Origin of the sequence: Streptomyces sp. NPDC048659 (genome assembly GCF_040650575.1) — a bacterium.
Classification (GTDB): domain Bacteria; phylum Actinomycetota; class Actinomycetes; order Streptomycetales; family Streptomycetaceae; genus Streptomyces.
On sequence record NZ_JBEZHM010000003.1, the window covers coordinates 55,906 to 256,522 of the forward strand.

A 200,617-nucleotide genomic window follows, 5' to 3' on the forward strand; every position below is an offset into this window, starting at 1 on the left:
TGGCGCCCGACGGCACGTTCACCGACCCCACCGGCCGCGACATCGTCCTGCCGCAGGGCCCGCCGCCCGCCACCCGCTGGGCCGACCGCGGCGACCGCTACGAACTGAGCACCGCGCGGGTCACCCTGCGCGCCTACAAGTCGCCGCTGCGCTTCGCCGCCGTCCGCGCCGACGGCACCCCGCTCTGGTCCGAGACCCAGGGCCTCACCTGGGACAAGGACCGCACCACCCAGTCCCTGGCCCGCGCCGCCGACGAGCAGTTCTACGGCGCCGGGATGCAGAACGGGCGCGGCAACACCTCCCACCGCGGCAAGACCGTCGAGGTCGGCGTCGACTACGACTGGAACGACGGCGGCCACCCCAACTCCGTCCCGTTCTACCTCTCCTCCGCCGGCTACGGCGTCTACCGCAACACGTACGCCCCCAACACGTACGTCTTCGGCGAGCCCGTCACCACCACCGCCCGCGAGGAGCGCTTCGACGCCTACTACTTCGCGGGACCCCGCCCGGGCGCCCTCAAGGACGTCATCGGCCAGTACACGAAGCTGACCGGCAAGCCCTTCATGCCGCCCGTCTACGGCCTGGAGATCGGCGACGCCGACTGCTACCTCCACAACGCCAACCGGGGCGAGCGGCGCACCCTCGACGCCCTGAAGGTCGCCGACGGCTACGTCGAGAACGACATGCCCAACGGCTGGATGCTCGTCAACGACGGCTACGGCTGCGGCTACGAGGACCTCCCCGAGGCCGCCCAGGGCCTCCAGCGGCGCGGGACGCAGCTGGGCCTGTGGACCGAGGACGGCATCGACAAGCTCGGCGAGCAGGTCAGGGCCGGCCAGCGGGTCGCCAAGCTGGACGTCGCCTGGGTCGGCGAGGGCTACAAGTTCGCCCTCGACGGCTGCAAGGACGCCCACGCCGGCATCGAGGCCCACAGCGACGCCCGCGGCTTCACCTGGGCCCCCGAGAGCTGGTCCGGCGCCCAGCGCTGCGGCGTCCAGTGGTCCGGCGACCAGTCCGGCAGCTGGGAGTACATCCGCTGGCAGATCCCCACCTACGCCGGCGCCTCCATGTCCGGGCTCGCCTACACCACCGGCGACGTCGACGGCATCTTCGGCGGCAGCGCCAAGACGTACACCCGCGACCTCCAGTGGAAGACGTTCCTGCCGGTCACCATGACCATGGACGGCTGGGCCGCGCAGGACAAGCAGCCCTTCCGCTACGGCGAGCCCTACACCTCGATCAACCGGGCCTCCCTCAAACTCCACGAGGCCCTGCTGCCGTACATCTACTCGTACGCCCACGAGGCCACCAGCACCGGCGTCGGCCTCGCCCGGCCGCTCGCCCTGGAGTACCCGGACGACCCGGTCGCCGCCACGGACGCCGCGAAGTACGAGTTCCTCAGCGGCCGGGACTTCCTCGTCGCCCCGGTGTACAAGGACGCGGTGGAGCGCGACGGTATCTATTTGCCCAAGGGCACCTGGATCGACTACTGGAACGGCCGCGTCTACCAGGGCCCGACCACCCTCGACGACTACAGCGCCCCGCTCGACACCCTGCCGCTGTTCGTCCGCGCCGGGGCCGCCGTGCCGATGTGGCCGGGCGGCATCCGCTCGTACACCCAGCGCACCCCCGGCTCCGCCCTCGCCTGGGACGTCTACCCGCAGGGCCGTTCCTCCTTCACCCTGTACGAGGACGACGGCGTGACCCGCGAGCACCGCGACGGGCGGTACGCCACCCAGCGCGCCGACGTCCGGGCGCCCCGCTCCGGACCCGGCGACGTGAGCGTGCGGATCGGCCCCAGCGAGGGCTCCTACACCGGCAAGGCCGCCGCCCGCCCGTACGCCTTCACCGTCCACACCGGCGACGCCCCCCGCGCCGTCACCCTGGGCGGGCGGACGCTCAAGGGCCTCGGTTCGAAGGCCGCGTTCGAGGCCGCGGGCCAGGGCTGGTGGTACGACAAGGACGACCGCGGCGGCGTGGTGCGGATCAAGACCGCCGCCCAGCGCACCGACCGCGGCTTCACCTTGCTCCTCAGCGGCACCAGCGCCGTCGGCGGGGCCGTCCCCGGCGCCGCCGCCTCGGCCGCCGCCCCGGCCGGGCAGGAGCTGGGCGCGGGCGTGCCCGGCACGGTCGCCGTCGACGTCACCGCCGGCAGCAGGGACGCCACCGGCGTCTCCGTCGGCCTCGGCGTCCCGGCCGGCTGGCGGGTCGCCCCGGCCGCCCCGATCGCCCGCGTCCCGGCCGGCACCACCCGGCGGGTCGAGCTGACGGTGACCCCGCCGCCCGGCGCCGCGCCCGGGGAGGCCACCCTCACCGCGAGCGTCCGCCACCGGGCCGCCGGAGTGGACCGCACCGCCCTGGGGCGGTTCGCCGTCGGGGTCATGCCCCCGCCGCCGACCGGGCCCGCCTGGGCGAGCGACCTGGTCTGGCTGACGTCGTCCAACGGCTGGGGCCCGCCGGAGCGCGACCGCTCCAACGGCGAGTCCGGGGCCGCCGACGGGCACACCCTCACCCTGGCGGGCACGACCTACGCGAAGGGCATCGGGGCGCACGCCGACTCCGACATCGAGGTCTACCTCGGCGGGCGCTGCACCGCCTTCACCGCCGACGTCGGCATCGACGACGAGATCAACGGCTACGGGGAGGTCGCCTTCTCCGTCGAGGCCGACGGCAGGGTGCTGTGGACCTCGCCGAAGGTGACGGGCGCCTCCGCGACCGTGCCGGTGCGGGTGGACCTGACGGGCGCGCGCCATGTGCGCCTGAAGGTCACCGACACCAACGGGTCGAAGAGCGGCGACCACGGGGACTGGGCGGGCGCGCGCTTCGACTGCGCCTGAGCCCCCCCCGGAAACGCCGGTGGGAGGGGCGGCGGCGCCACCCCTCCCACCGGTTGTGGAACGGTCAGTCCTCCGAGGTCCCGGGGGTCCCCGAGGTCCCAGGGGGCCCGGAGGCGTCGGGGGCGTCGGGGGCGTCGGCGGTGTCCGGCGTGCCCGGCTCGGTCTCGTCCGGGGTACCGGCCGCCTCGGCGGCCCCGTCGGCGTCCTCGCGCGTGGCCCCGTCCTCCGCGCCCTCGGCCCCCGCGTCCGCCGGATCCGCGTCCGCCGCACCCGCGGCCGGCGGCTCCGGCTCGGTGCCCGGGACCGCCTCCGGGCCCGGCTGCTGCGGCTTCGGCGGGCGGGTCCGCTCACCGGCGCCGTCGCGCAGGTACGGGGTGTCGCCGCCCTCCGTGGCCACCGGCCCGGGTCCCGAGCCCGGCTCCCGGCGCCGCAGATAGCGCTCGAACTCGCGGGCGATGGCCTCGCCGGACGCCTCCGGCAGCTCGGCCGTGTCCCGCGCCTCCTCCAGGGTCTGCACGTACTCGGCGACCTCGCTGTCCTCGGCGGCGAGCTGGTCCACGCCCACCTGCCAGGCCCGCGCGTCCTCGGGCAGCTCGCCCAGCGGGATGCGCAGGTCGATCAGGTCCTCCAGCCGGTTGAGCAGGGCCAGCGTCGCCTTCGGGTTCGGCGGCTGCGACACGTAGTGCGGCACCGCGGCCCACAGGCTCACCGCCGGCACCCCGGCGTGCGTGCAGGCTTCCTGGAGGATGCCCACGATGCCCGTCGGGCCCTCGTAGCGGGTCTCCTCCAGGTCCATCGTGCGCGCAAGGTCGGGGTCCGAGGTCACCCCGCTGACCGGCACCGGACGGGTGTGCGGGGTGTCGCCGAGCAGCGCGCCCAGGATCACGACCATCTCCACGCCCAGCTCGTGGGCGAAGCCCAGCAGCTCGTTGCAGAACGAACGCCAGCGCATCGACGGCTCGATCCCGCGCACCAGGACCAGGTCCCGGGGCTTGTCGCCGCCGATCCGCACCACGGAGAGCCGGGTGGTGGGCCAGGTGATCTTCCGGACGCCGCCGTCCAGCCACACCGTGGGCCGGTTGACCTGGAAGTCGTAGTAGTCCTCGGCGTCCAGCGCCGCGAACACCTCGCCCTTCCACTCCCGGTCCAGATGGGCGACCGCCGCGGAGGCGGCGTCACCGGCGTCGTTCCACCCCTCGAACGCGGCCACCATGACCGGGTCGATCAGCTCGGGTACCCCCTCGAGCTCGATCACCCAGCGCCTCCTTCGTCGAAGTTCCTGTCGTACGGACCAACCTTACGGCTTTCCGGTGGCCCGCCCGGAGCCCTCGGACCCGCCCGAAAGCCGTCCCGGCGTTGATCGACTACCCAGGAACCCGCGTCGGCACGCGTGCCGGCTCACTCCTCCCAGAGCGTGCTCGGGGCCTCCTTCCGCAGCACCGGGGCGATCTCCTCCGCGAAGCGCTCCAGGGTCTCGATCTGCTCGGCGGTGGACTGTCCGAAGGCGTCGACGGTGACCGACTGCAGATCGTGCCGGTACACCGCGTGATAGCCGAGGAGCTTGTCGATGATCTGCTGCGGGGAGCCGATCAGCTGCGGGCCGCCCGCGATGGCCTCCTCGATCGTGACGAAGGGCGTGTTGTAGCCGGCCCGGCCCGCCAGGTGCGGGCGGAAGTTCTGCCGGGTGCGCGCCTCGTACAGCTCCTTGTAGCGGGCGACGGCCCGCTCGTGGGTGTCGGCGATGAGCAGCCCGCCGGAGCCCGCCGCCACCCGGGCGTCCTTCGGGTCGTGCCCGTACGCCTCGAAGCGCTCGCGGTAGTGGGCGATCAGCTTCGCGTACGCCTCGCGCGGCTGGATGGCGTTGGCGGTGAACAGCGGGTCGCCGTGCTTCGCCGCGAGCTCGGGGGAGTTGAGGCTGGTGGCCGAGCCGTGCCAGACGCGCGGCGCCCCCGCGTACGGGCGGGGCACCGTGGTCACGTTCTTCAGCGGGGGACGGAACTCGCCCTCCCAGTCCACGCCCTCCTCGGTCCACAGCCGGCGCAGCAGCTCGTAGCGCTCCTTCTGGAGGTCCCACTGCCGTGCCTCGTCCAGGCCGAAGAGGTCGAAGTGGCCGGCCTCCGCGCCCTTGCCGACGACCAGCTCGACCCGGCCCCGGGAGAGCAGGTCGAGGGTGGCGAAGTCCTCGGCCACCCGGACCGGGTCGAGGACGGCGACGACGGTGACGCCGGTCAGCAGCCGGATCCGGGAGGTGCGGGACGCCAGGGCGCCGAGCAGCACGGAGGGGCTGGAGGAGAGGAAGGGGCCGGTGTGCCGTTCGCCGATCGAGTACGCGTCGAAGCCGAGCCGTTCGGCGGCCTCGCCGACGGCCAGGACCTGCTCCAACCGGTCCGCGGGGGCGTCGAGTTCGCCGGTGAGGGGGTGGGGGAGATGGCCGATGAGGGAGAGCACCTGAAACTTCATGCTGCCACTCTGCGCGCGCAGTGTTGCGGCGTTGTGGCGGCGATGTGGCGGCGCGCGCGGGGGAGCACGGAGGGACGCGCGCGCCCGCGCGGGGGCACGCGTAAGGGGCGGTCTCCATGGGAGACCGCCCCTTACCCCGCGTGTGCGGCGCGGGCTACTTGCGGAGCATGTCCTCGACCTTGCCGCGGATCTCGTCCGTGGCGAGGCCGCGGATGGTGAGCGTGGTGCGGCGGCGCAGCACGTCGTCGGCGGTCTCGGCCCACTCGTGGTCGCGGGCGTAGGCGACCTGGGCCCAGATCTCCGGGGCGTCCGGGTGGACCCGCTCGGCGAGCTCGGGGTTCTCGTTCGCCATGCGGGCGATGTCGAAGGCGAGCGAGCCGTAGTGGGTCGCCAGGTGCTTGGCGGTGTCGGCGGACATGCGCGGGCCGGGCGCGGGGCCGTCCACGAGGAGGCGGTGGGCGACCGCGTTCGGGTTGGCTATGCCGGGCAGCGGGAGCCGCTTCGGCAGCGTCGACACCGGCTCGTAGGACTCGCCCAGCGGGTGGCCGGGGAGGGACTCCAGCTTCTTCATGATGGTGCGGCCGATGTGGCGGAAGGTGGTCCACTTGCCGCCGGCCACCGACAGCATCCCGCCGCGGCCCTCGGTGACGACCGTCTCGCGCTTGGCCTTGGAGGTGTCGCCGGGCCCGCCCGGCAGCACCCGCAGACCGGCGAAGGCGTAGGTGATCAGCGAGCGGTCGAGCTGCTGGTCGCGGATGGAGAAGGCGGCCTCGTCCAGGATCTGGGCGGTGTCCTTCTCGGTGACCGCGACCTCGCCGGGGTCGCCCTCGTACTCCTCGTCGGTGGTGCCGAGCAGCAGCATGTCCTCCCAGGGGAGGGCGAAGGTGATCCGGTACTTGTCGATGGGGGTGGCGAGCGCCGCCTTCCACGGGGAGGTGCGCTTGAGGACCAGGTGCGCGCCCTTGGAGAGGCGGATGGAGGGGGCCGCGTTGGGGTCCTCCATCTTCCGCAGGTGATCCACCCACGGGCCGGTGGCGTTGAGCACCAGGCGGGCGCCGACGCCGAACTCCTCGCCGTCGAGCCGGTCCTTCAGCTCGGCGCCGGTGACCCGGCCCCGGGTGAAGCGCAGCCCGGTGACCTCGGCGTGGTTGAGGACGACCGCGCCGGCCTCCACCGCCGCGCGGACCGTCATCAGGGCCATGCGGGAGTCGTTCATCTGGTCGTCGCCGTAGACGGCGACGGCCTTGAGGTCCTCCGTACGGAGCTCGGGGACGTCCTGCGCGGCCTTGGCGGGGGAGAGCAGGTGGCCGACGCCGTCGCCGAAGGCGGACAGGGCGCTGTACGCGAAGACGCCGGCGCCGAGCTTGGCGGCGCCGTGCGGGCCGCCCTTGTAGACGGGCAGGTAGAAGGTGAGCGGGTTGGCCAGGTGGGGGGCCACCTGGCGGGAGACCGCGCGCCGCTCGAAGTGGTTCTCGGCGACGAGCTTCACCGCGCCGGTCTGCAGGTAGCGCAGGCCGCCGTGGAGGAGCTTGGAGGAGGCGGAGGAGGTGGCGCCGGCGAAGTCGCCGGCGTCCACGAGGGCCACCCGCAGCCCGGACTGCGCGGCGTGCCAGGCGGTGGAGATGCCCAGGATGCCGCCGCCGATCACCAGGAGGTCGTACGTCGCCTTGGACAGCTGCTCTCTGGTCTCGGCGCGGGTCGGGAGGGAACCGGCGGCCGGGTGCATCCCCAGGGAGGGGAGGCTCTGCAGGGTGGTCATCGCGAATTACTCCTCGTCAGTTCTCTTCTGCTTCGAGCCAGCCCATGGAGCGCTCGACGGCCTTGAGCCAGTTCTTGTACTCGCTGTCGCGCTTGTCGGCGTCCATGCGAGGGGTCCACTCGGCGGCGCGGCGCCAGTTGGCGCGCAGCGCGTCGGTGTCGGGCCAGAAGCCGACGGCCAGACCGGCGGCGTAGGCGGCGCCGAGGCAGGTGGTCTCGGCGACCATCGGGCGCACGACGGGGGCGTCCAGGAAGTCGGAGAGGGTCTGCATCAGCAGGTTGTTGGAGGTCATGCCGCCGTCGACCTTGAGGGCGGCCAGCTCGACGCCGGAGTCCTTGGTCATGGCGTCGGTGATCTCGCGGGTCTGCCAGGCGGTGGCCTCCAGGACGGCACGGGCGATGTGCGCCTTGGTGACGTAGCGGGTGAGGCCGGCGATCACGCCGCGGGCGTCGGAGCGCCAGTACGGGGCGAAGAGCCCGGAGAAGGCGGGGACGAAGTAGGCGCCGCCGTTGTCCTCGACGGAGGAGGCCAGCGTCTCGATCTCGGCGGCGGACTTGATGAGGCCCATCTGGTCGCGCATCCACTGCACCAGCGAGCCGGTGACGGCGATCGAGCCCTCCAGGGCGTAGACCGGCTTCGCGTCGCCGATCTGGTAGCCGACCGTGGTCAGCAGGCCGCTGTAGGAGTTGATGATCTTGTCGCCGGTGTTCATGAGCATGAACGTGCCGGTGCCGTACGTGGACTTGGCCTCGCCCTCGGCGAAACAGGTCTGGCCGAACAGGGCGGCCTGCTGGTCGCCGAGCGCGGAGGCGACCGGGACGCCGTCGAGGACGCCGCCCTTGACCGTGCCGTACACCTCGGCGGAGGAGCGGATCTCGGGGAGCACGGCGGCGGGGATGTCGATCGAGTGCAGGATGCGCTCGTCCCAGGCCATCTCGTGCAGGTTCATCAGGAGGGTGCGGGAGGCGTTGGTGACGTCGGTGACGTGGACGCCGCCCTCGGTGCCGCCGGTCAGGTTCCAGATGACCCAGGAGTCCATGGTGCCGAAGAGGATCTCGCCGCGCTCGGCGCGCTCGCGCAGGCCCTCGACGTTGTCGAGCAGCCAGCGGACCTTGGGGCCGGAGAAGTACGAGGCGAGCGGCAGGCCGGTCTCGCGGCGGAAGCGGTCCTGGCCGACGTTGCGGCCGAGCTCCTTGCACAGGGCGTCGGTGCGGGTGTCCTGCCAGACGAGCGCGTTGTGCACGGGCTCGCCGGTGTTCTTGTCCCACATCAGCGTGGTCTCACGCTGGTTGGTGATGCCGATCGCCTTGACGTCGGCGGAGGTGATGCCCGCCTTGGCGATGGCGCCGGCGACGACCTCCTGGACGTTGGCCCAGATCTCGGTGGCGTCGTGCTCGACCCAGCCCGGCTTCGGGAAGATCTGCTCGTGCTCCTTCTGGTCGACGGAGACGATCCGGCCGTCCTTGTCGAAGACGATGCAGCGCGAGGACGTGGTGCCCTGGTCGATGGCGGCGATGAACGGGCCGTGCCCGTGGGAGGAGGTGCCGGGGGTGTGGGCGTCGGTCACGGTGTACTCCAAGGGAGGTCTGGAAGAAGGACGGCTCAGGCGAACGCGATGGTGTAGATACCCGCGGCGATGGCTCCGCCGATCAGCGGACCGGCGACGGGGATCCAGGCGTAGCTCCAGTCGGAGCCGCCCTTGTTCGGGAGCGGGAGCAGGGCGTGCACGATGCGCGGGCCGAGGTCGCGGGCGGGGTTGATCGCGTAGCCCGTCGGGCCGCCGAGCGAGAGGCCGATGGAGACGACGACGAAGGCGGTGATGAGGGCGCCGATGACGCCGAGGCCCTTGCCGCTGTCGTTGAGGCCCTGGGTGAGCACGGCGAGGACCAGCACGACGGTGCCGATGATCTCGGTGGCCAGGTTCTGCCAGGTGTTCCGGATCTCGGGGCCGGTGGAGAAGACGCCGAGCACCGGACCGGCGCCGGGGGCGGCCTTCTGGTCGACCATGCCCTCCTCGTGCGGGGTGGCGACGAGCTCCGGGTCGGTGAGGTGGGCCCGGAACTGGCCGTAGTAGGCGACCCAGACGAGTGCCGCACCGATCATCGCGCCCAGGAGCTGCCCGGCGAAGTAGACGGGGACGTTCCCCCACTCCCCGTCCTTGATCGCGATACCGACCGTCACGGCGGGGTTCAGATGCGCCCCGGAGAGGGAAGCGGTCATGTACACGGCCGTCATGACGGCGAAGCCCCACCCGAAGGTGATCGCGAGCCAGCCCGCGCCGCGGGCCTTGGAGCTCTTGAGCGTGACGGCGGCGCAGACACCGCCGCCGAGCAGAATGAGTACGGCGGTACCGATGGTCTCGCCGATGAAGATGTCGGAGCTGGACACCCGCGACTCCTTTGTCCTTCGTCCAGGGGAAGGCGGACCCCGGGTCCCTCCGGAGGTCCGCGCCCTCGTGGTGAGGGCGTTGCCGGCCCTTGGCACTGTCACACCCTAGCGTGTATTGCCGGTAGCTGTTCGACAATGCCGACCGATGAACGGAAGTTTTCCGCCACGGTCAACAGCGCGTCAAGGGTTGAGGGCGCGAAAAACCCGCCGGTGGCGGGATCGTTACCGGCGGGTTCAGTCGTGTGCGGTGGCGCTCGGCCGTGGTCAGGCGCGTGCGGGCACCCGGCGGGCCGGGGTCAGAAGCGGCCCGCCCCGAGGTCCCGGGAGACCGCCCGCGCGCAGTCCCGCACCGCCGCGACCAGCTCGGAGCGCAGCTCGCCCGCGGCGCACACCCGCTCCACCGCGCCCGTGATGGCCACCGCGCCCACCGGCATCCGGCGCCGGTCGTGGATCGGCGCCGCCACCGCGGCCACGCCCTCCCAGGTCTCCTCCACGTCCGCCGCCCAGCCGCGCGCCCGGGTCAGGTCCAGCAGCGACTCGAACTCCTCCAGGGCGGTCACCGTCCGGGGCGTGAACGGCTCCCGCGCGACCTCCACCGCCTCGCTGTGCGCCACCGGGTCGTACGCCGACAGCACCTTGCCCAGGGCCGTGGAGTGCAGCGGCTGCATGGCCCCCACCTCCAGCACCTGGCGGCTGTCGTCGGGCCGGAAGACGTGGTGGACGATCAGCACGCCCTGCTGGTGCAGCACGCCCAGGTGGACGCTCTCGCCGCTGGAGCGGGCCAGGTCGTCCGTCCAGACGAGCGCCCGCGCGCGCAGCTCGTGCACGTCCAGATAGCTGTTGCCGAGGCGCAGCAGCTCGGCGCCCAGCTGGTAGCGGCCGGAGGCCGGGTCCTGCTCCACGAAGCCCTCGGCCTGGAGGGTGCGCAGGATGCCGTGCGCCGTGCCCTTGGCGAGCCCGAGGGAGGAGGCGATGTCGGACAGGCCGAGCCGGCGCTCGCCGCCCGCGAGCAGTCGCAGCATCGCCGCCGCCCGTTCAAGCGACTGGATGTTCTTCGCCATCGCCCGGCCTTTCTCCTCACATGCTGTTCGACAATGCTGAACACTATCGGTCGATGCCGACCTCGTGTCACATAAGACAGTGTCGTGCACGACGGGGCGGACCGGGAGTCCCCGCACACAGGATGCAGTCCAGCTTGTGGAACCCGATGTCCACCCCGGCACCCGCGCGGTTAGTCTGACCCCGTGCGTTCTCCACCGGGAGCGCAAAGCCGACAGCCGTCGCATCCCAGGGAGCTTCATCCATGGCCTCGTCGCCGACCTCCGCAGCCGCCCCCGCGACCGCCGCCCAGCGGGCCGACGCCCTCCGCGAGGCGTTCGCCTCCCGGGTCGTCGTCTCCGACGGCGCGATGGGCACCATGCTCCAGGCCCAGGACCCCTCCCTGGAGGACTTCCAGCAGCTCGAAGGCTGTAACGAGATCCTCAACGTCTCCCGCCCGGACATCGTCCGCTCGGTCCACGACGCCTATCTCTCCGTCGGCACCGACTGCGTCGGCACCAACACCTTCAACTGCAACTTCTCCGCGCTCGGCGAGTACGACATCGCCCACCGCATCCACGAGCTCTCCGAGGCCGGCGCCCGGATCGCCCGCGAGGCCGCCGACGAGTTCACCCGCGCCACCGGACAGCAGCGCTGGGTGCTCGGCTCCATGGGCCCCGGCACCAAGCTGCCCACCCTGGGCCACGTCGACTACGTCACGATCCGCGACGCCTACCAGCAGAACGCCGAGGGCCTGCTCGCCGGCGGCGCCGACGCGCTGCTCGTCGAGACCACCCAGGACCTGCTCCAGACCAAGGCGTCGATCATCGCCGCCCACCGGGCCATGGACGTCGCCGGCTACCGGGTCCCGCTCATCACCTCGGTCACCGTCGAGACCACCGGCACCATGCTGCTCGGCTCCGAGATCGGCGCCGCGCTCACGGCCCTGGAGCCGCTCGGCATCGACATGATCGGCATGAACTGCGCCACCGGCCCCGCCGAGATGAGCGAGCACCTGCGCTACCTCGCCCGGCACGCCGGCATCGCCCTGTCCTGCATGCCCAACGCCGGTCTGCCCATCCTCACCAAGGACGGCGCCTACTACCCGCTGACGCCCGCCGAGCTCGCCGACGCCCACGAGAACTTCGTCGGCGACTACGGCCTCAGCCTCGTCGGCGGCTGCTGCGGCACCACCCCCGAGCACCTGGGCCAGGTCGTCGAGCGGGTCCGCGGGCTGACCCCGCCGGTCCGCGAGCCGCGCCCCGAGCCGGGCGCCGCCTCGCTCTACCAGACCGTCCCGTTCCGCCAGGACACCTCGTACATGGCGATCGGCGAGCGCACCAACGCCAACGGCTCGAAGAAGTTCCGCGAGGCGATGCTGGAGGCCCGCTGGGACGACTGCGTCGAGATGGCCCGCGACCAGATCCGCGAGGGCGCGCACATGCTCGACCTCTGCGTCGACTACGTGGGCCGCGACGGCGTCGCCGACATGGCCGAGCTGGCCGGCCGCTTCGCCACCGCCTCCACCCTGCCGATCGTCCTGGACTCCACCGAGGTCGGGGTCATCCGCGCCGGCCTGGAGAAGCTGGGCGGGCGGGCCGTCATCAACTCGGTCAACTACGAGGACGGCGACGGGCCCGAGTCCCGCTTCGCCCAGGTCACCCGGCTCGCCCGCGAGCACGGCGCCGCGCTGATCGCCCTCACCATCGACGAGGAGGGCCAGGCCCGCAGCGTCGAGCACAAGGTCGCCATCGCCGAGCGCCTGATCGACGACCTCACGGGCAACTGGGGCATCCTCGAGTCCGACATCCTCATCGACACCCTGACCTTCACCATCTGCACCGGCCAGGAGGAGTCCCGCAAGGACGGCATCGCCACCATCGAGGCGATCCGCGAGCTGAAGCGGCTGCACCCGGACGTCCAGACGACCCTGGGCCTGTCCAACATCTCCTTCGGCCTCAACCCGGCCGCCCGCATCCTGCTGAACTCGGTCTTCCTCGACGAGTGCGTCAAGGCGGGCCTGGACTCGGCCATCGTGCACGCCTCGAAGATCCTCCCGATCGCCCGCTTCGACGAGGAGCAGGTCACCACCGCCCTCGACCTGATCTACGACCGGCGCGCCGAGGGCTACGACCCGCTGCAGAAGCTGATGGCGCTCTTCGAGGGCGCCACCACCAAGTCCCTCAAGGCCGGCAAGGCCGAGGAGCTGCTGGCGCTGCCGCTGGAGGAGCGCCTCAAGCGCCGGATCATCGACGGCGAGAAGAACGGCCTGGAGGCCGACCTGGACGCGGCGCTCGAAGAGCGGCCCGCCCTGGAGATCGTCAACGACATCCTGCTCGACGGCATGAAGACCGTCGGCGAGCTCTTCGGCTCCGGCCAGATGCAGCTCCCCTTCGTGCTCCAGTCCGCCGAGGTCATGAAGATCGCGGTGGCCTACCTGGAGCCGCACATGGAGAAGTCGGACGCCGAGGGCAAGGGCACCATCGTCCTCGCCACGGTCCGGGGAGACGTCCACGACATCGGCAAGAACCTCGTCGACATCATCCTGTCCAACAACGGCTACAACGTCGTCAACATCGGCATCAAGCAGCCGGTCTCCGCGATCCTGGAGGCGGCCGAGGAGCACCGGGCCGACGTCATCGGCATGTCGGGCCTCCTGGTCAAATCCACGGTGATCATGAAGGAGAACCTGGAGGAGCTGAACCAGCGCGAGCTGGCGGCCAAGTACCCGGTGATCCTCGGCGGCGCCGCGCTCACCCGCGCGTACGTGGAGCAGGACCTGCACGAGGTCTACCAGGGCGAGGTCCGCTACGCCCGCGACGCCTTCGAGGGCCTGCGCCTGATGGACGCCCTCATCGCGGTCAAGCGCGGCGTGCCCGGCGCGACCCTGCCGGAGCTCAAGCAGCGCCGGGTCGCCAAGGGCACCGCCGTCCTCCAGGTCGACGAGCCGGAGCAGGGCGGCCGGTCGGACGTGGCCGTCGACAACCCCGTACCGACCCCGCCGTTCTGGGGCACCCGGGTCGTCAAGGGCATCCAGCTCAAGGAGTACGCGAGCTGGCTCGACGAGGGCGCGCTCTTCAAGGGCCAGTGGGGCCTCAAGCAGAACCGGACCGGTGACGGCCCGACGTACGAGGAGCTGGTGGAGAGCGAGGGCCGGCCGCGGCTGCGCGGCTGGCTGGAGCGGCTGCACACGGAGAACCTGCTGGAGGCGGCCGTCGTGCACGGCTACTTCCCCTGCGTCTCCAAGGGCGACGACCTGATCATCCTCGACGACTCCGGCAACGAGCGGACCCGCTTCACCTTCCCGCGCCAGCGCCGCGGCCGCCGCCTGTGCCTGGCCGACTTCTTCCGCCCGGAGGAGTCCGGCGAGACCGACGTGGTCGGCCTCCAGGTCGTCACGGTCGGCTCGCGGATCGGCGAGGCCACGGCCAAGCTCTTCGCCTCCGACTCCTACCGCGACTACCTGGAGCTGCACGGCCTGTCCGTGCAGCTGGCCGAGGCGCTCGCCGAGTACTGGCACGCCCGGGTCCGCGCCGAGCTCGGCTTCGGCGGGGAGGACCCGGCGGCGGTCGAGGACATGTTCGCCCTCAAGTACCGCGGCGCCCGCTTCTCGCTGGGCTACGGCGCCTGCCCGGACCTGGAGGACCGGGCCAAGATCGCCGAGCTCCTGGAGCCCGAGCGGATCGGGGTGCACCTCTCCGAGGAGTTCCAGCTCCACCCGGAGCAGTCCACGGACGCGATCGTGCTGCACCACCCGGAGGCGAAGTACTTCAACGCCCGCTGACCGGTGCGGGGGTAAATCCCTGCGCCGTGAGTGGGTCGGACGTACACTGGTCGGTCCAGTGCAGAGGCCGGTCGCCCTACCCCCGTACCGGGGTGGGCGGCCGGCCTTCTCGTCTCCCGATGGAGGTGTCCGGATGACCAGTACGGTCCCCGCGTCCTTGTTCCGTGCCAACGGCAGCTCCGCCCTGCAGGCGGTCTTCCTCGACATGGACGGCACCCTCGTCGACACGGAGGGCTTCTGGTGGGACGCGGAGGTGGAGGTCTTCGCGGACCTCGGGCACCGGCTCGACACCGCCTGGAAGGAGATCGTCGTCGGCGGCCCGATGACCCGCAGCGCGGGCTACCTCATCGAGGCGACCGGCGCCGACATCACCCTGGAGGAGCTCTCCGTCCTGCTGAACGAGAAGTTCGAGCAGCGCATCGGGCAGGGCGTGCCGCTGATGCCGGGCGCCGAGCGGCTGCTCGCGGAGCTGGGCAGCCATGGCATTCCGGCCGCGCTGGTCTCCGCCTCGCACCGCCGGATCATCGACAAGGTGCTGCACTCGCTGGGCCGAGAGCGCTTCGTGCTGACCGTCGCGGGCGACGAGGTCGGCCGGACGAAGCCGCACCCGGAGCCGTATCTGACCGCCGCCGCCGGAGTGGGCGCCGAGCCCGCGCTGTGCGCCGTCATCGAGGACACCGCGACCGGCGTGGCCGCGGCCGAGGCGGCCGGCTGCCGGGTCGTCGCGGTGCCCTCCGTCGCCCCGATCGCGCCCTCCGCCGGCCGGGTCGTGGTGCGCTCGCTGGAGGAGGTCGACGTGCCCTTCCTCCGTACCCTGATCGCCTCTCCGGTGGCCTCCTGACGCTCTCCGGGGCCCGGTTCCACGGGCCGGATCTGAGCTTTATTTGAGGTTCAATGTCCGAAAAGGGCTCTGCGTGACCTTGGTCACGCAGAGTGCCGACGGGCAGATCATTCTCGGACGGGCCGTGTCCGGAACATGTCGATTCCCGCGCGCCCATGTGTCCCGTTTCGATCGATGACGCACGAATCATGCCGACGCATGATTATCGATGCCATCGCATTCATGATCACTGTGCGGTGATCACACGGCCCTCCGCCGTCCTTCGGCCTCGGCGTGGCGCACTAGTGTTTCGCGAGTACTCCGCCGCACCTTCCGCGTGCCCCGGCGCCCACCCGAGCCGCCGCGCACGCAGGACCGATCGCACCCCCTTCCCGGCCCGATCGCCGCCGCCCCGACCGGGCGGCCCGGCGGAGCGAACGATGCCGCTGTACCCAGTGCCGGCCGTCACCCGGGGCCGGATGAGGAGAACGTCCCTGATGAACCGCAAGACCCTGGTGCTGCCGCTCACGGCCGCGCTGCTCACCCCCCTGCTCGCCGCCTGTGGTGGAGGGGACAAGAGCAGAGCGATCGTCGTGGGCACCACGGACCAGTTCGTCGCGACCGAGGACGCCCCCGCCCCGCTCGACCCGGCGTTCGCCTACGACACCGGTGCCTGGAACGTCCTGCGGCAGACCGTCCAGACGCTCATGCACGTCCCGCGCGGCAGCGGCCAGCCGGTCCCCGAGGCCGCCGAGAGCTGCGGCTTCTCCGACAAGCAGAGCGAGAGCTTCCGCTGCAAGCTGCGCGAGGGCCTCACCTTCGCCGACGGCACCGCGATCACCGCCGAGGACGTCAAGTTCTCCATCGACCGCGTGATCGCCATCAAGTCCGACAACGGCACCGCCGCCCTGCTCTCCAACATCGACACCGTCGAGACCCAGGGCGACCGCGAGATCGTCTTCCACCTGAAGACGCCCGACGCGACCTTCCCGTACAAGCTCTCCACCCCCGTCGCCGGCATCGTCAGCAAGGCCACGTACGACGGCAAGCGGCTGCGCGAGGGCTTCGACGTCGACGGCTCCGGCCCGTACACGATGAAGACCGAACGCGACGGCGACACCGTCACCAAGTTCGTCTTCACCAGGAACCCGAAATACAAGGGCGACATCACCCCGCGCAACGACAAGGTCGAGCTGCGCCCCTTCGCGGACTCCTCCCGCATGGACACCGCGCTGGAGAAGGCCGACATCGACATGATGGCCCGCACCATGTCGCAGGCGCAGATCAAGGCGCTCACCGAGAAGCCGAAGGACGGCATCGACCTCACCGAGGTCCCCGGCCTGGAGATCCGCTACCTCGCCTTCAACACCAAGGCCCCCTCGGTCGGCGACAAGGCCGTCCGGCAGGCCATGGCCTCCGTCGTCGACCGCGGCGCCCTGGTCAGCGAGGTCTACGGACCCACCGCGCAGCCGCTGTACTCGCTGATCCCCTCCAGCGTCACCGGCCACTCCACCTCGTTCATCGACACCTACGGCGAACCGGACAAGGCCAAGGCCGCCAAGATCCTGCGCGACGCGGACGTCAAGACGCCCGTCAAGATCACCCTGCACTACACCACCGACCACTACGGCGCCGAGACGGCCAAGGAGTTCGAGGCCCTGCGCGGCCAGCTGAACGCCACCGGCCTCTTCGACACCCAGATCCAGGGCACCGAGTGGTCCCGGTTCCGCCCGGCCCAGAAGCGCGGCGACTACGCCGTCTACGGCCTCGGCTGGTTCCCCGACTACCCGGACCCGGACAACTACGTCGCTCCCTTCCTCGACAGCGACAACTTCCTCAACACCCCCTACGTCAACCAGTCCGTCCGTGACCGGCTGATCCCGCAGTCGCGCCGCCAGGCCGACCGCACCGCCGCGGCCCCCGTCTTCGAGCAGATCCAGAAGATCGTCGCCAAGGACGTCCCCGTCCTGCCGCTGTGGCAGGGCAAGCAGTACGTCGCCGCGCGCGACGACGTCACCGGCGTCGAGTGGGCGCTGAACACCTCCTCCGACCTGCTCCTGTGGGAGCTCGGCCGCGGCACCGCCTGACCCCTTCGTTGTACCGGCCGCGCAGCCGTTGCGCGGCCGGCCTGGCAAGAGATCAAGAGGGCAAGTTCTGTGAAGGCACACAACAAGTGGCTGACGGCCCCGCTCGCCGCGGGGCTCGCCGCCGCGATGCTCAGCGGCTGCGGCACCGAACAGGGCGGCGGCACCGCCGGATCCGGTGACTCCGTCCGCGTCGGCATGTCGGACGGGATCCTGGCCACCGACCCCGCCGCCGGCTACGACCCCGGCTCCTGGCTGCTGTTCAACAACGTCTTCCAGTCCCTGCTCGCCTTCCCCAAGGGCGGCTCCGAACCCGAGCCCGACGCCGCCGACAAGTGCGGCTTCGCCGCCGGCAGCAGGGTCTACACCTGCACCCTGCGCGAGGGCCTGAAGTTCTCCAACGGCAACCCGCTCACCTCCGAGGACGTCAAGTTCTCCTTCGAGCGCGCCCTGAAGATCGACGACCCCTCCGGCCCGGCGCCGCTGCTCTCGACCATCGACACCATCGAGACCCCCGACCCTCGGACCGTCGTCTTCACGCTCAAGGTCCCGGACGCCACCTTCCCGAGCAAGATCGCCTCCGGCGCCGGCTCCATCGTCGACCACCGCGAGTACGCCGACGGCTCGCTGCGGACCGACGGCAAGGCCATCGGCTCCGGCCCCTACAAGCTGGACTCGATCAGCGACACCGAGGCCGTCTTCTCCGTCAACCCCGGCTACCGAGGCGACGCCAAGGCCAAGAACGACGGCGTCACCCTCAAGCTCTACCGCGGCGACCGCGCCGCCCTCTCCAAGGCGCTCGCCGCCAACGAGATCGACGTCGCCTACCGAGGACTCGCCGCCGCCGACATCGCCGCCCTCGAAGCCTCCGAGACCACGGACGACAAGGGCATCGAGGTCGTCCAGGGCAGCAGCGCCGAGGTCCACCACCTGGTCTTCAACGTCAAGGACCCGGTCGTCGGCAAGCTCGCCGTCCGCAAGGCGATCGCCCACCTCGTCGACCGCGAGGCCCTCGTCCAGGACATCTACAAGTCGACCGCCACGCCGCTCTACTCGATCGTCCCGGCGGGCATCGCGGGCCACAACACCGCCTTCTTCGACACCTACGGCAGCCCCGACAAGGCCAAGGCCGAGAAGGCCCTGCGCGCCGGCGGCGTCAAGGACAAGGTCAAGCTCACCCTCTGGTCCACCCCCGGCCGCTTCGGCCCCGCCACCGACCAGGAACTCAAGGCGATAGCCGGGCAGCTCAACGCGAGCGGCCTCTTCGACGCGGACGTCAAGTCCGTCGCGTACGAGCAGTACGAGAAGGACATCGCCGCCGGCAAGTACGGCGTCTACGTCCGGGGCTGGGTCCCCGACTACCCCGACGCCGACAACTTCACCGCGCCCTTCTTCGGCAAGGACAACGTCCTCGGCAACCACTACGAGAACGCCACCGTCACCGGCACCCTCATCCCGAAGACCGCCGCCTCCGCGGACCGCTCCGCCACCGCCCAGGACTTCGGCAAGATCCAGGACATCGTCGCCGACCAGCTCCCCCTGCTCCCGCTCTGGCAGGGCAAGCAGTACGCCGTCGCCCGCGACAACATCACCGGCCTGGAGTGGACCCTGGACGCCTCCACCGTCTTCCGCTTCTGGGAGATCAAGAAGAACTGACCCCCGTACGCCGAGGGGCCCGGCACGCGTCACGCGCGCCGGGCCCCTCCGCGTACCCCGCCGGGAAGCCCCGGAGGCACCCGTGGGAAGCGCTACTGCGCCCCGGGACGCACCAGACCGCTCTCGTACGCGTACACCGCAGCCTGCACCCGGTCGCGCAGCCCCAGCTTCGTCAGCACATGGCCCACATGGGTCTTCACCGTCGTCTCGCTCACGAACAGGTCCGCCGCGATCTCCGCGTTCGACAGGCCGCGGGCCACCAGCTTCAGCACCTCGACCTCACGGTCGGTCAGCGTGTTCAGCGTGTCCGGGACCTGCTCCTCGCCCGAGGGCAGATGCGCCGAGTACTTGTCGAGCAGCCGGCGCGTGATCGACGGCGCCAGCATCGCCTCGCCCGCCGCCACCACCCGGATCGCCTGCACCAGCTCCGTCGCCGGAGCGTCCTTCAGCAGGAAGCCGCTGGCCCCCGCCCGCAGCGCCTCCACCACGTACTCGTCGAGGTCGAAGGTCGTCAGCACCAGCACCTTCGCCGGCCCGTCCCGGCCCGGACCCGTGATCTGCCGGGTCGCCTCGACCCCGTCCATCCGCGGCATCCGGATGTCCATCAGCACCACGTCCGGCTGCAGCGCCCGCACCTGGTCCAGCGCCTGCAGACCGTCACCGGCCTCGCCCACCACCGCGATGTCCTGCTCCGCCTCCAGGATCATCCGGAAACCGGTGCGCAGCAGGGGCTGGTCGTCGACCAGGAGGACGCGGATGGCCACGAGGGACTCCTTCACGGGACGGGCGGGACACCGCCCATTCTGCCCTGACCCCGCTACCCGCCCTCACCAGGTGCCTCCGGCGCCGCCGCACGCGCCGGGACCACCGGCAGCGGATACACCGGGGGAGTGCCGCCGAACTCCGGACACACCGCCTGGTGGTCGCACCAGCCGCACAGCTTCGTCGGCCGGGGCCGCCAGTCGCCCGACTCCGTCGCCAGCCGGATCGCCTCCCACAGCGCGAGCAGCTTGCGCTCCACCCGCAGCAGGTCCGCCTCCACCGGGTCGTACGTCAGCACGTCACCGCTGCCCAGATAGACGAGCTGCAGCCGGCGCGGCACCACCCGCTTCAGCCGCCAGATCACCAGCGCGTAGAACTTCATCTGGAACAGCGCGCCCTCGCTGTACTCCGGCCGGGGCGCCTTGCCCGTCTTGTAGTCGACGATCCGCACCTCGCCCGTCGGCGCCACGTCCACCCGGTCGATCACCCCGCGCAGCCGCAGCCCCGATTCCAGCTCCGTCTCCACGAACATCTCGCGCTCCACCGGCTCGAGACGCGTCGGGTCCTCCAGCGTGAACCAGCGCTCGACCAGCGCCTCCGCCTCCGTCAGCCACCGCGCCAGCCGCTCGCCGCCCGGATCCTCGGCGAACAGCCCGCCCAGCTCCGGCTTCGACCCCAGCAGCCGGTCCCACTGCCCCGGCACCAGCGCCTTCGCCCGCGGCGCCGTCCGCTCCACCGCCGGCGCGTCGAAGAGCCGCTCCAGCACCGCGTGCACCAGCGTCCCGCGCGTCGCCGCCTCGCTCGGCTTCTCCGGCAGCCGGTCGATCACCCGGAACCGGTACAGCAGGGGACACTGCATGAAGTCGCTCGCCCGCGACGGCGACAACGACGTGGGCGCCCGGACCTCCGCCGGCGGCTGCTCGCTCGTACTCATGACTCAGACCCTACGACCCGCCACCGACAGCGAGCGGAATACCATCGACTCAGGCCCCCGTCGCACTGCATGATCGATCCGTGACCGAGTGACGCGGGCCACGCAGCTCGGCGACGAAAGGAACCCGTGAACCAGGACGAGTCCAAGCCGCAGCGGACCGAGGAGCCGGGCGGCGGCATCCTCATGGGCCGGCCCTTCGGCGTGCCCGTCTACGTCGCCCCCAGCTGGTTCCTGGTCGCCGCCCTCATCACCTGGGTCTTCGGCGACCAGATCGAACGCGTCCTGCCCGAGCTCGGCGCCGCCCGCTACCTGGTCTCGCTGTTCTTCGCGATCGCCTTCTACGCCTCCGTGCTCGTCCACGAGCTCGCCCACACCCTCGCCGCGCTCCGCTTCAAGCTCCCCGTGCGCCGCATCCAGCTCCAGTTCTTCGGCGGCGTCTCCGAGATCGAGAAGGAGACCGAGACCCCGGGCCGCGAGTTCGTCCTCGCCTTCGTCGGCCCCCTCCTCTCCCTCGTCCTCGCCGGGATCTTCTACCTCAGCCTCTACGCCGTCGAACCCGGCACCGTCCCCGGCGTCCTCCTCGGCGGCCTGATGATCTCCAACCTCATCGTCGCCGTCTTCAACCTGCTGCCCGGCCTCCCCCTCGACGGCGGCCGGATGCTCCGCGCGGTCGTCTGGAAGCTCACCGGCAACGCCATGACCGGCACCGTCGCCGCCGCCTGGATCGGCCGCGCCCTCGCCGTCACCGTCCTCATCGGCCTCCCGCTGCTCACCCGCACCGGCGCGCTCGGCAACTCCACCGAGGACATCTCCGGCTTCACCACCGTCACCGACGCCCTGCTCGCCGCCATCCTCGCCGCGATCATCTGGACCGGCGCCGGCAACAGCCTCCGCATGGCCCGGCTCCGCGAACACCTCCCCGACCTGCGCGCCCGCACCCTCACCCGGCGCGCCGTCCCCGTCGAGTCCGCCACCCCCCTCTCCGAGGCCCTGCGCCGCGCCAACGAGGCCGGCGCCCGCGCGCTCGTCGTCGTCGACGGCCACGGCACCCCGACCGCCCTCGTCCGCGAGACCGCCATCGCCGGCGTCCCCCAGCACCGACGCCCCTGGGTCGCCGTCAGCGCCCTCGCCCAGGACCTCACCGACGGCATGAAGGTCCCCGCCGACCTGGCCGGCCAGCCGCTCCTCGACCACCTGCGGGCCAGCCCCGCCACCGAGTACCTCGTCGTCGAGGACGGCGGCGAGATCTACGGCGTGCTCTCCACCGCCGACGTCGAGAAAGCCTTCGTCAAGGCCATGGCACGACCCTCCTCGTAACCCCGGTACTCTGTTCACATGTCCGAACCGACCGGTGCCGCCCGCCGACGCGGGCCCTTCAAGGTCGGGGACCAGGTTCAGCTGACCGACCCCAAGGGCCGTCACTACACGTTCACGCTCGAAGAGGGAAAGAACTTCCACACCCACAAGGGTTCCTTCCCGCACGACGAACTGATCGGTGCCCCCGAGGGCAGCGTTGTCCGTACCACCGGAAACGTCGCCTACCTCGCGCTGCGCCCCCTGCTCCCCGACTACGTCCTGTCCATGCCCCGCGGCGCCGCCGTGGTCTACCCCAAGGACGCGGGGCAGATCCTGGCCTTCGCCGACATCTTCCCCGGCGCCCGCGTCGTCGAGGCCGGTGTGGGCTCCGGCTCGCTCAGCTCCTTCCTGCTGCGCGCCATCGGCGACAGCGGAATGCTGCACTCCTACGAGCGCCGCGAGGACTTCGCCGAGATCGCCAAGGGGAACGTCGAGCGCTACTTCGGCGGCCCGCACCCCGCCTGGCAGCTGACCGTCGGCGACCTCCAGGACAACCTGTCCGACACCGAGGTCGACCGCGTCATCCTCGACATGCTCGCCCCCTGGGAGTGCCTGGAGGCCGTCTCCAAGGCGCTCGTGCCCGGCGGCATCCTCTGCTGCTACGTGGCCACCACCACGCAGCTCGCCCGCACCGTGGAGTCCATCCGCGAGTTCGGCTGCTACGCCGAGCCGCAGCCCTGGGAGTCCATGATCCGCAACTGGCACGTCGAGGGCCTGGCCGTGCGCCCCGATCACCGCATGATCGGCCACACCGGCTTCCTCGTCACCGCCCGCCGCCTGGCGGACGGCGTCGAGCCCCCGATGCGCCGCCGCCGCCCCTCCAAGGGCGCCTACGGCGAGGACTACGACGGCCCCAACAAGGGCTGACCCCCTCCGAACGCAGGCGTGCCGCCGCCGACTTCCCGCCCCCGGGCACGGAAGTCGGCGGCGGCACCTTCATGTTCGCGGCCCCGCGCGGGCCCGCCCGCGCGGCCCGTGCCCGCCCCGCCCCGTCCGGCCCCGGCTGTTCCGCCGTCCTGTGACGTGTGGCACGATGCCCGCAACTCCTTCCGCACCGCCCTCACAGGAGACTTCTCGCGTGCAGCCCTCCGCCGTCCCGGACCTCGCGCACACCCGCGCCCGTCCGGTGCACTGGCTGGCCACCGCCACCGCGATGGCCGGAGTCGTCGTCCTCGCCGGACTGCTCCAGCCCGGCCCCGCCGGAGCCACAGCGGCCCCCGTCCCCAGACCCGCCCCGGACGCCGCCACGGCCCGCTTCCCCCTGGAGTGCGGGGGCGGCCCCAGCACGATCGCCCAGCGGGCCACCGGGGACCTCGACGGCGACGGAAACCCCGAGACCATCGCAGTCGTACACTGCGAAGCCGGCTCCGGAACGCCGCCCAGCGGCATCTACGTCCTCACCCACGGCACGGGCGCCGGCAGCCCCGCCGCACGCGTCGTCGCCACCCTCGTGGAGCCCGCGCAGCTCAAGACCGTCAGCGGCTTCGCCGTACGCGACGGCGTCGTACGCGCCACCCTGCTCGGCTACTCGTCACCCGACGTCCCGAGCTGCTGCCCCGACCGGAGCGAGGACGTGACCTGGCGCTGGAAGGGCGGAGCCTTCGTCCGCAGCACCCAGGGAGAGCCCCGCGCGGCCTGAACCGCCGCCCCGCGCGGGGCGGCGACCCCGTGTCAGCGCACCGTCACCCGGCGTCGGGGCCGTACACCTCGACGCCGTCCGCGACCCGCCGCACATGGATGCAGTCGCCCGGGCACTCCTTCGCGGAGTCCACGACATCGACCAGCAGCGGCAGCGGCACGGGGGTCGTCGCCCCCGGCTCCTGGAGCAGCTCGTCGTCCGCGCTCTTCACATAAGCGAGCCCGTCGATGTCCAGCTCGAAGACCTCGGGCGCGTACTGCACGCAGATCCCGTCCCCGGTGCACAGGTCCTGGTCGATCCAGACCTCCAGCGCCTCGTCGGCGGCCGCGGCCGGGGCCTCGTGCTGCACGGTCATATCTCCTGCCGTTTCTGCGTCGCGCGGCACAGCCGCGGGTAAGTCCGGCCAAGCCCGACGGGTGTTGACCACCCACGACGATACAACCGCCCGCTTTTGCATTGTCCGGCGGTGGGTATTCCCCTGGCGTGAGGGGAAGCGCAAGGGTGAAGATCGGACACACCCCGGAGTCTTTTTGATCTAGGGGTTTCAATCATCACCCACCCAGGTAGGGTCAGGAAGCGTCCAGCTCCCCTTGGAGGAGGTGAGGACCGTGGCAGCCCACGACGACGACATCAACCGCGGCATCCGGCCGGGGCGGGGGTCTGAGGACCCCGCCGGCCAGGTTGCCTATCTCGAGCAGGAAATCGCCGTCCTGCGCCGCAAGCTCGCCGACTCTCCGCGACACACGAGGATTCTCGAGGAGCGGATCGTCGAGCTGCAGACGAACCTGGCCGGCGTGTCCGCGCAGAACGAGCGGCTCGCCCATACGCTCCGCGAGGCCCGCGACCAGATCGTGGCCCTCAAGGAGGAGGTCGACCGGCTCGCGCAGCCGCCGGCCGGCTTCGGTGTCTTCCTGCAGGCCAACGAGGACGGCACGTGCGACATCTTCACCGGGGGCCGCAAGCTCCGGGTGAACGTGAGCCCCGGCGTCGAGCTCGACGAGCTCAGGCGGGGCCAGGAGGTCATGCTCAACGAGGCGCTCAACGTGGTCGAGGCCATGGAATTCGAGCGCGCCGGCGACATCGTCACCCTCAAGGAGATCCTCGAGGACGGCGAGCGCGCGCTGGTCGTCGGGCACACCGACGAGGAGCGGGTGGTCCGGCTCGCCGAACCGCTCCTCGACATCACCATCCGACCCGGCGACGCCCTGCTCCTGGAACCCAGGTCGGGCTACGTCTACGAGGTCGTCCCGAAGAGCGAGGTCGAGGAGCTCGTCCTCGAAGAGGTCCCGGACGTCGACTACGACAAGATCGGCGGCCTGGGCAACCAGATCGAGCTGATCCGCGACGCGGTCGAGCTGCCCTACCTCTACCCCGACCTCTTCAAGGAGCACGAGCTGCGGCCCCCGAAGGGCATCCTGCTCTACGGCCCGCCCGGCTGCGGCAAGACGCTGATCGCGAAGGCCGTCGCCAACTCCCTTGCCAAGAAGGTCGCCGAGGTGACCGGCCAGCCCGCGGGGAAGTCCTACTTCCTCAACATCAAGGGCCCCGAGCTCCTCAACAAGTACGTCGGCGAGACCGAGCGGCACATCCGCCTCGTCTTCCAGCGTGCCCGGGAGAAGGCGAGCGAGGGCACCCCCGTCATCGTCTTCTTCGACGAGATGGAATCCCTCTTCCGCACCCGCGGATCCGGTGTCAGCTCGGACGTGGAGAACACCATCGTCCCGCAGCTGCTCGCCGAGATCGACGGCGTGGAGGGCCTGGAGAACGTCATCGTCATCGGCGCCTCCAACCGCGAGGACATGATCGACCCCGCGATCCTGCGGCCCGGCCGGCTCGACGTGAAGATCAAGATCGAGCGTCCGGACGCGGAGGCGGCCAAGGACATCTTCGCCAAGTACCTGACCGCCACCCTCCCGCTGCACTCCGACGACCTCTCCGAGCACAACGGCTCGAAGGCGGCGGCCGCCCACGCGATGATCCAGTCCGTGGTCGAGCAGATGTACGCGGAAAGCGAGGAGAACCGCTTCCTCGAGGTCACGTACGCCAACGGCGACAAGGAAGTCCTGTACTTCAAGGACTTCAATTCCGGCGCGATGATCCAGAACATCGTCGACCGGGCCAAGAAGATGGCCATCAAGGCATTCCTCGACCACGACCAGAAGGGCATCCGCGTCTCCCACCTCCTCCAGGCTTGCGTGGACGAGTTCAAGGAGAACGAGGACCTGCCCAACACCACCAACCCCGACGACTGGGCCCGGATCTCCGGCAAGAAGGGCGAGCGGATCGTCTTCATCCGCACCCTCGTCACCGGAAAGCAGGGCGCGGACACCGGCCGCTCCATCGACACGGTGGCGAACACCGGTCAGTACCTGTAGGAACACGCACCGGCTGCGGGTGTCCGGAACCGGACGTCCGCAGCCGGTGCGTTCCACTCACCGAACCGCTTCTGATCTCCCCGTGCGCACGAGGCCGCGCCAGGCCCGTGGGCACCGCCGTGACTCGCATCCCGCGCAGCGCGGCGCCGGGCAAGGAGGGCCGCATGACCGTACGGCGAGTAATGGGCATCGAGACGGAGTACGGGATCTCCGTCCCCGGGCACCCCAACGCCAATGCCATGCTCACCTCGTCCCAGATCGTCAACGCCTACGCGGCGGCGATGCACCGGGCGCGGCGCGCCCGCTGGGACTTCGAGGAGGAGAACCCGCTGCGGGACGCCCGCGGCTTCGACCTCGCCCGCGAGGCCGCCGACTCCAGCCAGCTCACCGACGAGGACATCGGCCTCGCCAACGTCATCCTGACCAACGGCGCGCGGCTCTACGTGGACCACGCCCACCCCGAGTACAGCTCCCCCGAGGTCACCAACCCGCGCGACGCCGTGCTCTGGGACAAGGCCGGCGAGCGGATCATGGCCGAGGCGGCCGAGCGGGCCGCCCAGCTCCCCGGCGCCCAGCCGATCCACCTCTACAAGAACAACACCGACAACAAGGGCGCCTCCTACGGCACGCACGAGAACTACCTGATGAAGCGGGAGACCCCCTTCTCGGACATCGTGCGCCACCTGACGCCCTTCTTCGTCTCCCGCCAGGTCGTCACCGGCGCCGGGCGCGTCGGCATCGGCCAGGACGGGCGGAAGGACGGCTTCCAGATCAGCCAGCGGGCGGACTACTTCGAGGTCGAGGTCGGCCTGGAGACCACCCTCAAGCGCCCCATCATCAACACCCGCGACGAGCCGCACGCGGACGCGGAGCGCTACCGCCGCCTCCACGTGATCATCGGCGACGCGAACCTCTCCGAGATCTCGACCTACCTCAAGCTGGGCACCACGGCGCTGGTCCTCTCCATGATCGAGGACTCCTTCATCACCGTCGACCTCGCCGTCGACCAGCCCGTGCGCACCCTCCACCACGTCTCCCACGACCCGACGCTCCAGTACCTCGTCACGCTCCGCAGCGGCCGGACGCTCACCGCGGTGCAGTTGCAGATGGAGTACTTCGAGCTGGCGCGCAAGTACGTGGAGGAGCGGTACGGGGCGGACGCCGACGAGCAGACCAAGGACGTCCTGGCCCGCTGGGAGGACACGCTCAACCGGCTGGAGAACGACCCGATGAGCCTGGCCGGCGAGCTGGACTGGATCGCCAAGCGGGAGCTCATGGAGGGCTACCGCCGCCGCGACGGCCTGGACTGGGACGCCGCCCGGCTGCACCTGGTGGACCTCCAGTACGCGGACGTGCGCCCCGAGAAGGGCCTGTACAACCGCCTGGTGGCCCGCGGCCGCATGAAGCGCCTGCTGGACGAGCCCACGGTGGAGCGGGCGGAGACGAGCCCTCCCGAGGACACCAGGGCCTACTTCCGCGGCCGCTGTCTGGAGCAGTACGCGGACGACGTGGCCGCCGCCTCCTGGGACTCGGTCATCTTCGACCTGCCCGGCCGGGACTCGCTCCAGCGGGTCCCGACCCTGGAACCCCTGCGGGGTACCAAGGAGCACGTGAAGGACCTCCTGGACCGCTGCCGCACGGCGGAGGAACTGGTCCGGGTCCTCTCCGGGGGCTGAGCGGCGCCCGGGAATTCCCGGATTCCCGGACGCGGCTGAAATGCCCGGGGACTGGGAATCATGGGAACAGTGCCCGGACGTTCTAGAAACTGCGGGGCCGATGTCAGTCCCGGCTTGTAGGGTCTGATCTTGTAGGGATCCGAACGAGCGGGCCGATTCGAGCGGGGTGAGGTTTATGGCGACCAAGGACACCGGCGGCGGACAGCAGAAGGCGACGCGTTCCACCGAGGAGGTCGAGGAGACCACCACGGAGGCGAGCTCCGACCTCAAGGAACGCCAGGAGAAGCTGAGCGACGACGTCGACTCGGTACTGGACGAAATCGACGATGTGCTTGAGGAGAACGCCGAGGACTTCGTTCGAAGCTTCGTGCAAAAGGGTGGCCAGTAGCCTTCGGATCGAAGGCCGGGGAACCCGGGCGCCGGGAATGCGTCGCCGCTTACGGGGGCGAGCGTTACCGCAAGAGGCAGGCGGCCAAAGGCAAGGCCGTACGAAGCGCGGCGCATGCGCCGGCAGGGCACACGCTCTGTCGGCGCATGCCTCGCCATCGGCTGCAAAGCCCTCCTCAAGAGATCTCCGCGCGATCCGTCCTGCGGCTCCCGCCGCGCATGTGGATCACTGCCACAAGACGGGTAGGGTCCGTGGCGTACTGTGCTTCAACTGCAATTCGGCCATCGGCAAGTTGGGAGACGATCCCGACGTCCTTCGTCGGGCCATCGCATACCTGGAGGGACACGCGTGGAAGCCAACACTCGTAGCACGGGGCGACTGCCGGCGGCCTTCCTGACGCCGGGCTCGTCCTCGTTCATCGACTTCCTCTCCGACCACTCGCCGGAGCTGCTCCCGGGCAACCGGAGGCTCCCCGAGGGGATCGTCGAGGCGCCCCACGGCACGACCATCGTCGCCGCGACCTTCCCCGGCGGCGTGGTGCTCGCCGGTGACCGGCGGGCCACGATGGGCAACATGATCGCGCAGCGGGACATCGAGAAGGTGTTCCCGGCCGACGAGTACTCCGCGGTCGGCATCGCCGGTACGGCGGGCCTCGCGGTGGAGATGGTGAAGCTGTTCCAGCTGGAGCTGGAGCACTTCGAGAAGGTGGAGGGCGCGACCCTCTCCCTGGAGGGCAAGGCCAACCGCCTGTCCACGATGATCCGCGGCAACCTCGGCATGGCCATGCAGGGCCTCGCTGTCGTCCCGCTCTTCGCGGGCTGGGACGAGGGCCGGGAGAAGGGCCGGATCTTCTCCTACGACGTCACCGGCGGACGCTCCGAGGAGCACGGATACGCCGCCACGGGCTCGGGCTCGATCTTCGCGCGCGGCTCGATGAAGAAGCTCTACCGGGACGACCTGACCGAGCAGCAGGCCACCACGCTCGTCGTCCAGGCGCTGTACGACGCGGCGGACGACGACTCGGCGACCGGCGGGCCCGACATGGCCCGCGGGATCTTCCCGATCGTCACCGTCATCACCGACGAGGGCTTCCGCCGGCTCACCGACGCGGAGTCCTCCGAGCTGGCCCGGTCGGTCACCGAGCGGCGCCTGGAGCAGCCCGACGGGCCGCGCGCCGCCCTGCTCTGACCCCTCGTCGCCTCCCTGTAGAAGCCCAGAAGAAAGGGACGGATAGCCGGTGTCCACGCCGTTCTATGTCTCACCCCAGCAGGCCATGGCCGACCGGGCCGAGTACGCCCGCAAGGGCATCGCCCGTGGCCGCAGCCTGGTCGTCCTCCAGTACGCCGACGGCATCGTCTTCGTCGGCGAGAACCCGTCCCGCGCGCTGCACAAGTTCAGCGAGATCTACGACCGGATCGGCTTCGCCGCCGCCGGCAAGTACAACGAGTACGAGAACCTGCGGATCGGCGGTGTGCGCTACGCGGACCTGCGCGGCTACACCTACGACCGCGACGACGTGACGGCCCGCGGGCTGGCCAACGTCTACGCCCAGACCCTGGGCACCATCTTCTCCAGCGCGGGCGAGAAGCCCTACGAGGTGGAGCTGGTGGTCGCCGAGGTCGGCTCGGAGCCCGAGGGCGACCAGATCTACCGGCTGCCGCACGACGGCTCGATCGTGGACGAGCACGGCTCGGTCGCGGTCGGCGGCAACGCGGAGCAGATCAGCTCCTTCCTGGACCAGCGGCACCGCGACGGCATGTCCCTCGCCGAGGCGCTGAAGCTGGCCGTGCAGGCGCTGTCCCGGGACACCAACGGCACCGAGCGGGAGATCCCCGCGGAGCGCCTGGAGGTGGCGGTCCTGGACCGCACCCGCCCGCAGCAGCGCAAGTTCAAGCGGATCGTCGGCCGGCAGCTGGTGCGGCTGCTCGGCGCGGACGACGCGGCGGTGACCAAGACGGACGACCCGTCCGACGAGGCCGACGAGGCCGCGGAGGAGTAGGCCGCCGCCCCCTGGCGCGTACGGGAAGGGCCCCGGGACCGGTCGGATCGGTCCCGGGGCCCTTCCGTGTGCCCGGGGGCGCCCCTCAGGCCGTCGGGGCGGGGCCCGAGGAGCCGCGGACGGCGAGTTCGACGGGGAGCACCGCCGGCTCGGGCCGCTCGCCCGAGAGGGCCGCCAGGAGGGCCGCCATGCCGCGCCCGCCGAACTCCTCGGCGGGCAGCCGGACGGTGGTCAGTTCCGGTTCGAGGGCGGTCGCGAGGGCCATGTCGTCGAAGCCGGTGACCGAGAGGTCCTCGGGGATCCGGAGGCCGAGCCGCCGGGCCGCCTTGTAGACCCCGGCGGCGAGGATGTCGTCGTCGCAGACGACCGCGGTGGGCCGGGGGCCGGGGGCGGTCAGGGCGTGGTGCGCGGCCTCCACGGCGTCGGCGGTGTTCAGGCGCGCGCGTGCGGTGCGCAGCTCGGCGCCGCTCAGGGCCTCGTCGAGGACGGCGGCGCGGGCGTCGAAGGTCCAGGAGGGCACGGCGGACGCCAGGTGCAGGAAGCGGCGGTGTCCGAGGTCCAGGAGGTGGCGGGTGACCCGGCGCATCCCGTCGGCGACGTCGAGGTTGACGTGGGCGGCGGCGCCGGGGTCGGCCGGGTCGCTGTCGAGCATGACGAGGGGCAGGTCGCCGCCCTGGAAGGCCGCGAGCGCGTCGGTGGCCATGGAGGAGGCGAGCACGCCGTCGAGGGCCGCCGGGGCGGAGGCGAAGGGGTCCTTGGCGGGGCCGATGCCGTCGGGGGAGGGGTAGAGGACCACGCCGAAGCCGTGCCGGGCGGCCTCGACGGCGGCGCCGGTGTAGACGTGCGCGAAGAACTCGTTGGTGAGCGCGGGGACGACGAGCAGGGCGGTGCGGGTGCGGCCCAGGCGCAGGTTGCGGGCGGCCAGGTTGGGCCGGTAGCCGAGTCCGGCGGCGGCCTCGCGCACGGCCTGGGCGGTGCGCTCGGAGACGCGCCCGCGCCACTTCTCGCCGAGCACGAGGGAGACGGTGGCCTGGGAGACGCCGGCCGCCCTGGCGACGTCCCGGCTGGTGGGACGGCTTGCGCTGACGGGTTCCGGGCTGTGCACGCGTGCCTCCGCGACGGCTGGTGGTCCGGCACGCGGGGTGGACCGGCGCGCTGCCGACATGGTACGTATGACCCGACACGTTATACGTAACACTTGAGAACCTGGGGCTGACGCCCGAGGAGGGGAGACGACATGGCCACCGAGGCCGGGGCGAGCGGCGGCTATCTCGACATCCTGAGGGCGCCGCACGCCGTCCGACTGCTGGCCGGCACGCTGGTCGGCCGGCTGCCCAACGGCACGGGCCCCATCGCCATCACCGTGTTCACGCGCGCGGAGGGCGGCAGCTACAGCCTGGCCGGCGGGCTCATCGCCGCGTACGGCCTGGCCACCGCCGTCGGCCAGCCGCTGCTCGGCCGCGCCGTCGACCTGAAGGGGCAGCCCCGGGTCCAGCTCCCGGCGGCCCTGATATCGGCCGCGGGCATGGCCGCCCTGGCCGTCACGGGCATCGGGAACCTCCTCCTGGCCTACGTCGCCGTGCTGGTCGCCGGGCTCTTCACGCCGCCCCTGGAGGGCGGCCTGCGGGCCCTGTGGCCGAGCGTGCTGGGCCGCGAGGACCGGGTCCACCGGGCGTACGCCCTGGACGCCGTCGCCCAGGAGGTCATGTTCACCGTCGGGCCGCTGCTGCTGACCCTGCTGGTCGCGTTCTGGTCGCCCGCCGCCGCCCTCGTCGTCATCAACGTCCTCGGCGTCCTCGGCGCCCTGTCCGTGGTGCTCTCCAAGCCCTCCCGCACCTGGCGCTCCGCGCCCCGCGAGGCCCACTGGCTGGGCGCGCTGCGCTCCCGGGGGCTGCTCGCGCTGCTGGCCTCGTTCTTCTTCGTCGGGCTCGCCCTCGGCTCCATCACGGTCGCCGGCGTCGCCTACGCGGACGACCGGTCCAACGAGGCCGTGTACGGCTGGCTGATGGCCGCCCTGGGCCTCGGTGCCCTGATCGGGGGCGTCTTCTACGGCGCCCGCCAGTGGGCCGGCGCGCCCGAGCGCCGGCTGCGGGTCCTGGTGCTGCTGCTGGCGCTGGGCTACCTGCCGCTGATGCTGGTGCCCGGCCCGGTCGCGATGACCGCGCTCGCCGCCCTCGCCGGCGTCTTCCTGGCCCCCGCCATCGCCTGCGCCTTCCTGGTGGTCGACCGGCACGCCCCGGCCGGCACGGTCACCGAGGCGTTCTCCTGGCTCGTCACCACCTTCGGCGTGGGCGCCGCTCTCGGCTCGGCCGTCTCCGGACCGGTCGTCGAACTGTCCGGGACCCCCGCCGGATTCGCCGTGGCGGGCGCGGGCGGCTTCGTCGCCTTCCTGGTCCTCCTCGCCACCGGCCGGGTCCTGGGCGGCTCCCCGCCCGCGCGACACGCCGTCAGCGGGGGCGCGGTGAACAGCGGCGCCACAGCCGCGGGGGCCGAAAACAGCACGCGCTCATCGGAAAATGATCGAAACGGGGCCGCCGAACCCGGTTTCAGCACAGGCCATCAGGCGTAATGTTCAGACATGGACCGCCGCATTTTCGGGCTGGAGAACGAGTACGGCGTCACGTGCACGTTCAGGGGACAGCGCCGACTGTCTCCTGACGAAGTGGCGCGCTACCTCTTCCGCCGTGTCGTGTCATGGGGCCGCAGCAGCAATGTCTTCCTGCGGAACGGCGCCCGCCTGTACCTGGACGTGGGTTCGCATCCGGAATACGCAACTCCCGAATGCGACAACGTGGTCGAACTGGTCACGCACGACAAGGCAGGCGAGCGCATTCTCGAAGGTCTCCTCGTCGACGCGGAACGCCGCCTGCACGAGGAGGGAATCGCGGGCGACGTCTATCTCTTCAAGAACAACACCGACTCAGCGGGAAACTCCTACGGCTGCCACGAGAACTATCTCGTCGCCCGGCACGGTGAGTTCTCCCGGCTCGCGGACATCCTCATTCCGTTCCTCGTCACCCGCCAGCTGATCTGCGGCGCCGGAAAGGTGCTGCAGACCCCGCGCGGGGCGGTCTACTGCGTCTCCCAGCGTGCCGAGCACATCTGGGAGGGCGTCAGCTCCGCCACCACCCGTTCGCGCCCCATCATCAACACCCGCGACGAACCGCACGCGGACGCCGAGCGCTACCGCAGGCTCCACGTCATCGTCGGCGACTCCAACATGTCCGAGACGACCATGCTCCTCAAGGTCGGCGCCACCGACCTCGTCCTGCGCATGATCGAGGCGGGCACCGTGATGCGCGACCTGACCCTGGAGAACCCGATCCGGGCCATCCGCGAGGTCAGCCACGACATCACCGGCCAGCGCAAGGTGCGCCTCGCCAGCGGGCGGGAGGCGTCCGCCCTGGAGGTCCAGCGGGAGTACTACGAGAAGGCCGCCGACTTCGTCGACCGCCGGGGCATCCGCAGCGGCGTCGTCGCCCAGGTCCTGGAGCTCTGGGGCCGCACGCTCGACGCGATCGAGCAGGAGCAGCTCGACCGCATCGAGACCGAGATCGACTGGGTCATGAAGTACCGGCTCATCGAGCGCTACCGGGCCAAGCACAACATGACCATGTCGCACCCGCGGGTCGCCCAGATAGACCTCGCGTACCACGACATCCACCGCCGCCGCGGGCTGTACTACCTGCTCCAGAAGAACGGCCAGGCGGCCCGGATCTGCAACGACATCAAGATCTTCGAGGGCAAGTCGGTGCCCCCGCAGACCACCAGGGCCCGGCTGCGCGGCGATTTCATCCGCCGCGCGCAGGAGCAGCGCCGGGACTTCACGGTCGACTGGGTGCACCTCAAGCTCAACGACCAGGCGCAGCGCACCGTGTTGTGCAAGGACCCGTTCCGCTCCGTCGACGACCGGGTGGAAAAGCTGATCGCCGGGATGTAGGACCGGTTCCGGCGCGTTCATCGGCCCCGCACGTTTCACGTGCGGGGCCGACGGCATCACACGGTGGTCCCCTAGAGTGTCGGGACAACTACTGTGCCGTCTGAGATCTGAGGAACTAGTGCGCCGACTTGCCGGCCTGCTCGTCGTCCCGCTGCTGCTGCTCTCCACAGCGGCCTGCGGAAGTGACGACAAGGGCTCCGATTCCGGTTCGATGAAGAACGGTCTCCCCGCCATCACCGCGGGTGAGAAGTTCGGGGAGAAGCCGACCCTGGCGAAGGGCGTCGGCGACCCGCCGAAGGCCCTGAAGGTCAACGTCATCAGCGAGGGCAAGGGCGCGGTCACGAAGAAGGGCGACGCGGTCCAGGTGAACTACCTGGGCCAGGCGTGGGACTCCACCACCCCGTTCGACAACAGCTTCGACCGGAAGCAGCCCTTCGACCTGACGCTGGGCGCCGGGCAGGTCATCAAGGGCTGGGACCAGGGCCTCGAGGGCCAGAAGGTCGGCAGCCGCGTCGAGATCGGCATCCCGCCGGAGCTCGGCTACGGCGCGCAGGGTCAGGGCGACATCAAGCCGAACGCCACCCTCGTCTTCGTCGTGGACATCCTGAAGGCCGTCACCATCCCGAAGTCCGCCGAGGGCACCCCGGTGGCCCAGGACGACAAGAACCTGCCCCAGGTCGGCACCAACACCGACGGCAAGCAGCCCTCGCTGACGGTGCCGAAGGTGAACCCGCCGACCAAGCTGGTCTCCAACTACGTCCTGGAGTCCAAGGGCGAGACCGTCGCCGCCACCGACACCGTGGTCGTGAACTACGTCGCCGCCCTGTGGAAGGACGGCAAGGTCTTCGACTCGACGTACACCGCGGGCAAGCCGGTGAACTTCCCGCTGGCCAACCTGACCCTGAAGGGCCTGAAGGACGGCCTCACCGGCAAGAAGGTCGGCAGCCGGGTCCTCATCGTGGCCCCGCCGTCCGAGGCGTTCGGCGCCGAGGAGAAGCAGGGCATCCCGAAGAACTCCACCCTGGTGTTCGCCGTCGACATCCTGGCGAAGATGTAAGACTGTCCTGGTCGTGCGGACCGTCGTCCGCGCGGTTCACGTTTTTCATGAGGAGCGCACTGCAGTGAGCATCGAGAAGCCCGAGGTCGACTTCCCGGGCGGCGAGCCGCCGGCCGACCTGGAGATCAAGGACCTCTGGGAGGGTGACGGCGCGGTCGCCGAGGCCGGCGACCTCGTCAACGTCCACTACGTGGGTGTGTCCTTCGACTCCGGCGAGGAGTTCGACGCCTCCTGGAACCGCGGCGCGCCGCTGGAGTTCCAGCTCGGTGTCGGCATGGTCATCCAGGGCTGGGACAAGGGCGTCCAGGGCATGAAGGTCGGCGGCCGCCGCCAGCTCGTCATCCCCGCGCACCTCGCCTACGGCGACCGCGGCGCCGGCGGCAAGATCGGCCCCGGCGAGACGCTGATCTTCGTCTGCGACCTCGTGGGCGTGAAGAAGCCCTGACCCGCACCCCGGGTCGACGCGCAGGGCCCCCGCCGTCACGGCGGGGGCCCTCGCTTTTGCCCGGACACCCCGGGGCGGTACGGTCGGACGTCCGGGAAGCGGATCCGGCGGGGATCCGGCGAAGAAGAGGGTGCGGGGCGTCGATGGCGATTGCCAAGGCCGAGCGGCTGATGAATCTGGCCCTGTGCCTGCTCGGAACCCGCCGCCCGCTGAGCAAGCGGGAGCTGCGGGGCTCCATCGAGGCGTACATGGAGGCCACCGGCGAGGACGCCTTCAACCGCATGTTCGAGCGGGACAAGGACGACCTCCGCGAGCTGGGCCTGGTCATCGAGACCGTCGAGAACCTGGACGGCGACACCGGCTACCTCGCCCGCCGCGACTCCAACCGCCTGCCCGCCATCACCCTCGACGCCGAGGAGGCCGCCGCCCTCGGGCTGGCCGCCAAGGTCTGGCAGCAGGCCCGCCTCGCCGGAGCGGCCAGCGGCGCCCTGCAGAAGCTGCGCGCGGCCGGGATGCCCGAGGCGGAGGACGCGTACGACGCCCAGCCCAGCGCCCTCGAACCGCGCATCCCGGTGCACGAGGCCGCCTTCGAACCGCTGATGCTGGCCTGCCGCGACCGCCGCCCCGTCGTCTTCGACTACCGCAAGGGCAACGCCGCCCGTTCCGGCACACGGCACGTCGAGCCGTGGACCCTGGAGTGCTGGCGCGGCCACTGGTACCTCGCGGGCTGGGACCGCGACCGCGGCGCCGAGCGGGTCTTCCGGCTCTCCCGTATCACCGGCAAGGTCCGCTCCCGGGCCGGTGCCTTCACCGCGCCCGTGCCCGACGCCGTCACCGTCCGGGAGACCGTCGAGAGCTGGGCGGGGGAGACCGCCACCCGCTCCGCGCGGATCCGGCTGCGCGCCGGCGCGGGCTACCCGCTGCGCTCCCGCGCCCAGTCCGTGCGCGAGGGCGCCGACGGCTGGGACGAGCTGGAGATCCCGTACGGGCACGGCCTCGACGCCTGGCTCGTGGAGTTCGGCCCGGACGTGGTCGTGCTGGAGCCCGCCGATCTGCGGGCCGACGTGGTCGAGCGGCTGCGCGCCGTGGCCAAGGGCTGAGGGGAAGAGGACCATGGCGGCGAACGCGATCGACCAGACGAGGCGGATGCTCTCCCTCGTCACCTACCTCCGCGAGCGGCCCGGCGCGCACGTCGCCGACGTCGCCCGCGCCTTCGGGATCACCGAGGACGAGCTGATCTCCGACCTCGACGTGCTCCCCATGTGCGGCACCAGCTTCCGCGGCGGCGACCTGCTCGACATCGACACCGACGGCGACCGCATCTGGTGGCACAACCCCGACGACGTCGCCGCCCCGCTGCGGCTCGCCGCCGACGAGGCGACCGCCCTGCTCGTCGCCGCCCGCGCGGTGGCCACCCTGCCCGGTCTGCGCGAGGGCGACCGCGAGGCGCTGCTGCGCGCCACCGCCAAGCTGGAGGCGGCGGCCGGCGAGGCGGCCGGGGCCAGCTCCCGGCTCTCGGTGACCTTCGAGTCCGAGGGCGGGGTCTTCGCCGAGGTCGACCGGGCGATCTCCGAGCGCCGCCGGCTGTGGCTGCGCTACTACTCGCCGGCCCGCGACGAGCTGACCGAGCGCGAGGTGGACCCGATCCGCCTCTTCGCCGTCGGCCACACGTACATGGAGGCGTGGTGCCGCCTCTCCGAGGCGCGCCGCACCTTCCGGCTCGACCGGGTCGCCGAGATCCGGATCCTCGACGAGCACGCCGCCCCGCCGGAGCTGGAGCTGCGGGACCTGTCGGAGGGGCTGGTCCAGCCCTCCGCCGACGACCCCGAGGTCGTGATCGAGGTCGGCCCCGGGGGCCGCTGGGTCGCCGAGTACTACCCGCACGACCGCGCGGAGGAGCTGCCCGACGGCGGCCTGCGGATCACCCTGCGAACCCCCGCCCCCGCCTCCCTGCGCCGGCTGGCGCTGCGGCTCGGCAGCGACGGGCGGATCGTCGCGCCGCGCGAGCTCGCGGACAGCGCGCGCGAGGCGGCGTCCGCAGCGCTGGCCGCGTACGAGGGCTGAGAGCGAGCGGGACGGTACGTTCCGGGGGGACCGGGCATCGTTCCCGGTGACCCGCACACCCGCACCGCAGTGACACACGCCCGTACCGCAGTGACGTACACCCGTACCGCAGTGTCGTAGACCCGTACCGCAGTGGGGAGCAGAAGAGCATGTCCGTGATGTCCTCGACGCCCGGTCTCTCGGCGACGGTCGCCCCGGTCCACTTCAAGGCCGCCTGCCCCGAGTGCCGCTCCCGCTTCGAGCTCTCCGCGGGAGCCCTGCGGCTCGCCATCGGCGCCAGCCGCCGCACCACCTTCTACTCCTTCACCTGCCCCGAGTGCGGCAGCTCCGTCCGCAAGCCCGCGGGCGAGCGGATCATCGAGCTGCTCACCGGCGGCGGGGTCAACACCCTGCGGCTGCACACCACCGGCTGACGGCCCCGGCCGGCGGGCGGTCTAGGCTCGGCACATGTTCTGGCCCATGCTCGCCATCGCCCTCGGCTTCCTCGGCATCGCCGTCCTCGGCGCCCTCGGCATCAAGGTCTTCCTGGAGGCCCAGCGCCTCGGCCGCCAGGTCGCCGACACCACACAGCGCATCAACCGCGCCGCCGAGGAGCTGGAGCGGGCCGCCGGCGACCTGGCCAGGACCGGAGAGACGCTGCGCTGAATCCGTGCCGTACGCTGCGAAGAGCTTCGCGGCCAGGGTCCGCGGGACGAAATCGTGAGTATGCACAGGCATTGCCGCCCGTTTACTCCTGCGGGTTACGATCGCTTGCAGCGCGGCGGCCGGACGCATGTCCGACCGGCCGGGCACCGCACTCCAATGTCGCCTCGGTGAAGAAGGTAAACAGCTATGGGTAGGCTCGGCCCCACCGAGATCATTCTCATCCTCGTCGTGATCATCCTGCTGTTCGGCGCCAAGAAGCTCCCTGACATGGCCCGCTCGCTGGGCAAGTCGGCCCGCATCCTCAAGAGCGAGGCGAAGGCCATGAAGTCCGACGACCAGCAGAACGCCGCCCCGGCCGACCCGCCCCAGCCCGGCGCCCAGGACCAGCAGCCCGCGCCCCGCACCATCCAGGCCGCGCCCGGCGACGTGACCAGCTCGCGTCCCGTGACCGAGCCCACGGACACCACCAAGCGCTGACCCGGTCCGCCGCGGCCGTCGCGACCACGCGACGGCTGCCGCACGAGATGAGGACGTGGGTTGCTCAAGTCTGCCCGCAAGCAGGAGAAGGATCCCGAGGGCCGGATGCCCCTCGTGGAGCACCTGCGTGAACTCCGGAACCGCCTCGCGAAGGGCCTGCTGGCCATCGCGGCGGTGACCGTCGTGGCCCTCGTGTACAGCGAGGAGCTGATGCAGTTCCTGACCAAGTCGGTGCCCACCTGCGCCGCCGGCGTCACCAGCAGCGGCGGCAACTGCGCCATCGTGTCCTTCAACACGCTGATGGCGCCCTTCAGCACGACGATCCAGCTCTCCCTCACCGCCGGTCTCGTCGTCGCGAGTCCGGTCTGGCTGTACCAGCTCTGGGCCTTCATCGCCCCGGGACTCCACAAGAACGAGAAGAAGTACACGTACGCCTTCGTGGCCGCCGCGGTCCCGCTCTTCGCGGCCGGCGCCTACCTCGCGTACCTCATCCTTCCCGTCAGCGTGAAGGTGCTGATCAGCCTCACCCCGGAGGGCTCCGCCAACATCCTCGGGCTGAACGACGTCCTCGACTTCACCCTGCGCATGGTGCTCGTCTTCGGCCTCGCCTTCGAGCTCCCGCTCGTCCTGGTGATGCTCAACCTCACCGGCGTCCTCAGCGGCAAGCGGATGGCCGGCTGGTGGCGCGGCGTGATCATGGGTGTCTTCATCTTCGGCGCCGTCATCACCCCCACCACCGACCCCGTCGGCATGCTGGCCCTGGCCGGGCCGATCACCGTCCTCTACTTGGCGGCCGTCGGCTTCTCGCTGCTCAACGACAAGCGGCGCGCCCGGCGCAACCCGGACGCCGAGCTCGACGACGACGAGGCATCGGAGCTCGACCTCACCCCCGAGCCGGTGACCGGGCCCGAGACCGTCAGCGCCGCCCGGGCCCTGCCCGAGCAGGCCACCGGAGAGTCGGACGGAGCCAGGTCGCACCGGCTGAACGGCTACGACGACATCACCTGAGCCGGGCCCCGTCGGCCTGACCAGGGGCCCCGTCGGCCCATCCCACCGCGGACGCGGCCGGGGCGCGCACACCGCGCCCCGGCCGCGTCCGCGTTCCGGGCCGCCCCGGAGCCGTCCCGGAGCCGTCCCCGAGGCCGCGTCCGGCCGCGCCGGACGAAGCCGGGCGAAGCCGGTCGATAAAGATCGCGTCACTGTCGGAGGCGGCGGGTAGGCTCGATGACAAGATGACAGAGGACCTCACACCTGCCGAAGCGTACGCAGCCGCCCGCGCACGCAACGCCGAGCAGGCCACCGCGCTGGCCCCCTTCCGCGAGATGTACGAGTTCGGGCTGGACCCCTTCCAGATCGAGGCGTGCACGGCTCTCGAAGCGGGCAAGGGCGTGCTCGTCGCCGCTCCCACGGGATCCGGCAAGACCATCGTCGGCGAGTTCGCCGTCCACCTCGCCCTGCTCCAGGGCCGCAAGTGCTTCTACACGACGCCCATCAAGGCGCTCTCCAACCAGAAGTACGCCGACCTCGTCAAGCGCTACGGCCACGACAAGGTCGGCCTGCTCACCGGCGACAACAGCGTCAACGGGGACGCCCCGATCGTCGTCATGACCACCGAGGTCCTCCGCAACATGCTGTACGCGGGCTCCCAGGCGCTCTCCGGCCTCGGCTACGTGGTCATGGACGAGGTGCACTACCTCTCCGACCGCTTCCGGGGCGCCGTCTGGGAGGAAGTGATCATCCACCTCCCCGAGTCCGTGACCCTGGTGTCGCTCTCCGCGACCGTCTCCAACGCCGAGGAGTTCGGCGACTGGCTCGACACCGTGCGCGGCGACACCGAGGTGATCGTCTCCGAGAGCCGCCCCGTGCCGCTGTGGCAGCACGTGCTGGCCGGCCGCCGGATGTACGACCTCTTCGAGGAGGAGACCGACCACGGCGGCCGGGGCGCCTCCCGCCGCGAGGTCAACCCCGACCTGCTCCGCCTCGCCCGCACCGAGAACTCGCGCACGTACAACCCCCGCGACCGGCGCCGCGGCAAGATGGTCCGCGAGGCCGACCGCGAGCGCGAGCGGCGTCAGCGCTCCCGGATCTGGACCCCGGGCCGGCCCGAGGTCATCGAGCGGCTCGACGCCGAGGGCCTGCTGCCCGCCATCACCTTCATCTTCAGCCGCGCCGCCTGCGAGGCCGCCGTCCAGCAGTGCCTCTACGCGGGCCTCCGGCTCAACGACGACGAGGGACGCCGCCGGGTCCGGGAGATCGTCGAGGAGCGCACCGCCGCCATCCCCGACGAGGACCTCCACGTCCTCGGCTACTTCGAGTGGGTCGAAGCCCTGGAGCGTGGCATCGCCGCCCACCACGCGGGAATGCTGCCGACCTTCAAGGAGGTCGTCGAGGAGCTCTTCGTCCGCGGCCTCGTCAAGGCCGTCTTCGCCACCGAGACCCTCGCCCTCGGCATCAACATGCCGGCCCGCTCCGTGGTCCTGGAGAAGCTGGTCAAGTGGAACGGGGAGCAGCACGCCGACATCACCCCCGGCGAATACACCCAGCTCACCGGCCGCGCCGGCCGCCGGGGCATCGACGTCGAGGGACACGCCGTCGTCCTGTGGCAGCGCGGCCTCGACCCGGCCCACCTCGCCGGACTCGCCGGCACCCGGACCTATCCGCTCCGCTCCAGCTTCAAGCCCTCGTACAACATGGCGGTCAACCTGGTCGACCAGTTCGGCCGGCACCGCTCGCGCGAGCTGCTGGAGACCTCCTTCGCCCAGTTCCAGGCCGACCGCTCCGTCGTCGGGATCTCCCGGCAGGTCCAGAAGAACGAGGAGGGCCTGGAGGGCTACCGCGAGGGCATGACCTGCCACCTCGGCGACTTCGAGGAGTACGCGCGGCTGCGCCGCGACCTCAAGGACCGCGAGACGGAGCTGGCCCGCCAGGGCGCCACCCAGCGCCGCGCCGAGGCCGCCGCCGCCCTGGAGAAGCTCAAGCCCGGCGACGTCATCCACGTGCCGACCGGCAAGTTCGCCGGACTCGCCCTCGTCCTCGACCCGGGCATCCCCGCCGGGCGGACCAACGGCCACCGCGGCTTCGAGCACCACGACGGGCCCCGCCCGCTGGTCCTCACCGCCGAGCGGCAGGTCAAGCGGCTCGCCTCGATCGACTTCCCGGTCCCCGTCGAGGCGCTGGAGCGGATGCGGATCCCGCGCTCCTTCAACCCGCGCTCCCCGCAGTCCCGCCGCGACCTGGCCTCCGCGCTGCGCACCAAGGCCGGGCACCTCAACCCGGAGCGGCGCGGCAAGCAGCGCTCGGCCGCCGCCGACGACCGCGAGATCGCCCGGCTGCGCACCGAGATCCGGGCGCATCCCTGCCACGGCTGCGACGAGCGCGAGGACCACGCCCGCTGGGCCGAGCGCTACCACCGGCTGCAGCGGGACACCCAGCAGCTGGAGCGGCGCATCGAGGGCCGCACCAACACGATCGCCCGGACCTTCGACCGGATCGTCGCGCTCCTCACCGAGCTCGACTACCTGCGCGGCGACGACGTCACCGAGAACGGCAAGCGGCTCGCCCGGCTGTACGGGGAGCTCGACCTGCTCGCCAGCGAGTGCCTGCGCGAGGGCGTCTGGGAGGGGCTCAGCCCCGCCGAGCTCGCCGCCTGCGTCTCCGCGCTCGTCTTCGAGGCGCGGCAGGCCGACGACGCCGTGCCGCCGAAGCTGCCGGCCGGCAAGGCGAAGGCGGCGCTCGGCGAGATGGTGCGGATCTGGGGCCGGCTCGACGCGCTGGAGGACGAGTTCAAGCTCCACCAGGCCGAGGGTGTCGGCCAGCGCGAGCCCGATCTGGGATTCGCCTGGGCGGCCTTCCAGTGGGCCTCCGACAAGAGCCTGGACGAGGTGCTGCGCGAGGCCGAGATGCCGGCGGGCGACTTCGTCCGCTGGTGCAAGCAGGTCATCGACGTGCTCGGGCAGATCGCGGCGGCCGCTCCGAAGGAGAACAGCACGGTCGCGAAGAACGCCCGCAAGGCCGTCGAGTCGCTGCTGAGGGGGGTCGTGGCCTACAGCTCGGTCGGCTGAGCGGAACCTCCGCCGACCGGTCCGACGGTGAGTCCGATGGCTGTCCGACGGTGAGTCTGTCGGTGATCTGACAAGGGTTTTCCACAGGGGTGGCGGACGGGTGCGTCCTTCCGCTTCCATGAACTCGTACAGCGCTACGAGTACTTGGGGCACGTCACCACGCAACTCCTGCGGAAGGACACGCACGTGAGCACGCAAGCCGGTCCGTCCGCCGTCGCCACCACGACGGCGGACGGACGGAAGACAGTACAGGGGCCGTGCGGCGTGCCCCTGCTGGGGAATCTGCCGGAGTTCGGCAAGGACCCCCTCGCCTTCTTCGAACGGCTGCGTGAGCGCGGGGACTTCGTCCGCTGGCGCTTCGGGAACACCCCCGCCCTGTTCATCGCCCACCCCGAGACCATCGGCGAACTCCTCACCGAGGTCGAGCGGACCTTCGACCAGCCCGACCTCGGCATCGCCTTCCGCACCCTGCTCGGCGACGGGGTCGTCGTCGCCAAGGGCGCCGACTGGCGCCGCAAGCGCTCCCTCGTCCAGCCCTCCGTCCGCCCCCGGCAGGTCAAGTCGTACGCCGCCACCATGGCCGAGTGCGCCGTGGACCTCGCCGGGCGGTGGAGCGACGGTCAGCGGATCGACATCAAGAAGGAGATGGCGGCCCTCACCCAGCTCATCGCCGTCCGCACCATCTTCGGCGTCGACACGGCGGCCGACGCCGAGGCGATCGGGCGGGCCATGGACGTCGCCCAGCACGAGATCGGCGCCGAGTTCAGCGGCATCGGCGCCATGCTGCCCGACTGGGTGCCCACCCCCGGCCGGGCCAGGATCAAGAAGGCCACGGCCGTCATCGACACCGAGGTCGCCCGGGTCGTCGCCCGCCACCGCGACGGCGACACGGACCGGCCCGACCTGCTCAGCCGGCTGCTCGCCGCGCGGGACGAGACCGGCGCGCACCTCTCCGACCGGGAGATCCGCGACGAGACCGTCACGCTCTACATCGGCGGCCACGAGACGACCAGCTCCACCCTGGTCTGGGCGTGGTACCTGCTCTCCCACAACCCGCGCGTGGCCGAGGCGCTGGGCGCCGAGCTCGACCGGGTCCTCGGCGACCGGGACCCCGGCTTCGACGACTACGCCGGACTCGCCTACACCCAGGCCGTGGTGAAGGAGACCCTGCGGCTCTACCCGACGATCTGGCTGCTCACCGGCATCGCCAAGGAGGGCGCCGTGCTCGGCGGCGCCCCCGTCCCGGCCGGCACCCGCGTCTGGAGCAGCCAGTGGGCCACGCACCGGGACGCAAGGTGGTACGGGGACCCGCTGGAGTTCCGCCCCGAGCGCTGGCTGGAGCCCGGCGAGGGCGAGCAGGCGGAGGAGATACCGGAGTACGCCTGGTACCCCTTCGGCGGCGGCCCCCGGGTCTGCCTGGGCACCCGCTTCGCGATGGTCGAGGCCGTCCTCGTCCTCGCGGTCCTGGCCCGGCGCTTCCGCCTGGACCTCGACCCCGGCGAGATACGCCCGGTGCCGAGCCTGACCCTGCAGCCCGACCGGGAGGTCCTGGCGACGGTGCGGGCGCGGTAGGCGGGGAAGCGGGGAGGCCGGGCAGGTGAGCGACCGCCCGGGTGGGGCGGGCGCCCCTGGTGGGTGCCCGACAGGGCGGGCGCCGGTGGTCGTCCCGGCCGTCAGGCGGTGGCCAGGGACTCGGCCAGGGCGCGGAGTTCCGGGGTCCGCAGGACACGGTCGCCGAAGCCCGGCAGGGGGACGTGGAGGGCGGTCGTCCAGCGGGCGGGGATGGCGTCGGCGCCGTACACCGCGCCCGCGAGGATGCCCGTGACGGCGGCGACGGTGTCGGTGTCGCCGCCGAGGTCGACGGCGGCCCCGACGGCCTCCTCGTAGGACGCGGTGGTGCGCAGCGCCCAGAGGGCCGAGCCCAGGCAGGGCCAGACGGCGCCGTTGAACTCGGTGGCGTCCGCCGGGTGCCAGCCGGGGGCGAGGACCGTCGCCCAGCGTGCCCGGTGGGCCGGGGCGACCTCGGTGAGAGCGGCGGGGACCGCGGCGAGCGGGTCCTCGCCGAGGAGGGCGACGCGGACCAGCTCGTGCAGGACCGCGGTGCCCTCCCAGGCGGCGGCGTCCCCGTGGGTGAGGGCGGCGATCCGCCGGGCCGCGGCCATGGTGGCGGCCTGCCCGGCGGAGGCGAAGTACACGGCGGAGGTGGCGGCCCGCATCAGCGAACCGTTGCCCGCCGCGCGGCTGTTGAGCTGGAAGTGCAGGGCGGCGGCGGTGTCCCAGGGGTCGCCGCCGAGGAGCACGGCCTCGGTCTGCAGGCCGATGTCCTTCGGGTCGGCGGCGGCCCAGCGGCGGAAGCGGTCGAAGACGTCCGGGAGGTCGAGCCCGCCGCGTTCGAGCAGGGATTCGCCCACCAGCACACCCATCTGGGTGTCGTCGGTGGCCTCGCCCGGGTCCCAGCCGCCGCCACCGCACAACTCCCCGGCACTGTCGGGGAAGCGCTCGCGGAAGGCCCCGGGCGGCCCGAACTCGAAGGGAGCGCCGAGGGCGTCGCCGACGGCGGAGCCGAGGACGGCGCCGACGGCTCGGTCGATGCGGAGCATGGGTGACCACCTGCGGTGCGGAGGGACATGTACGGAGCCATCGTGCACGGAGCGGTGGCGGGAGGGGAGGGGAGGGGAGGGGAGGGAGGGGGAGGTCAGGACGGGAGGTGGTCGGGGCTGGTGGGTTTCGGGGTGCGGAGGGCCAAAGTGGTGGCGGTCAGGGTGAGGAGGGCTATCGCCGTGGCGGTGCCGAGGGTCAGGGCGTCGGGCGAGAGCAGCGGCTGGCCGCGGAGGGCCTGCCAGGCGATCAGGAGGAAGGTGGCGGTGTAGGCGGCGGAGGCGACCAGGACCAGGCGGAGCCGGATCCGGTCGTCGGCGAGCCGCGCGAAGCGGGGGGCGAGTGCGGCGAGGACCAGGAGGAGCAGCGGGATCAACTGGAGCGCGTGCATCCCGAAGAAGTGCGCGATCCGCAGGTCGCCGCCGGTGGTGGACCAGCCCATGAGGGGCAGCCCGGGGCCGCCGTCGGGTACGCCGACGCTGTGCGCGCCGACGATGACCGGGTTGTCCTGGGCGAGTTGTGCGGGGGTGGGGCGGACCATCACGAAGCCGACGGCGGCGCCGGCGAGCGCGATGGCCGAGGATATTCGCACCGCCCAGGCGGTGGCGCGGTCCAGGATCCGGGCGCGCAGCAGCAGGACGGCGATCACCAGCGCGGCCAGCCACAGTACGACGACCGTCATGCCCATGGCCGAGAACAGGGCGGCGTCGAAGGCCGTCGCGTTGTTGAAGTGGCTCTGCTTCCCGCGGACGACCTGGGTGGTGATGAGTACCATCTCGGCGAGGCTCGCGAAGGTGAGCACGGTCCCCGCCCACCAGCCGACGCGGCGGGCTCGGGCGCCGGGCAGCAGGGACAGCATCCAGGCGAGCGTCAGCGCATACGCGACGAACGAGACCGCGAACTTGAAGGGCTTGGCCCAGATCGGGGCGCCGACGAGCACGCGGTCGTCGAGGAAGAGCCCACCGAGGCAGACGAGGGCGAAGGCCCCCATCGAGGCGGCGAACCAGACCAAGGGGCGGTGGAGGGTGCGGAGTTGGGGCGCGACGTCGGGTGTGGGTGCAGGTGCGGGCGCCGACGCGGATGTGGGTGCGGATACGGGCGTGGGTGTGGGTGTGGAGCTGGACGTGGATCTGGGCGTGGACGACATGAGGATCCCCCCGTCATGACGGAATGGATAGCGGCACTGTCCGCTATCCGATAGCGCCACTATCTATGATGGTGAGGCCGGTGGCAAGGCCGGAGTGTGAGGTGGAAGGTGAACACGCGGTGCGCATTGGAGAGTTGAGTCGCAGGGCTGGGGTGTCCGTGCCGACGATCAAGTACTACGTGCGGGAAGGGCTGCTGCCGGCCGGGCGGCTCACGAGCCCGAACCAGGCTTCGTACGAGGAGACGCATCTCCAGCGCCTCCGCCTGATCCGCGCGCTGCTGGATGTGGGCGGACTCTCGGTCGCGGGTGTCAAGGAGGTCATCGAGGCGATCGAGGACCCCGAGCGGCCCCTGCACAAGATGCTCGGGGCGGCGGCGGACCGGGTGGTGCCGCGCTACGAGGGGGAGCGGGGCGAGGACCTGCATGTGGCGCGCGCCGCCGTGGCGGACCTGATCGCCCGCCGGGGCTGGCGCACCTACCCCGAGGCCCCCGCCGCCGAGGCCCTGGCCGTCGCCCTCGCCGCGCTGGAGAGCGTCGGCCACGGGGACTTCGCCGAGGTCCTGGACGCGTACGCCGACGCGGCCGAGCAGGTCGCCCGGGTCGACGTCGACTACGTCGCGCGCAACGTGCTCCGCGAGGAGCTGGTCGAGAGCGTGGTCGTCGGCACGGTGCTGGGCGACGCGATGTTCGCCGCCCTCCGCCGGCTGGCTCACGTGGAGGCGTCGGACCGGGTCTTCGGGGCGGGCACCTGACCGGTCCGGTCCGGTCCGGTCCGGTCCTGACCTGATCTGACCTGACCTGGACTGGGCTGGACTGACCTGGACTGGACTCACCGGCACGGATCGCGTGCCACGCCCCCCGCCCACGCCGAAGGGGCGGGAGCTGTTCGCTCCCGCCCCTTCGGGTGGTGTCATCCAGATGTCCGGTTATCCGGTCACCCGGGCATCACCCAGGCATCAGACGGTCATCGGGCGGTCATCAGGCAGCCGTCACGCGCCCATCACGCGGGCCTCAGTTCTCCTGCTCCCGCTCCACCTGGTCGTTCCACTCGCGCTTGATCGCGCGCCACGCCTCGTCCGTCTTGCCCGCGCGCCAGTAACCCGAGATCGACAGGCGCTCGCGCGGGACCGCGCGGTCCATGCGGAGGTGGCGGCGGAGGTCCTTCACGAAGCCCGCCTCGCCGTGGACGAAGGCGTGCACCTCGCCCGCCGGGAAGTCGAGGTCCCGCACGGCCGTCAGGAGCGCCGCGCCCGTCGGGCGGTCGCCGCGGTGCAGCCAGGTGACCTCGACACCGGCCGCCGTCGCGAACTTCTGCTCCTCGGACGCGTCCGCGACCTCCAGGAAGGCGTGCACGACCGCGCCCTCGGGCAGCCGCTCCAGGGCCACCGCCACCGCGGGCAGCGCGCTCTCGTCGCCCACCAGCAGATGCCAGTCGGCGGCGCCGTCCGGCGCGTAGCCGCCGCCCGGGCCCAGGAAGCGCACGGTGTCGCCCGCCCGCGCCCCGGCCGCCCACGGGCCCGCCAGGCCCTCGTCGCCGTGGACCACGAAGTCGATGGTCAGCTCCCGGTGCACCGGGTCCCAGGCCCGCACCGTGTACGTCCGGGTCGTCGGCCACTGGTCGCGCGGGAACTCCGCGCGGATCCGCTCCATGTCGAACGGCTCGGGATAGCTCACGCCCTCGGGCGCGAAGAGCAGCTTCACGTAGTGGTCGGTGTACTCGCCGACCTCGAAGGCGTCGAGCCCCGGGCCGCCGAGGACCAGGCGCACCATGTGCGGGGTGATCCGCTCGGTGCGCACGACCTGGGCCTCGTGGGCCTTCGGCGCCTTGCGTGCGGGCTGTTCTGCCACTGCGGTCTCCCCGTGAACGGTCCAAAAACTTAGGTTTGCCTAAGTTAGCACTCCGGGCGGGGCCGCTCCAGGGGGCCCTCAGCCCTTCGCCGCCAGCACCGGCAGCAGCCGTCCCACCGCCCCGCCGAGCCCCCACCGCTCCACCAGCGCGGCCAGCGCCGCCGGATCCCGCGGCGCGGCCGGCAGCGCCGCCGAGAACTCCGGCAGCGGCGCGTCCGTCGCCACCCGGACCACCGTCGGCGCCACGTCCAGATACTCCGCCGCCTCCACGATGCCCCGCCGCTTCGCCGGGGTGAGCTTCGAGGTGCGGTCGGCCGCGGCCGCGCGGACGCCCGCCAGGTCCCCGTACTCCGTGATCAGCTGCGCCGCCGTCTTCTCGCCGATGCCCTTCACCCCGGGCAGCCCGTCGCTCGCGTCCCCGCGCAGCGCCGCGAAGTCCGCGTACCGGTCGGCCCGCACCCCGTACCTCGTCAGGATCAGCTCGTCGTCCACCAGGTCGCAGTCGCCGACGCCCTTGCGCGGATACAGCACCCGCACCCCCCGCGCGTCGTCCACGAGCTGGAACAGGTCCCGGTCGCCCGTCACGATGTCCACCGGGCCCGCGGCCCGCGCGGTCAGCGTCCCGATCACGTCGTCGGCCTCGAAGCCCTCGGCGCCCACCCGGGCGATGCCCAGCGCCGCCAGCACCTCCTCGATCACCGGCACCTGCGGCGACAGCGTGTCCGGGATCTCCTCCGCGTCCGGCCCCGACTCGGTCACCTCCGCCACCCGGTGCGCCTTGTACGAGGGGATCAGGTCCACCCGCCACTGCGGACGCCAGTCGTCGTCCCAGCAGGCCACCAGATCGTCCGGGCGGTGGTCCTGGACGAGCCGGGTGATGAAGTCGAGCAGCCCCCGCACGGCGTTCACCGGCGTCCCGTCGGGTGCGCGGACCGAGTCCGGCACGCCGAAGTACGCGCGGAAGTAGAGGCTGGCGGTGTCGAGGAGCATCAGGCGTCGGGTCACACACCGATCATGCCGCACCCCACCGACAGCGCCCCCGAGTGACCCCGGTCACCTTCGTGTTTGCCCCATAAGGGCCGGGGCAGGCGCCAGCCCGGAGCGGACCCGGTACGCCCTCCGGAGACGGAACGGCGTACGCGACGGGCCGCGCGGACCGATCCCGCCCCGCTCCAACGGCCCGGCCGCTGCGGGGGTGGCGGGCCGTTTCTCGTCGCTACCCGTGAGGTGAATGTGTCCACGCTCCAAGCCGACCACCTGTACAAGGTGTTCGGCAGGCGACCCGAAGAAGCCGTCCGCGAACTCGCCGCCGAGGACGGTGCCGCCGACCGCGAATCGCTGCGCGCCGACGGCACCACGGCAGCCGTCGTGGACGCCTCCTTCACCGTCGAACCCGGCCAGATCTTCGTGGTCATGGGACTCTCGGGCTCGGGCAAGTCCACCCTCCTGCGGATGCTCAACGGCCTGCTCGAACCCACCGCGGGACGCGTCCTGTACGACGGCGCCGACCTGACCGCGCTCTCCCCGCGCGAGCTCCGCGCCGTCCGCTCTCGCAAGATCAGCATGGTCTTCCAGCACTTCGCGCTCTTCCCGCACCGCAGCGTCCTGGAGAACGCCGCCTACGGCCTGGAGGTCCAGGGCGTCTCCCGCGCGGAGCGCGAGAAGCGCGCCGCCGAGGCCCTCGACCTGTGCGGGCTCGCCGGCTGGGAGTCCTCCTGGCCCGACGAGCTGTCCGGCGGGATGCAGCAGCGCGTCGGCCTGGCGCGCGCCCTCGCCACCGACGCCGACCTGCTGCTCATGGACGAGTCCTTCAGCGCCCTCGACCCGCTGATCCGCCGCGACATGCAGGACCAGCTCCTCGTCCTCCAGCAGAAGCTGAAGAAGACCATCGTCTTCATCACCCACGACCTCAACGAGGCCATGCGCCTCGGCGACCGCATCGCCGTCATGCGCGACGGCCGGATCGTCCAGCTGGGCACCGCCGAGGACATCCTGGTCCGCCCCGCCGACGACTACGTCGCCTCCTTCATCCAGGACGTCGACCGCACCCGGGTGCTCACCGCCGCCGCCGTCATGACCGACGGCGCCGTCGGTCCCGGCGACTGCCCCGCCGACTGCTCCTGCCGCGCCGTCGCCCCCGACACGCTCCTCGCCGAGCTGTGCGCCGTCTCCGCGCTCACCCCGCACCCCGTGGCCGTCGAGGACGCCGACGGCACCGTTCTCGGCGTCGTCACCCAGGACCTCCTGCTGGCCGCCATGGGCAGCGCCAACGACACCGAGCGGACCGAGCGGGAGGCGAGCACCCATGCCTAGACTCCCCCTCGGCGAGTGGGTCGACTCCGCCGTCGACTGGCTCCAGGCCCAGCTCTCCTGGCTCTTCGACGCGATCACCACCGCCGTCACCGGCCTCTACGACGGCATCGACGCCGTCCTGTCGGCGCCCCAGCCGCTGCTCTTCGCCGGCATCCTCGCGATCGCAGCCTGGTGGCTGCGCGGCCTGACCGCCGGAGTCCTCGCCTTTGCCGGCTTCGCCCTCGTCGACTCCATCCAGCTGTGGGACGAGGCCATGGCGACGCTCTCCCTGGTCCTCGTCGCCACCCTGGTCACCCTGCTCATCGCCGTACCCCTCGGCATCTGGGCGGCCCGCTCCAAGACCGTCAGCGCCGTGCTGCGCCCCGTCCTGGACTTCATGCAGACCATGCCGGCGATGGTCTACCTCATCCCCGGCATCATCTTCTTCGGCGTCGGCGTCGTCCCCGGCATCATCGCCACCATCGTCTTCGCCCTGCCGCCCGGCGTCCGCATGACCGAGCTCGGCATCCGCCAGGTCGACGGCGAGCTCGTCGAGGCCGCCGAAGCCTTCGGCACCACCCCGCGCAACACCCTGCTGCGGGTCCAGCTGCCGCTCGCGCTGCCCACGATCATGGCCGGCGTCAACCAGGTGATCATGCTCGGCCTGTCCATGGTCGTCATCGCCGGCATGGTCGGCGGCGGCGGGCTCGGCGGCGCCGTCTACCGGGCCATCGGCAACGTCGACATCGGCCTCGGCTTCGAGGCCGGCATCTCCATCGTCATCCTCGCCATGTACCTGGACCGGATGACCGGCGCCCTCGGCCGCCAGGTCTCCCCGCTGGGCCGCCGCGCCCTCGCCAAGGCCCGCGCCGCGAGCGCCGCCCGCGCGGGAGCGCGCCTGTGGGACCACCGCCCGCAGCCCGTCACCGCCCTCGTCGGCGTCGTCGTCCTGGCCCTCGTCGCCGGCGGCATGGGCTTCCTCGGCTCCGGCGGCGCCTCCTCCACCTCCGCCTCGGGTCCGAACACCGGCCACGGCAAGAAGATCAGCATCGGCTACATCCCCTGGGACGAGGCCATCGCCTCCACGTACCTCTGGAAGGAGCTCCTGGAGCGCCGGGGCTATGAGGTCGACGCCAAGCAGCTGGAGGCGGGCGCGCTCTACACCGGCCTCGCCGGCGGCCAGATCGACTTCCAGACCGACTCCTGGCTGCCCGTCACCCACGCCCAGTACTGGGACCGGTACAAGAACGACCTGGAGGATCTCGGCTCCTGGTACGGCCCCACCTCCCTGGAGCTCACCGTCCCCTCGTACGTGAAGGACGTGAACTCCCTCGCCGACCTCAAGGGCAAGGCCGGGCAGTTCAAGGGCCGGATCGTCGGCATCGAACCGAGCGCCGGGATGATGGGGCTCCTCAACGACAAGGTGCTCAAGGAGTACGGCCTGGCCGGCGAGTACAAGGTCGTCGACGGCTCCACCCCCGGCATGCTGGCCGAACTCAAGCGCGCGTACGACAAGAAGGAGCCGATCGTCGTCACCCTCTGGTCGCCGCACTGGGCCTACTCGGCGTACGACCTCAAGAAGCTCCAGGACCCCGCGGGCGCCTGGGGCAAGGGCGACGGCGTCCACACCCTGGCCCGCAAGGGCTTCGCCGCCGAGAACCCCGAGGTCGGCGCCTGGCTCAAGGGCTTCAAGCTCAGCGAGAAGGAACTGACCGGCCTCGAAGCCGTCATCCAGGAGACCGGCAAGGGCAAGGAGCAGCAGGCCGTGCGCACCTGGCTCGACCGGAACCCCGGCCTCGCGGAGCGGCTCGCCCCGCAATAGCTCCGCGCAATCGCCCCGCCGTGACGTGGCGTGACGCGCGGTGACATGCCGCGCGCGGACCCTGTGGCCCGGCCCCATGACTCCGCTCCGAAAAGGTGTGGTCGCCGAACGTGTTCGGCGACCACACCTTTTCGCCACGACGCGAAACCCCGGCCCAAAGCTGCGTAAGGTTCAGTTGACCGACCAGTACGCGTAAGCCACGGGACACGAGGGAGGGGACCGACATGGACGACAAGGAGTCGCCGCGCGTGGGCGCGGCCGTCAAGAGGCGCCGCAGGGCGCTTTCGCTCACGCTGGCCGTCGTCGCCCAGCGCAGCGGCCTGTCCGTGCCCTTCCTCAGCCAGGTCGAGAACGACCGGGCCCGCCCCAGCGACCGCTCCCTCCAGCTCGTCGCCCAGGCCCTGGAGACCACGGCCGCCGAACTGCTCGCCGCCGCCGAGGCCGCCCGCACGGTCGACGTCGTCCGCTCCGACGAGGAGCTGTGGGAGATGCCCCCGGGCGTCCGCCCGCTGGTCCGCGGCCGGCACCAGCTCCAGGCCCTGGAGTTCACCGGCGAGCAGGACGCGGGCCGCGAATTCCTGCACCGCAACGACGAGTTGCTGTACGTGGCCGACGGCGCCGCCGAGATCGAGGCCGAGGGCCGCGCGTACCGCCTCGGGCGCGGCGACACCCTCTACCTCTCCGGCGGGGTGCGGCACCGCTGGCGGGCCACCCTCCCCGGCACCCGGCTCGTCTTCGTCTCCGTCGCCGACCACATCGAGGCCGCGGAGGCATGACCGGGACCCGGGTGGTCTCGCTCGTCCCCTCGCTCACCGAGGCCGTCGCCGTCTCCGCGCCGCCCGGCACCCTCGTCGGCGTCACCGACTGGTGCAGCCATCCCGCCGACCTCGGCGGGGCCGTGCGGATCGGCGGCACCAAGAACCCGGACCCGGCCGCCGTCGCCGCCCTCCGCCCCGACCTGGTGATCGCCAACGAGGAGGAGAACCGGGCCGAGGACCTCGACACGCTGCGCGCCGCCGGGCTCGACGTCCTCGTCACCGAGATCCGCACCCTCGGCCAGGCCCTCGCCGAACTCGACCGGGTCCTCGCCGCCTGCGGGGTGCGCGCCCGGCCCCGCTGGCTCGACGCGGCCGAGGCCGCCTGGGCCGACGTCGCCCCGGACGAGCCGCCGCGCACCGCCGTCGTACCGGTCTGGCGCCGCCCCTGGATGGTCCTCGGCCGCGACACCTTCGCCGGCGACCTGCTCGCCCGCCTCGGCGTCCGCAACCTCTACGCCGACCACCCCGAGCGCTACCCGCGCATCCCGCTCGACGAGCTGAACGCGGCGGCGCCCGAGCTCGTCGTCCTCCCCGACGAGCCGTACCGCTTCACGCGCGAGGACGGCCCCGAGGCGTTCCCCGGGGCCGCCGCCGCGCTCGTCGACGGACGCCACCTCACCTGGTACGGGCCGTCACTGGCCGAGGCGCCCCGGGTGCTGCGAGCAGCGCTCCGCTGAAGAGCCCGCGCGCGGTGTGCGCCGCCGCCACCAGCCAGGCGGCCACCAGCAGCGCGTACAGCCCGACCGCCAGCCAGCGGAACAGCGCGAGCCCGGTGTGCTGGGCCAGGCCCTCGGCGCCGGTCACGCAGGTGCCGACGGGGAAGGTGAAGGCCCAGAAGGTCATCGCGAAGCCCATGCCCCGGCGGCGCGCCCGCACCACCAGCGCCCCGGCGAACACCAGCCACAGCAGCGCGAAGCCCATCACGGGGACGCCGTACAGCACCGCGAAGGCGGCGAAGCCGTGGGCGTACGGCTCGGGCAGCACGCCCGGGGCCGTGTCGGCGAACTTGTTGGCGGCGGTCGTCGACTGGCCCAGGGGGCCGAGCACCAGGAACAGGGTGGGGGTCAGCGCCAGGGGCAGCGGCCCGTGGGTGACCAGCCGGCCGAAGACCAGGGGCAGCATGACCAGGGTCGCCAGCAGGCTGACACCGAACAGCGCGTAGCAGAGCAGCAGCAGCGTCTCCTGTGCCTGCCCGGCCGCCACGTGGGGCACCAGCAGGGGGCCGACGGCGGCGGAGACCATGGGGGCCACCACGGGCAGCAGCCACACCGGGGTGGCGCCCTCTATGTGGTGGCGGGCCACCATCAGATACGGGATCCCGGCCGCGGCGGCCAGTCCGATCACCGTGCCCGCGACGAACAGCACGCTGCCGAGGGCGATGGCCGCCGTGAGCCCGATCCAGTCCCGGCCGACGACCAGCGCGCCGCCGCCGACCGCGAGCAGCGCCATCGACAGACAGCCGTAGAAGGGCGCCATCGTCGGGTCGAGCAGATGCGCGCGGGCCTGGTCCCGGTGGTGGAGCCAGTGCAGGGAGCGGGCGGTGAGCAGGGTCAGCAGCATGGCCAGGGACAGCGCCCAGAACGCGGTGCACACGGTCCGCAGCCCTGGGACGTCGACCGGGAGGCTCGCTCCCGCCGTGCCGACGATGGCGGTGCCCATCACGGAGGCGTACCAGTTGGGGCCCAGGTGACGGACCGAGGACCACCGGCCGCCGGGGGCGCCGGCGCCAGGGGCCCGGTGGGCCTGACCGGCCTGACCGGCCTGAGGGGCCTGAGGGGCCTGAGAGGAGGGAGTGATGGTTGCCATGACTCCAGCGTCTCTCCGCCACACGCCCCCCACCAGGGACATCGCGACTATGAACCCATAAGCTGCCTTTATGAGCAGCGAGCCGCACGACATCCCGCACCCCCTGTCCCACCGGGTCCCCGACCTCGGCGCGCTCGAACTGCTCCTCGCCGTCGCCCGGCACGGCAGCCTCGGCCGGGCCGCCCGCGAGGTCGGCATCACCCAGCCCGCCGCCAGCAGCCGGATCCGCTCCATGGAACGCCAGCTCGGCGTCGCCCTCGTCGACCGCTCCCCGCGCGGTTCGCGGCTCACCGACGCCGGGGTGCTCGTGACGGACTGGGCGCGCCGGATCGTGGAGGCCGCGGAAGCCTTCGACGCGGGTGTCCAGGCGCTGCGGGGCCGCCGGGACTCCCGGCTGCGGGTCGCCGCGTCCATGACGATCGCCGAGTACCTGCTGCCCGGCTGGCTGATCGCGCTGCGCGCGGGGCGGCCCGACACCGCCGTCTCCCTCCAGGCCGGGAACTCCGCAGCCGTCGCCGAACGGCTGCTCTCGGGGGAGGCGGACCTCGGCTTCGTGGAGGGCCTGGCGATACCGGAGGGCCTGGACGGGGCGGTCGTCGCGCACGACCGGCTGATCGTCGTCGCCGCGCCCTCGCACCCCTGGGCGCGCCGGCGCGAGCCCCTGGACCCGGCGGAGCTCGCCGCGACCCCGCTGATCCTGCGCGAGCACGGCTCGGGCACCCGGCAGGTCCTCGACGCGGCCCTCGCCGCCCACGGGGGGCTGGCCCAGCCGCTGCTGGAGCTCGCCTCGACGACGGCGGTGAAGGCGGCGGCGGTCTCCGGCGCGGGCCCCGCCGTCCTCAGCGAGCTGGCCATCGCGGAGGAGCTGGCCTCCCGCCGGCTGGCCGCGATCCCCGTCGCGGGCGTGCTGCTCCGCCGCGACCTCCGCGCGGTCTGGCCCACCGGCCACCGCCCCACCGGCCCGGCCCGCGACCTGCTGTCGCTGACGCGGGCGCGGGGCTAGCCGGCGCGAGGCTAGCTGGCGGGGGACGATCCGGCGAGGGGGGACGATCCGGGCTCAGCCCGTCGTCTCCGCGCGGAACGTGATCCGGCCGTCCACCGCCGTCAGCAGCACCGGAACGTCCGGCAGCTCCGTCGCCGGGGTCGCCACCGGGTCGGCCGCCAGGACGGTGAGGTCCGCGCGGTGCCCGACGGCCAGGGCGCCCGCCTCGTGCTCCTCGCCCGCCGCGTACGCCGCGTTCACCGTCATCGCGCGCAGCGCCTCCAGGCCCGTCAGCGCCTGCTCGGGCCCGTGCGGCGGCTGGCCGAGGTCGCGGCTCGGGCGCCGGTGCCGGGCCCCGGCCAGCACTCCCAGCGGCGGGAACGGGGCGATCGGCCAGTCCGAGCCCAGTACCACCGTGGCCCCCGAGTCCCACAGGTCCCGGCAGCGCCAGGCGCGCGAGGCCCGCTCCTCGCCCAGCCGCCGCGACCAGTTGTCCGTGTGGTCGGCGCGCGTGAAGTCGCAGCAGTGCGTGGGCTGCATCGAGGCCAGCACGCCCAGCTCCGCGAAGCGGTGCAGCGTGTCGTCGGGCACCGTCTCGATGTGCTCGACCCGGTGCCGCACCGCGGGACCGCCGGAGGCCGCCGCCCGCTCCACCGCGTCCAGCGCGTGCCGCACCGCCGCGTCGCCGATCGCGTGCGTCGCCGTCGGCACCCCGGCCCGGTGCAGCTCGCCGATGATCCGGGTGTACGCGGCCGGGTCCGGCCAGAAGGCGTGCGTGGACTCGCCGTGGCAGTCGGGCCGCTCCAGCCACGCCGTGCCGTTGTCGATGGTGCCGTCCATGAACAGCTTCACGCCGTCCACCCGCCACAGCGCCCCGCCGGTGCCCTGCCGCGCGATCAGCTCCCGTACGCCCTCCGCGTCCGTGCCGGGCTGGCACCACGGCGCCACCCGCAGCCGCAGCGGCAGCTCGCCCGCCGCGTCGAGCTCGCCCAGCAGCTCCAGGCTCTCGCCGTTCGCGTCCATCACGTGCCCGCCGGTCAGACCGGCCGCCGCCATCGCGCGCAGCGCCGCCGCGAGTCGCTCTCGCCGCTCCTCGCGCGTCGGCTGCGGGGCGACCCGCTCGACCAGCTCGCAGGCGGCGTCCTCCTGGAGCAGGCCGGTCGGGCGGCCTTCCGCGTCGCAGACGACCTCGGCCGACGCCTGGTCGAAGGTGCGCGGCCCGTCCACCCCGGCCAGCTCCAGCGCCCGGCGGCTGGCGAGCGCCGAGTGCGCGTCGAAGAGGAGCAGGAAGGCCGGGATCCCGTCGAGCACGGTGTCGAAGGGGGCGATGCCCACGGGGGCGTCGCCGAACACGTTCGGGTCGAGGCCCCAGCCGAACAGCCAGTCGCCGCGCCCCAGTTCGCGTACCGCCTCGGCCAGCGCCGCCCGTACGCCGGCCACGTCGGCGCAGTGCGAGAGGTCGAGCCCGTCGGTCAGCTCGGCTCCGCTGACCGGGTGCAGGTGCCCGTCCACGAGCCCGGCGGTGACCACGGCCCCCTGGAGGTCGACCACCTCGGTCGCCGAGTCCGCGAGGCCGCGCATCTCGCGGTCGTCGCCGAGCGCCGAGATCCGGCCGTCCTCGGACACCGCGAGCGCGGTCTGCGGCAGGAAGCCGCCGGTGCCGGGGTCGAGCAGCCGGGCGGAGGACAGGACGAGGCGCGTGCGCACAGGGGCTCCAGGAGGGAGGTGGTACGGGCAGAAGAAAAGATGTCGAGCACGACAGGTGCATTGAGCACATTGAGCACATTGAGCACGCCGCGTACGCCGGACACGACGTACGCGGCGGACGGGCCGGACAAGGCCGGATCCAGCGAACCCCCGCAGGGCGTCTAGGCCCCCAACACCCCCCGCTCAAGCCCCAGTTCGCGCTCCGCCGTCGTGACGGCCATGCGGCTCACCACCGCCGGGCGGTCGGTGCGGTCGGAGTTCGCGTGGGAGCCGAGGCCGTCCAGGACCACCAGGATCTGGATGGCGGCGGCCCGGGAGTCGTCGGTGCGGAACTCGCCGCGCTCGACACCCTCGCGGATCAGGCCCTCCAGCCGGTCGTCGGAGGCCAGCTCCATCTCGGTGACCCGGTCGCGCAGGACCGGACGGTAGCGGCTGAGGTGGCGGGCGTTGATCCAGAGGCGGCTGATGTCGTCGTACGCCTCGCCCGCCGAGAGCGCGAAGTACCGCGCGAGGTAGTGCGTCGGCGTCCCGTCCGCGCGCTCGGCGGGCAGCAGGGACTCCAGCTCGCCCAGGGCCGCGACGGCGAACGCCTCGGCCACCAGCTCCTCCGCGGAGGGGAAGTAGTGGCTGATCAGGCCGGGCCGTACGGAGAGCTCCTCGGCGACGCGCCGCAGGGTCACGCATTCGAGGCCCTCGGTCAGGGCGACCCTGGCCGCGACCTCCACGATCTCGGCCCGGCGGGCCTCGGGAGATTTGCGAACTCGTTTGAGTTGAACGCTTGACGACATAACGGTGATGCTATTGAGTGTGCGACCAATAAGCAACGAGGTGTGCACGACACGTTCATACGGAGGGCCGCATGGCTTCCACGTTCCCCGACCCGCGCGCCAGCGCCCCCGCCGCGCGGCCGGAGGCGGACCGGCCCACCAGGATCGAGTCCCACGGCATCGACCACATCCCCGACGAGGACCGCCACGGGCACCCCCGCGAGCTCTTCTCCGTCTGGGCCGCCGCCAACGTCAACTACCTCAGCCTCGTCATCGGCGGCGCCCTCGTCCTCATGGGGCTCAGCCTCTGGCAGGCGTTCGGCGTGATCGTCGTCGGCAACCTGTTCTGGCTGCTCACCGGCGTCCTCGCGGTCTCCGGCCCCGCCGCCGGCGCGCCCAGCGAGGTGATCACCCGGGCCCTGTACGGGGTGCGCGGCAACCGCGTGAACAACGCGGTCACCGGCTGGACCATCTCGGTCTGTTACTTCGCCCTGAACCTGGCCGCCGCGGCCGGCGCCGCCTTCGCCCTGGTCGAGAAGACCGGCATACACGCCGGCACCGGCGTCAAGATCGTCGTGGTGCTCCTCATCGCCGCCGCCACCCTCACCATCGGCGTCTACGGGCACGCCCTGATCATCCGGCTCTACCTGCCGATCACCATCGCGCTCGCCGCCGCCTTCGGGGTCGTCGGCTACGCGGTGCTGCGCCACGCCGACTTCGGCTACACGCCCGACACCCCGCTGACCGGCGGCGCCCTGTGGGCGGCCCTGATCGGCGGCGTCACCCTCATCGCCGCCGGCCCCCTGTCGTACACCACCAGCGCCGACTTCTCCCGCTATCTCCCGGTCACGACCTCCAAGCGGGCGGTCGTCGGCTGGACCGCGCTCGGCGGCTTCCTGCCCAGCGTCGTGGTCTGCTCGCTCGGCGCGCTGGCCGCCACCGTCGTCGACATGACCGACCCGCAGACGGCCCTGCAGACCATGCTGCCGGGCTGGTTCACACCGGTCTTCCTGCTCTCGCTGGTCCTCGGCACCATCGCCATCAACGCGATGACCGCCTACAGCGCGGGCCTCGCGCTCCAGGCGGTCGGCCTGCGCATCCGGCGCTCGGTGAGCGTCCTGGCCGACGGCACCGTCGCGGTCTCCCTCACCCTCTACGCGCTGCTGGTCTCCAACTTCCTGGACACCGTCAGCAACGTCCTGGAGCTGACCGTCATCCTGCTCGGCCCCGCCATGACCGTGTACGCCATGGACATCCTGCTGCGCCGCAACCGCTACGACGGCCGGGCCCTCATGGACGAGAGCCACGGCAGCGCCTTCTGGTACACGGCCGGTGTCAACCCGGCGGGCGCGCTGGCCGTGCTCGGCGGGGCCGTGGCGGCGGCGCTGTGCGTCGACACCGTCTACACCAGCCCCGTCTCGCACGCCCTCGGGGGAGTGGACCTGACCCTCCCGGCCGGCATGGCGGTCTCGGCGCTCCTGTACGCCGTCCTCATGCGCGGCCGGATCCCCGCCGCCCCCGCCGGGCCGGGCGTCAGCGCGGCCGGCTAGCCGCCGCCACCAACTCCCGCGTCAGCCGCAGGTCTTCGCCCATCTCGGGGTGCCACTGCACCCCGAGGACCCAGCCGGGGCCCGGGAGTTCGACCGCCTCCACCGTGCCGTCCGCCGCGTGGGCGGCGGCGGTCAGCCCCTTGCCGAGGATGTCCACGCACTGGTGGTGGTACGTCGGCACCTCGGTCCGCTCCGGGACCAGCGCGGCGTACCGGGTGCCGGGCACCGGCTCGACCGGGTGGCGGCCCATGACGCCGACCGGCCCCGTGTGCCCGTCCAGGTGCTGCACGAGGGTGCCGCCGAGGGCCACGTTGAGCAGCTGCATCCCCCGGCAGATCCCGAGCAGCGGGGTGCCCGCGGCGAGCGCGGCGTCGATCAGGGCCAGCTCCCAGGAGTCCCGGGCCCGCGCGGGCGGCCCGGTCCGCGGGTCGGGCTCGGCCCCGTACCGTACGGGCTCGACGTCGGCCCCGCCCGCGACGACCAGGCCGTCGAGCCGGGCCACCGTCTCCGCCGCGGCCGAGGGGTCGTCCGGCGGCAGCATCACCGCGAGGCCGCCGCTCGCCTGCACCAGCCGCGGGTAGGCGGCCGGCAGCAGCGCCGCCGGCAGGTCCCACACCCCCCAGCGGGCCTGGTCCAGATAGGTCGTCACGCCGATGAGCGGCTTGGGCATGGGCTCCTCTTCCGGTACGGATTCCAGGTCGGCGGCGGCCCCGGGGCCGCCGCCCTCAGCGTTCGAGCTCGGCCTCGGCCGCCGCCAGCGCGGCGAACTCCTCCTCCGGCGCCCTCGCCACCAGGTGGTGGCGACTGTAGAACGCGAAGTAGGCCAGGGCGATCACGTAGACCCCGAGGGCGATGAGCGCGGCGTCCTTGTCGACGAGGAAGGTCGCCACCAGTGCCGACAGCGCCAGCACGAAGGCCACCGAGGAGGTGAGCTGCCCGCCCGGGGTGCGGTACGGCCGGGCCAGCCCCGGCTCCCGGCGGCGCAGCACGATGTGGGAGAGCGCCATCAGGGCGTACGAGATGGTGGCGCCGAACACCGCGATGTTCAGCATCCGGGCGCCGTTCCCCGTCCCGGCGGCGAGCGCGAAGCCGAGGGCGCCCGGGATCAGCAGCCCCAGGTACGGCGACTTGCGGCGGCTGGTGAGGGAGAGGAAGCGGGGCAGGTAGCCGGCCCGGGAGAGCGCGAAGAGCTGGCGGGAGCCCGCGTAGATGAGGGAGAAGAAGGAGGCGACCAGGCCCGCGAGCCCCGCGTAGTTGACGAAGCGGCTCAGCGCGGTCGGCTCCCCGTCCCCCTGGAGCGCCACCACCAGCGGGTTTCCGGCCTCCTGGATGGCGGCGGAGCCGCGCGCCCCGGTCGCCGCGAAGAAGGTGACCACCGCGAGCAGCGCCAGGACGCCCATCGACAGGGCGAGCGCCCGGGGCATCGAGCGCACCGGGTCCTTCGCCTCCTCGGCGGCCAGCGGCACGCCCTCGACGCCGAGGAAGAACCACATGCCGAAGGGGAACGCGGCCCAGATGCCCAGCAGCCCGAACGGCAGCCAGGAGTTCGCGCCGAGCGCGCCCTCGTCGACCGGGATGTCGTTGAGGCCCGACACGTGGAAGTCGCTCAGCGCGCCGAGCGCGAAGACGACCAGCGCCGCCACCGCGACGGCGGTGACGATCAGGCTGAAGCGCAGTGCCTCGCCGACGCCCCACAGGTGGATGCCGATGAAGAGCGCGAAGCAGACCAGGTAGACCGGCCAGCCCGACTCCAGGCCGAAGAGGCCGAGGGACTCCACGTAGTCGCCGATGAAGATGGAGATGGCGGCGGGCGCCAGCACGTACTCGATGAGGATCGCGGTGCCGGTGAGGAAGCCGCCCCAGGTGCCGAGGGCGCGGCGGGCGAAGCCGTAGCCGCCGCCCGCGGTGGGCAGGATGGCGGAGAGCTCGGCGAGCGAGAAGACCAGGCACGCGTACATCGCGCCCATCAGCAGGGTCGCGATCGCCAGGCCGCCGAAGCCGCCCTTGGACAGGCCGATGTTCCAGCCGGAGAAGTCGCCGGAGACGACGTAGGCGACGCCGAGCCCGGTGAGCAGCAGCCAGCCGGCGCTGCCCCGGCGCAGGGCGCGCCGGGCGAGGTAGTCGTCGGTGGTGCTTCCTGTGGTGCCTTTGGTGCCTGAGGTGTCGTCCAGCGTCATGGCGGCGGTCAGCTCCCCGCAAGGGTTCCCAATGGATTGGTGCCATACCTTTGCGTCGCACAAGCGGGCGGCGCAAGCCCCGTGCGTTACTTTCCGGTTACGTGGCGGGGGCCGCCCCCGTCAGGTCAGGAAGCCGCGCAGCAGCGCCGCCGTCCCGGCGCAGTGCTCCCGCATCACCTCGCGCGCCGCGTCCGCGTCCCCGTCCAGCACCGCCTCCACCAGCGCCGTGTGCTGGTGCTGCGAGTGCTCCAGGTTGCGCACCAGCAGCGGGATGCAGTCGAGCAGGTCGTTGACGGTCGCCCGGACCGCCGCGTACTGCGCGGTCAGCGTCGGCGAACCCGACAGCTCGGCGAGCGTCAGGTGCAGCAGCGTGTCCTGCCGCCGGTAGTCGCCGAGCGGCGCGTCATGGGTGGCCGCCAGCGCCGCGCGCAGCCGCCCGGCCCCCTCCTCGGCCAGGCCGTGCGCCGCGCACAGACCGGCCGCGCCCACCTCCAGGACCTCGCGGAAGCGCAGCGTGTCCTCCACGTCCACGGCCGCGATCCGGCGCCGCAGCTCCGCCTCGTCGGCGGTCTGCGGGCGCCGGAGCACGAACGTCCCGCCGTACCGCCCGCGCCGGCTCTCCACCAGCCCCTGCTCCTGGAGCACCTTCAGGACCTCGCGCAGGGTGACCCGGCTGATCCCCATCCGGTCCGCCAGCTCCCGCTCGGCCGGCAGCCGCTCGCCGCCCGGCACCAGGCCGAGCCGGACGATCTGCAGGATCTGCTCCAGCGCCTCCTCGAAGCCGTTGCCCGCGCGCACCGGCCGCAGCACCGGCGTCAACCGGTCAGCCGATTCATTCGTCTGGGTCACCTCGCTGTTTCCCCTTCCCAAGCAATGGTCCTGAGCAATACCTTATGGCTTCCGGCAGGCCCAAGGAGGAGTCAATCCCGTGGCAGACCGCACACCCCCGCTCGCCGTCGACGAGCTCCGAGCCCTCGTCGCGAGCGGCGAGATCGACACCGTCGTCCTGGCCTTCCCCGACATGCAGGGACGCCTCCAGGGCAAGCGGTTCGCCGCCCCCTTCTTCCTCGACGAGGTCCTCGGCCACGGCACCGAGGGCTGCAACTATCTTCTGGCCGTCGACACGGAGATGAACACCGTCGACGGCTATGAGATGTCCTCCTGGGACCGCGGCTACGGCGACTTCGCCATGCACCCCGACCTCTCCACCCTGCGCCGCGTCCCCTGGAACGAGGGCACCGCGATGGTCATGGCCGACCTCGCCTGGAACGACGGCACCCCCGTCGTCGCCGCCCCCCGCCAGATCCTGCGCCGCCAGCTCGACCGCCTCGCCGCCCTCGGCCTCACCGCCCACGTCGGCACCGAGCTCGAATTCATCGTCTTCAAGGACACCTACGAGCAGGCGTGGGACGCGAACTACCGCGGCCTCACCCCCGTCAACCAGTACAACATCGACTACTCCGTCCTCGGCACCGGACGCGTCGAACCCCTGCTGCGCCGCATCCGCAACGAGATGGCCGGCGCCGGCCTCACCGTCGAGTCCGCCAAGGGCGAGTGCAACCCCGGCCAGCACGAGATCGCCTTCAAGTACGACGAAGCCCTGATCACCTGCGACCAGCACGCCGTCTACAAGACCGGCGCCAAGGAGATCGCCGCCCAGGAGGGCTGCTCCCTCACCTTCATGGCCAAGTACAACGAGCGCGAGGGCAACTCCTGCCACATCCACCTCTCGCTCCAGAACGCCGACGGCGTCAACGTCATGGCGGGCGAAGGCCCCGACGGCATGTCCGACGTCATGCGCCACTTCCTCGCCGGACAGCTCGCCGCCCTCCGCGACTTCTCCCTCCTCTACGCCCCGAACATCAACTCCTACAAGCGGTTCCAGCCCGGCTCCTTCGCCCCCACCGCCGTCGCCTGGGGCTTCGACAACCGCACCTGCTCCCTGCGCGTCGTCGGCCACGGCCGCTCCACGCGCTTCGAGAACCGCCTCCCCGGCGGCGACGTCAACCCCTACCTCGCCGTCGCCGGACTCGTCGCCGCCGGACTCCACGGCGTCGAACAGGGCCTGGAACTCCCGGACGCCTGCGCGGGCAACGCGTACACCGCCGCGTACGAGCACGTCCCCACCACCCTGCGCGAGGCCGCCGAACTCTGGGAGAACAGCGAGATCGCCAAGGCCGCCTTCGGCCCCGAGGTCGTCGCCCACTACCGCAACATGGCCCGCGTCGAACTCGACGCGTACGACGCCGCCATCACCGACTGGGAACTGCGCCGCTCCTTCGAACGCATGTGAGGAAAGACTTGCTCCAGGTACTGAACCCGGCGACCGGGGAGGTCGTCGCCACCGTCCCCGCCGCCACCCCCGCCGACGTGGACACCGCCGTCACCCGCGCCACCGCCGCCCAACGCTCCTGGGCCGCCGCCGCACCCGCCGAACGCGCCCGGATCCTGCGCCGCTTCGCCTCCGCCGTCGACGCCCACGTCGAGGAACTCGCCCTCCTGGAGGTCACCGAGGCCGGCCACACCCTCGGCAACGCCCGCTGGGAGGCCGGCAACGTCCGCGACCTGCTCGACTACGCGGCCGGGGGAGTCGAGCGCCTCAACGGACGCCAGATCCCCGTCCCCGGCGGCCTCGACATCACGATCCTCGAACCCCTCGGGGTCGTCGGCGTCATCGCGCCCTGGAACTTCCCCATGCCGATCGCCGCCTGGGCCACCGCCCCCGCCCTCGCCGCGGGCAACGCCGTCATCCTCAAGCCCGCCGAGACCACCCCGCTCACCGCCCTGCGGCTCGCCGAACTCGCCCTGGAGGCCGGCCTCCCCGAGGGCCTCTTCCAGGTCCTCCCCGGCGAAGGCCCGATCGCCGGGAACGCGCTGGTCGAACACCCCGGCATCGCCAAGATCGTCTTCACCGGCTCCACCCGCGTCGGCAAGTCCATCATGGCGAGCTGCGCCGACCAGGTGAAGCGCCTCACCCTCGAACTCGGCGGCAAGAGCCCCAACATCGTCTTCGCCGACGCGGACCTGGCGGCAGCGGCGGCGGCCGCCCCCATGTCCTTCCTCGACAACAGCGGCCAGGACTGCTGCGCCCGCACCCGGATCCTCGTCCAGCGCGAGGTCTACGACCGCTTCCTGGAGCTCCTCACCCCCGCCATCGAGGAGATCGTCGTCGGCGACCCCCTCGACGAGCGCACCCAGATGGGCCCCCTCATCTCCCGCGCCCAGCTCGACCGCGTCCGCTCGTACGTCACCGCCGCCGAGGCCACCCCCGGCGCCGACGTCATCCGCGGCAAGGCCCCCGAAGGCCCCGGCTTCTGGTTCCCGCCCACCGTCCTCACCGGCCTGCCCGAGGACGCCCCCTGCGCCGTCGAGGAGGTCTTCGGCCCCGTCGCCGTCGTCCTCCCCTTCGAGGACGAGGCCGACGCCGTCCGCCTCGCCAACGCCACCGACTACGGCCTGTCCGGCTCCATCTGGACCCGCGACGTCGGCCGCGCCCTGCGCGCCTCCCGCGCCGTCCGGGCCGGCAACCTCTCCGTCAACTCCCACTCCAGCGTCCGCTACTGGACCCCGTTCGGCGGCTTCCGCCAGTCCGGACTCGGCCGCGAACTGGGACCCGACGCCCTGACCGCCTTCACCGAAACCAAGAACGTCTTCATCAGCACGGAGGGCCCCGCACTGTGAGCACCAACGAGACCATCTGCCGCCGCCTCGTCGGCCGCACCGCCGTCATCACCGGAGCCGGCAGCGGCATCGGCCTCGCCACCGCCCGCCGCCTCGCCTCCGAAGGCGCCAACGTCGTCTGCGCCGACATCGACGAGCGGGCCGGCAAGGCCGCCGCCGACGAGGTCGGCGGCACCTTCGTCAAGGTCGACGTCACCGACCCCGACGAGGTCGAGGCCCTGTTCAAGACCGCCTTCGACACCTACGGCTCCGTCGACATCGCCTTCAACAACGCGGGCATCTCGCCCCCCGACGACGACTCCATCCTGGAGACCGGCCTTGAGGCGTGGAAGCGCGTCCAGGACGTCAACCTCACCTCCGTCTACCTCTGCTGCAAGGCCGCCCTCCCGTACATGCGCCGCCAGGGCAAGGGCTCCATCATCAACACCGCCTCCTTCGTCGCCCTCATGGGCGCCGCCACCAGCCAGATCTCCTACACCGCCTCCAAGGGCGGCGTCCTCGCCATGTCCCGCGAACTCGGCGTCCAGTTCGCCCGCGAGGGCATCCGCGTCAACGCGCTCTGCCCCGGGCCCGTCAACACCCCGCTCCTCCAGGAGCTGTTCGCCAAGGACCCCGAGCGCGCCGCCCGCCGCCTCGTCCACATCCCCGTCGGCCGCTTCGCCGAAGCCGACGAGATCGCCGCCGCCGTCGCCTTCCTCGCCAGCGACGACTCCTCCTTCGTCAACGCCGCCGACTTCCTCGTCGACGGCGGCCTCTCCGGCGCGTACGTGACCCCGCTCTAAGCGTTCACCCGTCATCCATCCCCCCGACAGCCGGGCGTCGCGAGGCGCCCGGCTGTCGTGCGTACACCCAGGAGAGTGTTCATGACCAACAAGCTCCGCACCCCCGCCGTCACGGCCGCCCTCGCCCTCGCCGCGACCGGCCTGCTGCCCGCCGCCGGCGCCCAGGCCGCGCCCCACGAGCCCCGCGCCCCGCGTGCCTGCGCCGGACTCACCGTCACCGAAGGCTGGTACGGCGACAACAAGGCACGCCTCGACAAGCTCATCGCCGACCACTGCCGCACCACAGCCGACAAGGGCGACAAGGGCGGCAAGGGCACCAAGCCCGTCGCCGTCTTCGACTGGGACAACACCGTCATCAAGAACGACGTCGGCGACGCCACCTTCTACTGGCTGCTCCGCAACGACCGCGTCCGGCCCCCGCGCCACGGCGACTGGTCCACCACCAGCCGCTACCTCACCCCCGAGGCCGCCACCGCGCTCGGCGCCGCCTGCCCCACCGCCGTCCGCACCCTCCCCACCAGCACCGACACCCGCTGCGCCGACGAACTCCTCGCCGTCTACGGCAACGGCACCACCACCGGCGGGAAGAAGGCGTTCGACGGCTACGACCACCGCCGCATCGAGCCCCAGTACGCCTGGCTCGCCCAGCTCCTGCACGGCTGGACCACCCGCCAGGTGAACTCCTTCGCCGCCGCCGCCCGCGCCGAGAACCTCGCCGCGCCGCAGGGCGCCACTCAGCGGGTCGGCAGCTCCCAGGTCACCGGCTGGGTCCGCTACTACGACCAGCAGCGCGACCTCATCCGCGCCCTCAAGGGCGCCGGCTTCGACGTGTGGATCGTCTCCGCCTCGCCCGAGCCCGTCGTCGACGTGTGGGCCGGCGGTGTCGGCGTCGCCCCCGACCACGCCCTCGGCATCCGCAACACCACCGAGCACGGCCGCCTCACCAGCCACCTCAAGGGCTGCGGCACCGTCCGCGACGGCGAGGACCGGATGATCACCTACATCGACGGCAAGCGCTGCTGGATCAACCAGGAGATCTTCGGCGTCCGCGGCCCCGCCGCCGAACGCGTCCAGCCCCCCGCCCGCCGCCAGGTCCTCGCCGCCGGAGACTCCGACACCGACATCTCGTTCCTGCGCGACGCCACCGGACTGCGGCTCGTCCTCAACCGCAACAAGAACGAACTCATGTGCCGCGCCTACGACAACGGCGACGGCCGCTGGCTCGTCAACCCCATGTTCATCGAGCCCAAGAAGCGCAAGACCACCGCCTACCCCTGCGCCACCACCGGCTACACCGCCCCCGACGGCACCCCCGCCCCCGTCCGCCGCACCGACGGCAGCGTCATCGCCGACCAGCAGGACAGCGTGTACTGACCTCCCCGGGAGGCTAGAGGAAGGTCCGGCCCTCGCCCCGGTACGTCGGGACGGCGGCCGTGACCCGGTCACCCGACACCAGGTGCAGGGTGTCGAACCGCTCGCACAGCTCGCCGGCCTTCGCGTGCCGGAACCACACCTTGTCGCCGATCCGCAGATCGTCGGCCGGCGAGCCCAGCAGCGGCGTCTGCACCTCGCCCGCACCCTCCTGCGGGTCGAAACGCAGCCCCTCCGGCAGATACGGCACCGGCGACCGGTCCGCGCCCGCCACCCCCGACGCCGGATAACCGCCGCCCAGCACCGTCACCACGCCCACCCCCGGCCGGCGCACCACCGGCAGCGCGAACAGCGCCGCCGGACGCCCCGAGAACGACGCGTAGTCGTCGAACAGCCGCGGCTGGAACAGCCCCGAACCCGCCGCGACCTCCGTCACCGCGTCCTCGGCCGCCGTGTGCTGCACACTGCCCGTGCCGCCGCCGTTCACGAACTCCAGCTCCGGCGCCACCGCCCGCACCGCCCGGACCACCGCCGCCCGCCGCGCCGCCAGCTCCCGGCGCGCCGCCGCCTGCATCAGCCGCACCGCCCGCGAGCGCAGCGGACGCCCCGCCACCGCGTCCCCGACCCCCGCCACATGCCCCTCGTACGCCATCAGCCCCACCAGCCGGAACCCCGGCCGCCGCGCGACCGAACGGGCCAGCTCCGCCAGCTCGGCCGGCTCCCGCAGCGGCGAACGGCGCGCCCCGAACCGGACCCGGCCCCCCAGCAGGTGCAGCGAGGTGTCCAGCTCCAGACAGACCCGCACCTCCTCCGCGCCGCCCGCCCGCGCCGCGTCGATCAGCTCCAGCTGCGCCACGTCGTCGATCATCACCGTCACCGCCGCCGCGAGCTTCGCGTCCCCCGCGAGCTCAGCGAACCCGGCCCGGTCCGCCGACGGATACGCCAGCAGCACGTCCTCGAACCCCGCCCGCGCCAGCCACAACGACTCAGCCAGCGTGAACGCCATGATCCCGGCGAACCCGTCCCGGGCCAGCACCCGCTCCAGCAGCGCCCGGCACCGCACCGACTTGCTCGCCACCCGCACCGGTTTCCCGCCGGCCCGCCGCACGAGATCGTCGGCGTTCGCGTCGAAGGCATCCAGATCGACGAGGGCCAGGGGCGCGTCGAGCGAGGCGGTCGCCCGGTCGAAACGGGCACGGTCAGCCGCACGGGGAGTCATGGCCCGAGCTTGCCAGACCGGTTTACACGTGGGTAGCCCCTGGGTTCCCGCCCCGGAGGGAACTGCCCGTAGAGTGGCCGCCATCGCTGTGACGGAACGATCAGGGGTACCAGGGGGACGGGGATGAGCACCGAGCCGCAGCGACCCGCGTCCCGCATCACCGACGCCCTCCTGCCCCCCGACCGCCCCGGCCCCCCGCCGAAGCCGCCGCGCCCCACCCCGCCGGCCCCCGCCGAGCCCCCGGCCGCCCCGGCCCGGCCGCCGCTGGCCGCCCCCGCCGGGCCGCCCGCGCCCCCGGCCCCCCGGCACCGGCCGCCCGCGCCGCCGCTCCCGGCCGGACCCGCGCTCCCGGCCGCCCCCGCCCGGCCCCCGCACGCCGCCCCGCCGTCGCCCGGCCCCGTGCGCCCGCTCCCGGCCGCCGAGACCACCACCCGCCTCCGCCCGGTCCCGCCCGCGCACCCCGCCGCCCCGGCCCGCCCGGCACCCCCGGCTCCCGCCGCCGACCCGCACCCCTACGGCGGCGTCGACCGCTGGGCCCTGCCCGACGAGCTCCCCGCCGAGACCACCACCCGGCTGCGCCCCGTCCAGGACCGGCGCACCGGACGCGTCCTCGCCGCCGCCGGCTGCGCCGTCCTCGGCATCGGCCTCATCGGCGGCGCCCTCGCCGGCGCCGTCCTCGCCGAGAGCGGCGCCGGAGCCCCCGCCGAACCCCCCGGCTACTCCCGCGCCCAGGCCCTCTGGCACGACGCCCCCGTCGACACCCTCTTCCCGCGCACCCTCGGCGGCCCCACCGCCGGACCCGGCGGCGCCGCCCGCACCTGGACCCGCGTCGTCGTCGCCCCCGACGCGCCCTGCACCGCCGCCGCCCTCCCCACCGGCCTGCTCACCGCCCTCAAGGAGCCCGGCTGCGCCCGCGTGCTGCGCGCCACCTACACCGACGCCACCGCCTCGTACGTCACCACCGTCGCCCTGGTCTTCACCCAGGCCGACCCCGACACCATGCGCACCCTCGGCTCCCGCGCCGAGGACGAGCCGCCGCCCGCCCTCGCGGGCCCCGGCACCGTCGCCGCCCGGTTCGGCGCCCCCCAGCGCGGCAGTTGGTGGCGGCACGTCCTGCCCGACCTGCCCGTCGTCGTCACCTCCGTCTCCGGCTTCGCCGACGGCCGCCCCGTCGCCGAGGCCGAACCCGCCGCCCGCGCCATGACCGCCAAGCGCACCACCGCCGTCGCCCAGGCCGGCCTCGGCCACGAGGCCAAGGGCGTCGGCGACGGCGTCGAGCGCGCCCTGCGCAAGACCGTCGCCGCCACCGCCCCCGGAGCCGACCGGTGAACCACCGCCCCCGGCCCCGCGCCCTGGCCGCCGCCCTGCTCGCCGCCGCCTTCGCCGTCCTGCCCGCGGCCACCACCCCCGCGTACGCCGACACCATCCGCGCCCGCCAGTGGGGACTCGACGCCCTGCACACCTCCCGCGCCTGGGAGACCACCCGCGGCGAGGGCGTCACCGTCGCCGTCCTCGACACCGGCGTCGACGCCACCCACCCCGACCTCGAAGGCTCCGTCCTCACCGGCACCGACCTCGTCGGCTTCGGCGCCGGCCGCGGCGACCGCGCCTGGGCCCGCCACGGCACCGCCATGGCCGGCATCATCGCCGGACACGGCCACGGCGCCGGAGCCCAGGACGGCGTCCTCGGCGTCGCCCCCAAGGTCCGCATCCTGCCCGTACGAGTGATCCTCGAAGGCGCCGACAAGGCCCGCGACAAGGCCCGCAAGACCCGCGGCACCGCCCTCGCCGAGGGCATCCGCTGGGCCGCCGACCACGGCGCCGACGTCATCAACCTCTCCCTCGGCGACGACTCCGAGTCCGCCCACCCCGACGCGGGCGAGGACGCCGCCGTCCAGTACGCCCTCGCCAAGGGCGTCTCCGTCGTCGCCTCCGCCGGCAACGGCGGCGAGAAGGGCGACCACATCTCGTACCCCGCCGCCTACCCCGGCGTCATCGCCGTGACCGCCGTCGACCGCTACGGCACCCACGCCTCCTTCTCCACCAGCCGCTGGTACGCCACCGTCAGCGCCCCCGGCGTCGACATCGTCATCGCCGACCCGGACCGGCGCTACTACGAGGGCTGGGGCACCAGCGCCGCCGCCGCGTTCGTCTCCGGCGCCGTCGCCCTCGTCCGCGCCGCCCACCCCGACCTCACCCCCGCCCAGATCAAGCGGCTCCTCGTCGACACCGCCCGCAACCGCCCCGAGGGCGGACGCAGCGACCAGAAGGGGTACGGGACGGTCGACCCGGCCGCCGCCATCGAGGCCGGGGGCGCGCTCAAGGCCGCCGACCCCAAGGCCGCGACCACCGGATTCGCCGGGCGCCACTTCGGCCCCGGCCCCCAGGCGGAGCCCGACGAGGGCCGCCCGCTCGGCCTGCTCGCCCCCATCGCCGGAGGGGTCGGCGTGCTGCTGCTCGCCGCCGCCGTCGCCCTGTGGCGGGGCAGCCGCAGCCGCTGACCGGCCGGGCGGTTAGGCTCGTGGGGTGGCGCTCAAGAACATCCCGGACCCCGGTTTCTCCGACGACGACGGCACCGCCGACCCGAGGCTCGACGCGGCCCTGGCCGCCTGGGCCGAGGACCGGACGGCACACGGCCCCGTCCTCACCGCGCTGAGGGACGCCCGGCTGCTCGTCCCGGTCGTCGCCGTCCTCGGCGAGGTCGAGACCGACCCGGAGACCGGGCTCAAGCGGGAGAAGACCAGCGACATGGCCGTCCCCACGCTGACCGCGGGGGACCGGCGGGCGCTGCCCGCCTTCACCTCGATCGCCTCGCTGGCGCTCTGGGACCCGGCCGCCCGGCCCGTCGCCGTCCCCCTCCACCAGGCGCTGGCCGCCCTCGTCCACGAGAAGGCCGACACCCTCGTCCTCGACATGGCGGGCCCGGTGCCCTACCAGGTGACCGGCTCCGCCCTGCTCGCCCTCGCCGAGGGGCGCACCAGCACGGACCCGCTGGACGACCCGGCCGTCCGGGACGCGGTCCGCGCCGCCGTCGCCGCCGAGCCCGCCGTCCTCCGCGCCCACCTGGGCCCCGGCACCGCCGACGGCACGCTCGCCCTGGTCCTCGCCGGGGACGCGGCCCCCGCCGAGGCCGCCCAGCGCGTCGCCACGCTGCTGGCCGCCGACGAAACGCTGAGGGCCCGCCTGGTACGGGGCCTCGACCTGGCACTCCTGCCGGCCTCGGCCACGCCTCCCGGCGAGCCCTTCTACGTAAAGGACTGACGTCCGTCGGCTCCTAGCCGTACACGGGGCCCGTGTACTTCTCGCCCGGGCCCTGGCCCGGCTCGTCCGGGACGAAGGACGCCTCGCGGAAGGCGAGCTGCAGGGACTTCAGGCCGTCCCGCAGCGGGGCCGCGTGGAACGAGGAGATCTCCGTCACACCCGCGTCCAGCAGGCCGGCGAGGGCGTGGATCAGCTTGCGGGCCTCGTCGAGGTCCTTGTGCTCGTCGCCGTCCTCGGTGAGCCCCAGCTTCACCGCGGCGGCGCTCATCAGGTTGACGGCGACGGTCACGATGACCTCCACCGCGGGGACCTCGGCGATGTCGCGGGTCATGGCTTCGAAGTCGGGGGTCTCGGGAGACTCGGTGTCGGGCGTTTCGCTCATGCCCACACGATAAGCGGACGTACGGTTCGCGCCGACCGGCGGGTCCTGCTAACCTTGTGTAACGACCGGCCGGACACCTATGTGCCCGGCCCACAAGTGGAGGCTCCGTTTCTCCCACCTGACCGTCCTCACGGGCGGCGGGTCACCGGTCAGGTGGCGCCCATCGTTCCGTACGGACGATGGAGGCCACCCGATGTGCGCCCCGCGGTTGACCGCGGCGGTGTTCCGGTTTTCCATGGAGCCCCGCCTGTGTCCCGTCCGGGGCATTTTTCATGTACCGGCTCGGTTGGTCTCAAACAGTTCTGAACGTGTCCGTCCGCCAGGCGGTCGCGTGGTGCTACCGAGGAGGATCCATCAGCGCCGAGCCCCGCATCAACGAGCGGATTCGCGTTCCCGAGGTGCGTCTTGTCGGCCCCAGTGGCGAGCAGGTCGGCATTGTGCCGCTTGCCAAGGCCCTGGAGCTCGCGCAGGAGTACGACCTCGACCTGGTTGAGGTTGCGGCGAACGCCCGTCCGCCCGTGTGCAAGCTCATGGACTACGGGAAGTTCAAGTACGAGTCGGCCATGAAGGCCCGTGAGGCGCGCAAGAACCAGGCGCACACGGTCATCAAGGAGATGAAGCTCCGGCCGAAGATCGACCCGCACGACTATGACACCAAGAAGGGTCACGTCGTCCGGTTCCTCAAGCAGGGCGACAAGGTCAAGATCACGATCATGTTCCGTGGTCGTGAGCAGTCCCGCCCCGAGCTGGGCTACCGACTGCTGCAGCGCCTTGCCGAGGACGTGCAGGAGCTTGGCTTCATCGAGTCCAACCCGAAGCAGGACGGCCGGAACATGATCATGGTTCTGGGCCCGCACAAGAAGAAGACCGAGGCCATGGCCGAGGCCCGCGAGGCCCAGGCCGCGCGCAAGGCCGAGCGTCAGGGCATCACCGCCGACGCGGCCGAGGCCGCGCCGGTCGAGACCGAGGCGCCCGTCGCCGAGGCCCCGGCCGAGCAGGCTCCGGCCGACACGTCGGCCGAGAACGCCGAGGCGTGATCCCGCGGGGCTGCCGCTCCGGCAGCCCCAGGGGTTCCGCCCGGAACCACTCAAACGAAGAACTGACGCTCCCGTCTGTCCGGTGCCCGCACCGGGGGAGCGCCACTGACGAGGAGATAACGGCGCTATGCCGAAGAACAAGACGCACTCCGGTGCCAAGAAGCGCTTCAAGGTCACCGGCACCGGCAAGATCATGCGCGAGCGCGCCGGCAAGCGCCACCTGCTCGAGCACAAGTCGTCCAAGCTGACGCGTCGCCTCACCGGCAACGCCGAGATGGCCCCGGGTGACTCCGCCAAGATCAAGAAGATGCTGGGCATCTGACCTGATCTCCCGCCCTCGGCGACGAGGGCTTCCGGTCGAGACCGGGACCCATCCGATTTCCGGGTCGTGTGAGCACCACCGCGACCCCGCTACAAGGAGTTAAGAAGTGGCACGCGTCAAGCGGGCAGTCAACGCCCACAAGAAGCGCCGGGCGATCCTCGAGGCGGCCTCCGGCTACCGCGGTCAGCGTTCGCGCCTGTACCGCAAGGCCAAGGAGCAGGTCACCCACTCGCTGGTCTACAACTACAACGACCGCAAGAAGCGCAAGGGCGACTTCCGTCAGCTGTGGATCCAGCGCATCAACGCCGCTGCCCGCCAGAACGGCATGACGTACAACCGCCTCATCCAGGGTCTGAAGGCCGCCAACATCGAGGTGGACCGCAAGATCCTCGCCGAGCTGGCCGTCAACGACTCCAACGCGTTCGCCGCGCTGGTCGAGGTCGCGCAGAAGGCCCTCCCGGCCGACGTCAACGCCCCGAAGGCCGCCGCCTGATCTTCCAGGCAGCAGTACTTCCGCCGGACCCGCAGGCCACGCGCCTGCGGGTCCGGCGCGTTGAAGCCCCCGCTGAACCCGCCGAACCCGCCGAGTCAGAGAGCCGCAGGCACATGTCCACCCCCGAGCTGATCTCCCCGCGTTCCCCGCGCGTCGTCGCCGCCCGGCGGCTCGCCAAGCGCAACTTCCGGGGCAAGGACCGCCTCTTCATCGCCGAGGGCCCGCAGGCCGTCCGCGAGGCCGCCGAACACCGCGGCGCCGGCGGACAGCCCACCCTCGTCGAGCTCTTCACCACCGTCGAGGCCGCCGAGCGCCACGCGCCCATCATCGACGCGGCCCGCGCCTCCGGCGCCCGCGTCCACCACGCCTCCGACACCGTCCTCGCCGAGGTCTCCCAGACCGTCACCCCGCAGGGCCTCGTCGGCGTCTGCCGCTTCCTCGACTCGCCGTTCGAGGACATCCTCGCCGCCCGGCCCAAGCTCGTCGCCGTCCTCGCGCACGTACGCGACCCCGGGAACGCCGGCACCGTGCTGCGCTGCGCCGACGCCGCCGGAGCCGACGCCGTCATCCTCACCGACGCCTCCGTGGACCTCTACAACCCCAAGTCCGTCCGCGCCTCCGTCGGCTCCCTCTTCCACCTCCCCGTCGCCGTCGGCGTCCCCGTCGAACAGGCCGTCGCCGGCCTCAAGGGCGCCGGCGTGCGCATCCTCGCCGCCGACGGCGCCGGCCAGGACGACCTCGACACCGAACTCGACGCCGGCACCATGGGCGGCCCCACCGCCTGGGTCTTCGGCAACGAGGCGTGGGGACTGCCCGAGGAGACCCGGGCGCTCGCCGACGCCGTCGTCCGCGTCCCCATCCACGGCAAGGCCGAGAGCCTCAACCTCGCGACCGCCGCCGCCGTGTGCCTGTACGCCTCCGCGCGCGCCCAACGCCCCCGAACCACCGCCTGAGGACTCCACCGAGGCCGCCGCGCCTAGTAGGGTGGCGCACTCGGGGCCCACTGCGTGACACGGAGGGGTGGGGTTACGGGGATGACGGTCGGCACGGACAGTCCCGCACAGACACGGAGCGGCGCGCTCCCGCCCGACCCCGCCGCGCCCGACCCCGCCCCGGGCACCGCGGAGCCCGGCGCCGACACGGGGCTCGGGATCGACCCCGACGACCTGCCCGACGGCCTCGTCGTCGCCGACGCCACCGGCCGGATCGTCTGCTTCAACACGGCCGCCGCCCGCATCACCGCCGTCCCCCGCGCCGAGGCCCTCGGCCGCCCCCTCGACCAGGCCCTGCCCCTGGAAGACCTCAAGGGACACCGCTGGTGGGCGCTGACCGACCCCTACGGCGGCCTCGCCACCCGCCGCGGCCAGCCCGAGCGGCACCTGCTGCTCCCCGGCGGCCGGGAGGTCCTCGTCTCCGCCCGCTACCTCCGCGACCACCCCACCGGGCCGGTCCGCCGCGTCGTCGTCTCGCTGCGCGGCACCGAGGCCCGGCGGCGCAGCGAACGCAGCCACGCCGAGCTCATCGCGACCGTCGCCCACGAGCTGCGCTCGCCGCTCACCTCCGTCAAGGGCTTCACCGCCACCCTCCTCGACAAGTGGGAGCGGTTCACCGACGACCAGAAGCGCCTGATGCTGGAGACCGTCGACGCCGACGCCGGGCGCATCAAGCGGCTCATCGCCGAGCTCCTCGACATCTCCCGGATCGACTCCGGGCGCCTGGAGGTCCGCCGCCAGCCCGTGGACATCGCCGCCGCCGTCGGCCGGCACATCCAGGCCCACACCACCGGCGGCCAGTCCCCGGACCGCTTCTTCGTCCGGATCCGGCCCGACCTGCCCGACCTGTGGGCCGACCCCGACAAGATCGACCAGATCCTCGGCAACCTGCTGGAAAACGCGGTGCGCCACGGCGAGGGAACCGTCACCATCGAGGTGGCACCCACCACGGCCACCGGCGACGGAGAGAAGGGGACGGAGGTCACCGTGAGCGACGAAGGCCCCGGCATCCCCGAGGAGTCCATGGGCCGCGTCTTCACCCGCTTCTGGCGGGGCAGCAAGCGCGGCGGCACCGGACTCGGCCTCTACATCGTCAAGGGCGTCGTCGAGGCCCACGGCGGCACCATCACCGTCGGACGGGGCCCCCGAGGCGGGGCCGAGTTCCGATTTATCCTGCCCGTCGGCACCCCGGCCCACCTCCTCTGAGGTCCCCCGCCCGGTCTCACCGGGCGAGACCGCACGGAATCGGAGCCGCCCGGGCCGCCCACGGGCTCATTCGCGTCCCCGCGCCCCGTTAGACTCGTCCTTTGGCACGTTTGCGCCCTTGACGTCGAGCGGGGCCGCCCACCCAGCCAACGGAAGCACGGGAAGAGATGTCGGCACCCAATAAGTCGTACGACCCGGTCGAGGTCGAAGCCTTGAAACCGGAAGAGATCGAGCGGATGCGCGACGAGGCGCTCGCGGCCTTCGCCGCCGCGGCCGACCTCGACGAGCTCGCCCACGCGAAGACCGCGCACACCGGCGGCACCTCGCCGCTGGCGCTCGCCAACCGCGAGATCGGCGCCCTGCCCCCGCAGGCCAAGGCCGCCGCCGGCAAGCTCGTGGGCCAGGCCCGCGGCGCCGTCTCCAAGGCTCTGGCCACCCGCCAGACCGAACTGGAGGCCGAGCGCGACGCCCGCGTCCTCGTCGAGGAGGCCGTCGACGTCACCCTGCCGTACGACCGGATCCCGGCCGGCGCCCGCCACCCGCTGACCACCCTCATGGAGCGCGTCGCCGACGTCTTCGTGTCGATGGGCTACGAGGTCGCCGAGGGCCCCGAGGTCGAGGCCGAGTGGTTCAACTTCGACGCCCTCAACTTCGTACCGGACCACCCGGCGCGGCAGATGCAGGACACCTTCTTCGTCCAGGGCCCCGAGGGCACCAGCGGCGACGAGTCCGGCGTCGTGCTGCGCACCCACACCTCGCCGGTCCAGGCCCGCACCCTCATCGACCGGGAGCCCCCGGTCTACGTGGTGTGCCCCGGCCGCGTCTACCGCACCGACGAGCTCGACGCCACGCACACCCCGGTCTTCCACCAGATCGAGCTGCTCGCCGTCGACGAGGGCCTCACCATGGCCGACCTCAAGGGCACCCTCGACCACATGGTCCAGGCGCTCTTCGGGCCCGACATGAAGACGCGGCTCCGCCCGAACTTCTTCCCCTTCACCGAGCCGTCCGCCGAGATGGACATGCTCTGCTACGTCTGCCGCGGCGAGTCCGTCGGCAACCCCGACCGCCCCTGCCGCACCTGCGGCAGCGAGGGCTGGATCGAGCTCGGCGGCTGCGGCATGGTCAACCCGAAGGTGCTCGTCGCCTGCGGAGTGGACCCCGAGAAGTACAGCGGATTCGCCTTCGGGTTCGGCATCGAGCGGATGCTGATGTTCCGCCACAACGTCGAAGACATGCGAGACATGGTCGAGGGTGACGTCCGGTTCACCCGGCCGTTCGGGATGGAGATCTGATGCGGGTCCCGCTTTCCTGGCTGCGGGAGTACGTCGACCTGCCGGTCACGGAGACCGGCCGTGACGTGCAGGCCAAGCTCATTTCGGCCGGCCTTGAGGTCGAGACCGTCGAGCGCCTCGGCGCCGGCCTCACCGGCCCCCTGGTCGTCGGCAAGGTCCTCACCATCGAGGAGCTGACCGAGTTCAAGAAGCCGATCCGCTTCTGCACCGTCGACGTCGGTCAGGCCAACGGCACCGGCGAGCCGCAGGAGATCATCTGCGGCGCCCGGAACTTCGCCGTGGGCGACAAGGTCGTCGTGGCCCTGCCCGGCGCCGTGCTGCCCGGCGACTTCCGGATCGCCGAGCGCAAGACGTACGGCCGCGTCTCCCGCGGCATGATCTGCTCGGGCGGCGAGCTCGGCATGGGCGACGACGGCACGCACGGCATCATCGTGCTGCCGCCGGAGCACGAGGTCGGCCTCGACGCCACGGTCCTCCTGGAGCTGTTCGACGAGGTCCTCGACATCGCCGTCACCCCGGACCGCGGCTACTGCCTCTCGATGCGCGGCGTCGCCCGCGAGCTCGCCATCGCCTACGGCCTGCCGCTGCGCGACCCGGCGCTGCTCGACGTGCCCGCGCCGAACTCGTACGGCTACCCGGTCCAGGTCGCCGACCCGCTGGGCTGCGACCGCTTCACCGCCCGCACGGTCACCGGCCTCGACCCCGAGGCCCGCAGCCCGATCTGGCTCCAGCGCCGCCTCCAGAAGGCCGGCATGCGCCCGATCTCGCTCGCCGTCGACATCACCAACTACGTGATGCTGGAGCTCGGCCAGCCGCTGCACGCCTACGACCGCACCCGCGTCGACGGCCCCCTCGGGGTTCGCCGCGCCACCGCCGGCGAGAAGATCACCACGCTCGACGGCACCGCGCGCGTCCTCGACCCGGGCGACCTGGTCATCACCGACAACCGCGGCCCCATCGGCCTCGCCGGTGTCATGGGCGGCGCCGACACGGAGATCGCCGACCCGGTCACCGACCCCGAGACCGGCGCCGTCACCGGCACCACCGAGGTCGTCATCGAGGCCGCGCACTTCGACGCGATCTCGATCGCCCGCACCGCCCGCCGCCACAAGCTGTCCTCCGAGGCGTCTAAGCGCTTCGAGCGCGGCGTCGACCCGCAGGCCGCCGCCGCGGCCGCGCAGCGGACCGTCGACCTGCTCGTGCTGCTCGCGGGCGGCACGGCCGAGGCCGGTGTCACCGAGGTCGTCACCCCGTCCGCGCCCCGGACCATCGCCATGCCGGCGAACCACCCCGACAAGGTCGCCGGCGTCGCCTACGGCCGCGAGACCGTCGTCCGCCGCCTCCAGGAGATCGGCTGCGACGTCTACGGGCAGGACGAGCTCGTCGTCACCGTCCCGTCCTGGCGCCCCGACCTCAACGTGCCGAACGACCTGGCCGAAGAGGTCATCCGGCTGGAGGGCTACGAGAACCTGCCCTCCACGCTGCCCAAGCCGCCCGCCGGCCGCGGCCTCACCGAGCGCCAGCGCACCCACCGCCGGGTGGGCCGCGCCCTGGCCGGCGCCGGCTACGTCGAGGCGCTGAACTACCCGTTCATCGGCGAGCAGGTCTTCGACCAGCTCGGCCTCGACGCGGACGACGCCCGCCGCCGGGTCGTCACCCTGGTCAACCCGCTCTCCGACGAGGAGCCCGCGCTCCGCACGACGCTGCTGCCGGGCCTGCTCGGCGCGCTGCGCCGCAACGACCGGCGCGGCAGCCACGACCTGGCCCTCTTCGAGACCGGCCTGGTCTTCCGGCCGACCGAGGGCCAGCCGGGCATCGCCGTCCGGCTCGGCGTCGACGGACGCCCCACCGACGAGGAGATCGCCCGCGTCAACGCCGCGCTGCCCGCGCAGCCGCGCCGCGTCGCCGTCGTCCTCGCCGGGGCCCGCGAGCAGGCCGGCTGGTGGGGCAAGGGCCGCCCGTCCGACTGGGCGGACGCGATCCAGGCCGCCCGCGCGGTGGCCGCCGAGGCCGGTGTCGGGCTGCTGATCGACGCCGACCAGCACGCCCCCTGGCACCCGGGCCGCTGCGCCGCCTTCCACGTGCTGATCGACGGCGTGAAGACGCTCGTCGGCCACGGCGGCGAGCTGCACCCGCGCGTCGTCAAGGCGCTGGGCCTGCCGGCCCGCACCTGCGCGATGGAGCTGGACCTCGACCTCCTGGAGCAGGCGAACGAGGGCCCCGTGAAGGCCCCCCGTATCTCCTCCTTCCCGGTCGCGACCCAGGACGTCGCCCTGGTCGTCGACGAGGCCGTCCCCGCGGCCATGGTCGAGTACTACCTGGCCGGCGGCGCGGGTGAACTCCTGGAGTCCATCCGCCTGTTCGACGTCTACACCGGCGACCAGCTCGACGCGGGCAAGAAGTCCCTCGCGTACGCGCTGAAGTTCCGCGCCCCCGACCGCACCCTGACGGTCGAGGAGGCCACGGCCGCCCGCGACGCCGCGGTCGCCCTGGCCGCGGAGCACACCGGCGCGGTGCTGCGCGGCGCCTGACGCCCGCACAGCCGTAAGGAAGGGGCCCCGCCCCGGGTCGTCACGACCCGGAGCGGGGCCCCTTTCCCGTGCCTCCGACCTCCGACCTCTCCGTATCTCCGACCTCCGTATCTCCGACCTTCGTACCTCCGTATTCCCTTACCTCCGTACTCCCGTACGGCGGCGTTCATCCCTTCGGGTGAGATCTCCGGCGGATGTTCCCGCGTGTCCTCCGCCCCCGCGAGAATCGACCCGGTCACAGGGGCGGGTCTGTGTGCCACAGGGTCTTCGGACGCTGGCGGGCCTCGGGAAGGGCCGTGGATGTTCCGTGACAGGACACTGGCCGCCGAGGGCTCCCCGCTCCGGCGGATCGCACCGCTGGCCGCTCCGGTCGCGTGGGGGATCGTCGCCGTCGCCTGGAAGCTCGCCTGCCCCCTCGCCCGGCACCCCGGGCTGCCGGCCCGGATCACCGTCAGCGCCGTCTTCCTCACCGTCGGCACCGCCCTCGTGCTCGGCGCCCGGCGCGGCCTCAAGCGCGAGCTCGCCCGGGTCCGCGCCGTCGCCGACGCCACCCAGCAGGTGCTGCTCCGCCCGCCGCCCGCCCGACTCGACGGACTCTCCGTCGCCGCCGGCCAGCTCTCCGCCGCCCGCGGCGCCGTCGTCGGCGGCGACCTCTACGAGGCCACGGCCACCCCCTACGGGGTACGCCTCGTCATCGGCGACGTCCGCGGCCACGGACTCGCCGCGCTCGGTGCCGTCGTCGCCGTCCTCGGCGCCTTCCGCGAAGCCGCCCACGACGAACCCGAACTCGCCGGCGTCCTGCGCCGCCTCGACCGGGCCCTCGACCGCCACCTGTGCGAACGAGCCCGCGACGAACACCCCGCCGCCGAGGAGTTCGTGACCCTGCTGCTCCTGGAGATCCGCGACGACGGCCAGGTGTACGCCCTCGACTGCGGCCACCCCGGCCCGTACCGCCTCGGCTCCCGCGTCGAAGCCGTCCCGGTCGGCGACCCGCTGCCCCCGCTCGGCGCCTTCCCGCTCCCCGCCGAGCTCGTGCCGCACCGCGCGATCCGGCTGCGCCCCGGCGACACCCTGGTCCTGCACACCGACGGCGCCGCCGAGGCCCGCGACCACCGGGGCCGCTTCTTCCCGCTGGAGGCCGTCCTCGCCGCGGCGGCCGGCGAACCGCCCGCGGCCCTCGTCCGCACGGTCCACACCGCCCTGCTGCGCCACACCGGCGGCCGGCTCACCGACGACGCCGCCCTGCTCGTCGTACGGGACGACCGCGTCCGGGTACCGGCGCAGCCCGCCGAACCCGGACTGCGCCGCACCCGGCCCGCGCCCTCCCCCCACTAGTGGGGAGGGCGTGGAGGCCGGCGCCGCCCGCGCCGCCGCGGAGTGTCGGGCAGATCAGCGGCGTGGTCGGCGCGATCCGGGCGACCGCACTGTTCGAGGGGAGCCGGCGGCCCGGGCCTCGCCCTGCGGCGAGGGAGTTCAGTCAAGCGGTCCGCCCGCCGCCCGGACAGTGCGCGCGGGCGGCCGGCACGAGCACTCCGTTCACACCCCGTGCGAAAGCGCCCCCCGATCCAACCGGAGCGGTCCCATGCAGTCCCAGCCCCCCTCCCACCCCGCGTCCCCCCTCCAGCCCAACACCCTGCTGGACGCCCTGCTCGACGAAGCGGGCATGTCCCACACCGGGCTCGCCGCCCGGGTCAACCAGGCCGGCCGGGCCCGCGGCCTCGCCCTGCGCTACGAGCACACCGCCGTGGCCCGCTGGCTCAAGGGACAGCGCCCGCGCGGCCAGGTCCCCGACCTGATCTGCGAGGTGCTGGCCGGCCGGCTGCAACGGGCCGTCACCCTCGACGACATCGGCCTCGGCGTCCCCGGCGCCGGGCAGCCCGCCGCCGGCTGCCCGCTCTCCGGCTTCGTCGAACGGGCCGCCGCCCTGTGGCGGTGCGACGAACAGCAGCGCCCGCACGTCCTCGGCGCCCAGGCGGTGGCCGGGACCCCCGCCGTCATGCCGGTCTGGGAGTGGGAGAACCCCCCGGAGGACGCCGACGTCTCCCGCGCCGGGCGCACCCGCGTCTCCGTCGCCGACGTGCAGCTGCTCGGCGCGGCCCGCACCCACTACGAGCAGATGTACCGCAAGGCCGGCGGCATGGCGACCCGCGCCCGGATCGTCGGCTTCCTCAGCGCCGAGACCGCGCCGCTGCTGCGCGGCGCCTACAGCGACTCCCTCGGGCGGCGGCTGCACCGGGCCATCGGCGGTCTGGTCGCCGTCGCCGGGATCTGCGCCTACGACTCCGACGCCCAGGGCCTCGCCCAGCGCTACTTCCACCAGGCGCTGCGCCTCGCCAAGGCGAGCGGCGACCGGGGCCTCGGCGCCTATGTCATCGCGCTGCTCGTCAACCAGTCGCTGTTCATGGGGGAGTACCGGCAGGCGGTCGCCTTCGCGGAGGCCGCGCTGCGGTCGGCCGGGCGGCAGATCACGCCCGCGCTGGCCGCCGACCTGACCGCGATGCAGGCCAAGGCGTACGCGCACCTGGGCGACGGCACCGCGGCGCTCGCCTGCATCCGGCGGGCCGAGAGCGAGGCGGCGCGGATCACCCCGGGCGCCGAACCGGCCGAGACCGGCTATGTCCAGCCGGGCCTCGTCAACGTGCAGGTCGCCGAGGCGCTCCTCAGTCTGGGTGACCTCAGCGCCGCCCACGAGCACGCGGCGGCGGCCGTCCGGACTCCCGCGCACGACCGGGGGCGGGTGCACCGGCTCGCCATGCTGTGCCAGATCGAACTGCGGCGGGGCGAGACCGAGCGGGCGGCGCGCACGGCGGTGGAGATGACCGAGCGGGCCCGCGGGATGGAGTCGCAGCGGCTGCGGGACCGGCTCCGCGAGGTGCGCGAGCATCTGCTGGCCAGCGGGGGAGGGGATGCCAGGGCGGCGGCCGAACTGATCGACGGTGCGCTGCGCGTGCCCCTGTGAGCGGGTCCGTGAGCCGTCCCGGAGGCCGCTGAGCTTTGCCTTTGCGGCCGGACCCTGCTGCGATGTTGCCACCAACCTATCTCCGAACGGTCGGAAGGTGGCAGAAACGTGCAGTGGACGAAACTAAGTGAACAGTCCGTCTATGAGAACCGCTGGTTCCGGGTGAACCTCGCCGACGTCGAACTCCCCGACGGCCGCCGCCTCGACCACTACCTCATCCGGCTCCGCCCCGTCGCCGTCGCCACCGCCGTCAACGACGCCGACGAGGTCCTGCTCCTGTGGCGCCACCGCTTCATCACGGACAGCTGGGGCTGGGAACTCGCCGCCGGCGTCGTCGAGGACGGCGAGGACACCGAGACCGCCGCCGCCCGCGAGATGGAGGAGGAGACCGGCTGGCGCCCAGGCCCCCTGCGCCCGCTGCTCACCGTCGAACCCTCCAACGGGCTCACCGACGCCCGCCACCACCTCTACTGGACCGACACCGCCGCCTACACCGGGCCGCCGCAGGACGCCTTCGAGTCCTCACGGGTCGAATGGGTCCCGCTCAAGAGCGTCCCCGACCTCATCGCCCGGGGCGAGGTGCCCGCCGCCAACATGGCCGCCGGGCTGCTCATGCTGCGCCACCTGCGGCTCGGCTGAACCGCGTGCGGGGGAACGCCGGACGGCCCGTACCTGTGCGGTGTACGGGCCGTCCGGGGGCGCGCGGCGGCCTCCGGAGGCCGGGCGCGCGGGGGTCTCAGGAGTACGGGTAGAAGCCCGAGCCCGTCTTGCGGCCCAGCCGGCCCGCGTCCACCATCCGCTGGAGCAGCGGCGGCGCGGCGTACAGCGGCTCCTTGTACTCGTCGTACATCGAGTCCGCGATCGACGCGATCGTGTCCAGACCGATCAGATCCGAAAGCTTCAGCGGGCCCATCGGGTGGGCGCAGCCGAACTCCATGCCGTTGTCGATGTCCTCGCGGCTCGCGATGCCCGACTCGAACATCCGGATCGCCGACAGCAGATACGGCACCAGCAGCGCGTTCACCACGAAGCCCGAACGGTCCTGCGCACGGATCGCGTGCTTGCCCAGGGCCTTCTCCGCGAAGAGCTGCGCCCGGCTGATCGTGCCCTCGGAGGTGGTGAGGGCGGGGATCAGCTCGACCAGCTTCTGCACCGGAGCCGGGTTGAAGAAGTGGATGCCGACGACCTGGTCCGGGCGCGAGGTCGCCACGGCCAGCTTCACCAGCGGGATGGACGAGGTGTTCGAGGCCAGGATGGCGTCCGGCCGGGTCACCACCTGGTCGAGCACCTTGAAGATCTCGGTCTTGACCTGCTCGTTCTCCACGACCGCCTCGATCACGAGGTCACGGTCGGCGAACTCGCCCAGGTCGGTGGTGAAGCTGAGCCGGGCCAGCGTGGCGTCGCGCTCCTCCTCGCTGATCTTGCCGCGCTCGGCGGCCTTGGACAGCGAGTTGTAGAGCCGCGTGCGGCCGATCTCCAGCGCCTCGCCGGTGGTCTCGGCGACCTTCACCTCGAGACCGCTGCGGGCACACACCTCAGCGATGCCCGCGCCCATCTGGCCGCAGCCCACCACTCCGACGCGCTCAATGTCGGCCATGGAGTCCGTCACCTCGTGCCTTTCGCTCTTTCCTGGCGGCGGGCCCCGTGTGATTCCGGTGCGACCGCCTCGACCCCACGACGTTACTCCGGGCGGGGCGGATGATCGATCGTTCTCCGGAGGGCATCCTCTTCCTGAAGCTGTGACGTATCCGATAGCAAGGGGCGACAAATGCCGCTGATCGGCAGAAGAGGGTTCGTGGCGGGGCTGGCCGGACTGGCCGGACTGGGCGAGGCGGGCGGCAGCGCACGGGCCGCCACGGCGGGGGCGCCCGGCGCGGCACGGCCCGGCGGGCGCACCCCCGGCGCCTTACGGGGCATGTGGGTCGCGACGATCTCCAACCGCGACTTCCCCTCCCGCACCGGGCTGACCGCCGCCCAGCAGCACGCCGAGCTGACCGCCCTGCTCGACCTGGCCGTACGGCGCCGGATGACCGCCGTCATGCTCCAGGTCCGCCCCTCCGCGGAGACCCTGTGGCCCTCGCCGTACGAGCCGTGGGCCCGCTGCCTCACCGGCGTCCAGGGCGGCGACCCTGGCTGGGACCCGCTCGGCACCGCTGTCGAGGAGGCGCACGCCCGCGGCCTGGAACTGCACGCCTGGTGCAACCCGTACCGCGTCTCCACCCAGCCCGAACTCACCAAACTGGCCCCGAACCACCCGGCCCGGCTCCACCCCGAGTGGGTCGTCACCTACAACGGGGCGCTCTGCTACGACCCCGGCCTGCCCGAGGTCCGGCGCCACGTCCAGGACGCCATGCTCGACGCCGTACGCCGCTACGACGTCGACGCGCTCCACTGGGACGACTACTTCTACCCGTACCCCGTGGCCGGCCAGAGCTTCGGCGACGACGCCTCCTACCGGAAGTACGGGGGCGGCTTCAGCGACCGGGCCGCCTGGCGACGTAACAACGTCGACCTGCTGGTCTCCGAGACCTCCGCCCGGATCAAGCAGCTCAAACCGCACGTCGCCTTCGGCATCAGCCCCTTCGGCGTCTGGCGCAACGCCTCCGCCGACCCCCTCGGCTCCGACACCCGGGCCGGGGCCAGCTACGACGATCAGCACGCCGACACCCGCAAGTGGGTCAAGGAACGCTGGCTCGACTACGTGGTCCCCCAGCTCTACTGGAACATCGGCTTCGCCGCCGCCGACTACGCCAAGCTCGTCCCCTGGTGGGACGCCGTCGTCCGGGACACCGGCGTACGCCTCTTCATCGGCGAGGCCCTCTACAAGGTCGGCGACCCCGCCCAGCCCGCCGCCTGGCAGGACCCGCAGGAGCTCGTCCGGCACGCGCGGCTCGCCCGCGAGCACCCCGGCGTCGGCGGGCACGTCTACTTCGCGGCGCGCGAGGCCGCCAAGGACCCGCTCGGGGCCCTCACCGCCGTGCTCGCCGACGACCCGCCCCGGCGCGCCCGCGACGGGGCGTGACGCGCGGGCCGAGGCGGGGGCGTGACGCGGCGGGACCTCAGCCGGTCCCCGCCTCCGGGTGACGACGGACGACGGTGTCGGGCCCCGGCGACATCAGGGACTCGTGACCGTCGTCCTCGTACGTGACGCGGTACGGGGGAGTGCCGTTCTCCCCCAGCACCTGGACGACCCGGGCCGTACGGTCGTGCTGACCTACGGTCCGGCCGTGCACCAGCAGCTTGTCGCCCACGCTCGCACGCATCGGGGTGACCTCCTCGCGGCCGGGCCGCTCCCCGCGCGGACCTCCGGGCGGAGGCCGCTGACCCACGGGAGCCTCTTACCGCCATTGTGCCCCCGGGCGCCGCCGCCGTCAGCTCCTCGCCCGCTGCGTCACCGCGATGCACACCAGCACCCCCGCCGCCGCGGCCGGCGCCGCCGGGGACAGCTCCTCGCCCAGCACCGTCACCGACCAGAACAGCGTCAGCAGCGGCTGCGCGAGCTGGAGCTGGCTGGCCTTCGGGATGCCGATCTCGGCCATGCCCCGGTACCAGACGTACAGGCCGAAGAACGTCGACCCCGCCGCCACCCAGACCAGGCCCGCCACCCCGTGCGCCGTCAGCCGCACCGGCTCGTGCGCCAGCGCCACCGCCGTGCCCACCGCCGTCAGCGGCAGGCACAGCACCAGCGCCCAGCCGATCACCTGCCAGCCCGGCATCAGCGCCGCCAGCCGGCCGCCCTCCGTGTACCCGGCGGCGCACACCAGCAGCGCGCCGAACAGATACAGATCGCCCCGCGACAGCGCGCCGCCGCTCTGCTGGAGCGTGAACGCGAGCACCACCACCGCCCCGGCGACCGCCGCGATCCAGAACGTACGGGACGGGCGCCGGCCGGTGCGCACCGCCGCCAGGGCCGCCGTGGTGAGCGGCAGCAGCCCCACCACCACCGCCGCGTGCGAGGTCGTCGAGGTCCGCAGCGCCAGCGTCGTCAGCAGCGGGAAGCCGATCACCACACCGCCCGCCACCACCGCGAGCCCGGCCCAGTGCCGCCGCTCGGGCGGCGCCACCCGGCCCGCCAGCAGGAAGGCGCCCGCGATCAGCGCGGCCAGCACCGAGCGGACCGCCACCAGCGACCAGGGGCCGAAGCTCTCCAGGCCCCAGACCGTCGACGGGAAGGTCAGCGAGAAGGCCACCACGCCCAGGGCCGCCATCAGCGTCCCGCTGCGGGGGGTCCGCGCGGTCCGGGTGACCGCTATCGTCGTCGGCAGGGTAGCGCTATTCTGTGCTCTCATGAACGAGAGTAGCAGTGTCGGTGAACTGGCGAAATCCCTGCGCGAAGAGCTCAACCGCTACTCCGTAGGGGAGAAACTGCCCTCCAGCCGGGCCCTCGTCGAGCGCCACCACGTCTCACCCGTCACCGTCACCCGCGCCCTCGCCCAGCTCGCCGCCGAAGGTCTCGTCGTCACCCGCCCCGGCGCCGGCTCCTACCGCGCCGCACCCCGCGCCACCACCCCCGCCGTCGGCGACACCTCCTGGCAGCAGCTCGCCCTCAGCGCCGACACCGCCACCGAACTCGTCCCCCGCGCCGTCGACGCCTCCGGCGTCCTCGTCACCCTCTCCGCGCCCCAGCCCGGCGTCATCGAGTTCAACGGCGGCTACCTCCACCCCTACCTCCAGCCCGAACGCGGCCTCGCCGGCGCCCTCGCCCGCGCCGGCCGCCGCCCCGGCGCCTGGGGCCGGCCCCCCACCGACGGCCTCCCCGAACTCCGCGAATGGTTCGCCCGCGCCATCGGCGGCGGCGTCACCGCCGCCGAAGTCCTCATCACCGCCGGCGGCCAGCCCGCCCTCACCACCGCCCTGCGCGCCCTCGCCCCGCCCGGCACCCCCGTCCTCGTCGAATCCCCCACCTACCCCGGCATGCTCGCCGTCGCCCGCGCCGCCGGACTGCGCCCCGTCCCCGTCCCCACCGACGCCGACGGCGTCCGGCCCGACCTCCTCGAAGCCGCCTTCCGCGCCACCGGCGCCCGCGTCCTCGTCTGCCAGCCGCTCTTCCAGAACCCCACCGGCGCCGCCCTCAGCGCCGAACGCCGCACCGCCGTCGTCCGGATCGCCCGCGCCGCCGGCGCCTTCGTCGTCGAGGACGACTTCGCCCGCCGGCTCGTCCACGAGGACGCCGGACCGCTCCCCGCCACCCTCGCCGCCGACGACCCCGACGGCGTCGTCGTCCACGTCTGCTCCCTCACCAAACCCACCTCCCCGAGCCTCCGCGTCGGCGCCCTCGCCGCCCGCGGGCCCGTCCTCGAACGGCTCCGCGCCATCCAGGTCGTCGACAGCTTCTTCGTCGCCCGGCCCCTCCAGGAGACCGCCCTCGAACTCGTCGGCTCACCCGCCTGGAGCCGCCACCTCCGCTCCACCGCCGCCGAGCTCCGGCTCCGCCGCGACACCATGACCGGCGCCGTCGCCCGGCACCTGCCCGAACTCGCCCTGCCCCACATCCCCTCCGGCGGCTACCACCTCTGGCTCCGCCTCCCCGACACCCTCCCCGAAGCCGCCCTCATCCCCACCGCCCTGCGCTGCGGCGTCGCCATCGCCCCCGGGCGTCCCTACTTCTGCGCCGAGCCGCCCGCCGGCCACATCCGGCTGAGTTTCGCGGGTGTCGCCGGGCCCACGGAGATCGTCGAGGGCGTGCGGCGGCTGCGGACCGCCCTCGACGCGCTCCTCGGCTGAACGACCCGGGCCGTGTCCGTCCGGCTCTCGCCTCCGGCAAATTCGCCTGACAACCCGTGACCGGGGTGCCAGCCTTCGCCCATGACCGACACCAGCACCGCGGAAGGCGCCGTCATGCACGGGGCGTACGAGATCTCAGCCGACCCCGCCCGCATCGACGCCGCCCGCGTCCACCACTGGCTCTCCACCGACGCGTACTGGGCCCTCGGCCGACCTCGGGAGAAGCAGGACCGGGCCATCGCCGGCTCCCTCAACTACGGCGCCTACCACCGGGACACGGGCGAGATGGGCGCCTACGCCCGCGTCGTCACCGACTACGCCACCTTCGCCTGGCTCTGCGACGTCTACGTCGACCCCGGCGCCCGCGGCACCGGGCTCGGCACCGGACTCGTCACCGCCGTCCGCGACGACCTGGAACAGTACGGACTCCGCCGGATCATGCTCGCCACCGCCGACGCGCACGGCGTCTACGAGAAGGTCGGTTTCACGCCACTGCAGAATCCGGACAAGTGGATGGCACTCGGGCAGCAGTGAACCCACGGCCGTCCCCGACTCCCAAATGAACCCTTGACCCGCGCGGCCCCCGGCCTCACGATCGCCGCCATGGGTCTTCGGGTCACGCTCGTCGCGGCGGCACGCAGCTCCTCCCTGCTCGCCGAACGCTTCGACGACGACCGGCCGCTCGACGAGGCCGGCTGGTACGAGGTGCAGCTCGCCGCGCCCCGGCTGATTCCGCTCGGCGCGGCCGAGCTGCGCTACTGCTCCCCGACGCCCCGCAGCCGCGCCACCGGCACGGCCCTCGGCTACGCCCCGCTGGTCCAGCCCGCGCTGCGCGACTGCGACATGGGACGGTGGCGGGGGCTCACGCTGGCCGAGGTCGCCGCGCTCGAACCGGGGGCCGTCGACGCGTGGCTGCGCGATCCTCGGTCGGCGCCGCACGGGGGAGAAACGCTTCTCTCCTTCATCACGCGGGTCGGGGGGTGGCTCGACACCCGGCCCGCCGATAGCGGGGCCATCGTCGCCGTCGCCGAGCCCGCGGTCGTGCGGGCCGCCCTCGTCTACGCGCTGAAGGCGCCGCCCGGCACGTACTGGAACGTCGACGTCCGGCCGCTGTCCACCGTCACGCTGACCGGGCGGGCCGGGCTGTGGCATCTGCGGTTGGCCGCCGCTGTCGGGTGACGCGGGGGGTGGGGAGGGGGTCGGGTTCGGGGCTGCATGATTTACGGCGCGGATGCCGTGCTCGTCCCGTACGGGCTCTCGTCCCGCGCCACAAATCACGCCTGACGCCCCGAACCCGACCCCCTCCCCACCCCCCGCTCCCGTCCGTCGTTCGCGGGCCGCGCCGTCCGACCGGCTAGCCTGGGCGCACGATGAACCGTTTGATCACGTCCTGGGGCGACTTCCCCGTCACCCGCTTCCCTTCGGACCCGCGCGACCCCCTGCGCGCCTGGGACGCCGCCGACGAATACCTGCTCGCCCACCTCGCGGAGAGCGGCACCGACCTGTCCGGCACCGTCGCCGTCGTCGGCGACCGCTGGGGTGCCCTCGTCACCGCGCTCGCCGCCGAGGCCGGTGACCTCGTCCAGATCTCCGACTCGTACCTCGGCCGCCGCGCCACCGGGGACAACCTGGACCGCGCCGGTGTGGACCCCGGCGCGGTCCGGCTGCTCACCACCCAGGACCCGCCGCCCGAGCGGATCGACGTGCTGCTCGTCCGCGTCCCCAAGAGCCTCGCGCTCCTGGAGGACCAGCTCCACCGGCTCGCCCCCGCCCTCCACGACGGCACCGTCGTCGTCGGCACGGGCATGGTGAAGGAGATCCACACCTCGACCCTGACGCTCTTCGAGCGGATCCTCGGGCCGACCCGGACCTCCCTCGCGGTGAAGAAGGCCCGGCTCATCCACACCACCCCAGGGGGACACATCACACCGGGGGGACACATCACCCCGGATGGATCCGGGAACCCCTGGCCCTACCGGTACGAGCTCCCCGCCGACGCTCCCGCCGGGCTCGCCGGGCTCGGTGTTGTCAACCAGGCCGGCGTCTTCTGCGCCGACCGGCTCGACATCGGCACCCGCTTCCTGCTGGAGCACCTGCCTCGCGGCCTCGGCGACGCCCGGGTGGTGGACCTCGGCTGCGGCAACGGCGTCGTCGGCCTCGCCGTCGCGCTCGCCGAGCCCGAGGCCCAGCTGCTCTTCACCGACGAGTCGTACCAGGCCGTCGCCTCGGCGGAGGAGAACTTCCGCACCCACGCCGGGCCCGCGCGCAAGGCCGAGTTCGCCGTCGGCGACGGGCTGGCGGACACCGAGCCCGGGTCCGTGGACCTGGTGCTCAACAACCCGCCGTTCCACAGCCACCAGGCCACCACGGACCGCACCGCCCGCCGCATGTTCGCCGAGGCCCGCCGGGCCCTGCGGCCCGGCGGGGAGCTGTGGGTGGTCGGCAACCGGCACCTCGGCTACCACACCACCCTGCGCCGCATCTTCGGCAACAGCGAACTCGTCGCCGGCAACCCGAAGTTCGTGGTGCTCCGGGCCGTCAAGCGCTGATCACGCCAGGGCCACCAGGTCCCGGTACTCCTCGTGCCACAGGTCCTCGTGCGCGTCCGGCAGCAGCAGCACCCGCTCCGGGCGCAGCGCGTCGATCGCGCCCACGTCGTGCGTGACCATCACGATCGCGCCCGGGTACGTGCCGACGGCGGCCAGCACCTCGTCCCGGGAAGCCGGGTCGAGGTTGTTGGTCGGCTCGTCGAGCAGCAGGACGTTCGCGCCCGAGTGGACCAGCCCGGCCAGCGCGAGCCGGGTCTTCTCGCCGCCCGAGAGGACCCCGGCGGGCTTGTCGGCGTCGTCGCCCCGGAACAGGAACGCCCCCAGCACCCGCCGCACCTCGCCGTCCGTGAGGTGCGGGGCCGCCGCCGAGAGGTTCTCGCGCACGGTACGGGCCGGGTCGAGCGTCTCGTGCTCCTGCGCGAAGTAGCCGAGCCGCAGCCCGTGCCCATGCACCACCCGGCCCGCGTCCGGCGCCTCCGCGCCCGCGAGCAGGCGCAGCAGCGTCGTCTTCCCGGCCCCGTTGAGGCCCAGCACCACCAGCCGCGAACCCCGGTCCAGCGCGAGGTCCACCCCGTCGAGGACCGGGCGCCCGCCCCCGTACCCCTTCGTCAGCGACACCGCGCCCAGGGGCGTCCGGCCGCAGGGCGCGGGCTCGGGCAGCCGGATCCGGGCGACCCGCTCGGCGCGCCGCACCTCCTCCAGGCCGTCCAGCATCCGGTCGGCACGGCGCGCCATGCTGCGGGCGGTGACGGCCGTCGCCGAGCGGGCCTTCATCCGGTCGGCCTGGGCGTGCAGGGCCGCGGCCTTCCGCTCGGCGTTGGCGCGCTCGCGGGTCCGCCGCCGCTCGTCGGCGTCCCGCTGGGCGAGGTAGCCCGCCCAGCCGGTGTTGTGGATGTCGACCGTCATCCGCTGCGGGTCCAGGTGGAAGACCCGGTTGACGGTGGCGGCGATCAGGTCCAGGTCGTGGCTGATGAGGACCAGCCCGCCCTGGTGCGCGGAGAGGAAGCCGCGCAGCCAGCCGACCGAGTCGGCGTCGAGGTGGTTGGTGGGCTCGTCGAGGAGCAGGGTGCCCTCGCGGCCGTGTCCGGCGAAGAGGATGCGGGCGAGCTCGACCCGGCGTTTCTGCCCGCCGGACAGCGTGCCGACGGCCCGGCCCATCAGCTCGGCGGGCAGCCCGACACCGGCGGCGACGCGGGCGGCCTCGGCCTCCGCCGCGTAACCGCCGCACGCCTCGAAGGCGGCCTCGGCCCGCGCGTACACGTCCATCGCCCGCGTGTCGGCCCGCTCGCCGAGCCGTTCGGCGGCGGCCCGCAGCCGGCGGACGGCCTCGTCCATGCCGCGCGCGGACAGGATCCGGTCGGTGACGGAGACGGCGGGGTCGGCGGCGCGGGAGTCCTGGGCCAGATAGCCGAGGGCCCCGGTCCGCAGCACGCTGCCGGCGGCGGGGGCGCGCAGCCCGGCGAGGGTGTCGAGGAGGGTGGTCTTCCCGGCCCCGTTGCGGCCGACGAGGCCGATCCGGTCGCCGGGAGCGATGTGGAAGGAGATGTCGGACAGGAGGAGACGGGCGCCGACGCGCACGTCGGCACCACGAAGGGTGATCATGGGGAAACGCTCCGAACAAGCTGAAGGACACACGGGTGGCGTGGAAGCGGGTCCTGGAGCTAGGAAATTCGGGGCGTAGACATGAACCCGAGGGTACGGGAGCCACCGGGACCGCCGCACCCGGATTACCGACCCGGGCAGCCCGGCAGGGAGGGTCAGCCGACCGACGACGGGAGCGGGGGGTGGGGAGGGGGTGGGGTTCGGGGCGTCAAGCGTGATTTGTGGCGCGGGACAAGGACCCGCGCCCCACGAGCAACGGCATCCGCGCCGTAAATCATGCAGTCCCGAACCCCACCCCCTCCCCACCCCCCGCGCACAGACCACCGCCCGATACCCCACCGCCCGATACCCCACCCCACCCCGCCCCCCCGTGGGATGCTGAGGAACATGAACCTGGAAGACCTGGCCCGCCTGCGCCGCGCCAAGGACGCCATGGACCGGGACTACGCGGAGCCGCTGGACGTCCCGGCACTGGCGAGGGTCGCGCTGATGTCTGCCGGGCACTTCTCGCGCAGTTTTCGCGCCGCGTACGGGGAGACCCCGTACAACTACCTCATGACCCGCCGCGTCGAGCGGGCGAAGGCGCTGCTGCGCCGGGGCGACCTGAGCGTGACGGAGGTCTGCTTCGCGGTGGGCTGTACGTCGCTGGGCTCGTTCAGCTCGCGTTTCACGGAGCTGGTGGGGGAGACCCCGAGCGCCTACCGGGCGAGGAGCCACGAGGCGGGCGCGCCGATCCCGGCGTGCGTGGCGAAGGTGGTGACCCGCCCGCTGAAGAACCGCCGGCCGCCGGGGGAAGCGGTCAGGATCGGAGAAGCGGAATCCTCCGCGCCCTCGTAGGTTCGGAGCATGAACAGCATCAGCCTTTCCCAGTGTTTCATCGCCGTCGACGACCACGACAAGGCGCTCGCGTTCTACCGTGACGTGCTCGGTCTGGAGGTCCGCAACGACGTGGGTTTCGAGGGGATGCGGTGGGTGACCGTCGGCTCCCCGGACCAGCCGGACGTGGAGATCGTCCTGGAGCCGCCGCTCGCCGACCCGAACGCCCCGGAGGCCGACCGCAGGGTCATGTCCGAGCTGCTCGCGAAGGGGCTGCTGCGGGGCGTGATCTTCTCGACGGACGACGTGGACGCGACGTTCGAGCGGATCCGGGAGGCCGGCGGCGAAGTCCTCCAGGAGCCGGTCGATCAGCCGTACGGTGTACGGGACTGCGCCTTCCGTGACCCGGCCGGCAACATGCTCCGGTTCACCCAGCCGCGAAAGCGGTAGCGCGCGGTCGCCCGTCCGCCAGTCCGCCAGAGTTCCGAGGAGAGACGAGACGATGAGCAAGGCCAGCGTGCCGCACGCCGCCGACAGCCATGAGGTGATCCGCGTGCTGGGGGCGCGCGAGAACAACCTCAAGGATGTCAGCATCGAGATCCCGAAGCGCCGCCTCACCGTGTTCACGGGGGTGTCCGGTTCGGGCAAGAGCTCGCTGGTGTTCGACACGATCGCGGCGGAGTCGCAGCGGCTGATCAACGAGACGTACAGCGCGTTCGTGCAGGGTTTCATGCCGACGCTGGCGCGCCCCGAGGTGGACGTGCTGGACGGGCTGACGACGGCGATCACGGTGGACCAGCAGCGGATGGGCGCGGATCCGCGGTCGACGGTGGGTACGGCGACGGACGCGAACGCGATGCTGCGGATCCTGTTCAGCCGGCTCGGCAAGCCGCACATCGGCCCGCCGGGGGCGTACGCGTTCAACGTGCCGTCGGTGCGGGCGAGCGGCGCGATCACGGTGGAGCGCGGCGACAAGAAGACGGTGAAGGCGACGTTCAACCGCACCGGCGGGATGTGCCCGCGCTGCGAGGGGCGGGGGAGCGTCACGGATCTGGATCCGGCGCAGCTGTACGACGAGACGAAGTCGCTGGACGAGGGCGCGCTGACGATCCCGGGGTTCAAGCCGGGCGGCTGGAACTACCGCCTGTACAGCGAGTCCGGGCTGTTCCCGGCGGACAAGCCGATCGGCCGGTTCACGAAGAAGGAGCTGCGGGACTTCCTGCACCACGAGCCGGTCCGGATGAAGATCGCCGGGATCAACATGACGTACGAGGGGCTGATCCCGCGGATCCGGAAGTCGATGCTGTCGAAGGACCGGGAGGGGATGCAGCCGCACATCCGGGAGTTCGTGGACCGGGCGGTGACGTTCACGGCGTGCCCGGAGTGCGAGGGGACGCGGCTGAGCGCGGAGGCGCGCTCGTCGAAGATCAGGCGGGTGAGCATCGCGGACGCCTGCGCGATGCAGATCAGCGATCTGGCGGAGTGGGTGCGGGGCATCGAGGAGCCGTCGGTGGCTCCGCTGCTGGCGGCGTTGCGGCAGACGCTGGACTCGTTCGTGGAGATCGGTCTGGGGTATCTGGCGCTGGACCGCCCGGCGGGCACGCTGTCGGGGGGTGAGGCGCAGCGGGTGAAGATGATCCGGCATCTGGGGTCGTCGCTGACGGATGTGACGTACGTGTTCGACGAGCCGACGACGGGGCTGCACCCGCACGACATCCAGCGGATGAACGATCTTCTGCTGCGGCTGCGGGACAAGGGCAACACGGTGCTGGTGGTCGAGCACAAGCCGGAGGTCGTGGAGATCGCGGACCATGTCGTGGACCTGGGTCCGGGCGCGGGTACGGCGGGCGGCCAGGTGTGTTTCGAGGGTTCGGTCGAGGGGCTGCGGAAGAGCGGCACGGTGACCGGCCGGCACCTGGGGGACCGGGCGGGGCTGAAGGGCGCGGTGCGGGCGCCGTCGGGCGCGCTGCGGATCCGGGGCGCGCGGACGCACAACCTGAAGGGCGTGGACGTGGACGTCCCGCTCGGGGTGCTGGCGGTGGTGACGGGGGTCGCGGGTTCGGGGAAGAGCTCGCTGGTGCACGGTTCGATCCCGGCGTCGGAGGGCGTGGTGTCGGTGGACCAGGCGCCGATCCGGGGTTCGCGGCGGTCGAATCCGGCGACGTACACGGGGCTGCTGGAGCCGATCCGGAAGGCTTTCGCGAAGGCCAACGGGGTGAAGCCGGCGTTGTTCAGCGCCAATTCGGAGGGCGCGTGTCCGACGTGCAACGGCGCCGGGGTCATCTACACCGATCTGGGGATGATGGCGGGGGTGGCGACGACGTGCGAGGACTGCGAGGGGAAGCGGTTCGACGCCTCGGTGCTGGAGTACCGGCTGGCCGGCAAGGACATCAGCGAGGTCCTGGCGATGCCGGTGAGCGAGGCGGAGCGTTTCTTCGGGGCGGGTGAGGCCCGGACCCCGGCGGCGCACCGGATCCTGGAGCGGCTGGCGGACGTGGGTCTGGGCTATCTCACGCTGGGTCAGCCGCTGACGACGCTGTCGGGCGGTGAGCGGCAGCGGCTGAAGCTGGCGACGCACATGGCGGACAAGGGCGGGGTGTACGTGCTGGACGAGCCGACGGCCGGTCTGCATCTGGCGGACGTGGAGCAGCTCCTCGGTCTGCTGGACCGGCTGGTGGACTCGGGGAAGTCGGTGATCGTGGTGGAGCACCACCAGGCGGTGATGGCGCACGCGGACTGGATCATCGATCTGGGTCCGGGGGCGGGTCACGACGGCGGTTCGGTGGTGTTCGAGGGGACGCCGGCGGAGCTGGTGGCGGCGCGTTCGACGCTGACGGGCGAGCACCTGGCGGCGTACGTGGGCGCCTGACCCTCGGCGTACTCGCCGCGTACGGCAGGGAACGGCCGGTCCCGGGGTTCCCGGGGCCGGCCGTTCGCGCGTTCCCACCCCCGGCACCACATTGCATAAAACTGCGACTCTGCGTATAGTCATGCCATCCATGAGGAGGGTTTCGATGACGGTACGAGCAGCGGTCGCCGGTGCGAGCGGATACGCGGGCGGGGAACTCCTGCGCCTGCTCCTCGCCCACCCCGAGGTCGAGATCGGGGCCCTGACCGGCCACTCCAACGCCGGCCAGCGACTCGGCGGCCTCCAGCCGCACCTGCTGCCGCTCGCCGGCCGGGTGCTCGCCGAGACGACCCCCGAGGTCCTCGCCGGCCACGACGTCGTCTTCCTCGCCCTGCCGCACGGACAGTCCGCCGCCGTCGCCGAACAGCTCGGACCGGACACCCTCGTCGTCGACATGGGCGCCGACTTCCGGCTGAAGGACCCGGCCGACTGGGAGGCGTTCTACGGCTCCCCGCACGCCGGGACCTGGCCCTACGGCCTCCCCGAACTGCCGGGTGCCCGCGCCGCGCTGGAGGGGTCCAAGCGCATCGCGGTGCCCGGTTGCTACCCCACCGCCGTCTCGCTCGCGCTCTTCCCCGCGTACGCGAACGGGCTCGCCGAGCCCGAGGCCGTCATCGTCGCCGCCTCCGGCACCTCCGGCGCGGGCAAGGCCGCCAAGCCGCACCTCCTCGGCTCCGAGGTCATGGGCAACATGACCCCGTACGGCGTCGGCGGCGGCCACCGGCACACCCCCGAGATGATCCAGAACCTCAGCGCGCCGGCCGGCGAGCGGGTCACCGTCTCCTTCACCCCCACCCTCGCGCCGATGCCCCGCGGCATCCTCGCCACCTGCTCCGCCACCGCCCGGCCCGGCGTCACCGCCGAGACCCTGCGCGCCGCGTACGAGAAGACCTTCGCCGACGAGCCGTTCGTCCACCTCCTCCCCGAGGGCCAGTGGCCGGCCACCGCGTCCGTCTACGGTTCGAACGCCGTTCAGATCCAGGTCGCCCACGACCCGGCCGCGCACCGGATCATCGTCGTCAGCGCCATCGACAACCTCACCAAGGGCACCGCCGGCGGCGCGGTGCAGAGCATGAACATCGCCCTCGGCTTCCCCGAGGAGACCGGACTTTCCACGATTGGAGTCGCTCCGTGAGCGTCACCGCAGCGCAGGGATTCACGGCCGCGGGCATCGCGGCCGGGATCAAGCAGAACGGCAAGCCGGACCTGGCCCTCGTGGTCAACACCGGGCCGCGCCGCGCCGCCGCGGGTGTGTTCACCTCCAACCGCGTCAAGGCCGCCCCCGTCCTGTGGTCCCAGCAGGTCCTCGCCGACGGCGAACTGACCGCCGTCGTCCTCAACTCCGGCGGCGCCAACGCCTGCACCGGCCCCCAGGGCTTCCAGGACACCCACGCCACCGCCGAGAAGGCCGCCGAGGTCCTCGGCGTCGGCGCGGGCGAGGTCGCCGTCGCCTCCACCGGCCTCATCGGCGTCCTGCTCCCCATGGACAAGCTGCTCCCCGGCGTCGAGAAGGCCGCCGCCGAACTCTCCGCCCACGGCGGCGAGAAGGCCGCCCTCGCCATCAAGACCACCGACACCGTCCACAAGACCGCCGTCGCCGCCCGCGAGGGCTGGACCGTCGGCGGCATGGCCAAGGGCGCCGGCATGCTCGCCCCCGGCCTCGCCACCATGCTCGTCGTCCTCACCACCGACGCCGACGTCGACGCCCCCGGCCTGGACGCGGCCCTGCGCCGCGCCACCCGGCTCACCTTCGACCGGGTCGACTCCGACGGCTGCATGTCCACGAACGACACCGTCCTCCTGCTCGCCTCCGGCGCCGCCGGGACCACCCCCGCCGAGGACGAGTTCGCCGCCGCCGTCCAGGAGGTCTGCGAGGACCTCGCCCGCCAGCTGATCGGCGACGCCGAGGGCGCCAGCAAGGACATCCGCATCGAGGTCGTCAACGCGGCCAGCGAGGACGACGCCGTCGAAGTCGGCCGCTCCATCGCCCGCAACAACCTCCTCAAGTGCGCCATCCACGGCGAGGACCCCAACTGGGGCCGGGTGCTCTCCGCCATCGGCACCACCTCCGCCGCCTTCGAGCCCGACGAGCTCAACGTCGCCATCAACGGCGTCTGGGTGTGCCGCAAGGGCTCCGTCGGCGAGGACCGCGACCTCGTCGACATGCGCTTCCGCGAGGTCGTCATCACCGCCGACCTCGCCGCCGGGTCCGCGTCCGCCGTCATCTGGGCCAACGACCTCACCGCCGACTACGTCCACGAGAACAGCGCGTACTCCTCATGAGCGACGACTCCCAGAACACCGCCCGCAAGCACACCGCGCTGCCCAAGGCGCAGATCCTCATCGAGGCGCTGCCCTGGCTCACCCGCCACCACGGCAAGACCGTCGTCATCAAGTTCGGCGGCAACGCCATGATCGACGACGAGCTCAAGGCCGCCTTCGCCCAGGACGTCGTCTTCCTGCGCCACGCCGGCCTCAAGCCGGTCGTCGTGCACGGCGGCGGCCCCCAGATCAGCGCCGCCCTCGACCGGCACGGCATCGTCAGCGAGTTCAAGGCGGGCCTGCGCGTCACCACCGAGGACGCCATGGACGTCGTACGCATGGTGCTCGCCGGACAGGTCCAGCGCGAACTGGTCAACCTCCTCAACCAGCACGGCCCGCTCGCCGTCGGCCTCACCGGCGAGGACGCCCGCACCCTCACCGCCGTCAAGCACCTGCCCACCGTCGACGGCGAACGGATCGACATCGGCCGGGTCGGCGAGATCACCGCCATCGACACCGGCGCCATCCAGGCCCTCCTGGACGACGGCCGCATCCCGGTCGTCTCCTCCATCGCCCGCTCCCAGGACGACGACCATGTCTACAACGTCAATGCTGATACGGCGGCTGCGGCACTCGCTGCGGCGCTGGGCGCCGAAACGCTGATGGTCCTGACCGACGTCGAGGGCCTCTACGAGGACTGGCCGCACAGCGACGAGGTCATCAGCCGGCTCACCGCCAGCCAGCTGGAGAAGCTGCTGCCCGAGCTCTCCAGCGGGATGGTCCCCAAGATGGAGGGCTGCCTGCACGCCGTACGCAACGGGGTCACCACGGCCCGCGTGATCGACGGCCGGGTCCAGCACTCGATCCTGCTGGAGATCTTCACGGACGAGGGCATCGGCACCATGGTCGTGCCCGACGACACCACGGGGAAGACGTCATGACGCAGCAGAGCAACGCCGCACTGACCGAACGCTGGCAGCAGTCGCTGATGGACAACTACGGCACGCCCCGGCTGCCGCTCGTCCGAGGCGAGGGCGCCCGCGTCTGGGACGCCGACGGCACCGAATACCTCGACTTCGTCGGCGGCATCGCCGTCAACGCCCTCGGCCACGCCCACCCCGCCGTCGTCGAGGCCGTGACCCGGCAGATCTCCGCCCTCGGCCACGTCTCCAACCTCTTCGTCGCCGAACCCCCGGTCGCCCTCGCCGAGCGGCTGCTCCGGCTCTTCGGCCGCCCCGGCAGGGTCTTCTTCTGCAACTCCGGCGCCGAGGCCAACGAAGGCGCCTTCAAGCTGGGCCGCCTCACCGGCCGCCCCCACATGGTCGCCACCTCCGGCGGCTTCCACGGGCGCACCATGGGCTCCCTCGCCCTCACCGGCCAGCCCGGCAAGCAGACCCCGTTCCTGCCGCTGCCCGGCGACGTCACCCATGTGCCGTACGGGGACGCCGAGGCGCTGCGCGCGGCCGTCACCGAGGAGACGGCCTTCGTCATCATCGAGCCGATCCAGGGCGAGAACGGCGTCGTCGTGCCGCCCGCCGGCTATCTGCGGGCGGCCCGCGAGATCACCCGCGCCACCGGCACCCTCCTCGTCCTCGACGAGGTGCAGACCGGCATCGGGCGGACCGGCCAGTGGTTCGAGCACCTGGCCCACGAGGGGGTCGACCCCGACATCGTCACCCTGGCCAAGGGCCTCGGCGGCGGCCTCCCGATCGGCGCGACCGTCGCCTTCGGGCCGGCGGCCGAGCTGTTCACCCCCGGCCACCACGGCACCACCTTCGGCGGCAACCCGGTCGCCTGCGCCGCCGGACTCGCCGTCATCGACACCCTCGCCGCCGACTCGGCGCTCGACGAGGTCAAGCGGCTCGGCGAGAAGCTGAGGGACGGAATCGAGTCCCTGGGCCACCCGCTGGTCTCCCACGTCCGTGGTGCGGGCCTCCTCCTGGGTATCGTGCTCACCGAGCCCCTCGCACCGCAGGTGCAGCAGGCGGCTCAGGACGCCGGCCTCCTGGTGAACGCGCCCGCCCCCGATGTCGTACGGATCATGCCGCCGCTGGTGATCGGCGACGCCGAGGCGGACGCTTTCCTCAAGGCCCTGCCCGGTGTCCTGGGCGTGGTGGTGGACGGAGCAGGACGAACCGGAGAATGAGACGACGATGACCGACGCGCAGGAGAACGTGGCCTGGGGTGCCGCCCAGGCGGACCCTGGGGGAGGGCCGTCCGTTCCGCAGACCCGCACCGCACGCCACCGCAGGATCGTCGACATCCTCAACCGGCAGCCGGTGCGCTCGCAGAGCCAGCTCGCCAAGCTGCTCGCGGACGACGGGCTGAGCGTCACCCAGGCGACGCTCTCCCGCGACCTCGACGAGCTCGGCGCGGTGAAGATCCGCAACACCGGCGGCGAGCTGATCTACGCGGTGCCCAGCGAGGGCGGCTTCCGCACCCCGCAGGCCCCGCTCGGCGAGTCGGCCAAGGAGGAGCGGATGCGGCGCCTCTCCGGGGAGCTGCTGATCTCCGCGGAGGCATCGGCCAACCTGGTGGTGCTGCGCACCCCGCCGGGTGCCGCGCAGTTCCTCGCGTCGGCCATCGACCAGGCCGAGCTCCACGCGATCCTCGGCACGATCGCGGGCGACGACACCCTGCTGCTCATCTCCCGCGACCCGGTCGGCGGCCAGGCCCTCGCCGACCACCTGCTCCGCCTGGCGCAGAAGGACCGCTGAGCGCCCGCGTTCAGTACCCCGTGATCGCCGTCGGCCCGCCCCGCGTGCCGACGGCGATGTGCGGGCGGCGGGCCGGGTCGGCCCAGGCGAGCACCCGGCGCATCGCGTCGGCGGGCACCGAGACGCAGCCGGCCGTCGCCCCGCGCCCGTTGACGTGCAGGAAGATCCCGGCGCCCCGGCCGCGCACCGGCCGGTCGTAGTTGAAGCCGATGACCAGGGCGTGCGCGTACTGCGTCCGGTACTCCACGAGGTGCTCGGCCTCCCCGGCCCGGCAGTCCCGGGGCAGCCCCTCCACCCAGCGGTTGTACGCGCGCGAGGCGTTGTCCTGGCACCACCACGAGCGGTCGGTGACCCGGGCGTAGCGGTACGCGGTCCCGGCCGGCGCCCGCTCGGTGCCGAAGGCGTAGGGCAGCCGGTACAGCCCGGTGGGCGTGGTGTTCGTGCCCTGCCGCCGCGCCGCCCCCTCGGCGAGCCCGTTCGCGCCGAACCGGGCGGGCGCCGATCCCGCCTTCACCCACCGCCCGCCGCGCCGGTCCCACCAGGTCAGGGTGCCGGTGGTGGCGTCGAGACCCGGGGCCTCGGCGGTGATGAGCTGGCTGCCGCCCCCGGTGTCCGCCATCCGCTCGGGCAGGGCGGGCGGCGGTACCGGGGGCGTGGCCAGTCCGGCGAGGACCGCGCCGAGGACGAGGAGGGTGCGCATGGCGCGACGCTAGGCGCCGGGCCCGCGCCCCGCCACGCTACGGGGCCGACCGGGGGAGCGGCGGCAGCGGGAGCGGCAGCGCGGGCAGCCCGTCGAGGCTGGTGGCGATGTGCTCCTTGCCCTCGCAGTACGCGTTGAACTCGGCGTCCGTCTTGCGGTTGAAGTACTCGGCGTGCAGCCCCCGGTCCTCCTGGTACTCCATCAGCGGGACGGCGAAGCCGCAGGCGTCGCTGACCCGGCGGGCGTGCACGACGACGATGGCCCGCGCGCTGCCCTGCCCCTCGACGGCCTCGGCGGGGAAGCGGGCGAACAGTTCGCCCCAGCGCGGGTCGTCGCGGAGCACGACCTCGCCGCCGCCGTGCACCCGCACCACGGTCGGCGGCCCGGAGAACGCCGTCCACATGAGCGTGATCCGCCCGTTGCCGGGCTCCCGCAGGTGCGCCACGACCTCGGCGCTGCTGCCGCCGAAGTCGACGTAGGCCAGGGTCAGTTCGTCGAGGACGACGAGGGTGCCCCGGCGCCCCTTGGGCGAGAGATTGACGTGACCGTCGCCGTCGAGGGGCGCGGTCGCCACGAAGAAGACGGGCTGGTTCTCGATGAAGGTCCGAAGCCGTCCGTCGATACGTTCGTATGTTTTCCCCATGGGGTCATTCTCCGCCGGGGGAGGCCCGCCGTGACGGCCCGTCTCAGCAGGAGGCCGGCCCCGAGTGCGCCGCGCACGCGCCGCCGGGCGGGGAGTGCCAGGGACGTGCCGCCCGCTTCCGTCGCACCCGCTCGGCCCGCCAGGCGCGGATCCGTTCCGCGTCGGCCTCGGCGAGGGCGCTGATCTCGGCCCCGTGCGGGCCCTCGCGGGCCTCGCGGTCCCACACCACTCGCGTCGCCTGCTCGCGGGCGGCCACGCGCACCTCGCGCTGCGGGTCGTCCCGCAGGCGCAGGGCGTTGAGCAGGACCTCGGGCCCGTAGCGGCCGTCGAGCAGCTCCATGGCGAGGGCCCGTAGCGCGGGCGCCCCGCCGGGGGCCGCGTAAGCGATCAGCCGCGCGGTGGTGACCTCGCGGGCGGCGGCGCGCAGGGCCCCGCGCGCCGCCCGCGCGACCTCCGGCGCCGGGTCGCCGAGGTGCGGCAGCGCCTCGTCCCAGCCGAGCCCGTGGCGGTCCGAGAGGAGCGCCAGCGCCCGGGCGCGCACGCGCGCGTGCGGGTGGCCGAGCAGTCCGCGCAGGGCCGCGGGGTCGTCGCGCAGCGCGCCGAGCACGACCGCTCCGACGCGGGGGTCGGGGTCGTCGGCGTGGGGCGGGAGCGCGGTGTCGTCGAGGGCGCCCAGCATCCTCAGTCCGCCGAGCGCCCGGGCGCGTACGGCCCCGTCGGGGTGCCGGACGAGGGTCCGGAGCAGCGGGGCGTCCTCCGGCCGGCGCTCCTCGGCGAGCCCGCTGACCGCGGCGGGGGTGACGGTCGCGGGGTCGGAGCAGAGTGCGCGGAGGCGGGCGCCCGGGTCGCCGCCGGCCTCCCGGACGCCGAGGCGGGCGAGCCCGCGGATCCGGGACGAGGGGTCGGCCAGGTGGGGTACGAGGTCGTCGGCCCGTCCGGCGGCCCGCAGGCGCTCGACGGCGGAGCCCCGTACGACGCCGTCGAAGGCGTCCGGCAGGGAGTCGAGGGCCGTCCCGGCGCCGGGCAGTCCGGGCAGCACGCGCGCGGCGAGCCGCCGGACCCGCCGGTCGCGGTGGCGGAGGGCGAGGGCGGCCAGGTCGTCGGCGGAGAGCAGCCCGGCGCCGAGGGCGTGCCGGAGCGCCACGACCCGGAACTCCGCGCCCTCGCACGCGTCCAGGAGCCCGAGGAAGCGCCGGAGCGTGACCGCGTCCCGCCGGCCCGCGAGGGCGCAGCGGAGCGCCTCGATCCGCTGGGCGGGCTCGCGCTCGGTGAGGGCCATGCCGAACAGGGCCTCCTGGTCCAGGACGCCGCTCTCCGCGCCGGCCCGGATCCCGGCCCGCCGGGCGGTCCGCCGGTCCGGGCCCTCGCCGGCCAGCAGTTCCCGCACCGCGTCCGCCTGGCCGTCGCCGGTCCGGGCGAGGACGAGGTCCCGCGCCCAGGGGCCGTGCCGCCGCAGGGCGAGGCGCAGGGCGAGCGCGGTGAGGGACCGTACGGAGGCGTCGTCGGCGGTGTCGAGGGCCGGTGCGAACGCGGCGCGGGCGCGCTCCCGGACCGGGTCCTCGCTGTCCGCGCAGCGCAGGAGCAGCAGCGGCAGCGGCGCGGCGGGCCCGGCCTCGTCCAGGGCGGCGGCCCGGACCCGGGGGTCGGCGTGGCACAGGCCCAGGGCGAGCTCGGACGGGGTCGGCGGGCGTCCCCAGTCCGGGGCTCCGGCCTCCTCGTCCCAGTAGGGGGCGGTGTCCCAGTCCGCGACCTCGCGGCTGTCGAACCAGTGGGCGCCGAGCCGGAACCTCGACGAGCTCCGCCATCCGCCGACGCGGGGCCAGGTGCCGGCGTGGACGTCGGAGTCGAGCTCCACCCAGTCGGCGGCGCGGCCGGCGCCCACCGCCGAGGCCGTGCCCTTGCCGTGCAGCAGGCGTTCTCCCCGGCGGAGGTGCCGCGTGGAGCACAGGAGCGGTCTCGGGTGTGTCATGCGGCGGACTGTATCCGTGTGCGCACCGCGGTGACCTGGGATTTTCCCCGGTGGACCACGAGTCGATTGACGAAACATGCGGACGTCTGCATACTCATGCAAGAGGTCGGTCATCAAGGCGAGGAGCAACCAGAAGTGAGCAGCAACAGCGGTGACGTCCGGCTCTGGGGCGGCCGGTTCGCCGACGGTCCCGCCGAGGCCCTGGCGAAGCTGTCCGCGTCGGTCCACTTCGACTGGCGCCTCGCGCCGTACGACATCGCCGGCTCCCGCGCCCACGCCCGCGTCCTGCACAAGGCCGGGCTGCTGACCGAGGACGAGCTGACCCGGATGCTCGACGGGCTCGACCGGCTCGAAGCCGACGTCGCCGACGGCTCCTTCGTCGGGACCGTCGCCGACGAGGACGTGCACACCGCCCTGGAGCGCGGCCTGCTGGAGCGCCTCGGCGCCGAGCTCGGCGGCAAGCTGCGCGCCGGCCGCTCCCGGAACGACCAGGTCGCCACCCTCTTCCGGATGTACCTGCGGGACCACGCCCGGATCATCGGCGGCCTGATCGCCGAGCTCCAGGACGCCCTGGTCGGCCTGGCCGAGGCGCACCCCGACGTCGCCATGCCGGGCCGCACGCACCTCCAGCACGCCCAGCCGGTGCTCTTCGCCCACCACGTCCTCGCCCACGTCCAGTCCCTCTCCCGGGACGCCGAGCGGCTGCGCCAGTGGGACACCCGGACGGCCGTCTCCCCGTACGGCTCCGGCGCCCTGGCCGGCTCCTCGCTCGGGCTCGACCCGCAGGCGGTCGCCAAGGACCTCGGCTTCGAGCGGGGCTCGGTCGGCAACTCCATCGACGGCACCGCCTCGCGGGACTTCGTCGCGGAGTTCGCCTTCATCACGGCGATGATCGGGGTGAACCTCTCCCGGATCGCCGAGGAGATCATCATCTGGAACACGAAGGAGTTCTCCTTCGTGACCCTGCACGACGCCTTCTCCACCGGCTCGTCGATCATGCCGCAGAAGAAGAACCCCGACATCGCCGAGCTCGCCCGGGGCAAGTCCGGCCGCCTCATCGGCAACCTGACCGGCCTGCTCGCCACCCTCAAGGCCCTCCCGCTCGCCTACAACCGCGACCTCCAGGAGGACAAGGAGCCGGTCTTCGACTCCTGCGACCAGCTGGAGGTCCTGCTGCCCGCCTTCACGGGCATGATGGCGACCCTCACGGTCAACCGGGAGCGCATGGAGGAGCTCGCCCCGGCCGGCTTCTCCCTCGCCACCGACATCGCCGAGTGGCTGGTCAAGCAGGGCGTCCCGTTCCGGGTGGCGCACGAGGTGGCCGGCGAGTGCGTGAAGGCCGCCGAGGCGGAGGGCAAGGAGCTCGACGGGCTGACCGACGAGCAGTTCGCCAAGATCTCCGAGCACCTCACCCCCGAGGTCCGCACGGTCCTCAACGTCCCCGGCGCCCTCGCCTCCCGCGACGGCCGGGGCGGCACGGCCCCCTCGGCGGTCGCCGCCCAGCTCGTCGAGGTCAAGGCCGACCTGGTCATCCAGCACGCCTGGGCCGACGCCAAGAAGTAGCCCGCAGGGCACCCGCACCCCGCGGGCACCCGCACCCCGCGGGCACCCGTACCCGCAGGCCCCCGTACCCCGCTCCCCGTCCCCACCGCCCGCGCCGCCGTCCTCCGCACCCCGGAGGGCGGCGGCGCGGGCATTTCCGTCCCGGGTGACCGCCCCTCCCTGAGTCACCCACCTCCCGGATGAGACAAAGATGTCTCATCCGGTGTATGGTCGTCTCATGTCAGTCGACCGCACTGAGGTGCTCCGCTCCGCCGCGGCCCTGCTCTCCCGCAAAGCGACCGCCACCATGGACGAGGTCGCGCGGGCCGCCGGGATCGGCCGCGCCACCCTGCACCGGCACTTCGCCGGGCGGGACGCGCTCGTCCGCGCGCTGGAGCAGCTCTGCATCGAGGAGGCCGAGGCCGCCCTCGACGGCGCCCGGCTCGGCGAGGGCCCGGCCGACGAGGCCGTGCGCCGCCTGATCGGCGCCTCCGAGTCCGTCGCCCCGCTGCTCGCCTTCCTCTACACGGAGAACCAGCTCTTCGAGGACGGCCAGCAGAACGAGGGCTGGACCCGGCTCGACGAGCGGCTCGCCGCACTCTTCCGGCGCGGCCAGGAAGAGGGCGTCTTCCGGATCGACATGACCCCCGCCTGGCTCTGTGAGGCGTACTACGGGCTCATCGGCTCGGGTGCCTGGGCCGTCGCCGACGGGCGGGTCGCCGCCAAGGACTTCCAGTACATGATCGCCGAGCTGCTGCTCGGCGGAGCACGCAGGAGCGTGGAGAAGTGATCACCGACACCGTCAAGCCCGAGAGCCATATCGAGGGCGTCCGCCGCCCCGGCCGGTGGCTCGCCCTCGCCGTCCTCGTCCTGGCCGTCCTGCTGGTGGCCGTCGACGCCACGGTGCTGGGCCTGGCGACCCCGTTCCTCTCCGAGGACCTGAAGCCCTCCGGCACCCAGCTGCTGTGGATCGGCGACGTCTACTCCTTCGTCATCGCCGGTCTGCTGGTCTCCATGGGCAGCCTCGGCGACCGCATCGGCCGCAAGAAGCTGCTGCTCGTCGGCGCCGTCGCGTTCGGCGCCGTCTCGGTCCTGAACGCGTACGCGACGACCCCCGAGATGATGATCCTGGCCCGCGCCCTGCTCGGTGTCGCCGGTGCCACCCTGATGCCGTCCACGCTGGCCCTGATCCGCAACCTCTTCCACGACCCGCGCGAGCGCAGCCTCGCCATCGGCATCTGGGGCGCCATGGCCTCCGCCGGCGCGGCCGTCGGACCGGTCGTCGGCGGATTCCTGCTGGAGCACTTCTGGTGGGGCTCGGTCTTCCTCATCAACCTGCCCGTCATGGCCGTCCTGGTCGTCGTCGGCGCCAAGCTGATCCCCGAGTCGAAGAACCCGAACCCGGGCCCCTGGGACCTGGCCAGCGTCGGCCTCTCCCTCATCGGCATGATCAGCGTCGTCTACGCCGTCAAGGAGCTCGCCGCCAACGGCGTCTCCCTGGACGTGGCCCTCGCCGCCCTCGCCGGTGTCGGCGCCCTGACCTGGTTCGTCCGCCGCCAGCTCACCCTGCCGGCCCCGCTCCTGGACATGCGCCTGTTCCGCAACCGCGGCTTCTCCGGCGCCGTCCTCGCCGACCTGCTGACCATCCTCGGCCTCTCCGGCCTGGTGTTCTTCCTGTCCCAGTACTTCCAGCTGGTCCAGGGCCGCCAGCCGCTGGAGGCCGGCCTCGCCGAACTGCCCGCCGCCGTCGGCGCGGTGACCGCGGGTCTGCTCGCCGGCCGGGCCGCCCGCCGGTACTCCGTACGGGTCGTGGTCACCGGCGGCCTGGCCGCCATCGGTCTCGCCCTCGCGGCGCTGACCGCGATCGGCCAGACCACCGGCTACCCGCTGCTCGGCGCCAGCCTGCTGGTCGTCGGCCTCGGCGCGGGCCTCGCGTTCACCGTCACCGCCGACGTGATCCTGTCCACGGTCCCCAAGGACCAGGCCGGTTCCGCGTCCGCCGTCTCCGAGACGGCGTACGAGCTCGGCGCGGCGCTCGGCATCGCGGTCCTCGGCTCGATCGTGACCGGCGTCTACCGCGGCTTCACCGCCCCGGCCGGCATCCGTTCGGAGACGGCCGCCGCCGCCCACGACTCGCTGGGCGGCGCGGTCGAGGCCGCCAAGGCCCTCGACCCGGCCCAGGCCGCCCCGCTGATCTCGGCGGCGCAGGAAGCCTTCGTGGAGGGCCTGCGGATCGCGGCCGGTGTCGGCGCGGCGGTCCTCCTCGCGACGGCGGTCGCCGCCTGGTTCCTGCTGCGGGGCCAGAAGCTGGAGGACGGCGTCGAGCACTGAGGCGCCGACCCCGCCGAAGGCCGGGCCCCGACCGGGGCCCGGTGACGCCGAAGGGGCGCCCCCGTCACCGGGGGCGCCCCTTCGGCGTACGCGGGCGGGCGCCGGGGCCCCCGTCCGCGTACCGCCGCGCTACGCGGCCTTGGCCTTCGTGGCGTACATGTCGACGTACTCCTGGCCGGAGAGCCGCATGACCTCCGCCATCACCGAGTCCGTCACCGCCCGCAGCACGTACCGGTCGCGGTCCATCCCGTCGTAGCGGGAGAACTCCATCGGCTCGCCGAAGCGGACCGTCACCCGGCCCGGCCGGGGGAAGCCCGCGCCGCCCGGCTGCAGCTTGTCCGTGCCGATCATCGCGAACGGGACCACCGGGGCGCCCGTCATCAGGGTCAGCCGCGCGATGCCGGTACGGCCCCGGTACAGCCGCCCGTCGGGGGAGCGGGTGCCCTCCGGGTAGATGGAGAAGATCTTGCCCTCCTCCAGCACCCGACGGCCCGTCATCAGGGCCGCCACACCGCCGCGTCCGCCGTCGCGGTCCACCGGGATCATGCCGACGCTGGTGAAGAACCAGGCCATCAGCCGGCCCTTCACGCCCTTGCCGGTCACGTACTCGTCCTTGCCGATGAAGAAGACCTGGCGGTCCAGGCAGATCGGCATGATCATCGAGTCGATGAAGGTCAGGTGGTTGCCCGCGAGGATGACCGGACCCGTCCCCGGGATGTTCTCGGCGCCCTCCACGCGGGGGCGGAACATGAGGCGCAGGGCCGGCGCGAGAGCCGCCTTCATGAGCGCGAGACGGGACAACGCTTCCTCCGGTGTCGGGGCGGTTCTGGCGAGCGCGGCCCACGGGGGGCGGCACGTGCAGGTGTGGACGATACTCGCGGGTCACCCCCTGTCGCACATCGGGTTCACGGAGTGGATACGCGGTGTTGACGTGTGTTTCCGCCATGTTCCGCCGAGGTCTGCCACCCGTAGGGCCGTACTGCCTAGCGTCGGGACAGCGCTTGACAGGTGCGGGACATCACATCGAAGGAGTGGGCATGACACAGGGTGAGAGCAGGATCCCGGCGCGCCGCGCCGTCCTCGGCGCGGCCGGCGCCGCGGTCCTCGGCGGCTCGGCCGTCCTCGGCGGCGGCACCGCGCAGGCCGTGCAGTCGGCCGTCGCGGCGGACACCGGCGCCACCGGCGCGGACCGCGGCAGGGGCCACGGGGGCGACGGCCGCGGCTACCGCGCGCTGCCCTTCCCCACCGTCATCGGCCACCGCGGCGCCAGCGGCTACCGCCCCGAGCACACCTTCGGCTCCTACCAGCTCGCCCTCGACCTCGGCGCCCACGTCATCGAGCAGGACCTGGTCCCCACCAAGGACGGGCACCTCGTCTGCCGCCACGAGAACGACATCACCGGCACCACCGACGTCGCCGACCACCCCGAGTTCGCCTCGCGGAAGACCACCAAGAGCGTCGACGGCACCTCGATCACCGGCTGGTTCACCGAGGACTTCACGCTCGCCGAGCTCAAGACCCTGCGGGCCAAGGAGCGGATTCCGGCCACCCGGCAGAAGAACACCCTCTACGACGGGCGCTGGGACGTGCCCACGTTCGAGGAGGTCCTCCAGTGGGCCGAGCGGGAGGGCCGCCGCCGCGGCCGCGAGGTGTGGCTGCACGTCGAGACCAAGCACCCCACCTACTTCCGCGCGCTCGGCCTCGGCCTGGAGGAGCGCCTGGCCCGGCTGCTGCGCCGCTACGGCCGCCACCGCGCGAACTCGCCCGTCTTCCTCCAGTCCTTCGAGCCCGGCAGCATCCAGCGCCTCGCCCGGCTCGTCGACAGCCCCCGGGTGGTCCTGCTCTCGGCGGCGAACACCCGCCCCTGGGACTTCGTCGTCTCCGGCGACCCGCGCACCGTCGCCGACCTGGTCACGCCCCAGGGCCTGCGCTGGATCGCCTCGTACGCGCAGGGCATCGGCCCGACGATCGACCTGATCCTGCCGCGCGACGCGAGCGGCCGGCTCGGCGCCGAGACCACCCTGGTCCGCGACGCCCACGCGCGGGGCCTGATCCTCCACCCGTACACCCAGCGCAACGAGAACGCCTTCCTGCCGGCCGAGTACCGGCGCGGCACCGACCCGAACGCGTACGGGGACGCCTTCGGCGCGCTGAGGCGGTACTTCGCGACCGGCATCGACGGCCTGTTCTCCGACAACGCCGACACCGCCCTGCTGGCCGCCGCGGACACCACGGCCCGCCGCTGACGCGGACCGCGACGGGCGTGCGAGGCGCCGCCGGCGCGCCCCGCGCCGACCGTGCCCCCGCGCCCCGTACCCCCGACCGGGTGGATTCCGCGGTCCGCCGGAACCGGGCCCGCCGGGAGCCGCATCGTGGCGGGCATGACCTCTCCCGAAGCCCTGCTCGCCACCCTCGGCCCGCTGCTCGCCGCCGAGTCCCGCGCGGAGGCCCCGGCCGCCGGGGTCGAGCCGGGGGACCTCGAACAGGCCGTCTGGGTCCGCCTCCTGGAACGCCTCCGCGACGACGGCGCCCCCGAGCGCCCGGCGGACTGGCTGCGCCGGGCGGTCCGCGCCGAGGCCCGCCGGGCCCGCCGCTCCTCGGCCCGGGAGCTGCGCTACCGCCCCGGGGGCGAGCCGGGGTCGCCGGAGTCGCCCGAGGGCTCCGTGCTGGGCGCCGAACACCGCCGCGGCATCCGCGACGCCGTCAGCCGCACCCCGGGCCCCTGCCCCCGGGTGCTCGCCGCGATGCTCGATCCCGCGGACCCCACGTACCGTGAGATCGCAGGAACGTTGGGTATCTCACAGGGGAGTCTGGGCCCGACACGTTCCCGTTGCCTGGGATGCCTGCGCAGAATGCTGGCTGCGGAGGTTCCCCTCCCCGGCGTACGGGGAAGGGTGCCGTAGACCGACGGCGGACCAGGTGAGCGGGAGGCCCCACCGATGGGCATGAGCGTGACCATCTCAGCGGCAGACGCGCAGGACGCGGAGCACATCCTCAAGCTGCAGTACCTCTGCTATCAGCGCGAGGCCGAGATCTACCAGGACTGGTCGATCGAGCCGCTGACCCAGTCGCTCGACGCCCTGCGGGCCGAACTCGCCGAGGGCAAGGCGTTCGTGGCCCGCCTCGGCGACGAGATCGTCGCCTCCGTGCGCGGCCGGCTCGACGAGGACGGCACCGTGCGCATCGCCAAGCTCATCGTGCACCCCCGCCTCCAGCGCCACGGCCTCGGCGGCCGGCTGCTGGACGCGATCGAGGGGCACTACGCCGAGGAGCCGGCGCCCGCCGCCAAGCGCTACCAGCTCTTCACCGGCCACCGCAGCGAGGGCAACCTGCGCCTGTACCGCAGCAAGGGCTACGCCCAGGTCGGCACCCGCGAGGTCGGCCCGAGCCTCACCCTCGTCACGCTGGAGAAGGCGGCCTAGCCGCCGCGCGCCGCCGGGACCGGGCCGGTCAGCCGGCCGCCCGGGACCGCCGCAGCCACCAGATGCCGGTCAGCGGCAGCAGCACCGGGATGAAGATGTAGCCGTAGCCGTAGTCCGACCAGACCGTCGCGTCCGGGAAGGCCGAGGGCTCGACCAGCGTCCAGGTGCCCACGGTCAGCACTCCCACCAGCTCGGCGACGCAGCACACCAGCGCCGCCCTGCGGGCCGTCTCCCCGCCCCGTACCAGGGTGTACGTGATGAAGGCGTAGACGACGGCGGCGACCGCCGACAGGGAGTACGCCAGCGGGGCCCGGTCGAACTCGGTGGCGATCTGGTAGATCGAGCGCGAGACCGCGCCCACCGACATCACGCCGTACAGCCAGACGAGCAGCATCCCGGGGCCCTTGACCAGCCGGCGGGTGCCCTCGTCCCGGGTTTCGGTCGCGGTCATGATCAGCCCACCGTCCAGATGTCGTAGAGACGCACTTCCAGCACGGCGAGGACGACCGCTCCGGCCGCCACCGTCGCCGAGCCCCACTTGCTCCGCTCGGTCAGCGACATCAGGCCCGCCGCGGGCACCGCGCACAGCGCGCCCAGCAGATAGGCGATGAAGATCGTCGTGCCCTCTTCCGCCTTCTCGCCGCGGGCCAGCTGCACGATCCCGACGATCAGCTGCACCAGGGCGAGGACGGTGACCACGGCCATGCCGATGAAGTGCCAGTCCTTGGTGGGCTGGTTCCGGGTGAAGGCGAAGCCGCACCAGGCGGCGAGCGCGAGCGCGGCCGCCGAGACCACGACCGTGAGGGCGTCAAGCATGGGCCCGAGGGTATTACGGGCCGAATGGCCCGATGCGCGCGCCCCCCGCCGCCGTAGGGTCGATCCGTATGAAGACGCACGCCGAAGCCCTCTTGTTCGACAACGACGGAACCCTCGTCTCCTCCCTGGACTCCGTGGCCCGCTGCTGGCACCGGTGGGCGGTGGAGCAGGGGCTGACCGCCGAGGACTTCGCGCGGGTCGAGCTGCACGGCCGTCCCGCCGCGGAGATCGTCGCCGACCTGCTGCCCGCCGACCGGGTCGCCGAGGCCCTCGCCCGCATCGAGGACCTGGAGGTCGAGGACGTCGCCCACGGCGTCGAGGTGCTCCCCGGCACCAGGGAGCTGCTCGCCGCCCTGCCCGCGGGGCGCTGGGCCGTCGTCACCTCCGCGACCCGGCGGCTCGGCGAGGCGCGGCTGCGCGCCGCGGGCATCGAGGCGCCGCTGCTGATCGCCGCCGACGACATCACCCGGGGCAAGCCCGATCCGGAGCCGTTCCTGCTCGCAGCCGCGAAGCTGGGTGTCGACCCGGCCCGCTGCGTGGTCTTCGAGGACGCCCCCGCCGGACTGGCCGCCGGCCGCGCCGCGGGGATGCGGACCGTGGCCTTGGCCACAACGCACGAGCGCTCCGAGCTCGACGCGGACGCCGTGGTGACCGATCTGTCCGAGGTATCCGCGCAGGCCACCGAGGGCGGAGTGGAGATCACCGCCGGCCGCTGAGCCGTCCGTACCGTCCGCATGTCATCTCAGGACTGTCCGCTATGCGGACAGTCCCCTTTCGTTCGCACGTTTGCATGGTTTACTTGCAGACATGACCACGACGAGCAGCCGCACCCTTGCGACCGAGGCGAACACGACGCCCGGTGCTCGTTGTATGTGTCGAATGTGCGCCATCTGAGGGCCCCCGACCGAGACTCGTGCCCCGAAGCGAGCCCCGACGGCCAGCCGTTCCGCCACGCCCCGCGTGCGCCGGACCGTGCCGCCCCGCGCACGCGCCGCTCCCGGCCACCCGCCGCGACGGCGACCGCCTGCGCCTGACTGTCCGAACGACGTATGCCCCGTGCACGGCGGACCCCGCGCCGCGCACTCGACAGTGACGGAAACCCTGTGATCACCACTTCGGGCCTGACCAAGGTCTACGAGTCGAGAGGCCGCCAGGTCACCGCCCTGGACGGCGTCGACCTGCACGTCCGCGAGGGCGAGGTCTTCGGCGTGATCGGCCAGAGCGGCGCCGGCAAGTCCTCCCTCATCCGCTGCGTCAACCTGCTGGAGCGCCCCACCTCCGGCACCGTGACCGTCGACGGCGTCGACCTCACCGCCCTCGCCGGCAGGAGCCGCCGCGCCGGCAAGGACCTGCGCCGCGCCCGCAGCAGCATCGGCATGGTCTTCCAGCACTTCAACCTGCTGTCCTCGCGCACCGTCAAGGACAACATCGAGCTCCCGCTGGAGATCCTCGGCGTCTCCGGCGCCGAACGCTCCCGCCGCGCCCTCGAACTCCTCGACCTGGTCGGCCTCGCCGACAAGGCCAAGTCCTACCCCGGCCAGCTCTCCGGCGGCCAGAAGCAGCGCGTCGGCATCGCCCGCGCCCTCGCCGGCGAACCCAAGGTCCTCCTCTCCGACGAGGCCACCAGCGCCCTCGACCCGGAGACCACCCGCTCCATCCTCCAGCTCCTGCGCGACCTCAACCGGCAGCTCGGCCTCACCGTCCTGCTCATCACGCACGAGATGGACGTCGTCAAGACCATCTGCGACTCCGCCGCGCTGATGCAGCGGGGCCGCATCGTCGAGTCCGGCACCGTCGGCGAACTGCTCGCCACCCCCGGCTCCCAGCTCGCCGCCGAACTCTTCCCCGTCAGCGGCAACGCCAGCGCCCCCGACCGCACGGTCGTGGACGTCACCTTCCACGGCGAGACCGCGACCCAGCCGGTCATCTCGCAGCTCTCCCGCACGTACAACATCGACATCTCGATCCTCGGCGCCGCGATGGACACCGTCGGCGGCCGGCAGATCGGCCGGATGCGGATCGAACTGCCCGGACGCTACGAGGACAACGTCGTCCCGATCGGCTTCCTCCGCGAACAGGGCCTCCAGGTCGAACCCGTCGACCACGCGGACCACGCCGCCCCCGCCGAGCCCGCCCCCGCGCGGACGCCCGCCCTGGTGAAGGAAGGTGCCAAGTGACCTGGTCCGAGATGCAGCCGCTGCTCCAGCAGGGCACCATCGACACCCTCTACATGGTCCTGTGGGCCACCGTCGTCACCATCCTCGGCGGCCTCCCCCTCGGCATCCTCCTCGTCCTCACCGACAAGGGCGGACTGCTGCAGAACCGGCCCGTCAACAAGATCGTCGGCGCGATCGTGAACGTGGGCCGCTCGCTGCCCTTCATCATCCTGCTGATCGCCCTCATCCCCTTCACCACCTTCGTCGTCGGCACCTTCATCGGCCCCACCGCGATGATCGTGCCGCTCGCCATCGGCGCCATCCCCTTCTTCGCCCGGCTCGTCGAGACCTCCATCCGCGAGGTCGACCACGGACTCGTCGAAGCCGTCCAGGCCATGGGCGGCGGCATCCCCACCATCGTCCGCAAGGTCCTGCTCCCGCAGGCCCTGCCGTCCCTGGTCTCCGGCGTCACCACCACCGTCATCGTGCTCATCGGCTACTCCGCGATGGCCGGCGCGGTCGGCGGCGAAGGACTCGGCTCCAAGGCCGTGACCTACGGATACCAGCGCTTCGACACCACCTTCATGCTCGTCACCGTCGTCGTCCTGGTCGCCGTCGTCACCGTCGTCCAGCTCATCGGAGACGGCGTCGTCCGCCTCCTCGCCCGCCGCGGCCGCACCGCGTAACCCGCCGCCGGGCCCACCGACTTCGTCACCCGAAGAAAAAGCCAGGACTCGTTGTCCAGGCGTCCACCGCTCCACCGGAAAGAGGCACTCTTCGTGCGCACCAACATCAAGCTCACCGCGGGCATCGCCGCCACCGCCGCCCTCGCCCTGGGCCTCACCGCCTGCGGCACCTCCTCCGACCCGTCCACCGCCAAGGACGCCGCCGGAGCCGCGGACAAGCCCCTCGTCGTCGCCGCGTCCCCGACGCCGCACGCCGACATCCTCAACTTCGTCAAGGACAAGCTCGCCGCCAAGGAGGGCCTGAAGCTGGAGGTGAAGGAGTTCACGGACTACGTCCTGCCGAACACCGCCACCGAGTCCGGCCAGGTCGACGCCAACTTCTTCCAGCACAAGCCGTACCTCGACGACTTCAACAAGAAGAACAACACCCACATCGTCCCGGTGGTCAACGTCCACCTGGAGCCGCTGGGCCTCTACTCCAAGAACGTCAAGTCCCTCAAGGACATCAAGGCCGGCCAGACCATCGCCGTCCCCAACGACACCACCAACGAGGGCCGCGCCCTCCACCTGCTCGCCGACAACGGGCTCATCACCCTCAAGCCGGGCATCGGCACCGACGCCAAGCTCTCCGACATCACCGACAAGAAGGGCCTGGAGTTCAAGGAGCTGGAGGCCGCCACCGTGCCCCGCGCCCTGAACGACGTCGACGCCGCCGTCATCAACGGCAACTACGCCATCGAGGCCAAGCTGGAGCCCGCCAAGGACTCCCTCGCCCTGGAGAAGGCCGACGGCAACCCGTACGCCAACTTCCTCGCCGTCAAGGAGGGCAACGAGAAGGACGCCCGCGTGCAGAAGCTCGCCAAGCTCCTCAACTCGCCCGAGGTGAAGAAGTACATCGAGGACACCTACAAGGGCTCGGTCATCCCGGCCTTCGGCGCCCCCGCCAAGTAGCCCTCGCGAAACCGCCCCACCCCGAAGGCCCCGCGCGCCCCGTCCGGCGCGCGGGGCCTTCGGCTCACCCGCGTATGCGCGCCGCCCGCCCCATGCGCCATGCTGTGCGTTCACGTCATTCACGTATGGAGCTGCGCATGACTACCTTCCCGTCCATCTCCATCAGCACGGACCGGTTGGTGCTGCGCGCGCTCGAAGTCGAGGACGCCCCCGCCCTCGCCGAGATGATGAACGACGAACTCGTCGGCGCCTGGACCGCGGTGCCCCAGCCCTACACCGAGGCGGCGGCCCTCGCCTGGATCACCGAACACGCGCCCGCCGAACGCGCCTCGGGCCGCGGCATCGACCTCGCCGTCACCGAGTTCCTCACCCAGCGCCTCGTCGGCGTCATCCAGCTGACCAAGACCGACTGGCGCGTCCGCAGCAGCGAGATCTCCTACATCGTCGCCCCCTGGGCCCGCGGCGAGGGCTACGCCTCCGAAGCCGCCCTCGCCACCGCCCAGTGGCTCTTCGGCGACCAGAAGTTCGAACGCCTCGAACTGCGCACCGCCGCCGACAACACCGCCTCCCAGCAGGTCGCCCAGAAGATCGGCTGCATCAGCGAGGGCGTCCTGCGCAACGCCTGCATAGCGCGCACCCGCACCGAGGACGGCACCTGGACCGACCTGCGCACCGACTTCATCGTCTGGGGCCTCCTCCCCGAAGACCTCGACGGCGTCGCCGACCAGCTCGCCGACGCGGGCTACTCCGCGTACGCCGACTGGAGCTGACCGCGCGGGTAGGCTGATCCACCCCCCGACCCGCACACCAGGGAGACACAGACAGATGGCCGACCGGGTCACGGTGATCGGCTGGGACGGCTCGCCCCTCACCGCGGCGGCCAGGTCCGCCCTCGCCGCCGCCACCCTCGTGGCCGGCGCCGCGCACCACCTCGCCCTCGACGAGGTGCCGCCCCGGGCCGAACGCGTCCGCCTCGGCAGCGTCGACCTCGCCGCCCGCCGGATCGCCGGCCACCGCGGCACCGCCGTGGTCCTCGCCGACGGAGACCCCGGCTTCTTCGGCGTCGTCCGCACCCTGCGCGCCCCCGAACACGGCCTCGAAGTCGAGGTCGTCCCCGCCGTCTCCTCCGTCGCCGCCGCCTTCGCCCGCGCCGGAATGCCCTGGGACGACGCCCGGATCGTCGTCGCCCACGAGCGCACCCTGCGCCGCGCCGTCAACGTCTGCCGCGCCCACCCCAAGGTCGCCGTCCTCACCTCGCCCGGCGCCGGACCCGCCGAACTCGCCCTCCTCCTCGACGGCGTCCACCGCACCTTCGTCATCTGCGAGGAGCTCGGCACCGCCCGGGAACAGGTCAGCGTCCTCACCTCCGACAGGGCCGCCGACCACGTCTGGCGCGACCCCAACGTCGTCATCGTCATCGGCGGCACCCCCGCCCCCGCGCCCGGCCGAGCCGGGGCCTGGCTCATGGGCGACGACACCCCCGCCGTACGCGGCTGGGGACTGCCCGGCGAGGAGACCGGCGGGCGCGCCGGACAGGACCCGTCCCTGCGCGCCGCGCAGCTCGCCCGGCTCGGCCCCCGCACCGGCGACCTCGTCTGGGACATCGGCTGCGCCGACGGCGCCTTCGCCGTCGAGGCCGCCCGCTTCGGCGCCGCCGTCATCGCCGTCGACGCCGACCCGGCGGCCTGCGCCCGCACCGAGGCCGCCGCCCGCCGCGCCGGTGTCCTGCTCCAGACCGTCCCCGGGCCCGCCCCGCACGTCCTGGAACGCCTGCCCGAACCCGACGTCGTCCGCATCGGCGGCGGGGGAGTGCCCGTCGTCACCGCCTGCACCGACCGCAGGCCCGAGCGGATCGTCGCCCACGCCACCACCCGTGACGAGGCCGAGGCCATCGGCGCCGCCCTCGCCGACGGCGGCTACACCGTGGAGTGCCGCCTCCTCCAGACCGTGGACCTCGACCCGGCCGACTGGACCGAACGCGAGCGGACCGTCGTCTTCCTCCTCAGCGGCAGCCGGACCCACCGCTCCCCGTGATCGCGGGGCCCGTCGGGGAAGGTAGGCTGGCCGATTGTTGTACCGCACCGGGATGTTCGGCGTTTTGTTCGCCAATGTCCCGAACCGGGGGCCGCTTTGGCCCCCGCTGTGGTACGGGCCGCGCGAAGTGGCGCAGTCCACAGCGAACCGTGCCGGATCCGCCTGCCAGGATGGCGCAGGGCCGGGACAATGCATGGGTGACCGCGCGTCCTTCGTGCCGCACGGCGCGCACGCTCGTTCTTGTTGGGCGGGCGAAGGTCTGAAGGAGCACAACCGATGGGCGAGGGGTACGCAGCATGACGGACACCGGCCAGATCCCGGGCGAGGGGCTGCCGGAGAACGCAGGCATGGTCGAGCAGCCGGGCGTCCCCGCCCCGGGCGCGTACACCTTCCTGGACCCCTCCGAGCACGCAGCCGAGGACGACGAGATTCTCCTGATGCCGGGCGCCCAGGGCGCCTGGAGCGAGCTCCAGCCGGGCGTCCAGCCCGCCCCGCCGGTCGCCGTGCCCGCCCCGATGCCGCAGCCCGAGCAGCTCGTCGACCCGCTGACGGCCCCGCTGGACCAGGTCACCTCGACGCCGCCGCAGGGCGTGCCGCTGCCCCCGCTCCCCGAGTACGGGTACGAGCCCGGCGTCCTCGACACCGGCGCCCACGAGGCGGCCGGCCGCGACACCGGCTCCGTCGACCTCGGCGGTGTCCGGGTGTCCCCGCCGGTCACCGCCCCGACCCCGCCGCCGGCCCGCCGCCCGCTGCACATGGGCCCGCCGGTCCCCGAGGGCACCGGCCCCGCGGTCCGCTCCCTCGCCGACCGCGGCCCCGCCGCCCCGGCCCCGCAGCCCGTGCCGGTCCCGGTCGCCGCGACGACGCCCGCCCCGATGCCGGTCCGCACCCCGGGCCCGCCGACGGCCGGCCCCGAGTACCTGGACATCCCGCAGGACCAGCAGACCGCCCCGCAGGGCGCCGTGCCGTGGACCGCGCAGCCCGAGGTCGCCCCCGCAGAAACGGTCGTCCCTCCGGTCGCCCGGTTCGTCCCGGTCGAGGGCACCGTCCCGACCACCCCGCACCTGGCCCCCACGCCCCCGGCCGGGGTGCCCGTGCCCGCGCAGGAGGACCCCGCGGTCCCCGCCCCGCGCGACCCGGAGCCGGTCGCGGCCCAGGAGCCGCAGCACCCGGAGCCGACGCCGGCCCCCGAGCAGCCCCAGGCCGCGCCGGAGCCCGCCGAGCCCCAGGAGCAGCAGCCGACCCCGGAGGAGCCCCAGGCCCCGGCCCCGGAGGAGCAGCCCGCGGCGCAGGCCCCGGAAGAGCCCCAGGCCCCGGCCGTGGAGGCGCCCGCCGAGCAGGCCCCGGAGCCCCTCCAGCCGCAGCCCGCCGAGGAGCCCGCGGCGGAGGCCCCGGCCCAGCCCCTGGAAGAGCTCCCGGCCCAGCCCGCGGCGGACCTCGCGCCCGAGCTCCCGGAGCAGCAGGAGACGCCGGACCTCCCGGTCCAGTCCCCGGAAGCCCCCCAGCCGGAGCCCGCGGCGGAGGCCCCGGCCCAGCCCGTGGAGGAACTCCCGGCCGAGACCCCGCAGGACCTCCCGGCGGACCTCGCGCCCCAGGCGCAGGAGCAGGAGCAGCCCGCGGCGGAACTCCCGGCCCAGCCGACGGAGGAGCCCCCGGCCCAGCTCCAGGAAGAGCAGCCGACGCCGGAGGCGCAGCAGGAGGAGCCCCAGGCACTCGCGGAAGCCCCGAAGATGCCGGAGTCCCCGGAACCCACGGAGACTCCCGAGCAGGGCGAGCCCGCCCACTCCCCCCAGCCCACCGACTCGCCCCAGTCACCCCTAGACGCTGAGGCGCCCCCCACCCACCCCACCCCCCCGGCCCCCGGCTATGACGAGGCGGAGCGGGAGGCTGTCCTGAGGGTGATGCGGGAGCGGCGCGACATCCGCAACGGCTTCCGCCCCGACCCGATCCCGCACGAGGTGCTGCTCCGCGTCCTGGAGGCGGCCCACACGGCGCCCAGCGTCGGCCACTCGCAGCCCTGGGACTTCGTCGTCATCCGCAGCGCCGAGACGCGCCGCACGATGCACGAACTGGCCGCCCGCCAGCGCGAGGCGTACGCCAAGTCGCTGCCCAAGGGCCGGGCGAAGCAGTTCAAGGAACTGAAGATCGAGGCGATCCTCGACACCCCGGTGAACATCGTGGTGACGGCAGACCCGACGCGCGGCGGCCGGCACACCCTCGGCCGCTACACGCAGCCGCAGATGGCCCCGTACTCCTCGGCCCTGGCCGTGGAGAACCTGTGGCTCGCCGCCCGCGCCGAGGGCCTCGGCGTCGGCTGGGTCAGCTTCTTCGACGAGCGTGAGATGGTCCGCGCCCTCGGCCTGCCCGAGCACCTCGAAGTGGTGGCGTACCTCTGCGTCGGCTACGTCGACGAGTTCCCCGAGGAGCCGGAGCTGATGCAGGCGGGCTGGTCCAAGCGCCGCCCGCTGTCCTGGGTCGTCCACGAGGAGACGTACGGCCGCCGCGCCCTGCCCGGCGAGGAGCCGCACGACCTGCTCCAGGAGACGGTCGCGAACATCCGCCCGCTCGACGCGAAGGCGCTGGGCGAGGCGTGGGAGCGCCAGAAGCGCATGACGAAGCCCGCCGGGGCGCTGGGCATGCTGGAGATCCTCTCCGCCCAGCTCTCGGGCCTCTCCCGCACCTGCCCGCCGCCGATCCCGGAGCCGGCCGCGGTCGCGATCTTCGCGGGCGACCACGGCGTGCACGCGCAGGGGGTCACGGCCTGGCCCCAGGAGGTGACCGGCCAGATGGTCGCGAACTTCCTCGGCGGCGGCGCGGTCTGCAACGCGTTCGCGAACCAGGTGGGCGCCGAGGTCTGCGTGATCGACGTGGGCGTGGCGAGCGAGCTGCCGGCGACGCCGGGCCTGCTGCCGCGCAAGGTCCGCCCCGGCACGGCCGACTTCACGATCGGCCAGGCGATGACCCACGAGGAGACGATCGCCGCGATCGAGGTGGGCATCGAGACGGCCCGTGACCTGGTGGCGGCGGGGAACAAGGCGCTGCTCACCGGCGAGATGGGCATCGCGAACACGACCGCGTCCGCCGCGCTGATCTCGGTGTACACGGGCGTGGACCCGGTCGAGGTCACCGGCCGCGGCACAGGCATCAACGACGAGATGCACGCCCGCAAGGTGGACGTGGTCCGCCGCGCCCTGGACCTCCACGAGCCGGACCCGGCGGACCCGATCGGGGTCCTGGCGGCGGTCGGCGGCCTGGAGCACGCGGCGCTGGTCGGCCTGATCCTGGGCGCGGCGTCGCTCCGTACCCCGGTGATCCTGGACGGCGTCTCCACCGGGGCCGCGGCCCTGGTCGCGCGGGCCATCGCGCCCGAGTCGCTGGCGGCGTGCATCGCGGGCCACCGCAGCGCGGAGCCGGGCCACGTGGCGGCCCTGAACAAGCTGGGCCTGCGCCCCCTGGTCGACCTGGACCTGCGCCTGGGCGAGGGCACGGGCGCGCTGCTGGCGCTCCCGCTGGTGCAGAGCGCGGCGCGCGCCATGCACGAGGTGGCGACGTTCGACTCGGCAGGCGTGACGGAGAAGTAAAGACGAAGCACGCCCGTCGCCCGCTCGCCCACCCTCACGGAACGGGCGACGGGCCCGGGCGGACCCACCCAGGGGAGTGGGGGCCGCGCAGGGGGCCGCGTTCGGGACGTCAAGCGTGATTTGTGGCGCGGAACAAGCGCCCGCACGCTCCCTGTCGCCGCTCCGTGCCGTAAATCATGCAGTCCCGAACGCGGCCCCCTGCGCGGCCCCCACGTCACCTGCCCACCACCCGCAGGACATCCGTCACAGCGTGACAAGCTCTGGTCACCGATATCGTGGGTACGCACGCACCGACCTCCGAGGAGCCGCCCGCACATGGCCGAGCAAGCCGCCCCCGCCGAGCACCCCGCCTACCCCGTCGGACTGCGCCTTTCGGGCCGCCGCGTCGTCGTATTCGGCGGCGGCCAGGTGGCGCAGCGCAGGCTCCCGGCACTGATCGCGGCAGGCGCAGCCGTCACACTGATCTCGCCCTCCGCGACCCCGTCGGTAGAGGCGATGGCGGAGGCAGGCGAGATCACCTGGACCAAGCGCCGCTACCAGGACGGCGACCTCGCCGACACCTGGTACGCGCTGGTCGCCACCACGGACCCGGAGGCGAACGCCGCGATCTCGGCGGAGGCGGAGCGCACCAGGACCTGGTGCGTCCGTTCGGACGACGCCGAGGCGGCCACCGCCTGGACCCCGGCCACCGGCCGCAGCGAGGGCGTGACCGTGGCCGTCCTGACGGGCCACGACCCGCGCCGCTCCGCCGCCGTCCGGGACGCGATCGTGGAGGGCCTGCGCGACGGCTCGATCGCGGCGCCGACCCACCGCGCCCGTACCCCCTTCGTCGCCCTGGTAGGCGGCGGCCCGGGCGACCCGGACCTCATCACGGTGCGCGGCCGCCGCCTCCTCGCGGAGGCCGACGTGGTGATCGCGGACCGGCTCGGCCCCCGCGACCTCCTGAACGAGCTGCCGCCGCACGTCGAGGTCATAGACGCGGCGAAGATCCCGTACGGCCGTTTCATGGCCCAGGAGGCCATCAACAACGCGCTGATCGAGCACGCGAAGGCCGGCAAGTCGGTCGTCCGCCTCAAGGGCGGCGACCCGTTCGTCTTCGGCCGGGGCATGGAGGAGGCCCAGGCGCTGGCCGCCGAGGGCATCGCCTGCACGGTGGTGCCGGGCATCTCCAGCTCGATCTCGGTGCCGGGAGCGGCGGGCATCCCGGTGACGCACCGGGGCGTGGCGCACGAGTTCACGGTGGTCAGCGGCCATGTGGCGCCGGACGACCCGCGCTCGCTGGTGGACTGGGCGTCGCTGGCGAAGCTCACCGGGACCCTGGTGATCCTCATGGGCGTCGACAAGATCGGAAAGATCGCCGAGGCGCTGGTCGCGCACGGCAAGTCGCCGGACACCCCGCTGGCGCTGGTCCAGGAGGGCACGACGGCGACGCAGCGACGCGTGGACGCGACGCTGGCGACGGTGGCGGAGAGGGTACGGACCGAGGAGGTCCGCCCGCCGGCGGTGATCGTGATCGGCGACGTCGTGAAGGAGTCCCCGGACAAGCGGTAGCACCGCGCACACCCCGCGCACCCCGAACAATTGGCACCACACCCCGGACAAGGCAGTATCACCCCGTGGCCGAACTCATCACGATCGACGACCCCGACGACCCCCGCCTGAGCGATTACACCGGGCTGACCGACGTGGAGCTCCGCCGTAGACGCGAGCCCGCGGAGGGCCTGTTCATCGCGGAGGGCGAGAAGGTCATCCGCCGTGCCAAGCAGGCGGGGTACGAGATGCGGTCGATGCTGCTGTCCGCGAAGTGGGTCGACGTCATGCGGGACGTGATCGACGAGGTCCCGGCGCCGGTGTACGCGGTGCAGCCGGACCTCGCCGAGCGCGTGACGGGCTACCACGTGCACCGGGGCGCGCTGGCGTCGATGCAGCGCAAGCCGCTGCCGGACGCGACGGAGCTCCTGAGCACGGCCCGCCGGGTCGCGGTGATGGAGTCGGTGAACGACCACACCAACATCGGCGCGATCTTCCGGAGCGCCGCGGCGCTGGGGATGGACGCGGTGCTGCTGTCGCCGGACTGCGCGGACCCGTTGTACCGCCGCTCGGTGAAGGTGTCGATGGGGGCGGTGTTCTCGGTCCCGTACGCGCGTCTGGAGACCTGGCCGAGGGGCCTGGAGGCGGTACGGGAGGCGGGCTTCAAGCTGCTGGCGCTGACGCCGGCGGACCGGGCCACGTCGATCGACGAGGCGGCGCCGCACCGCCTGGACCGGGTGGCGCTGATGCTGGGCGCGGAGGGCGAGGGCCTGTCGACGCAGGCGCTGCGCGCGGCGGACGAGTGGGTCCGCATCCCGATGGCGCACGGGGTGGACTCGCTGAACGTGGGCGCGGCGGCGGCGGTGGCGTTCTACGCGGTGACGAGCGGCAGGCCGCAGTAGGGACCGAGGCGCCCACGCGCCCCCCGCCGGCCGCGCCTCACCCCTGGAGGGCCTGCGCGGCGGCGATCCCGAGCGCGACGACCAGCGTCACGACGACGAAGACGAAGAGCCGCTGACGCAGCAGCCGGGGGTTGGCGGGCCGCCGCCCGGTGGAGGTGCCGCGTGCCCCGGGCCGGGTGCCGGGCCGGGAGTGCGGGGCTCCCGCGCGGGAGGAAGAGGGCCGGGGAGCGGCGCCGCGCCCCTGCGTGCCGGTGGACCGCTCGGTGGGCCGGTCGGCGTGGCGCTCGGCGGTCCGCTCGGTGTACCGCTCGGTGGGCCGCACGGCCCCGGGCCGGGCGGAAGCCCGCTCGTCCCCCCGCTCACGCTCCCTCTCGCCCCCCCGCTCCCGATCTCTCTCCCTCTCACGATCCCGCTGCCCCGGCGGCCGGGGGGCGGCGGGCAGTCCCTGGGCCTCGCGGGCGGCGATCTCCTTGAGCCGCATGGAGAGCTGGAGGGTGCTGGGACGTTCCTCCGGGTCCTTCGCGAGGCAGGCGCGGACGAGCGGGGCGAGGGCGTCGGGGACGCCGTGGAGCTGGGGCTCCTCGTGGACGACCCGGTAGAGCATGACCTCGGAGCTGCCGTGCCCGAAGGGGGAGTCGCCCATGGCGGCGTACGCGAGGGTGGCGCCGAGCGAGAAGACGTCGGTGGCGGGGGTGACGGCGGCCCCGCGCACCTGCTCGGGCGCGAGGAAGCCGGGGGAGCCGACGGCGGTGCCGACGTGGGTGAGGGTGCTGGCTCCGGTGGCCCAGGCGATCCCGAAGTCGATGATGCGGGGGCCCTTGGGCGACAGCAGGATGTTGGAGGGCTTGAGGTCGCGGTGGACGACCCCGGCCTCGTGGACGGCGACGAGCCCTTCGGAGAGCGCGGCCCCGATCGCGGCGACGTCGGCGGCCCGCAGCGAGCCTTCTTCGGCGACCCGGTCGTGCAGGGAGGGCCCGGGGACGTACTGGGTGGCGAACCAGGGCCGCTCGGCCTCCAGGTCGGCGGCGACGAGCCGGGCGGTGCAGCCGCCGCGGATGCGCCGGGCGGCGGACACCTCGCGGGCGAACCGCGACCGGAACTCCTGGTCCTCGGCCAGGTCGGGCCGGATGACCTTGAGCGCCACCCGCTGTCCGCGCCGGTCGGACCCCAGATAGACGACTCCCATCCCGCCGGCCCCGAGCCTGCGGTGGAGCCGGAACGACCCGACGATCCGCGGGTCCTCGCGCCGGAGCCGCATCATCGCCATGTCCGTCCCCTCGTCCGTTCGACGTGGCACAGCTTACGTACCCCCGCCCCGGCGCGCTCACAGGCCGCGCCCTCGGGGCGGCATCGATTGTCAGTGCTGAGACGCACACTTGAGCGCGGGTCAGCAAAGAGGGGACCCAACACCCCACCCCACCAACCCAGTTGAAAGAAGCCCGGCAAACGCCCCGAGCCCCCGCCGCGGGACGTGAGGGAGGTCACGCGACCCCTCGGGGAAGACCCCGAGCCGGGAGGAGGCGTCTCCACCCAGGGGAGTACGCCGAGCGGAGGGGCGTCATCCTCCCGGAGGCCCGGAAGTCGGTACGCGGGCATGACGCCGGGGGCGTCCCGGCTGCCTAGTGTTGAGGTCAAGCGGCGGGTGCAGCACTCGTCCCCCGAGGTCACCGCACCCGCCGCGTCAGACACGACAGGAGAGGAACCATGGCGCTTTCGGCCCCGCGGGTCACCACCCGCCCTTCCGGCCGCCGTCACCCGCTGGTGGCGACCGCCATGGTCCTCCCTCTCGCGGCCCTGCTCGTGGTCGTCTTCGGCGGCTGGGACGCGGTGGTCACTCAGGCGTCGTCCGTGGGCGTGATGCTGGGGCGCTGAGCGGCGCTCCGGACCCGGGTGAGCGGCCCGGGTCGGGGACATCCGGCCGGAAACCCCGTGGGGACGGGGGTGCGGCGGACGGCAGCGTGTGGCCGGTCAGCTGGGGAGCTGACCGGCCCTCGCGCTTTCCGGGCACACCTTTAGGCTCCTCCCCATGGAGGAGAGGGACATACGACGGCTCCACGCCCTAGCGCGGGACGCGGCGCATCCGGGGGAGCCGGCGGCCTGCCGGTGCCCGGTGGGGGTGCTGGCGGACCGGGACGACGGCACGGTCGTACGCCATGGGCACCTGGTCCTGAAGTCGCACGCGCCGGACGCCGACCCGCGGGCACTGGCCGCACGGGTGGCGACGGCGTCCCTGCCGGAACTGGCGGAGGTACTACTCCAGCCCCTCCCGGACACGCCCCCGCCGCCCCCCGGCGGACGCACACTGACGGCCTGGCCGTACGGGACCCCGGTGGACCCGGAGCACCCGGAGGCCGCCCCGTGGGAGGAGGCCGGCCGCCTGCTGGCCCGGCTGCACCGGACCCCGCCGCCGAGCGGCCTGCCGGGGATGCGGGCGCCGCTGAAGGCGGAGCTGGCGGTGGAGCGGATGCGCCGGGCGGCGCCGGACCACCCGGGCACGGGCACGGTCCTGCGAGCGTGGCGGACGGTCACGGAGACCCCGGACGCTGGCGGCGCCTTCGGCGGGCGCGGCGATGCGAACCCCCCGTCCCTCTGCCACGGCGACTTCCACCTGGGTCAACTGGTCCGCTCCCCGGACTGGCTCCTGATCGACGTGGACGACCTGGGGGCGGGCGATCCGGCGTGGGACCTGGCCCGCCCGGCGGCCTGGTTCGCGGCGGGCCTGCTGCCGCCGGAGGTGTGGTCGCGTTTCCTGGGCGCGTACGAGGGGGCGGGCGGCCCGGCCACGGAGGCAGGTGACCCGTGGCCGCGCCTGGACGTCCCGGCGCGGGCCCTGACGGTGCAGACGGCGGCGCTGGCGCTGGCCAAGTCGACGGCGGCGGGCCGTGCGCTGGACGAGGTGGAGGAGGTGATGGTGGACATCTGCGCCCGAATCGCCTCGCTCCGAACCGAGTTGGCTCCGTAGGCGTCCCCGTAGGGTGAGAGCACCATCCGAACGGCAGGGAGTTGAGCCGAACATGCAGTGTCCCAAGTGCCACGCGCCCATGCACACGTACAACCGCAACGGCGTCCAGATCGAGCAGTGCAGCGGCTGCCGGGGCATATTCCTGGACTACGGCGAGCTGGAGGCGCTGACCCGTCTGGAGTCGCAGTGGGTGCAGCAGGCGCCGCCGCCGCAGGCGTACCCGGCGCAGCCCGCGGCTCCGGCGTGGGGCGCTCCGCAGCACGGCGGTCACCACGGCGGCCACGGCCACCACGGCGGCCACCACCGGGGCTTCGGCCGGATGCTGTTCTCCTCCTGACCTGGAGGGACCGCACGAAGAAGCCCCCGTCCGCGAGCTGCGGACGGGGGCTTCCGGTGGTGCGCGATACTGGGATTGAACCAGTGACCTCTTCCGTGTCAGGGAAGCGCTCTCCCGCTGAGCTAATCGCGCGGGACGGTCAGAATCGTACAGGACGATTCAGGACCAGTGGTGCTGCGTGCGCGATACTGGGATTGAACCAGTGACCTCTTCCGTGTCAGGGAAGCGCTCTCCCGCTGAGCTAATCGCGCGGGGGATCCGAAGACCCAGGACCCTAGGGTCCAGTGGACGATACTGGGATTGAACCAGTGACCTCTTCCGTGTCAGGGAAGCGCTCTCCCGCTGAGCTAATCGTCCTTGGAGGTGGAGACGGGATTTGAACCCGTGTAGACGGCTTTGCAGGCCGTTGCCTCGCCTCTCGGCCACTCCACCAGGAGTGAATACAGGGGTTCGGGAAGATCCCCCACATCGAGCGGACGACGAGATTCGAACTCGCGACCCTCACCTTGGCAAGGTGATGCTCTACCAACTGAGCCACGTCCGCTTGTCGTTTCCGTTTCGCTTGCGCGTCCCGGCGACGTGTTGAACTCTAGCGGATTCCTGGGCCAGTACAAAAACGCGTTTCCGCAGCGTGCTGACCTGCGCCCCCGGCGAGGGACCAGGGAGCGTTCGCGAGCCGTTCACTCCACGTGCCCCCGGAGTGGCACCGAGCACCCGCCCGCGCGCACCTCGCGCCGGGCGCGCCCGCGCCACGCCCCCCGCCCATCCCCCCCCGCCCGCCCCCTCCCCTCGCGCGCGAGGGGACCCCGCCCCCGCCCGCCTAGACTCGCAAGCGTGCACCCCCTCGCTCCCATGGCCCGCTTCGGCGGCCTCCTAGCCACCGACCTGCGGGACGTCACCCGTGACCCCGAGGCCCTGGACTCCTCCGGTTTCTGGGCCGTCTGCGCGGACTTCGAGGGCCGTCTCACCTGCGCCCGCTTCGGCGACGTGCGGCCGGACCCGGTCCCCGCGCCCGTCCCCGGCGCCTGGCGCGGTCCGGCGGCCGGCGACTGGACGTCCTCGCTCGACCGCGCCGCGTACACGGCGGGTGTGCGCCGGGTGCGCGAGCACATCGCGCGCGGGGAGGTGTATCAGGCGAACCTCTGCCGGGTGATGTCCGCGCCGCTGCCCGACCCGGCCCTCGCGGACGTGGACGCGCTGACCGCGCTCCTCGCGCGCGGCAACCCGGCCCCGTACGCGGGGACGATCCGGCTGCCCGCGCACGGCGTGGAGATCGCCACCGCGTCCCCCGAGCTCTATCTGCGCCGCGAGGGCGCCCGGGTGACCTCGGGGCCGATCAAGGGCACCGGCCGGACGGCGGAGGACCTGCTCCCGAAGGACTTCGCGGAGAACGTGATGATCGTCGACCTGGTCCGCAACGACCTGGGACGGGTCTGCGAGACCGGCAGCGTGAGCGTCCCCGCCCTGTGCGCGGTCGAGGAGCACCCCGGTCTCGTGCACCTGGTCTCCACCGTCGGCGGGCTGCTGCGCGAGGACGCGGGCTGGCCGGAGCTGCTGGCCGCCTCCTTCCCGCCCGGTTCGGTCACGGGCGCGCCGAAGTCGAGCGCGCTGCGGATCATCGAGGAGCTGGAGACCGCCCCGCGCGGCCCCTACTGCGGGGGTGTCGGCTGGGTGGACGCGGACGCGGGCACCGCCGAGCTCGCGGTCGGCATACGCACCTTCTGGATCGACCGGGCCGAGGGCGTGCTGCGCTTCGGCACGGGGGCCGGCATCACCTGGGGTTCGGACCCGGAGGGCGAGTGGGCGGAGACCGAGCTGAAGGCCGCGCGGCTGGTCGCGATAGCGTCGGGCGCGTACGAGGCGAGCGGAAGGGCCATTTCTCGATGAAACTCTGGGTCAACGGCGGACTGCACGATGCCCAGGCCGCGCGGGTGTCCGTCCTGGACCACGGTCTGACCGTGGGCGACGGCATCTTCGAGACGGTGAAGGCCGAACGTGGTGAAACGTTTGCTCTCACCCTCCACCTGGAGCGGCTCACCCGCTCCGCCCGCGGCCTCGGGCTGCCCGACCCGGACCTCGACGAGGTCCGCCGGGCCTGCGCCGCGGTCCTGGAGGCGAACCCGATGGAGCTCGGCCGGCTCCGCATCACGTACACCGGCGGGCTGTCCCCGCTCGGCTCGGAGCGCGGCGACGCGGGTCCGAGCCTGGTCGTGGCGCTCGGCGGGACGAGCCGGCGCCCGGACTCCACCGCGGTGATCACCGTCCCCTGGACGCGCAACGAGCGCGGCGCGCTGACGGGCCTCAAGACCACCTCGTACGCGGAGAACGTCGTCGCGCTCGCGCGGGCGCGGGAGCGGGGCGCCTCGGAGGCGCTGTTCGCGAACACCGTCGGGCAGCTCTGCGAGGGCACCGGCTCCAACGTGTTCGTGGTCCTCGACGGGCGGGTGCACACCCCGCCGGTCTCCTCCGGCTGCCTCGCGGGCATCACGCGCGCGCTGGCCGTGGAGTGGACCGGGGCGGTGGAGACCGACCTGCCGCTGGACGTGCTGGAGAGCGCCGAGGAGGTCTTCCTGACCTCGACCCTGCGCGACGTCCAGGCCGTGCACCGGGTGGACGACCGGGAGCTGCCCGGGGCGCCGGGCCCGGTCACCGCCAAGGCCATGCGGGTCTTCGACGAGCGGGCGGCCCAGGACCGCGATCCGCGGCTCGGTTAGGACCGGCGGGCCCGAGGGATGACGGGCGGCCGTCCGGTGGGTAGAAATGCCGTGATGACCACCACCCTGCGGCCGTCCGAGCCGCTCCAGCAGTCCGCCGACGGCGGCCGTTCGCGCGGCTACGACATCTGCGTGAACAGCCGCCGGGTCGGCTCCGTCCGGCTGGCCACCGACACAGCCTTCCGCGGCGCCGTGGGCGTGATCGAGGACCTCCGGGTCGACGAGCCGGACCGCGGCAGGGGCCGGGGGACGGTGGCGGCGCTCGCCTCCGAGGAGGTGCTGCGCGGCTGGGGCTGCGGCGAGGTGCGGATCTCGGTGCCGGCCGGGGCCGCGCCCGCGCGGCGGATGGCGGACGCGCTCGGGTACACCGAGCGCGGCCGGAACATGATCAAGGATCTCGACGCCGGGATGCCGGAGCTGCCGCGCGGCTTCGCCTTCCGGCCGGTCACCGAGCCGGAGTTCGAGGAGTGGCAGGCGCGGTCCCTGGCGGGCTTCGCGCAGAGCTGGATCGACCGGGGGATGCCGGAGGAGCTGGCCCTGGCCAAGGCCGAGGACAGCCGCCGCAGGTTCCTGCCGCAGGGCCTGGCGACGCCGGGCGTCTCGGTGGTCGTCGCGGTCCGGGACGGCGAGGTCCTGGGGTATCTGTGGACCGGCGGGATCGAGCTGGAGCGCGGGGAGCGCGCCGCGTACGTCTTCGAGATCGAGGTCGCCGAGGGGCACCGGGGCGAGGGGCACGGCCGCGGGCTGATGCTCCTGGCGGAGCGCCTGTCGCTGGCGGCCGGGGAGCGCCTGCTCGGACTGCACGTCTTCGCGGGCAACACCCCGGCGATCCGGCTCTACGAGTCGCTGGGCTACCGCACGACCCACGTCAACAGCGCCAAGACGCTGCACTAGGGAGGGTTCGGGGGCGGGGGGTCAGTCCTTCAGGAGGCGGTCGGCGATCTCCTCGACGCGCTCGCGCAGGCCGTCCTGGCTCTGGCCGCCGTCGAGCCGCTCGCCGCCGATGACGTAGGTCGGGGTGCCGGTGACCTTGATCGCCTTGCCCTCGGCCTCGTCGGCGTCGACCGTCAGCAGGTGCCGGCCGTCGATCAGGGCGGTGTCGAACTCCTCGGCGTCCAGGCCCAGTTCGGCCGCGATCTCCAGCAGGACCGGCTCGCCGCGCTCGCCGAGCTCCTCGGCCCTGGCGAGCAGCGCCTCGGTGTACTCCCAGCCCTTGCCCTGGTCGGTGGCCTCCTCGGCGGCCTGGGCGGCGGCGTAGGCGTGCTTGTGCTTGGCCAGCGGGAAGTGCCGCAGCTGTACGTCGACGCGGTCGCCGTACTTCTCGCGCAGGGCCCGCACGTCGTCGAGCGCCTTGAAGCAGTCGGGGCACTGCAGGTCGAACCATGCCTCCAGGACGACGGGGGAGGCGGGGGTGGTGGACTCACTCATGGGAAGAGTCTCCCATCCGCCCCACCCTGGGGGACGACCCGGAGATCTCCCTGATCCGGGGCCCGGGGCATGGCCGGGAGGGCCTTCGGCGGTGCAGGATGGAAGGGACGTATCGACCGGGATCTGGAGGAACACATGCTCGCCGAGACCATCTGCTCCGCGGTGTCCGTGGCGGGCCTCGGCATCGCCGCGGTCACGGCGTACCGCAAGCGGTTCGCGTCGGCGGCCCGGATCGCCGCCTACGCGCTGGTGCCGCTGGGCCTGGTGATGACCGGTGCCGTGGGCTGGCTCGCGAGCACCGCGTTCAGCCCGACGGCCTGGGCCGGGTTCGGGGTGCTCGGAGCCGCCTGGCTGCTCTTCTCGACCACGCGGGCGGTCGAGCGGCGCCGGGCCGGGCGCCCGGAGACCGGTGCGGGGGAGACCCCGAGCGCCGTGGCCCCGAAGGCGTCCGCCCCCTCGCTCGGCTCCCGGCGCGCTGCGGCCCCGCAGCCGCAGGCCGCCAAGCCCGCGAAGGCGCCCGAGGAGGACTTCAGCGACATCGAGGCGATCCTGAAGAAGCACGGCATATGACGGCACCCGGCGGCGCACGACCGGCGGCGCGGGGTGGCATCCGAATATGACCGGGATCAGACGGTGAGCTGACCGCTTCTGGCCGTTCCCGGCGCTTCTCGCCGCTTCTCGATCCCGGCCGCCACGGGATGGAGTGAACGCGCGCCGTCGCGGGGCGTTTTACGCGATCTTGGGGTCGGCGGTGCGCGATCATCCCCCCGATGCTGGATACCTCGCGGGACACCGCCCCCGCCCCCACGCCCCCGGCGAACGCCCCGGACGAGCCGCGCGGCTGTCTCTTCGCGCTCTCCCAGCCACCGCTGATGATCTTCCTCGCGGTGATCGGAGCGCTGCTGCTGATGGCCGCCCTGCACGATCTCTACCTGCTGTGAGGCGGGCGGCGGCGCGGCCGGGTGCCACCGGGCTCAGCCCGCGGCCTCCTTGCGGCGGGCCCGGTAGGCCGCGACGTGGAGACGGTTTCCGCAGGTCCGGCTGTCGCAGTAGCGGCGGGAGCGGTTGCGGGAGAGGTCGACGAAGGCCCGGCCGCAGTCCGGCGCCTCGCAGCGGCGCAGCCGTTCCTGCTCGCCGGCCACGAGGATGAAGGCGAGCGCCATGCCGCAGTCGGCGGCCAGGTGGTCGGAGACGGTGGCGCCCGGCGCGAAGTAGTGGACGTGCCAGTCGTAGCCGTCGTGGTCGGTGAGCTGCGGGGTCGTGCCCGCGGAGGCGACCAGCTGGTTGATCAGGGAGGCCGCGATCCGGGCGTCCGGCGCGGAGAAGACGGCGGTGAAGCGGTCGCGCACCTCGCGCACGGCCCGCAGGTCCCCGGCTCCCAGCTCGCCCACGTCGCTGATCTTGTGGTCGCGGACGAAGCTCCGCAGCGCCGGGATGTCGTCCAGTTCGTCCTCGCGGTCGCCCTGGGGGGCGGTGTTCATCAGATCGACGACGGTGTCGAGCGCGATCCGGGTGTCGTGGGGGATGAGCACGCTTCGCTCCCTGGCCGGCTGCGGGCGGGCGCCCGCGAATTGCGCTGACTCTAGCGCGACCCGGAAACGGGCATCGGCGCCCCGCACCACGCCGGCTGCGCGGTGCGGGGCGCCGAAGCCCTGCGTATGCGACTGCCCGCGCGGCGCCGTCTCCCCGAGTCGGACGGCGCCGTGCGGCTCTCGGCCTGGCTCAGCTGTCCGCCAGGATGTGGGAGAGCTCCGTGTCGAGATCGAAGTGCCGGTGCTCGGTGCCCGGTGGCACCGCGGCGTCGGTCCGCTTCAGGAACGACTCCAGGGCCCTCGCCGGGGCCTCGAGCAGGGCTTCGCCTTCGGGAGAGCTCAACGCGATGCAGACGACTCCCTGGCCGTGGCTACGGGATGGCCAGACGCGGACGTCGCCCGTGCCGGTGGGCCGGTGCAGCCCCTCGGCGAGAAGGTCGCGGGCGAAGACCCACTCGACCGTCTCCTCGGCTCCGGTGTGGAAGGTGGCGTGCACGGCATACGGATCGGCCGTGTCATACCGCAGGCCCGCGGGTACAGGCAGTGAGGACTCGCTCGACACAACGAGGCGCAGGTGCAGCTCGCAGCTGACCGTGGTGTTCATAAGCGCCAGGGCCTTTCGCTCAGTGTGCGCTCGGGGATTCGCACGTCGGCGAAATCGACATGCCACCTACGGTGCCGTTGTAAACCCCTCTGTCTGTTTTGTGATCGTTCAGGTAGCTCGTATGGACGCGTGTAACTTTGGGTAATACCGCCATTCCGGCCGGGTCGGGCGGTCCGGTAGGTTGGGGCCATGAACGCGGAGAGTGACGAGCGCACGGGGGAGTCCGCCGTGAACGGGGAACGTGTGCCGGAGAAGCCCGAGGCCGCAGGGCCTGAGGGGGCCAAGGGGGCCGACGGGGCCGCTGGGGTCGAAGCGGCCGACGGCGCGGGCAAGGAGGCCGAGTCCGAGCTGGGCTCCCGGGCGCCCGCCTTCATCAAGGCCCGCCGGACCCTGCACCTGAGCTGGCAGGTCGGCGTCTTCGTCGTCGGCCTCGCCGTCGTCGGTGCCGGCGTCCTGATGCTGGTCCTGCCCGGCCCGGGCTGGCTGGTCATCTTCGCCGGCATGGCGATCTGGGCGACCGAGTTCGTCTGGGCGCAGCTCGTCCTGCGCTGGACCAAGCGCAAGGTCACCGAGGCGGCCCAGCGCGCCCTGGACCCGAAGGTCCGGCGCCGGAACATCATGCTCACGACCATCGGCCTGGTGATCGTCGCCGTGCTCTGCGGCATCTATCTCTGGAAGTTCGGCTTCGTCATGCCGTGGAAGATCGACGAGTGACCCACGGATGGTGCGGGACCACCGCTGACATGGGGTAATGTTTGCGGTGCGCCGGGGCGATTAGCTCAGCGGGAGAGCACTTCGTTCACACCGAAGGGGTCACTGGTTCGATCCCAGTATCGCCCACCACCCGGCCCGAAGGCCCGGAGACGATCACCGTCTCCGGGCCTTCGGCATTCCCCCGGGCCGCCCGGGGCTCAGCGCATCCGCCCCAGCCGCTCCCGCAGCCGCCGGGCGTCCCGCAGCCGCTGCTCGTACGTCGCCCCGACCGCCAGCAGCAGCAGGCCCGCCAGGGCCGGCGGCAGCCAGCGCGGCAGCGCCCCCACCACCTGCGCCACGTACGGCGCCAGCTCGTGCAGCCCGTCCAGGGCCAGCACCGTGCCGCCGAGCAGCAGCAGCGCCTGGAGCCGGAACCGGGCGCCCAGCAGCGTCACCGCCAGCGCCCCGAGCCCCAGCAGCAGCGGGCGCGTCCACCCCGGGTCCGGCCACGCCGCCATCAGGCTCGGCAGCAGCGTCACGGCGAGCCCGGGCCCGTACGCCGTCCAGGACGAGGCGTCCGGGTCCCGGCGCCGCCGCAGCACGCCCACCACGAGGGCCGGGACCGTCACCGGCAGCGTGTACGCCTCCGGCGCCGTCACCTCCCAGGCCGCCAGCCGCACCCAGGACGCCGCGAGGAACAGCCCGGCCGCCGTCCAGGAGGCCGCCGGGCGCCGCTCCGGGCGCACCGCCGTCGCCGCCGCGAGCACCCCGCCGAGGGCCAGCGCGAGCGCGAGCAGGGCGGGGCGGCCCGCCGTGAGGCCGAGCGCGCACAGGCCCACCGCGGCGCCGGCGGCCTCCACGGCCACCGCCACCGTCCGGCGGCGCAGCCACGCGCCCAGGCCGGCCGTCCCGGCGGGCACGGCCAGCAGCAGGAGACCGGCCGTCGCGGGAGCCGCCTGCGCCGCCGCCGCGCCCGCGCCGACCAGCCCGGCCGCCGCGAGCACCGCCCCGCAGGCGCCGACGAGCCGCACGGCCCCCGCCGCGAGCACCGCCACCCCGGCGAGCAGCGCCAGGATCACCCCGAGCACCGTGAACGTCGCCGCCCGCGTGTCCAGGCCCAGGGTGACCGCCGTGAGCGCGGAGGCGAACCCGAGGCCGAGGCCGAGCCACGCCACGTTCCCCGGCAGCCCGGCGCCCGCCCCGGGCAGGCCGCGGACCAGGAGCGCCGGGCGCACCGCCGCCGTCAGCGCCGCGGCGGCCGTCAGGAGCGTCAGGGCGACCGTGGCCGGGTACGGCAGCCCCGGGGCCACCGGCAGGCCGGTGAGCAGCGCCCAGGCCAGTACGAGCGCGCCGCAGCGGGCCCACGGGCGGGGGACGGCCGCCAGCGCGGCGGCCGCGAGCAGCACGACCAGCGGGGCGGTCGCCGGATAGCTCGTGAGGACCGGGTCGGCGTGCGCGCCCGACCACGGGGCGGTGGTGCGGGCCAGCGGCCCCAGCAGTCCGGCCGCCGTCGGCGGTAGCGCCCACATCAGCGCGTGCGCGAGGACCAGGCCGCCGGCCCCGGCGAGCCCGCGCCGCAGCGCCTCGGGCACGCGCGGCAGCCGCAGCGCCGCCGCCGCGAGGAGCACCGCGCACCCCGCGTACCCCGGCACCGTCCATCCGCCCGGGAGCACCTCCCGCAGCGGCCCGCCGGCCGCGGCGGTCAGGGCGAGGCCCGCGAAGCCCGCGAGCCCCGTGGCGGGCACCGCCGCCGGGGCGGTGCGGACCGCCGCGTAGAGCAGGACGGCGGCGCAGGCGAGCAGCAGCGGGGCCGCGCGCAGCGGCGTCACGGCCGACAGGGCGAGCCCCGTCACCAGCGCCGCGCCGCCCAGCGTGCCCGCCGTGACCAGCGCGGTGATCCGGACCGGGGCGGGCGCGGTGCGCCGGGCCGTCGCCAGGTCGAGGGCGGCCGTGGCGAGCGTCGCCCAGGCCAGCGACAGCGGGCCGCCGTCCAGGGCCAGCACCCCGAGGGGCAGCGGCAGTTGGGCCGTGACCACCGCCGCCGGCAGCGGGATCCGCAGCCGGGGCAGGGCGGCCCCGTACCCGGCCCAGCCGGCGGCGAGCACGGCCGCCGCGATCGCCGTGTAGGCGAGCACGCCGGTCTCCGGGAGCGCCGCCCGGTGCAGGGCGTACGCGTCGAGCAGGGTCAGCGCCAGGCCGAGGGCGGCCACCGACTCGGCCGTGGAGCGCAGTCCCTTGCGCAGCAGCGCCACGGGGGCGAGGAGCGCCGCCGAGGTCACGGCGCCCAGCACGGCCGCCCGGCCGCCGATGCCCATCGAGCCCCAGCTGACCAGGGTGAAGGCGACGGCGGCGACGGCCAGCAGCACGCCGCCGAGGGTCAGCAGCACGTTCTGCGCGCCGCGCGGGCTCGCCTCGGGGCGCGGCCCCGCCACGGGAGCGGCGGCGGCGGGGGTGTGCAGCACCCGCAGCAGCCAGTCCCGGCGCGCCAGCAACCGGGCCCGGTGGGCGTCGAGTCGGGCCAGTTCGCGGTCGACGAGCACCAGCTCTTCCGCGGGAGGCAGGGAGGAGTCCATAGCCGGAGTGTGCGGCCGGGGCCCGGGCGCGGGGATGGGTGCGGCTACTCAGATCCGCCCCTGAGTAGCCCACACTGGAGCCATGGACTGGTGCCGCTACCGCTTCCGCAGCGTCTGGTGCCTCGCCGCCCCGCCCGACACCGTCTACGCCGTCCTGGAGCGGGCCGAGGAGTACCCCCGCTGGTGGCCGCAGGTGCGCGAGGTCGTCCCGCGCGACGAGCGCTCCGGCACCGCCCGCTTCCGCTCCCTCCTCCCGTACGACCTCGTCGTCACCGCCGAGGCGCGGCGGCGCGACCCCGGCGCCCGGGTCCTGGAGGTCGCGCTCGGCGGCGATCTGGTCGGCTGGGCCCGCTGGACGCTGCTGGCCGACGGGGCGGCCGGCACCCGGGCGGTGTACGAGCAGGAGGTCGAGGTCCGGGCCCCGCTGATGCGCGCGCTCGCCGTCCCCGCGCGGCCCCTCTTCCGCGCCAACCACGCCCTGATGATGCGCGGCGGGCGGCGCGGTCTCGCGGCGCTGCTGCGCGCGGTTTGAACGAGACCCCGAAAACCCTGTATGGTTCAACCCGTTCCCGGGCGATTAGCTCAGCGGGAGAGCACTTCGTTCACACCGAAGGGGTCACTGGTTCGATCCCAGTATCGCCCACCGGGAGAGGCCGGTCCGTCAGCAGACGGACCGGCCTCAGCCTTTTCCGGAGCCCGTCGAGGGCGGGCTAGGCCGCGGTCCGCAGCTCCGGGCGCAGCGGCCACGCCGGGTCCACCGTCTCCGGGGTGCCCTGCCGCGTGAACCACGCCTGCAGCCCGCGCGCCTGGGCCGCGTGCCACACCGCCTGGAGGGTGTGCAGCTCGGGCGGTGACAGGCGTTCGAGCCGGGAGGCGAAGCGCCGCCCCACCGACCGTACGACGTCCAGCGCCGCCGCGGCGTCCGCCGCCGCGTCGTGGGCGCCGTCCAGCTCCACCCCGTACTGCTCGCACAGGTCCGTCAGCGTCCGGCGGCCCTTGCGGTAGCGGTCCAGGTGCTTGTCGAGGACCCGCGGGTCCAGCACGCACAGCGGCACGCCGTCCATGTAGGTGCCGAGCGTGGAGGCGCGGTGGCGGCGCAGCTCCCGGTCCAGGATGGTCAGGTCGAAGGGGGCGTTCATCACCACCAGGGGCCGCCCCGACGCCGTCTGCTCGGCTATCGCGCGGGCCAGCTCCTCGACCACCGGCGAGGGCCAGCGCCCGTTGCGCTGGAGGTGATCGTCCGTCAGCCCGTGTACGGCGGTGGCCGCCGCGGGCACCGGGACACCGGGGTTCACCAGCCAGCGGGTCACCCTCGGCCGCATCCCGGCGGCGTCCTGGACGACGAGGGCGGCGGACACGATCCGGTCCTCCTCGACGTCGACTCCTGTGGTCTCCGTGTCGAATGCGGCCAGGGGCCCATCGAACCAGTGCGTCGTCATCCCCGAACTCCTCGCACGTGCGCGGCAGATGGCCAACCCCCTGCCCGAAACGGTGATACCCGGGCTGTTTGCACCGTACGCAAAACGGTCACAACAGAGCTGACGGGGAAGGGATTTCGACATGGCGATCGCCCAGCCCGAATGGGGAGGGCCGCCGCCGGGGGAGGCGGCGCCGCTGCGCGGCTCGCTCGCCACCACCGCCTGCATGGAGACCCTCCAGGTGGGGTACCTCCACGCGGTCGCGGCGGCGGCGGGCTGTTCGCTGTCGCAGCCGTTCCCGGACAACGGCATCGACTGGCACGTGAGCCACGGCGCTCCCGGGCACACGGTCGACGACGAGGTGACCATCAAGGTGCAGCTCAAGTGCACCTACCAACTGCCGCCGCGGACCCCCGGCGGGCCCCCGGCGTTCTCCTTCACCCTGGACAACGAGCACCTGGTGAAGCTGGCCCGGACCCCCGTGGCCGTGCACAAGATCCTGGTCGTGATGCTCGTGCCGCGCGACCGGGAGGACTGGCTGCGGGCCGGCCACGACCGGCTGGACCTGCGGCACTGCTGCTACTGGATCAACCTGGCCGGTCACCCGGTCACGGGACGGCGCAGGACCACCGTGCGCGTCCCGACGACGCGGATCTTCGACGACCGGGCGCTCTGCGAGATCATGGCCCGGGTCGGCGTGGGAGGGAGTCCCTGATGCGGCCGATCGACGAACCCGACCCCGGCGTGGTGGACCCGCGGGTGCTCGGCGCGCTGCTCGCCCGGCACGGCTGGCGGCGGCACGGCGGCGCCAACGGCCGCTACACCCGCTGGGCGCCGCCCGGGCCCGAGGCCGGCTCCCGGGGCACCAGCCTGCTGCTGCCGGAGAGCCGGGCCTTCCCGGACTGCGAGGACCTGATCGGCGAGGCGCTGACCGCGCTCGCCCGCAGCGGCTCGCCCTCGGCCCGCGAGGTGCTGACCGGGCTCGCCGCCCCCAGCGACGAGATCCGCTGGTGGCGCGACGTGCCGCCGGGGCCGACCGGGGCCGTGCCCTGGCCGGTGGAGGAGCGGCTGCGCTCCGCCGCCCGCGCCACGCTGCTCGCGGGCGCCCTCGCCGTACGGGCCCGGGCCGGCTACCACGGGGCGCGGCACCGGCGGCGGGCCGAGGCCGCGCTGGACGAGGTCGTCGTCGACGGCACCCCCGGCGGCGGGCTCACCGCCTTCCTGCCGGTGGAGACGGGCCGGGCCGTCTCCGTGCGGCTCTACCACGCGCTGTACGCGGCCCGGGAGGCCGTGGACTACCAGCGGGCCACCGGCGGCATGGAGGCGTTCGACTCCGCCGTCGAGGCCGGGGTGAGCCGGGAGCTCACGGAGGCCCTGGTCGCGCTGGTGCGGGGGACCGAGGGCGCCGGGATCGTGCTGGCCTGGTCCCCGGCGGCCGGCACCCCGGCCGGCTGCGCCGTGCGGCCGGAGCCCGTCGAGTTCTCGCCCGGCGACCTGCCCGCGCTGCGCGCCGCCGGCGCCCGCTACCTGGCCGACGAGCCCTCCGTACCGGTGCGGATCACCGGCAGCGTGGTCCGGCTGCGCCGCTCCGGCCCGCACGGCGAGGGCACCGTGCGGCTGCGGGTGCTGGCCGGGGCGGACGTGCGGCACGTCCGGGTCAGCCTCGACGAGGACGCCTACCGGACCGCCGGGCACGCCCATCTGGTCGGGCTGCCGATCCGGGTGGCGGGCCGGCTGGAGAGCCGCGGCGGCTTCCGGCGGCTCACCGACCCGAGCGGGGTGGTCCCGGTGCGGGTGGACGAGGCGGTGCGGGAGCGCCTGATGAAGTCGATGCGGGAGACCCGGGAGACGCTCGGCGGCGCGGACGACTTCTTCGGGGAGGGCGAGGAGGACGGGGAGGACGGGGAGGACGGGGACGGCTGAGGGTCTCCGGACTCGGCGGGGTGCGGCTGACCTGGGCCCGGAGGGCGGGCGGCGGGTAATTCGGAGGGGGCGCGGGCGCGGGTCCCGGTAGGATCGGGGTCCTGCGCGGCACCTCGTCTCTGCCGCGCGCCGCCGGCGCCGGCACCTCGTGTCTGCCAGCGCCCCTATGTATGGAGCATTCGTGTCTGAAGTCCGTGTGACCGTCCAGTCCGCCTCGGGAGCAGAGGAGAGGGCGGTGAGCGCGGGCACCACGGCCGGCGCCCTGTTCGCCGACGACCGCACCGTGATCGCCGCCCGGGTCGCGGGCGAGCTGAAGGACCTGGCGTACGAGCTCGCCGACGGCGACGTCGTCGAGGGGGTGGAGATCTCCTCGCCGGACGGTCTCGACATCCTGCGCCACTCCACCGCGCACGTCATGGCCCAGGCCGTGCAGGAGCTCTTCCCCGAGGCCAAGCTGGGCATCGGCCCGCCGGTCCGGGACGGCTTCTACTACGACTTCGACGTCGAGAAGCCCTTCACTCCCGAGGACCTCAAGGTCATCGAGAAGAAGATGCAGGAGATCCAGAAGCGCGGGCAGCGCTTCTCCCGCCGCGTGGTCACCGACGAGGCCGCCCGCGAGGAGCTCGCCGCCGAGCCGTACAAGCTGGAGCTCATCGGCATCAAGGGCGCCGCGTCGACCGACGACGGGGCGAACGTCGAGGTGGGCGGCGGCGAGCTGACCATCTACGACAACCTGGACGCCAAGACCGGCGAGCTGTGCTGGCGCGACCTGTGCCGGGGTCCGCACCTGCCCACCACCCGGAACATCCCGGCGTTCAAGCTGATGCGCAACGCCTCGGCGTACTGGCGCGGTGACGAGAAGAACAAGCAGCTTCAGCGCATCTACGGCACCGCTTGGCCGTCGAAGGAGGAGCTGAAGGCCCACCTCGACTTCCTCATCGAGGCCGAGAAGCGCGACCACCGCAAGCTGGGCAACGAGCTGGACCTGTTCTCCATCCCGGACGAGATCGGCTCCGGCCTCGCCGTCTTCCACCCCAAGGGCGGCATCATCCGCCGGGTCATGGAGGACTACTCGCGCCGCCGGCACGAGGAGGAGGGCTACGAGTTCGTCTACTCCCCGCACGCCACCAAGGGCGCCCTCTTCGAGAAGAGCGGCCACCTGGACTGGTACGCGGAGGGCATGTACCCGCCCATGCAGCTCGACGGTGGTACCGACTACTACCTCAAGCCCATGAACTGCCCGATGCACAACCTGATCTTCGACGCGCGCGGGCGCTCCTACCGTGAGCTGCCGCTGCGCCTGTTCGAGTTCGGCACCGTGTACCGGTACGAGAAGTCCGGCGTCGTGCACGGTCTGACCCGTGCCCGGGGCTTCACCCAGGACGACGCGCACATCTACTGCACCCGCGAGCAGATGGCCGAGGAGCTCGACCGGACTCTCACCTTCGTGCTCAACCTGCTGCGCGACTACGGCCTGACCGACTTCTACCTGGAGCTGTCCACCAAGGACCCGGAGAAGTTCGTCGGCTCGGACGAGGTGTGGGAGGAGGCCACCGCGGTCCTCCAGCAGGTCGCCGAGAAGCAGGGCCTGCCGCTGACCCCCGACCCGGGCGGCGCCGCGTTCTACGGCCCGAAGATCTCCGTGCAGGCGCGCGACGCCATCGGCCGGACCTGGCAGATGTCGACCGTGCAGCTCGACTTCAACCTGCCGGAGCGCTTCGACCTGGAGTACACCGCGCCGGACGGCACCAAGCAGCGCCCGGTCATGATCCACCGCGCGCTGTTCGGTTCGATCGAGCGCTTCTTCGCGGTGCTCCTGGAGCACTACGCGGGCGCCATGCCGCCGTGGCTGGCCCCGGTGCAGGCGGTCGGCATCCCGATCGGCGACTCGCACGTCGAGTACCTGCAGGAGTTCGCCGCCGACGCGCGGAAGCGGGGCCTGAGGGTCGACGTGGACGCGTCCTCGGACCGGATGCAGAAGAAGATCCGCAACCAGCAGCGCCAGAAGGTGCCGTTCATGATCATCGTCGGTGACGACGACATGAACGCGGGAACGGTGTCCTTCCGTTACCGCGACGGGTCGCAGGAGAACGGGATCCCCCGTGACCAGGCGCTGAACAAGCTCGTTGAGGTGGTCGAGGCACGCGTTCAGGTGTAGCGCCGTTCCCCGCGTGGACGGGGATGGTCCGCCCATACTCCATCGGATGTACGGAACCGCGTGTTGCTCCCCGCTCCTGCGGGGCTAAGGGGCCCCCGGGGTACTCCCCGGGGGCCCCTTCTCGTCCTCCCGGGTGAACGCCTGGATCAGCCAGGACGAGAAGGAGCCCGTCACCGCGCCCAGCAGCGCCAGGCCCACGCCCATCAGCCCCACCGCCGTCAGGCGGCCCATCGGCGTCACCGGGGTCACGTCCCCGTAGCCGACCGTCGCCAGCGTCGCGCAGGTCAGCCACACCGCGTCGCCGAAGGTGCGGATCGAGGCGCCCGGGGCGGCGTACTCGAAGTGGTAGACGGTCAGCGCCCCCGCGAAGCCCAGCAGCCCCGCCGTCATCCCGGCGTACGCCATGACCCGGGCGTACAGGCTCAGGCGCGGCTTGTCGCGGCGGCGCTGCACCCGGTCGTAGACGCTGACGATCCGCAGCGGGCGCAGCAGCGGCAGGACCACGACCACCGTGTCGAGCAGGTGGTGGCGCACGAAGCGCAGCACCCCGGTGCCGCTCAGCCGGACCCGCACCACGTAGTCGACGAGGAAGACCGCCCAGGCGGCGAAGGTCATCGCGAGACAGAGGTCCTTCACCGGGCCCGGCAGGTGGTGGCCGAGGACCCGGACCGCGTAGCCGGCGAGGTAGACCAGGGCCATCACCGTCAGCGGGGTCTCCATCCGGCTGTCCCAGCGCTCCTGGGCGGGCGGTACCGGCGGCCTGTCTCTCATCGGTTCAGCATGGCCCCTGGGCGGATCCCTCGCCCCGGCGACACGATCCGAACGGGCGAAGCAATATGCTGCACAGCATGACGACTGAGCCGGAGCAGCAGATCGGAGTGGGGACGCAGGACGCGTTCCAGCGCCTGTGGACGCCCCACCGGATGGCCTACATCCAGGGGGAGAACAAGCCGAGCGGGCCGGGCGCCGAGGACGGCTGTCCCTTCTGTTCGATCCCCGCGAAGTCGGACGAGGACGGTCTGGTGATCGCGCGCGGCGAGAGCGTGTACGCGGTCCTCAACCTCTACCCGTACAACGGCGGCCACCTGATGGTCGTCCCGTACCGGCACGTCGCCGACTACACCGACCTCGACGCGGCGGAGACCGTAGAGCTCGCCGCGTTCACCAAGCGGGCCATGGCCGCGCTGCGCGCCGCGTCCGGCGCGCACGGCTTCAACATCGGCATGAACCAGGGCGCGGTCGCGGGCGCCGGCATCGCCGCCCATCTGCACCAGCACGTGGTGCCCCGCTGGGGCGGCGACACCAACTTCATGCCGGTCGTCGGGCACACCAAGGTGCTGCCGCAGCTCCTCGCCGACACCCGGAGGATGCTGGCCGACGCCTGGCCGACGGCCGGCTGAGCCCGCACACCCGCCCCCAGGGGGCCGTCCGGCCGGACGGCCCCCTCACGCGTCGTAGAGGTCGGCCTTCCGCGGGCCGGGGTCCTGGATGCCGCCGCCGAGCATCAGGGAGCGGCTGGTGAAGCGCTCCGTGTCGACGCCGTGCTCGTCGAGGACCTTGATGGTCGCGGCGTGGACCGCGCGCAGCACGGGGGTCGCGGTGCGGATGGCGTCGTCGGCCATGAAGCGGTTCTTCCACGGCGGGCCCGCCCAGGAGTGCCGCAGGCCGAAGGGCTCGGGCAGCACCAGCTTGCCGCCGAGGAAGTCCAGGACCGGCGGGAACCAGGTCAGCGGGGCGCGGACGGCCTGCCGGACCACCTCGTCGGTGTCGGTCAGCGGCAGCTTGATCTCCCGGGTCTCCCAGAACCTGACGGTCTTGGAGACCTCCTTCGACTTCCCCTTGGGCTTGCTCATGAAGAGGCCGTGGACGGGGCCGAGGGCGTGGCCGGTGACCTCGACGCGCAGGGTGTGGTGCAGCGAGGTGACCGTGACCATCATGGTGAGGACCAGCTGCCCGTCCCAGAGGGTGAACTGCACGCCCAGGTAGTGGCGGTTGCCGCTGCCGAACTGCTGGTCGTTGCAGATGCGCTGTATCTCGTGCGGCTTCACCTGGAAGGCGACGATGTTCTCGCCCTCGGGGCGGCCGACCTCGTCGGCGCCCTCGCCGACCGGCGAGACGATCCAGTGCTTGACCGTCGGCTTGGGGAAGCCGGTCTTGAGCGAGCCGCGCTCCAGCAGCGTCAGCTGGGTGTGGATCTGGCGGACCACGTCCCAGGCGCGGAAGTCGTGGATCTCCTTGCCGTTCTTCGGGACCAGCTCCTCGGCGAGGGTCCAGCTGCCCCAGCGGGTGCCCATGCCCAGTATCCCCTTGGGGCCCGCGTAGAAGACGACGTTGGACTGCTGCTCGGCGGCGAGCTTCTCCAGGTTCTGCCGGAGGTCCTCGGCGGTCTTCTCGCCCGGGTCCTGGGGCACCGCCTCGGGGATCTTGGCGCCGATGCCGCCGCCGCTGAGCAGCGCGGTCCAGCGCTCGCGCAGGTCCACCGCGGTGTTCTCGCAGATCCGGCGGGCCAGGTACCAGCCGGCCACGGGGGCCACGATCATCGCGCGCAGGTAGTTGGGGAGCACGCCGTCGAAGGGCAGCTTGAGGAGCACCAGGACGGCGAAGATCCCGGCGGCCCAGAGCAGGGCCGTGCCGAGGGCGCTGGTGCGGCGGTTGTCGGAACCGGCGGCGATCCGGCGGAGCTGGATGACACCAAGCCAGAGCAGCAGCCCCGGCAGGAACAGCACCCCGCACACCAGGGTGACCAGCGTCAGCTTCACGTCGCGCCGCCTGCGGATGCCGGTGGCGGCGAGGCAGTGCTCGACCACGGGCTGCGGGTCGGCTCCGAAGGACTGGATGAGCGGCTTGCGGGCGCCGCCCAGCATCCGCACCTGCACGGCACGGGAGAACGCCTCGCCGAGGTCGGGGCGGAAGAGCTTGTGCCACTTGCCCTCCTTGACGGCGGACTTGTGCCACTCGCTGTTCGCGTCCAGGATCGCCCCGACCGGGCTGTCGCGGTACGCGGCGGAGGCGAGGGCGTGGGTCGCCGCCGTCTGCGCGTCCGAGCCCTGCAGGGGAATCTGCGCCCCGATGCCGAAACTGCCGATCGTCACTGCCGCCCCCATCACCACGGGTCCCTGTGCGGGCTGTTCCCAACTGCCGCGCCCCGCACACCTTCTGAGCTGGGCACCACAGCGTAACCGGGCGGCGACTCCTGCGTCACCGGACCGGACGAAGGCGACCGAATGCCGTCCGCCCGGAGGGAGTTGGGCGGGCGGCGTCCGGCCGGGGCGGGAGGGTGCGGGGCCGTGCGGGGCCGGACGGGGCGTCAGGCGCTATTCCTTTTCCGCCTGTTCGCGCAGCTTGTCCGCCAGCTGCGGGGGCATCGCCTCGTGCCGCGCGTACGCCCGGTCGAAGTTGCCCGTGCCGTGCGAGACCGCGCGCAGCTCCACCGCGTACCGCCCGATCTCGATCTCCGGCACCTCCGCCCGCACCAGCGTCCGCCCGGCGCCCGCCGGCTCGGTGCCGACCACCCGGCCGCGCCGCCCGGACAGATCGCCCATCACCGGGCCCACGTACTCGTCCGGCACCAGCACCGACACCTCCGCGACCGGCTCCAGGAGACGGATCGGCACCTCGCGGGCCGCCTCCCGCAGGGCCAGCGCGCCCGCCGTCTGGAACGCCGCGTCCGAGGAGTCCACCGCGTGCGCCTTGCCGTCGCGCAGGGTGACCCGGACGTCCACCAGCGGATATCCCAGCGCGACCCCGCGGGCCGCCTGCGCCCGGACCCCCTTCTCCACGGAGGCGACGAACTGGCGCGGCACCGCGCCGCCGACCACCTTGTCGACGAACTCGATCCCGCTGCCCGGCGGCAGCGGCTCCACGTCGAGCTCGCAGACCGCGTACTGGCCGTGCCCGCCGGACTGCTTCACGTGCCGCCCGCGCCCGGTGGCCGCCCCGCCGAAGGTCTCCCGCAGCGCCACCCGGTGCGGAACGGTGTCCACCCGCACGCCGTAGCGGCCCCGAAGCCGCTCCAGCGCCACGTCCGCGTGCGCCTCGCCCAGACACCACAGCACCAGCTGCCCGGTGTCCCGGTTCTGTTCGAGCCGCATCGTCGGGTCCTCGGCCACCAGCCGCGCGAGCCCCTGCGACAGCTTGTCCTCGTCCGCCTTGCCGTGCGCCTCGATCGCCAGCGGCAGCAGCGGCTCCGGCATCGCCCACGGCTCCATCAGCAGCGGCAGGTCCTTCGCGGACAGCGTGTCCCCGGTCTCCGCGCGCGCCAGCCGGCCCACACAGGCCAGATCGCCCGCGACGCACCGGGCCACGGGCCGCTGCTGCCTGCCGAAGGGCGAGGTCAGCGCGCCGACCCGCTCGTCGAGATCGTGGTCCTCGTGGCCCCGGTCGGCGAGCCCGTGCCCCGACACGTGCACGGTCTCGTCCGGGCGCAGGGTGCCGGAGAAGACCCGGACCAGCGAGAGCCGCCCCACGTACGGGTCCGAGGAGGTCTTCACCACCTCGGCGACCAGCGGCCCGTCCGGGTCGCAGGACAGGGCCGGACCCGGCGCGCCCTCCGGGGTGGTGACCAGCGGCGCCGGGCGCTCCAGCGGGGTGGGGAAGCCGCCCGTGACCAGGTCGAGCAGCTCCACCGTGCCGAGCCCCTGCCGGCCGCCGTCCGCCGCCGGGGCGGCCGTCAGCACCGGGTGGAAGGTGCCCCGCGCGACCGCCTTCTCCAGGTCGTCCACGAGGGTCTTCAGCGCGATCTCCTCGCCGCCGAGATAGCGGTCCATCAGGGTCTCGTCCTCGCTCTCGGCGATGATCCCCTCGATCAACCGGTCGCGGGCCGCGGCGAGCGCCGGGCGCTGCGCCTCGTCGGGCGGGTCCTCGCGGCGCTCGCCCGTCGCGTAGTCGAAGATCCGCTCCGTGAGCAGCCCCACCAGGCCGGTGACCGGGGCGTGCCCGTCGGCGCCCTCCGGGCCCCGCACCGGCAGGTAGAGCGGGAGGACGGCGTCGGGGTCGTCGCCGCCGAACAGCTCCGCGCAGACCTCCGTGAGCCGCCCGAAGTCGGTGCGGGCGGTGTCCAGGTGGGTCACCACGATCGCCCGGGGCATCCCGACGGCCGCGCACTCCTCCCAGACCGCGCGGGTCGACCCGGCGACGGCGTCGGCCTCCTGGGCCGCCGAGACGACGAAGAGGGCCGCGTCCGCCGCGCGCAGACCGGCCCTCAGCTCCCCGACGAAGTCGGCGTACCCGGGGGTGTCGAGGAGGTTGATCTTGCACCCGGCCCATTCGACGGGGACGAGCGAGAGCTGTACGGAGCGCTGCCGGCGCTGTTCGATCTCGTCGTGGTCCGAGACCGTCCCGCCGTCCTCGACGCGCCCGGCCCGGCCGACCGCTCCGGCGGTCTGGGCCAGGGCCTCGACGAGGGTCGTCTTGCCCGATCCGCTGTGGCCGACCAGCACCACGTTCCGTACGGCCGAGGGCCGGTCGGCCGTCGGGGCCCTTCCGGCGGCCCCGGGGTGCGCGTTCGCCTTGTCGCCCATGATGTCTTCCTCCCGGTCGTGAGAGGGGTGCCCGTGGTCGTCCTTCGAGCTTTGCACCGACGTCACGGTGCGTCCATACGTCGTACGGGCGCGGGCCCGCGCCCGCGCCGGGCGGGGGCGGCGACGGTGGGCGGCGGGAGGTGGGCCGACCGTGCGGAATCCGCCGCGCGGACGCCGTGGGGCGGGTGCCGACGCTCCCGCGGGGGCGCGCGTGGCTACGATGGGTGAGCCGGTGGTCGTAGGGGCCGCGCGGCCCACCGAACCTCGGGAAGGCCATGCTGAACAAGTACGCGCGTGCCTTTTTTACGCGTGTCCTCACACCGTTCGCCGCGTTTCTGCTCCGCCGGGGCGTCAGTCCCGACGCCGTGACGCTCATCGGTACCGCCGGGGTGGTGGCCGGCGCGCTGGTCTTCTTCCCGCGCGGGGAGTTCTTCTGGGGCACGATCGTCATCACGCTGTTCGTCTTCTCGGACCTCGTCGACGGCAACATGGCCCGCCAGGCCGGCATCTCCAGCCGCTGGGGCGCCTTCCTCGACTCCACGCTCGACCGGGTCGCCGACGGCGCGATCTTCGGCGGCTTCGCGCTCTACTACGCGGGCTGGGGCGACGACAACGTCCTGTGCGCCGTCGCGATCTTCTGCCTGGCGAGCGGCCAGGTCGTCTCGTACACCAAGGCGCGCGGAGAATCGATCGGCCTGCCGGTCGCCGTGAACGGTCTGATCGAGCGCGCCGAGCGCCTGGTGATCTCGCTGGTCGCCGCCGGACTCGCCGGACTGCACGCCTTCGGGGTGCCCGGCGTGCAGGTCCTGCTGCCCATCGCGCTGTGGGTCGTGGCCGTCGGCTCGGCGGTCACCCTCGGCCAGCGGGTCGTGACGGTCCGCCGGGAGTCCGCCGAGGCGGACGCCGCCGCGCGCGGGAGCGAGGCGGCCGGATGAGCGGGGACGCCGCGGGGAAGAGCGGGACGGCTGGGACCGGTGCGTCCGGTGCGTCCGGCGCGTCCGGTGCCGCAGGGAAGAGCGGGCTCAAGGACCGCGTCTCCGACGGGCTCTACGGGCTCGGCTGGGCCACCGTGAAGAAGCTGCCCGAGCCGGTCGCCAAGGCCCTCGGGCGCAAGATCGCCGACATCGCCTGGAAGCGGCGCGGCAAGAGCGTCCTGCGCCTGGAGTCCAACCTCGCGCGGGTCGTGCCCGACGCCTCCCCGGAGCGCCTGCGGGAGCTCTCCCAGGCCGGGATGCGCTCGTACATGCGCTACTGGATGGAGTCCTTCCGGCTCCCCGCCTGGAGCAGGGAGCGGGCCGCCGCCAGCTTCGACCCCAAGGACGTCCACCACCTCAAGGACGCCCTCGCCTCCGAGCACGGCGTCATCGTCGCCCTGCCGCACATGGGCAACTGGGACCTCGCCGGGGTCTGGGTCACCCGCGCCCTCGGCGTGCCCTTCACCACCGTCGCCGAGCGGCTCAAGCCCGAGTCGCTCTTCGACCGGTTCGTCGCCTACCGCGAGTCCCTCGGCATGGAGGTGCTGCCGCACACCGGCGGCTCCGCCTTCGGGACCCTGGCCCGGCGGCTGCGGGCCGGCGGGCTCGTCTGCCTCGTCGCCGACCGCGACCTGTCGGCGTCCGGCGTCGAGGTCTCCTTCTTCGGCGAGCCCGTCCGGATGCCCGCCGGGCCCGCGATCCTCGCCCAGCAGACGGGGGCGCTGCTGCTGCCCGTGACCCTCTGGTACGACGACACCGACGTCATGCGCGGACAGATCCACGCACCCGTCGACGTGCCCGAGTCAGGCACCCGGGCCGAGAAGACGTCCTCCATGACACAGGCCCTCGCGGACGTCTTCGCCGGGGCGATCGCGGACCACCCGGAGGACTGGCACATGCTGCAGCGGCTGTGGCTCGCCGACCTGGAGGAGCGACGGGAGGACGGGACGGCGTGAAGATCGGCATCGTCTGCCCGTACTCCTGGGACGTGCCGGGCGGCGTCCAGTTCCACATCCGCGACCTCGCCGAGCACCTCATCCGGCTCGGCCACGAGGTCTCCGTGCTCGCGCCCGCCGACGACGAGACGCCGCTGCCGCCGTACGTCGTCTCCGCGGGGCGCGCGGTGCCCGTGCCGTACAACGGCTCCGTCGCCCGGCTCAACTTCGGCTTCCTGTCGGCGGCCCGGGTGCGGCGGTGGCTGCACGACGGGACCTTCGACGTCGTGCACATCCACGAGCCCACCTCGCCCTCGCTCGGGCTGCTCACCTGCTGGGCGGCGCAGGGGCCGATCGTGGCCACCTTCCACACCTCGAACCCGCGCTCGCGCGCGATGATCGCCGCGTACCCGATCCTCCAGCCGGCGCTGGAGAAGATCAGCGCGCGGATCGCCGTGAGCGAGTACGCGCGCCGCACGCTCGTCGAGCACCTCGGCGGCGACGCCGTCGTCATCCCCAACGGCGTCGACGTCGACTTCTTCGCCCGCGCGGAGCCCAAGAAGGAGTGGCAGGGCGGCACGCTCGGGTTCATCGGGCGCATCGACGAGCCGCGCAAGGGGCTGCCGGTGCTGATGCGGGCCCTGCCGAAGATCCTCGCGGCGCGGCCCGGGACGCGGCTCCTCGTCGCCGGGCGCGGCGACGAGGAGGAGGCCGTGGCCTCGCTGCCGCGCGAGATGCGCTCGCGGGTCGAGTTCCTCGGCATGGTCAGCGACGAGGACAAGGCGCGGCTGCTGCGCAGCGTCGACGTGTACGTGGCGCCCAACACCGGCGGCGAGAGCTTCGGCATCATCCTCGTCGAGGCGCTGTCGGCGGGCGCGCCCGTGCTCGCCGCCGACCTCGACGCGTTCGCGCAGGTCCTCGACCAGGGCGGGGCGGGGCAGCTCTTCGCCAACGAGGACGCGGACGACCTCGCGGAGCAGGCGATCCGGCTGCTGGGCGACGAGGCGCGGCGCGAGGAGCTGCGGGAGCGCGGGTCCGCGCATGTGCGGCGGTTCGACTGGTCGACGGTCGGGGCGGACATCCTGGCCGTGTACGAGACGGTGACGGACGGGGCGGCTTCGGTGGCCGCGGACGAGCGGGCCGGTGGGGGGTTGCGGGCTCGGTTGGGGCTGTAGGCGGGGCCTTCCGTTGTGCCTCCGCCGTCCTCCGTCCTCCGTCGGTCGGCTGTGTGACCGCCGTTGTGCCGCGGCCCCCGGTACCTCCGCGTGGGGGGTGTCCGGACTGCGACCTCCGCTTCGCTTCGCTCGCTGCGGGCGCCGCCACGTCCGGACACCCCCCCACGCTCCGGCACCGGGGGCCTTCCCGCCGTTGTCGGCCGTCCGTGCGTCGTGGGAGCGTGGGGCGATGATCTCTGTGGAGACCGTTGATCTCGGATACTTCGTTCGGCCCGCCTCGGAGTGGGGTGGTGATCGGGATCGGGTGGAGCCCTCGCTGGCCTATCTGGTGCGATATCCCGGTGGGTCCTTGCTCTTCGACAGTGGGATGGGGGAAGGGTCCGTCGAGACCGATGCCCACTATCGGCCGGTGCGGCGGGGCTTGGACGTCGAGGTGGATCTGGTCGTCAACTGCCATCTGCACTTCGACCACATCGGCGGCAACCAGGCCCTCGGGCGGCCCGTGCTCGTGCAGCGGGGGGAGCTCGCCACGGCCCGGGGCGGCGGGTACACGATCGACTCGCTGCTCGACGGCGTGCGGTACGTGGAGGTCGACGGCGAGTACGAGGTCGCCGACGGGGTGGTGCTGGTGCCGACGCCCGGGCATGTCGACGGGCACCAGTCGCTGGTGCTCGACCACGGGGACCGGGTGACGGTGCTCGCGGGTCAGGCGTACGACGTCGCGGCGGAGTTCGGGCGGCCCTGGCGGCCCTGGCTCGGGCGGCTCGGGGAGCTCGGGGCGGGGCGGCCCGCGCGTGTCCTGTTCGCCCATGACCGGGAGGTTTGGGAAGGGGTGCTGCCGCCGCCCCGGTAGCCTGTGCGTCCGTGACCGAAACCCTGATCTGGACCGTCGCCGCGCTGATTTTGATCGGTGTCTATCTGAGTTGGACCGCCGGGCGGCTCGACCGGCTGCACACCCGTATCGACGCGGCCCGGGCCGCGCTCGACGCGCAGTTGCTGCGGCGGGCCTCGGTCGCTCAGGAACTGGCCACCTCGGGCGTGCTCGACCCGGCGGCCTCGATCGTGCTGTACGAGGCGGCGCACGCGGCCCGGCAGTCGGAGGAGGACCACCGGGAGGTCGCCGAGAGCGAGCTCAGCCAGGCGCTGCGGGCCGTGTTCGGGGAGGCCGAGCAGGTCGAGGTGGTGCGGTCGGCGCCCGGTGGCGAGGAGGCCGCCGGGGAGCTGGCCGCGGCCGTGCGCCGGGTGCCGATGGCGCGCCGCTTCCACAACGACGCCGTGCGGGCCGCGCGGGCGCTGCGCCGCCACCGCAAGGTGCGCTGGTTCCGGCTGGCAGGACACGCCCCGTTCCCCCTGGCCTTCGAAATGGATGACGAGCCGCCCGTGGCGCTTGCGGATCGTCCCGCCTGAGCGCTTGGCACCTTCGTTACCTGCGAAAACGATCCACCGGGTGCACATTGGCCCTTGCTGTGGCCCCTAGCTGGCCGGTTTCCTCGTCTCGTCAACAACCCCCCGTTGTCACCGAGTGAGGTACCCATGTCCAGCACCCCGCAGTCCGCCGACGCGATCGGCACCTCCCGCGTCAAGCGCGGCATGGCCGAGCAGCTCAAGGGCGGCGTGATCATGGACGTGGTCAACGCCGAGCAGGCGAAGATCGCCGAGGACGCCGGCGCCGTGGCCGTCATGGCCCTGGAGCGGGTCCCCGCCGACATTCGCAAGGACGGCGGCGTCGCGCGGATGTCCGACCCGAACATGATCGAGGAGATCATCGGCGCGGTCTCCATCCCGGTCATGGCCAAGTCCCGCATCGGCCACTTCGTCGAGGCCCAGGTCCTCCAGTCGCTGGGTGTCGACTACATCGACGAGTCCGAGGTCCTCACCCCGGCCGACGAGGTCAACCACTCCGACAAGTGGGCCTTCACCACGCCGTTCGTCTGTGGCGCCACCAACCTGGGCGAGGCCCTGCGCCGCATCGCCGAGGGCGCGGCCATGATCCGCTCCAAGGGCGAGGCCGGCACCGGCAACGTCGTCGAGGCCGTCCGCCACCTGCGCCAGATCAAGAACGAGATCGCCAAGCTGCGCGGCTTCGACAACAACGAGCTGTTCGCCGCCGCCAAGGAGCTGCGCGCCCCGTACGAGCTCGTCAAGGAGGTCGCGGAGCTCGGCAAGCTGCCCGTCGTGCTGTTCTCCGCCGGCGGCGTGGCCACCCCGGCCGACGCCGCGCTGATGCGCCAGCTCGGCGCCGAGGGCGTCTTCGTCGGCTCCGGCATCTTCAAGTCGGGCGACCCGGCCAAGCGCGCCGCCGCCATCGTGAAGGCCACCACCTTCTACGACGACCCGAAGGTCATCGCGGACGCCTCCCGCAACCTGGGCGAGGCCATGGTCGGCATCAACTGCGACACCCTGCCCGAGGCCGAGCGCTACGCGAACCGGGGCTGGTAAGCACCCATGAGCACTCCCGTGATCGGTGTCCTGGCGCTCCAGGGCGACGTACGGGAGCACCTGATCGCCCTGGCCGCGGCGGACGCCGTGGCCAGGCCCGTCAGGCGCCCCGAGGAGCTCGCCGAGGTCGACGGTCTCGTCATCCCCGGCGGGGAGTCCACCACCATCTCCAAGCTGGCCGCGCTGTTCGGCCTCATGGAGCCGCTGCGCGAGCGGATCGCGGGCGGCATGCCCGTGTACGGCACCTGCGCCGGTCTGATCATGCTCGCCGACAAGATCCTCGACCCGCGCTCGGGCCAGGAGACCTTCGGCGGCATCGACATGATCGTGCGCCGCAACGCCTTCGGGCGGCAGAACGAGTCCTTCGAGGCCGGGGTGAGCGTCACGGGGATCGACACCCCCGTCGAGGGCGTCTTCATCCGAGCCCCGTGGGTCGAGTCGGTCGGCGCGGAGGCCGAGGTGCTCGCCGAGCACGACGGCCACATCGTCGCCGTCCGGCAGGGACGGGCCCTCGCGACCTCGTTCCACCCCGAGCTGACCGGTGACCACCGGATCCACGAGCTGTTCGTGGCGATGGTGCGCGCCGAGCGGTGACACGATCCTTGTAGGATCTCTGGGGTTCGTTCAGTAATGGGTTACGCGAAGGAGACAGGCAGATGTCCGGCCACTCTAAATGGGCTACGACGAAGCACAAGAAGGCCGTGATCGATGCCAAGCGCGGCAAGCTCTTCGCGAAGCTGATCAAGAACATCGAGGTCGCGGGCCGCACCGGTGGTGCCGACCCCGAGGGCAACCCGACGCTCTACGACGCCATCCAGAAGGCCAAGAAGGCGTCCGTCCCGAACAAGAACATCGACTCGGCGATCAAGCGTGCCGCGGGTCTTGAGGCGGGCGGCGCCGACTACGAGACGATCATGTACGAGGGCTACGGCCCGAACGGCGTCGCGGTGCTCATCGAGTGCCTCACCGACAACCGCAACCGCGCGGCCTCCGACGTGCGCGTCGCCATGACCCGCAACGGCGGTTCGATGGCCGACCCGGGCTCCGTCTCGTACCTCTTCAATCGCAAGGGCGTCGTCGTGCTCCCCAAGGGCGAGCTGACCGAGGACGACGTCCTCGACGCCGTCCTCGACGCGGGCGCCGAAGAGGTCAACGACCTCGGCGAGTCCTTCGAGGTCATCAGCGAGTCCACCGACCTGGTCGCGGTCCGCACCGCGCTCCAGGCGGCCGGCATCGACTACGACTCGGCCGAGTCCAGCTTCGTCCCGACCATGCAGGTCGAGCTCGACGAGGACGGCGCGCGCAAGATGTTCAAGCTGATCGACGCGCTGGAGGACAGCGACGACGTGCAGAACGTCTTCGCCAACTTCGACGTCAGCGACGAGGTCATGGAGAAGGTCGACGCCTGAGCGCGACCCATCCCGGCAGCGGGCCGACGGGGGACACACCCCCGTCGGCCCGCTGCGTTGTCGGCGGCAGCCGATAGCCTGCACAAACAGGTGAGCGAAAAGGGAGGGCACGGTGCGCGTTCTGGGGGTGGATCCCGGACTGACCCGCTGCGGCGTCGGGGTGGTCGAAGGGGTCGCCGGACGGCCGCTGACCATGCTCGGGGTCGGCGTGGTGCGGACCCCCGCAGACGCGGACATCGGCCTCCGGCTGGTCGGCATCGAGCGCGGCATCGAGGAGTGGATCGAGCGCTTCCAGCCCGAACTCGTGGCCGTGGAGCGGGTGTTCAGCCAGCACAACGTGAGTACGGTGATGGGCACCGCCCAGGCCAGCGCCGTCGCCATGCTGTGCGCCGCCCGCCGAGGGCTGCCCGTCGCCCTGCACACGCCCAGCGAGGTCAAGGCCGCCGTCACCGGCAGCGGGCGGGCCGACAAGGCCCAGGTCGGCGCCATGGTCACCCGGCTGCTGCGGCTCTCCGCCCCGCCCAAGCCGGCCGACGCCGCCGACGCCCTCGCCCTCGCCATCTGCCACATCTGGCGCGCCCCCGCCCAGAACCGCCTCCAGCAGGCCGTCGCCCTGCACGCCTCGAAAGGCCGTACCCGATGATCGCCTTCGTCAGCGGCCCGGTCGCCGCCCTCGCCCCCACGACCGCCGTCGTCGAGGTCGGCGGCGTCGGCATGGCCGTCCAGTGCACCCCCGACACCATCGCCGGGCTGCGCGTCGGCGAGCACGCGCGGCTGGCCACCTCCCTGGTCGTCCGCGAGGACTCGCTGACCCTGTACGGCTTCGCCGACGACGACGAGCGGCAGGTCTTCGAGCTGCTCCAGACCGCCAGCGGGGTCGGACCCCGGCTCGCCCAGGCCATGCTCGGGGTGCACCGCCCCGACGCGCTGCGGCTCGCCTTCTCCACCGGCGACGAGAAGGCCCTGACCGCCGTGCCCGGCATCGGCAAGAAGGGCGCCCAGAAACTCCTCCTCGAACTGAAGGACAAGCTCGGCTCCCCGCTCGGCAACAGCGGCCTCGTCGGCCAGCAGCGCGCCGTCGCCGCCGGCCCCGCCCCCTGGACCGAGCAGCTCGCCGCCGCCCTCGTCGGCCTCGGCTACGCGAGCCGCGATGCCGAGGACGCCGTGGCCGCCGTCACCCCGCAGGCCGAGGCCGCGCTCGCCGAGACCGGCTCCGCGCCCGTCCCGCAGCTGCTGCGCGCCGCCCTGCAGACCCTCAACCGCGCCCGCTGACCTCCCCCGTACGAAGAGAAGGCCCCATCACCGTGAACTGGGACGACGAGACCGCGCCCGCCGCCGAGGAGCGCATCGTCGACGCCTCCGCCGAGGGCGACGACCAGGCCGTCGAGGCCGCGCTGCGGCCGAAGGACCTCAGCGAGTTCGTCGGCCAGGAGAAGGTCCGCCAGCAGCTCGACCTGGTCCTGCGGGCCGCCCGCCAGCGCGGTGCCACCGCCGACCACGTGCTGCTCTCCGGCGCCCCCGGCCTCGGCAAGACCACCCTGTCGATGATCATCGCGGCGGAGATGAACGCGCCGATCAGGATCACCAGCGGCCCCGCCATCCAGCACGCGGGCGACCTCGCGGCCATCCTGTCCTCGCTCCAGGAGGGCGAGATCCTCTTCCTCGACGAGATCCACCGGATGTCCCGGCCCGCCGAGGAGATGCTCTACATGGCGATGGAGGACTTCCGCGTCGATGTCATCGTCGGCAAGGGCCCCGGCGCCACCGCCATCCCCCTGGAGCTGCCGCCGTTCACCCTGGTCGGGGCCACCACCCGGGCCGGACTGCTGCCGCCGCCGCTGCGCGACCGCTTCGGCTTCACCGCCCACATGGAGTTCTACGAGCCGCACGAGCTGGAGCGCGTGGTGCACCGCTCCGCGGGCCTCCTCGACGTCGAGATCGACACCGCGGGCGCCGCCGAGATCGCCGGGCGCTCCCGCGGCACCCCCCGCATCGCCAACCGGCTGCTGCGTCGCGTACGGGACTACGCGCAGGTCAGGGCCGACGGCGTGATCACGCGGGAGATCGCCGCCGCCGCCCTCGGCGTGTACGAGGTGGACAGCCGGGGCCTCGACCGCCTCGACCGCGCGGTCCTGGGGGCCCTGCTGAAGCTCTTCGGCGGCGGCCCGGTCGGCCTGTCCACCCTCGCCGTGGCCGTGGGCGAGGAGCGCGAGACCGTCGAGGAGGTCGCCGAGCCCTTCCTCGTACGTGAGGGACTTCTCGCACGCACACCCCGTGGCCGGGTCGCCACTCCGGCCGCCTGGCAGCACCTCGGAATGGCTCCGCCGCAGGCCGCGGGCCCCGGCGCGGCAGGAAGCGGACAACAGGGGCTCTTCGGGGCGTGACGGCGCGGAGACTCGCCCGTACGGGAACCGGGGTGCGATGCTGGGCGTTGTTCCAACGATGCGGACTCGCCTAGACTCCGCCGGTGCCGCTCCTTATGGTCGGCGCACCCACCCCCGAATCAGGCCGCGCAGTCTTCGCGGCCTTGCGAAGGAAATTCCGTCCCGTGAATAACATCGGCATGCTCCTCCCGTTCATCGTGCTCATCGGGGCCATGTTCCTCATGACCCGCTCTGCCAAGAAGAAGCAGGCGCAGGCGGCGGAGATGCGCAACCAGATCCAGCCCGGCACCGGCGTCCGCACGATCGGGGGGATGTACGCCACCGTCAAGGAGGTCGGCGACGAGACCGCCCTCCTCGAGGTCGCTCCCGGCGTCCACGCGGTCTACGCGAAGAACTCCATCGGCGCCGTCCTGGACGACGCCGAGTACAACCGGATCGTCCACGGCGACGAGCCCGGTGAGGTCGTCCCCGACGACGCCTCCTCGCTGACCGAGGCCGCCGAGGAGCCGGCCGAGGACGTCAAGGCCGACCTCACCAAGAAGTCGGACGCCGCCGAGGCTGACAAGGACGGCAAGACCGACGGCGGGACCGAGGCGAAGTAGTTTCGCTGCCGCAGCCGCGCGTCAGCCCCGACCGGGCGCGCGCGGCTGCGGCGACGGTCTCACGTCTGCGGGGGCAGGTCCCCACCACACACTTCGTGGCCGCTTCGCGCCCAACATGCGCGGGGCGGTTTGGACAGGGAGAAACGACAGGTGGCAGCACCGAAGAAGGGCCGAAGGCCGGCGGGGGGACAGAGCCGGCCGGGCCGCGCCCTGGCACTCATTCTGATCGCCATGGTCGCACTCACCGGCGGCATGTTCTGGTCGGGGCACACCACCCCGCGCCTGGGCATCGACCTCGCCGGCGGTACGTCGATCACGCTCAAGGCGAAGGCGGAGCCCGGACAGGAGTCCGCCGTCAACGAGACCAACATGAACACCGCGGTCGGCATCATCGAGCGCCGTGTCAACGGTCTGGGTGTCTCGGAGGCGGAGGTCCAGACGCAGGGCCGCGAGAACATCATCGTCAACATCCCCAAGGGGACGAACGAGAAGCAGGCCCGCGAGCAGGTCGGCACCACCGCCCAGCTGTACTTCCGGCCGGTCCTGGCCGTCGCCGCCGCCGAGCAGCCGGCGCCGGACAAGAGCGCCACGGGTTCGCCCACGCCGACGCCCACGGCCTCCGGCGCCACCGCGGGCAAGGGCAAGACGGACACCAGCCCGACCGCGACCGCCACGTCGTCGCCGTCCACGCAGGGCCGCGCCGTCACCGAGGCGCTGAAGGCCCCGAGCCCGACGCCGACCGCCACGTCGTCCACGACGCCGAAGTCGACGGAGAGCCCGAAGGCCGACACCCCGGCCGACCCGGCGACCGCCGCCCTCCAGCAGAAGTTCGCCACGCTGAACTGCCTCGACCCGAAGCAGCGCACGGCCGCCGGTGACGGAGTCAAGCCGACCGACACCACCGTCGCCTGTGGCCAGAACGGCGCCGGGCAGTGGGAGAAGTACATCCTCGGCCCGGCCGAGGTGGACGGCAAGGACGTCGACGACGCCAAGGGCGTCTTCGACCAGCAGCGCGGCATGTGGATCGTCACCATGGACTTCACCAGCGGTGGCGCCAAGAAGTTCCAGAAGATCACCGGCAAGCTCTCGCAGCAGCAGGCGCCGCAGAACCAGTTCGCCATCGTCCTCGACGGCGAGGTCGTCTCGGCCCCGTCCGTCAACCAGACGCTGAGCGCCAGCGCCGAGATCTCCGGCAGCTTCAACCAGCAGTCCGCCCAGGACCTCGGCAACATCCTGTCCTACGGCGCCCTGCCCCTGACGTTCGACACGCAGAGCGTGGACACCGTCACCGCCGCCCTCGGCGGCGAGCAGCTCCAGGCGGGTCTGATCGCCGGCGCCATCGGCCTCGGCCTGGTCATCATCTACCTGGTCGTGTACTACCGCGGCCTGTCGATGATCGCCATCCTCAGCCTCGGCGTCTCGGCCCTGCTCACCTACGTGATCATGGCCCTGCTCGGCCCGGCCATCGGCTTCGCGCTGAACCTGCCGGCCGTCTGCGGCGCCATCGTGGCCATCGGCATCACAGCGGACTCGTTCATCGTCTACTTCGAACGCATCCGTGACGAGATCCGCGAGGGCCGCACCATGCGCCCGGCCGTCGAGCGCGCCTGGCCGCGCGCCCGCCGCACCATCCTGGTCTCCGACTTCGTGTCCTTCCTCGCCGCCGCGGTGCTCTTCGTCGTCACCGTCGGCAAGGTCCAGGGCTTCGCGTTCACGCTCGGTCTGACCACCCTGCTCGACGTCGTCGTGGTGTTCCTCTTCACCAAGCCGGTGATGACGCTCCTCGCGCGCACCAAGTTCTTCGGCAACGGGCACAAGCTGTCCGGTCTCGACCCGAAGAGCCTCGGCGTCCAGCCGCCGCTGCGGCGCACCCGCCGCCAGCCCGTTTCCGCCGCCGCAGGCCCTGCCGACACGAAGGAGGCGTGAGATGTCGAAGCTCGGAGATCTCGGCGCCCGGCTCCACCGAGGTGAGGTCGGCTACGACTTCATCGGCAACCGCAGGATCTGGTACGGCCTGTCGATCCTGATCACCATCACGGCGATCGTGGCCCTCGCGGTGCGCGGCCTCAACATGGGCATCGAGTTCCAGGGCGGCGCCGTCTTCACGACCCCGAAGACGGCCGTCTCGGTCACCCAGGCCCAGGAGTACGCGGAAGAGGCGTCCGGCCACGACGCGATCGTCCAGGAGCTCGGCAGCGGCGCGCTGCGCATCCAGGTCGGCGGTCTCGACACCGAGCAGTCCGACAAGGTGCGCTCGCAGCTCGCCAAGGAGCTGAACGTCCCCGAGGAGAAGATCGCGGCCGAGCTCGTCGGCCCGAGCTGGGGTGAGCAGATCGCCACGAAGGCATGGACCGGCCTCGGGGTGTTCATGATCCTGGTGGTGATCTACCTCGCCATCGCCTTCGAATGGAGAATGGCGGTCGCGGCGCTCATCGCGCTCATCCACGACCTCACCATCACCGTCGGCATCTACTCGCTGGTGGGCTTCGAGGTCACGGTCGGCACGGTCATCGGTCTGCTGACGATCCTCGGATACTCGCTCTACGACACCGTCGTCGTCTTCGACTCGTTGAAGGAACAGACGAAGGGCATCACCAAGCAGACCCGCTGGACCTACAGCGAGATCGCCAACCGGTCGATCAACGGCACCCTGGTCCGTTCGATCAACACCACGGTCGTCGCCCTGCTGCCCGTCGCCGGTCTGCTCTTCATCGGCGGCGGCGTCCTCGGCGCCGGCATGCTGAACGACATCTCGCTGTCGCTCTTCGTGGGTCTCGCCGCCGGCGCGTACTCCTCGATCTTCATCGCCACCCCGCTCGTCGCCGACCTCAAGGAGCGCGAGCCGGCGATGAAGGCCCTGAAGAGGCGCATCCTGGCCAAGCGGGCCGCCGCTGCCGCCAAGGGCGAGTCGCTCGACGAGGACAACGGCCTCGCCGAGGCCGCCGTCGTCGGCCAGGGCCGCCGCGGCCGCTCGGAGAACCACGGATGACCGCCGGCGCCCAGGACACCGTGCAGCTGCTCCTCAGCCGCATCCGTGACGTCCCCGACTATCCGAAGCCGGGCGTGCTGTTCAAGGACATCACCCCGCTGCTCGCGGACCCGGAGGCGTTCAGCGCGCTGACCGACGAGCTCGCCGCGCTGTGCGCGGCGCACGGCGCCACGAAGATCGTCGGCCTGGAGGCCCGCGGCTTCATCCTGGCCGCCCCGGTCGCCGTCCGCGCCGGTCTCGGCTTCATCCCGGTCCGCAAGGCCGGGAAGCTGCCCGGGGCCACCCTGCGCCAGGCGTACGAGCTGGAGTACGGCACCGCCGAGATCGAGGTGCACGCCGAGGACCTGGCCCCGGGCGACCGGGTCATGGTCATCGACGACGTCCTCGCCACCGGCGGCACCGCCGAGGCGTCCATCGAGCTCATCCGGCGCGCCGGGGCCGAGGTCGCCGGGGTCGCCGTCCTGATGGAGCTGAGCTTCCTGCCAGGCCGGGCCCGCCTGGAGCCGGCCCTGTCGGGCGCCCCGCTCACCGCGCTCATCACCGTCTGAGCGTCCCGCCGCACGGCACGGAGGCGGCCCGGGGAATTCCCCGGGCCGCCTCCGTCGTTTTCAGGACACCCACCACGAGCGGGATCCCCCGGCAGCGGGCCGGGCGTCCCATCCCACGGGCGCGTGAGCACCGCCGCTCCCAGGTCGATACGATGGCCTTTCCGGGCCTGACCGGGGGACCCGGAGAACGGCCCCGGACCCCGTCCGGGGGTACCCCCAGAGGAGCGCTCTTGCCAGACGAGGCCCAGCCACTCTCCGCCGCGCAGCCCGAGCAGCAGGCCGACCAGGCCGCGCCGGGCACCGCCGCGCACCAGAACAAGCCCGCGGAGATCCGGCCCGCGGCCCCGGCACCGGCCCCCGCTGTCCGGCCCACCCCGGCGGCCCCGAGCCGCTCGGGCGGCTCGTCCAGCCGCGTCCGCGCCCGTCTCGCCCGGCTGGGCGTCCAGCGCTCCTCCCCGTACAACCCGGTCCTCGAACCGCTGCTGCGGATCGTCCGCTCCAACGACCCGAAGATCGAAACGGCGACATTGCGCCAGATCGAGCGGGCCTACCAGGTCGCCGAGCGCTGGCACCGCGGCCAGAAGCGCAAGAGCGGCGACCCGTACATCACCCACCCGCTCGCCGTCACGACGATCCTCGCCGAGCTGGGCATGGACCCGGCGACGCTGATGGCCGGCCTGCTCCACGACACGGTCGAGGACACCGAGTACGGCCTGGACACCCTGCGCCGCGACTTCGGCGACCAGGTCGCCCTGCTCGTCGACGGCGTCACCAAGCTGGACAAGGTCAAGTTCGGCGAGGCGGCCCAGGCCGAGACCGTCCGCAAGATGGTCGTCGCCATGGCCAAGGACCCCCGGGTCCTGGTCATCAAGCTCGCCGACCGCCTGCACAACATGCGCACGATGCGCTACCTCAAGCGGGAGAAGCAGGAGAAGAAGGCCCGCGAGACCCTGGAGATCTACGCCCCGCTGGCGCACCGGCTGGGCATGAACACCATCAAGTGGGAGCTGGAGGACCTCGCCTTCGCGATCCTCTACCCCAAGATGTACGACGAGATCGTCCGGCTCGTCGCCGAGCGCGCCCCCAAGCGGGACGAGTACCTGGCCATAGTGACCGACGAGGTCCAGGCCGACCTGCGCGCCGCCCGCATCAAGGCCACCGTCACCGGCCGGCCCAAGCACTACTACAGCGTCTACCAGAAGATGATCGTCCGCGGCCGTGACTTCGCGGAGATCTACGACCTGGTCGGCATCCGCGTCCTCGTGGACACCGTCCGCGACTGCTACGCGGCCCTCGGCACCGTCCACGCGCGATGGAACCCGGTCCCCGGCCGGTTCAAGGACTACATCGCGATGCCGAAGTTCAACATGTACCAGTCGCTGCACACGACGGTCATCGGACCCAACGGCAAGCCCGTCGAGCTCCAGATCCGCACCTTCGACATGCACCGGCGCGCCGAGTACGGCATCGCCGCGCACTGGAAGTACAAGCAGGAGGCCGTCGCCGGCGCCTCCAAGGTCCGCGCCGACGTGCCGAAGAAGGCCGGCAAGGACGACCACCTCAACGACATGGCCTGGCTGCGCCAGCTCCTCGACTGGCAGAAGGAGACCGAGGACCCCTCGGAGTTCCTGGAGTCGCTGCGCTTCGACCTGTCGCGCAACGAGGTCTTCGTCTTCACCCCCAAGGGCGACGTCATCGCGCTGCCCGCGGGCGCCACCCCGGTCGACTTCTCGTACGCGGTCCACACCGAGGTCGGGCACCGCACGATAGGGGCCCGGGTCAACGGGCGGCTGGTGCCGCTGGAGTCCACCCTGGACAACGGCGACCTGGTCGAGGTCTTCACCTCCAAGGCGGCGGGCGCCGGCCCGTCCCGGGACTGGCTCGGCTTCGTCAAGTCCCCACGCGCCCGGAACAAGATCCGCGCCTGGTTCTCCAAGGAGCGCCGCGACGAGGCCATCGAGCAGGGCAAGGACGCCATCGCGCGGGCCATGCGCAAGCAGAACCTGCCGATCCAGCGGATCCTCACCGGCGACTCCCTCGTCACCCTCGCCCACGAGCTGCGCTACAGCGACATCTCCTCGCTGTACGCGGCGATCGGCGAGGGCCACGTCACGGCCCAGTCGATCGTGCAGAAGCTCGTCCAGGCGCTCGGCGGCGAGGAGGCGGCCACCGAGGACATCGAGGAGGCGGCGCCCCCGGCCCGCGGGCGCTCCAAGCGCCGCTCGAACGCGGACCCCGGTGTCGTCGTCAAGGGCGTCGACGACGTCTGGGTGAAGCTGGCCCGGTGCTGTACGCCGGTCCCGGGCGACCCGATCATCGGCTTCGTCACCCGCGGCAGCGGCGTCTCCGTGCACCGCAGCGACTGCGTCAACGTCGACTCGCTGTCCCGGGAGCCCGAGCGGATCCTGGAGGTCGAGTGGGCGCCCACCCAGTCCTCGGTCTTCCTCGTCGCCATCCAGGTCGAGGCCCTGGACCGCTCCCGGCTGCTCTCGGACGTCACGCGCGTCCTGTCGGACCAGCACGTCAACATCCTGTCGGCGGCCGTGCAGACCTCCCGCGACCGGGTGGCCACCTCGCGCTTCACCTTCGAGATGGGCGACCCCAAGCACCTCGGACACGTCCTGAAGGCCGTACGCGGCGTCGAGGGCGTCTACGACGTGTACCGGGTCACCAGCGCCCGGCGCCCCTGAGCGGGGCTCCCGTACGCACGAGGAAGGGCCCCCGGCACCAGCCGGGGGCCCTTCCTCGTACCGCGTCACACGGGTGTCAGCCGCCGAACTCCTGCAGGCCCTTCAGGGCCTGGTCGAGCAGGGCCTGGCGGCCCTCCAGCTCGCGGGCGAGCTTGTCGGCCTTGGCGTCGTTGCCGGCGGCGCGGGCCGTGTCGATCTGCTTCTGCAGCTTGTCGACGGCGTCCTGGAGCTGGCCGGTCAGACCCGCGGCGCGGGCCCGCGCCTCCGGGTTGGTGCGGCGCCACTCGGCCTCCTCGGCCTCCTGGATCGCCCGCTCCACCGTGTGCATCCGGCCCTCGACCTTCGGGCGGGCGTCGCGCGGGACGTGGCCGATGGCCTCCCAGCGCTCGTTGAGGGAGCGGAAGGCCGCGCGGGCCGCCTTCAGGTCCGTCACCGGCACCAGACGCTCGGCCTCGGCCGCGAGCTCCTCCTTGAGCTTGAGGTTCTCGGTCTGCTCCGCGTCCCGCTCGGCGAAGACCCCGCCGCGGGCGGCGAAGAAGACGTCCTGGGCGCCGCGGAAGCGGTTCCACAGCTCGTCCTCGTGCTCGCGCTGGGCGCGGCCCGCCGCCTTCCAGTCCGCCATGAGCTCGCGGTAGCGGGCGGCGGTGGTGCCCCAGTCGGTCGAGTTCGACAGCGACTCGGCCTCGGCGACCAGCTTCTCCTTGGCCTTGCGGGCGTCCTCGCGCTGCGCGTCGAGCGCCGCGAAGTGGGCCTTGCGGCGCTTGGAGAAGGCCGAGCGGGCGTGCGAGAAGCGGTGCCACAGCTCGTCGTCCGACTTGCGGTCGAGGCGCGGCAGGCCCTTCCAGGTGTCCACGAGCGCCCGCAGCCGCTCGCCGGCGGCCCGCCACTGCTCGCTCTGCGCCAGCTCCTCGGCCTCGGCGACCAGCGCCTCCTTGGCGGAGCGGGCCTCGTCGGCCTGCTTCGCCTTCTGGACCTTGCGCTCCTCGCGGCGGGACTCGACCGACTCGGTCAGCTTGTCGAGCCGGGCCGACAGCGCGGCCAGGTCGCCCACCGCGTGGTGCTCCCGGACCTGCTCGCGGATGTGCTCGATCGCCGTCTGGGCGTCCTTCGCGGAGAGGTCGGTGGTCCTCACGCGCTTCTCGAGGAGGCCGATCTCGACCACCAGGCCCTCGTACTTGCGCTCGAAGTAGGCCAGGGCCTCCTCAGGGGTGCCGGCCTGCCACGATCCGACGACCTGCTCGCCCTCGGCCGTACGCACGTACACGGTGCCCGTCTCGTCGACGCGGCCCCACGGGTCGCTGCTCACAGCGCCTCCTCACCATGATGCCGTCACGGGGGCCCCGCCCCCTGGCATCGTCCACGGATTCCCGGCGGGTCTTGGCCCGCCCTCCACAGCCCGGCCGACGGCCGGCGCTGCACAACGCCAATCTAGGCGAACGGCGGCCCGGCTGTCCGCACTCAGCACGACCGAAATTGAACGGTCACACGCGCGCGGGCCCCGCCGGGCCGCCCCCACGTCACTTCTTGGTGACGGCCGCCTTCTCGATGGTGACGCCCTTCTGCGGGGCGCCGTCGCCCGCGCCGCCCTGCACGCCGGCCTTCGCCACGTCCTCGACGACCTTCAGGCCGGCCGCGTCGAAGGTGCCGAACGGGGTGTAGTTCGGGGGCAGCTTGGTGTCCTTGTAGACGAGGAAGAACTGGCTGCCGCCGGTGTTCGCCCCCGCGTTCGCCATGGCGACCGTGCCCTTGGGGTACGTGACGGAGCCGTCCGCGCCCGCCTTGCCGAGGCCGTTCAGGTTCTCGTCCGGGATGACGTAGCCGGGGCCGCCGGTGCCGTCGCCCTTGGGGTCGCCGCACTGGAGCACGAAGATGCCCGAGGTGGTGAGGCGGTGGCACTTGGTCCCGTCGAAGTACTTCTTGTCGGCGAGGTGCTTGAACGAGTTCACGGTGTGCGGGGCCTTGGCCGCGTCCATCGTGATCGTGATGTCGCCCTGGTTCGTCGTGAGGGCCATCGTGTACGTGGCCTTCTTGTCGATGGACATCGCCGGCTCGGGCTGCGAGGAGGTGCTCTGCTCCGGGCTGGGCGTGTTCGTCGGCTCGGCCGCCGCGTTGTCCGACTTCTTGTCGTCGCCGGTCAGCGCCACCGAGAGGTACACCGCGCCGCCCGCGGCGAGCACGACCGCGAGCGAGGCGGCGATGACGCTGATGCGGCGCGACTTGCGCCGAGCGTCCGCGCGCCGCTGCTGCTGACGCTGGTACTTGTCCCTGGCGAGCTGCCGCCGCCGCTGATCGCTGGTGACCACCGGGTCCGCTCCTTGTCGATCGTCTGTTCAGTGCTGGCCGGATGTGCCCGTACCGTATACGGGTTGGCTGTGGAATACGCAGCGCCGGTAGGCTCTGACCCGCTGCATTCCGTTTCGCCGCAGCCATCTGCCGGACGACAAATAAGGACGATCGTGCTGATTGCCGGGTTCCCCGCCGGGGCCTGGGGCACCAACTGTTACGTGGTCGCCCCCGCCGCAGGCGAGGAGTGCGTCATCATCGACCCGGGCCACCAGGCCGCCCAGGGTGTCGAGGAGACGCTGAAGAAGCATCGGCTCAAGCCCGTCGCCGTGGTCCTCACCCATGGCCACATCGACCACGTCGCCTCCGTCGTCCCGGTCTGCGGCGCCCATGACGTACCCGCGTGGATCCACCCCTCCGACCGGTACATGATGAGCGACCCTGAGAAGGCCCTCGGCCGCTCCATCGGGATGCCCCTCATAGGCGAGCTGACCGTGGGCGAGCCGGACGACGTGCGCGAGCTGACCGACGGCGCCGAGCTGAGCCTCGCCGGACTGACGCTGTCCGTCGCGCACGCCCCCGGTCATACCAAGGGGTCGGTGACCTTCCGGACCCCCGAGACCACGGAGATCCCCTCCGTGTTCTTCTCCGGGGACCTGCTGTTCGCCGGCTCCATCGGCCGCACCGACCTGCCCGGCGGTGACATGGACGAGATGCTCGGATCGCTGGCCCGCGTGTGCCTGCCGCTCGACAACTCGACCGTGGTCCTGTCGGGGCACGGTCCCCAGACGACCATCGGCCAAGAGCGCGCCACCAACCCCTATCTGCGGCAGGTGGCGGCCGGCCTCGGGAGCCAGGACGCTCCCCGACGAGGAATGTGACGAGATCCACGTGAGCACCTTCAAGGCCCCCAAGGGCACGTACGACCTGATCCCGCCGTACTCGGCGAAGTACCTCGCCGTCCGCGAGGCCATCTCCGCGCCGCTGCGCACGGCCGGCTACGGCTACGTCGAGACCCCCGGCTTCGAGGACGTCAACCTCTTCGCCCGCGGCGTCGGCGAGTCCACCGACATCGTCACCAAGGAGATGTACGCCTTCGAGACCAAGGGCGGCGACCAGCTCGCCCTGCGCCCCGAAGGCACCGCCTCCGTGCTGCGCGCGGCCCTGGAGGCCAGCCTGCACAAGCAGGGCAACCTCCCGGTCAAGCTCTGGTACTCGGGCTCGTACTACCGCTACGAGCGCCCGCAGAAGGGCCGCTACCGCCACTTCTCCCAGGTCGGCGCCGAGGCGATCGGCGCCGAGGACCCGGCGCTCGACGCCGAGCTGATCATCCTGGCCGACCAGGCGTACCGCTCGCTCGGCCTGCGGACCTTCCGCATCCTGCTGAACTCGCTCGGCGACCAGGAGTGCCGCCCCGTCTACCGCGAGGCGCTCCAGTCCTTCCTGCGCGGCCTCGACCTGGACGAGGAGACGCTGCGCCGGGCCGAGATCAACCCGCTGCGCGTCCTCGACGACAAGCGGGCCGACGTCCAGAAGCAGCTCGTCGACGCCCCGCTGCTGCGCGACTACCTGTGCGACGCGTGCAAGGCGTACCACGAGGAGGTCCGCGCGCTGATCACCGCGGCGGGCGTCGCCTTCGAGGACGACCCCAAGCTGGTCCGCGGCCTCGACTACTACACCCGCACCACCTTCGAGTTCGTCCACGACGGCCTCGGCTCGCAGTCCGCCGTCGGCGGCGGCGGGCGCTACGACGGCCTGTCCGAGATGATCGGCGGCCCCGCGCTGCCCTCCGTCGGCTGGGCGCTCGGCGTGGACCGCACCGTCCTCGCGCTGGAGGCCGAAGGCGTGGAGCTCGACCTCCCCGCCGCCACCAGCGTCTTCGCCGTCGCCCTCGGCGAGGAGGCCCGCCGGATCCTGTTCGGCAAGGTCACCGAGCTGCGCAAGGCCGGGATCGCCGCCGACTTCGCCTTCGGCGGCAAGGGCCTCAAGGGCGCCATGAAGGACGCCAACCGCTCCGGCGCCCGCCTCGCCGTCGTCGCCGGCGAGCGGGACCTGGCCGAGGGCGTGGTCCAGCTCAAGGACATGGAGTCCGGCGAGCAGGCCCCGGTCGCCCTGGACGCCCTGCTCGACGCGGTGCGGGCCAGGCTGGCCTGACCGACCCAGGTACGGAGGGAGGGCCCGGTCCGCGTCCGCGCGGCCGGGCCCTCCCGCGTGTCCCGGCCCGCTTACCGGGCGCGAACGCGGCCCGTGACACCCTGTGCGGCACAATGGCCGTGCCCCCGGTCGGCCGAACGCGCCCAGCGCACGAGAAGAGCGAAGCGAGCAGAGCGACATGACCAAAGCAGCGGCAGCGAACAAGACCGCCGAGCGGGACGAACCCCGCACCATCGGCGCCGGCCGCGCCTTCGCCTGGCTCCTGGTGATCACCGGCGCCGCCGGACTGCTCGCCGCGTGGGTCATCACGATCGACAAGATCAAGCTGCTGGAGGACCCGAACTTCACCCCCGGGTGCAGCCTCAACCCGATCGTCTCCTGCGGCAACATCATGAAGAGCGAGCAGGCGTCCGTCTTCGGCTTCCCCAACCCGATGCTCGGCCTCGTCACGTACGCCATCGTGATCGCCATCGGCGTGGGCCTGCTGGCCGGCGCCCGCTACCGCCGCTGGTACTGGCTCGGCCTCAACGCCGGGACCCTCTTCGGCGTCGGCTTCTGCACCTGGCTCATGTACCAGTCGCTGTACGAGATCAACTCGCTCTGCCTGTGGTGCTGCCTCGCCTGGGTCGCCACCATCGTCATGTTCTGGTACACCACCTCGCACAACGTCCGGCACGGCGTGATCCGCGCCCCCGGCGGCCTGCGCACCTTCTTCGACGAGTTCACCTGGGTGCTGCCCGTGCTGCACATCGGGATCATCGGGATGCTGATCCTGACCCGCTGGTGGGACTTCTGGACCAGCTGACGGCACCCGCGCTGTCAGTGCGGTGACCTAGGCTTCATGACCGTGGAGCCCGACCTCTTTACCGCAGCCGCCGAAGAACGCCAGGAGAAGGACCCGTCCAGCAGCCCGCTGGCCGTCCGGATGCGCCCGCGCACCCTCGACGAGGTGGTGGGCCAGCGGCACCTGCTCAAGCCCGGCTCGCCGCTGCGCCGCCTGGTCGGCGGCGACGGCGGCCCCGCCGGCGCCTCCTCGGTGATCCTCTGGGGCCCGCCCGGCATCGGCAAGACGACCCTGGCGTACGTGGTCTCCAAGGCCACCGACAAGCGGTTCGTGGAGCTCTCCGCGATCACCGCCGGCGTCAAGGAGGTCCGCGCGGTCATCGACGGCGCCCGCCGGGCCGTCGGGGGATACGGCAAGGAGACCGTCCTCTTCCTCGACGAGATCCACCGCTTCTCCAAGGCCCAGCAGGACTCCCTGCTGCCCGCCGTGGAGAACCGCTGGGTGACCCTGATCGCGGCCACCACGGAGAACCCCTACTTCTCGGTGATCTCCCCGCTGCTCTCCCGCTCGCTGCTGCTCACCCTGGAGCCGCTCACCGACGAGGACCTGAGCGGGCTGATGCGCCGGGCGCTGACGGAGGAGCGCGGGCTCGGCGGCGCGGTGACGCTGCCCGGGGACGCCGAGGCGCACCTGCTGCGGATCGCGGGCGGCGACGCCCGGCGGGCCCTGACCGCCCTGGAGGCGGCGGCGGGCGCGGCGCTCGCCAAGGGGGAGGCGGAGATCACCCTGGAGACGGTGGAGGAGACCGTCGACCGGGCCGCCGTGACCTACGACCGGGACGGCGACCAGCACTACGACGTGGCCAGCGCGCTGATCAAGTCGATCCGGGGCTCGGACGTGGACGCGGCGCTGCACTACCTGGCCCGGATGATCGAGGCGGGGGAGGACCCCCGGTTCATCGCCCGGCGGCTGATGATCTCGGCGAGCGAGGACATCGGCCTCGCCGATCCGAACGCGCTGCCGCTCGCCGTGGCCGCCGCCCAGGCCGTCGCGATGATCGGCTTCCCTGAGGCGGCGCTGACCCTCAGCCACGCCACGATCGCGCTGGCCCTGGCCCCGAAGTCCAACGCGGCGACCACCGCGATCGCCGCCGCCCAGGCCGATGTCCGCAACGGCCTCGCGGGTCCGGTCCCGGCCCACCTGCGGGACGGGCACTACAAGGGCGCGGCCAAGCTGGGCCACGCCCAGGGGTACGTGTATCCGCACGACGTGCCGGGCGCGATCGCCGCCCAGCAGTACGCGCCGGACCCGGTGCACGGCAGGCGCTACTACGAGCCGACCCGCTACGGGGCGGAGGCGCGCTACGCGGACGTGGCGCACATGGTGCGGGAGCGGCTGAAGGGCGAGGGGGGCTGAGGGGGGTCTCAGGAGCGGGCGGCCTCGAAGAGGCGGTGCATCTCGCGGCGCAGCCCGGTGACGTCGCGGACCGGCTGGGGGAAGTCGAAGCGGGCGTCGAAGCAGGACTCGGGTCCGGCGCTGAAGCGGACCCGCAGCCCGAAGCGGTCGAGGGCGAGCGGGGCCACGTCCCGGGTGGGGACCAGGCCGCCGGCGTGGGTGCCGAGCAGCGCGGTGAGCTCGCGCAGCCGGTCGCCGTGGGCGGCGTGCAGATGCTGGAGGAGTTCGGTCTCGTGGATCCGCAGCGGGTCGGGGACGGCCGCCGCGAACTCCTCGGGGTCCACCTCGCCGGGCCCCCACAGGTCGTCGACGTTGGCCGCGCCGGGCTCCAGGCGCAGCATCATCCGGCCGGGTTCGGCGATCCCGGGCACACAGGTGAGCCAGCCGGAGATCCAGGCCCGGCCCCGGATGCGGTGGGGGACGGAGACGGGGGCCACGTCGGTGAGCTCCAGCACCACCGGGAGCTCGTCGTCCTGGGCGTGGGTCGCGGCCCGCACGGGCGGCGCGTCCGCGGGGAAGAGCAGGAACACCTCGCCCTCCGGGCCGACCGCGCGGGCCTCGGGGGAGAGCTGCTCGGGGCGGTGGCCGGCGGCCCCCGGAATCAGCAGCACCGCGGAGCATGTACTCTGTACGAGAGTTCGTGTGCGCTCGGCTGCTGACGGCATCCGTGCGAGATCAAGCCCGTTTGGACGCGGCTGACCATGAGCTGATCGGACCTCCGTCGTATCGATGCCCTCCACGGCTTCCGTGGTGGAAAGCGCATCGGTCTTTGTGCTGCCGTCCGTGATGCGTGTGGTGTTCCCCGGGCGAGACATGCGATCTCCTTAAGTAAGGTGAGCCTAACCTAACCTACAACGGAGGTCTGGAGAACGTGCCTAACCAGTCGCGTCCCAAGGTCAAGAAGTCCCGTGCGCTCGGCATCGCGCTGACGCCGAAGGCCGTCAAGTACTTCGAGGCCCGCCCCTACCCGCCGGGCGAGCACGGCCGTGGCCGCAAGCAGAACTCGGACTACAAGGTCCGTCTGCTCGAGAAGCAGCGTCTGCGCGCCCAGTACGACATCAGCGAGCGCCAGATGGCCCGCGCGTACGACCGCGCGAAGAAGGCCGAGGGCAAGACGGGCGAGGCGCTGGTCGTCGAGCTCGAGCGTCGCCTCGACGCCCTGGTCCTGCGTTCGGGCATCGCCCGCACCATCTACCAGGCCCGTCAGATGGTCGTCCACGGCCACATCCAGGTCAACGGCACCAAGGTCGACAAGCCGTCGTTCCGCGTCCGTCCCGACGACGTCGTGATGGTCCGCGAGCGCAGCCGCACCAAGCCGCTGTTCGAGGTCGCCCGTGAGGGTGGCTTCGCCGCCGACGGTGAGACCCCGCGCTACCTGCAGGTCAACCTGAAGGCCCTGGCCTTCCGCCTCGACCGCGACCCGAACCGCAAGGAAATCCCGGTCATCTGCGACGAGCAGCTGGTCGTCGAGTACTACGCCCGCTGATTCCGGCACGGCAGTAGTACCGCCCCGCGGTATCGCCCGCCGCTTCCCCTCCTCACCGGTGGGGGAGCCGGCGGGCTTCCGCGTGTCCGGGGACCCTCGCGCGCGCGGTACGGAACGGGCGCGGCGCCGCCGTCCCGCCCCGGTCGCCGCGGATGGCCGGATCCCGACGCTCGCTCAGCGCCCGCTCCACCGCCTCGTCCAGCGACAGCGCCCGCCCCTCGCGGAACGCCGGCCCGTAGCCCGCCTCGCCCAGCGCCTCACCCGCCTGCCGCTCGCACAGCGCCCGAGGCCCGTTGAAGTGGCCCGAGCCGAACAGCGGCAGCCCCACCGAGTCCCACAGCCGGGTCGCCGCGCCCTGGAGCACCGCCGCCTCCCGCGCGTCCCCCTCGCCCGCCGTCACCAGCGCGAGCAGCTCGAACGCGAGGACCAGCCCCACCAGGTCGCGGAAGGCGTGGTCGATGGCGACGCACTCGGCCAGCAGCTCCCGCGCCCGCGCGAGCTCGCCCTCGGTCAGCGCCGCGTACGCCAGCACGTAGAGCGCGTACGCCCGGGTCCACCGCTCGCCCCGCTCCTCGCAGATCTCCCGGACCTCCGCGCACAGCGCGACCGCCCCCTCCAGGTCGCCCTGGAACGCCCGCGCCATCGCCAGCTCGACCTGCCCCATCAGCACGTTGCTGTTCAGCTCGCCCAGCTCCCGGTAGGACTCCAGGGCCCGCCCGATCAGCTCCTCGGCCCGAGGCATGTCGTCCGACAGCAGCGCCAGACACCCCAGCCGGTGCGTCGCGTACGCCGCCGCCACCGCGTTGCCCGCGGCCCCGGCCCGCTCCCCGCACTCGTGCAGCGCCGCCACCGCCGCCGTCGGATCCCCCTGCAGGATCGCCACGTACCCCAGCACCCACAGCGCCTTCAGCCGCGCGTCCTCCTGCTCCGCCGGGGCCGGGCCCGCGCCGAGCGCCCGGTCCAGCCAGTGCCGGCCCTCCGACAGGCGCCCGCACCCGGCCCAGTAGAACCAGAGGGTCCCCGCCAGGTGCTGCGCGAGCGGCACGTCCTCCGGCGACTCCAGGCACAGCTCCAGCGCCGCCCGCAGATTCGGCAGCGCCACGTCCGTGACCGCCGCCACCTCCGCCTGCCGCGGGCTGAACCACTCCAGCTCGCACCAGGTGGCGAGCCCCATGTACCAGTCCCGGTGCCGCCGGCGCATCCGCTCGGCGTCGCCCAGCGAGGTCAGCCACTCGGCCCCGTACGCGGCGACCGTGGCCAGCATCCGGTAGCGGGGCCCGGCCGCCGACTCCTCCCGCGCCACCAGCGACTGCGCCAGCAGCTCGCCGAGCACGTCGAGGACCCGCTCCACCGGCAGCCCGTCGCCGGAGCACACGTACTCCACCGCCTCCAGGTCGAAGGGGCCCGCGAAGACCGACAGGCGCGCCCACAGCAGCCGCTCCTCCGGGGTGCACAGCTCGTGGCTCCAGCCGATCGCCGTCCGCAGCGTCCGGTGCCGGGGCAGCGCCCCGCGCCGCCCGCCGTCCAGCAGCCGGAAGCGGTCGTCCAGCCGCTGGAGCACCTGCTCCACCGAGAGCAGCGGCAGCCGCCCGGCGGCCAGCTCCAGCGCGAGCGGGATCCCGTCCAGCCGCCGGCACAGCTCCCGCACCGGCTCCGGGTCGGCCGGCGCCCACCGGCCCAGCGCCTCCGCCGCGCGCTCGGCGAGCAGCGCCGCCGCGTCGGCCCCGTCCATCGGGGCCAGCGCGAACACGGCCTCGCCGTCCACCCGCAGCGGGCGGCGGCCCACCGCCAGCACCGTCAGCCCGGGGCACCGGCGCAGCAGCTCCCGCAGCAGCTCCGCGCACGCGTCGACCAGGTGCTCGAAGCCGTCGACCACGAGCAGCAGCCGGAGCTCCGCCAGGTGCTCGGCCAGCACCTCGCGCGGGCCGCGCAGGGTGTGGTCGGTCAGGCCGAGCGCCTCCACCAGCGCGTGGGCGACCAGCTCCGGGTCGCGCGGCCCGGAGAACCCGGAGAGCACGGCCAGCTCGGCGAGCCGGACGCCGTCGGCGTAGCGTTTCTGCACAGCCGTCGCGGTGCGCAGCGCCAACCGGGTCTTGCCGACCCCGCCGACGCCGACGACCGTGACCAGGCGGAACTCCTCGATGAGGCGGGTCAGTTCGTGCTGTTCCGCGGCGCGGCCCACGAACCGGTTGAGCTCCGCAGGGAGATTGCTCCGTCGCATGGGACACGGAGCGTACTCATCCGCGCGCGCTCCGTACAATCGGACCGGCGCAACTCCCCTCCCGCACCCGGTAATGGGGTGCGGCGCGAGAGCTCCGGCGCGATAGGGTCGGAGGTCTGAGGTACAAAGGTCCGACGTCCGTCGGAAGCCGATGACGAGAGCGACAGCAGAGAGCGGTGCAGAGTGACCGGTGGTGAGGTTGCCGGGATCCTGGTGGCCGTGTTCTGGGCGATCCTGGTCTCCTTCCTCGCCGTGGTGCTGGTGAGGCTGGCGCAGACGCTCAAGGCCACCACCAAGCTGGTCGCGGACGTGACCGAGCAGGCCGTCCCGCTGCTGGCCGACGCCTCCGCGACCGTGCGCTCCGCGCAGACCCAGCTCGACCGGGTCGACGCCATCGCCTCGGACGTCCAGGAGGTCACCTCCAACGCCTCCGCGCTGTCCACCACCGTCGCCTCCACCTTCGGCGGCCCCCTGGTCAAGGTCGCGGCCTTCGGCTACGGGGTGCGCCGGGCGCTGGGGCGCGACCGGCAGCAGGCCGCGCCGCCCGCCGCGGACCCGCGTACTGTGATCGTCGGTCGTACCGTGCCCTCCGCGAGGCGCCGGAAGCAGAAGGGCTGAGCAGGATGTTCCGCCGTACGTTCTGGTTCACCGCCGGCGCGGCAGCCGGTGTCTGGGCCACCGCCAAGGTCAACCGCAAGCTCAAGCAGCTGACCCCCGAGAGCCTCGCCGCCCAGGCGGCCGACAAGGCGATCGAGACCGGCCACCGCCTCAAGGACTTCGCCCTCGACGTGAGGGCGGGGATGCTCCAGCGGGAGGCCGAGCTCGGCTCGGCCCTCGGCCTGGACGCCCAGGCGGACCAGGACCCCGGCCGTGAGCTGCCGGCACCGCGCCGCAGGGCCGCGCTCGGACCGCGCACGGACCCTGGCACCACCACCCCGTATTCGTTGACGTACAACCGGAATGAGGACCACTGATGGAGTCGGCTGAAATCCGCCGCCGCTGGCTGAGCTTCTTCGAGGAGCGCGGTCACACCGTCGTCCCTTCGGCGTCGCTCATCGCGGACGACCCGACTCTGCTGCTCGTCCCCGCAGGCATGGTGCCGTTCAAGCCCTACTTCCTGGGTGAGGTCAAGCCGCCCTTCACGCGCGCCTCCAGCGTGCAGAAGTGCGTCCGCACGCCGGACATCGAGGAGGTCGGCAAGACCACCCGGCACGGCACCTTCTTCCAGATGTGCGGCAACTTCTCCTTCGGCGACTACTTCAAGGAAGGCGCCATCAAGCTCGCCTGGGAGCTGCTGACCACCCCGGTGGAGCACGGCGGCTACGGGCTGGAGCCGGAGAAGCTCTGGATCACCGTCTACCAGGAGGACGACGAGGCCGAGCAGATCTGGCGCGACGTCGTCGGCGTCCCGGCCGAGCGCATCCAGCGCCTCGGCAAGAAGGACAACTACTGGTCCATGGGCGTCCCCGGCCCCTGCGGCCCCTGCTCCGAGATCAACTACGACCGCGGCCCCGAGTTCGGCGTCGAGGGCGGCCCGGCCGTCAACGACGAGCGGTACGTGGAGATCTGGAACCTGGTCTTCATGCAGTACGAGCGCGGTGAGGGCTCGGGCAAGGACGACTTCCCGATCCTCGGCGAGCTCCCCTCGAAGAACATCGACACGGGCCTCGGCCTGGAGCGCCTGGCGATGATCCTCCAGGGCGTCCAGAACATGTACGAGACGGACACCCTCCAGGTCGTCATCGACAAGGCCACCGCCCTCACCGGCGTCGCCTACGGCAAGGCCCACGACAGCGACGTCTCGCTGCGCGTGGTCGCCGACCACATGCGCACCTCCGTGATGCTCATCGGCGACGGCGTCACCCCGGGCAACGAGGGCCGCGGCTACGTGCTGCGCCGCATCATGCGCCGCGCCGTGCGCAACATGCGGCTGCTCGGCGCCACCGGCCCGGTCGTGCAGGAGCTCGTCGACACCGTCATCGACACGATGGGCGAGCAGTACCCGGAGCTGGTCACCGACCGCAAGCGCATCGAGACCGTCGCGCTCGCCGAGGAGGCCGCGTTCCTCAAGGCCCTCAAGGGCGGCACGAACATCCTCGACACCGCGGTCACCGAGACCAAGGCCGCCGGCGGCTCCGTCCTCGCGGGCGAGAAGGCGTTCCTGCTCCACGACACGTGGGGCTTCCCGATCGACCTCACCCTGGAGATGGCCGCCGAGCAGGGCCTCTCCGTGGACGAGGACGGCTTCCGCCGCCTGATGAAGGAGCAGCGGGACCGGGCCAAGGCCGACGCCAAGGCCAAGAAGACCGGCCACGCCGACATGACGGCGTACCGGGAGATCGCCGACGGCAACGGCGCCACCGAGTTCACCGGCTACACCAACACCGAGGGCGAGACCACGGTCGTCGGCCTGCTGGTCAACGGCGTCTCCTCGCCGGCCGCCTCCGAGGGCGACGAGGTCGAGGTCGTCCTCGACCGCACCCCGTTCTACGCGGAGGGCGGCGGCCAGATCGCCGACCAGGGCCGGATCAAGCTGCACAGCGGCGCGGTCATCGAGGTCCGCGACGTCCAGCAGCCGGTGCCGGGTGTCTCCGTGCACAAGGGCTCCGTGCAGGTCGGCGAGGTGACCGTGGGCGCCACCGCCTACGCCAGCATCGACGTGCGCCGCCGCCGGGCCATCGCCCGCGCCCACTCGGCCACCCACCTGACCCACCAGGCGCTGCGCGACGCGCTGGGCCCGACGGCCGCCCAGGCCGGTTCGGAGAACCAGCCCGGCCGCTTCCGCTTCGACTTCGGTTCGCCGAACGCCGTGCCCGGCGCCGTGCTCACCGACGTCGAGCAGAAGATCAACGAGGTCCTCTCGCGCGAGCTGGAGGTGCACGCCGAGGTCATGCCGATCGACGAGGCCAAGCGCCAGGGCGCCATCGCCGAGTTCGGCGAGAAGTACGGCGAGCGGGTCCGGGTCGTCACCATCGGCGACTTCTCCAAGGAGCTGTGCGGCGGCACGCACGTCGGCAACACCGCCCAGCTGGGCCTGGTGAAGCTGCTCGGCGAGTCCTCCATCGGCTCGGGTGTGCGCCGCATCGAGGCCCTGGTCGGCGTCGACGCGTACAACTTCCTGGCCCGTGAGCACACGGTCGTCGCCCAGCTCCAGGAGCTGGTCAAGGGCCGCCCGGAGGAGCTGCCGGAGAAGATCTCCACCATGCTCGGCAAGCTGAAGGACGCCGAGAAGGAGATCGAGAAGTTCCGCGCGGAGAAGGTCCTGCAGGCCGCCGCCGGTCTGGTCGACTCCGCCAAGGACATCCGCGGCGTGGCCCTGGTCACCGGCCAGGTCCCGGACGGCACCGGCGCCGACGACCTGCGCCGGCTGGTCCTCGACGTGCGCGGCCGGATCCCGGGCGACCGCCCGGCGGTCGTGGCCCTGTTCACCACCGCCAACGGCAAGCCGCTGACGGTGATCGCCACCAACGAGGCCGCCCGCGAGCGCGGTCTCAAGGCCGGCGAGCTGGTCCGCACCGCGGCCAAGACCCTCGGTGGCGGCGGCGGCGGCAAGCCGGACGTCGCCCAGGGCGGCGGCCAGAACCCGGCGGCCGTCGGCGAGGCCATCGACGCCGTCGAGCGTCTCGTGGTGGAGACCGCGTGACGATGCGTCGCGGACGCCGGATCGCGGTCGACGTCGGGGACGCCCGGATCGGGGTCGCCTCGTGCGACCCCGACGGGGTCCTCGCCACGCCGGTGGAGACCGTGCCGGGACGTGACGTCCCGGCCGCCCACCGGCGGCTGCGGCAGATCGTCGAGGAGTACGAGCCGATCGAGGTCGTCGTGGGCCTGCCCCGCTCGCTCAGCGGGCGGGAGGGTCCGGCCGCGACCAAGGTGCGGGCCTTCGCCGGGGAGATGGCCAAGGGCATCGCCCCGGTGCCGGTCCGGCTGGTCGACGAGCGGATGACCACGGTGACGGCGACCCAGGGGCTGCGGGCCTCCGGGGTGAAGTCCAAGAAGGGGCGGTCCGTCATCGACCAGGCCGCCGCTGTGATCATCCTGCAGAACGCTCTTGAGTCCGAACGGGTATCAGGTAATCCGCCCGGCGAGGGCGTCGAAGTGGTCATCTGATCGCGATACGGTAACGTTCCGCGCGATGCGGCGGTGTTCGAACAGCTGCCGCACTACGTAGAGGCGGATCGTCCGGAAGCCTCGCGGCCTGTTTGGGGATCGATGACTGAGTATGGCCGGAGCCCGGGCTCCGAACCGTGGCACCCCACGGACCCGCTGTACGGGGACCAGGGGTGGGAAGGCCAGCAGCAGTACCCGCAGCAGGCGCAGCAGCAGTACGGGCAGCACCAGGCGCATCCCGGTCATCAGGGGTACCCGGAGCAGCAGGATCCGTACGGCCAGACCTATGGCCACGGTGCCTACCAGCAGCCGCAGCAGCCCCAGCAGGCGCAGTATCCGCAGGGCTACGGCGAACAGCAGTACGGGAACCCGGGCGGGTACGACACGCCCGGGTATCCCGCACAGCAGTACGACGGCACCTGGGAGACGGGGCAGGCGGCCATGCCGTACAACGCCCCGCCCGCCGATCCCTACGGCGGCCAGCAGCCGGACCTCTACGGCACCCCCGACGCCTACCCGCCGCCGCAGCCCCCCGGCCGGCGCCAGGTCCCGCCCCAGCAGCCGGTCACGGACTGGGAGGCGGAGGCGGCGCGGGAGCCGGAGGAGTCGCACCCCTTCTTCACCGGCGAGGACGCGGCACCGGACGGGACGCAGCCCGCGCGGCCCGGCGGCCGGCGCGGCAGACGGGGCCGTGCGGACGACGGCGCCGCCGAGGCGTACGCCGGTGACGAGGACGTGGCCGGGGCGCGCGACGAGCGCGACGGCCACGGCGGCCACGACGACGGCGACGACGCGTACGAGGACGAGTACGACGACGAGCCCGCCGGGCGCCGTGCCGGGCGTAGGGGCGGCGGCAAGGGCAAGGGCAAGAAGGGCCGCAAGGCCAAGAACGGCATGGCCTGCCTGGTCGTGGCCGCGGTCCTGGTCGGCGGTGCCGGTGGCGTCGCCTATCTGGGGTACAAGGTCTGGCAGGGCCAGTTCGGCGCGGCCCCGGACTTCGCGGGCCAGGGGTCCGGCGACGTCCAGGTGGAGATCCCCAAGGGCGCCCTCGGCACGGACGTCGGCAACATCCTGAAGAAGGCCGGGGTGGTCAAGAGCGTCGACGCCTTCGTCTCGGCGCAGCAGAAGAACCCCAAGGGCAACTCCATCCAGGCCGGTGTCTACACGCTGCGCAAGCAGATGTCGGCGGAGAGTGCCCTCGCCATGATCTTGAATCCGGCGAGCCAGAGCAACTTCATCATCTCCGAGGGCCGGCGGAACGTCTGGGTGTACGAGGAGATCGACAAGCGGCTCGACCTCAAACCCGGCACGACCCAGGAGGTCGCGAAGGCCAAGGCCGGCGAGCTGGGACTCCCGGACTGGGCGAAGAACCACAAGAACGTCAAGGATCCGCTGGAGGGCTTCCTCTATCCGGCGAGCTACCCGGTGGCCAAGGGCGGCAAGCCGGAGGACGTGCTGCGCAAGATGGTCAGCCGGGCGAACCAGGAGTACGCCAAGTACGACCTGGAGGCCAAGGCGCGGGCGCTGGGGGTCGCCGGTCCCTGGGAGGTCGTCACCATCGCGAGCCTGGTCCAGGCCGAGGGCACCTCGCACGACGACTTCCGCAAGATGGCCGAGGTCGTCTACAACCGCCTCAAGCCGTCGAACCCGCAGACCTTCGGCGGGCTGGAATTCGACTCGACGTACAACTACATCAAGAACCAGAGCAAGATCGACCTCACCCTGGCCGAGCTGCGCAAGTTCAAGAACCCGTACAACACCTACAACGTCAAGGGCCTGCCGCCCGGGCCGATCGGCAACCCCGGTGCCGAGGCGATGCGGGGTGCCGTGGATCCGACGAACGACGGCTGGTACTACTTCATCTCGCTCGACGGCAAGACCTCCAAGTTCACCAAGACGTACAAGGAGCACGACCAGCTGGTGAACGAGTTCAACGAGTCGAGGAAGAACTGATGGCGGCAGCACGACGGGCGGCCGTGCTCGGCTCGCCCATCGCCCACTCGCTCTCCCCGGTGCTGCACCGGGCCGCCTACCGGGAGCTCGGCCTCGACGACTGGTCCTACGGCCGTTTCGAGGTGGACGAGGCCGCGCTCCCCGGGTTCGTGGCGGAGCTCGACGGCTCCTGGGCGGGGCTCTCCCTCACCATGCCGCTCAAGCGGGCGGTCATGCCGCTGCTCGACGAGGTCACCGAGGTGGCGGCCTCCGTCGAGGCCGTGAACACGGTCGTCTTCACCGAGGACGGCCGGCGGGTCGGCGACAACACCGACATCCCCGGCATCGTCGCCGCGCTGCGCGAGCGCGGGATCGAGAAGGTGGACTCGGCCGCGATCCTGGGTGCCGGCGCCACCGCCTCCTCGGCGCTGGCCGCCCTCGCCCGGATCTGCGCGGGGCCGGTCACCGCGTACGTGCGCAGCGAGGCGCGCGCGGCGGAGATGCGCGGCTGGGGCGAGCGGCTCGGCGTCGACGTGCGCACCGCCGCCTGGGAGGACGCCGCCGGGGCCTTCGCGGCGCCGCTGGTCGTCGCCACCACCCCGGCCGGGACCACGGACGCCCTCGTGGCGCACGTGCCCGAGGCCCCGGGCACCCTCTTCGACGTGCTGTACGACCCGTGGCCGACCCGGATCGCGGCGGCCTGGTCGGAGCGCGGCGGCAAGGTGGTCGGCGGGCTCGACCTGCTGGTCCACCAGGCGGTGCTCCAGGTCGAGCAGATGACCGGCCGGGTGCCCGGACCGCTGGCCGCGATGCGGGCGGCGGGGGAGCGGGCGCTCGCGGAGCGCTGAGTCGGGCGCGGCGACACGGGGACGGCGCCGGGCGCGGGGCACGGCGCCAGGCACGGGGCCGAACGAGGGAATGAGGGGGAGCGAGCATGGCGGGGGGCGTTCCGCTGGCGTCCAGGTGGGACGCGGGCTGGGATCTCGTGGACCTGGTGGGCGGGCTGTTCCGGGTCGGGATCGGGTCACTGCCCGCGGCGGTCCGGTACCCGGTCCTCGCGCTCGGCGGCGCGTTCCTCCTGTACTGCCTGGTGGTCCGGTGGCGGGCCCGGCGGAGTCGGCCGGGGGAGCTGGCCGAAACCCCACCCGACACCTGACAGATGCGTTCCGACCTGTGGACCGGCGATCGATCAGCCCCCCGGACGTGGGAGGATCAGGGGAGGCGGACCAGGGCCGCGCACCCAGGTCGCGCCGGAGCAGAGCCCAGGCGCGAGCATGAGGAGCATCGTTGAGCAGGCTGCGTTGGCTGACGGCGGGGGAGTCCCACGGACCCGCGCTGGTTGCAACCCTCGAAGGACTTCCCGCAGGCGTTCCGGTCACCACCGAGCTGGTGGCCGACCACCTCGCGCGGCGGCGCCTCGGCTACGGGCGCGGCGCCCGGATGAAGTTCGAGCAGGACGAGGTCACCTTCCTCGGCGGCGTCCGCCACGGCCTCTCCCTCGGCTCGCCGGTCGCCGTCATGGTCGGCAACACCGAGTGGCCCAAGTGGGAGAAGGTCATGTCGGCGGACCCCGTCGACCCCGCGGAGCTCAAGGAGACGGGCCGCAACGCGCCCCTGACCCGGCCCCGCCCCGGCCACGCCGACCTCGCCGGCATGCAGAAGTACGGCTTCGACGAGGCCCGGCCGATCCTGGAGCGCGCCAGCGCCCGGGAGACCGCCGCCCGCGTCGCCCTCGGCGCCGTCGCCCGCTCCTTCCTCAAGGAGGCGGCCGGCATCGAGATCGTCTCCCACGTGGTGGAGCTCGCCGCCGCCAAGGCCCCCTACGGCGTCTACCCGACCCCGGCCGACGTCGAGAAGCTCGACGCCGACCCGGTGCGCTGCCTCGACGCAGACGCGTCGAAGGCGATGGTCGCCGAGATCGACCAGGCCCACAAGGACGGCGACACCCTCGGCGGCGTCGTCGAGGTCCTGGCTTACGGCGTGCCCGTCGGCCTCGGCTCGCACGTGCACTGGGACCGGCGCCTCGACGCCCGGCTCGCCGCCGCGCTCATGGGCATCCAGGCCATCAAGGGCGTCGAGGTCGGCGACGGCTTCGAGCTCGCCCGGGTGCCCGGCTCGCAGGCCCACGACGAGATCGTCAAGGGCCCCGACGGCATCACCCGCGCCACCGGCCGCTCCGGCGGCACCGAGGGCGGCCTGACCACCGGCGAGCTGCTGCGCGTCCGCGCCGCGATGAAGCCCATCGCGACCGTGCCGCGCGCGCTCGCCACCGTCGACGTCGCCACCGGCGAGGTCGCCGCGGCCCACCACCAGCGCTCCGACGTGTGCGCCGTCCCGGCCGCCGGCATCGTCGCCGAGGCCATGGTCGCGCTCGTCCTCGCGGACGCGGTGCTGGAGAAGTTCGGCGGCGACAGCGTCCCCGAGACCCGCCGCAACGTCCGGTCCTACCTCGACAACCTGCAGATCCGGTGACCGGCGGCCCACTGGTCGTCCTCGTCGGCCCGATGGGCTCCGGCAAGTCCACGGTGGGCGCGCTCCTCGCCGCCCGCTTGGGCGCCGTCTACCGGGACACCGACGCGGACATCGTGGCCGCCGAGGGCCGCGAGATCTCCGACATCTTCGTCGAGGACGGCGAGGAGCACTTCCGCGCCCTGGAGCGGGCCGCCGTGCGCACCGCCGTCACCGAGCACGAGGGCGTCCTCGCGCTCGGCGGCGGCGCCGTGCTCGACCCCGGCACCCGCGAGCTGCTCGCCGGGCTGCCCGTCGCGTACCTCTCGATGGACGTCGAGGAGGCGGTCCGCCGCGTCGGGCTCGGCGCCGCCCGGCCGCTGCTCGCCGTCAACCCGCGCCGCCAGTGGCGCGAGCTGATGGACGCCCGCCGCCACCTGTACGAAGAAGTCGCGAGCGCGGTCGTCGCCACCGACGAGCGCACGCCCGAAGAGGTCGCCGAGGCGATTCTCGACGCACTGGAGTTGAAGGACGTATGACGCAGCAGGAAGTGACCCGGATCCAGGTCGGCGGCTCCGCGGGCACCGATCCGTACGAGGTGCTGGTCGGCCGGCAGCTGCTCGGCGAGCTCCCCTCCCTGATCGGCCCCGGCGTCAAGCGCGTCGCGGTGATCCACCCCGAGGCGCTCGCCGAGACCGGCGAGGCGCTCCGCGCCGACCTCGCCGACCAGGGGTACGAGGCCGTCGCCATCCAGGTGCCCAACGCCGAGGAGGCCAAGACCGCCGAGGTCGCCGCCTACTGCTGGAAGGCGCTCGGCCAGACCGGCTTCACCCGCAGCGACATCATCGTGGGTGTCGGCGGCGGCGCCACCACCGACCTGGCCGGCTTCGTCGCCGCGACCTGGCTGCGGGGCGTGCGCTGGATCGCCGTGCCGACCACCGTGCTCGCCATGGTCGACGCCGCCGTCGGCGGCAAGACCGGCATCAACACCGCCGAGGGCAAGAACCTCGTCGGCTCCTTCCACCCGCCGGCCGGCGTGCTGTGCGACCTGGCGGCGCTGGACTCGCTGCCGGTGCACGACTACGTCAGCGGCCTCGCCGAGATCATCAAGGCCGGCTTCATCGCCGACCCGGTCATCCTCGACCTGATCGAGGGCGACCCCGAGGCCGCCCGCACCCCCGCCGGGCCGCACACCGCCGAGCTCATCGTGCGCTCGATCCAGGTGAAGGCCGAGGTCGTCTCCGGCGACCTCAAGGAGGCCGGGCGCCGCGAGATCCTCAACTACGGGCACACCCTCGCGCACGCCATCGAGAAGAACGAGCGGTACAAGTGGCGGCACGGCGCCGCCGTCTCCGTCGGCATGGTCTTCGCCGCCGAGCTGGGCCGCCTCGCGGGCCGCCTCGACGACGCCACCGCCGACCGGCACCGCGCCGTCCTGGAGTCCGTCGGACTGCCCCTGACCTACCGCGGCGACCAGTGGCCCAAGCTGCTGGAGACCATGAAGGTCGACAAGAAGTCCCGCGGCGACCTGCTGCGCTTCATCGTGCTCGACGGCATCGGCAAGCCGACGGTCCTGGAGGGCCCCGACCCGGCCGTCCTGATCGCCGCCTACGGCGAGGTGTCCGCGTGAGCGAGCCCCGCCGGGTCCTCGTGCTCAACGGCCCGAACCTCGGCCGGCTCGGCTCCCGCGAACCCGACATCTACGGCGCCACCTCCTACAAGGGGCTCGTCGACTCCTGCCGGACCCTCGGCGAGGAGCTCGGCTTCGACGTCGAGGTGCGCGAGACCAACGACGAGGGCGAGATGATCCGCTGGCTGCACGAGGCCGCGGACGGCTCGCTCCCCGTCGTGCTCAACCCCGGGGCCTTCACGCACTACTCGTACGGGATGCGCGACGCCGCCGCCCAGCGCACGGCGCCGCTCATCGAGGTGCACATCTCCAACCCGTACACCCGTGAGGAGTTCCGGCACACCTCGGTCGTCGCGGCCGTGGCCTCCGGCACCATCGCGGGCTTCGGGATCGGCTCCTACCTGCTCGCCCTGCGCGCGCTCGCCGCGGAGCAGGCCGCCTGACCGCCGCGCGGTGCCCGTGAGGACCTGTCGTCACGGGCACCCCGGACCGCCCCCGGTCGTTTCCCCTAGGGAAGCCGGGGGCGGTAACGTTCCGGCAACAGTGGAAGCAGCAGGCGTACGGGACGGAGTGGGCACCGGGATGCAGCACGGCATGGGGGCTCCGTCGCCACCGCACCGACCCGCCGGCCCCGCGGCCTGGGCGCACGGCCCCCAGGCCCACGCGCCCGGCGCCGCCCACGGCGCGCCGCCCCCCGTCCCGCCCGCCCCTCCGCGGCAGCCCTATCCCTACCCGGCCCCGCAGGGCTCCCCGCCCCCCGGACCGCCGCAGGGGCCGCCGCCCGCGCCCGGCTGGACCGGCGCCCCCGGCACCGCCCACCTGGCGATGCCGCCCGCCGTGACCGGCCCCGGCACCGCCACCCTCGCCGTGCTCCTCATCGGCCCGGCGGGCGCGGGCAAGACCACCGTCGCCCGCCACTGGGCGAGCCGCCGCCGCGTCCCCACGGCCCACATCAGCCTCGACGACGTGCGCGAATGGGTCTGCTCCGGCTTCGCCGACCCGCAGGCGGGCTGGAACGAGCACTCCGAGGCGCAGTACCGGCTCGCCCGCCGCACCTGCGGCTTCGCCGCCCGCAACTTCCTGGCCAACGGCATCTCCTGCATCCTCGACGACGCCGTCTTCCCCGACTGGCCCGTCGTCGGCCTCGGCGGCTGGAAGCGGCACGTCGGCCCCGGGCTGCTCCCCGTCGTCCTGCTGCCCGGCCTCGACGTCGTCCTGGAGCGCAACGCGGAGCGCAGCGGCAACCGGCGCCTGTCCGACGAGGAGGTCGCCGCCATCCACGGCCGGATGGCCGGCTGGTACGGCTCCGGCCTGCCGATCATCGACAACTCCACGCACGACGTGGAGACCACCGCCCGCGTCCTCGACGACGTCCTGGCCCGCGCGATCGCGGGACCTCCGGCAGGCTGACGGTCGCGCCTGCCGGCGGCCGGGGCGGGCTCCGCCGCCGTGTCCGGGCCCGCGCCGCGTCCGGACCCGCGCCACCCCGGCCCGCGCCGCCCGGCCCCGCCCGGTCGGACCCGCTGAACAGGCCGGGGCGCGGGGGCGCTCGTAGGCTCGGAGCATGTCAGAGGTGTATGCGGACCGACGGGTGCGGCTGCGCGACCGGTGCGCGGCGGCGGGCAGCCCGGCGGCGCTGGTGTCCCGCCCCGCCAACGTCCGGTATCTCACCGGCGGTTCGCCCGCCGGGGCCGTGCTGCTGCTCGGCCCCGAGGAGGACGTGCTGCTCTGCCCGGCCGCCCCGGGCGCCGATCCGGCGGACGGGCGGCTCGACGAGCTGCTGCGGCAGCGGCTGCTGACCGGCGGCGGTGATCCGGTGGTCGCCGCGGCCGACGTCGCCCGCAGGGCCGGCGCGGAGGCCCTGGCCGTCGAGGAGCACCACCTGACCGTCGCCCGGCACCGCGCGATGGGCTCGGTCGCGCCCTCGCTGCGCCTCGCCGACCTGGCGGGCGCCGTGGAGCAGCTGCGGATCGTCAAGGACGAGGACGAGATCGCCTGCCTGCGGATCGCCGCCGAGATCGCCGACCAGGCCCTCGGGGAGCTGCTGGAGTCGATCCTGGTCGGCAGGACCGAGCGGCACCTCGCCCTGGAGCTGGAGCGGCGGCTGGTCGACCACGGCGCCGACGGCCCCGCCTTCCCCACCTCCGTGGCCACCGGGCCGCACTCCGGGCGGGGCGGGCACCGGCCCACCGACCGGCGGGTGGAGGAGGGCGACTTCCTCTCCGTCTGCCTGGGCGCGAACTACCGCGGCTACCGCTGCGAGATCGGCCGCACCTTCGTGATCGGCACCACTCCCGCCGACTGGCAGATCGAGCTGTACGACCTCGTCTTCGCCGCTCAGCGGGCCGGCCGGGAGGCGCTCCTGCCTGGTGCGGAGTGCCGCGACATCGACCGCGCGGCCCGCCAGATCCTGCTCGCCGCGGGCCACACGGACACCTGCGCACCGCTCACCGGGCACGGGGTCGGCCTGGAAATCGACGAGGACCCGCAGCTCGCACCCGAAGCCATGGGTAAACTGGACGCTTGTGTGCCGGTCACCGTCGAACCGGGGGTCCACCTCCCGGGCCGGGGCGGGGTCCGGATCGATGACACGCTCGTCGTACGCCAGGAGGCGGACGGCGGACCCGAGCTACTCACCATCACGACCAAGGAGCTGCTCGCGCTGTAGAGCGCGTACGCCTCCTCGGTCCACGTCAGTCCAGGAGATTCCGCAACCGTGGCTTCCACGAACGACCTCAAGAACGGCATGGTGCTCAAGCTCGACGGGGGCCAGCTCTGGTCCGTCGTCGAGTTCCAGCACGTCAAGCCCGGCAAGGGCCCGGCCTTCGTGCGCACCAAGCTCAAGAACGTGCTGTCCGGCAAGGTCGTCGACAAGACCTTCAACGCCGGTGTGAAGGTCGAGACGGCCACCATCGACCGCCGCGACATGCAGTTCTCGTACATGGACGGCGACTACTTCGTCTTCATGGACATGGACACGTACGACCAGCTCATGGTCGACCGCAAGTCCGTCGGCGACGCCGCCAACTTCCTCATCGAGGGCTTCACCGCCTCCGTCGCGCAGCACGAGGGCGAGGTGCTCTACGTCGAGCTCCCGGCCGCCGTCGTCCTGACGATCCAGCACACCGACCCTGGTGTCCAGGGCGACCGCTCCACCGGTGGCACCAAGCCGGCCACGCTGGAGACCGGTCACGAGATCCAGGTCCCGCTCTTCGTCACCACCGGTGAGAAGGTCAAGGTCGACACGCGTGACAGCTCCTACCTCGGCCGGGTGAACGACTAACCGTGGCCGCCCGGAGCAAGGCCCGCAGGCGGGCCTTCCAGATCCTGTTCGAGGCCGACCAGCGCGGTTCCTCGGTGCAGGAGGTCCTCGCGGACCAGGTCCGGCTCGCCCGGTCGGACGAGCACCAGCCGCCGGTCAACGAGTTCACCATGCAGCTCGTCGAGGGCTACTCCTCGCACATCGACCGCATCGACGATCTCATCGCGACCTACGCGGTCGACTGGGACCTCGACCGGATGCCCGCCGCCGACCGGAACATCGTGCGCCTCGGGGCGTACGAGCTGATCTGGGAGGACGGCACGCCCGACGCGGTCGCGATCGACGAGGCCGTGCAGCTCGCCAAGGAGTTCTCCACGGACGAGTCGCCCGCCTTCGTCAACGGGCTGCTGGGCCGCTTCAAGGACCTGAAGCCGCGCCTGCGCCGGGACGCGGACGCCTAGTCCCCGCCCGACGCCCGCTCGCCCGTACGGCGCTCGAAGGGGCCCGCAGCACCCGGTGCTGCGGGCCCCTTCGCCGTGCCCGGGGGCGGGCCGCTTCCGGGTCCTGGGGGCGCGCACACGAAAACGCCGGGCCCCTGGGAGTCGAAGCGACTCCCAGGGGCCCGGCGGCACGTTTCTGCGCGGGTGCGGGGCACCCGACCCCGTGAGGGGTCAGTTGTCCTCGTGGGCGACGGCGCGGCGCGCGTCCGCGTCCAGCACGCCCCAGCTGATCAGCTGCTCGGTCAGGACCGAGGGGGACTGGTCGTAGATCACGGCGAGGGTGCGCAGGTCGTCCTGGCGGATCGACAGCACCTTGCCGTTGTAGTCGCCGCGCTGCGACTGGATGGTCGCCGCGTAGCGCTGGAGGGGGCCGGCCTTCTCGGCGGGGACGTGGGCGAGGCGCTCCAGGTCCAGGACCAGCTTCGGCGGCGGCTCGGCGGCTCCGCCCGGCGTGGTGCCCGGCAGCAGCTCCTGCACCGGGACCCCGTAGAAGTCCGCCAGCTCGGCAAGACGCTGCACGGTCACGGCACGGTCGCCGCGCTCGTACGAACCGACCACGACCGCCTTCCAGCGGCCCTGGGACTTCTCCTCCACACCGTGGAGGGAGAGGCCCTGCTGGGTGCGGATCGCACGGAGTTTGGCCCCGAGCTGCTTTGCGTATTCGCTGGACATAACGCTCCCGGACGCTGTGACGATTGCGGCGGCGCCGCGCGGCTGGTAACTCACTGTGAAGGTTACGCAGCGTGACACTCTCCCGTCAAGCCGAATGGTCCATACCGCCCCCTCCCGGAGGACGGCGCCCGGAGTGGCGCGAGGGGGGTGAGCAGGGCACCCGTCCGCCCCTGGTAAGGTGGATGGCGCAATTCCGACGTCCTTTAAGATCCGTCCCGTGAGGCGGAGAAGGAGGTCCGTTTCATATGGACGCACAGCAGCACACACCGCAGCAGACCGATGCCCGGCCCGTTCTCGAGGCCCCGGACATCGAGCGGGTCCTGACCCGCATCGCCCACGAGATCGTCGAGCGCGCCAAGGGCGCCGACGACGTGGTCCTCCTCGGCATCCCGACCCGCGGCGTCTTCCTCGCCCGCCGGCTCGCCGAGAAGCTCGAATCGATCACCGGCGCCAAGGTCCCGGTCGGTTCCCTCGACATCACGATGTACCGCGACGACCTGCGGCTGAAGCCGGCGCGCGCCCTCGGCCGCACCGACATCCCGGGTGACGGCATCGACGGCCGTCTCGTCGTCCTCGTCGACGACGTGCTCTTCTCCGGCCGCACCATCCGCGCCGCCCTCGACGCCCTCGGCGACATCGGCCGCCCCCGCGCGGTCCAGCTCGCCGTCCTCGTCGACAGAGGCCACCGCGAGCTCCCGATCCGCGCCGACTACGTCGGCAAGAACCTCCCCACGTCGCTGCGGGAGACGGTCAAGGTCCAGCTCGCCGAGGAGGACGGTCGCGACACCGTGCTGCTCGGCGGCAAGCCCGCCTCCTAGCCGGACCGGCCCCCGACGGGTCCGGGGCACAGCCCTGCGCACCCGCATGCCCGCACCCTCCCCACCCCGGAGAGAAAACCCGATGATGCGTCACCTCATCTCGGCCGCCGACCTCACCCGCGACGACGCCGTCCTCATCCTCGACACCGCCGAGGAGATGGCCCGGGTAGCCGACCGGCCGATCAAGAAGCTGCCCACCCTGCGCGGCCGCACGATCTGCAACCTCTTCTTCGAGGACTCCACCCGCACCCGGATCTCCTTCGAGGCCGCCGAGAAGCGCCTCTCCGCCGATGTGATCAACTTCGCGGCCAAGGGCTCCAGCGTCTCCAAGGGCGAGTCCCTCAAGGACACCGCGCAGACCCTGGAGGCGATGGGCGTCGACGCCGTCGTCATCCGGCACAGCGCCTCCGGTGCCCCGTACCGCCTGGCCACCTCCGGCTGGATCGACGCCCCCGTCATCAACGCGGGCGACGGCACCCACCAGCACCCCACCCAGGCCCTGCTGGACGCCTTCACCATGCGCCGCCGCCTGGTCGGCCGCGACACCGGTCTCGGCAAGGACCTCGACGGCAAGCGGATCACCCTCGTCGGCGACGTCCTGCACAGCCGGGTCGCCCGCTCCAACGTCGACCTGCTGCACACCCTCGGCGCCCAGGTCACGCTGGTGGCCCCGCCCACCCTGGTCCCCGTCGGTGTCGAGACCTGGCCCTGCGAGGTCTCGTACGACCTCGACAGCGTGCTGCCGAAGTCCGACGCGGTGATGATGCTGCGGGTGCAGCGCGAGCGGATGAACGCCGCCTTCTTCCCGACCGAGCGGGAGTACTCGCGCCGCTACGGCCTGGACGGCGAGCGGATGGCGAAGATGCCCGAGCACGCCATCGTCATGCACCCCGGCCCGATGGTCCGCGGCATGGAGATCACCGCCGAGGTCGCCGACTCCGACCGCTGCACGGTCGTCGAGCAGGTCGCCAACGGCGTCTCCATCCGGATGGCCGTCCTCTACCTGCTGCTCGGCGGCTACGAGCCCGCCGCCCCCGCCACCCCCCGCACCGAGGAGAACTGAACATGAGCAAGATCCTGATCCGCGGTGCGAAGGTGCTCGGCGGCGAGGCCCAGGACGTCCTGATCGACGGCGAGACCATCGCAGAGATCGGCACCGGCCTGTCGGCCGAGGGCGCCCAGGTCATCGAGGCGGAGGGGCAGATCCTGCTGCCGGGCCTCGTCGACCTGCACACCCACCTGCGCGAGCCGGGCCGCGAGGACTCCGAGACCGTCCTCACCGGCACCCGCGCCGCCGCCTCCGGCGGCTACACGGCCGTCTTCGCCATGGCCAACACCCACCCGGTCGCCGACACCGCCGGCGTCGTCGAGCAGGTCTACCGCCTCGGCCGCGAGCACGGCTACTGCGACGTGCAGCCCATCGGCGCCGTCACCGTCGGCCTGGAGGGCAAGAAGCTCGCCGAGCTCGGCGCCATGCACGACTCCGCCGCCGGCGTCACCGTCTTCTCCGACGACGGCAAGTGCGTCGACGACGCCGTGATCATGCGCCGCGCCCTGGAGTACGTGAAGGCGTTCGGCGGCGTCGTCGCCCAGCACGCCCAGGAGCCCCGCCTCACCGAGGGCGCCCAGATGAACGAGGGCGTCGTCTCCGCCGAGCTCGGCCTCGGCGGCTGGCCGGCCGTCGCGGAGGAGTCGATCATCGCCCGCGACGTCCTGCTCGCCGAGCACGTCGGCTCCCGGGTCCACATCTGCCACCTCTCCACCGCCGGCTCCGTCGAGATCGTCCGCTGGGCCAAGTCCCGCGGCATCGACGTCACCGCCGAGGTCACCCCGCACCACCTCCTCCTCACGGACGAGCTCGTACGGTCGTACAACCCGGTCTACAAGGTGAACCCGCCGCTGCGCACCGAGCGGGACGTCCTGGCGCTGCGCGAGGCGCTGGCCGACGGCACGATCGACATCGTCGCCACCGACCACGCCCCGCACCCGCACGAGGACAAGGACTGCGAGTGGGCCGCCGCCGCCATGGGCATGGTCGGCCTGGAGACCGCGCTCTCCGTCGTCCAGCAGACGATGGTGGAGACCGGGCTGCTCGACTGGGCCGGCGTCGCCGACCGGATGTCCGTCAAGCCGGCCGCCATCGGGCGGGCCACCGGGCACGGCCGCCCCGTCTCGGCAGGTGAGCCCGCCAACCTGACGCTGGTGGATCCGGCTTACCGTGGTGTCGTGGACCCCGCCGACTTCGCCTCCCGCAGCCGCAACACCCCCTACGAGGGCCGCGAGCTGCCGGGGCGGGTCACCCACACGTTCCTGCGGGGCCGGGCAACGCTCGTCGACGGGAAGCTCGCGTGACACCTCTCATCCAACTGGCCGAACGCAAGTCCGCCGAGGTCACCGACTGGGCCGGCCGCATCGGCTGGGTCGTGGGACTGCTGCTGTTCGTCGTCTTCGTCTACTGGCTGATGCGCCAGGGATGGAAGTGGCGCGGCAGCCTCCAGTCCGGCCTCCCGGCCCTGCCCGAGCCGCCCGCCGAGCCCGCCGGGCCCGGTGAGGCGAAGCTCACGCTGGCCGGCCGCTACCACGGCTCGACCACCGCCGGGCAGTGGCTCGACCGGATCGTCGCCCACGGCCTGGGCGTCCGCAGCCGAGCCGAGCTCACCCTGACGGACCAGGGCGTCACGGTCGTCCGCCCCGGCGCCCAGGACTTCCTGATCCCGGCCGCCGCCCTGCGCGAGGCCCGCCTCGACAAGGGCATCGCCGGCAAGGTCCTCACCGAGGGCGGCCTGCTGGTCGTCACCTGGGAGCACGGCGACACCCTGCTCGACTCCGGCTTCCGCTCCGACCACGCGGCCGAGCACGCCGCCTGGGTCGAGGCCATCAACTCCATGAGCACCACGAACCACGCAAACACGACGGAAGGCGCACGATGACGACCTCCACCAGGGGAGCCGACAAGGTTCCCGCCGTACTCGTCCTGGAGGACGGCCGCATCTTCCGCGGCCGCGCCTACGGGGCCGTGGGGGAGACCTTCGGCGAGGCCGTGTTCTCCACCGGCATGACCGGCTACCAGGAGACCCTCACCGACCCGTCGTACCACCGCCAGGTCGTCGTGATGACCGCCCCGCACGTCGGCAACACCGGCGTGAACGACGAGGACCCCGAGTCCTCCCGCATCTGGGTCGCCGGCTACGTCGTCCGCGACCCCGCGCGCGTCTCCTCCAACTGGCGCGCCAAGCGCTCCCTCGACGAGGAGCTGCGCACGCAGGGCGTCGTCGGCATCCAGGGCATCGACACCCGCGCCCTCACCCGCCACCTGCGCGAGAGCGGCGCCATGCGCGTCGGCATCTTCTCCGGCAGCGCGCTCCCCGACGAGGGCACCATGCTCGCCGAGGTGCGGCAGCAGCCCGAGATGAAGGGCGCCGACCTCTCCGCCGAGGTCGCCACCAAGGAGACGTACGTCGTCCCCGCGATCGGTGAGAAGAAGTTCACCGTCGCCGCCGTCGACCTCGGCATCAAGGGCATGACCCCGCACCGGATGGCCGAGCGCGGCATCGAGGTCCACGTGCTGCCCGCCACCGCCACCGCCGAGGACGTCTACGCCGTCGACCCCGACGGCGTGTTCTTCTCCAACGGCCCGGGCGACCCGGCCACCGCCGACGGCCCCGTCGCCGTCATGCAGGAGGTCCTGCGCCGCAAGACCCCGCTCTTCGGCATCTGCTTCGGCAACCAGATCCTGGGCCGCTCGCTCGGCTTCGGCACGTACAAGCTGAAGTACGGCCACCGGGGCATCAACCAGCCTGTCCAGGACCGCACCACCGGCAAGGTCGAGGTCACCGCGCACAACCACGGCTTCGCCGTCGACGCGCCCCTCGACAAGGTGTCCGACACCCCCTTCGGGCGGGTCGAGGTCTCCCACGTCTGCCTGAACGACGACGTCGTCGAGGGCCTCCAGCTGCTCGACCAGCCGGCCTTCTCCGTCCAGTACCACCCCGAAGCGGCCGCCGGCCCGCACGACGCCGCGTACCTCTTCGACCGTTTCGTTTCCCTGATGGAGGCCGAGCGTGCCTAAGCGCACCGATATCCAGTCCGTCCTGGTCATCGGCTCCGGCCCGATCGTCATCGGCCAGGCCGCGGAGTTCGACTACTCCGGCACCCAGGCGTGCCGCATCCTCAAGGCCGAGGGCCTGCGGGTCATCCTGGTCAACTCCAACCCGGCCACGATCATGACCGACCCGGAGATCGCCGACGCCACCTACGTCGAGCCGATCACCCCCGAGTTCGTCGAGAAGATCATCGCCAAGGAGCGCCCCGACGCCCTCCTGCCCACCCTCGGCGGCCAGACCGCGCTCAACACCGCGATCTCCATGCACGAGCAGGGCGTCCTGGAAAAGTACGGCGTGGAGCTCATCGGCGCCAACGTCGAGGCCATCCACAAGGGCGAGGACCGCGACCTCTTCAAGGGCGTCGTCGAGGCCGTCAAGGCCAAGATCGGCTACGGCGAGTCCGCCCGCTCGGTCATCTGCCACACCATGGACGACGTCATCAAGGGCGTCGACACCCTCGGCGGCTACCCCGTCGTCGTGCGCCCCTCCTTCACCATGGGCGGCGCCGGCTCCGGCTTCGCCCACGACGAGGACGAGCTGCGCCGCATCGCCGGCCAGGGCCTCACGCTCTCCCCGACCACCGAGGTGCTCCTGGAGGAGTCCATCCTCGGCTGGAAGGAGTACGAGCTGGAGCTGATGCGCGACAAGAACGACAACGTCGTGGTCGTCTGCTCCATCGAGAACTTCGACCCGATGGGCGTCCACACCGGCGACTCCATCACCGTCGCCCCGGCGATGACCCTCACCGACCGCGAGTACCAGCGGCTGCGCGACATCGGCATCGCGATCATCCGCGAGGTCGGCGTCGACACCGGCGGCTGCAACATCCAGTTCGCGATCGACCCGGTCGACGGCCGGATCATCGTCATCGAGATGAACCCGCGCGTCTCCCGCTCCTCCGCGCTCGCCTCCAAGGCCACCGGCTTCCCGATCGCCAAGATCGCCGCCCGGCTCGCCGTCGGCTACACGCTGGACGAGATCCCCAACGACATCACCGAGAAGACGCCGGCCTCCTTCGAGCCGACCCTCGACTACGTCGTCGTCAAGGCCCCGCGCTTCGCCTTCGAGAAGTTCCCCTCCGCCGACTCCACGCTGACCACGACCATGAAGTCGGTCGGCGAGGCCATGGCGATCGGCCGCAACTTCACCGAGGCCCTCCAGAAGGCCCTGCGCTCCCTGGAGAAGAAGGGCTCGCAGTTCGCCTTCACCGGCGAGACCGGCGACAAGGCCGAGCTGCTCCGCGAGGCGGTCCGCCCCACCGACGGGCGCATCAACACCGTCATGCGGGCCATCCGCGCGGGCGCCACCCCCGAGGAGGTCTTCGAGGCCACCAAGATCGACCCCTGGTTCGTCGACCAGCTCTTCCTCATCAAGGAGATCGCCGACGAGCTGGCCGCCGCCGAGAAGCTGGAGCCCGAGCTCCTCGCCGAGGCCAAGCGCCACGGCTTCTCCGACGCCCAGATCGCCGAGATCCGCGGCCTGCGCGAGGACGTCGTCCGCGAGGTCCGGCACGCCCTCGGCGTCCGCCCGGTCTACAAGACGGTCGACACCTGCGCCGCCGAGTTCGCCGCCAAGACCCCGTACTTCTACTCCTCGTACGACGAGGAGACCGAGGTCGCGCCCCGCGAGAAGCCCGCGGTCATCATCCTGGGCTCCGGCCCGAACCGCATCGGCCAGGGCATCGAGTTCGACTACTCCTGCGTCCACGCCTCCTTCGCGCTCAGCGACGCGGGCTACGAGACCGTGATGGTCAACTGCAACCCCGAGACCGTCTCGACGGACTACGACACCTCCGACCGCCTGTACTTCGAGCCGCTGACGCTCGAGGACGTGCTGGAGATCGTCCACGCCGAGTCCCTCGCGGGCCCGATCGCCGGCGTCGTCGTCCAGCTCGGCGGCCAGACCCCGCTGGGCCTCGCCCAGGCGCTCAAGGACAACGGCGTGCCGGTCGTCGGCACCTCCCCGGAGGCCATCCACGCCGCCGAGGACCGCGGCGCCTTCGGCCGGGTGCTCGCCGAGGCCGGGCTGCCCGCGCCGAAGCACGGCACCGCGACCACCTTCGCCGGGGCCAAGGCCATCGCCGACGAGATCGGCTACCCCGTCCTCGTACGCCCCTCGTACGTGCTCGGCGGCCGCGGCATGGAGATCGTCTACGACGAGACCCGCCTGGAGTCGTACATCGCGGAGTCCACCGAGATCTCCCCGACCCGCCCGGTGCTGGTCGACCGCTTCCTCGACGACGCCATCGAGATCGACGTCGACGCGCTCTACGACGGCGAGGAGCTCTACCTCGGCGGCGTCATGGAGCACATCGAGGAGGCCGGCATCCACTCCGGCGACTCGGCCTGCGCCCTGCCCCCGATCACCCTCGGCGGCTTCGACATCAAGCGCCTGCGCGCCTCCACCGAGGCCATCGCCAAGGGCGTCGGCGTGCGCGGCCTGATCAACATCCAGTTCGCCATGGCCGGCGACATCCTGTACGTCCTGGAGGCCAACCCGCGCGCCTCCCGCACGGTCCCCTTCACCTCGAAGGCGACCGCCGTGCCGCTCGCGAAGGCCGCCGCCCGCATCTCGCTCGGCGCCACCATCGCCGAGCTGCGCGCCGAGGGCCTGCTGCCGAAGACCGGCGACGGCGGCACCCTGCCGCTCGACGCGCCGATCTCCGTCAAGGAGGCCGTCATGCCGTGGTCGCGCTTCCGCGACATCCACGGCCGCGGCGTGGACACCGTCCTCGGCCCGGAGATGCGCTCCACCGGCGAGGTCATGGGCATCGACAACGTCTTCGGCACGGCGTACGCCAAGTCGCAGGCCGGCGCCTACGGCCCGCTGCCCACCAAGGGCCGTGCGTTCATCTCCGTCGCCAACCGCGACAAGCGCTCGATGATCTTCCCGGCCCGCGAGCTGGTCGCCCACGGCTTCGAGCTGATGGCCACCTCCGGTACCGCCGAGGTCCTCAAGCGCAACGGCATCAACGCGACGATCGTGCGCAAGCAGTCCGAGGGCGAGGGCCCGAACGGCGAGAAGACGATCGTCCAGCTCATCCACGACGGCCAGGTCGACCTGATCGTCAACACCCCGTACGGCACCGGTGGCCGCCTCGACGGCTACGAGATCCGCACGGCGGCGGTGGCCCGCTCCGTCCCCTGCCTGACCACGGTCCAGGCGCTGGCGGCGGCGGTCCAGGGCATCGACGCCCTCAACCACGGCGACGTGGGCGTCCGCTCGCTCCAGGAGCACGCGGAGCACCTGACCGCGGCCCGCGACTAGCAGCCCGAGAGAAGCAGGGGGGACACCGGCACACACCGCGGTGTCCCCCTCTTCATGAGCGCACGAGGGATATTTCGGACGATGTACAAGCTCTTCTTCAACCTGATCTTCAAGCGGATGGACCCCGAGAAGGCCCACTACCTGGCCTTCCGCTGGATCCGGCTCGCCGCGCGCGTCCCGGTCCTGTGCACCTTCGTCGCGGCCGTCCTCGCCCCCCGCCACAAGGCGCTGCGCACCGAGGCCCTGGGCCTGCGGATGCACGGCCCCTTCGGCCTCGCCGCCGGCTTCGACAAGAACGCCGTCGCCATCGACGGCATGGCGATGCTCGGCTTCGACCACGTCGAGATCGGCACCGTCACCGGCGAGGCCCAGCCCGGCAACCCCAAGAAGCGCCTCTTCCGGCTGGTCCCGGACCGCGCCCTGATCAACCGCATGGGCTTCAACAACGAGGGCTCGGCCGCCGTCGCCGCCCGCCTCGCCGCCCGCAACCCGGTCTTCCGGACCGTCGTCGGCGTCAACATCGGCAAGACCAAGGTCGTGCCCGAGGCCGAGGCCGCCGCCGACTACGTGAAGTCCACCGAGCGGCTCGCCCGGCACGCCGACTACCTCGTCGTCAACGTCTCCTCGCCCAACACCCCGGGCCTGCGCAACCTCCAGGCCACCGAGTCGCTGCGCCCGCTGCTGACCGCCGTTCGCGAGGCCGCCGACCGCGCCGTCACCGACCGCCGCGTCCCGCTCCTGGTCAAGATCGCCCCCGACCTCGCCGACGAGGACGTGGACGCCGTCGCCGACCTGGCCCTGGAGCTCGGCCTGGACGGCATCATCGCCACCAACACCACCATCGCCCGCGAGGGCCTGGGCCTCGCCTCCGACCCGGCGCTGATCGCGGAGACCGGCGGCCTGTCCGGCGCCCCGGTCAAGGCGCGCTCCCTGGAGGTCCTGAGCCGCCTGTACGCGCGCGTCGGCGACCGGCTCGTCCTGATCGGCGTCGGCGGCATCGAGAACGCCGACGACGCCTGGCAGCGGATCCTCGCGGGCGCCACCCTGATCCAGGGCTACAGCGCCTTCATCTACGAGGGCCCGTTCTACGCCCGCGCGATCCACCAGGGCCTCGCCGCGCGCCTGGCCGCCTCCCCGTACGCCACCCTCGCCGAGGCCGTCGGCGCCGCCCACCGAAAGGCCGAGAAGTGACCCCGACCCAGGAGAACCTCGCGCCGTTCGGCGCCCGCCTGCGCGCCGCCATGGACGAGCGCGGCCCGCTGTGCGTCGGCATCGACCCGCACGCCGCCCTGCTGAGCTCCTGGGGCCTCGCCGACGACATCGCGGGCCTGGAGCGCTTCACGTACACCGTCGTGGAGGCCCTGGCCGGCACCGTGGCCGTCTTCAAGCCCCAGGCCGCCTTCTTCGAGCGCTTCGGCTCGAAGGGCGTCGCCGTCCTGGAGCGCGCCGTCGCCGATCTGCGGGCGGCCGGCGGCCTGGTCGTCATGGACGCCAAGCGCGGCGACATCGGCTCCACCATGGGCGCCTACGCGGAGGCGTTCCTGCGCAAGGACGCCCCGCTGTTCTCCGACGCGCTCACGGTCTCCCCGTACCTCGGCTACGGCTCCCTGAAGCCGGCCGTCGACCTGGCCCGCGAGTCCGGCGCCGGCCTCTTCGTGCTCGCCCTCACCTCCAACCCGGAGGGCGCCGAGGTCCAGCGCGCGGTGCGCGAGGACGGCCGGACGGTCGGCGCGACGATGCTGGCCCACCTGGCCGCGGAGAACGCGGGGGAGACCCCCATGGGCTCCTTCGGCGCGGTCGTCGGCGCCACCCTCGGCGACCTGTCCGCCTTCGACCTGGACATCGACGGGCCGCTGCTCGCGCCGAACCGCACGCCGAGGAAGGGCAGTCCGAGGAGCACGAGCCCGGTGGCCGTGGCGACGGCGAAGAGCGGCGCCCTGCGCATCACCAGCGCGG

General features: G+C 72.8%; 182 protein-coding genes and 7 tRNA genes (1 of these 189 cut by a window edge). 138 read left to right on the top strand and 51 right to left on the bottom strand.

All coding sequences use genetic code 11. From position 1 onward, the window contains the following. Positions 1-2,837, top strand: partial view of an NPCBM/NEW2 domain-containing protein gene (locus AB0C99_RS03535; protein WP_362468751.1) — the 3' portion only. It extends 265 nt beyond the left edge of the window; 2,837 of the gene's 3,102 nt are visible here — the last part of the coding sequence; the start codon falls outside the window, past its left edge; the stop codon is at positions 2,835-2,837. 64 nt (positions 2,838-2,901) lie between these two features. Here the strand turns inward: AB0C99_RS03535 and AB0C99_RS03540 are convergent, their stop codons facing one another. From AB0C99_RS03540 to AB0C99_RS03565, 6 genes are all read right to left on the bottom strand, one after another. Then, on the bottom strand, positions 2,902-4,092 hold the full coding sequence (locus tag AB0C99_RS03540; RefSeq protein WP_362468753.1) for a PAC2 family protein: 1,191 nt from the start codon (positions 4,090-4,092) through the stop codon (positions 2,902-2,904). A 143-nt stretch (positions 4,093-4,235) separates the two neighbouring features. Further along, on the bottom strand, positions 4,236-5,297 hold the full coding sequence (locus AB0C99_RS03545) for an LLM class flavin-dependent oxidoreductase (RefSeq protein ID WP_362468755.1): 1,062 nt from the start codon (positions 5,295-5,297) through the stop codon (positions 4,236-4,238). Positions 5,298-5,451: 154 nt separating this feature from the next. Further along, a complete protein-coding gene (locus AB0C99_RS03550) occupies positions 5,452-7,056 on the bottom strand; it encodes a glycerol-3-phosphate dehydrogenase/oxidase (protein WP_362468757.1) in 1,605 nt (534 codons plus the stop codon). Between the two features lie 16 nt (positions 7,057-7,072). After that, entirely contained in the window at positions 7,073-8,623 is a 1,551-nt protein-coding gene (glpK, locus tag AB0C99_RS03555; RefSeq protein WP_362468759.1) for a glycerol kinase GlpK, read from the bottom strand. A 35-nt stretch (positions 8,624-8,658) separates the two neighbouring features. Then, entirely contained in the window at positions 8,659-9,444 is a 786-nt protein-coding gene (locus tag AB0C99_RS03560) for an MIP/aquaporin family protein (RefSeq protein ID WP_362468760.1), read from the bottom strand. A gap of 296 nt (positions 9,445-9,740) precedes the next feature. Continuing rightward, positions 9,741-10,505: an IclR family transcriptional regulator gene (locus AB0C99_RS03565; protein ID WP_362468762.1), complete on the bottom strand. Its 765-nt coding sequence runs from the start codon at positions 10,503-10,505 to the stop codon at positions 9,741-9,743. A 242-nt stretch (positions 10,506-10,747) separates the two neighbouring features. Here AB0C99_RS03565 and metH point away from each other — a divergent pair, with 242 nt between their 5' ends. The 4 genes from metH to AB0C99_RS03585 all read left to right on the top strand — a co-directional run bounded on the left by metH (position 10,748) and on the right by AB0C99_RS03585 (position 18,826). Then, positions 10,748-14,266, top strand: coding sequence for a methionine synthase (gene metH, locus AB0C99_RS03570; protein WP_362468763.1), 3,519 nt, complete (start codon positions 10,748-10,750; stop codon positions 14,264-14,266). Between the two features lie 133 nt (positions 14,267-14,399). Continuing rightward, positions 14,400-15,107 (top strand): HAD family phosphatase, encoded by a 708-nt coding sequence (locus AB0C99_RS03575; protein WP_362468765.1) that lies wholly within the window; start codon positions 14,400-14,402, stop codon positions 15,105-15,107. 476 nt (positions 15,108-15,583) lie between these two features. Further along, positions 15,584-17,173: an ABC transporter substrate-binding protein gene (locus AB0C99_RS03580; protein WP_362468767.1), complete on the top strand. Its 1,590-nt coding sequence runs from the start codon at positions 15,584-15,586 to the stop codon at positions 17,171-17,173. Positions 17,174-17,242: 69 nt separating this feature from the next. Further along, a complete protein-coding gene (locus tag AB0C99_RS03585; protein ID WP_362468769.1) occupies positions 17,243-18,826 on the top strand; it encodes an ABC transporter substrate-binding protein in 1,584 nt (527 codons plus the stop codon). Between the two features lie 92 nt (positions 18,827-18,918). Here AB0C99_RS03585 and AB0C99_RS03590 read toward each other — a convergent pair whose 3' ends face one another. Next, positions 18,919-19,590, bottom strand: coding sequence for a response regulator transcription factor (locus tag AB0C99_RS03590; protein ID WP_132914643.1), 672 nt, complete (start codon positions 19,588-19,590; stop codon positions 18,919-18,921). Positions 19,591-19,643: 53 nt separating this feature from the next. After that, positions 19,644-20,522 (bottom strand): RecB family exonuclease, encoded by an 879-nt coding sequence (locus AB0C99_RS03595; protein ID WP_362468771.1) that lies wholly within the window; start codon positions 20,520-20,522, stop codon positions 19,644-19,646. Positions 20,523-20,705: 183 nt separating this feature from the next. Between AB0C99_RS03595 and AB0C99_RS03600 the strand changes: the two genes are divergently transcribed. The 3 genes from AB0C99_RS03600 (at position 20,706) to AB0C99_RS03610 (ending at position 23,517) form a co-directional block, all read left to right on the top strand. After that, positions 20,706-21,839, top strand: coding sequence for a site-2 protease family protein (locus AB0C99_RS03600; RefSeq protein ID WP_362469082.1), 1,134 nt, complete (start codon positions 20,706-20,708; stop codon positions 21,837-21,839). Positions 21,840-21,857: 18 nt separating this feature from the next. Then, positions 21,858-22,745 (top strand): tRNA (adenine-N1)-methyltransferase, encoded by an 888-nt coding sequence (locus tag AB0C99_RS03605; protein ID WP_351661952.1) that lies wholly within the window; start codon positions 21,858-21,860, stop codon positions 22,743-22,745. A gap of 211 nt (positions 22,746-22,956) precedes the next feature. Continuing rightward, positions 22,957-23,517, top strand: coding sequence for a hypothetical protein (locus AB0C99_RS03610; RefSeq protein ID WP_362468773.1), 561 nt, complete (start codon positions 22,957-22,959; stop codon positions 23,515-23,517). 43 nt (positions 23,518-23,560) lie between these two features. On the opposite strand, the gene AB0C99_RS03615 is transcribed toward AB0C99_RS03610, so the two are convergent. Next, positions 23,561-23,872 carry a ferredoxin gene (locus AB0C99_RS03615; RefSeq protein WP_362468774.1) on the bottom strand — a complete coding sequence of 104 codons (312 nt, stop codon included), beginning with the start codon at positions 23,870-23,872 and terminating at the stop codon, positions 23,561-23,563. A 253-nt stretch (positions 23,873-24,125) separates the two neighbouring features. Between AB0C99_RS03615 and arc the strand changes: the two genes are divergently transcribed. From arc to prcA, 6 genes are all read left to right on the top strand, one after another. Next, positions 24,126-25,892 carry a proteasome ATPase gene (gene arc / locus AB0C99_RS03620; protein WP_362468776.1) on the top strand — a complete coding sequence of 589 codons (1,767 nt, stop codon included), beginning with the start codon at positions 24,126-24,128 and terminating at the stop codon, positions 25,890-25,892. Between the two features lie 164 nt (positions 25,893-26,056). Further along, positions 26,057-27,568, top strand: a complete 1,512-nt coding sequence (dop, locus tag AB0C99_RS03625; protein ID WP_362468778.1) for a depupylase/deamidase Dop — start codon at positions 26,057-26,059, stop codon at positions 27,566-27,568. 175 nt (positions 27,569-27,743) lie between these two features. Continuing rightward, the gene (locus AB0C99_RS03630; RefSeq protein ID WP_030494396.1) at positions 27,744-27,956 is read left to right on the top strand and encodes a ubiquitin-like protein Pup; all 213 of its coding nucleotides are present in this window, start codon (positions 27,744-27,746) and stop codon (positions 27,954-27,956) included. 37 nt (positions 27,957-27,993) lie between these two features. Further along, the gene (locus AB0C99_RS03635) at positions 27,994-28,353 is read left to right on the top strand and encodes an endonuclease domain-containing protein (protein ID WP_362468780.1); all 360 of its coding nucleotides are present in this window, start codon (positions 27,994-27,996) and stop codon (positions 28,351-28,353) included. After that, positions 28,305-29,144 carry a proteasome subunit beta gene (prcB, locus tag AB0C99_RS03640; protein ID WP_362468782.1) on the top strand — a complete coding sequence of 280 codons (840 nt, stop codon included), beginning with the start codon at positions 28,305-28,307 and terminating at the stop codon, positions 29,142-29,144. Before AB0C99_RS03635 ends, prcB begins: the two co-directional genes overlap by 49 nt. Before the next feature lie 49 nt (positions 29,145-29,193). Continuing rightward, positions 29,194-29,955 carry a proteasome subunit alpha gene (prcA, locus tag AB0C99_RS03645; protein WP_362468784.1) on the top strand — a complete coding sequence of 254 codons (762 nt, stop codon included), beginning with the start codon at positions 29,194-29,196 and terminating at the stop codon, positions 29,953-29,955. A gap of 85 nt (positions 29,956-30,040) precedes the next feature. On the opposite strand, the gene AB0C99_RS03650 is transcribed toward prcA, so the two are convergent. Continuing rightward, the gene (locus AB0C99_RS03650) at positions 30,041-31,060 is read right to left on the bottom strand and encodes a LacI family DNA-binding transcriptional regulator (RefSeq protein ID WP_362468786.1); all 1,020 of its coding nucleotides are present in this window, start codon (positions 31,058-31,060) and stop codon (positions 30,041-30,043) included. A 132-nt stretch (positions 31,061-31,192) separates the two neighbouring features. Between AB0C99_RS03650 and AB0C99_RS03655 the strand changes: the two genes are divergently transcribed. The 12 genes from AB0C99_RS03655 (at position 31,193) to AB0C99_RS03710 (ending at position 44,216) form a co-directional block, all read left to right on the top strand. Beyond that, positions 31,193-32,524, top strand: a complete 1,332-nt coding sequence (locus AB0C99_RS03655) for an MFS transporter (protein WP_362468788.1) — start codon at positions 31,193-31,195, stop codon at positions 32,522-32,524. A 9-nt stretch (positions 32,525-32,533) separates the two neighbouring features. Further along, the gene (gene pafA / locus AB0C99_RS03660; RefSeq protein ID WP_362468790.1) at positions 32,534-33,895 is read left to right on the top strand and encodes a Pup--protein ligase; all 1,362 of its coding nucleotides are present in this window, start codon (positions 32,534-32,536) and stop codon (positions 33,893-33,895) included. A gap of 118 nt (positions 33,896-34,013) precedes the next feature. After that, positions 34,014-34,952, top strand: a complete 939-nt coding sequence (locus AB0C99_RS03665; protein WP_362468792.1) for an FKBP-type peptidyl-prolyl cis-trans isomerase — start codon at positions 34,014-34,016, stop codon at positions 34,950-34,952. Between the two features lie 64 nt (positions 34,953-35,016). Beyond that, positions 35,017-35,397 (top strand): FKBP-type peptidyl-prolyl cis-trans isomerase, encoded by a 381-nt coding sequence (locus AB0C99_RS03670; RefSeq protein WP_362468794.1) that lies wholly within the window; start codon positions 35,017-35,019, stop codon positions 35,395-35,397. A gap of 143 nt (positions 35,398-35,540) precedes the next feature. Further along, positions 35,541-36,497 carry a WYL domain-containing protein gene (locus tag AB0C99_RS03675; protein WP_362468795.1) on the top strand — a complete coding sequence of 319 codons (957 nt, stop codon included), beginning with the start codon at positions 35,541-35,543 and terminating at the stop codon, positions 36,495-36,497. Positions 36,498-36,510: 13 nt separating this feature from the next. Then, positions 36,511-37,461, top strand: a complete 951-nt coding sequence (locus tag AB0C99_RS03680; protein WP_362468797.1) for a WYL domain-containing protein — start codon at positions 36,511-36,513, stop codon at positions 37,459-37,461. 149 nt (positions 37,462-37,610) lie between these two features. Next, positions 37,611-37,874, top strand: a complete 264-nt coding sequence (locus AB0C99_RS03685) for a hypothetical protein (protein ID WP_362468799.1) — start codon at positions 37,611-37,613, stop codon at positions 37,872-37,874. 34 nt (positions 37,875-37,908) lie between these two features. Next, the gene (locus AB0C99_RS03690; RefSeq protein ID WP_362468801.1) at positions 37,909-38,106 is read left to right on the top strand and encodes a hypothetical protein; all 198 of its coding nucleotides are present in this window, start codon (positions 37,909-37,911) and stop codon (positions 38,104-38,106) included. Positions 38,107-38,292: 186 nt separating this feature from the next. Then, on the top strand, positions 38,293-38,583 hold the full coding sequence (gene tatA / locus AB0C99_RS03695) for a Sec-independent protein translocase subunit TatA (protein ID WP_362468802.1): 291 nt from the start codon (positions 38,293-38,295) through the stop codon (positions 38,581-38,583). 105 nt (positions 38,584-38,688) lie between these two features. Then, entirely contained in the window at positions 38,689-39,591 is a 903-nt protein-coding gene (tatC, locus tag AB0C99_RS03700; protein ID WP_362469085.1) for a twin-arginine translocase subunit TatC, read from the top strand. A gap of 224 nt (positions 39,592-39,815) precedes the next feature. After that, positions 39,816-42,644, top strand: coding sequence for a DEAD/DEAH box helicase (locus tag AB0C99_RS03705; protein WP_362468804.1), 2,829 nt, complete (start codon positions 39,816-39,818; stop codon positions 42,642-42,644). A gap of 186 nt (positions 42,645-42,830) precedes the next feature. Beyond that, positions 42,831-44,216, top strand: coding sequence for a cytochrome P450 (locus AB0C99_RS03710; RefSeq protein ID WP_362468806.1), 1,386 nt, complete (start codon positions 42,831-42,833; stop codon positions 44,214-44,216). 101 nt (positions 44,217-44,317) lie between these two features. Here AB0C99_RS03710 and AB0C99_RS03715 read toward each other — a convergent pair whose 3' ends face one another. Then, positions 44,318-45,244, bottom strand: coding sequence for an ADP-ribosylglycohydrolase family protein (locus AB0C99_RS03715; protein ID WP_362468808.1), 927 nt, complete (start codon positions 45,242-45,244; stop codon positions 44,318-44,320). A 95-nt stretch (positions 45,245-45,339) separates the two neighbouring features. Beyond that, positions 45,340-46,233: a hypothetical protein gene (locus AB0C99_RS03720; RefSeq protein ID WP_362469088.1), complete on the bottom strand. Its 894-nt coding sequence runs from the start codon at positions 46,231-46,233 to the stop codon at positions 45,340-45,342. A 275-nt stretch (positions 46,234-46,508) separates the two neighbouring features. Between AB0C99_RS03720 and AB0C99_RS03725 the strand changes: the two genes are divergently transcribed. Beyond that, positions 46,509-47,141 (top strand): MerR family transcriptional regulator, encoded by a 633-nt coding sequence (locus AB0C99_RS03725; protein WP_362468809.1) that lies wholly within the window; start codon positions 46,509-46,511, stop codon positions 47,139-47,141. Between the two features lie 259 nt (positions 47,142-47,400). On the opposite strand, the gene AB0C99_RS03730 is transcribed toward AB0C99_RS03725, so the two are convergent. Together AB0C99_RS03730 and AB0C99_RS03735 are read right to left on the bottom strand one after the other, a co-directional pair. Continuing rightward, on the bottom strand, positions 47,401-48,237 hold the full coding sequence (locus tag AB0C99_RS03730; protein ID WP_362468811.1) for a siderophore-interacting protein: 837 nt from the start codon (positions 48,235-48,237) through the stop codon (positions 47,401-47,403). A 78-nt stretch (positions 48,238-48,315) separates the two neighbouring features. After that, a complete protein-coding gene (locus AB0C99_RS03735) occupies positions 48,316-49,227 on the bottom strand; it encodes a 5'-3' exonuclease (RefSeq protein ID WP_362469091.1) in 912 nt (303 codons plus the stop codon). A 243-nt stretch (positions 49,228-49,470) separates the two neighbouring features. Between AB0C99_RS03735 and AB0C99_RS03740 the strand changes: the two genes are divergently transcribed. The 4 genes from AB0C99_RS03740 to AB0C99_RS03755 all read left to right on the top strand — a co-directional run bounded on the left by AB0C99_RS03740 (position 49,471) and on the right by AB0C99_RS03755 (position 53,846). Next, entirely contained in the window at positions 49,471-50,550 is a 1,080-nt protein-coding gene (locus tag AB0C99_RS03740; RefSeq protein WP_362468813.1) for a glycine betaine/L-proline ABC transporter ATP-binding protein, read from the top strand. Continuing rightward, positions 50,543-52,351, top strand: coding sequence for an ABC transporter permease/substrate binding protein (locus AB0C99_RS03745; protein ID WP_362468815.1), 1,809 nt, complete (start codon positions 50,543-50,545; stop codon positions 52,349-52,351). Before AB0C99_RS03740 ends, AB0C99_RS03745 begins: the two co-directional genes overlap by 8 nt. Before the next feature lie 224 nt (positions 52,352-52,575). After that, a complete protein-coding gene (locus AB0C99_RS03750) occupies positions 52,576-53,127 on the top strand; it encodes a helix-turn-helix domain-containing protein (protein WP_362468817.1) in 552 nt (183 codons plus the stop codon). Beyond that, complete coding sequence (locus tag AB0C99_RS03755; protein WP_362468819.1) at positions 53,124-53,846, top strand: helical backbone metal receptor; 723 nt, start codon at positions 53,124-53,126, stop codon at positions 53,844-53,846. The genes AB0C99_RS03750 and AB0C99_RS03755 overlap by 4 nt, the downstream gene beginning before the upstream one ends. Here AB0C99_RS03755 and AB0C99_RS03760 read toward each other — a convergent pair. Next, complete coding sequence (locus tag AB0C99_RS03760) at positions 53,785-54,975, bottom strand: TDT family transporter (RefSeq protein ID WP_362468821.1); 1,191 nt, start codon at positions 54,973-54,975, stop codon at positions 53,785-53,787. The two genes, AB0C99_RS03755 and AB0C99_RS03760, sit on opposite strands and share 62 nt — an antisense overlap. A gap of 70 nt (positions 54,976-55,045) precedes the next feature. On the opposite strand from AB0C99_RS03760, the gene AB0C99_RS03765 reads away from it, so the two are divergent. Then, on the top strand, positions 55,046-55,978 hold the full coding sequence (locus AB0C99_RS03765; protein WP_362468822.1) for a LysR family transcriptional regulator: 933 nt from the start codon (positions 55,046-55,048) through the stop codon (positions 55,976-55,978). A 54-nt stretch (positions 55,979-56,032) separates the two neighbouring features. Here the strand turns inward: AB0C99_RS03765 and AB0C99_RS03770 are convergent, their stop codons facing one another. Both AB0C99_RS03770 and AB0C99_RS03775 read right to left on the bottom strand, forming a co-directional pair. Next, positions 56,033-57,664 carry an amidohydrolase gene (locus AB0C99_RS03770; RefSeq protein WP_362468824.1) on the bottom strand — a complete coding sequence of 544 codons (1,632 nt, stop codon included), beginning with the start codon at positions 57,662-57,664 and terminating at the stop codon, positions 56,033-56,035. Between the two features lie 161 nt (positions 57,665-57,825). After that, positions 57,826-58,452, bottom strand: coding sequence for a TetR family transcriptional regulator (locus AB0C99_RS03775; protein ID WP_362469094.1), 627 nt, complete (start codon positions 58,450-58,452; stop codon positions 57,826-57,828). A gap of 71 nt (positions 58,453-58,523) precedes the next feature. On the opposite strand from AB0C99_RS03775, the gene AB0C99_RS03780 reads away from it, so the two are divergent. Beyond that, on the top strand, positions 58,524-59,981 hold the full coding sequence (locus AB0C99_RS03780; RefSeq protein ID WP_362468826.1) for a cytosine permease: 1,458 nt from the start codon (positions 58,524-58,526) through the stop codon (positions 59,979-59,981). On the opposite strand, the gene AB0C99_RS03785 is transcribed toward AB0C99_RS03780, so the two are convergent. The 3 genes from AB0C99_RS03785 to AB0C99_RS03795 form a co-directional block, all read right to left on the bottom strand. Then, complete coding sequence (locus AB0C99_RS03785) at positions 59,965-60,651, bottom strand: gamma-glutamyl-gamma-aminobutyrate hydrolase family protein (RefSeq protein WP_362468828.1); 687 nt, start codon at positions 60,649-60,651, stop codon at positions 59,965-59,967. The two genes, AB0C99_RS03780 and AB0C99_RS03785, sit on opposite strands and share 17 nt — an antisense overlap. A 55-nt stretch (positions 60,652-60,706) precedes the next feature. Then, a complete protein-coding gene (eat, locus tag AB0C99_RS03790) occupies positions 60,707-62,158 on the bottom strand; it encodes an ethanolamine permease (protein WP_362468830.1) in 1,452 nt (483 codons plus the stop codon). 120 nt (positions 62,159-62,278) lie between these two features. Continuing rightward, positions 62,279-63,007, bottom strand: a complete 729-nt coding sequence (locus AB0C99_RS03795; protein ID WP_362468832.1) for an FCD domain-containing protein — start codon at positions 63,005-63,007, stop codon at positions 62,279-62,281. 79 nt (positions 63,008-63,086) lie between these two features. Here AB0C99_RS03795 and AB0C99_RS03800 point away from each other — a divergent pair, with 79 nt between their 5' ends. The 4 genes from AB0C99_RS03800 (at position 63,087) to AB0C99_RS03815 (ending at position 67,995) form a co-directional block, all read left to right on the top strand. Then, positions 63,087-64,451 carry a glutamine synthetase family protein gene (locus AB0C99_RS03800; protein ID WP_362468834.1) on the top strand — a complete coding sequence of 455 codons (1,365 nt, stop codon included), beginning with the start codon at positions 63,087-63,089 and terminating at the stop codon, positions 64,449-64,451. An 8-nt stretch (positions 64,452-64,459) separates the two neighbouring features. Continuing rightward, positions 64,460-65,839: an aldehyde dehydrogenase family protein gene (locus tag AB0C99_RS03805; protein WP_362468836.1), complete on the top strand. Its 1,380-nt coding sequence runs from the start codon at positions 64,460-64,462 to the stop codon at positions 65,837-65,839. After that, entirely contained in the window at positions 65,836-66,621 is a 786-nt protein-coding gene (locus tag AB0C99_RS03810; RefSeq protein ID WP_362468838.1) for a 3-oxoacyl-ACP reductase, read from the top strand. Before AB0C99_RS03805 ends, AB0C99_RS03810 begins: the two co-directional genes overlap by 4 nt. 81 nt (positions 66,622-66,702) lie before the next feature. Beyond that, a complete protein-coding gene (locus tag AB0C99_RS03815; RefSeq protein WP_362468840.1) occupies positions 66,703-67,995 on the top strand; it encodes a haloacid dehalogenase-like hydrolase in 1,293 nt (430 codons plus the stop codon). A 13-nt stretch (positions 67,996-68,008) separates the two neighbouring features. Here the strand turns inward: AB0C99_RS03815 and AB0C99_RS03820 are convergent, their stop codons facing one another. Then, a complete protein-coding gene (locus tag AB0C99_RS03820; RefSeq protein ID WP_362468842.1) occupies positions 68,009-69,211 on the bottom strand; it encodes an amino acid deaminase/aldolase in 1,203 nt (400 codons plus the stop codon). Positions 69,212-69,334: 123 nt separating this feature from the next. On the opposite strand from AB0C99_RS03820, the gene AB0C99_RS03825 reads away from it, so the two are divergent. From AB0C99_RS03825 to AB0C99_RS03835, 3 genes are read left to right on the top strand one after another with little or no spacing between them, the layout of a single operon-like run. After that, positions 69,335-70,540 (top strand): hypothetical protein, encoded by a 1,206-nt coding sequence (locus tag AB0C99_RS03825; RefSeq protein WP_362468843.1) that lies wholly within the window; start codon positions 69,335-69,337, stop codon positions 70,538-70,540. Next, on the top strand, positions 70,537-71,712 hold the full coding sequence (gene mycP / locus AB0C99_RS03830) for a type VII secretion-associated serine protease mycosin (RefSeq protein ID WP_362468845.1): 1,176 nt from the start codon (positions 70,537-70,539) through the stop codon (positions 71,710-71,712). Before AB0C99_RS03825 ends, mycP begins: the two co-directional genes overlap by 4 nt. Positions 71,713-71,737: 25 nt before the next feature. After that, positions 71,738-72,472 (top strand): SseB family protein, encoded by a 735-nt coding sequence (locus tag AB0C99_RS03835; protein ID WP_362468847.1) that lies wholly within the window; start codon positions 71,738-71,740, stop codon positions 72,470-72,472. Between the two features lie 13 nt (positions 72,473-72,485). Here the strand turns inward: AB0C99_RS03835 and AB0C99_RS03840 are convergent, their stop codons facing one another. Beyond that, positions 72,486-72,854 (bottom strand): DUF1844 domain-containing protein, encoded by a 369-nt coding sequence (locus tag AB0C99_RS03840; protein ID WP_132914599.1) that lies wholly within the window; start codon positions 72,852-72,854, stop codon positions 72,486-72,488. Positions 72,855-73,126: 272 nt separating this feature from the next. Between AB0C99_RS03840 and infC the strand changes: the two genes are divergently transcribed. The 10 genes from infC (at position 73,127) to AB0C99_RS03890 (ending at position 84,328) form a co-directional block, all read left to right on the top strand. Then, a complete protein-coding gene (infC, locus tag AB0C99_RS03845; protein ID WP_362468849.1) occupies positions 73,127-73,891 on the top strand; it encodes a translation initiation factor IF-3 in 765 nt (254 codons plus the stop codon). Between the two features lie 127 nt (positions 73,892-74,018). Next, entirely contained in the window at positions 74,019-74,213 is a 195-nt protein-coding gene (gene rpmI / locus AB0C99_RS03850; RefSeq protein WP_351661835.1) for a 50S ribosomal protein L35, read from the top strand. Positions 74,214-74,319: 106 nt separating this feature from the next. Next, positions 74,320-74,706, top strand: a complete 387-nt coding sequence (gene rplT / locus AB0C99_RS03855) for a 50S ribosomal protein L20 (RefSeq protein ID WP_043227974.1) — start codon at positions 74,320-74,322, stop codon at positions 74,704-74,706. 113 nt (positions 74,707-74,819) lie between these two features. Beyond that, the gene (locus AB0C99_RS03860) at positions 74,820-75,659 is read left to right on the top strand and encodes an RNA methyltransferase (protein ID WP_362468852.1); all 840 of its coding nucleotides are present in this window, start codon (positions 74,820-74,822) and stop codon (positions 75,657-75,659) included. An 81-nt stretch (positions 75,660-75,740) separates the two neighbouring features. After that, on the top strand, positions 75,741-76,904 hold the full coding sequence (locus tag AB0C99_RS03865) for an ATP-binding protein (RefSeq protein WP_362468854.1): 1,164 nt from the start codon (positions 75,741-75,743) through the stop codon (positions 76,902-76,904). Positions 76,905-77,071: 167 nt separating this feature from the next. Then, entirely contained in the window at positions 77,072-78,199 is a 1,128-nt protein-coding gene (pheS, locus tag AB0C99_RS03870) for a phenylalanine--tRNA ligase subunit alpha (protein ID WP_362468856.1), read from the top strand. After that, on the top strand, positions 78,199-80,730 hold the full coding sequence (gene pheT / locus AB0C99_RS03875; RefSeq protein ID WP_362468858.1) for a phenylalanine--tRNA ligase subunit beta: 2,532 nt from the start codon (positions 78,199-78,201) through the stop codon (positions 80,728-80,730). Before pheS ends, pheT begins: the two co-directional genes overlap by 1 nt. A 300-nt stretch (positions 80,731-81,030) precedes the next feature. Continuing rightward, the gene (locus tag AB0C99_RS03880) at positions 81,031-82,065 is read left to right on the top strand and encodes a PP2C family protein-serine/threonine phosphatase (protein WP_362468860.1); all 1,035 of its coding nucleotides are present in this window, start codon (positions 81,031-81,033) and stop codon (positions 82,063-82,065) included. Between the two features lie 247 nt (positions 82,066-82,312). Further along, a complete protein-coding gene (locus AB0C99_RS03885) occupies positions 82,313-83,689 on the top strand; it encodes a transcriptional regulator (RefSeq protein WP_362468862.1) in 1,377 nt (458 codons plus the stop codon). Between the two features lie 108 nt (positions 83,690-83,797). Beyond that, positions 83,798-84,328 (top strand): NUDIX hydrolase, encoded by a 531-nt coding sequence (locus AB0C99_RS03890; protein WP_362468864.1) that lies wholly within the window; start codon positions 83,798-83,800, stop codon positions 84,326-84,328. Positions 84,329-84,425: 97 nt separating this feature from the next. Here AB0C99_RS03890 and AB0C99_RS03895 read toward each other — a convergent pair whose 3' ends face one another. Beyond that, positions 84,426-85,286 (bottom strand): 3-hydroxybutyryl-CoA dehydrogenase, encoded by an 861-nt coding sequence (locus AB0C99_RS03895; RefSeq protein ID WP_362468866.1) that lies wholly within the window; start codon positions 85,284-85,286, stop codon positions 84,426-84,428. 171 nt (positions 85,287-85,457) lie between these two features. Between AB0C99_RS03895 and AB0C99_RS03900 the strand changes: the two genes are divergently transcribed. Continuing rightward, positions 85,458-86,711, top strand: a complete 1,254-nt coding sequence (locus tag AB0C99_RS03900) for a family 10 glycosylhydrolase (protein ID WP_362468868.1) — start codon at positions 85,458-85,460, stop codon at positions 86,709-86,711. A gap of 37 nt (positions 86,712-86,748) precedes the next feature. On the opposite strand, the gene AB0C99_RS03905 is transcribed toward AB0C99_RS03900, so the two are convergent. Next, on the bottom strand, positions 86,749-86,952 hold the full coding sequence (locus AB0C99_RS03905; RefSeq protein WP_362468870.1) for a DUF1918 domain-containing protein: 204 nt from the start codon (positions 86,950-86,952) through the stop codon (positions 86,749-86,751). A gap of 108 nt (positions 86,953-87,060) precedes the next feature. Then, positions 87,061-87,978, bottom strand: a complete 918-nt coding sequence (locus AB0C99_RS03910; RefSeq protein WP_362468872.1) for a DMT family transporter — start codon at positions 87,976-87,978, stop codon at positions 87,061-87,063. On the opposite strand from AB0C99_RS03910, the gene AB0C99_RS03915 reads away from it, so the two are divergent. From AB0C99_RS03915 to AB0C99_RS03930, 4 genes are all read left to right on the top strand, one after another. Beyond that, the gene (locus tag AB0C99_RS03915; RefSeq protein ID WP_362468874.1) at positions 87,977-89,413 is read left to right on the top strand and encodes a PLP-dependent aminotransferase family protein; all 1,437 of its coding nucleotides are present in this window, start codon (positions 87,977-87,979) and stop codon (positions 89,411-89,413) included. The two genes, AB0C99_RS03910 and AB0C99_RS03915, sit on opposite strands and share 2 nt — an antisense overlap. 81 nt (positions 89,414-89,494) lie before the next feature. Further along, on the top strand, positions 89,495-89,947 hold the full coding sequence (locus AB0C99_RS03920) for a GNAT family N-acetyltransferase (RefSeq protein ID WP_362468876.1): 453 nt from the start codon (positions 89,495-89,497) through the stop codon (positions 89,945-89,947). A 69-nt stretch (positions 89,948-90,016) separates the two neighbouring features. After that, the gene (locus AB0C99_RS03925; RefSeq protein WP_362468878.1) at positions 90,017-90,592 is read left to right on the top strand and encodes a histidine phosphatase family protein; all 576 of its coding nucleotides are present in this window, start codon (positions 90,017-90,019) and stop codon (positions 90,590-90,592) included. 191 nt (positions 90,593-90,783) lie between these two features. Then, entirely contained in the window at positions 90,784-91,962 is a 1,179-nt protein-coding gene (locus AB0C99_RS03930; protein WP_362468880.1) for a methyltransferase, read from the top strand. Here the strand turns inward: AB0C99_RS03930 and AB0C99_RS03935 are convergent, their stop codons facing one another. Next, positions 91,963-93,564: an ABC-F family ATP-binding cassette domain-containing protein gene (locus AB0C99_RS03935; RefSeq protein WP_362468882.1), complete on the bottom strand. Its 1,602-nt coding sequence runs from the start codon at positions 93,562-93,564 to the stop codon at positions 91,963-91,965. It abuts the gene before it with no gap. Positions 93,565-93,951: 387 nt separating this feature from the next. On the opposite strand from AB0C99_RS03935, the gene AB0C99_RS03940 reads away from it, so the two are divergent. From AB0C99_RS03940 to AB0C99_RS03975, 8 genes are all read left to right on the top strand, one after another. After that, positions 93,952-94,401, top strand: coding sequence for a helix-turn-helix transcriptional regulator (locus tag AB0C99_RS03940; protein WP_362468884.1), 450 nt, complete (start codon positions 93,952-93,954; stop codon positions 94,399-94,401). A gap of 9 nt (positions 94,402-94,410) precedes the next feature. Continuing rightward, positions 94,411-94,830 (top strand): VOC family protein, encoded by a 420-nt coding sequence (locus AB0C99_RS03945; RefSeq protein ID WP_362468886.1) that lies wholly within the window; start codon positions 94,411-94,413, stop codon positions 94,828-94,830. Between the two features lie 52 nt (positions 94,831-94,882). Then, entirely contained in the window at positions 94,883-97,249 is a 2,367-nt protein-coding gene (locus tag AB0C99_RS03950; RefSeq protein ID WP_362468887.1) for an excinuclease ABC subunit UvrA, read from the top strand. A gap of 145 nt (positions 97,250-97,394) precedes the next feature. Then, positions 97,395-98,423 carry an N-acetyl-gamma-glutamyl-phosphate reductase gene (gene argC / locus AB0C99_RS03955; protein ID WP_362468889.1) on the top strand — a complete coding sequence of 343 codons (1,029 nt, stop codon included), beginning with the start codon at positions 97,395-97,397 and terminating at the stop codon, positions 98,421-98,423. Further along, positions 98,420-99,571 (top strand): bifunctional glutamate N-acetyltransferase/amino-acid acetyltransferase ArgJ, encoded by a 1,152-nt coding sequence (gene argJ, locus AB0C99_RS03960; RefSeq protein WP_362468891.1) that lies wholly within the window; start codon positions 98,420-98,422, stop codon positions 99,569-99,571. The genes argC and argJ overlap by 4 nt, the downstream gene beginning before the upstream one ends. Beyond that, positions 99,568-100,491 carry an acetylglutamate kinase gene (gene argB / locus AB0C99_RS03965; RefSeq protein ID WP_362468893.1) on the top strand — a complete coding sequence of 308 codons (924 nt, stop codon included), beginning with the start codon at positions 99,568-99,570 and terminating at the stop codon, positions 100,489-100,491. Before argJ ends, argB begins: the two co-directional genes overlap by 4 nt. Further along, positions 100,488-101,696, top strand: a complete 1,209-nt coding sequence (locus tag AB0C99_RS03970; protein ID WP_362468895.1) for an acetylornithine transaminase — start codon at positions 100,488-100,490, stop codon at positions 101,694-101,696. The genes argB and AB0C99_RS03970 overlap by 4 nt, the downstream gene beginning before the upstream one ends. Before the next feature lie 7 nt (positions 101,697-101,703). Further along, complete coding sequence (locus AB0C99_RS03975) at positions 101,704-102,267, top strand: arginine repressor (protein ID WP_362468897.1); 564 nt, start codon at positions 101,704-101,706, stop codon at positions 102,265-102,267. Between the two features lie 10 nt (positions 102,268-102,277). Here AB0C99_RS03975 and AB0C99_RS03980 read toward each other — a convergent pair whose 3' ends face one another. The 3 genes from AB0C99_RS03980 to AB0C99_RS03990 are packed head-to-tail and all read right to left on the bottom strand — an operon-like array spanning position 102,278 to position 105,579. Beyond that, positions 102,278-102,967, bottom strand: coding sequence for a L,D-transpeptidase family protein (locus tag AB0C99_RS03980; RefSeq protein WP_362468899.1), 690 nt, complete (start codon positions 102,965-102,967; stop codon positions 102,278-102,280). A 37-nt stretch (positions 102,968-103,004) separates the two neighbouring features. Beyond that, positions 103,005-103,610, bottom strand: coding sequence for a pyridoxamine 5'-phosphate oxidase family protein (locus AB0C99_RS03985; RefSeq protein WP_362468901.1), 606 nt, complete (start codon positions 103,608-103,610; stop codon positions 103,005-103,007). A 43-nt stretch (positions 103,611-103,653) separates the two neighbouring features. After that, the gene (locus AB0C99_RS03990; RefSeq protein ID WP_362468902.1) at positions 103,654-105,579 is read right to left on the bottom strand and encodes a hypothetical protein; all 1,926 of its coding nucleotides are present in this window, start codon (positions 105,577-105,579) and stop codon (positions 103,654-103,656) included. 135 nt (positions 105,580-105,714) lie between these two features. On the opposite strand from AB0C99_RS03990, the gene argH reads away from it, so the two are divergent. The 3 genes from argH to AB0C99_RS04005 all read left to right on the top strand — a co-directional run bounded on the left by argH (position 105,715) and on the right by AB0C99_RS04005 (position 109,452). After that, on the top strand, positions 105,715-107,142 hold the full coding sequence (gene argH / locus AB0C99_RS03995; RefSeq protein ID WP_362468904.1) for an argininosuccinate lyase: 1,428 nt from the start codon (positions 105,715-105,717) through the stop codon (positions 107,140-107,142). Positions 107,143-107,359: 217 nt separating this feature from the next. Further along, positions 107,360-107,911: a helix-turn-helix domain-containing protein gene (locus tag AB0C99_RS04000; RefSeq protein ID WP_362468906.1), complete on the top strand. Its 552-nt coding sequence runs from the start codon at positions 107,360-107,362 to the stop codon at positions 107,909-107,911. Next, positions 107,908-109,452 carry an MFS transporter gene (locus tag AB0C99_RS04005; protein WP_362468908.1) on the top strand — a complete coding sequence of 515 codons (1,545 nt, stop codon included), beginning with the start codon at positions 107,908-107,910 and terminating at the stop codon, positions 109,450-109,452. Before AB0C99_RS04000 ends, AB0C99_RS04005 begins: the two co-directional genes overlap by 4 nt. Before the next feature lie 129 nt (positions 109,453-109,581). Here AB0C99_RS04005 and AB0C99_RS04010 read toward each other — a convergent pair whose 3' ends face one another. Next, on the bottom strand, positions 109,582-110,253 hold the full coding sequence (locus AB0C99_RS04010; RefSeq protein WP_362468910.1) for a lysophospholipid acyltransferase family protein: 672 nt from the start codon (positions 110,251-110,253) through the stop codon (positions 109,582-109,584). Positions 110,254-110,489: 236 nt separating this feature from the next. Between AB0C99_RS04010 and AB0C99_RS04015 the strand changes: the two genes are divergently transcribed. From AB0C99_RS04015 to AB0C99_RS04025, 3 genes are all read left to right on the top strand, one after another. Further along, a complete protein-coding gene (locus tag AB0C99_RS04015; protein ID WP_362468912.1) occupies positions 110,490-111,698 on the top strand; it encodes a glycerophosphodiester phosphodiesterase in 1,209 nt (402 codons plus the stop codon). A 135-nt stretch (positions 111,699-111,833) separates the two neighbouring features. Next, positions 111,834-112,355 carry a sigma-70 family RNA polymerase sigma factor gene (locus AB0C99_RS04020; RefSeq protein ID WP_362468914.1) on the top strand — a complete coding sequence of 174 codons (522 nt, stop codon included), beginning with the start codon at positions 111,834-111,836 and terminating at the stop codon, positions 112,353-112,355. Between the two features lie 36 nt (positions 112,356-112,391). Next, positions 112,392-112,874 carry a GNAT family N-acetyltransferase gene (locus AB0C99_RS04025; protein WP_362468916.1) on the top strand — a complete coding sequence of 161 codons (483 nt, stop codon included), beginning with the start codon at positions 112,392-112,394 and terminating at the stop codon, positions 112,872-112,874. A gap of 28 nt (positions 112,875-112,902) precedes the next feature. Here the strand turns inward: AB0C99_RS04025 and AB0C99_RS04030 are convergent, their stop codons facing one another. Both AB0C99_RS04030 and AB0C99_RS04035 read right to left on the bottom strand, forming a co-directional pair. Next, the gene (locus tag AB0C99_RS04030) at positions 112,903-113,325 is read right to left on the bottom strand and encodes a hypothetical protein (protein WP_362468917.1); all 423 of its coding nucleotides are present in this window, start codon (positions 113,323-113,325) and stop codon (positions 112,903-112,905) included. 2 nt (positions 113,326-113,327) lie between these two features. Further along, positions 113,328-113,690 (bottom strand): hypothetical protein, encoded by a 363-nt coding sequence (locus AB0C99_RS04035; RefSeq protein ID WP_362468919.1) that lies wholly within the window; start codon positions 113,688-113,690, stop codon positions 113,328-113,330. A 68-nt stretch (positions 113,691-113,758) separates the two neighbouring features. Here AB0C99_RS04035 and AB0C99_RS04040 point away from each other — a divergent pair, with 68 nt between their 5' ends. From AB0C99_RS04040 to AB0C99_RS04080, 9 genes are all read left to right on the top strand, one after another. Further along, positions 113,759-114,406 (top strand): HAD-IA family hydrolase, encoded by a 648-nt coding sequence (locus AB0C99_RS04040; RefSeq protein WP_362468921.1) that lies wholly within the window; start codon positions 113,759-113,761, stop codon positions 114,404-114,406. Between the two features lie 387 nt (positions 114,407-114,793). After that, positions 114,794-115,867, top strand: coding sequence for an ATP-binding cassette domain-containing protein (locus AB0C99_RS04045; protein WP_362468923.1), 1,074 nt, complete (start codon positions 114,794-114,796; stop codon positions 115,865-115,867). After that, a complete protein-coding gene (locus tag AB0C99_RS04050; RefSeq protein ID WP_362468925.1) occupies positions 115,864-116,532 on the top strand; it encodes a methionine ABC transporter permease in 669 nt (222 codons plus the stop codon). The genes AB0C99_RS04045 and AB0C99_RS04050 overlap by 4 nt, the downstream gene beginning before the upstream one ends. A 93-nt stretch (positions 116,533-116,625) precedes the next feature. Further along, complete coding sequence (locus AB0C99_RS04055; protein ID WP_362468927.1) at positions 116,626-117,483, top strand: MetQ/NlpA family ABC transporter substrate-binding protein; 858 nt, start codon at positions 116,626-116,628, stop codon at positions 117,481-117,483. 125 nt (positions 117,484-117,608) lie between these two features. After that, the gene (locus AB0C99_RS04060) at positions 117,609-118,253 is read left to right on the top strand and encodes a GNAT family N-acetyltransferase (RefSeq protein ID WP_362468928.1); all 645 of its coding nucleotides are present in this window, start codon (positions 117,609-117,611) and stop codon (positions 118,251-118,253) included. Between the two features lie 55 nt (positions 118,254-118,308). Beyond that, positions 118,309-119,517, top strand: a complete 1,209-nt coding sequence (gene cbiE / locus AB0C99_RS04065; RefSeq protein ID WP_362468930.1) for a precorrin-6y C5,15-methyltransferase (decarboxylating) subunit CbiE — start codon at positions 118,309-118,311, stop codon at positions 119,515-119,517. A gap of 296 nt (positions 119,518-119,813) precedes the next feature. Next, positions 119,814-123,098 (top strand): nicotinate-nucleotide--dimethylbenzimidazole phosphoribosyltransferase, encoded by a 3,285-nt coding sequence (gene cobT / locus AB0C99_RS04070; RefSeq protein WP_362468932.1) that lies wholly within the window; start codon positions 119,814-119,816, stop codon positions 123,096-123,098. A 315-nt stretch (positions 123,099-123,413) separates the two neighbouring features. Beyond that, on the top strand, positions 123,414-124,649 hold the full coding sequence (cobA, locus tag AB0C99_RS04075) for a uroporphyrinogen-III C-methyltransferase (RefSeq protein ID WP_362468934.1): 1,236 nt from the start codon (positions 123,414-123,416) through the stop codon (positions 124,647-124,649). Between the two features lie 65 nt (positions 124,650-124,714). Beyond that, complete coding sequence (locus AB0C99_RS04080) at positions 124,715-125,530, top strand: RNA methyltransferase (RefSeq protein WP_362468936.1); 816 nt, start codon at positions 124,715-124,717, stop codon at positions 125,528-125,530. Positions 125,531-125,567: 37 nt separating this feature from the next. Here the strand turns inward: AB0C99_RS04080 and AB0C99_RS04085 are convergent, their stop codons facing one another. Continuing rightward, positions 125,568-126,797 carry a serine/threonine-protein kinase gene (locus AB0C99_RS04085; protein ID WP_362468938.1) on the bottom strand — a complete coding sequence of 410 codons (1,230 nt, stop codon included), beginning with the start codon at positions 126,795-126,797 and terminating at the stop codon, positions 125,568-125,570. 437 nt (positions 126,798-127,234) lie between these two features. Here AB0C99_RS04085 and AB0C99_RS04090 point away from each other — a divergent pair, with 437 nt between their 5' ends. The 3 genes from AB0C99_RS04090 (at position 127,235) to AB0C99_RS04100 (ending at position 128,829) form a co-directional block, all read left to right on the top strand. Then, positions 127,235-127,402 (top strand): hypothetical protein, encoded by a 168-nt coding sequence (locus AB0C99_RS04090; RefSeq protein ID WP_362468940.1) that lies wholly within the window; start codon positions 127,235-127,237, stop codon positions 127,400-127,402. Positions 127,403-127,556: 154 nt separating this feature from the next. Then, positions 127,557-128,492: an aminoglycoside phosphotransferase family protein gene (locus tag AB0C99_RS04095; RefSeq protein WP_362468942.1), complete on the top strand. Its 936-nt coding sequence runs from the start codon at positions 127,557-127,559 to the stop codon at positions 128,490-128,492. A 52-nt stretch (positions 128,493-128,544) separates the two neighbouring features. Next, positions 128,545-128,829, top strand: coding sequence for a zf-TFIIB domain-containing protein (locus AB0C99_RS04100; protein ID WP_362468944.1), 285 nt, complete (start codon positions 128,545-128,547; stop codon positions 128,827-128,829). A 57-nt stretch (positions 128,830-128,886) separates the two neighbouring features. On the opposite strand, the gene AB0C99_RS04105 is transcribed toward AB0C99_RS04100, so the two are convergent. The 5 genes from AB0C99_RS04105 to AB0C99_RS04125 all read right to left on the bottom strand — a co-directional run bounded on the left by AB0C99_RS04105 (position 128,887) and on the right by AB0C99_RS04125 (position 129,373). Continuing rightward, positions 128,887-128,961, bottom strand: a tRNA-Val gene (locus AB0C99_RS04105). Positions 128,962-129,008: 47 nt separating this feature from the next. Next, positions 129,009-129,080 (bottom strand) — tRNA-Val (locus AB0C99_RS04110). A gap of 34 nt (positions 129,081-129,114) precedes the next feature. Beyond that, positions 129,115-129,186, bottom strand: a tRNA-Val gene (locus AB0C99_RS04115). Between the two features lies 1 nt (position 129,187). Further along, positions 129,188-129,261 (bottom strand) — tRNA-Cys (locus AB0C99_RS04120). 39 nt (positions 129,262-129,300) lie between these two features. Then, positions 129,301-129,373 (bottom strand) — tRNA-Gly (locus tag AB0C99_RS04125). A gap of 290 nt (positions 129,374-129,663) precedes the next feature. Here AB0C99_RS04125 and AB0C99_RS04130 point away from each other — a divergent pair. From AB0C99_RS04130 to AB0C99_RS04140, 3 genes are read left to right on the top strand one after another with little or no spacing between them, the layout of a single operon-like run. Beyond that, complete coding sequence (locus AB0C99_RS04130; protein WP_362468946.1) at positions 129,664-130,716, top strand: chorismate-binding protein; 1,053 nt, start codon at positions 129,664-129,666, stop codon at positions 130,714-130,716. After that, positions 130,713-131,543 (top strand): aminodeoxychorismate lyase, encoded by an 831-nt coding sequence (locus tag AB0C99_RS04135; protein ID WP_362468948.1) that lies wholly within the window; start codon positions 130,713-130,715, stop codon positions 131,541-131,543. Before AB0C99_RS04130 ends, AB0C99_RS04135 begins: the two co-directional genes overlap by 4 nt. 54 nt (positions 131,544-131,597) lie before the next feature. Then, on the top strand, positions 131,598-132,437 hold the full coding sequence (locus AB0C99_RS04140; protein WP_362468950.1) for a GNAT family N-acetyltransferase: 840 nt from the start codon (positions 131,598-131,600) through the stop codon (positions 132,435-132,437). A gap of 21 nt (positions 132,438-132,458) precedes the next feature. Here the strand turns inward: AB0C99_RS04140 and AB0C99_RS04145 are convergent, their stop codons facing one another. Then, positions 132,459-132,971, bottom strand: coding sequence for a DsbA family protein (locus AB0C99_RS04145; protein WP_362468952.1), 513 nt, complete (start codon positions 132,969-132,971; stop codon positions 132,459-132,461). A gap of 135 nt (positions 132,972-133,106) precedes the next feature. Here AB0C99_RS04145 and AB0C99_RS04150 point away from each other — a divergent pair, with 135 nt between their 5' ends. Together AB0C99_RS04150 and AB0C99_RS04155 are read left to right on the top strand one after the other, a co-directional pair. Beyond that, complete coding sequence (locus AB0C99_RS04150; RefSeq protein ID WP_362468954.1) at positions 133,107-133,541, top strand: hypothetical protein; 435 nt, start codon at positions 133,107-133,109, stop codon at positions 133,539-133,541. Between the two features lie 200 nt (positions 133,542-133,741). Beyond that, positions 133,742-133,912 (top strand): hypothetical protein, encoded by a 171-nt coding sequence (locus AB0C99_RS04155; protein ID WP_362468956.1) that lies wholly within the window; start codon positions 133,742-133,744, stop codon positions 133,910-133,912. A 33-nt stretch (positions 133,913-133,945) separates the two neighbouring features. Here AB0C99_RS04155 and AB0C99_RS04160 read toward each other — a convergent pair whose 3' ends face one another. Both AB0C99_RS04160 and AB0C99_RS04165 read right to left on the bottom strand, forming a co-directional pair. After that, positions 133,946-134,503 (bottom strand): CGNR zinc finger domain-containing protein, encoded by a 558-nt coding sequence (locus tag AB0C99_RS04160; protein WP_362468958.1) that lies wholly within the window; start codon positions 134,501-134,503, stop codon positions 133,946-133,948. 190 nt (positions 134,504-134,693) lie between these two features. Next, entirely contained in the window at positions 134,694-135,107 is a 414-nt protein-coding gene (locus AB0C99_RS04165) for an SsgA family sporulation/cell division regulator (RefSeq protein WP_015032345.1), read from the bottom strand. A 189-nt stretch (positions 135,108-135,296) separates the two neighbouring features. Between AB0C99_RS04165 and AB0C99_RS04170 the strand changes: the two genes are divergently transcribed. Together AB0C99_RS04170 and AB0C99_RS04175 are read left to right on the top strand one after the other, a co-directional pair. After that, positions 135,297-135,821 carry a TIGR02611 family protein gene (locus AB0C99_RS04170; RefSeq protein WP_362468960.1) on the top strand — a complete coding sequence of 175 codons (525 nt, stop codon included), beginning with the start codon at positions 135,297-135,299 and terminating at the stop codon, positions 135,819-135,821. A 54-nt stretch (positions 135,822-135,875) separates the two neighbouring features. Continuing rightward, positions 135,876-135,950, top strand: a tRNA-Val gene (locus tag AB0C99_RS04175). Between the two features lie 68 nt (positions 135,951-136,018). On the opposite strand, the gene AB0C99_RS04180 is transcribed toward AB0C99_RS04175, so the two are convergent. Then, a complete protein-coding gene (locus tag AB0C99_RS04180) occupies positions 136,019-138,373 on the bottom strand; it encodes a hypothetical protein (RefSeq protein ID WP_362468962.1) in 2,355 nt (784 codons plus the stop codon). An 82-nt stretch (positions 138,374-138,455) separates the two neighbouring features. Between AB0C99_RS04180 and AB0C99_RS04185 the strand changes: the two genes are divergently transcribed. Then, positions 138,456-138,905: an SRPBCC family protein gene (locus AB0C99_RS04185; protein ID WP_362468963.1), complete on the top strand. Its 450-nt coding sequence runs from the start codon at positions 138,456-138,458 to the stop codon at positions 138,903-138,905. Positions 138,906-138,944: 39 nt separating this feature from the next. Next, positions 138,945-139,016 (top strand) — tRNA-Val (locus tag AB0C99_RS04190). A gap of 67 nt (positions 139,017-139,083) precedes the next feature. Here the strand turns inward: AB0C99_RS04190 and AB0C99_RS04195 are convergent. Beyond that, complete coding sequence (locus AB0C99_RS04195) at positions 139,084-139,812, bottom strand: 3'-5' exonuclease (RefSeq protein ID WP_362468965.1); 729 nt, start codon at positions 139,810-139,812, stop codon at positions 139,084-139,086. A gap of 121 nt (positions 139,813-139,933) precedes the next feature. Here AB0C99_RS04195 and AB0C99_RS04200 point away from each other — a divergent pair, with 121 nt between their 5' ends. From AB0C99_RS04200 to thrS, 3 genes are all read left to right on the top strand, one after another. Then, positions 139,934-140,506 (top strand): DUF4365 domain-containing protein, encoded by a 573-nt coding sequence (locus AB0C99_RS04200; RefSeq protein WP_362468967.1) that lies wholly within the window; start codon positions 139,934-139,936, stop codon positions 140,504-140,506. Continuing rightward, entirely contained in the window at positions 140,506-141,714 is a 1,209-nt protein-coding gene (locus AB0C99_RS04205; protein ID WP_362468969.1) for a hypothetical protein, read from the top strand. Before AB0C99_RS04200 ends, AB0C99_RS04205 begins: the two co-directional genes overlap by 1 nt. A gap of 181 nt (positions 141,715-141,895) precedes the next feature. Next, entirely contained in the window at positions 141,896-143,872 is a 1,977-nt protein-coding gene (thrS, locus tag AB0C99_RS04210) for a threonine--tRNA ligase (RefSeq protein ID WP_362468971.1), read from the top strand. Positions 143,873-143,956: 84 nt separating this feature from the next. On the opposite strand, the gene AB0C99_RS04215 is transcribed toward thrS, so the two are convergent. Next, complete coding sequence (locus AB0C99_RS04215) at positions 143,957-144,643, bottom strand: potassium channel family protein (RefSeq protein ID WP_362468973.1); 687 nt, start codon at positions 144,641-144,643, stop codon at positions 143,957-143,959. A 65-nt stretch (positions 144,644-144,708) separates the two neighbouring features. On the opposite strand from AB0C99_RS04215, the gene AB0C99_RS04220 reads away from it, so the two are divergent. Beyond that, complete coding sequence (locus tag AB0C99_RS04220) at positions 144,709-145,272, top strand: HIT domain-containing protein (protein WP_362468975.1); 564 nt, start codon at positions 144,709-144,711, stop codon at positions 145,270-145,272. 45 nt (positions 145,273-145,317) lie between these two features. On the opposite strand, the gene AB0C99_RS04225 is transcribed toward AB0C99_RS04220, so the two are convergent. Beyond that, complete coding sequence (locus AB0C99_RS04225; RefSeq protein ID WP_362468977.1) at positions 145,318-146,976, bottom strand: hypothetical protein; 1,659 nt, start codon at positions 146,974-146,976, stop codon at positions 145,318-145,320. A gap of 210 nt (positions 146,977-147,186) precedes the next feature. Next, on the bottom strand, positions 147,187-149,391 hold the full coding sequence (locus AB0C99_RS04230; protein ID WP_362469096.1) for an elongation factor G-like protein EF-G2: 2,205 nt from the start codon (positions 149,389-149,391) through the stop codon (positions 147,187-147,189). A 275-nt stretch (positions 149,392-149,666) separates the two neighbouring features. Here AB0C99_RS04230 and pgsA point away from each other — a divergent pair, with 275 nt between their 5' ends. The 16 genes from pgsA to AB0C99_RS04310 all read left to right on the top strand — a co-directional run bounded on the left by pgsA (position 149,667) and on the right by AB0C99_RS04310 (position 165,536). Continuing rightward, on the top strand, positions 149,667-150,326 hold the full coding sequence (gene pgsA / locus AB0C99_RS04235) for a phosphatidylinositol phosphate synthase (RefSeq protein WP_362468979.1): 660 nt from the start codon (positions 149,667-149,669) through the stop codon (positions 150,324-150,326). Beyond that, positions 150,323-151,321 (top strand): phosphatidylinositol mannoside acyltransferase, encoded by a 999-nt coding sequence (locus AB0C99_RS04240; protein WP_362468981.1) that lies wholly within the window; start codon positions 150,323-150,325, stop codon positions 151,319-151,321. Before pgsA ends, AB0C99_RS04240 begins: the two co-directional genes overlap by 4 nt. Next, on the top strand, positions 151,318-152,475 hold the full coding sequence (locus AB0C99_RS04245) for a glycosyltransferase family 4 protein (RefSeq protein WP_362468983.1): 1,158 nt from the start codon (positions 151,318-151,320) through the stop codon (positions 152,473-152,475). Before AB0C99_RS04240 ends, AB0C99_RS04245 begins: the two co-directional genes overlap by 4 nt. Before the next feature lie 229 nt (positions 152,476-152,704). After that, positions 152,705-153,328, top strand: coding sequence for an MBL fold metallo-hydrolase (locus tag AB0C99_RS04250; RefSeq protein WP_362468985.1), 624 nt, complete (start codon positions 152,705-152,707; stop codon positions 153,326-153,328). Positions 153,329-153,339: 11 nt separating this feature from the next. Further along, complete coding sequence (locus AB0C99_RS04255) at positions 153,340-153,882, top strand: hypothetical protein (protein ID WP_362468987.1); 543 nt, start codon at positions 153,340-153,342, stop codon at positions 153,880-153,882. 126 nt (positions 153,883-154,008) lie between these two features. Next, positions 154,009-154,914 (top strand): pyridoxal 5'-phosphate synthase lyase subunit PdxS, encoded by a 906-nt coding sequence (pdxS, locus tag AB0C99_RS04260; protein ID WP_362468989.1) that lies wholly within the window; start codon positions 154,009-154,011, stop codon positions 154,912-154,914. A gap of 6 nt (positions 154,915-154,920) precedes the next feature. After that, positions 154,921-155,508, top strand: coding sequence for a pyridoxal 5'-phosphate synthase glutaminase subunit PdxT (gene pdxT / locus AB0C99_RS04265; protein ID WP_362468990.1), 588 nt, complete (start codon positions 154,921-154,923; stop codon positions 155,506-155,508). 62 nt (positions 155,509-155,570) lie between these two features. Continuing rightward, on the top strand, positions 155,571-156,323 hold the full coding sequence (locus tag AB0C99_RS04270) for a YebC/PmpR family DNA-binding transcriptional regulator (protein WP_362468992.1): 753 nt from the start codon (positions 155,571-155,573) through the stop codon (positions 156,321-156,323). A 112-nt stretch (positions 156,324-156,435) separates the two neighbouring features. Next, entirely contained in the window at positions 156,436-156,966 is a 531-nt protein-coding gene (ruvC, locus tag AB0C99_RS04275; RefSeq protein WP_362468994.1) for a crossover junction endodeoxyribonuclease RuvC, read from the top strand. Next, on the top strand, positions 156,963-157,595 hold the full coding sequence (ruvA, locus tag AB0C99_RS04280) for a Holliday junction branch migration protein RuvA (RefSeq protein WP_362468996.1): 633 nt from the start codon (positions 156,963-156,965) through the stop codon (positions 157,593-157,595). Before ruvC ends, ruvA begins: the two co-directional genes overlap by 4 nt. Positions 157,596-157,627: 32 nt before the next feature. Further along, complete coding sequence (gene ruvB, locus AB0C99_RS04285; RefSeq protein WP_362468998.1) at positions 157,628-158,707, top strand: Holliday junction branch migration DNA helicase RuvB; 1,080 nt, start codon at positions 157,628-157,630, stop codon at positions 158,705-158,707. A gap of 179 nt (positions 158,708-158,886) precedes the next feature. After that, positions 158,887-159,309 (top strand): preprotein translocase subunit YajC, encoded by a 423-nt coding sequence (gene yajC / locus AB0C99_RS04290; RefSeq protein WP_362469099.1) that lies wholly within the window; start codon positions 158,887-158,889, stop codon positions 159,307-159,309. A gap of 150 nt (positions 159,310-159,459) precedes the next feature. Then, positions 159,460-161,235 (top strand): protein translocase subunit SecD, encoded by a 1,776-nt coding sequence (secD, locus tag AB0C99_RS04295; protein WP_362468999.1) that lies wholly within the window; start codon positions 159,460-159,462, stop codon positions 161,233-161,235. A gap of 1 nt (position 161,236) precedes the next feature. Beyond that, positions 161,237-162,298 carry a protein translocase subunit SecF gene (gene secF / locus AB0C99_RS04300; protein ID WP_362469001.1) on the top strand — a complete coding sequence of 354 codons (1,062 nt, stop codon included), beginning with the start codon at positions 161,237-161,239 and terminating at the stop codon, positions 162,296-162,298. Then, positions 162,295-162,846 (top strand): adenine phosphoribosyltransferase, encoded by a 552-nt coding sequence (locus tag AB0C99_RS04305; protein WP_362469003.1) that lies wholly within the window; start codon positions 162,295-162,297, stop codon positions 162,844-162,846. Before secF ends, AB0C99_RS04305 begins: the two co-directional genes overlap by 4 nt. Before the next feature lie 230 nt (positions 162,847-163,076). Continuing rightward, positions 163,077-165,536, top strand: coding sequence for a bifunctional (p)ppGpp synthetase/guanosine-3',5'-bis(diphosphate) 3'-pyrophosphohydrolase (locus tag AB0C99_RS04310; protein WP_362469004.1), 2,460 nt, complete (start codon positions 163,077-163,079; stop codon positions 165,534-165,536). A gap of 76 nt (positions 165,537-165,612) precedes the next feature. Here AB0C99_RS04310 and AB0C99_RS04315 read toward each other — a convergent pair whose 3' ends face one another. Then, a complete protein-coding gene (locus AB0C99_RS04315) occupies positions 165,613-166,842 on the bottom strand; it encodes a DUF349 domain-containing protein (RefSeq protein ID WP_362469006.1) in 1,230 nt (409 codons plus the stop codon). 211 nt (positions 166,843-167,053) lie between these two features. After that, a complete protein-coding gene (locus tag AB0C99_RS04320; protein ID WP_362469008.1) occupies positions 167,054-167,839 on the bottom strand; it encodes a peptidylprolyl isomerase in 786 nt (261 codons plus the stop codon). Between the two features lie 153 nt (positions 167,840-167,992). Here AB0C99_RS04320 and AB0C99_RS04325 point away from each other — a divergent pair, with 153 nt between their 5' ends. From AB0C99_RS04325 to AB0C99_RS04340, 4 genes are all read left to right on the top strand, one after another. Further along, positions 167,993-168,700: an MBL fold metallo-hydrolase gene (locus AB0C99_RS04325; protein ID WP_362469010.1), complete on the top strand. Its 708-nt coding sequence runs from the start codon at positions 167,993-167,995 to the stop codon at positions 168,698-168,700. A 10-nt stretch (positions 168,701-168,710) separates the two neighbouring features. Next, positions 168,711-169,973, top strand: coding sequence for a histidine--tRNA ligase (gene hisS, locus AB0C99_RS04330; protein WP_362469012.1), 1,263 nt, complete (start codon positions 168,711-168,713; stop codon positions 169,971-169,973). A 178-nt stretch (positions 169,974-170,151) separates the two neighbouring features. Further along, positions 170,152-170,778 carry a vitamin K epoxide reductase family protein gene (locus AB0C99_RS04335; RefSeq protein WP_362469013.1) on the top strand — a complete coding sequence of 209 codons (627 nt, stop codon included), beginning with the start codon at positions 170,152-170,154 and terminating at the stop codon, positions 170,776-170,778. Between the two features lie 42 nt (positions 170,779-170,820). Continuing rightward, entirely contained in the window at positions 170,821-172,173 is a 1,353-nt protein-coding gene (locus tag AB0C99_RS04340) for a replication-associated recombination protein A (protein ID WP_362469102.1), read from the top strand. 8 nt (positions 172,174-172,181) lie between these two features. Here the strand turns inward: AB0C99_RS04340 and AB0C99_RS04345 are convergent, their stop codons facing one another. Beyond that, a complete protein-coding gene (locus AB0C99_RS04345) occupies positions 172,182-172,877 on the bottom strand; it encodes a DUF2470 domain-containing protein (protein ID WP_362469015.1) in 696 nt (231 codons plus the stop codon). Between the two features lie 206 nt (positions 172,878-173,083). Between AB0C99_RS04345 and rpsD the strand changes: the two genes are divergently transcribed. Then, positions 173,084-173,698: a 30S ribosomal protein S4 gene (gene rpsD, locus AB0C99_RS04350; RefSeq protein ID WP_046907488.1), complete on the top strand. Its 615-nt coding sequence runs from the start codon at positions 173,084-173,086 to the stop codon at positions 173,696-173,698. A gap of 52 nt (positions 173,699-173,750) precedes the next feature. Here rpsD and AB0C99_RS04355 read toward each other — a convergent pair whose 3' ends face one another. After that, positions 173,751-175,919: an AAA family ATPase gene (locus AB0C99_RS04355; protein WP_362469017.1), complete on the bottom strand. Its 2,169-nt coding sequence runs from the start codon at positions 175,917-175,919 to the stop codon at positions 173,751-173,753. Positions 175,920-176,102: 183 nt separating this feature from the next. On the opposite strand from AB0C99_RS04355, the gene AB0C99_RS04360 reads away from it, so the two are divergent. The 15 genes from AB0C99_RS04360 (at position 176,103) to nusB (ending at position 189,762) form a co-directional block, all read left to right on the top strand. Beyond that, entirely contained in the window at positions 176,103-176,537 is a 435-nt protein-coding gene (locus tag AB0C99_RS04360; RefSeq protein ID WP_362469019.1) for a DUF948 domain-containing protein, read from the top strand. A gap of 5 nt (positions 176,538-176,542) precedes the next feature. Then, positions 176,543-176,893: a hypothetical protein gene (locus AB0C99_RS04365; protein WP_362469021.1), complete on the top strand. Its 351-nt coding sequence runs from the start codon at positions 176,543-176,545 to the stop codon at positions 176,891-176,893. Then, a complete protein-coding gene (gene alaS / locus AB0C99_RS04370) occupies positions 176,893-179,562 on the top strand; it encodes an alanine--tRNA ligase (protein ID WP_362469023.1) in 2,670 nt (889 codons plus the stop codon). Before AB0C99_RS04365 ends, alaS begins: the two co-directional genes overlap by 1 nt. Before the next feature lie 2 nt (positions 179,563-179,564). Beyond that, a complete protein-coding gene (gene ruvX / locus AB0C99_RS04375) occupies positions 179,565-180,029 on the top strand; it encodes a Holliday junction resolvase RuvX (RefSeq protein WP_351667440.1) in 465 nt (154 codons plus the stop codon). 102 nt (positions 180,030-180,131) lie between these two features. Then, a complete protein-coding gene (gene mltG / locus AB0C99_RS04380; RefSeq protein ID WP_362469025.1) occupies positions 180,132-181,982 on the top strand; it encodes an endolytic transglycosylase MltG in 1,851 nt (616 codons plus the stop codon). Then, positions 181,982-182,809, top strand: coding sequence for a shikimate dehydrogenase (locus tag AB0C99_RS04385; protein WP_362469027.1), 828 nt, complete (start codon positions 181,982-181,984; stop codon positions 182,807-182,809). The genes mltG and AB0C99_RS04385 overlap by 1 nt, the downstream gene beginning before the upstream one ends. A gap of 86 nt (positions 182,810-182,895) precedes the next feature. Then, positions 182,896-183,117, top strand: coding sequence for a hypothetical protein (locus AB0C99_RS04390; protein ID WP_362469028.1), 222 nt, complete (start codon positions 182,896-182,898; stop codon positions 183,115-183,117). Between the two features lie 131 nt (positions 183,118-183,248). Continuing rightward, positions 183,249-184,433 carry a chorismate synthase gene (gene aroC, locus AB0C99_RS04395; RefSeq protein ID WP_362469032.1) on the top strand — a complete coding sequence of 395 codons (1,185 nt, stop codon included), beginning with the start codon at positions 183,249-183,251 and terminating at the stop codon, positions 184,431-184,433. Continuing rightward, complete coding sequence (locus AB0C99_RS04400; RefSeq protein WP_362469034.1) at positions 184,430-184,948, top strand: shikimate kinase; 519 nt, start codon at positions 184,430-184,432, stop codon at positions 184,946-184,948. The genes aroC and AB0C99_RS04400 overlap by 4 nt, the downstream gene beginning before the upstream one ends. Next, positions 184,945-186,039 (top strand): 3-dehydroquinate synthase, encoded by a 1,095-nt coding sequence (gene aroB / locus AB0C99_RS04405; RefSeq protein ID WP_362469036.1) that lies wholly within the window; start codon positions 184,945-184,947, stop codon positions 186,037-186,039. The genes AB0C99_RS04400 and aroB overlap by 4 nt, the downstream gene beginning before the upstream one ends. After that, positions 186,036-186,482: a type II 3-dehydroquinate dehydratase gene (gene aroQ / locus AB0C99_RS04410; RefSeq protein WP_362469038.1), complete on the top strand. Its 447-nt coding sequence runs from the start codon at positions 186,036-186,038 to the stop codon at positions 186,480-186,482. The genes aroB and aroQ overlap by 4 nt, the downstream gene beginning before the upstream one ends. A 139-nt stretch (positions 186,483-186,621) precedes the next feature. Next, positions 186,622-187,449, top strand: a complete 828-nt coding sequence (locus tag AB0C99_RS04415) for an AAA family ATPase (RefSeq protein WP_362469040.1) — start codon at positions 186,622-186,624, stop codon at positions 187,447-187,449. Positions 187,450-187,603: 154 nt separating this feature from the next. Then, complete coding sequence (locus AB0C99_RS04420) at positions 187,604-188,707, top strand: aminopeptidase P family protein (protein ID WP_362469043.1); 1,104 nt, start codon at positions 187,604-187,606, stop codon at positions 188,705-188,707. Positions 188,708-188,755: 48 nt separating this feature from the next. Beyond that, positions 188,756-189,322, top strand: a complete 567-nt coding sequence (gene efp, locus AB0C99_RS04425) for an elongation factor P (RefSeq protein ID WP_362469046.1) — start codon at positions 188,756-188,758, stop codon at positions 189,320-189,322. Positions 189,323-189,324: 2 nt separating this feature from the next. Further along, positions 189,325-189,762 (top strand): transcription antitermination factor NusB, encoded by a 438-nt coding sequence (nusB, locus tag AB0C99_RS04430; RefSeq protein ID WP_362469048.1) that lies wholly within the window; start codon positions 189,325-189,327, stop codon positions 189,760-189,762. A 210-nt stretch (positions 189,763-189,972) separates the two neighbouring features. Here nusB and bldD read toward each other — a convergent pair whose 3' ends face one another. Beyond that, complete coding sequence (gene bldD, locus AB0C99_RS04435; protein WP_046907471.1) at positions 189,973-190,473, bottom strand: transcriptional regulator BldD; 501 nt, start codon at positions 190,471-190,473, stop codon at positions 189,973-189,975. A gap of 245 nt (positions 190,474-190,718) precedes the next feature. On the opposite strand from bldD, the gene pyrR reads away from it, so the two are divergent. The 8 genes from pyrR to pyrF form a co-directional block, all read left to right on the top strand. After that, positions 190,719-191,291, top strand: a complete 573-nt coding sequence (pyrR, locus tag AB0C99_RS04440; RefSeq protein WP_362469051.1) for a bifunctional pyr operon transcriptional regulator/uracil phosphoribosyltransferase PyrR — start codon at positions 190,719-190,721, stop codon at positions 191,289-191,291. A gap of 82 nt (positions 191,292-191,373) precedes the next feature. Next, positions 191,374-192,354: an aspartate carbamoyltransferase catalytic subunit gene (locus tag AB0C99_RS04445; protein WP_362469054.1), complete on the top strand. Its 981-nt coding sequence runs from the start codon at positions 191,374-191,376 to the stop codon at positions 192,352-192,354. Between the two features lie 2 nt (positions 192,355-192,356). After that, positions 192,357-193,643, top strand: coding sequence for a dihydroorotase (locus AB0C99_RS04450; RefSeq protein ID WP_362469057.1), 1,287 nt, complete (start codon positions 192,357-192,359; stop codon positions 193,641-193,643). Beyond that, complete coding sequence (locus tag AB0C99_RS04455) at positions 193,640-194,221, top strand: hypothetical protein (protein ID WP_362469060.1); 582 nt, start codon at positions 193,640-193,642, stop codon at positions 194,219-194,221. The genes AB0C99_RS04450 and AB0C99_RS04455 overlap by 4 nt, the downstream gene beginning before the upstream one ends. Further along, on the top strand, positions 194,218-195,360 hold the full coding sequence (gene carA / locus AB0C99_RS04460) for a glutamine-hydrolyzing carbamoyl-phosphate synthase small subunit (protein ID WP_362469063.1): 1,143 nt from the start codon (positions 194,218-194,220) through the stop codon (positions 195,358-195,360). The genes AB0C99_RS04455 and carA overlap by 4 nt, the downstream gene beginning before the upstream one ends. Next, complete coding sequence (carB, locus tag AB0C99_RS04465) at positions 195,353-198,661, top strand: carbamoyl-phosphate synthase large subunit (protein ID WP_362469066.1); 3,309 nt, start codon at positions 195,353-195,355, stop codon at positions 198,659-198,661. Before carA ends, carB begins: the two co-directional genes overlap by 8 nt. A gap of 81 nt (positions 198,662-198,742) precedes the next feature. After that, complete coding sequence (locus tag AB0C99_RS04470) at positions 198,743-199,852, top strand: quinone-dependent dihydroorotate dehydrogenase (RefSeq protein WP_362469069.1); 1,110 nt, start codon at positions 198,743-198,745, stop codon at positions 199,850-199,852. Positions 199,853-199,902: 50 nt separating this feature from the next. Further along, the coding region (gene pyrF / locus AB0C99_RS04475; RefSeq protein WP_362469105.1) for an orotidine-5'-phosphate decarboxylase at positions 199,903-200,617 on the top strand (715 nt) is incomplete at its 3' end.

What these genes read in the sequence shown, in the direction of transcription:
- pdxS (WP_362468989.1), top strand. Translation starts at nt 154,009, where the DNA reads ATGTCCAGCACCCCGCAGTCCGCCGACGCGATCGGCACCTCCCGCGTC.
- AB0C99_RS03915 (WP_362468874.1), top strand. Translation starts at nt 87,977, where the DNA reads ATGAACGAGAGTAGCAGTGTCGGTGAACTGGCGAAATCCCTGCGCGAA.
- tatA (WP_362468802.1), top strand. Translation starts at nt 38,293, where the DNA reads ATGGGTAGGCTCGGCCCCACCGAGATCATTCTCATCCTCGTCGTGATC.
- AB0C99_RS04140 (WP_362468950.1), top strand. Translation starts at nt 131,598, where the DNA reads ATGACCACCACCCTGCGGCCGTCCGAGCCGCTCCAGCAGTCCGCCGAC.
- AB0C99_RS04215 (WP_362468973.1), bottom strand. Translation starts at nt 144,643, where the DNA reads ATGAGAGACAGGCCGCCGGTACCGCCCGCCCAGGAGCGCTGGGACAGC.
- pdxT (WP_362468990.1), top strand. Translation starts at nt 154,921, where the DNA reads ATGAGCACTCCCGTGATCGGTGTCCTGGCGCTCCAGGGCGACGTACGG.
- pyrR (WP_362469051.1), top strand. Translation starts at nt 190,719, where the DNA reads ATGGACGCACAGCAGCACACACCGCAGCAGACCGATGCCCGGCCCGTT.
- carA (WP_362469063.1), top strand. Translation starts at nt 194,218, where the DNA reads ATGACGACCTCCACCAGGGGAGCCGACAAGGTTCCCGCCGTACTCGTC.
- AB0C99_RS03595 (WP_362468771.1), bottom strand. Translation starts at nt 20,522, where the DNA reads ATGAGTACGAGCGAGCAGCCGCCGGCGGAGGTCCGGGCGCCCACGTCG.
- AB0C99_RS04185 (WP_362468963.1), top strand. Translation starts at nt 138,456, where the DNA reads ATGGACTGGTGCCGCTACCGCTTCCGCAGCGTCTGGTGCCTCGCCGCC.
- rpmI (WP_351661835.1), top strand. Translation starts at nt 74,019, where the DNA reads ATGCCGAAGAACAAGACGCACTCCGGTGCCAAGAAGCGCTTCAAGGTC.
- ruvX (WP_351667440.1), top strand. Translation starts at nt 179,565, where the DNA reads ATGCGTCGCGGACGCCGGATCGCGGTCGACGTCGGGGACGCCCGGATC.
- metH (WP_362468763.1), top strand. Translation starts at nt 10,748, where the DNA reads ATGGCCTCGTCGCCGACCTCCGCAGCCGCCCCCGCGACCGCCGCCCAG.
- AB0C99_RS03685 (WP_362468799.1), top strand. Translation starts at nt 37,611, where the DNA reads ATGTCCGTGATGTCCTCGACGCCCGGTCTCTCGGCGACGGTCGCCCCG.
- AB0C99_RS04365 (WP_362469021.1), top strand. Translation starts at nt 176,543, where the DNA reads ATGTTCCGCCGTACGTTCTGGTTCACCGCCGGCGCGGCAGCCGGTGTC.
- AB0C99_RS04250 (WP_362468985.1), top strand. Translation starts at nt 152,705, where the DNA reads ATGATCTCTGTGGAGACCGTTGATCTCGGATACTTCGTTCGGCCCGCC.
- AB0C99_RS03825 (WP_362468843.1), top strand. Translation starts at nt 69,335, where the DNA reads ATGAGCACCGAGCCGCAGCGACCCGCGTCCCGCATCACCGACGCCCTC.
- AB0C99_RS04025 (WP_362468916.1), top strand. Translation starts at nt 112,392, where the DNA reads ATGGGCATGAGCGTGACCATCTCAGCGGCAGACGCGCAGGACGCGGAG.
- AB0C99_RS04355 (WP_362469017.1), bottom strand. Translation starts at nt 175,919, where the DNA reads ATGCGACGGAGCAATCTCCCTGCGGAGCTCAACCGGTTCGTGGGCCGC.
- AB0C99_RS04155 (WP_362468956.1), top strand. Translation starts at nt 133,742, where the DNA reads ATGCTGGATACCTCGCGGGACACCGCCCCCGCCCCCACGCCCCCGGCG.
- AB0C99_RS03865 (WP_362468854.1), top strand. Translation starts at nt 75,741, where the DNA reads ATGACGGTCGGCACGGACAGTCCCGCACAGACACGGAGCGGCGCGCTC.
- AB0C99_RS03750 (WP_362468817.1), top strand. Translation starts at nt 52,576, where the DNA reads ATGGACGACAAGGAGTCGCCGCGCGTGGGCGCGGCCGTCAAGAGGCGC.
- AB0C99_RS04240 (WP_362468981.1), top strand. Translation starts at nt 150,323, where the DNA reads ATGAGCGGGGACGCCGCGGGGAAGAGCGGGACGGCTGGGACCGGTGCG.
- secF (WP_362469001.1), top strand. Translation starts at nt 161,237, where the DNA reads ATGTCGAAGCTCGGAGATCTCGGCGCCCGGCTCCACCGAGGTGAGGTC.
- AB0C99_RS04040 (WP_362468921.1), top strand. Translation starts at nt 113,759, where the DNA reads ATGAAGACGCACGCCGAAGCCCTCTTGTTCGACAACGACGGAACCCTC.
- AB0C99_RS04000 (WP_362468906.1), top strand. Translation starts at nt 107,360, where the DNA reads ATGTCAGTCGACCGCACTGAGGTGCTCCGCTCCGCCGCGGCCCTGCTC.
- AB0C99_RS04385 (WP_362469027.1), top strand. Translation starts at nt 181,982, where the DNA reads ATGGCGGCAGCACGACGGGCGGCCGTGCTCGGCTCGCCCATCGCCCAC.
- AB0C99_RS04100 (WP_362468944.1), top strand. Translation starts at nt 128,545, where the DNA reads ATGCAGTGTCCCAAGTGCCACGCGCCCATGCACACGTACAACCGCAAC.
- eat (WP_362468830.1), bottom strand. Translation starts at nt 62,158, where the DNA reads ATGACGCTGGACGACACCTCAGGCACCAAAGGCACCACAGGAAGCACC.
- AB0C99_RS03905 (WP_362468870.1), bottom strand. Translation starts at nt 86,952, where the DNA reads ATGCGTGCGAGCGTGGGCGACAAGCTGCTGGTGCACGGCCGGACCGTA.
- AB0C99_RS03655 (WP_362468788.1), top strand. Translation starts at nt 31,193, where the DNA reads ATGGCCACCGAGGCCGGGGCGAGCGGCGGCTATCTCGACATCCTGAGG.
- AB0C99_RS04165 (WP_015032345.1), bottom strand. Translation starts at nt 135,107, where the DNA reads ATGAACACCACGGTCAGCTGCGAGCTGCACCTGCGCCTCGTTGTGTCG.
- pgsA (WP_362468979.1), top strand. Translation starts at nt 149,667, where the DNA reads ATGCTGAACAAGTACGCGCGTGCCTTTTTTACGCGTGTCCTCACACCG.
- AB0C99_RS04230 (WP_362469096.1), bottom strand. Translation starts at nt 149,391, where the DNA reads ATGGGCGACAAGGCGAACGCGCACCCCGGGGCCGCCGGAAGGGCCCCG.
- AB0C99_RS03910 (WP_362468872.1), bottom strand. Translation starts at nt 87,978, where the DNA reads ATGAGAGCACAGAATAGCGCTACCCTGCCGACGACGATAGCGGTCACC.
- pheT (WP_362468858.1), top strand. Translation starts at nt 78,199, where the DNA reads ATGCGGGTCCCGCTTTCCTGGCTGCGGGAGTACGTCGACCTGCCGGTC.
- AB0C99_RS04150 (WP_362468954.1), top strand. Translation starts at nt 133,107, where the DNA reads ATGCTCGCCGAGACCATCTGCTCCGCGGTGTCCGTGGCGGGCCTCGGC.
- AB0C99_RS03945 (WP_362468886.1), top strand. Translation starts at nt 94,411, where the DNA reads ATGAACAGCATCAGCCTTTCCCAGTGTTTCATCGCCGTCGACGACCAC.
- AB0C99_RS03705 (WP_362468804.1), top strand. Translation starts at nt 39,816, where the DNA reads ATGACAGAGGACCTCACACCTGCCGAAGCGTACGCAGCCGCCCGCGCA.
- AB0C99_RS03785 (WP_362468828.1), bottom strand. Translation starts at nt 60,651, where the DNA reads ATGCCCAAGCCGCTCATCGGCGTGACGACCTATCTGGACCAGGCCCGC.
- AB0C99_RS03545 (WP_362468755.1), bottom strand. Translation starts at nt 5,297, where the DNA reads ATGAAGTTTCAGGTGCTCTCCCTCATCGGCCATCTCCCCCACCCCCTC.
- AB0C99_RS03930 (WP_362468880.1), top strand. Translation starts at nt 90,784, where the DNA reads ATGAACCGTTTGATCACGTCCTGGGGCGACTTCCCCGTCACCCGCTTC.
- AB0C99_RS03765 (WP_362468822.1), top strand. Translation starts at nt 55,046, where the DNA reads ATGAGCAGCGAGCCGCACGACATCCCGCACCCCCTGTCCCACCGGGTC.
- AB0C99_RS04095 (WP_362468942.1), top strand. Translation starts at nt 127,557, where the DNA reads ATGGAGGAGAGGGACATACGACGGCTCCACGCCCTAGCGCGGGACGCG.
- AB0C99_RS03900 (WP_362468868.1), top strand. Translation starts at nt 85,458, where the DNA reads ATGCCGCTGATCGGCAGAAGAGGGTTCGTGGCGGGGCTGGCCGGACTG.
- AB0C99_RS03615 (WP_362468774.1), bottom strand. Translation starts at nt 23,872, where the DNA reads ATGACCGTGCAGCACGAGGCCCCGGCCGCGGCCGCCGACGAGGCGCTG.
- AB0C99_RS04170 (WP_362468960.1), top strand. Translation starts at nt 135,297, where the DNA reads ATGAACGCGGAGAGTGACGAGCGCACGGGGGAGTCCGCCGTGAACGGG.
- AB0C99_RS03735 (WP_362469091.1), bottom strand. Translation starts at nt 49,227, where the DNA reads ATGCTCCTCGACACCGCCAGCCTCTACTTCCGCGCGTACTTCGGCGTG.
- AB0C99_RS03680 (WP_362468797.1), top strand. Translation starts at nt 36,511, where the DNA reads ATGGCGGCGAACGCGATCGACCAGACGAGGCGGATGCTCTCCCTCGTC.
- AB0C99_RS03745 (WP_362468815.1), top strand. Translation starts at nt 50,543, where the DNA reads ATGCCTAGACTCCCCCTCGGCGAGTGGGTCGACTCCGCCGTCGACTGG.
- AB0C99_RS04035 (WP_362468919.1), bottom strand. Translation starts at nt 113,690, where the DNA reads ATGCTTGACGCCCTCACGGTCGTGGTCTCGGCGGCCGCGCTCGCGCTC.
- AB0C99_RS03970 (WP_362468895.1), top strand. Translation starts at nt 100,488, where the DNA reads ATGACGCAGCAGAGCAACGCCGCACTGACCGAACGCTGGCAGCAGTCG.
- AB0C99_RS03605 (WP_351661952.1), top strand. Translation starts at nt 21,858, where the DNA reads ATGTCCGAACCGACCGGTGCCGCCCGCCGACGCGGGCCCTTCAAGGTC.
- AB0C99_RS04270 (WP_362468992.1), top strand. Translation starts at nt 155,571, where the DNA reads ATGTCCGGCCACTCTAAATGGGCTACGACGAAGCACAAGAAGGCCGTG.
- argB (WP_362468893.1), top strand. Translation starts at nt 99,568, where the DNA reads ATGAGCGACGACTCCCAGAACACCGCCCGCAAGCACACCGCGCTGCCC.
- AB0C99_RS04020 (WP_362468914.1), top strand. Translation starts at nt 111,834, where the DNA reads ATGACCTCTCCCGAAGCCCTGCTCGCCACCCTCGGCCCGCTGCTCGCC.
- aroB (WP_362469036.1), top strand. Translation starts at nt 184,945, where the DNA reads ATGACGCAGCAGGAAGTGACCCGGATCCAGGTCGGCGGCTCCGCGGGC.
- AB0C99_RS04345 (WP_362469015.1), bottom strand. Translation starts at nt 172,877, where the DNA reads ATGCCGTCAGCAGCCGAGCGCACACGAACTCTCGTACAGAGTACATGC.
- AB0C99_RS03755 (WP_362468819.1), top strand. Translation starts at nt 53,124, where the DNA reads ATGACCGGGACCCGGGTGGTCTCGCTCGTCCCCTCGCTCACCGAGGCC.
- AB0C99_RS04060 (WP_362468928.1), top strand. Translation starts at nt 117,609, where the DNA reads ATGGAGCTGCGCATGACTACCTTCCCGTCCATCTCCATCAGCACGGAC.
- AB0C99_RS03550 (WP_362468757.1), bottom strand. Translation starts at nt 7,056, where the DNA reads ATGACCACCCTGCAGAGCCTCCCCTCCCTGGGGATGCACCCGGCCGCC.
- AB0C99_RS04195 (WP_362468965.1), bottom strand. Translation starts at nt 139,812, where the DNA reads ATGACGACGCACTGGTTCGATGGGCCCCTGGCCGCATTCGACACGGAG.
- AB0C99_RS04225 (WP_362468977.1), bottom strand. Translation starts at nt 146,976, where the DNA reads ATGGGGGCGGCAGTGACGATCGGCAGTTTCGGCATCGGGGCGCAGATT.
- AB0C99_RS03940 (WP_362468884.1), top strand. Translation starts at nt 93,952, where the DNA reads ATGAACCTGGAAGACCTGGCCCGCCTGCGCCGCGCCAAGGACGCCATG.
- AB0C99_RS03895 (WP_362468866.1), bottom strand. Translation starts at nt 85,286, where the DNA reads ATGGCCGACATTGAGCGCGTCGGAGTGGTGGGCTGCGGCCAGATGGGC.
- AB0C99_RS03630 (WP_030494396.1), top strand. Translation starts at nt 27,744, where the DNA reads ATGGCGACCAAGGACACCGGCGGCGGACAGCAGAAGGCGACGCGTTCC.
- tatC (WP_362469085.1), top strand. Translation starts at nt 38,689, where the DNA reads ATGCCCCTCGTGGAGCACCTGCGTGAACTCCGGAACCGCCTCGCGAAG.
- cobA (WP_362468934.1), top strand. Translation starts at nt 123,414, where the DNA reads ATGGCCGAGCAAGCCGCCCCCGCCGAGCACCCCGCCTACCCCGTCGGA.
- AB0C99_RS03880 (WP_362468860.1), top strand. Translation starts at nt 81,031, where the DNA reads ATGTTCCGTGACAGGACACTGGCCGCCGAGGGCTCCCCGCTCCGGCGG.
- AB0C99_RS03985 (WP_362468901.1), bottom strand. Translation starts at nt 103,610, where the DNA reads ATGGGGAAAACATACGAACGTATCGACGGACGGCTTCGGACCTTCATC.
- AB0C99_RS03690 (WP_362468801.1), top strand. Translation starts at nt 37,909, where the DNA reads ATGTTCTGGCCCATGCTCGCCATCGCCCTCGGCTTCCTCGGCATCGCC.
- AB0C99_RS04135 (WP_362468948.1), top strand. Translation starts at nt 130,713, where the DNA reads ATGAAACTCTGGGTCAACGGCGGACTGCACGATGCCCAGGCCGCGCGG.
- AB0C99_RS03935 (WP_362468882.1), bottom strand. Translation starts at nt 93,564, where the DNA reads ATGATCACCCTTCGTGGTGCCGACGTGCGCGTCGGCGCCCGTCTCCTC.
- argC (WP_362468889.1), top strand. Translation starts at nt 97,395, where the DNA reads ATGACGGTACGAGCAGCGGTCGCCGGTGCGAGCGGATACGCGGGCGGG.
- AB0C99_RS03990 (WP_362468902.1), bottom strand. Translation starts at nt 105,579, where the DNA reads ATGACACACCCGAGACCGCTCCTGTGCTCCACGCGGCACCTCCGCCGG.
- AB0C99_RS03775 (WP_362469094.1), bottom strand. Translation starts at nt 58,452, where the DNA reads ATGTCGTCAAGCGTTCAACTCAAACGAGTTCGCAAATCTCCCGAGGCC.
- AB0C99_RS04205 (WP_362468969.1), top strand. Translation starts at nt 140,506, where the DNA reads ATGCGGCCGATCGACGAACCCGACCCCGGCGTGGTGGACCCGCGGGTG.
- AB0C99_RS03840 (WP_132914599.1), bottom strand. Translation starts at nt 72,854, where the DNA reads ATGAGCGAAACGCCCGACACCGAGTCTCCCGAGACCCCCGACTTCGAA.
- AB0C99_RS04470 (WP_362469069.1), top strand. Translation starts at nt 198,743, where the DNA reads ATGTACAAGCTCTTCTTCAACCTGATCTTCAAGCGGATGGACCCCGAG.
- AB0C99_RS03715 (WP_362468808.1), bottom strand. Translation starts at nt 45,244, where the DNA reads ATGCTCCGCATCGACCGAGCCGTCGGCGCCGTCCTCGGCTCCGCCGTC.
- AB0C99_RS03565 (WP_362468762.1), bottom strand. Translation starts at nt 10,505, where the DNA reads ATGGCGAAGAACATCCAGTCGCTTGAACGGGCGGCGGCGATGCTGCGA.
- cobT (WP_362468932.1), top strand. Translation starts at nt 119,814, where the DNA reads ATGACGGACACCGGCCAGATCCCGGGCGAGGGGCTGCCGGAGAACGCA.
- AB0C99_RS03600 (WP_362469082.1), top strand. Translation starts at nt 20,706, where the DNA reads ATGGGCCGGCCCTTCGGCGTGCCCGTCTACGTCGCCCCCAGCTGGTTC.
- alaS (WP_362469023.1), top strand. Translation starts at nt 176,893, where the DNA reads ATGGAGTCGGCTGAAATCCGCCGCCGCTGGCTGAGCTTCTTCGAGGAG.
- AB0C99_RS04090 (WP_362468940.1), top strand. Translation starts at nt 127,235, where the DNA reads ATGGCGCTTTCGGCCCCGCGGGTCACCACCCGCCCTTCCGGCCGCCGT.
- AB0C99_RS04420 (WP_362469043.1), top strand. Translation starts at nt 187,604, where the DNA reads ATGTCAGAGGTGTATGCGGACCGACGGGTGCGGCTGCGCGACCGGTGC.
- AB0C99_RS03925 (WP_362468878.1), top strand. Translation starts at nt 90,017, where the DNA reads ATGGGTCTTCGGGTCACGCTCGTCGCGGCGGCACGCAGCTCCTCCCTG.
- AB0C99_RS04145 (WP_362468952.1), bottom strand. Translation starts at nt 132,971, where the DNA reads ATGAGTGAGTCCACCACCCCCGCCTCCCCCGTCGTCCTGGAGGCATGG.
- AB0C99_RS04200 (WP_362468967.1), top strand. Translation starts at nt 139,934, where the DNA reads ATGGCGATCGCCCAGCCCGAATGGGGAGGGCCGCCGCCGGGGGAGGCG.
- AB0C99_RS03575 (WP_362468765.1), top strand. Translation starts at nt 14,400, where the DNA reads ATGACCAGTACGGTCCCCGCGTCCTTGTTCCGTGCCAACGGCAGCTCC.
- infC (WP_362468849.1), top strand. Translation starts at nt 73,127, where the DNA reads ATGTACCGGCTCGGTTGGTCTCAAACAGTTCTGAACGTGTCCGTCCGC.
- AB0C99_RS03980 (WP_362468899.1), bottom strand. Translation starts at nt 102,967, where the DNA reads ATGCGCACCCTCCTCGTCCTCGGCGCGGTCCTCGCCGGACTGGCCACG.
- AB0C99_RS04015 (WP_362468912.1), top strand. Translation starts at nt 110,490, where the DNA reads ATGACACAGGGTGAGAGCAGGATCCCGGCGCGCCGCGCCGTCCTCGGC.
- AB0C99_RS04450 (WP_362469057.1), top strand. Translation starts at nt 192,357, where the DNA reads ATGAGCAAGATCCTGATCCGCGGTGCGAAGGTGCTCGGCGGCGAGGCC.
- AB0C99_RS03950 (WP_362468887.1), top strand. Translation starts at nt 94,883, where the DNA reads ATGAGCAAGGCCAGCGTGCCGCACGCCGCCGACAGCCATGAGGTGATC.
- AB0C99_RS03975 (WP_362468897.1), top strand. Translation starts at nt 101,704, where the DNA reads ATGACCGACGCGCAGGAGAACGTGGCCTGGGGTGCCGCCCAGGCGGAC.
- AB0C99_RS04085 (WP_362468938.1), bottom strand. Translation starts at nt 126,797, where the DNA reads ATGGCGATGATGCGGCTCCGGCGCGAGGACCCGCGGATCGTCGGGTCG.
- bldD (WP_046907471.1), bottom strand. Translation starts at nt 190,473, where the DNA reads ATGTCCAGCGAATACGCAAAGCAGCTCGGGGCCAAACTCCGTGCGATC.
- AB0C99_RS04415 (WP_362469040.1), top strand. Translation starts at nt 186,622, where the DNA reads ATGCAGCACGGCATGGGGGCTCCGTCGCCACCGCACCGACCCGCCGGC.
- AB0C99_RS04445 (WP_362469054.1), top strand. Translation starts at nt 191,374, where the DNA reads ATGATGCGTCACCTCATCTCGGCCGCCGACCTCACCCGCGACGACGCC.
- cbiE (WP_362468930.1), top strand. Translation starts at nt 118,309, where the DNA reads ATGGCCGACCGGGTCACGGTGATCGGCTGGGACGGCTCGCCCCTCACC.
- dop (WP_362468778.1), top strand. Translation starts at nt 26,057, where the DNA reads ATGACCGTACGGCGAGTAATGGGCATCGAGACGGAGTACGGGATCTCC.
- AB0C99_RS03635 (WP_362468780.1), top strand. Translation starts at nt 27,994, where the DNA reads ATGCGTCGCCGCTTACGGGGGCGAGCGTTACCGCAAGAGGCAGGCGGC.
- AB0C99_RS04390 (WP_362469028.1), top strand. Translation starts at nt 182,896, where the DNA reads ATGGCGGGGGGCGTTCCGCTGGCGTCCAGGTGGGACGCGGGCTGGGAT.
- AB0C99_RS03815 (WP_362468840.1), top strand. Translation starts at nt 66,703, where the DNA reads ATGACCAACAAGCTCCGCACCCCCGCCGTCACGGCCGCCCTCGCCCTC.
- AB0C99_RS03675 (WP_362468795.1), top strand. Translation starts at nt 35,541, where the DNA reads ATGGCGATTGCCAAGGCCGAGCGGCTGATGAATCTGGCCCTGTGCCTG.
- AB0C99_RS03580 (WP_362468767.1), top strand. Translation starts at nt 15,584, where the DNA reads ATGAACCGCAAGACCCTGGTGCTGCCGCTCACGGCCGCGCTGCTCACC.
- AB0C99_RS04180 (WP_362468962.1), bottom strand. Translation starts at nt 138,373, where the DNA reads ATGGACTCCTCCCTGCCTCCCGCGGAAGAGCTGGTGCTCGTCGACCGC.
- AB0C99_RS03885 (WP_362468862.1), top strand. Translation starts at nt 82,313, where the DNA reads ATGCAGTCCCAGCCCCCCTCCCACCCCGCGTCCCCCCTCCAGCCCAAC.
- AB0C99_RS04220 (WP_362468975.1), top strand. Translation starts at nt 144,709, where the DNA reads ATGCTGCACAGCATGACGACTGAGCCGGAGCAGCAGATCGGAGTGGGG.
- AB0C99_RS03720 (WP_362469088.1), bottom strand. Translation starts at nt 46,233, where the DNA reads ATGGGGGCCTTCGCCCTCGTCTGCCTCGGTGGGCTCTTCCTCGACGAC.
- AB0C99_RS04030 (WP_362468917.1), bottom strand. Translation starts at nt 113,325, where the DNA reads ATGACCGCGACCGAAACCCGGGACGAGGGCACCCGCCGGCTGGTCAAG.
- AB0C99_RS04305 (WP_362469003.1), top strand. Translation starts at nt 162,295, where the DNA reads ATGACCGCCGGCGCCCAGGACACCGTGCAGCTGCTCCTCAGCCGCATC.
- pheS (WP_362468856.1), top strand. Translation starts at nt 77,072, where the DNA reads ATGTCGGCACCCAATAAGTCGTACGACCCGGTCGAGGTCGAAGCCTTG.
- AB0C99_RS03780 (WP_362468826.1), top strand. Translation starts at nt 58,524, where the DNA reads ATGGCTTCCACGTTCCCCGACCCGCGCGCCAGCGCCCCCGCCGCGCGG.
- AB0C99_RS04335 (WP_362469013.1), top strand. Translation starts at nt 170,152, where the DNA reads ATGACCAAAGCAGCGGCAGCGAACAAGACCGCCGAGCGGGACGAACCC.
- AB0C99_RS03860 (WP_362468852.1), top strand. Translation starts at nt 74,820, where the DNA reads ATGTCCACCCCCGAGCTGATCTCCCCGCGTTCCCCGCGCGTCGTCGCC.
- ruvA (WP_362468996.1), top strand. Translation starts at nt 156,963, where the DNA reads ATGATCGCCTTCGTCAGCGGCCCGGTCGCCGCCCTCGCCCCCACGACC.
- pafA (WP_362468790.1), top strand. Translation starts at nt 32,534, where the DNA reads ATGGACCGCCGCATTTTCGGGCTGGAGAACGAGTACGGCGTCACGTGC.
- AB0C99_RS03920 (WP_362468876.1), top strand. Translation starts at nt 89,495, where the DNA reads ATGACCGACACCAGCACCGCGGAAGGCGCCGTCATGCACGGGGCGTAC.
- AB0C99_RS03820 (WP_362468842.1), bottom strand. Translation starts at nt 69,211, where the DNA reads ATGACTCCCCGTGCGGCTGACCGTGCCCGTTTCGACCGGGCGACCGCC.
- AB0C99_RS03760 (WP_362468821.1), bottom strand. Translation starts at nt 54,975, where the DNA reads ATGGCAACCATCACTCCCTCCTCTCAGGCCCCTCAGGCCCCTCAGGCC.
- mltG (WP_362469025.1), top strand. Translation starts at nt 180,132, where the DNA reads ATGACTGAGTATGGCCGGAGCCCGGGCTCCGAACCGTGGCACCCCACG.
- yajC (WP_362469099.1), top strand. Translation starts at nt 158,887, where the DNA reads ATGCTCCTCCCGTTCATCGTGCTCATCGGGGCCATGTTCCTCATGACC.